This window comes from Pseudomonas sp. BN607, from assembly GCF_029871175.1.
In the GTDB taxonomy this organism is placed as follows: Bacteria; Pseudomonadota; Gammaproteobacteria; order Pseudomonadales; family Pseudomonadaceae; genus Aquipseudomonas.
The window spans coordinates 228,007-439,661 of record NZ_SSOE01000056.1; the positions used below are offsets into that span (position 1 = coordinate 228,007).

General features: G+C 62.6%; 194 protein-coding genes, 2 rRNA genes and 1 other RNA gene (1 of these 197 running past the window's edge). 82 read left to right on the plus strand and 115 right to left on the minus strand.

Translation table 11 applies throughout. The features are described from left to right. Window positions 1-83 carry the 3' end of a helix-turn-helix transcriptional regulator gene (locus tag E8E68_RS14960; protein WP_110742646.1) on the plus strand. The gene continues 220 nt to the left of window position 1, outside the view, so only the last 83 of its 303 coding nucleotides appear in the window; its start codon lies off the left edge, out of view; its stop codon occupies window positions 81-83. Window positions 84-99: 16 nt separating this feature from the next. Continuing rightward, window positions 100-1,149 (plus strand): alkene reductase, encoded by a 1,050-nt coding sequence (locus tag E8E68_RS14965; protein WP_110742645.1) that lies wholly within the window; start codon window positions 100-102, stop codon window positions 1,147-1,149. 46 nt (window positions 1,150-1,195) lie between these two features. Here the strand turns inward: E8E68_RS14965 and E8E68_RS14970 are convergent, their stop codons facing one another. The 3 genes from E8E68_RS14970 to E8E68_RS14980 form a co-directional block, all read right to left on the minus strand. After that, a complete protein-coding gene (locus tag E8E68_RS14970) occupies window positions 1,196-2,065 on the minus strand; it encodes an ATPase (protein WP_266031848.1) in 870 nt (289 codons plus the stop codon). A gap of 87 nt (window positions 2,066-2,152) precedes the next feature. Further along, a complete protein-coding gene (locus E8E68_RS14975; protein WP_110742643.1) occupies window positions 2,153-3,148 on the minus strand; it encodes an NAD(P)-dependent oxidoreductase in 996 nt (331 codons plus the stop codon). A 49-nt stretch (window positions 3,149-3,197) separates the two neighbouring features. After that, window positions 3,198-4,088: a LysR family transcriptional regulator ArgP gene (locus tag E8E68_RS14980; protein WP_266031849.1), complete on the minus strand. Its 891-nt coding sequence runs from the start codon at window positions 4,086-4,088 to the stop codon at window positions 3,198-3,200. A gap of 100 nt (window positions 4,089-4,188) precedes the next feature. On the opposite strand from E8E68_RS14980, the gene E8E68_RS14985 reads away from it, so the two are divergent. The 11 genes from E8E68_RS14985 (at window position 4,189) to E8E68_RS15035 (ending at window position 18,853) form a co-directional block, all read left to right on the plus strand. After that, window positions 4,189-4,788, plus strand: a complete 600-nt coding sequence (locus tag E8E68_RS14985) for a LysE/ArgO family amino acid transporter (RefSeq protein WP_266031850.1) — start codon at window positions 4,189-4,191, stop codon at window positions 4,786-4,788. Window positions 4,789-5,259: 471 nt separating this feature from the next. Then, entirely contained in the window at window positions 5,260-5,856 is a 597-nt protein-coding gene (locus E8E68_RS14990; RefSeq protein ID WP_060508514.1) for a Fe-Mn family superoxide dismutase, read from the plus strand. Between the two features lie 305 nt (window positions 5,857-6,161). After that, entirely contained in the window at window positions 6,162-8,213 is a 2,052-nt protein-coding gene (locus E8E68_RS14995) for a GGDEF domain-containing phosphodiesterase (RefSeq protein ID WP_177410694.1), read from the plus strand. Window positions 8,214-8,359: 146 nt separating this feature from the next. Continuing rightward, on the plus strand, window positions 8,360-9,697 hold the full coding sequence (locus E8E68_RS15000) for an imelysin family protein (protein ID WP_110742639.1): 1,338 nt from the start codon (window positions 8,360-8,362) through the stop codon (window positions 9,695-9,697). A 144-nt stretch (window positions 9,698-9,841) separates the two neighbouring features. Next, window positions 9,842-10,324, plus strand: a complete 483-nt coding sequence (locus E8E68_RS15005; protein ID WP_266031851.1) for a hypothetical protein — start codon at window positions 9,842-9,844, stop codon at window positions 10,322-10,324. Window positions 10,325-10,336: 12 nt separating this feature from the next. Further along, entirely contained in the window at window positions 10,337-10,723 is a 387-nt protein-coding gene (locus tag E8E68_RS15010; RefSeq protein WP_280342542.1) for a hypothetical protein, read from the plus strand. A 110-nt stretch (window positions 10,724-10,833) separates the two neighbouring features. After that, entirely contained in the window at window positions 10,834-12,261 is a 1,428-nt protein-coding gene (locus E8E68_RS15015) for a di-heme oxidoredictase family protein (protein ID WP_110742636.1), read from the plus strand. A gap of 20 nt (window positions 12,262-12,281) precedes the next feature. Next, window positions 12,282-13,346 (plus strand): imelysin family protein, encoded by a 1,065-nt coding sequence (locus E8E68_RS15020; RefSeq protein ID WP_280342547.1) that lies wholly within the window; start codon window positions 12,282-12,284, stop codon window positions 13,344-13,346. A 2-nt stretch (window positions 13,347-13,348) separates the two neighbouring features. Continuing rightward, on the plus strand, window positions 13,349-14,446 hold the full coding sequence (locus E8E68_RS15025; protein ID WP_280342550.1) for a DUF1513 domain-containing protein: 1,098 nt from the start codon (window positions 13,349-13,351) through the stop codon (window positions 14,444-14,446). A 201-nt stretch (window positions 14,447-14,647) separates the two neighbouring features. Continuing rightward, a complete protein-coding gene (locus tag E8E68_RS15030) occupies window positions 14,648-15,796 on the plus strand; it encodes an efflux RND transporter periplasmic adaptor subunit (RefSeq protein ID WP_280342553.1) in 1,149 nt (382 codons plus the stop codon). A gap of 12 nt (window positions 15,797-15,808) precedes the next feature. Continuing rightward, complete coding sequence (locus tag E8E68_RS15035; protein WP_280342555.1) at window positions 15,809-18,853, plus strand: multidrug efflux RND transporter permease subunit; 3,045 nt, start codon at window positions 15,809-15,811, stop codon at window positions 18,851-18,853. 106 nt (window positions 18,854-18,959) lie between these two features. On the opposite strand, the gene E8E68_RS15040 is transcribed toward E8E68_RS15035, so the two are convergent. The 5 genes from E8E68_RS15040 to colR form a co-directional block, all read right to left on the minus strand. Continuing rightward, complete coding sequence (locus tag E8E68_RS15040; RefSeq protein ID WP_110742631.1) at window positions 18,960-19,193, minus strand: hypothetical protein; 234 nt, start codon at window positions 19,191-19,193, stop codon at window positions 18,960-18,962. After that, the gene (locus E8E68_RS15045; RefSeq protein WP_110742630.1) at window positions 19,193-19,891 is read right to left on the minus strand and encodes a lipopolysaccharide kinase InaA family protein; all 699 of its coding nucleotides are present in this window, start codon (window positions 19,889-19,891) and stop codon (window positions 19,193-19,195) included. The genes E8E68_RS15040 and E8E68_RS15045 overlap by 1 nt, the downstream gene beginning before the upstream one ends. A gap of 6 nt (window positions 19,892-19,897) precedes the next feature. Then, window positions 19,898-20,578 (minus strand): class I SAM-dependent methyltransferase, encoded by a 681-nt coding sequence (locus E8E68_RS15050; RefSeq protein WP_110742629.1) that lies wholly within the window; start codon window positions 20,576-20,578, stop codon window positions 19,898-19,900. Window positions 20,579-20,684: 106 nt separating this feature from the next. After that, window positions 20,685-21,995 carry a HAMP domain-containing sensor histidine kinase gene (locus E8E68_RS15055; protein WP_266031858.1) on the minus strand — a complete coding sequence of 437 codons (1,311 nt, stop codon included), beginning with the start codon at window positions 21,993-21,995 and terminating at the stop codon, window positions 20,685-20,687. Next, the gene (gene colR / locus E8E68_RS15060) at window positions 21,985-22,668 is read right to left on the minus strand and encodes a two-component system response regulator ColR (RefSeq protein WP_003255215.1); all 684 of its coding nucleotides are present in this window, start codon (window positions 22,666-22,668) and stop codon (window positions 21,985-21,987) included. The genes E8E68_RS15055 and colR overlap by 11 nt, the downstream gene beginning before the upstream one ends. A gap of 183 nt (window positions 22,669-22,851) precedes the next feature. Here colR and E8E68_RS15065 point away from each other — a divergent pair, with 183 nt between their 5' ends. Next, a complete protein-coding gene (locus E8E68_RS15065; protein ID WP_280342563.1) occupies window positions 22,852-23,580 on the plus strand; it encodes a phosphatase PAP2 family protein in 729 nt (242 codons plus the stop codon). A 161-nt stretch (window positions 23,581-23,741) separates the two neighbouring features. Here E8E68_RS15065 and groL read toward each other — a convergent pair whose 3' ends face one another. From groL to E8E68_RS15090, 5 genes are all read right to left on the minus strand, one after another. Next, the gene (gene groL / locus E8E68_RS15070) at window positions 23,742-25,382 is read right to left on the minus strand and encodes a chaperonin GroEL (RefSeq protein WP_110742626.1); all 1,641 of its coding nucleotides are present in this window, start codon (window positions 25,380-25,382) and stop codon (window positions 23,742-23,744) included. Window positions 25,383-25,430: 48 nt separating this feature from the next. Beyond that, window positions 25,431-25,724 carry a co-chaperone GroES gene (locus E8E68_RS15075; protein ID WP_016488938.1) on the minus strand — a complete coding sequence of 98 codons (294 nt, stop codon included), beginning with the start codon at window positions 25,722-25,724 and terminating at the stop codon, window positions 25,431-25,433. 244 nt (window positions 25,725-25,968) lie between these two features. Next, entirely contained in the window at window positions 25,969-26,430 is a 462-nt protein-coding gene (locus E8E68_RS15080) for an FxsA family protein (RefSeq protein ID WP_096426721.1), read from the minus strand. 67 nt (window positions 26,431-26,497) lie between these two features. Next, on the minus strand, window positions 26,498-27,229 hold the full coding sequence (locus E8E68_RS15085; RefSeq protein ID WP_280342570.1) for a DUF2470 domain-containing protein: 732 nt from the start codon (window positions 27,227-27,229) through the stop codon (window positions 26,498-26,500). Window positions 27,230-27,393: 164 nt separating this feature from the next. Continuing rightward, on the minus strand, window positions 27,394-28,404 hold the full coding sequence (locus E8E68_RS15090; RefSeq protein WP_266031861.1) for a DUF481 domain-containing protein: 1,011 nt from the start codon (window positions 28,402-28,404) through the stop codon (window positions 27,394-27,396). A gap of 153 nt (window positions 28,405-28,557) precedes the next feature. Here E8E68_RS15090 and E8E68_RS15095 point away from each other — a divergent pair, with 153 nt between their 5' ends. Both E8E68_RS15095 and E8E68_RS15100 read left to right on the plus strand, forming a co-directional pair. After that, window positions 28,558-28,911 carry an MGMT family protein gene (locus E8E68_RS15095; RefSeq protein ID WP_266031862.1) on the plus strand — a complete coding sequence of 118 codons (354 nt, stop codon included), beginning with the start codon at window positions 28,558-28,560 and terminating at the stop codon, window positions 28,909-28,911. A 43-nt stretch (window positions 28,912-28,954) separates the two neighbouring features. Next, window positions 28,955-30,502 (plus strand): AmpG family muropeptide MFS transporter, encoded by a 1,548-nt coding sequence (locus E8E68_RS15100; protein ID WP_110742622.1) that lies wholly within the window; start codon window positions 28,955-28,957, stop codon window positions 30,500-30,502. Between the two features lie 97 nt (window positions 30,503-30,599). Here E8E68_RS15100 and E8E68_RS15105 read toward each other — a convergent pair whose 3' ends face one another. The 3 genes from E8E68_RS15105 to E8E68_RS15115 form a co-directional block, all read right to left on the minus strand. Beyond that, entirely contained in the window at window positions 30,600-31,844 is a 1,245-nt protein-coding gene (locus E8E68_RS15105; RefSeq protein WP_266031863.1) for an MFS transporter, read from the minus strand. 153 nt (window positions 31,845-31,997) lie between these two features. After that, on the minus strand, window positions 31,998-32,840 hold the full coding sequence (locus E8E68_RS15110) for a mechanosensitive ion channel family protein (RefSeq protein ID WP_110742620.1): 843 nt from the start codon (window positions 32,838-32,840) through the stop codon (window positions 31,998-32,000). Window positions 32,841-32,954: 114 nt separating this feature from the next. Further along, the gene (locus tag E8E68_RS15115) at window positions 32,955-33,440 is read right to left on the minus strand and encodes a YajQ family cyclic di-GMP-binding protein (RefSeq protein WP_016713577.1); all 486 of its coding nucleotides are present in this window, start codon (window positions 33,438-33,440) and stop codon (window positions 32,955-32,957) included. Between the two features lie 100 nt (window positions 33,441-33,540). Between E8E68_RS15115 and E8E68_RS15120 the strand changes: the two genes are divergently transcribed. Genes E8E68_RS15120 through E8E68_RS15130 form a run of 3 tightly spaced genes read left to right on the plus strand, consistent with a single transcriptional unit; the run spans window position 33,541 to window position 37,095 of the window. After that, window positions 33,541-34,458: a putative 2-dehydropantoate 2-reductase gene (locus tag E8E68_RS15120; protein ID WP_266031864.1), complete on the plus strand. Its 918-nt coding sequence runs from the start codon at window positions 33,541-33,543 to the stop codon at window positions 34,456-34,458. A gap of 38 nt (window positions 34,459-34,496) precedes the next feature. Continuing rightward, the gene (locus tag E8E68_RS15125; RefSeq protein WP_266031865.1) at window positions 34,497-36,527 is read left to right on the plus strand and encodes an ATP-binding protein; all 2,031 of its coding nucleotides are present in this window, start codon (window positions 34,497-34,499) and stop codon (window positions 36,525-36,527) included. A 1-nt stretch (window position 36,528) separates the two neighbouring features. Further along, on the plus strand, window positions 36,529-37,095 hold the full coding sequence (locus E8E68_RS15130; RefSeq protein ID WP_110742617.1) for a cob(I)yrinic acid a,c-diamide adenosyltransferase: 567 nt from the start codon (window positions 36,529-36,531) through the stop codon (window positions 37,093-37,095). A gap of 32 nt (window positions 37,096-37,127) precedes the next feature. On the opposite strand, the gene E8E68_RS15135 is transcribed toward E8E68_RS15130, so the two are convergent. The 3 genes from E8E68_RS15135 to secA form a co-directional block, all read right to left on the minus strand. Then, the gene (locus E8E68_RS15135; RefSeq protein ID WP_280342580.1) at window positions 37,128-38,072 is read right to left on the minus strand and encodes a Nudix family hydrolase; all 945 of its coding nucleotides are present in this window, start codon (window positions 38,070-38,072) and stop codon (window positions 37,128-37,130) included. 161 nt (window positions 38,073-38,233) lie between these two features. Next, on the minus strand, window positions 38,234-39,451 hold the full coding sequence (gene argJ, locus E8E68_RS15140; RefSeq protein ID WP_110742615.1) for a bifunctional glutamate N-acetyltransferase/amino-acid acetyltransferase ArgJ: 1,218 nt from the start codon (window positions 39,449-39,451) through the stop codon (window positions 38,234-38,236). A gap of 197 nt (window positions 39,452-39,648) precedes the next feature. Continuing rightward, a complete protein-coding gene (gene secA / locus E8E68_RS15145; protein ID WP_266031867.1) occupies window positions 39,649-42,384 on the minus strand; it encodes a preprotein translocase subunit SecA in 2,736 nt (911 codons plus the stop codon). 327 nt (window positions 42,385-42,711) lie between these two features. Here secA and E8E68_RS15150 point away from each other — a divergent pair, with 327 nt between their 5' ends. Beyond that, complete coding sequence (locus E8E68_RS15150; protein ID WP_110742612.1) at window positions 42,712-43,167, plus strand: DciA family protein; 456 nt, start codon at window positions 42,712-42,714, stop codon at window positions 43,165-43,167. A 47-nt stretch (window positions 43,168-43,214) separates the two neighbouring features. Here the strand turns inward: E8E68_RS15150 and lpxC are convergent, their stop codons facing one another. The 18 genes from lpxC to rsmI form a co-directional block, all read right to left on the minus strand. Continuing rightward, window positions 43,215-44,126, minus strand: coding sequence for a UDP-3-O-acyl-N-acetylglucosamine deacetylase (lpxC, locus tag E8E68_RS15155; protein ID WP_003260771.1), 912 nt, complete (start codon window positions 44,124-44,126; stop codon window positions 43,215-43,217). Between the two features lie 112 nt (window positions 44,127-44,238). Further along, complete coding sequence (ftsZ, locus tag E8E68_RS15160; RefSeq protein ID WP_012274054.1) at window positions 44,239-45,435, minus strand: cell division protein FtsZ; 1,197 nt, start codon at window positions 45,433-45,435, stop codon at window positions 44,239-44,241. Between the two features lie 55 nt (window positions 45,436-45,490). Then, window positions 45,491-46,747, minus strand: coding sequence for a cell division protein FtsA (ftsA, locus tag E8E68_RS15165; RefSeq protein ID WP_110742611.1), 1,257 nt, complete (start codon window positions 46,745-46,747; stop codon window positions 45,491-45,493). A gap of 14 nt (window positions 46,748-46,761) precedes the next feature. Further along, the gene (locus E8E68_RS15170) at window positions 46,762-47,631 is read right to left on the minus strand and encodes a cell division protein FtsQ/DivIB (protein WP_025340544.1); all 870 of its coding nucleotides are present in this window, start codon (window positions 47,629-47,631) and stop codon (window positions 46,762-46,764) included. Window positions 47,632-47,636: 5 nt separating this feature from the next. Beyond that, window positions 47,637-48,593 carry a D-alanine--D-alanine ligase gene (locus tag E8E68_RS15175; protein WP_110742610.1) on the minus strand — a complete coding sequence of 319 codons (957 nt, stop codon included), beginning with the start codon at window positions 48,591-48,593 and terminating at the stop codon, window positions 47,637-47,639. Then, window positions 48,590-50,038 carry a UDP-N-acetylmuramate--L-alanine ligase gene (gene murC, locus E8E68_RS15180; RefSeq protein ID WP_016713564.1) on the minus strand — a complete coding sequence of 483 codons (1,449 nt, stop codon included), beginning with the start codon at window positions 50,036-50,038 and terminating at the stop codon, window positions 48,590-48,592. Before murC ends, E8E68_RS15175 begins: the two co-directional genes overlap by 4 nt. Beyond that, complete coding sequence (murG, locus tag E8E68_RS15185) at window positions 50,031-51,110, minus strand: undecaprenyldiphospho-muramoylpentapeptide beta-N-acetylglucosaminyltransferase (RefSeq protein WP_110742609.1); 1,080 nt, start codon at window positions 51,108-51,110, stop codon at window positions 50,031-50,033. Before murG ends, murC begins: the two co-directional genes overlap by 8 nt. Beyond that, entirely contained in the window at window positions 51,100-52,311 is a 1,212-nt protein-coding gene (gene ftsW, locus E8E68_RS15190) for a putative lipid II flippase FtsW (protein WP_266031882.1), read from the minus strand. The genes murG and ftsW overlap by 11 nt, the downstream gene beginning before the upstream one ends. After that, window positions 52,311-53,657 (minus strand): UDP-N-acetylmuramoyl-L-alanine--D-glutamate ligase, encoded by a 1,347-nt coding sequence (gene murD, locus E8E68_RS15195; protein WP_280342591.1) that lies wholly within the window; start codon window positions 53,655-53,657, stop codon window positions 52,311-52,313. The genes ftsW and murD overlap by 1 nt, the downstream gene beginning before the upstream one ends. Window positions 53,658-53,663: 6 nt before the next feature. Further along, the gene (gene mraY, locus E8E68_RS15200; protein WP_003251852.1) at window positions 53,664-54,746 is read right to left on the minus strand and encodes a phospho-N-acetylmuramoyl-pentapeptide-transferase; all 1,083 of its coding nucleotides are present in this window, start codon (window positions 54,744-54,746) and stop codon (window positions 53,664-53,666) included. After that, complete coding sequence (murF, locus tag E8E68_RS15205) at window positions 54,746-56,113, minus strand: UDP-N-acetylmuramoyl-tripeptide--D-alanyl-D-alanine ligase (protein WP_266031870.1); 1,368 nt, start codon at window positions 56,111-56,113, stop codon at window positions 54,746-54,748. Before murF ends, mraY begins: the two co-directional genes overlap by 1 nt. Continuing rightward, window positions 56,106-57,593 carry a UDP-N-acetylmuramoyl-L-alanyl-D-glutamate--2,6-diaminopimelate ligase gene (locus E8E68_RS15210; RefSeq protein ID WP_280342594.1) on the minus strand — a complete coding sequence of 496 codons (1,488 nt, stop codon included), beginning with the start codon at window positions 57,591-57,593 and terminating at the stop codon, window positions 56,106-56,108. The genes murF and E8E68_RS15210 overlap by 8 nt, the downstream gene beginning before the upstream one ends. Further along, window positions 57,593-59,350, minus strand: coding sequence for a penicillin-binding protein 2 (locus tag E8E68_RS15215; protein WP_266031884.1), 1,758 nt, complete (start codon window positions 59,348-59,350; stop codon window positions 57,593-57,595). The genes E8E68_RS15210 and E8E68_RS15215 overlap by 1 nt, the downstream gene beginning before the upstream one ends. Next, window positions 59,350-59,643, minus strand: a complete 294-nt coding sequence (gene ftsL, locus E8E68_RS15220) for a cell division protein FtsL (RefSeq protein ID WP_110742605.1) — start codon at window positions 59,641-59,643, stop codon at window positions 59,350-59,352. Before ftsL ends, E8E68_RS15215 begins: the two co-directional genes overlap by 1 nt. After that, window positions 59,640-60,581 (minus strand): 16S rRNA (cytosine(1402)-N(4))-methyltransferase RsmH, encoded by a 942-nt coding sequence (gene rsmH, locus E8E68_RS15225; RefSeq protein WP_177410698.1) that lies wholly within the window; start codon window positions 60,579-60,581, stop codon window positions 59,640-59,642. The genes ftsL and rsmH overlap by 4 nt, the downstream gene beginning before the upstream one ends. 2 nt (window positions 60,582-60,583) lie before the next feature. After that, a complete protein-coding gene (mraZ, locus tag E8E68_RS15230) occupies window positions 60,584-61,039 on the minus strand; it encodes a division/cell wall cluster transcriptional repressor MraZ (protein WP_004575120.1) in 456 nt (151 codons plus the stop codon). 308 nt (window positions 61,040-61,347) lie between these two features. After that, an RNA gene (rnpB, locus tag E8E68_RS15235) (RNase P RNA component class A) lies at window positions 61,348-61,720 on the minus strand. Between the two features lie 67 nt (window positions 61,721-61,787). Further along, on the minus strand, window positions 61,788-62,663 hold the full coding sequence (rsmI, locus tag E8E68_RS15240) for a 16S rRNA (cytidine(1402)-2'-O)-methyltransferase (protein WP_266031871.1): 876 nt from the start codon (window positions 62,661-62,663) through the stop codon (window positions 61,788-61,790). Window positions 62,664-62,849: 186 nt separating this feature from the next. On the opposite strand from rsmI, the gene E8E68_RS15245 reads away from it, so the two are divergent. The 4 genes from E8E68_RS15245 (at window position 62,850) to E8E68_RS15260 (ending at window position 66,293) form a co-directional block, all read left to right on the plus strand. Then, complete coding sequence (locus E8E68_RS15245; RefSeq protein ID WP_110742602.1) at window positions 62,850-64,667, plus strand: penicillin-binding protein activator; 1,818 nt, start codon at window positions 62,850-62,852, stop codon at window positions 64,665-64,667. After that, on the plus strand, window positions 64,667-65,038 hold the full coding sequence (locus E8E68_RS15250; protein ID WP_266031872.1) for a YraN family protein: 372 nt from the start codon (window positions 64,667-64,669) through the stop codon (window positions 65,036-65,038). The genes E8E68_RS15245 and E8E68_RS15250 overlap by 1 nt, the downstream gene beginning before the upstream one ends. Before the next feature lie 86 nt (window positions 65,039-65,124). Further along, window positions 65,125-65,718 carry a phosphoheptose isomerase gene (locus E8E68_RS15255; protein WP_012274070.1) on the plus strand — a complete coding sequence of 198 codons (594 nt, stop codon included), beginning with the start codon at window positions 65,125-65,127 and terminating at the stop codon, window positions 65,716-65,718. Continuing rightward, window positions 65,715-66,293 (plus strand): BON domain-containing protein, encoded by a 579-nt coding sequence (locus tag E8E68_RS15260; protein WP_110742600.1) that lies wholly within the window; start codon window positions 65,715-65,717, stop codon window positions 66,291-66,293. The genes E8E68_RS15255 and E8E68_RS15260 overlap by 4 nt, the downstream gene beginning before the upstream one ends. 197 nt (window positions 66,294-66,490) lie before the next feature. Here the strand turns inward: E8E68_RS15260 and E8E68_RS15265 are convergent, their stop codons facing one another. From E8E68_RS15265 to rplM, 7 genes are all read right to left on the minus strand, one after another. Further along, entirely contained in the window at window positions 66,491-66,922 is a 432-nt protein-coding gene (locus E8E68_RS15265) for a ClpXP protease specificity-enhancing factor (RefSeq protein WP_280342600.1), read from the minus strand. Window positions 66,923-66,932: 10 nt separating this feature from the next. Beyond that, window positions 66,933-67,556: a glutathione S-transferase N-terminal domain-containing protein gene (locus E8E68_RS15270; RefSeq protein ID WP_266031873.1), complete on the minus strand. Its 624-nt coding sequence runs from the start codon at window positions 67,554-67,556 to the stop codon at window positions 66,933-66,935. Between the two features lie 117 nt (window positions 67,557-67,673). Further along, window positions 67,674-68,453 (minus strand): cytochrome c1, encoded by a 780-nt coding sequence (locus E8E68_RS15275; RefSeq protein ID WP_110740498.1) that lies wholly within the window; start codon window positions 68,451-68,453, stop codon window positions 67,674-67,676. After that, the gene (locus tag E8E68_RS15280) at window positions 68,453-69,664 is read right to left on the minus strand and encodes a cytochrome bc complex cytochrome b subunit (RefSeq protein WP_266031885.1); all 1,212 of its coding nucleotides are present in this window, start codon (window positions 69,662-69,664) and stop codon (window positions 68,453-68,455) included. Before E8E68_RS15280 ends, E8E68_RS15275 begins: the two co-directional genes overlap by 1 nt. Beyond that, window positions 69,664-70,257: a ubiquinol-cytochrome c reductase iron-sulfur subunit gene (gene petA, locus E8E68_RS15285; RefSeq protein ID WP_110742596.1), complete on the minus strand. Its 594-nt coding sequence runs from the start codon at window positions 70,255-70,257 to the stop codon at window positions 69,664-69,666. Before petA ends, E8E68_RS15280 begins: the two co-directional genes overlap by 1 nt. A 263-nt stretch (window positions 70,258-70,520) precedes the next feature. Next, the gene (gene rpsI / locus E8E68_RS15290) at window positions 70,521-70,913 is read right to left on the minus strand and encodes a 30S ribosomal protein S9 (protein ID WP_003260797.1); all 393 of its coding nucleotides are present in this window, start codon (window positions 70,911-70,913) and stop codon (window positions 70,521-70,523) included. A gap of 14 nt (window positions 70,914-70,927) precedes the next feature. After that, window positions 70,928-71,356 (minus strand): 50S ribosomal protein L13, encoded by a 429-nt coding sequence (gene rplM / locus E8E68_RS15295; RefSeq protein WP_003251819.1) that lies wholly within the window; start codon window positions 71,354-71,356, stop codon window positions 70,928-70,930. Window positions 71,357-71,614: 258 nt separating this feature from the next. On the opposite strand from rplM, the gene E8E68_RS15300 reads away from it, so the two are divergent. Then, complete coding sequence (locus E8E68_RS15300; protein WP_266031874.1) at window positions 71,615-72,655, plus strand: NADP(H)-dependent aldo-keto reductase; 1,041 nt, start codon at window positions 71,615-71,617, stop codon at window positions 72,653-72,655. Between the two features lie 210 nt (window positions 72,656-72,865). Continuing rightward, on the plus strand, window positions 72,866-73,786 hold the full coding sequence (locus tag E8E68_RS15305; RefSeq protein WP_177410697.1) for a GlxA family transcriptional regulator: 921 nt from the start codon (window positions 72,866-72,868) through the stop codon (window positions 73,784-73,786). A gap of 94 nt (window positions 73,787-73,880) precedes the next feature. Here E8E68_RS15305 and zapE read toward each other — a convergent pair whose 3' ends face one another. From zapE to E8E68_RS15320, 3 genes are all read right to left on the minus strand, one after another. Then, window positions 73,881-74,975, minus strand: coding sequence for a cell division protein ZapE (gene zapE / locus E8E68_RS15310; RefSeq protein WP_280342615.1), 1,095 nt, complete (start codon window positions 74,973-74,975; stop codon window positions 73,881-73,883). 84 nt (window positions 74,976-75,059) lie between these two features. After that, a complete protein-coding gene (locus E8E68_RS15315; protein WP_280342618.1) occupies window positions 75,060-76,409 on the minus strand; it encodes a tryptophan--tRNA ligase in 1,350 nt (449 codons plus the stop codon). A 25-nt stretch (window positions 76,410-76,434) separates the two neighbouring features. Continuing rightward, window positions 76,435-77,070, minus strand: coding sequence for an alpha/beta fold hydrolase (locus E8E68_RS15320; RefSeq protein ID WP_266031876.1), 636 nt, complete (start codon window positions 77,068-77,070; stop codon window positions 76,435-76,437). A gap of 135 nt (window positions 77,071-77,205) precedes the next feature. Between E8E68_RS15320 and E8E68_RS15325 the strand changes: the two genes are divergently transcribed. Beyond that, window positions 77,206-77,643, plus strand: a complete 438-nt coding sequence (locus E8E68_RS15325) for a DUF1043 family protein (protein ID WP_266031877.1) — start codon at window positions 77,206-77,208, stop codon at window positions 77,641-77,643. Window positions 77,644-78,219: 576 nt separating this feature from the next. Next, window positions 78,220-78,489, plus strand: a complete 270-nt coding sequence (locus E8E68_RS15330; protein WP_280342621.1) for a hypothetical protein — start codon at window positions 78,220-78,222, stop codon at window positions 78,487-78,489. A 72-nt stretch (window positions 78,490-78,561) separates the two neighbouring features. On the opposite strand, the gene E8E68_RS15335 is transcribed toward E8E68_RS15330, so the two are convergent. Next, window positions 78,562-79,776, minus strand: a complete 1,215-nt coding sequence (locus E8E68_RS15335) for a methionine gamma-lyase (protein ID WP_266031879.1) — start codon at window positions 79,774-79,776, stop codon at window positions 78,562-78,564. A 127-nt stretch (window positions 79,777-79,903) separates the two neighbouring features. Here E8E68_RS15335 and E8E68_RS15340 point away from each other — a divergent pair, with 127 nt between their 5' ends. The 5 genes from E8E68_RS15340 (at window position 79,904) to E8E68_RS15360 (ending at window position 83,527) form a co-directional block, all read left to right on the plus strand. After that, window positions 79,904-80,383 carry an Lrp/AsnC family transcriptional regulator gene (locus E8E68_RS15340; RefSeq protein ID WP_110742588.1) on the plus strand — a complete coding sequence of 160 codons (480 nt, stop codon included), beginning with the start codon at window positions 79,904-79,906 and terminating at the stop codon, window positions 80,381-80,383. A gap of 112 nt (window positions 80,384-80,495) precedes the next feature. Continuing rightward, entirely contained in the window at window positions 80,496-81,905 is a 1,410-nt protein-coding gene (locus E8E68_RS15345) for a hypothetical protein (RefSeq protein WP_280342624.1), read from the plus strand. A gap of 57 nt (window positions 81,906-81,962) precedes the next feature. After that, the gene (locus E8E68_RS15350) at window positions 81,963-82,760 is read left to right on the plus strand and encodes an S-type pyocin domain-containing protein (protein WP_280342627.1); all 798 of its coding nucleotides are present in this window, start codon (window positions 81,963-81,965) and stop codon (window positions 82,758-82,760) included. Beyond that, the gene (locus tag E8E68_RS15355) at window positions 82,757-83,020 is read left to right on the plus strand and encodes a bacteriocin immunity protein (protein ID WP_110742586.1); all 264 of its coding nucleotides are present in this window, start codon (window positions 82,757-82,759) and stop codon (window positions 83,018-83,020) included. The genes E8E68_RS15350 and E8E68_RS15355 overlap by 4 nt, the downstream gene beginning before the upstream one ends. 243 nt (window positions 83,021-83,263) lie before the next feature. Further along, window positions 83,264-83,527: a bacteriocin immunity protein gene (locus tag E8E68_RS15360; RefSeq protein ID WP_266032319.1), complete on the plus strand. Its 264-nt coding sequence runs from the start codon at window positions 83,264-83,266 to the stop codon at window positions 83,525-83,527. Window positions 83,528-83,620: 93 nt separating this feature from the next. Here E8E68_RS15360 and cysN read toward each other — a convergent pair whose 3' ends face one another. The 3 genes from cysN to E8E68_RS15375 all read right to left on the minus strand — a co-directional run bounded on the left by cysN (window position 83,621) and on the right by E8E68_RS15375 (window position 87,779). Continuing rightward, entirely contained in the window at window positions 83,621-85,522 is a 1,902-nt protein-coding gene (cysN, locus tag E8E68_RS15365) for a sulfate adenylyltransferase subunit CysN (RefSeq protein ID WP_110742584.1), read from the minus strand. 15 nt (window positions 85,523-85,537) lie between these two features. After that, window positions 85,538-86,455 carry a sulfate adenylyltransferase subunit CysD gene (gene cysD / locus E8E68_RS15370; RefSeq protein WP_003251799.1) on the minus strand — a complete coding sequence of 306 codons (918 nt, stop codon included), beginning with the start codon at window positions 86,453-86,455 and terminating at the stop codon, window positions 85,538-85,540. 565 nt (window positions 86,456-87,020) lie between these two features. Beyond that, the gene (locus tag E8E68_RS15375) at window positions 87,021-87,779 is read right to left on the minus strand and encodes a Nif3-like dinuclear metal center hexameric protein (protein ID WP_266032318.1); all 759 of its coding nucleotides are present in this window, start codon (window positions 87,777-87,779) and stop codon (window positions 87,021-87,023) included. Window positions 87,780-87,946: 167 nt separating this feature from the next. On the opposite strand from E8E68_RS15375, the gene algW reads away from it, so the two are divergent. After that, complete coding sequence (gene algW / locus E8E68_RS15380) at window positions 87,947-89,107, plus strand: Do family serine endopeptidase AlgW (protein WP_280342634.1); 1,161 nt, start codon at window positions 87,947-87,949, stop codon at window positions 89,105-89,107. Between the two features lie 129 nt (window positions 89,108-89,236). Here the strand turns inward: algW and E8E68_RS15385 are convergent, their stop codons facing one another. From E8E68_RS15385 to E8E68_RS15400, 4 genes are all read right to left on the minus strand, one after another. Then, the gene (locus E8E68_RS15385; RefSeq protein WP_016498022.1) at window positions 89,237-90,001 is read right to left on the minus strand and encodes an amino acid ABC transporter ATP-binding protein; all 765 of its coding nucleotides are present in this window, start codon (window positions 89,999-90,001) and stop codon (window positions 89,237-89,239) included. A gap of 10 nt (window positions 90,002-90,011) precedes the next feature. Then, window positions 90,012-91,109 carry an amino acid ABC transporter permease gene (locus E8E68_RS15390; RefSeq protein WP_266032316.1) on the minus strand — a complete coding sequence of 366 codons (1,098 nt, stop codon included), beginning with the start codon at window positions 91,107-91,109 and terminating at the stop codon, window positions 90,012-90,014. A gap of 10 nt (window positions 91,110-91,119) precedes the next feature. After that, complete coding sequence (locus tag E8E68_RS15395; RefSeq protein WP_266032315.1) at window positions 91,120-92,298, minus strand: amino acid ABC transporter permease; 1,179 nt, start codon at window positions 92,296-92,298, stop codon at window positions 91,120-91,122. Window positions 92,299-92,365: 67 nt separating this feature from the next. After that, window positions 92,366-93,394 carry an amino acid ABC transporter substrate-binding protein gene (locus E8E68_RS15400; protein WP_110742579.1) on the minus strand — a complete coding sequence of 343 codons (1,029 nt, stop codon included), beginning with the start codon at window positions 93,392-93,394 and terminating at the stop codon, window positions 92,366-92,368. Between the two features lie 332 nt (window positions 93,395-93,726). Here E8E68_RS15400 and E8E68_RS15405 point away from each other — a divergent pair, with 332 nt between their 5' ends. Beyond that, window positions 93,727-94,383 (plus strand): alpha/beta fold hydrolase, encoded by a 657-nt coding sequence (locus E8E68_RS15405; RefSeq protein WP_266032314.1) that lies wholly within the window; start codon window positions 93,727-93,729, stop codon window positions 94,381-94,383. 101 nt (window positions 94,384-94,484) lie between these two features. Further along, window positions 94,485-95,954, plus strand: a complete 1,470-nt coding sequence (gene rhlB / locus E8E68_RS15410; protein ID WP_110742891.1) for an ATP-dependent RNA helicase RhlB — start codon at window positions 94,485-94,487, stop codon at window positions 95,952-95,954. 131 nt (window positions 95,955-96,085) lie between these two features. Here the strand turns inward: rhlB and moaE are convergent, their stop codons facing one another. The 5 genes from moaE to E8E68_RS15435 form a co-directional block, all read right to left on the minus strand. Then, a complete protein-coding gene (gene moaE, locus E8E68_RS15415; protein WP_280342641.1) occupies window positions 96,086-96,532 on the minus strand; it encodes a molybdopterin synthase catalytic subunit MoaE in 447 nt (148 codons plus the stop codon). A 2-nt stretch (window positions 96,533-96,534) separates the two neighbouring features. Next, window positions 96,535-96,780: a molybdopterin converting factor subunit 1 gene (moaD, locus tag E8E68_RS15420; RefSeq protein WP_280342797.1), complete on the minus strand. Its 246-nt coding sequence runs from the start codon at window positions 96,778-96,780 to the stop codon at window positions 96,535-96,537. Continuing rightward, window positions 96,780-97,250, minus strand: coding sequence for a cyclic pyranopterin monophosphate synthase MoaC (gene moaC / locus E8E68_RS15425; protein WP_201201984.1), 471 nt, complete (start codon window positions 97,248-97,250; stop codon window positions 96,780-96,782). The genes moaD and moaC overlap by 1 nt, the downstream gene beginning before the upstream one ends. Window positions 97,251-97,387: 137 nt before the next feature. Continuing rightward, the gene (locus E8E68_RS15430; RefSeq protein ID WP_110742574.1) at window positions 97,388-98,782 is read right to left on the minus strand and encodes a PhoH family protein; all 1,395 of its coding nucleotides are present in this window, start codon (window positions 98,780-98,782) and stop codon (window positions 97,388-97,390) included. A gap of 281 nt (window positions 98,783-99,063) precedes the next feature. Continuing rightward, complete coding sequence (locus tag E8E68_RS15435; RefSeq protein WP_280342647.1) at window positions 99,064-100,191, minus strand: polysaccharide deacetylase family protein; 1,128 nt, start codon at window positions 100,189-100,191, stop codon at window positions 99,064-99,066. A gap of 137 nt (window positions 100,192-100,328) precedes the next feature. Here E8E68_RS15435 and yaaA point away from each other — a divergent pair, with 137 nt between their 5' ends. The 13 genes from yaaA (at window position 100,329) to E8E68_RS15500 (ending at window position 118,127) form a co-directional block, all read left to right on the plus strand. Next, window positions 100,329-101,108 (plus strand): peroxide stress protein YaaA, encoded by a 780-nt coding sequence (gene yaaA, locus E8E68_RS15440; protein ID WP_266032311.1) that lies wholly within the window; start codon window positions 100,329-100,331, stop codon window positions 101,106-101,108. Between the two features lie 903 nt (window positions 101,109-102,011). Then, window positions 102,012-103,328: a UDP-glucose/GDP-mannose dehydrogenase family protein gene (locus E8E68_RS15445; protein WP_110742571.1), complete on the plus strand. Its 1,317-nt coding sequence runs from the start codon at window positions 102,012-102,014 to the stop codon at window positions 103,326-103,328. A gap of 74 nt (window positions 103,329-103,402) precedes the next feature. Further along, complete coding sequence (locus tag E8E68_RS15450) at window positions 103,403-104,884, plus strand: glycosyltransferase family 2 protein (protein WP_110742570.1); 1,482 nt, start codon at window positions 103,403-103,405, stop codon at window positions 104,882-104,884. Window positions 104,885-104,921: 37 nt separating this feature from the next. Further along, window positions 104,922-106,088 carry a PilZ domain-containing protein gene (locus E8E68_RS15455; RefSeq protein WP_110742569.1) on the plus strand — a complete coding sequence of 389 codons (1,167 nt, stop codon included), beginning with the start codon at window positions 104,922-104,924 and terminating at the stop codon, window positions 106,086-106,088. Between the two features lie 12 nt (window positions 106,089-106,100). Then, a complete protein-coding gene (algK, locus tag E8E68_RS15460) occupies window positions 106,101-107,528 on the plus strand; it encodes an alginate biosynthesis TPR repeat lipoprotein AlgK (protein ID WP_266032310.1) in 1,428 nt (475 codons plus the stop codon). Further along, window positions 107,525-109,003, plus strand: coding sequence for an alginate export family protein (locus E8E68_RS15465; protein ID WP_266032309.1), 1,479 nt, complete (start codon window positions 107,525-107,527; stop codon window positions 109,001-109,003). The genes algK and E8E68_RS15465 overlap by 4 nt, the downstream gene beginning before the upstream one ends. Before the next feature lie 16 nt (window positions 109,004-109,019). Then, window positions 109,020-110,579: a mannuronan 5-epimerase AlgG gene (gene algG / locus E8E68_RS15470; RefSeq protein ID WP_266032308.1), complete on the plus strand. Its 1,560-nt coding sequence runs from the start codon at window positions 109,020-109,022 to the stop codon at window positions 110,577-110,579. Window positions 110,580-110,592: 13 nt separating this feature from the next. Then, window positions 110,593-112,035, plus strand: a complete 1,443-nt coding sequence (locus E8E68_RS15475) for an alginate O-acetyltransferase (protein WP_266032307.1) — start codon at window positions 110,593-110,595, stop codon at window positions 112,033-112,035. An 8-nt stretch (window positions 112,036-112,043) separates the two neighbouring features. Next, entirely contained in the window at window positions 112,044-113,147 is a 1,104-nt protein-coding gene (locus tag E8E68_RS15480; RefSeq protein ID WP_280342656.1) for a mannuronate-specific alginate lyase, read from the plus strand. A 196-nt stretch (window positions 113,148-113,343) separates the two neighbouring features. Continuing rightward, the gene (locus tag E8E68_RS15485; RefSeq protein WP_266032305.1) at window positions 113,344-114,801 is read left to right on the plus strand and encodes an MBOAT family protein; all 1,458 of its coding nucleotides are present in this window, start codon (window positions 113,344-113,346) and stop codon (window positions 114,799-114,801) included. A gap of 10 nt (window positions 114,802-114,811) precedes the next feature. Continuing rightward, a complete protein-coding gene (locus E8E68_RS15490; protein WP_110742562.1) occupies window positions 114,812-115,969 on the plus strand; it encodes an alginate O-acetyltransferase in 1,158 nt (385 codons plus the stop codon). 20 nt (window positions 115,970-115,989) lie between these two features. After that, window positions 115,990-116,637 carry an alginate O-acetyltransferase AlgF gene (locus E8E68_RS15495; protein WP_110742561.1) on the plus strand — a complete coding sequence of 216 codons (648 nt, stop codon included), beginning with the start codon at window positions 115,990-115,992 and terminating at the stop codon, window positions 116,635-116,637. Between the two features lie 35 nt (window positions 116,638-116,672). Then, window positions 116,673-118,127, plus strand: a complete 1,455-nt coding sequence (locus tag E8E68_RS15500; protein WP_266032320.1) for a mannose-1-phosphate guanylyltransferase/mannose-6-phosphate isomerase — start codon at window positions 116,673-116,675, stop codon at window positions 118,125-118,127. 39 nt (window positions 118,128-118,166) lie between these two features. Here E8E68_RS15500 and E8E68_RS15505 read toward each other — a convergent pair whose 3' ends face one another. Continuing rightward, window positions 118,167-118,619 (minus strand): hypothetical protein, encoded by a 453-nt coding sequence (locus tag E8E68_RS15505; RefSeq protein WP_280342661.1) that lies wholly within the window; start codon window positions 118,617-118,619, stop codon window positions 118,167-118,169. A 169-nt stretch (window positions 118,620-118,788) separates the two neighbouring features. On the opposite strand from E8E68_RS15505, the gene E8E68_RS15510 reads away from it, so the two are divergent. Together E8E68_RS15510 and E8E68_RS15515 are read left to right on the plus strand one after the other, a co-directional pair. Next, entirely contained in the window at window positions 118,789-119,253 is a 465-nt protein-coding gene (locus tag E8E68_RS15510) for a multidrug transporter (protein WP_110742558.1), read from the plus strand. Between the two features lie 70 nt (window positions 119,254-119,323). Then, window positions 119,324-120,136, plus strand: a complete 813-nt coding sequence (locus E8E68_RS15515; RefSeq protein WP_110742557.1) for an SDR family oxidoreductase — start codon at window positions 119,324-119,326, stop codon at window positions 120,134-120,136. 63 nt (window positions 120,137-120,199) lie between these two features. Here the strand turns inward: E8E68_RS15515 and E8E68_RS15520 are convergent, their stop codons facing one another. From E8E68_RS15520 to E8E68_RS15540, 5 genes are all read right to left on the minus strand, one after another. Next, the gene (locus E8E68_RS15520; protein WP_280342665.1) at window positions 120,200-120,994 is read right to left on the minus strand and encodes an SDR family oxidoreductase; all 795 of its coding nucleotides are present in this window, start codon (window positions 120,992-120,994) and stop codon (window positions 120,200-120,202) included. 50 nt (window positions 120,995-121,044) lie between these two features. Then, window positions 121,045-122,496 carry an efflux transporter outer membrane subunit gene (locus E8E68_RS15525; protein ID WP_266032301.1) on the minus strand — a complete coding sequence of 484 codons (1,452 nt, stop codon included), beginning with the start codon at window positions 122,494-122,496 and terminating at the stop codon, window positions 121,045-121,047. Continuing rightward, the gene (locus E8E68_RS15530; protein WP_266032300.1) at window positions 122,493-123,554 is read right to left on the minus strand and encodes an HlyD family secretion protein; all 1,062 of its coding nucleotides are present in this window, start codon (window positions 123,552-123,554) and stop codon (window positions 122,493-122,495) included. Before E8E68_RS15530 ends, E8E68_RS15525 begins: the two co-directional genes overlap by 4 nt. A gap of 28 nt (window positions 123,555-123,582) precedes the next feature. Next, the gene (locus tag E8E68_RS15535) at window positions 123,583-125,124 is read right to left on the minus strand and encodes an MFS transporter (RefSeq protein WP_266032299.1); all 1,542 of its coding nucleotides are present in this window, start codon (window positions 125,122-125,124) and stop codon (window positions 123,583-123,585) included. Window positions 125,125-125,259: 135 nt separating this feature from the next. Next, entirely contained in the window at window positions 125,260-126,165 is a 906-nt protein-coding gene (locus E8E68_RS15540; RefSeq protein WP_280342668.1) for a LysR family transcriptional regulator, read from the minus strand. Window positions 126,166-126,409: 244 nt separating this feature from the next. Between E8E68_RS15540 and E8E68_RS15545 the strand changes: the two genes are divergently transcribed. Beyond that, window positions 126,410-126,856, plus strand: a complete 447-nt coding sequence (locus E8E68_RS15545; protein ID WP_280342671.1) for a universal stress protein — start codon at window positions 126,410-126,412, stop codon at window positions 126,854-126,856. A gap of 22 nt (window positions 126,857-126,878) precedes the next feature. On the opposite strand, the gene E8E68_RS15550 is transcribed toward E8E68_RS15545, so the two are convergent. Genes E8E68_RS15550 through E8E68_RS15565 form a run of 4 tightly spaced genes read right to left on the minus strand, consistent with a single transcriptional unit; the run spans window position 126,879 to window position 131,658 of the window. Beyond that, complete coding sequence (locus E8E68_RS15550) at window positions 126,879-127,739, minus strand: HlyD family secretion protein (RefSeq protein ID WP_110742550.1); 861 nt, start codon at window positions 127,737-127,739, stop codon at window positions 126,879-126,881. Between the two features lie 10 nt (window positions 127,740-127,749). Then, window positions 127,750-127,950, minus strand: a complete 201-nt coding sequence (locus E8E68_RS15555; protein ID WP_009685040.1) for a DUF1656 domain-containing protein — start codon at window positions 127,948-127,950, stop codon at window positions 127,750-127,752. A gap of 4 nt (window positions 127,951-127,954) precedes the next feature. Beyond that, window positions 127,955-130,132, minus strand: a complete 2,178-nt coding sequence (locus E8E68_RS15560) for an FUSC family protein (RefSeq protein WP_280342674.1) — start codon at window positions 130,130-130,132, stop codon at window positions 127,955-127,957. Then, window positions 130,129-131,658 (minus strand): efflux transporter outer membrane subunit, encoded by a 1,530-nt coding sequence (locus tag E8E68_RS15565; RefSeq protein WP_280342677.1) that lies wholly within the window; start codon window positions 131,656-131,658, stop codon window positions 130,129-130,131. The genes E8E68_RS15560 and E8E68_RS15565 overlap by 4 nt, the downstream gene beginning before the upstream one ends. A 191-nt stretch (window positions 131,659-131,849) precedes the next feature. Between E8E68_RS15565 and E8E68_RS15570 the strand changes: the two genes are divergently transcribed. After that, complete coding sequence (locus tag E8E68_RS15570; RefSeq protein ID WP_266032294.1) at window positions 131,850-132,797, plus strand: LysR family transcriptional regulator; 948 nt, start codon at window positions 131,850-131,852, stop codon at window positions 132,795-132,797. A 179-nt stretch (window positions 132,798-132,976) separates the two neighbouring features. Then, window positions 132,977-133,951 (plus strand): D-glycerate dehydrogenase, encoded by a 975-nt coding sequence (locus E8E68_RS15575; RefSeq protein ID WP_266032293.1) that lies wholly within the window; start codon window positions 132,977-132,979, stop codon window positions 133,949-133,951. Window positions 133,952-134,018: 67 nt separating this feature from the next. Here E8E68_RS15575 and E8E68_RS15580 read toward each other — a convergent pair whose 3' ends face one another. Beyond that, the gene (locus E8E68_RS15580; RefSeq protein ID WP_280342682.1) at window positions 134,019-134,921 is read right to left on the minus strand and encodes a DMT family transporter; all 903 of its coding nucleotides are present in this window, start codon (window positions 134,919-134,921) and stop codon (window positions 134,019-134,021) included. A gap of 159 nt (window positions 134,922-135,080) precedes the next feature. On the opposite strand from E8E68_RS15580, the gene E8E68_RS15585 reads away from it, so the two are divergent. Continuing rightward, a complete protein-coding gene (locus tag E8E68_RS15585; RefSeq protein ID WP_280342685.1) occupies window positions 135,081-135,956 on the plus strand; it encodes an AraC family transcriptional regulator in 876 nt (291 codons plus the stop codon). A 29-nt stretch (window positions 135,957-135,985) separates the two neighbouring features. Here E8E68_RS15585 and E8E68_RS15590 read toward each other — a convergent pair whose 3' ends face one another. The 6 genes from E8E68_RS15590 to E8E68_RS15615 all read right to left on the minus strand — a co-directional run bounded on the left by E8E68_RS15590 (window position 135,986) and on the right by E8E68_RS15615 (window position 142,304). Further along, window positions 135,986-138,376, minus strand: coding sequence for a TonB-dependent receptor (locus E8E68_RS15590; RefSeq protein ID WP_280342688.1), 2,391 nt, complete (start codon window positions 138,374-138,376; stop codon window positions 135,986-135,988). 162 nt (window positions 138,377-138,538) lie between these two features. After that, the gene (locus E8E68_RS15595) at window positions 138,539-139,522 is read right to left on the minus strand and encodes a FecR family protein (RefSeq protein ID WP_280342690.1); all 984 of its coding nucleotides are present in this window, start codon (window positions 139,520-139,522) and stop codon (window positions 138,539-138,541) included. Continuing rightward, window positions 139,519-140,094 (minus strand): RNA polymerase sigma factor, encoded by a 576-nt coding sequence (locus E8E68_RS15600; RefSeq protein WP_266032288.1) that lies wholly within the window; start codon window positions 140,092-140,094, stop codon window positions 139,519-139,521. The genes E8E68_RS15595 and E8E68_RS15600 overlap by 4 nt, the downstream gene beginning before the upstream one ends. A 4-nt stretch (window positions 140,095-140,098) precedes the next feature. Continuing rightward, entirely contained in the window at window positions 140,099-140,425 is a 327-nt protein-coding gene (locus tag E8E68_RS15605; protein ID WP_266032287.1) for a DUF3325 domain-containing protein, read from the minus strand. Continuing rightward, on the minus strand, window positions 140,425-142,002 hold the full coding sequence (locus E8E68_RS15610) for a PepSY-associated TM helix domain-containing protein (RefSeq protein WP_266032286.1): 1,578 nt from the start codon (window positions 142,000-142,002) through the stop codon (window positions 140,425-140,427). Before E8E68_RS15610 ends, E8E68_RS15605 begins: the two co-directional genes overlap by 1 nt. Next, the gene (locus E8E68_RS15615) at window positions 141,999-142,304 is read right to left on the minus strand and encodes a DUF3649 domain-containing protein (RefSeq protein ID WP_266032285.1); all 306 of its coding nucleotides are present in this window, start codon (window positions 142,302-142,304) and stop codon (window positions 141,999-142,001) included. The genes E8E68_RS15610 and E8E68_RS15615 overlap by 4 nt, the downstream gene beginning before the upstream one ends. A gap of 245 nt (window positions 142,305-142,549) precedes the next feature. On the opposite strand from E8E68_RS15615, the gene E8E68_RS15620 reads away from it, so the two are divergent. Together E8E68_RS15620 and E8E68_RS15625 are read left to right on the plus strand one after the other, a co-directional pair. Next, complete coding sequence (locus tag E8E68_RS15620) at window positions 142,550-142,897, plus strand: HPF/RaiA family ribosome-associated protein (protein WP_110742537.1); 348 nt, start codon at window positions 142,550-142,552, stop codon at window positions 142,895-142,897. Window positions 142,898-143,018: 121 nt separating this feature from the next. Next, window positions 143,019-143,309: a DUF3509 domain-containing protein gene (locus E8E68_RS15625; RefSeq protein ID WP_110742536.1), complete on the plus strand. Its 291-nt coding sequence runs from the start codon at window positions 143,019-143,021 to the stop codon at window positions 143,307-143,309. Between the two features lie 3 nt (window positions 143,310-143,312). Here the strand turns inward: E8E68_RS15625 and E8E68_RS15630 are convergent, their stop codons facing one another. Continuing rightward, a complete protein-coding gene (locus tag E8E68_RS15630; RefSeq protein WP_110742535.1) occupies window positions 143,313-143,783 on the minus strand; it encodes a phosphate-starvation-inducible PsiE family protein in 471 nt (156 codons plus the stop codon). 289 nt (window positions 143,784-144,072) lie between these two features. On the opposite strand from E8E68_RS15630, the gene E8E68_RS15635 reads away from it, so the two are divergent. Continuing rightward, window positions 144,073-144,336, plus strand: coding sequence for a YebG family protein (locus tag E8E68_RS15635; protein ID WP_016497959.1), 264 nt, complete (start codon window positions 144,073-144,075; stop codon window positions 144,334-144,336). A 16-nt stretch (window positions 144,337-144,352) separates the two neighbouring features. Here the strand turns inward: E8E68_RS15635 and E8E68_RS15640 are convergent, their stop codons facing one another. Then, window positions 144,353-145,372: a Glu/Leu/Phe/Val dehydrogenase dimerization domain-containing protein gene (locus tag E8E68_RS15640; RefSeq protein ID WP_110742534.1), complete on the minus strand. Its 1,020-nt coding sequence runs from the start codon at window positions 145,370-145,372 to the stop codon at window positions 144,353-144,355. A 122-nt stretch (window positions 145,373-145,494) separates the two neighbouring features. On the opposite strand from E8E68_RS15640, the gene E8E68_RS15645 reads away from it, so the two are divergent. Next, window positions 145,495-146,301 carry a tetratricopeptide repeat protein gene (locus tag E8E68_RS15645; RefSeq protein WP_266032284.1) on the plus strand — a complete coding sequence of 269 codons (807 nt, stop codon included), beginning with the start codon at window positions 145,495-145,497 and terminating at the stop codon, window positions 146,299-146,301. Here the strand turns inward: E8E68_RS15645 and maiA are convergent. From maiA to hmgA, 3 genes are read right to left on the minus strand one after another with little or no spacing between them, the layout of a single operon-like run. Continuing rightward, window positions 146,295-146,927, minus strand: coding sequence for a maleylacetoacetate isomerase (gene maiA / locus E8E68_RS15650; protein WP_266032283.1), 633 nt, complete (start codon window positions 146,925-146,927; stop codon window positions 146,295-146,297). The genes E8E68_RS15645 and maiA overlap by 7 nt on opposite strands. Before the next feature lie 12 nt (window positions 146,928-146,939). Next, the gene (gene fahA / locus E8E68_RS15655) at window positions 146,940-148,232 is read right to left on the minus strand and encodes a fumarylacetoacetase (RefSeq protein ID WP_266032282.1); all 1,293 of its coding nucleotides are present in this window, start codon (window positions 148,230-148,232) and stop codon (window positions 146,940-146,942) included. A 3-nt stretch (window positions 148,233-148,235) separates the two neighbouring features. Further along, entirely contained in the window at window positions 148,236-149,537 is a 1,302-nt protein-coding gene (gene hmgA, locus E8E68_RS15660; RefSeq protein WP_266032281.1) for a homogentisate 1,2-dioxygenase, read from the minus strand. A gap of 174 nt (window positions 149,538-149,711) precedes the next feature. On the opposite strand from hmgA, the gene E8E68_RS15665 reads away from it, so the two are divergent. Then, entirely contained in the window at window positions 149,712-150,494 is a 783-nt protein-coding gene (locus E8E68_RS15665; RefSeq protein ID WP_110742890.1) for an IclR family transcriptional regulator, read from the plus strand. Window positions 150,495-150,765: 271 nt separating this feature from the next. Here the strand turns inward: E8E68_RS15665 and E8E68_RS15670 are convergent, their stop codons facing one another. From E8E68_RS15670 to E8E68_RS15685, 4 genes are all read right to left on the minus strand, one after another. Next, complete coding sequence (locus tag E8E68_RS15670; RefSeq protein ID WP_266032280.1) at window positions 150,766-151,680, minus strand: SDR family oxidoreductase; 915 nt, start codon at window positions 151,678-151,680, stop codon at window positions 150,766-150,768. A gap of 114 nt (window positions 151,681-151,794) precedes the next feature. After that, window positions 151,795-152,700: an alpha/beta hydrolase gene (locus E8E68_RS15675; RefSeq protein WP_280342706.1), complete on the minus strand. Its 906-nt coding sequence runs from the start codon at window positions 152,698-152,700 to the stop codon at window positions 151,795-151,797. A gap of 173 nt (window positions 152,701-152,873) precedes the next feature. After that, on the minus strand, window positions 152,874-153,560 hold the full coding sequence (locus E8E68_RS15680) for an LrgB family protein (RefSeq protein WP_280342708.1): 687 nt from the start codon (window positions 153,558-153,560) through the stop codon (window positions 152,874-152,876). After that, on the minus strand, window positions 153,550-153,936 hold the full coding sequence (locus tag E8E68_RS15685; RefSeq protein ID WP_280342711.1) for a CidA/LrgA family protein: 387 nt from the start codon (window positions 153,934-153,936) through the stop codon (window positions 153,550-153,552). Before E8E68_RS15685 ends, E8E68_RS15680 begins: the two co-directional genes overlap by 11 nt. 96 nt (window positions 153,937-154,032) lie before the next feature. On the opposite strand from E8E68_RS15685, the gene E8E68_RS15690 reads away from it, so the two are divergent. Continuing rightward, window positions 154,033-154,914, plus strand: coding sequence for a LysR family transcriptional regulator (locus E8E68_RS15690; protein ID WP_280342713.1), 882 nt, complete (start codon window positions 154,033-154,035; stop codon window positions 154,912-154,914). 75 nt (window positions 154,915-154,989) lie between these two features. Here E8E68_RS15690 and E8E68_RS15695 read toward each other — a convergent pair whose 3' ends face one another. Beyond that, window positions 154,990-155,448 (minus strand): flavodoxin, encoded by a 459-nt coding sequence (locus tag E8E68_RS15695; protein WP_266032276.1) that lies wholly within the window; start codon window positions 155,446-155,448, stop codon window positions 154,990-154,992. A 126-nt stretch (window positions 155,449-155,574) separates the two neighbouring features. Between E8E68_RS15695 and E8E68_RS15700 the strand changes: the two genes are divergently transcribed. After that, window positions 155,575-156,003, plus strand: coding sequence for a PAS domain S-box protein (locus E8E68_RS15700; RefSeq protein ID WP_280342716.1), 429 nt, complete (start codon window positions 155,575-155,577; stop codon window positions 156,001-156,003). Between the two features lie 59 nt (window positions 156,004-156,062). Further along, window positions 156,063-156,680, plus strand: a complete 618-nt coding sequence (locus E8E68_RS15705) for a hypothetical protein (protein ID WP_266032275.1) — start codon at window positions 156,063-156,065, stop codon at window positions 156,678-156,680. Here E8E68_RS15705 and E8E68_RS15710 read toward each other — a convergent pair. After that, window positions 156,665-157,600: a MerR family transcriptional regulator gene (locus E8E68_RS15710; protein ID WP_280342719.1), complete on the minus strand. Its 936-nt coding sequence runs from the start codon at window positions 157,598-157,600 to the stop codon at window positions 156,665-156,667. The two genes, E8E68_RS15705 and E8E68_RS15710, sit on opposite strands and share 16 nt — an antisense overlap. A gap of 223 nt (window positions 157,601-157,823) precedes the next feature. Here E8E68_RS15710 and folM point away from each other — a divergent pair, with 223 nt between their 5' ends. From folM to E8E68_RS15725, 3 genes are read left to right on the plus strand one after another with little or no spacing between them, the layout of a single operon-like run. Beyond that, window positions 157,824-158,561, plus strand: coding sequence for a dihydromonapterin reductase (folM, locus tag E8E68_RS15715; protein WP_110742520.1), 738 nt, complete (start codon window positions 157,824-157,826; stop codon window positions 158,559-158,561). 9 nt (window positions 158,562-158,570) lie between these two features. Continuing rightward, on the plus strand, window positions 158,571-158,867 hold the full coding sequence (locus E8E68_RS15720) for a DUF1244 domain-containing protein (protein WP_146230333.1): 297 nt from the start codon (window positions 158,571-158,573) through the stop codon (window positions 158,865-158,867). Beyond that, entirely contained in the window at window positions 158,860-159,201 is a 342-nt protein-coding gene (locus tag E8E68_RS15725; protein WP_266032272.1) for a HopJ type III effector protein, read from the plus strand. The genes E8E68_RS15720 and E8E68_RS15725 overlap by 8 nt, the downstream gene beginning before the upstream one ends. A 44-nt stretch (window positions 159,202-159,245) precedes the next feature. Here E8E68_RS15725 and E8E68_RS15730 read toward each other — a convergent pair whose 3' ends face one another. Together E8E68_RS15730 and fabV are read right to left on the minus strand one after the other, a co-directional pair. After that, window positions 159,246-160,154, minus strand: coding sequence for an alpha/beta fold hydrolase (locus E8E68_RS15730; protein WP_280342729.1), 909 nt, complete (start codon window positions 160,152-160,154; stop codon window positions 159,246-159,248). Window positions 160,155-160,300: 146 nt separating this feature from the next. Then, complete coding sequence (fabV, locus tag E8E68_RS15735) at window positions 160,301-161,512, minus strand: enoyl-ACP reductase FabV (protein WP_003251642.1); 1,212 nt, start codon at window positions 161,510-161,512, stop codon at window positions 160,301-160,303. Window positions 161,513-161,845: 333 nt separating this feature from the next. Here fabV and E8E68_RS15740 point away from each other — a divergent pair, with 333 nt between their 5' ends. Next, window positions 161,846-163,024: an acetyl-CoA C-acetyltransferase gene (locus tag E8E68_RS15740; protein WP_266032270.1), complete on the plus strand. Its 1,179-nt coding sequence runs from the start codon at window positions 161,846-161,848 to the stop codon at window positions 163,022-163,024. Between the two features lie 83 nt (window positions 163,025-163,107). Here the strand turns inward: E8E68_RS15740 and E8E68_RS15745 are convergent, their stop codons facing one another. Then, window positions 163,108-163,932, minus strand: a complete 825-nt coding sequence (locus tag E8E68_RS15745) for a 5-methyltetrahydropteroyltriglutamate--homocysteine methyltransferase (protein ID WP_280342735.1) — start codon at window positions 163,930-163,932, stop codon at window positions 163,108-163,110. 271 nt (window positions 163,933-164,203) lie between these two features. Here E8E68_RS15745 and E8E68_RS15750 point away from each other — a divergent pair, with 271 nt between their 5' ends. Beyond that, the gene (locus E8E68_RS15750; protein ID WP_280342737.1) at window positions 164,204-165,691 is read left to right on the plus strand and encodes a methylenetetrahydrofolate reductase C-terminal domain-containing protein; all 1,488 of its coding nucleotides are present in this window, start codon (window positions 164,204-164,206) and stop codon (window positions 165,689-165,691) included. On the opposite strand, the gene yjiA is transcribed toward E8E68_RS15750, so the two are convergent. The 3 genes from yjiA to E8E68_RS15765 form a co-directional block, all read right to left on the minus strand. Continuing rightward, complete coding sequence (yjiA, locus tag E8E68_RS15755) at window positions 165,651-166,628, minus strand: GTPase (protein ID WP_280342740.1); 978 nt, start codon at window positions 166,626-166,628, stop codon at window positions 165,651-165,653. The genes E8E68_RS15750 and yjiA overlap by 41 nt on opposite strands. A 147-nt stretch (window positions 166,629-166,775) precedes the next feature. Continuing rightward, window positions 166,776-166,973, minus strand: coding sequence for a YbdD/YjiX family protein (locus tag E8E68_RS15760; protein WP_266032266.1), 198 nt, complete (start codon window positions 166,971-166,973; stop codon window positions 166,776-166,778). Between the two features lie 13 nt (window positions 166,974-166,986). After that, the gene (locus E8E68_RS15765) at window positions 166,987-169,053 is read right to left on the minus strand and encodes a carbon starvation CstA family protein (protein WP_266032265.1); all 2,067 of its coding nucleotides are present in this window, start codon (window positions 169,051-169,053) and stop codon (window positions 166,987-166,989) included. 166 nt (window positions 169,054-169,219) lie between these two features. Here E8E68_RS15765 and E8E68_RS15770 point away from each other — a divergent pair, with 166 nt between their 5' ends. Both E8E68_RS15770 and E8E68_RS15775 read left to right on the plus strand, forming a co-directional pair. Then, window positions 169,220-169,582 carry a PilZ domain-containing protein gene (locus E8E68_RS15770; RefSeq protein WP_266032264.1) on the plus strand — a complete coding sequence of 121 codons (363 nt, stop codon included), beginning with the start codon at window positions 169,220-169,222 and terminating at the stop codon, window positions 169,580-169,582. 263 nt (window positions 169,583-169,845) lie between these two features. Next, on the plus strand, window positions 169,846-171,363 hold the full coding sequence (locus E8E68_RS15775; protein ID WP_110742512.1) for a nucleobase:cation symporter-2 family protein: 1,518 nt from the start codon (window positions 169,846-169,848) through the stop codon (window positions 171,361-171,363). Between the two features lie 35 nt (window positions 171,364-171,398). On the opposite strand, the gene radA is transcribed toward E8E68_RS15775, so the two are convergent. Further along, window positions 171,399-172,769: a DNA repair protein RadA gene (gene radA, locus E8E68_RS15780; RefSeq protein ID WP_110742511.1), complete on the minus strand. Its 1,371-nt coding sequence runs from the start codon at window positions 172,767-172,769 to the stop codon at window positions 171,399-171,401. A gap of 176 nt (window positions 172,770-172,945) precedes the next feature. On the opposite strand from radA, the gene mscL reads away from it, so the two are divergent. Continuing rightward, window positions 172,946-173,365 carry a large-conductance mechanosensitive channel protein MscL gene (mscL, locus tag E8E68_RS15785; RefSeq protein WP_266032263.1) on the plus strand — a complete coding sequence of 140 codons (420 nt, stop codon included), beginning with the start codon at window positions 172,946-172,948 and terminating at the stop codon, window positions 173,363-173,365. A gap of 33 nt (window positions 173,366-173,398) precedes the next feature. Here the strand turns inward: mscL and E8E68_RS15790 are convergent, their stop codons facing one another. Beyond that, window positions 173,399-174,175, minus strand: coding sequence for a ferredoxin--NADP reductase (locus E8E68_RS15790; protein ID WP_110742509.1), 777 nt, complete (start codon window positions 174,173-174,175; stop codon window positions 173,399-173,401). Window positions 174,176-174,389: 214 nt separating this feature from the next. Here E8E68_RS15790 and E8E68_RS15795 point away from each other — a divergent pair, with 214 nt between their 5' ends. Together E8E68_RS15795 and E8E68_RS15800 are read left to right on the plus strand one after the other, a co-directional pair. Beyond that, window positions 174,390-175,097, plus strand: coding sequence for an autoinducer binding domain-containing protein (locus E8E68_RS15795; RefSeq protein ID WP_266032261.1), 708 nt, complete (start codon window positions 174,390-174,392; stop codon window positions 175,095-175,097). 96 nt (window positions 175,098-175,193) lie between these two features. After that, window positions 175,194-176,318 carry a methyltransferase gene (locus E8E68_RS15800; protein WP_266032260.1) on the plus strand — a complete coding sequence of 375 codons (1,125 nt, stop codon included), beginning with the start codon at window positions 175,194-175,196 and terminating at the stop codon, window positions 176,316-176,318. Window positions 176,319-176,437: 119 nt separating this feature from the next. Here E8E68_RS15800 and E8E68_RS15805 read toward each other — a convergent pair whose 3' ends face one another. The 3 genes from E8E68_RS15805 to E8E68_RS15815 are packed head-to-tail and all read right to left on the minus strand — an operon-like array spanning window position 176,438 to window position 179,050. Beyond that, the gene (locus tag E8E68_RS15805) at window positions 176,438-176,593 is read right to left on the minus strand and encodes a DUF2474 domain-containing protein (RefSeq protein ID WP_016489104.1); all 156 of its coding nucleotides are present in this window, start codon (window positions 176,591-176,593) and stop codon (window positions 176,438-176,440) included. A gap of 9 nt (window positions 176,594-176,602) precedes the next feature. Beyond that, window positions 176,603-177,610, minus strand: a complete 1,008-nt coding sequence (gene cydB, locus E8E68_RS15810; protein WP_266032259.1) for a cytochrome d ubiquinol oxidase subunit II — start codon at window positions 177,608-177,610, stop codon at window positions 176,603-176,605. A 3-nt stretch (window positions 177,611-177,613) separates the two neighbouring features. After that, window positions 177,614-179,050 (minus strand): cytochrome ubiquinol oxidase subunit I, encoded by a 1,437-nt coding sequence (locus tag E8E68_RS15815; RefSeq protein ID WP_266032258.1) that lies wholly within the window; start codon window positions 179,048-179,050, stop codon window positions 177,614-177,616. A 346-nt stretch (window positions 179,051-179,396) separates the two neighbouring features. Here E8E68_RS15815 and E8E68_RS15820 point away from each other — a divergent pair, with 346 nt between their 5' ends. The 3 genes from E8E68_RS15820 (at window position 179,397) to trmA (ending at window position 183,193) form a co-directional block, all read left to right on the plus strand. Beyond that, the gene (locus E8E68_RS15820) at window positions 179,397-180,617 is read left to right on the plus strand and encodes an MFS transporter (RefSeq protein WP_110742504.1); all 1,221 of its coding nucleotides are present in this window, start codon (window positions 179,397-179,399) and stop codon (window positions 180,615-180,617) included. Between the two features lie 198 nt (window positions 180,618-180,815). After that, entirely contained in the window at window positions 180,816-182,111 is a 1,296-nt protein-coding gene (locus E8E68_RS15825) for an NCS2 family permease (protein WP_266032257.1), read from the plus strand. After that, window positions 182,108-183,193, plus strand: coding sequence for a tRNA (uridine(54)-C5)-methyltransferase TrmA (gene trmA / locus E8E68_RS15830; protein WP_280342751.1), 1,086 nt, complete (start codon window positions 182,108-182,110; stop codon window positions 183,191-183,193). The genes E8E68_RS15825 and trmA overlap by 4 nt, the downstream gene beginning before the upstream one ends. Window positions 183,194-183,235: 42 nt before the next feature. Here the strand turns inward: trmA and pcaG are convergent, their stop codons facing one another. Both pcaG and pcaH read right to left on the minus strand, forming a co-directional pair. Next, complete coding sequence (gene pcaG, locus E8E68_RS15835; RefSeq protein WP_003251601.1) at window positions 183,236-183,841, minus strand: protocatechuate 3,4-dioxygenase subunit alpha; 606 nt, start codon at window positions 183,839-183,841, stop codon at window positions 183,236-183,238. Between the two features lie 10 nt (window positions 183,842-183,851). Beyond that, a complete protein-coding gene (gene pcaH, locus E8E68_RS15840; RefSeq protein WP_051100860.1) occupies window positions 183,852-184,571 on the minus strand; it encodes a protocatechuate 3,4-dioxygenase subunit beta in 720 nt (239 codons plus the stop codon). Between the two features lie 199 nt (window positions 184,572-184,770). Between pcaH and E8E68_RS15845 the strand changes: the two genes are divergently transcribed. Together E8E68_RS15845 and E8E68_RS15850 are read left to right on the plus strand one after the other, a co-directional pair. Further along, window positions 184,771-185,664, plus strand: a complete 894-nt coding sequence (locus E8E68_RS15845) for a neutral zinc metallopeptidase (protein WP_110742501.1) — start codon at window positions 184,771-184,773, stop codon at window positions 185,662-185,664. 271 nt (window positions 185,665-185,935) lie between these two features. Continuing rightward, entirely contained in the window at window positions 185,936-187,855 is a 1,920-nt protein-coding gene (locus E8E68_RS15850; RefSeq protein WP_280342757.1) for a methyl-accepting chemotaxis protein, read from the plus strand. A gap of 118 nt (window positions 187,856-187,973) precedes the next feature. On the opposite strand, the gene ggt is transcribed toward E8E68_RS15850, so the two are convergent. The 3 genes from ggt to E8E68_RS15865 form a co-directional block, all read right to left on the minus strand. After that, window positions 187,974-189,641 (minus strand): gamma-glutamyltransferase, encoded by a 1,668-nt coding sequence (gene ggt / locus E8E68_RS15855; RefSeq protein ID WP_266032254.1) that lies wholly within the window; start codon window positions 189,639-189,641, stop codon window positions 187,974-187,976. A gap of 117 nt (window positions 189,642-189,758) precedes the next feature. Further along, entirely contained in the window at window positions 189,759-190,655 is an 897-nt protein-coding gene (locus tag E8E68_RS15860) for a LysR family transcriptional regulator (protein ID WP_110742498.1), read from the minus strand. Between the two features lie 184 nt (window positions 190,656-190,839). After that, entirely contained in the window at window positions 190,840-191,430 is a 591-nt protein-coding gene (locus E8E68_RS15865; RefSeq protein ID WP_110742497.1) for an NAD(P)H-dependent oxidoreductase, read from the minus strand. Window positions 191,431-191,591: 161 nt separating this feature from the next. Here E8E68_RS15865 and E8E68_RS15870 point away from each other — a divergent pair, with 161 nt between their 5' ends. Continuing rightward, window positions 191,592-191,906, plus strand: a complete 315-nt coding sequence (locus E8E68_RS15870; protein ID WP_110742496.1) for a putative quinol monooxygenase — start codon at window positions 191,592-191,594, stop codon at window positions 191,904-191,906. Here E8E68_RS15870 and E8E68_RS15875 read toward each other — a convergent pair. Continuing rightward, entirely contained in the window at window positions 191,896-192,660 is a 765-nt protein-coding gene (locus tag E8E68_RS15875; protein WP_280342762.1) for a sulfite exporter TauE/SafE family protein, read from the minus strand. The two genes, E8E68_RS15870 and E8E68_RS15875, sit on opposite strands and share 11 nt — an antisense overlap. A gap of 77 nt (window positions 192,661-192,737) precedes the next feature. Here E8E68_RS15875 and E8E68_RS15880 point away from each other — a divergent pair, with 77 nt between their 5' ends. Then, complete coding sequence (locus E8E68_RS15880) at window positions 192,738-193,631, plus strand: LysR substrate-binding domain-containing protein (RefSeq protein ID WP_280342764.1); 894 nt, start codon at window positions 192,738-192,740, stop codon at window positions 193,629-193,631. Between the two features lie 122 nt (window positions 193,632-193,753). Then, the gene (locus tag E8E68_RS15885) at window positions 193,754-194,098 is read left to right on the plus strand and encodes a cupin domain-containing protein (protein ID WP_003258412.1); all 345 of its coding nucleotides are present in this window, start codon (window positions 193,754-193,756) and stop codon (window positions 194,096-194,098) included. A gap of 113 nt (window positions 194,099-194,211) precedes the next feature. Here the strand turns inward: E8E68_RS15885 and mmsB are convergent, their stop codons facing one another. Both mmsB and E8E68_RS15895 read right to left on the minus strand, forming a co-directional pair. Continuing rightward, window positions 194,212-195,099 carry a 3-hydroxyisobutyrate dehydrogenase gene (mmsB, locus tag E8E68_RS15890; RefSeq protein ID WP_266032249.1) on the minus strand — a complete coding sequence of 296 codons (888 nt, stop codon included), beginning with the start codon at window positions 195,097-195,099 and terminating at the stop codon, window positions 194,212-194,214. Window positions 195,100-195,109: 10 nt separating this feature from the next. Continuing rightward, window positions 195,110-196,636, minus strand: coding sequence for a CoA-acylating methylmalonate-semialdehyde dehydrogenase (locus E8E68_RS15895; RefSeq protein ID WP_280342768.1), 1,527 nt, complete (start codon window positions 196,634-196,636; stop codon window positions 195,110-195,112). Window positions 196,637-196,768: 132 nt separating this feature from the next. Here E8E68_RS15895 and E8E68_RS15900 point away from each other — a divergent pair, with 132 nt between their 5' ends. Continuing rightward, window positions 196,769-197,719, plus strand: a complete 951-nt coding sequence (locus tag E8E68_RS15900) for a LysR family transcriptional regulator (RefSeq protein ID WP_266032247.1) — start codon at window positions 196,769-196,771, stop codon at window positions 197,717-197,719. A gap of 149 nt (window positions 197,720-197,868) precedes the next feature. Here the strand turns inward: E8E68_RS15900 and E8E68_RS15905 are convergent, their stop codons facing one another. From E8E68_RS15905 to E8E68_RS15940, 8 genes are all read right to left on the minus strand, one after another. Beyond that, complete coding sequence (locus E8E68_RS15905; protein ID WP_110748300.1) at window positions 197,869-198,360, minus strand: OmpA family protein; 492 nt, start codon at window positions 198,358-198,360, stop codon at window positions 197,869-197,871. Between the two features lie 4 nt (window positions 198,361-198,364). Continuing rightward, a complete protein-coding gene (locus E8E68_RS15910; protein WP_280342771.1) occupies window positions 198,365-199,636 on the minus strand; it encodes a diguanylate cyclase in 1,272 nt (423 codons plus the stop codon). Next, on the minus strand, window positions 199,633-200,199 hold the full coding sequence (locus E8E68_RS15915) for a YfiR family protein (RefSeq protein WP_280342774.1): 567 nt from the start codon (window positions 200,197-200,199) through the stop codon (window positions 199,633-199,635). Before E8E68_RS15915 ends, E8E68_RS15910 begins: the two co-directional genes overlap by 4 nt. Window positions 200,200-200,695: 496 nt before the next feature. Beyond that, on the minus strand, window positions 200,696-202,771 hold the full coding sequence (gene recD, locus E8E68_RS15920; protein ID WP_280342777.1) for an exodeoxyribonuclease V subunit alpha: 2,076 nt from the start codon (window positions 202,769-202,771) through the stop codon (window positions 200,696-200,698). Then, entirely contained in the window at window positions 202,768-206,442 is a 3,675-nt protein-coding gene (gene recB, locus E8E68_RS15925; RefSeq protein WP_280342780.1) for an exodeoxyribonuclease V subunit beta, read from the minus strand. The genes recD and recB overlap by 4 nt, the downstream gene beginning before the upstream one ends. Further along, window positions 206,439-209,921: an exodeoxyribonuclease V subunit gamma gene (gene recC, locus E8E68_RS15930; RefSeq protein ID WP_280342782.1), complete on the minus strand. Its 3,483-nt coding sequence runs from the start codon at window positions 209,919-209,921 to the stop codon at window positions 206,439-206,441. Before recC ends, recB begins: the two co-directional genes overlap by 4 nt. 170 nt (window positions 209,922-210,091) lie before the next feature. Continuing rightward, window positions 210,092-210,207, minus strand: a 5S ribosomal RNA gene (gene rrf / locus E8E68_RS15935). A gap of 145 nt (window positions 210,208-210,352) precedes the next feature. After that, window positions 210,353-211,655 (minus strand): 23S ribosomal RNA (locus E8E68_RS15940); the annotation flags it as partial.

Below are 211,655 nucleotides of genomic sequence, written 5' to 3' on the forward strand. Positions count from 1 at the left end.
AGAAGATTGGCCAATGGCACTTCTTCAAACGCGACGAAGCCACCATCCAGGCGTTCCTCGAACAACTGCGCCAAGCGCTTTGACCAGCAGGTAACCGATATGACCACGCTTTTCGATCCGATCACCCTGGGCGACCTGCAATTGCCCAACCGCATCATCATGGCCCCGCTCACCCGCTGCCGCGCCGACGAAGGCCGCGTGCCCAATGCGCTGATGGCCGAGTACTACGTTCAACGCGCCAGTGCCGGGCTGATCCTCAGCGAGGCGACTTCGGTCAGCGCCATGGGCGTCGGCTACCCGGACACCCCCGGCATCTGGAACGATGAGCAAGTGCGTGGCTGGAACAACGTGACCAGGGCCGTACACGCCGCTGGCGGGCGCATCTTCCTCCAGCTGTGGCACGTTGGCCGCATTTCCCACCCCAGCTACCTCAACGGTGAGCTGCCAGTGGCCCCCAGTGCGATCCAGGCCAAGGGCCACGTGAGCCTGGTGCGCCCACTGAGCGACTACCCCACCCCGCGTGCTTTGGAAACCGAAGAAATCCTCGACATCGTCGAGGCTTACCGCAGTGGTGCCGAGAATGCCAAGGCTGCTGGCTTCGATGGCGTGGAGATCCATGGCGCGAACGGTTACCTGCTCGACCAGTTCCTGCAAAGCAGCACCAACCAGCGCACCGACCGTTATGGCGGCTCGCTGGAAAACCGTGCGCGCCTGCTGCTGGAAGTGACCGATGCGGCCATCGAAGTGTGGGGCGCCAACCGCGTAGGCGTGCACCTGGCGCCGCGCGCCGATGCCCACGACATGGGCGATGCCGACCGCGCCGAAACCTTCACGTATGTCGCCCGCGAACTGGGCAAGCGTGGCATCGCCTTCATCTGCTCGCGCGAGCGGGAAGCTGACGACAGCATTGGCCCGCTGATCAAAGAAGCGTTTGGCGGCCCGTACATCGTCAACGAGCGCTTCGACAAGGCCAGTGCCAATGCGGCCCTGGCCAGTGGCAAAGCCGATGCGGTGGCGTTTGGCGTGCCGTTCATCGCCAACCCCGACCTGCCGGCGCGGCTGGCGGCGGATGCGCCGTTGAACGAGGCACATCCCGAAACCTTCTATGGCAGGGGGCCGGTGGGTTACATCGATTACCCGCGGTTGTGATCGAGGGCCATTCGCGGGCGTGCCCGCGAATGAAGCTCAGGTGATGTCACGGCCGGGCACTGATCTGCTGCTGCAGGTTCTGGATCTGGCTCTGCAAGGTATTCAGGTTCCGGGTCATCTGCGCCCGGAACGCATCGAACTCCTGCACCGAGGCGCCACCCGCCGACGAAGCAGCCGGGCGGTTGTCGATCTGGCTCTTGAGCACGACCATGTCCTGCTCCAGGCTCTGGATAGCCGCACTCGGGTTACCCTGCTTCTTCAGCGCTGCCACTTCGCTGCCCAGGCTCTTGAGCTGGCCGTCCAGCTTGCCGCCATCCACCTGCGCAGCCTTCAGTGCGGCAACCTGTTCATTCAGAGCCTTGAACTGGCCGTCCAGCTTGCCACCATCGACCTGCCCCGAGCGCAACGCAGCCAGTTCACCATTCACCAGTTTCAACTGCGCCTGCAACTGGCTTTGCAGCTCGGTCACGGCTTTCTGCTGTTCGCGGGTATCGGCCAGCACCTGCTCCAGGCGCTTGCCCAGGTCGCCGGTCTGCCCGGCCACACCCTTCTGCAACTCGCGCAGCTGCAACTTCAGGGCCTCGCTGCTGGTAGTCGCACCAGACTCGCTGGCCGCCACCTTGCCACTGATCGCCTGCAGGCGCCCGGCTGCTTCTTCACTGATACGGGCAAAGCTTTCCTGGGTCGCCACCAGTTGCTGCTCCATCAGCGAGATCTGCTGGAAGCTCCACCAGCCCAGCCCAGCCAAGGCAATGAACGAAGCCACGAGCAATGCCCACAGTGGTGCCGTGCTGGCGCCACGGGCGGCTTTCTGGCGGCTGCGCACCACGTGCGCTGGCATCAGTTCGTCATCATCAACGGTGCCCGCCCGCAAGGTGGGCACGTCGTCGTAGTCATCGTGAGCATGGTTACGCATGGATACATTCAACCGCGGTAGTCGCAAAGAGGCACGAGTATAAACCGCCAGCGCGGCGCATTGATGACCATTGTCGGGCTGGCACGATCAGTGCCCTTGCGGCAGGTGCTTCCACCAGCCACAGAATTCATCCAGCGCAGTCCACAGGCTGACCTTGGGCTGGTAGTCCAGGTACTGCCGGGCGCGGCTGATATCCAGGGTGAAATCCCGGCTCATCACCTGCATGCCCAGACGCGACAAGGTCGGTTGCGGGCGCCCCGGCCAAAGCATGCAGGCCGCTTCGTTCAGCGCCGCCAGGCTGTAGGCCAGGCCGTATGGACGGTAGCGGGTAACCTGGGGCAGCTGCATCTGGCGCATCACGTAGTTGACCACGTCCCACAAGGGCAGCGGCTGGCCGTTGCTGATGTTGTAGGCCTGGCCCAACGCCCGGTCTTCGGCGAACAGCGCACTGAGCAGCGCGTCGTTGAGGTTGTGCACGCTGGTGAAATCGACCTTGTTCAAGCCATTGCCAATGATCGCCACCCGGCCTTTGCGCTGCATCTGCATCAGCCGCGGAAAAATGCTGGCATCGCCGGCACCGGTAACGAAGCGCGGGCGCAGGGCCAGCACTTCAAGGCCAAACTCCTGGGCGCCGAACACCTTCTGCTCGGCCAGGTGCTTGGTTTGCCCGTAGTGGTCATGGAAGCGACGCGGTACCTGGTCTTCGCGGATATCCAGGCGCGAGCGGCCATTGAAGTAGATCGACGGCGACGACAGGTGCACCAGGCGCCGCACGTGCTCTTTAAGGCAACCCTCGACCACGTTCTCGGTGACCACCACATTGCCCTGATAGAAGTCCTGGTAGCGCCCCCAGTTACCGACTGCGCCAGCACAATGCACCACCGCCTCGACGCCCTGGCACAGGCGCCGGGCCAGTTCGGCGTCGCCCAGGTCGCCGGGAATGAACTGGGCGCCGCGCTTGACCAGGTGCTCGACCCCTTCGGCACGACGGCCGCTGACCCGCACGTCCAGGCCCTGCTCCAGGGCGAAGCGCGCAAAGCGTCCACCAATGAAGCCACTCGCGCCGGTGACCAGAATTCGCATGTATCACTCCGTCTTGCCAGATTTCAGATGCAACTGACGCCAGCCGCAGCTACAAGGGCACCAACCATTGCCGTGCGCGATGCCGCAGGTGGTCGGTCAGTTGCGCGAGCAGTTGCCCGCCATTGCGCCAATGATGCCAGTACAGCGGCACATCGATGGGGGTATCGCTGCAGATTTCCACCAACTGGCCGCCGGCCAGTTGCTCGCGAGCCTGCAGTTCGGGTACCAGGCCCCAGCCCAGCCCGGCCTCGGTCATGCGCAGGAAACCTTCCGAGGACGGGCACAGGTGATGCAGGAAACCGTCCTCGATACCCAACGAGGCCAGGTAGCGGTGCTGCAGGAAGTCGTCAGGCCCGTACACGATCGCTGGCGTACGAGCCAAGCGGCTGGCGACGAAGCCTTCGGAAAAATGCCGTGCCATGAACCCGGGGCTGGCCAGCGCCCGGTAGCGCATCGCGCCCAATGGCAGGCTGCGTGCCCCGGCCACCGGCCGTTCGCTGCCACACAGGCAAGCCGCCACTTCGCCAGCGCGCATGCGCTTCAAGCCGACTTCCTGATCTTCTACCACCAGGTCGGTGAGCACGTTCTGCTGCGCGCAGAAGTCGCCCACCGCACCGGCCCACCAGGTGGCCAGGCTGTCGGCATTGAGGGCGATGCGCAGGCGCTCCGGCATGCCTTCCTCATCAAGGGCCGGCACCTGGCGCTGCAGGTCGCGCTCCAGCAAGCGTACCTGCTGCACGTGGTTCAGCAACTGGCGGCCGACATCGGTCGGGCTGGGCGGCGTAGCACGCACCAGCACCGGCTGGCCTACGCGTGCTTCAAGCAGCTTGATGCGCTGGGAAATGGCCGATTGCGACAAGCCCAGTACCTGCGCAGCACGTTCAAAACCACCCTGTTCGATCACCGCGGCGAGGGCGGCCAGCAGCTTGTAGTCGAACATCGATTTTCCTAATGCCTGATCAGCTTTATTGGTTTTTCTTATACAACCCATAACCGCACAATAGCCAGCATCTTTTATGCGCTTTTTGGAGACTTCGGCCATGTGGCAAAGCTATCTCAACGGCATGCTGGTGGCTTTTGGCCTGATCATGGCCATCGGCGCGCAGAACGCCTTCGTTCTGGCCCAGAGCCTGCGCCGCGAACATCACCTACCAGTGGCGGCACTGTGTATCGTCTGTGACGCCATCCTGGTGGCCGCCGGCGTGTTCGGCCTTGCCACCGTGCTGGCCCACAACCCCACCTTGCTGGCCGTGGCTCGTTGGGGCGGCGCGGTGTTCCTGATCTGGTACGGCGCCAAAGCCCTGCGCAGCGCCTGTTCCAAACAAAGCCTGCAACATCAGCAGGGCCAAGGCACACGTTCGCGGCGTGCGGTGCTGCTGAGTGCCTTGGCAGTGACCCTGCTGAACCCCCACGTGTACCTCGACACGGTGCTGCTGATCGGCTCGCTTGGCGCCCAGCAGACTGAGCCCGGGGCCTACGTGGCGGGAGCGGCCAGTGCCTCCCTGCTGTGGTTCTCGACCCTGGCGATTGGCGCAGCCTGGCTTGCACCTTGGCTGGCACGGCCGGCGACCTGGCGCATGCTCGACCTGATGGTGGCGGTGATGATGTTCGCGGTCGCGGCGCAGTTGATATTCAACTGACCTGGGTTCGGCATGGCATGTTTATCGCCTGGGAGATCGAGCGCGGCGCTTCGCGGGGCAAGCCCGCTCCCACAGGCACCCCACAGGCTTGAGGCTGATGCAGTACCTGGCGAAACAACTGGCTTGATCAAAACCTGAAAGCTGGCGCGATCATGGTTGGAGCAACTGTCTTGCTCAATGTCTGGAATCTGACGCGGTCCACCTTGTGGGAGCGGCCTTGTGCCGCGAAGCGCCGCACTGGCGGCGCGCGGTTTCACAGGCGCTACAAGTGTTAAGGCAAACACCACCGGTCGGCACAGCCGAACCGCTCCGGAACCTCTATTCCCTATGTTTGTTGCGTGGTTATGCGCCGGGCCCGGTGCTATGATCCAGCCCTTGCGTCGCAAAGAGTACAAACTCGCCGACGCTTATCGGGCCGCCCGTGATCGGCCTTGCGCAAACCGCAAACAGACCTGAATCAGGAGATCCACCATGGCTTTTGAATTGCCGCCGCTGCCGTACGCCCACGATGCCCTGCAGCCGCACATCTCCAAGGAAACCCTGGAGTATCACCACGACAAGCACCACAACACCTATGTCGTGAACCTGAACAACCTGGTCCCAGGCACCGAATTCGAAGGCAAGACCCTCGAAGAAATCGTCAAGGCCTCTTCGGGCGGCATCTTCAACAACGCCGCTCAAGTCTGGAACCACACCTTCTACTGGAACTGCCTGTCGCCAAACGGCGGCGGCCAGCCTACCGGTGCACTGGCTGACGCCATCAACGCCGCGTTCGGTTCCTTCGACAAGTTCAAGGAAGAGTTCACCAAGACTTCGGTTGGCACCTTCGGTTCCGGCTGGGGCTGGCTGGTGAAGAAAGCTGACGGTTCCCTGGCCCTGGCCAGCACCATCGGCGCCGGCTGCCCACTGACCAGCGGCGACACCCCGCTGCTGACCTGCGACGTCTGGGAACACGCCTACTACATCGACTACCGCAACCTGCGTCCGAAGTACGTCGAGGCGTTCTGGAACCTGGTCAACTGGGCCTTCGTTGCCGAGCAGTTCGAAGGCAAGACCTTCAAGGCCTGAGTCATCCAGCCTTGATCCAAAAAACCCGGCCTCGTGCCGGGTTTTTTGTGCCTGCGCGCTGCCACAGGGATGCAGCAGGGCCACAAGCAGCGCCGTATCCATGGGCGCAGGGTTACCCGCCATGGGCAGGCACGGTTTTGCTTGCTCAGCCCGCATAGCGCGCTAACATCAAACCTCTGGAAGATTGATACAGCGCATTCAAGTTGCGGGGTCAGGCAACCGATACACTGCTCATGGTCGGGCGGTAGTGTATCGTCATCGTTGATGGCAAAATGATGCCATGCGCATGGATTAAGGAAACCCCATTGAAGCTGGAATTGCGGAACAGCTTGTCGGTCAAGTTGCTCAGGGTCGTGCTGTTGTCGGCGTTGGCGGTCGGCGTCGTGCTCAGCTGTGCGCAAATCGTCTACGACACCTACAAGACCCGCCAGGCCGTGAACAACGATGCCCAGCGCATTCTCGACATGTTCCGCGACCCATCCACTCAGGCGGTGTACAGCCTCGACCGCGAAATGGGCATGCAGGTGATGGAAGGCCTGTTCCAGGACGAATCAGTGCGCATGGCGTCCATCGGTCACCCCAACGAAACCATGCTGGCTGAAAAGTCGCGCCCGCTGCGGGACACGTCGATGCGCTGGCTGACCGACCTGATCCTTGGCCAGGAACGCACCTACACCACGCAACTGGTCGGCCGTGGCCCCTACAGCGAGTACTACGGCGACCTCAGCATCACCCTCGACACGTCGTCCTACGGCGAAGGCTTCCTGATCAACGCGGTGATCATCTTCATCTCCGGTGTGTTGCGGGCCTTGGCCATGGGCCTGGTGCTGTACCTGGTCTACCACTGGCTGCTGACCAAGCCGCTGTCGAAGATCATCGAGCACCTCACCCAGATCAACCCCGACCGCCCCAGCCAGCACCAGTTGCCGCTGCTCAAGGGCCACGAAAAAAACGAACTGGGCCTGTGGGTGAACACCGCCAACCAGCTGCTGGCTTCGATCGAGCGCAACACCCACCTGCGCCATGAAGCAGAAAACAGCCTGCAACGCATGGCCCAGTACGACTTCCTCACCGGCTTGCCCAACCGCCAGCAATTGCAGCAGCAACTGGACAAGATCCTCGTCGACGGCGGCCGCCTGCAGCACCGCGTGGCTGTACTGTGCGTGGGCCTTGACGATTTCAAGGGCATCAACGAGCAGTTCAGCTACCAGGTCGGTGATCAGCTGCTGCTGGCCTTGGCCGACCGCCTGCGTGCCCACAGCGGCCGCCTGGGCGCCTTGGCACGGCTGGGCGGCGACCAGTTTGCCCTGGTGCAGGCCAATATCGAGCAGCCTTACGAGGCCGCCGAACTGGCGCAAAGCATTCTGGATGACCTTGAAGTACCGTTCGACCTCGACCACCAGCAAATCCGCCTGCGCGCCACCATCGGCATCACCCTGTTCCCCGAAGACGGCGACAGTACCGAGAAGCTGCTGCAGAAAGCCGAACAGACCATGACCCTGGCCAAGGCCCGTTCGCGCAACCGCTACCAGTTCTACATCGCCAGCGTCGACAGCGAGATGCGCCGCCGCCGCGAGCTGGAAAAAGACTTGCGCGAAGCGCTGCCGCGCAATCAGCTGTACCTGGTGTACCAGCCGCAGATCAGCTACCGCGACCACCGCGTGGTGGGTGTCGAGGCGCTGCTGCGCTGGCAGCACCCGGAGCTGGGCATGGTGCCGCCCGACCAGTTCATCCCGTTGGCCGAACAGAACGGCAGCATCATCAGCATCGGCGAATGGGTGCTCGACCAGGCCTGCCGGCAGTTGCGCGAATGGCACGACCTGGGTTTCAGCGACCTGCGCATGGCGGTCAACCTGTCCACCGTGCAGCTGCACCACAGCGAGCTGCCGCGGGTGGTCAACAACCTGCTGCAGGCCTACCGCCTGCCGCCGCGCAGCCTGGAGCTGGAAGTCACCGAAACCGGCCTGATGGAAGACATCAGCACCGCCGCCCAGCACCTGCTGAGCCTTCGCCGCTCCGGGGCGCTGATAGCCATCGACGACTTCGGCACCGGCTACTCGTCGCTCAGCTACCTGAAGTCACTCCCGCTGGACAAGATCAAGATCGACAAGAGCTTCGTCCAGGACCTGCTCGACGACGATGACGACGCCACCATCGTTCGCGCCATCATCCAGCTGGGCAAGAGCCTGGGCATGCAGGTAATCGCCGAGGGCGTGGAAACCGCCGAGCAGGAAACCTACATCATTGCCCAAGGCTGCCACGAGGGCCAGGGCTACCACTACAGCAAGCCGCTGCCGGCGCGGGAGCTGAGCCACTTCCTCAAGCAAGCACAGCGTAACCAGGTTTCGATGCTCTAGGCCCACCTGCGCGGTTACAGCCTGTAGCCGGCATTTGAATGAATTGCACGTCAGCCCCTTTACAGCAAATGCAAATCTTTCGCATGATGTTGCGGTTTCGCGTGCCTCGGCGCACTGTCCAACCACACGACGCAGGAAAACCAATAATGATTCGAATGCCCCTGGCCTCCGCCAGTCTGCTGGCCATCGCCATCGCCCTCGCCGGTTGCGGCGAAAAAGATGACAAGGCTGCCGCTCCGCAAGCCCAGGCTCCTGCTGCTGCCGCCAGCACCACCGCTGCGGCACCCGGGGCTGTCGACGAAGCCGCCGGCAAAGCCGTGGTCAAGCATTACGCCGAAATGGTCTACGCCGTATACAGCGACTCGCTGAGCACCGCCAAAACCCTGCAGACCGCTGTCGACGCGTTCCTCGCCAAGCCCAGCGATGAAACCCTGAAGGCCGCCAAGGAAGCCTGGTTCGCCGCACGCGTTCCTTACCTGCAGAGCGAAGCCTTCCGCTTCGGCAACACCATCATCGATGACTGGGAAGGCCAGGTGAACGCGTGGCCGCTGGACGAAGGCCTGATCGACTACGTAGACAAGAGCTACGAGCATGCCCTGGGCAACCCGGCCGGCAGCGCCAACATCATCGCCAACACCGAGATCCAGGTTGGCGAAGAGAAAGTCGACGTCAAGGACATCACCCCTGAGAAGCTGGCCAGCCTGAACGAACTGGCAGGTTCCGAAGCCAACGTAGCCACTGGCTACCACGCCATCGAATTCCTGCTCTGGGGCCAGGACCTCAACGGCACCGGCCCAGGCGCTGGCGCCCGTCCGGTTTCCGACTACCTCGAAGGCCAGGGCGCCACGGGTGGCCACAACGACCGCCGTCGTGCCTACCTGAAAGCAGTCACCCAGCTGCTGGTCACCGACCTCGAAGAAATGGTCGGCAACTGGGCGCCGAACGTCGCCGACAACTACCGCGCCAAGCTGGAAGCCGAGCCGGTCACCGACGGCCTGCGCAAGATGCTGTTCGGCATGGGCAGCCTGTCGCTGGGTGAACTGGCGGGCGAGCGCATGAAGGTTTCGCTGGAAGCCAACTCGCCAGAAGACGAGCAAGACTGCTTCAGTGACAACACTCACTACTCGCACTTCTACGACGCCAAGGGCATTCGCAACGTCTACCTGGGCGAGTACACCCGTCCGGACGGCACCAAGGTCAGCGGCCCGAGCCTGTCGTCGCTGGTAGCCAAGGTTGACCCGGCGGCCGACGCTACCCTCAAGGCCGACCTGGAAGCCACCGAAGCCAAGATCCAGGTGATGGTCGACCACGCCCTCAAAGGCGAGCACTACGATCAACTGATCGCCGCCGACAACGCTGCCGGCAACCAGATCGTACGTGACGCCATCGCCGCCCTGGTCAAGCAGACCGGTTCGATCGAGCAGGCGGCGGGCAAGTTGGGTATCGCCAACCTGAACCCGGACACTGCGGATCACGAGTTCTGATCCGGTAACCGCGCCTCACCCCAAACGCCCGGCCTTGTGCCGGGCGTTTTCGTTTGCACGGCAGGGGCTGCAATTCCCGCTGCCTGGCATGCGCCGCGATAGTCATCCTGCTGACCTTCATTGGATCAACAAGCAGGAGGCACAGTGCTGCAGGTTCTTGATGTCTGGGGCGAAGGCCGAATCGTCCAGCGGGTGAAAGGGAAGGACCTCGTTACTGGGTTCCGTGACGCCTACAACCTGAACAAAGCCGGCCAACGGATTTCCAACGGCCCCTTCACGGGCGAGCACATTCCCAACCTGATTCTCGTCTACGAGTACGACGCCCCCGACTTCCCCCTGGACGATCGCGCGATTCCCCATGTGACCCTGATGGGTGCTCCCATCACTTACCACGTGGCCCTGGAGATGTGCAGGGTGGTTGCCCGCCCCGGCAAGATCTACCTGTATGACCCCAATGAAACCGACCGCAGGATGTTCGAGGCCGTTGCCTTTACCCAAGGGCTTCAGCTACTGGGTCGCTTTGACCCAGCCGAACTCGACCCGCCCTTCAACGAGATCACCCTGCTTGCAGCGTACGTCTACCGCAGCCCAAGCAGCCCGTTGCCACGCCCAGACAACCGACCGTAAAAGGACCCTCACATGGCCAGCGTCACCTACTTGCGCTCCATCGCCAACAACACGCCCTACACCTTGACCGTGATCGACGGTGAAAACCGCAGCCATAGCCTGGCAATCGGCGCCCAGCACGCCTGGAATGGCTCGCTGGCGGTTCCGTGGATCGGTAAATCCAGTGAAAACCACAAAGCCTTGCGCTTGATCCTCGGCCCGGCGGCCGGTACCAGCATCTGGCTCTACCAGGATTACTGGCAACCCGCGCACGAGGACGCGATCAAACAGCTCACTGCCAGCACCATGGAATATGCCAGTGAAGAGGCTGTCGAGGTACCCGGCGACAATCGCAATGGCGGCAACAAGAACCTGATCATCAACCTGGTCAATCGACAGTTCACGCTTTACATGGCGTGAGTGCCTCGAAAGGCGACGATTTCATCGAGCAAACGCAAATTGCTCTTATTCAATGATCCTGGGCCTGCTAAGCTTGCACGCCGGTTTTTTGCTCAAGCCCAGGATCCTTGATGTCCTTGTCGCTGTCTCGACTTTCCCCCGTGCTGCTGGCCTTCGCCCTCGCCGCCTGTGATGACGCCCCGCGTTTCACCCAGGCCGAGCCCGGCGAAGCCTTGTCGGCTGGCAAGGCGACCGTGCAGCGTGCCGACCGTAACGCCTATTCCCTGCCCTCGGCCAACCTCTCGCCCGAGCGCCGTCTGGATTTCGCCGTAGGCAACAGCTTTTTCCGCAACCCGTGGGTGATTGCCCCATCCACCACCACCGCCCGTGACGGCCTTGGCCCGCTGTTCAACACCAACGCCTGCCAGAACTGCCACGTGCGCGATGGCCGCGGCCACCCGCCAGAGCCAGGCGACAGCAACGCAGTAGGCATGCTGGTCCGCCTGTCGATCCCCGACCAACCCTACCTGGCCAAGGTGATCGAACGTCTCGGCGTGGTACCGGAGCCGGTCTACGGCACCCAACTGCAGGACATGGCCATCCCCGGGGTCGCTCCGGAAGGCAAGCTACGGGTGAGCTACAGCAGCGAAACGCTCACATTCAGGGACGGCCAGCAGGTCGAGCTGCGCAAGCCGGCCCTGCAGATCACCCAGCTCGGCTATGGCGTGATGCACCCTGACACACGGTTTTCGGCACGCGTGGCGCCGCCGATGATCGGCCTGGGCCTGCTCGAAGCCATCCCTGAGGCCGACCTGCTGGCCAACGAAGACCCGGACGACCGCAACCGCGACGGCATTCGCGGGCGGGCCAACCGGGTGTGGGACGACGCTCAGGGCAAGACCGTGGTCGGCCGCTTCGGCTGGAAAGCCGGCCAGCCCAACGTCAACCAGCAGAACGTGCACGCCTTTGCCGGCGACATGGGCCTGACCAGTACCCTGCAGCCCAAAGACGACTGCACCCCGGCCCAAACCGACTGCCTGGCCGCGGCCAATGGCGATGGCGCCGATGGTGAGAAGGAAGTCAGCGACAACATCCTGCGCCTGGTCACCTTCTACACCCGCAACCTGGGCGTGCCGGCCCGCCGCGACGTGGGCTCGCCACACGTACTGGCTGGGAAGAACCTGTTCTACCAGGCAGGCTGCCAGGGTTGCCATACCCCGCAATTCACCACCGCCGCCAATGCCGCCGAGCCGGAACTGGCCAACCAGGTCATCCGCCCCTACAGCGACCTGTTGCTGCATGACATGGGCCCGGGGCTGGCTGACGAGCGCACCGAATTCGCCGCCAATGGCCAGGACTGGCGTACCCCGCCACTGTGGGGCATCGGCCTGAGCGAAACGGTCAGCGGCCACAGCCAGTTCCTGCACGACGGCCGCGCCCGCAACCTGCTTGAAGCCGTGCTCTGGCACGGGGGCGAAGCCGAGGCGGCACGCAACTTCGTACTCACTTTCGATGCCGAGCAGCGCACTGCGTTGCTGGCGTTCCTGAACTCACTTTAAAACGCGCTAAGGAGCCGGGCATGTTCCGACCCAAACTGTTGTTCACCAGCCTCGCCGCACTCGCCCTCGGCGCCTGCTCGCCGCAGGACCCGCAAGCCGTGACCTCCGCCGCCATCGCCAAGCAGGTGATCCTGCCCACCTACAGCCGCTGGGTCGAAGCCGACCGCATGCTGGCGGCCAGCGCTCTGGCCTACTGCGAAGGCAAGGAAGACCTGGACAAGGCCCGCACCGACTTCCTCAACGCGCAAAAAGCCTGGGCCGAGCTGCAACCGCTGCTGGTCGGCCCCCTGGCCGAAGGCAACCGCGCCTGGCAGGTGCAGTTCTGGCCCGACAAGAAGAACCTGGTCGGTCGCCAGGTCGAGCAACTGGTCAACGGTGACAAGCCAGTCGATGCCGCGGCCCTGGACAAGGCCAGCGTGGTAGTGCGCGGCCTGTCCGCCTACGAGTACATCCTGTTCGACAGCAAACCGGACCTCGCCACTGCCGAGCAGAAAGCCCGCTACTGCCCGCTGCTGGTGGCCATCGGTGAGCACCAGAAGGCCCTCGCCGAAGACATCCTCAAGAGCTGGAACAGCACCGACGGCATGCTCTCGCAGATGACCAAGTTCCCTAACCAGCGCTACGCCGATTCCCACGAGGCAATCGCCGACCTGCTGCGTTCCCAGGTCACCGCCCTGGATACCCTGAAGAAGAAGCTGGGTGCGCCAATGGGCCGCCAGAGCAAGGGCATCCCGCAACCGCTGCAGGCTGAAGCCTGGCGCAGCCACAACTCGATGAAGAGCCTGGAAGCCACCCTCAAGGCGGCCGAAACCGTCTGGGTCGGGGTCGACAACCAAGGCTTGCGCGGCTTGCTGCCCAGCGATCAGAAAGCGCTGGCAGACAAGATCGACGCCGCCTACGCTGCCTCGCTCAAACTGCTGGCCGATAACCAGAAGACCCTTGGCGAGCTGCTGGCCGACGACGCTGGCCAGCAAACCCTCAACCAGATCTACGACAGCCTCAACGCCGTCCACCGCCTGCACGAAGGCGAGCTGGCCAAGGCGCTGAACATCCAGCTGGGCTTCAATGCCAACGACGGTGACTGATCATGCTGCGACGCCAGGCCCTCAAACTCGGTAGCGTATTGCTCAGCGCCCTGACGCTGGGCGGCTGGAGCCTGTTCCGCAACAAAAGCAGCGAGCCCCTGCTGCTCTCGGCGCGTGACGATGGCGATGGCAAGCACTATGCCGTCGGTTTCCGCCTGGACGGCACCCAGGTGTTCAGCACCCAGGTCGCCCAGCGTTGCCATGCCATCATCCACCACCCCGAGCAGCCGATCGCCCTGTTCGTCGCCCGCCGCCCGGGTACCGAAAGCTACCTGGTCGACTTGCGCGACGGGCGCCTGCTGCAAACGGTGGCCTCGCAACCGAACCGACACTTCTACGGTCATGCCGTGGTGCACAAAGGCGGCGAATGGCTGTATGCCACCGAGAATGACACCAGCGACCCGGGACGGGGCGTGCTTGGGGTGTACCGTTTCGAAGGCGAGCGCCTGGTGTACACCGGCGAAATCCCGACCCATGGTATCGGCCCCCACGAGGTTGCCTGGCTACCCGACGGCGAAACGCTGATCGTGGCCAACGGCGGTATTCGTACAGAAGCCGAAAGCCGGGTCGAGATGAACCTCGATGCGATGGAGCCAAGCCTGGTGCTGATGCAGCGCGACGGCACCCTGCTGAGCAAGGAAACCCTGGCCCAGCAGATGAACAGCGTGCGCCACCTCGCGGTGGGCAGCGATGGCACTATCGCTGCCTGCCAGCAGTTCATGGGCGATGCTGACGAAACGGCCGAGTTGCTGGCAATCAAGCGCCCGGGCGAGCCATTCAAGGCTTTCCCGGTGCCGGAACGGCAGCTGCAGGCCATGGCCCAGTACACCGCCAGCGTCGCCATTCACAGCGAGCTGCGCCTGGTGGCGTTGACTGCACCCCGGGCCAACCGCCTGTTCGTCTGGGACCTGGACAGCGGCGAGGTGCGGCTGGATGCACCGATGCCCGATTGCGCAGGGGTGGGTGCGGTGAAAGACGGTTTTGTCGTCACCTCCGGGCAGGGCCGTTGCCGGTTCTATGATTGCACCAAGGCCGAACCGGTGGGGCAACCGATGAACCTGCCGTCCGGCTTCTGGGACAACCACCTGCATCTCGTCTGATTTTTCTGTTACCTGAACCTGCCTTATCGCCGGCAAGCCAGTGGCTCCTCTAAGCGCGCTGGCTTGTCGGCAATAGGGCCGGTAGAGACAATTCACCCTCCTCCCCCGAAAAACAGTCAATACTTCCCCCATTCACACGTGGGCAGGATCGCCCGTTGTCGTGTCCAGACGAATAACAACCGAATCCAAGGAACCGGACCTATGCTGCGCCGGCGCATGCTCATCATGTTGGCCGTGGTTCTGCTGATCGTGCTGGCCCTGGGGGGTTACAAGGCCTTCTCGATCTACCAGCAGATCCAGATGTTCACTGCCCCCAAGCCGCCCATCACCGTGGCAGCGGCCTTGGCTGAACAGCGCCAGTGGCAACAGCGCCTGCCCGCCGTCGGCAGCCTTAAAGCGCTGCAGGGTGTCGAGCTGAGCCTGGAGGTAGAGGGCATCGTCAAGACCCTGCATTTCGACTCCGGCCAGCAGGTAAAAGCCGGGCAACTGCTGCTGAGGCTCAACGACGACCAGGAGACGGCGCTGCTCGGCACTGCCGAGGCGGACCTGGGCCTGGCCAAGGTCGACTTTGGCCGCGGCCGGCAACTGGTGGGCGACTCGGCAATTTCTCGTGGCGAATACGACCGCCTCAATGCTCAGTACCTGCGCAACCAGGCGGTGGTCGACCAGCTCAAGGCATCGAAGACCAAGAAGAGCATCAGCGCCCCGTTCAGCGGCACCATCGGCATCCGCCAGGTGGACGTTGGCGATTACCTGGCCCCCGGCACGGTGATCGCTACCCTCCAGGACACTTCCAGCTTGTATGTCGACTTCAACGTGCCGGAGCAGGCCCTGCCAAACCTGAGCCTTGGCCAACAGGTGCTGGTGCAGGTGGCGGCCTACCCAGGCCAGACCTTCCCCGCCAGCCTCAGCGCCATCAACCCCAAGGTCGAGGAAACCACGCGCAACCTGCTGGTGCGCGCGACCATGGCCAACCCGGACGGCAAGCTGCTGCCCGGCATGTTCGCCAGCCTGCTGATCCTGCTGCCCAACCCTCAGCCGCAAGTGGTGGTACCGGAAAGCGCCATCACCTACACCCTGTATGGCAACTCGGTGTATGTCGCCACGCCGAAAAAGGACAAGGACGGCAAGCCGGAAACCGACGAAAAAGGCCAACCGCAGTTGGTCGCCGAACAACGCACGGTGCAGACCGGCGAGCGCCGTGACGGTGTGGTGGTGGTCAACAAAGGCTTGCAGCCGGGCGAGCAGGTAGTCACGGCCGGGCAGCTGAAGCTTACCCCCGGCGCCGCGATTCGCATTGGCCAGGACAAGGCCCTCAAGCCCGCACAGGGCGCAGCGACCCAGGACTGACAGGAGGCTGGCATGGCGTTCACCGACCCGTTCATCCGCCGCCCGGTGCTGGCCAGCGTGGTCAGCCTGCTGATCCTGCTGCTGGGTTTCCAGGCCTGGAACAAGCTGCAGATCCGCCAGTACCCGCAAATGGAAAACGCCCTGATCACGGTGACTACCGCCTACCCCGGGGCCAACGCGGAAACCATCCAGGGCTACATTACCCAGCCGCTGCAGCAAAGCCTGGCCAGCGCCGAAGGCATCGACTACATGACGTCGGTGAGCCGGCAGAACTTCTCGATCATTTCCATCTACGCGCGCATTGGTGCCGACAGTGACCGGCTGTTCACCGAGCTGCTGGCCAAGGCCAACGAAGTGCGCAACAAGCTGCCGCAGGACTCCGAAGACCCGGTACTGAGCAAGGAAGCCGCCGATGCCTCGGCGCTGATGTATGTCAGCTTCTACAGCAAGGAAATGAGCAACCCGCAGATTACCGACTACCTGTCGCGGGTGATACAGCCCAAGCTGGCCACGTTGCCGGGCATGGCAGAGGCGGAGATCCTCGGTAACCAGGTGTTTGCCATGCGCCTCTGGCTCGACCCGGTCAAGCTGGCCGGTTTCGGCCTGTCGGCCAGCGATGTGACCAATGCCGTGCGCCGCTACAACTTCCTTTCCGCCGCTGGCGAGGTGAAAGGCGAATACGTGGTGACCAGCATCAATGCGAATACCGAGCTGAAGTCGGCCGAAGCCTTCGCGGCGCTACCGGTCAAGATCGACGGCAACAGCCGGGTGCTCCTGGGCGATGTGGCGCGGGTCGAGATGGGCGCGGAAAACTACGATACGGTCAGCTCGTTCGACGGCACCCCGTCGGTGTACATCGGCATCAAGGCCACCCCCGCCGCCAACCCGCTGGACGTGATCAAGGAAGTGCGGCGGATCATGCCCGAGCTGGAAAGCCAACTGCCCTCGGCGCTCAAGGTATCGATCGCCTACGACGCCACGCTGTTCATCCAGGCCTCCATCGACGAAGTGATCAAGACCCTCGGCGAAGCGGTGTTGATCGTCATCGTGGTGGTGTTCCTGTTCCTCGGTGCCCTGCGTTCAGTACTGATACCGGTGGTGACCATTCCGCTGTCGATGATCGGGGTACTGTTCTTCATGCAGATGATGGGCTACTCGCTCAACCTGCTGACCCTGCTGGCCATGGTGCTGGCCATCGGGCTGGTGGTGGACGATGCCATTGTCGTGGTGGAAAACATCCATCGGCACATGGAGGAAGGCAAGTCGCCTTTTGACGCGGCCCTGGAAGGTGCGCGCGAGATCGCCATGCCGGTCGTGTCGATGACCATCACCCTGGCTGCGGTGTATGCGCCGATCGGCTTCCTGACCGGGCTTACCGGCGCGCTTTTCAAGGAGTTCGCCCTGACCCTGGCCGGCGCGGTGATCATCTCCGGCATCGTCGCACTGACCTTGTCACCGATGATGTGCGCCCTGCTGCTGCGCCCGGAACAGAACGCCAGCGGCCTGGCCCACCGCCTCGATCAGTTGTTCGATCGGCTGAAGGTCCGCTACCAGCGGCTGCTGCACGCCACCCTCGACAGCCGGCCGGTGGTGCTGGTGTTTGCGGTGATCATCCTGTGCCTGATCCCGGTGCTGCTCACGTTCACCCAGAACGAACTGGCGCCCAACGAGGACCAGGGGGTGATCTTCATGATAAGCAGCTCGCCGCAACCGGCCAACCTCGACTACCTCAACGCCTACACCGACCAGTTCACCCCGCTGTTCAAGGACTTTCCCGAGTACTACTCGTCGTTCCAGATCAATGGCTTCAACGGCGTGCAGAGCGGTATCGGCGGCTTCCTGCTGAAGCCGTGGAACGAACGCGAGCGCACGCAGATGGAATTGCTGCCGCTGGTGCAGGCCAAGCTTGAGGAAATCGGCGGCCTGCAGATCTTCGGTTTTAACCTGCCATCATTGCCCGGCACAGGCGAGGGCCTGCCGTTCCAGTTCGTCATCAATACCGCTGGCGATTACCCAGCCTTGCTGGAGGTGGCCCAGCGCATCAAGGCCCGCGCCCAGGCGTCAGGCAAGTTCGCTTTCCTCGATATTGACCTGGCCTTCGACAAGCCCGAGGTGGTGGTGGATATCGACCGGGCCAAGGCGGCGCAGATGGGGGTGTCGATGGACACCCTCGGCGGTACCTTGGCGACCTTGCTGGGCGAGGCGGAAATCAACCGTTTCACCCTTGAAGGGCGCAGCTACAAGGTGATTGCCCAGGTCGAGCGACCGTACCGCGACAACCCCGGCTGGCTGAACAATTACTATGTGAAGAACGATCAGGGCCAGTTGCTGCCACTGTCGACCTTGATCACCCTGACTGATCGCGCCCGCCCGCGCCAGCTCAACCAGTTCCAGCAGCTGAACTCGGCCATCATCCAGGGCGTGCCCATGGTCAGCCTGGGCGAAGCGCTGAAGACCGTGCAAGACATTGCCCGTGAAGAGGCGCCAGAAGGTTTCGCCTTCGACTATGCCGGTGCGGCCCGCCAGTACGTGCAGGAAGGCAGCGCGTTGTGGGTCACCTTCGGCCTGGCCCTGGCGATCATTTTCCTGGTGCTGGCAGCGCAGTTCGAGAGCTTCCGCGACCCGCTGGTCATCCTGGTGACCGTGCCCTTGTCCATCTGCGGGGCGTTGCTGCCGCTGTTCCTGGGCATATCGAGCATGAACATCTACACCCAGGTAGGGCTGGTGACGCTGATAGGGTTGATCAGCAAGCACGGCATCCTGATCGTCGAGTTCGCCAACCAGTTGCGGGCAGAGCGGGACCTGAGCGTGCGCGAGGCGATCGAAGAAGCGGCGGCGATTCGCTTGCGGCCAGTGCTGATGACCACGGCGGCGATGGTGTTTGGCATGGTACCGCTGATCCTGGCAACCGGGGCCGGGGCGGTCAGCCGCTTTGACATCGGTACGGTGATTGCGACCGGGATGTCCATTGGTACGCTGTTCACTTTGTTTGTGCTGCCTTGCATCTACACCTTGCTGGCGCACAAGACGGTGGCCAAGGTACCTGTCGTTGCGTGATCCGGGCTCTTCGCGGGCTCACCCGAGCAAGCCCGGCCAGGCAGCTGCCAAAAAGCCAGAGGCCCCGCTATTGCGGGGCCTCTGGTATTTCTAGCTCACACCGGGCTCAACCGAACGGCCGTAATCCCTGGCGCATACCGAACAGGAACAGCAACAGGTCATGATCCGGCTGGACCTTGGCCTGCTGCTGCGGTTTCGCTTCCCGCGGCAGCGCGCACTGGTCGGCCATTTCAGCCTTGCTGAACACCGTCGGCTTGGGCTCCTCCCAGGCAGCGACCGCCACAGTGGTGACCGCCAGACCTGCTATCAGGAACAAAGCTCGAGCTATTTCTAGTTTCATCACCCTAACCCTTTGACAGCGCTGCCAAACGCCATCTTGTAAAAGTAGAGCAGCGTTTGCCATTCCGCGTCATTGAGCGACGAATGGCGGCGCAGCTGGCGCAGGTCGTTGCCCGCCGCACGCTGGCAGCTGATGCGCCGCCGGCACTTTTCCAGGTCGAGCAACGCCACCTCGACACGGGCCTGCTCGCCCTCGCCAATCACCTTGATGAACACATGCTTGCCGTACAGGCAGCCATGCTGCCAATGGCCCAGGTGCATGCGCGCCAAGTTGTCCGCCAGGTCCTTGAGCATGCGCTCATGCACCACCTGCGGGTACCGCTCGCGAGCACCTTCGGCATGCCAGGTGTCGAGTTCGACAAAACCGTCCAGCGCTTCGCTGACCAGCAGCGCACGCCACTGATGGTCAGCGTCACGCTCGGCACCACAGAAGACGATGCGTGGCACACGCACCCCGAGTTGCTCAAAACTGTTAAGCGCATCCAGCTCACGCAATACGGTCGGCCGGCCGAAAGGGTGCAGCAGGCTACGGTAGATATGCCCGACCTGGCGCTTGGCATACAGCAGTTTGCCGTCGGCATCGTTCAGGCGTTGCACACCACTCTCGCCACCGCGGCGCTGGTTAGGCTCCTCGACCCACTCGCCTTGCTGGCGCCAGTAAAAATCGAACCGCGACTCCCCTCTCTGGGCTACAGCCATCAAACACTACCCCTTACGCAATACGTAGACCCGCCACATGGCATAGAACGGCAGGAAGTCGAGGCGTTCCTGGATTCTGAAGCCGGCGGCCGTGAATTCTTCTTCGACCGTTTCAGCCGGTAACACGAAACGGTTCTGGTAATTATCCTGATCGGCCCTGGCACTGCGGCGCTGCTCGAGCTTTTTCCGCCGCCAGGCCTTGAAATTGCCGTCCACCCACAACGAAAGGATCACACTATCACGGCTAACTCGCTGAAATTCCGACAGAATGGTTTTTCTGTGTGCCGATTCGCCAATGTGGTGGAACAGGCGCATGCAGAAAATGCTGTCCACCGAATTGTCCGGCAAATCGATGGCAAATGCCGAAGTCTGCAAAGGCCGTACCCGCGCCACCACTTCTGGCGGTTGCGCGGCGCAGGCTGTCTCGATCATCGCCTCGGAGTTGTCGGCACCGATGATGACCCGATTGGGTTTTTCCGCCAGCAGCGGCCAGAAGCGGCCGGCACCGCAAGGCAAGTCCAGTACCAGGCCAGGCTCGCCGGCCAACGCCAGAGCGCGCCGGGCCAATTGTTCATCTCGCTTGTGGGAAAGGCGTCGCGCCAGGCCGTCCTGATGCTTGAGGAAGTACTCGCGGGCATGGTCTTTGTCGTACTTCTCGGAAAATTCAAGCTTGATGGGGCTACGCATTGGGCATCTCCTGACTCATTGCGCCCACACTAGTCGTGCAAGCGTTGGAATCAGGTCATGCGGATGTGAAAAATATGTTTAGCGCCCAGGCACCTGTTACAACAGATTACTCAACCAGGGTGTCCAGGTCGTTCTTGGTCGTGGTGTTGGTCAGGTCCACGTGGAATCGGCAGCCGTGCGGCAGCGTTGATGTAAGGGTGACATGCCAACCCTGGTCGTCACAGATCCGCTGCACCAGCGACAGGCCCAGGCCCAGGCCCTCGCCTCGCCGCTCATCGCCCCGCACGAACGGTTTGAACATCGCCTCGCGCTGCTCCTCGGGAATGCCCACCCCGCTGTCCTCGACGCTGAAGCCGTTGGCCTCCAGGCTCAGGCGGATATAGCCAGCGTCGGTATAGTGCGCGGCATTGCGCAGCAGGTTGCCCATCACAGACTGCAGGAAGGTGGCGTTGTACAGGACCGGGCTGGCGCTGATGCGGCCATCGAAGTACAGGGTCAGGCCTTTCTGCTCGATGGTGTCGCGCCACACCCCAATGAGCTCGTCGGCCACCTCGCGCAGGGTCGCTCGCGACGCCACCGCGCCCTCGTCACGCTGCGCCCGGGCCAGCATGAGGAAGGTCTTGACCAGTTCGCGCATTTCTTCGGTAGCCCGCGCCACTCGCTCTACCTGGCTGCGTGCGCGGGTATCGAGATTGGGGTTTTCCATCAGCAGTTCGCAGGAGGTCGCCAGCACCATCAGCGGCGTGCGCAGCTCGTGGCTGACGTCACTGGTAAACAGGCGCTCGCGGGTCAGGGCGTCGCGCAGGCGGCCCAGGGTATCGTCGAACGCCACCGCCAACTGGCCGACTTCGTCCGCCGCATAGTCCGGCGCCAAAGGTGGGGCCAGGCCCAGCAACTGGTCGCGATGACGCACCTGGCGCGCCAGGCGGATCACCGGTGCCATTACCCGGCGCGCGACCAGCCAGCCGAGAATTACCGCCAGCACCAGGCTGAGCACGAAGCCCACCACTACCACTGCGAACAGCACACGCTCGCGCTCTTCGAAGTCGCTTTGGTCCTGCAGCAGCACATAGCGGCGGCCATCGACGATCTCGACCATGGCGTGGTAAGACAACTGGTCGCGAAACACTTCGTGGAAGCCCCGCTCGAGGTGGCGCAGGTCCTTTGGCAGCTCGAAGTCATCCCGGCCGCCACTGAAATAGAACAACTGGTCGGGACGGGGCCGATGACTCCAGTCGCTGACACTGTCCATACGCAACAGACGCTGCAGGTCGCCACCCAGCACCGAGGAAATCAGCCGCTCTTCGACCAGGTGCACGGTGCCGACGATACCGAAGGCGAACGCCCCGGCCACCAGCGCGCTCATCAGCGCAAAGGCAATGATGATGCGCTGGGCAAGGCTTTGCTTAAACTCCATCGCGGCCCTCGGCGAGGCGATAGCCGACGCCATGGACGGTATGCAGCAGCGGTTTTTCAAATGGCTTGTCGATCACCTGGCGCAGCTGGTGCACGTGGCTGCGCAGGCTGTCGCTGTCAGGGCAGTCGTCGCCCCACAGGGCCTCTTCCAGCACCTCGCGGCGCAATACGTGCGGGCTTTTCTGCATCAGCACCGCCAGCAGCTTCAGGCCGACCGGGTTGAGTTTGAGCAAGCGGCCCTGACGCGTTACCTCGAGGGTGTCAAGGTCGTAGCTGAGGTCGGCTACCTGCAACGTACGGCGCCCACCGCCCTGGGCACGGCGCAGCACTGCTTCGATGCGTGCGGCCAGCTCGGACAGGGCGAACGGCTTGAGCAGGTAGTCGTCGGCACCGGAGCGGAAGCCCTGTAGCCGGTCGTCCAGCTGGTCACGCGCGGTGAGCATGATCACCGGGGTGTCACGGCGGGCGTCTTCGCGCAGGCGCTTGCACAGGGTGTAGCCATCGATGCCGGGCAGCATGATGTCGAGCACGATCAGGTCGTAGTGCTCGGTGGCGGCCAGGTGCAGGCCGGACAGACCATCCTGGGCGCAGTCGACGGTGTAACCCTTCATGCCCAGGTAATCGGCCAGGTTGGCCAGGATATCGCGGTTGTCTTCAACCAAAAGAATGCGCATCGGTTTCTCCTGTGCGGCGCTTCTCGCTGTGGTGCGCGGCAGGCGCAGCTTAAGGCCTATGCCTGCACGGTGCCAGCCCCGTAGAAAATTCACCGCAGTTGACGGTTTTTTCACTGATCCTTCACGGACACAGGATAGCGGGCGGCCGACAATGCCCGATCTTTTCCGCGCCCTGGAGCCGCCATGCAGCAACGCACCCGCCCACGTCCGATCAATTACTGGCTGTACCTGGGAGTTCCCCTGGCGACCGCGCTGGCCTTGATCCTGCTGGAACTGACCTCGGTCGACATGGACGTCGCCAACCTGTTCTTCGACCCCACCGCCGGGCAGTTCATTGGACGCCACAGCTACCTGCTGGAGAACATCCTGCATGACCGGGTGAAGCAAGGGGTGATTCTGCTGGGTGTTTTGTCGCTGCTGACCTTTGCCGCGAGCTTTTTCTGGCGGCCCTTGTTCGGCTGGCGCCGTGAGCTGGGCTGCCTGGTGCTGGCCCTGGGCCTGTCGACGGCATTCGTGACGCCGCTGAAAAAGGTGACCCAGGTTCAGTGCCCGTGGAGCCTGACCCAGTTCGGCGGTACCGAAACCTACAGCAAGCTGCTGGAACCGCGACCGCCAACCGACAAGCCAGGGTTGTGCTGGCCAGGTGGCCATGCGGCGACCGGGTTCTGCCTGTTCGGGTTGTTCTTCATGCTGCGTGATCGCAAGCCGCGGCTTGCGCGCTTAGCGTTCGTAGTGGCGTTTGTAGCAGGGTCGGTACTAGGTGTGGGGCGGATGATGCAAGGGGCGCACTTCTTGTCGCACAACGTGTGGACGGCCGTGTTCTGCTGGTTGATCGGGTTGGGGTCGTATTACCTGGTTCTGTATCGGCGTGGGCTGGCGGAAGTGCCAGTCACCGAGCGCAGCGTAGCCTGATTCGCGGGTAAACCCGCTCCCACCGGTACCGCACCAGTTTTCAGATCCGGTGCATGACCTGTGGGAGCGGGTTCACCCGCGAAGAGGCCCTTGCAGCTAAACGAAAAAGCCCCGGTTCTCACGAACCGGGGCTTTCTGATGGTGCAGGGGGTAAGGCTGGCTTACATCATGCCGCCCATGCCACCCATGCCGCCCATGTCAGGCATGCCAGCAGCTGGCTTGTCTTCTGGCAGGTCAGCAACCATGGCTTCGGTGGTGATCATCAGACCGCCGATCGAAGCAGCAGCTTGCAGCGCCGAACGGGTGACCTTGGCTGGGTCCAGGATGCCCATCTCGATCATGTCGCCGTATTCGCCGGAAGCAGCGTTGTAACCGAAGTTACCCGAACCTTGCTTGACCTTGTCAGCAACAACGCTTGGCTCGTCGCCGGCGTTTGCAGTGATCTGGCGCAGCGGGGCTTCTACAGCGCGACGCAGCAGGGCGATACCGACGTTCTGGTCTTCATTGTCGCCTTTCAGGTCAACAATGGCTGCCAGGGCGCGAACCAGGGCAACACCACCGCCAGGTACCACGCCTTCTTCAACGGCTGCACGGGTAGCGTGCAGGGCGTCTTCAACGCGGGCTTTCTTCTCTTTCATTTCAACTTCGGTGCCGGCACCAACCTTGATCACGGCAACACCGCCAGCCAGCTTGGCCAGACGCTCTTGCAGCTTCTCACGGTCGTAGTCCGAGGAAGTTTCTTCGATCTGGGCACGGATCTGCTTGACGCGTGCTTCGATCTCGGTGTCAGCGCCAGCACCATCGATGATGGTGGTGTTTTCCTTGGACAGGATCACGCGCTTGGCGTTACCCAGGTGCTCCAGGGTAGCGGTTTCCAGGGACAGGCCGATTTCTTCGGAGATGACCTGGCCACCGGTCAGGACGGCGATGTCCTGCAGCATGGCCTTGCGGCGGTCGCCGAAGCCCGGTGCCTTGACCGCAGCAACCTTGACGATGCCGCGCATGTTGTTGACTACCAGGGTAGCCAGCGCTTCGCCTTCAACGTCTTCGGCAACGATCAGCAGTGGGCGGCCGGCCTTGGCAACGGCTTCCAGCACTGGCAGCAGCTCACGGATGTTGGAGATTTTCTTGTCGACCAGCAGCAGCAGCGGGCCTTCCAGCTCGGCAACCATGGTGTCCGGCTTGTTGACGAAGTATGGCGACAGGTAGCCACGGTCAAACTGCATGCCTTCTACGACAGACAGTTCGTTTTCCAGGCCCGAGCCTTCTTCAACAGTGATCACGCCTTCTTTACCGACTTTTTCCATGGCTTCGGCGATGATTTCACCGATGGAGTTGTCGGAGTTGGCGGAGATGGTGCCTACCTGGGCGATGGCCTTGGAGTCGGCGCATGGCTTGGACAGGTTCTTCAGCTCGGCAACAACGGCAGCAGTGGCCTTGTCGATACCGCGCTTCAGGTCCATCGGGTTCATGCCGGCAGCGACGGCTTTCAGGCCTTCGTTGACGATGGCCTGGGCCAGGACGGTAGCGGTGGTGGTGCCGTCACCGGCAGCGTCGTTGGCCTTGGAAGCGACTTCCTTGACCAGCTGGGCGCCCATGTTTTCGAAAGCGTCTTTCAGCTCGATTTCTTTGGCGACGGAAACGCCGTCCTTGGTGATGGTTGGCGCGCCGAAGCTCTTGGCCAGTACCACGTTACGGCCTTTCGGGCCGAGGGTCGCTTTTACAGCGTCAGCCAGTACGTTGACACCAACCAGCATTTTTTTACGAGCGGAATCGCCAAACTTTACGTCTTTAGCAGCCATGATCGTTTAATCCTTGAATTTCTTTGGAGTAACGGGAAGTCGGGGAAATCAGCCTTCGACAACGGCGAGGATTTCGTTCTCGGCCATGACCAGCAGGTCTTCGCCATCGACTTTCACGGTGTTGCTGCCCGAGTAAGGGCCGAAGACCACTTTGTCACCCACTTTCACGGCCAGCGCGCGAACTTCGCCGTTGTCCAGGATGCGACCGGTGCCGACGGCTACAACTTCGCCGCGGTTTGGTTTTTCAGCGGCCGAACCCGGCAGGACGATACCGCCAGCGGTTTTCGATTCTTCTTCGCTGCGACGGATGACTACGCGGTCATGCAGAGGACGAAGCTTCATTGTCGATCTCTCCCAAATTGTGGTTTTCATCGGCCGGTATCGACACCGGCGGGTTGATGCTGTCCGGCGTTGCCGGGAAGTGGCCCGCGATGGGCGAACCACTTGTGTAATGTCTGGCGTTGCCGCCAGAAACCTTGCGGTGACCACATACATGAGGCCGCCATATTCAATTACAAGGCTAGGTACACAAAATTTTTCATCAGGCCGAAAAAGACCGGGGCCGCTTATGCGGCCCCGGTGCGTTTCACTTATCGCGGCGCTCGTACTCGCCTTCGATCACGTTCGGCCGATGGCCGCCCTCACGGGGCTGCGCCTGGAACGGGTCGTCCTGGAACGCACGCTGGCGCATGGCCTGGGCCTCGGCACGCTCACGCATCTTGCGCGCAGCCAGGTGACGGGTAAACGGCAGCAGGCACAGCAGGCCGAGCACGTCGCTGATGAAGCCTGGCAGCAACAACAGGCCACCACCGACCGCCAGCATCATGCCCTGGAACATGTCCTCGGCGGGCAGTTCACCGCGCTGCAGGCTCTCACGGGCACGCAATGCGGTCGCCAGCCCGGCCACCCGCATCACCAGCACGCCCAGGGCCGAGCCGGCGATGATCAGCAGCAGCGCCGGGAAGAACCCGATCGCGGCACTGACCTTCACGAAGACGAACAGCTCCAGCACGGGAAACAGCAGAAACAACAGTAGAAAAGCACGCATCAAAGCAATCCTCGTTGGAAGACACCCTTCCTGTGAGACCTACAGATGGATGCAGATGCTCGTTTTTTCAACCCTCGACCTGTGCCGCAGTCGGCCACTGGTCAGCGCGCGCCAGCAATACCAAGGCTTCGCGGACTTGTGTCGGCGTATTGCAAATACTGGGGAAAGGCAACCAGTGCACCGCCTGGCCAATACGCAGGTGCATGCCTTCGCTGTCCACTCCGACCATCTGCGCCTGCGCATGGCTTGGCAGGTCGGTCAGCGCCACGTAGTGAGCGATTGCGTTAGCGTGGTCGCTGTTCATGTGTTCGATCATGCTCGCCTCGGCCTTGCCGGCGAACGGGTTGGCCAGGGTCACCTGGTCCAGCCAGTGAATTGCGCCGAAACCGCCAATGTAGCGGTGCCGCACCGGCTGCAGCACCCAGAAGTCGAAGTCGTGGGCCTTGTGGTAGCTGGCCGCGTCGGGGAAGTAGCGGTAGTAGCGCTCGGCGGCGGCCTCGATGGCCGCATCGTCGACCAACTTGTGCGCCTCGGCCATCACGGTCAGGCGGCCCACCGCCTGCACATCCTCTGCCTCCCGCTCCCCCACCAGCAGCGAGCACTTGGGGTCTTTCTGCAGGTTGTGGGTGTGCTGGGCGATGCGGCTGATGAGGATCAGCGGGTTGCCCTGGGCGTCCAGGCAGTACGGCACGACCGAGCCGAATGGGAAACCGGGCATCGACTTGGAATGGGTCGAGAGCACGCCACGGTATTCCTTGAGCAGCAGTTCCCGGGCGGGGCGAATGGCGTTGGTACTCACTTGGGGGCGGCTCCTGGCGGCTGAATCAAGACAAGATAAGCATTATCAGTTCCAGTGCCAATGGGGCTGTTACACAGCCCATCGCGACACAAGGGCGCTCCCATCTTGGCCGGCGTAATCCCTGCCATGGTGTCGCGACCGGGAGCCAAAGCGCCCCCGGCGGCTTACCAGGTAACGCCGAACCCAGCGGTATAGCGCGTCTTGTCCAGGTCACTCTCACGCGTCCCGGTGATGATGTCCTTCTCCGCCTTGAGGTTGAGCGAGGCCCATTCGGTGACCTTGTAGCGCAGGCCGACCTCAGCATCCAGCGAGTAGTCAGCCGCACCACCCAAGGGCTTGGCGAACTCGCCGTTGGTGAACAGCTGCACGTTCTTGCCGATCAGGTAGCGGGTGTAGTCCCACTTCACCGCAGCGGAGTAGAAATTGTCCTTGCTGCCGTCCTGGTACTCGAAATCGGTGCGGTTGATCAGCGAACCCAGCGAGAATGCGCCTAGCTCATCGTCCCAGAACTGGTAACCCGGGCCGGTACCCACGGTACGCTGGCGGGCGAGGTCTTCGATACGGTCGCGCTTGTATTCAGCACGCCCCTGCCAGAACCACTTCTCGGTGAGGAAGCGGTCCAGGGCATACTCGGCACTCCAGTTGTCGGTGGTAGTGACGTCGTCCTTGGTCTCGCGGTTGTATTCGCCTTCGGCATTGTGCCGCCAGCGGCCGTGACGGGCAGTGGTCTTGAAGCCGATGTCATAGTCGTCGGTGTCATTCTCGGCACGCTTGTAGTCCAGCGCCACGTCGACATTGCCTTTCCACACGAGGTCCTCGACCAGCGGCTTGGGCTTCATGATCTGCTCGATGCTGGCCAGATCGACAGTCTTCGGCGCCTCGCCATTGGCCAGGGTCACCTTGCCAGGCTCGGCCGCCTTCAGCGACTTGGCTCTCTCACCGTTGTAGGCATCCTGCTTGACCAGCATCTCCTGGTCGCTCTCCAGGGTCTGGACTTCCTTCCAGTCCAGGGCGATGGCGCCGCCGTAAGGGGTTTCCAGCAGCAGCTTGCCGCCATCGAAGACCTTGATCTTGCCACTGAGCCGGTCGCCATTCTTCATCCACACGGTGTCGGCGAACACCGGGGACGCACACAGGGAAGCTGCAAGCAGGCACAACAAGGATCTAGTATTCATAAGCGGACTACAGGTTCGATTCAACGAAAAAAGCCGGGCATTATCCAGATACCGACGACCAGAGCAAGGACAGACCGGGTGCATGCCGTTGAGTTCAACTCTCATTTCCCCGGACCATCGGTCCGGTTTCATCTGCAGCCCTAGGGGGGCGTGATGCCTGGTGGATATGAGCACGCCCATGATTGCGCCGAAGGCCGACGAACGGCGCTATATTCGGTGCTTGGCCAGGTGCCGAGCGGCAAAGTGGTGAGTTATGGCCAGCTCGCCGAGCTGGCAGGGCTTGGGCGCGCGGCGCGGTGGGTCGGGCGCACCCTTGGGCAGTTGCCAGCCGATACCCGCCTGCCCTGGCACCGGGTGCTCGGCGCAGGTGGCCGGCTGAGCCTGGCACTGGGGACCCCGTCGGGGGATGAACAACGGGCGCGTCTACGCGCGGAAGGTGTGAATGTAACCAACAATCGTGTGGATATGACGCGCCATGGCTGGCGCCCAATGGAGCACAGCGGTTAGAGTGCGCGCTTTGTTTTCGAAAACTTGAGGCAGATGTTGGCCCATGCCCCGTAAAACCTGGCGCGCTGCGCTTGAAGCCTATGCCAGCCCGTCAACCCTGGTACTTTTGCTGCTCGGCTTTGCCGCCGGCCTGCCCTACATGCTGGTGTTCTCAACCCTGTCGGTGTGGCTGCGCGAAGCCGGCGTCGCCCGCGAGACCATTGGATATGCCAGCCTGATCGGCCTGGCATACGCTTTCAAGTGGGTGTGGTCGCCGCTGCTCGACCAATGGCGCCTGCCGCTGCTGGGCGGCCTGGGGCGCAGGCGTTCGTGGCTGCTGTTGTCACAGGCGCTGGTGGTCATCGGCCTGGTCGGCATGAGCCTTTGCGATCCGCAACAACACCTGTCATGGCTGATCGCCATGGCGGTGCTGGTGGCCTTCGCCTCGGCCACCCAGGACATCGCCGTCGATGCCTACCGCCTGGAAATCGCCGACGACCAACGCCAGGCCGCGCTGGCAGCCAGCTACATGGCCGGCTACCGGGTAGCTGCCCTGCTCGCCACGGCTGGCGCCCTGTTCTTCGCCGAATGGTTCGGCTCCACCGGTTTCAGCTACCTGCACAAGGCCTGGGCCGGCACCTATGTGATGTTCGGGGTAATGATGCTGCCCGCGCTGTTCACCACCCTGGTCATGCGCGAACCGCCAGTGCCCATGCGCACCCAGCTGTCGGCAGCGCGCTACGGGCTGGTGCACCAGATGGCCTCGGTTTTCGTGCTGATCATCTTGCTGGTGTCGGTACCCGCCAGCTTCACCCAGATGTTCAATACCGGCTGGTCCACAGTCATCTCCGGTGATGCCACGCCGCTCGACCTGCTGCTGGAAGACCGCGCCTTCCTGCGCCTGATTCTCTATGTGCTGCTGACCTGGGCGTGCCTGTCGAGCCTTGGTCGCCGTGGCCTGGCGCCGGTGCTGACACCGGTCAACGACTTCATCGCCAGGTACCGCTGGCAGGCCCTGCTGCTGCTGGGCCTGATCGCCACCTATCGCATGTCTGACACGGTGATGGGCGTGATGGCCAACGTGTTCTACATCGACATGGGCTTCACCAAAGACCAGATCGCCAGCGTCAGCAAGATTTTCGGCCTGATCATGACCCTGGTCGGTGCCGGGATCGGCGGCCTACTGATCGTACGCTTCGGCATCATGCCGATCCTGTTCATCGGTGGCGTTGCATCGGCGGGCACCAACATTCTGTTCCTGATGCTGGCCGACATGGGCCCGAACCTGGAAATGCTGGTGGTGACCATCTCGCTGGACAACTTCAGCTCGGGTATGGCCACTTCGGCCTTCGTCGCCTACCTGTCGAGCCTGACCAACCTGAAGTTCTCGGCAACCCAGTACGCGTTGCTCAGCTCGATCATGCTGCTGTTGCCACGGTTGATTGGGGGCTATTCGGGGGTGATGGTGGAGAAGTTCGGTTACCACGACTTCTTCCTGATTACCGCACTGCTGGGCGTGCCTACGCTGATCCTGATTGCCCTGCAGTGGCGTCAGGAGGCCGGGCGGGGCAAGCCGGTGGCTCAGGAAAGCTCGGCGACCGAGCGCCCCTGACAGCTCTGTGCAACCTGTTCTGCTCCTATCACCAGCAAGCCAGCCGACACAGATGGCCGCTGGCTTGCCCGCGACAGGACCAGAGCAGGTAAACCCATTACTGGAAAACAGCCCCCTCCCCCGACCTGCCGCCCACCACGAACCACAACGGCCACAGCGCCAATGCCCCCGCCACCCCCGCGGCCAGCGCAAAGTGCAGCAGGCTGGCGCCGGCACCAATCATCGCCAGCAGCGCACCGCCCAACCCCAGCAAGGCAATGGTGATCATCCCCAGCATCGCGGAAACCAGGCCCTTGCTCTGCTCGCTGGAGAACAGCGTCATGCGGTACAACACTGCGTTGGCCACGCCCAGGCCCAGGGCATACAGCGACATGCCCACGACCACGCTGGTTACGCTCGACCAGTACCAGGTCGCCAGCACCATCAGGCCCAGGCCAGCCAGATATGGCCATAGCGCGCCGCGTACCAGGGCCGGCAGCGGATAGCGGTCCGCGATACGGTTGATGATCAGGTTGCCGAGGATCAGCCCTCCAAACACCGGCAGCTGCCATAAGGCGTATTCCATGGTGCTCAGCCCTTCGTCGTGGATCAGCAGCACCGGCGACAGGCCGATCCAGCCAATCAGCGGCAAACCGACCAGGCCCAGGGCAGCGCTGCCGGCAACGAAGCGGCGGTTGGCCAGCAACTGGCCATAGCCCGCCAGCAGCGGCAGCAAGTGGATTGGCGTGAAGGCCAGGCGTGACCCATCACGGCGTTCCACCCCCAGGGTTTCCGGCATCAGCCGGTACAGCAGCAGCCAGGTCAGCACGGCGCCGAAGGTGAACGCCACGAACAGCCAGCGCCAGTCCAGCCATTGCAGCAGCAAGGTACCCACCAGCGGCCCCAACAGCGGCGATAGCAAGGCGATGTTCGCCAGCAGGGCCATCATGCGTACGGCGTCAGCCTCGCTGAAGGCTTCGTTGAGGGCCGGGTAGCTGACCGTGACCACGAAGCCCAGGCCAATGCCCTGCAACAGGCGCAGGAGGTTGAACAGCCCGATGTCATGAACCCAGAAAGTAGCCAGGCAGGCCAGGCCGAAGCCTGCGCAGCCGACCAGTAACAGCGGGCGCCGCCCGTAACGATCTGCCAGCGGGCCGATCAGCCATTGCAGCACCACGCCGCCCAGCAGATAAAGGTTGAGGGCGTGCGGGATGTATTCCGGGCTCGCCTTCAGGTCGCCGACCACCACCGGCATGGCCGGCATGACCGCGTCACTGGCCAGATAGGTCAGCAGCTCGAACAGGGCCAGGGTCAGGCCGAACAGCAAGGCGCGCAGAGGGGTGATGTACAGCAGTGGTTTCATGATGGCGTATCGGGTGTGGCAGGCAGGGTCAGGCTATATGCCAGAAATGGCGTTTTTTTGCTGTGAACAAGTGTAAAAAAAACGGGGCCGCTTCACGCCCCATCGCCGGTAAGCCAGCGATGAGGCCTAAAGCGGCCCCGTTTTCCTGCAGGCTTATTGCACGGCAGTCTCCTGCACCACGCGAATCACCCGCTGCGGGAACGGAATATCGATGCCTTCGGCCTTCAACCGGTCACGCGCATGCTCATTGAGCATGAACATCACGTCCCAGTAATCGGAAGTCTTGGTCCACAAACGCAGCGACACGGTGATCGAGCTGTCACCCAGCGTCGCCACCACGGCCTGGGGTGCCGGGTCAGCCAGCACACGCGGGTCCTTGGCCAAGTCCAGCAGCACGTTACGGGCCTTCTGCAGATCGGCCTCGTAGTCCACGCCCACGTCGAACACTACTTTGCGCGTTGGCTGGCGATTGGTGTTGGTGATGATGCCGTTGGACAGGCTGCCGTTAGGCATGATCACAGTCTTGTTGTCACCGGTGCGCAGCACGGTGTGGAAGATCTGGATACTGTCGACGGTACCGGCAACACCCTGCGCTTCGATCCAGTCACCAATGCGGAACGGGCGGAACATCAGGATCAGCACCCCGCCGGCAAAATTCGCCAGGCTGCCCTGCAAGGCCAGACCGATGGCCAGGCCGGCGGCACCGATGGCGGCGACGAACGAAGTGGTCTCGATGCCGATCATCGAGGCAACACTGACCAGCAGCAGCACCTTGAGGACGATATTGGCCAAGGTGCTGATAAAGCCTTGCAACGCCAGGTCGGCATTGCGCAGGCCTACCAGCTTGCCCAGGCGGGCGCTGACCTTGTTGATGATCCACCAGCCGACCGCCAGGGTCAGCAGCGCCAGCAGCACACGGCTGCCGTATTCCATGATCAGGGGGATCCAGGTTTGCGATTGGCGAACCAGCTGATCGACTTCAGCGTTCAAATCCATATTCATCTCCTGATGCCGAGCGGCAAGTACACGGTAGAACAGGCTACGCGCGTTTGCGCAGCCCCGGCCCCCATGGACATCACATGGCCATCGGGGTTCCGGCCCGCCCGCGCATCAGTCGCGGAAGTTGTTGAACTGCAGCGGCATGTCGAATTCCTTGGTGCGCAGCAGGGCAATGGCTTCCTGCAGGTCGTCACGCTTCTTGCCGGTTACACGAACCTGCTCGCCCTGGATAGCGGCCTGCACTTTCAGCTTGCCATCCTTGATGGTGGCAACGATTTTCTTGGCCAGGTCCTTGTCGATGCCTTCGCGGAACTTGGCTTCCTGTTTCTTTTCCTTGCCGGATGCGTACGGATCCTTGGTTTCGAGGCATTTCACGTCGATCTTGCGCTTGACCAGCGCGAGGCGCAGGATTTCCAGCATCGCTTCGAGCTGGAACTCTTCTTCGGCAGTGAGCATCACGGTCTGCTCTTTGTCCTTGAACTCGAAGGTGCCCTTACCCTTGAGGTCGTAACGGCGGTCCAGATCCTTGATGGCGTTGTCCACCGCGTTCTGCACTTCGTGCTTGTCCAGTTCCGATACCACGTCGAACGAAGGCATGGTTGTTCTCCCAAAATAAAAGCGCGCTCAGGCTGAAGATGGAGCGCGCTGGGTTTGACGGTTAAAATGCGGGCTCATTATAACGGGTTGCGAAACGCATATGAGCAGCACCTGGCATATTCTCGGCGCCGGCAGCCTGGGCAGCCTGTGGGCTTGCCGCCTGGCACGTGCAGGCAAGGCCGTCAGGCTGATCCTGCGTGACGGGCAGCGGCTGCGGGCTTACCAGCAGGCTGGCGGCCTCACCCTGTTCGAGCAGGATCACACCCGGCACTACGCCATCCCCGCCGAAACCGCGCAGGCGCATGGGCCGATCCACCGCCTGCTGGTGGCCTGCAAGGCCTACGACGCCGCCCCGGCCATTGCCGGCGTGGCGCCACGGCTGGCCAATGGCGCCGAAGTGCTGCTGTTGCAGAATGGCCTGGGCAGCCAAGATGACGTCGCCGACTTGGTACCTCACGCGCGCTGTATCTTCGCCTCCAGCACCGAAGGTGCGTTCCGCGAGGGTGACTGGCAGGTACGCTTCGCCGGCCATGGCTTCAACTGGCTGGGCGACCCGCGCATGCCGGCGATCCCGGCCTGGTTCGATGACCTGCACCAGGCGGGTATCCCTGCCGAGTGGACGGTGGACATCCTTACCCGGCTGTGGCGCAAACTGGCGCTCAACTGCGCAATCAACCCGCTGACCGTATTGCATGACTGCCAGAACGGCGGGCTGCTGGGGCATCTGGGTGAAGTAGAAGCGCTGTGCGGCGAACTGGCCGAGCTGCTGCGCCGTTGCGGCCAGCCCCAAGCAGCGGACGGGCTGGACGAAGAGGTACAGCGGGTGATCCTCGCCACCGCAGCCAACTACTCTTCCATGTACCAGGACGTGCGCGCTGGCCGGCGCACCGAGGTGCACTACCTGCTCGGCCATGCCTGCCGCGCCGCCAGCCGCCATGGCCTGCAGCTGCCGCAGCTGGAACACCTGCAGCTACGCCTGGTCGAAAACCTGCGCCTGCGTGGCTTGCCCTGCGACTGACGCAGCCCCTTGAACCGGATATGGACATTGCCTAGCCCATGACCTTGCGCCAACGCCTGGAAAACCTCCCGGTCGGGCAGAAGCTGCTGGCGGCCCTGCTGGTATTGCTGGTGACCATCCTGCTGGTGGCCAACCTCACCTTCATCAGCGCAGCCTACTGGATCACCCAGGAAAGCATGGCACCACAGGCCCTGCAAACCATCGGCAGGCTAGTGGCCAACCCGCAGCTGGCGGCCCGCGCTGGCGACACGCCAGAGACCGCCAGTGCCCTGCTCAAGGAGCTGGACAGCTACACGCCGCTGCGCGCTGCCGCCGTCTATGGCGGCGATGGCCGCATGCTGGCGCAGTTGCAGCATGGCGAGCCGCTGGCCATGCCCAAGCGCTTTCGCAACATCGACGGCTGGCGCCTGATGGAGTTTCGCAGCACCCAGCTGATCCGCATCCCGCGCGACGCCAACCCACCTGCACACCTGCTGCTGGTGGCCAGCAGCGAACTGCCCACGGCGTTCTACACCGGCACCCTCAGTGCCAGCCTGGGGATCCTGGTGTTCAGTATCCTGCTGTGGATCGTCATCGCCCGGCAGATCAAGCGCCTGATCACCCAACCCATCAACCAGCTGGAAGAGCTCAGCCGCCAGGTGACCCGTGAGGAGAGCTACGCCCTGCGTGCCCGGCGCGGCAACGACGATGAAATCGGCAGCCTGGCCGAGGCTTTCAACACCATGCTCTCGCGCATCGAAGCCCGCGAGCAGCAGCTCAAGCGCGCTCGGGACGAGTTTCAGGATGCGTATGACCAGGCCCAGGGCCTGGCCGAGGAAACCCGCCACACCAACCGCAAACTGGAGCTGGAAGTACAGGTGCGCAGCAAGATCGAGAAGAAGCTCACCGGCTTTCAGAATTACCTCAACAGCATCATCGACTCAATGCCATCGGCGCTGATCGCCCTTGACGAACAGCTCTATGTCACGCAGTGGAACCATGAAGCCACGGTGCTTTCCGGCACGCCGCTGGATGAAGCGCTGAACCAGCCGGTGTTCATCGCCTTCGAACCGCTCAAGCCGTTCCTGCCACAGCTGAAGGAAACCGTGGAAAAGCACCGGGTGGCGAAAATCGAGCGGGTTACCTGGGCCAAGGGCGATGACCTGCGCCACTACGCCCTCACCTTCTACCCGCTGACCGGCGGCGGCGGGCGCGGCGTGGTCATTCGTATCGACGACATTACCCAGCGCCTGTCACTGGAAGAAATGATGGTGCAGTCGGAGAAAATGCTCTCGGTCGGTGGCCTGGCCGCCGGCATGGCCCACGAAATCAACAATCCGCTGGGCGCCATTCTGCACAATGTGCAGAACATCCGCCGGCGCCTGTCGAACGAGCTGCCGCGCAACCAGGAACAAGCCGAAGAGCTGGGCATCGACCTGGCCACGGTCAACCGCTACCTGGACAGCCGCGAGGTACCGCAACTGCTCGACGGTATCCAGCAAGCCGGAGCCCGGGCGGCGAAAATCGTCACCCACATGCTCAGCTTCAGCCGCCGCAGCAACCGTCAGCTGGTGCCCTGCGAGCTGCCGGCACTGATTGACCAGGCAGTGGAAATTGCCGGCAACGACTTCGACCTGGCCATCGGTTTCGACTTCAAGGGCCAGGCCATCGTGCGCCAGTTCGACCCCGAGCTCGGGCCGGTGCCGTGCACGGCCAACGAGCTGGAACAAGTGCTGCTCAATTTGCTGAAGAACGCCGCCCAGGCCATTCACCTGCGCCCACAACCGAGCGAGCCGGGGCGTATCACCCTGCGTACCCGGCTGAACCCGCCATGGGCGGAAATCCAGGTCGAGGACAACGGTGTGGGCATGCCCGAAGCGGTGCGCAAGCGCACCTTCGAGCCGTTCTTCACCACCAAGGAAATCGGCCAGGGCACCGGTCTGGGCCTGTCGGTCTCGTACTTCATCATCACCAACAACCACAAAGGGCAGATGGAAGTGCATTCCACTCCCGGCCAGGGCACCTGCTTTACCCTGCGCCTGCCCCTCGGCTCGCCTGCAGCAGCGGTGCCGACAAAAATGGAGAAGTGACATGGGCTACCGCCTGTCGAAGATCTACACCCGCACCGGTGACAAGGGCGAAACCGGCTTGGGCGACGGCCGCCGGGTGGCCAAGGACCACCCGCGGATCGAAGCGATTGGCGAAGTGGACAGCCTGAACAGCCAGCTGGGCGTGCTGCTGGCAGGCCTGGCCGAGCATGGGCTGGATGAGGTGAGCTGCGTGCTTGCACCCTGTCAGCACCGCTTGTTCGATTTGGGTGGGGAACTGGCCATGCCCAGCTACCAGGCGTTGAACCAGGCGGAGGTAGAGCGACTGGAGGCCGCTATCGATGTGTGGAACGAAGAGCTGGGGCCGTTGAAGAACTTCATCCTGCCCAGTGGTTCGATGCTGGTGGCCCAGGCGCATGTGTGCCGCAGCCTGGCACGCAGTGCCGAACGGCGGTGTCAGCAGTTGAATGCCGTAGAACCGCTGGAGGGGGTTGGGCTGGCCTATATCAACCGGCTGTCTGATCTGCTGTTTGTGGCAGCGCGGATCATTGGGCGCCGACAGGGGGTGGCTGAGGTTTTGTGGCAGCCTGCCGAGAAAGCGCAGGGCTGATGATTCTGGGGCCGCTTTGCGGCCCCAATCACTCATGACTCAGGCCAGAACGCCCGAATTCCGGCTACACCTTGCGCCCCAGCCTCCCAGGCCTGCTCGCGCTCACCCGGCCCTACCCCACCCAGCAGATAGACCGGCTTGCTGAACCCCGCAATCAAACGCTGCGCCGCATCCCACCCCAGAGGCACCGCCTCGGGATGCGTCTGGGTTGCCTGCACCGGCGACAAGGTGACAAAGTCCACACCCATCTGCTCTGCCAGCGCCAGCTCCTCGGCACTGTGGCAGGACGCAGCCAGCCAACGCTCCTCGGGGAACGGCCGGCCCTTGGCGGCATACCTGCGCAGTTGCGCCGCCGTCAGGTGCCAACCGGCCGCCGGGAAATCCCCCAGCCACTCCAGCGGCCCCTTGAGCATCAGCTGCGCCTTGCCCGCACACAGCCCGACCGCATCCACCGCCACGTCGCGGTACTTGGGGTCATACATGTCCGGGGCACGCAACTGGATCAGGCGAATACCGTTGGCCACCGCCTTCTGAATGCCCTTGAGCATCTGCGGTACTTCCAGGCCATCCGGGGTGATCAGGTACTGGTCCGGCAAGCGCGCGGCAGCCACGATCGGCTTGTTGGCCTCAGGGAATTCGTATTGCGGCAAGTCGCGCGGGGCAACCCACGCCAGCGGCTGGCCTTCGGCGCCATGCGGCTCGCCAGTGAACGCCTCGACTTCGCGCACATCCAGCAGCACCTGTTTGTCCGGGTAGTCATGGCTGACCTTGATCAGCGCACGCGAACGGCTTACCTCGATACCCAACTCTTCACGCAACTCGCGCGCCAGCGCCGCTTCGACGCTTTCGCCCTCCTCCAGCTTGCCGCCGGGGAACTCCCACAGGCCGCCCTGGTGCTGGGTATCGGCACGCCGCGCAATCAAGATGCGGCCATCCGCGCCACGAATGACGGCCGCTACTACATGAATCCGTTTCACACTTCACACTCCCCCAGGCCAGCTTGCAACCAGGAGGCGTGCAGCTCGTCGCCGATGATCAGGTAATAGCTCATGGTTCGGCTCCATTGGTTTGAGTAAGTCAGGGCTGCTTTGCAGCCCTTCGCGACGCAAGGCCGCTCCCACAGGATGCCCAGTCTGAATCAGGTACGGTACTCGGCGTTGATCTTCACGTACTCGTGGGACAGGTCGGTAGTCCAGATGGTTTCGCTGCACTGGCCACGGCCCAGTTCGATACGGATGGTAATTTCTTCCTGAGCCATCACTGCCGAACCCTGCGCCTCGGTGTAGCTAGGGCTACGGCCGCCCTGGCTGGCGATGCACACGTTGTCGAGGTACACGTCGATCAGGCTTACATCCAGCTCTGGCACACCGGCACGGCCAACGGCAGCGAGGATACGGCCCCAGTTCGGGTCGGAGGCGAACAGCGCGGTCTTGATCAGCGGCGAGTGGGCGACGGCGTAACCGACGTCCAGGCATTCCTGGTGGTTGCCACCACCATTGACCTGCACGGTGACGAACTTGGTCGCGCCTTCGCCGTCACGGACGATGGCCTGGGCCACTTCCATGCACACTTCGAACACGGCCTTTTTCAGCGCTTCGAACAGTGCGCCGCTGGCTTCGGTCACTTCCGGCAGATTGGCCTTGCCGGTGGCGATCAGCATGCAGCAGTCGTTGGTCGAGGTATCACCATCGATAGTGATACGGTTGAACGACTTGTTGGCACCGTCCAGCATCAGGTCCTTGAGCACCGCGGGGGCAACCTTGGCGTCGGTGGCGATGTAGCCGAGCATGGTGGCCATGTTCGGGCGGATCATGCCAGCACCCTTGCTGATGCCGGTGACGGTAACGGTCACGCCATCATGCTGGAACTGGCGGCTGGCGCCCTTGGGCAAGGTGTCGGTGGTCATGATGCCGGTGGCGGCTTCAGCCCAGTGGTTTTCCGACAGGTTGTCGAGGGCGGCCTGCAGCGCGCCTTCGATCTTCTCGACCGGCAGCGGCTCGCCAATTACACCCGTGGAAAACGGCAAGATCGACTCGGCAGGCACGCCAGCCAGTTCGGCCAGCTTGGCGCAGGTGCGCTCGGCAGCAGCCAGGCCTGGCGCGCCGGTACCGGCGTTGGCATTGCCGGTGTTGGTCAGCAGGTAACGCACGGTGCCCTGTACGCGCTGCTTGGACAGGATCACCGGCGCGGCGCAGAAAGCGTTGAGGGTGAACACACCCGCCACGCTGGAGCCTTCGGCACAGCGCATGACCACCACATCCTTGCGCCCTGGGCGCTTGATGCCGGCAGAAGCGATGCCGAGTTCAAAACCCGGAACCGGGTGCAGGGTGGGCAAAGGACCAAGACCAACAGCCATTTAGAGCGCTCCTAGAAATTACGGTGAAATGATGAAGGAAGAGCGGGGCCGCTTCGCGTCCCATTCGCGGCACAAGGCCGCTCCCACAAGAGCATCGCAACCTCCAGAGCAGGCGCGATTCATGTGGGAGCGGCCTTGTGCCGCGAATGGGCCGCACAGCGGCCCCCGATTTGTCACGTTACAGCGAGTGAATCAGATCACTCGATCTGACCATGGCAATGCTTGAACTTCTTGCCCGAACCACACCAGCACGGCTCGTTGCGGCCCAGCTTCAGGTCGTTGCGCACCGGCGCCGAGGCAACTGCCACTTCGGCACCCTCCTCGCTCAGCTGCTCGCTTTCCAGGCCAGGGGCAGCGGCGTGCTGGAACTGCATGCGGCTGGCCAGTTCCTCGGCTTCGCGACGCAGGCGGGCTTCTTCTTCGGCCGGGTCTTCGCGACGAACCTGGACGTGCGACAGCACGCGGATGGTGTCGCGCTTGATCGACTCCAGCAGCTCCTGGAACAGGCTGAACGACTCGCGCTTGTACTCCTGCTTCGGGTTTTTCTGCGCATAGCCGCGCAGGTGAATACCGTGACGCAGGTGGTCCATGGTCGACAGGTGGTCTTTCCACAGGTCGTCCAGCACGCGCAGCAGGATCTGCTTCTCGAAGGTACGCAGGGCGTCGATGCCGGCCTGGTCTTCCTTCTCGGTGTAGGCGGTGGTGATCTCGCTCAGCAGCTTCTCGCGCAGGGTCTCTTCGTAGAGGTGATCGTCCTCGTCGAGCCACTGCTGGATCGGCAGTTTCATGGCGAAATCGCTGGCCAGCGAAGCTTCCAGGCCGGCCACGTCCCACTGCTCGGGCAGCGATTGCGGCGGAATGTGCTGGCTGATGGTAGCGTCCAGGACTTCCTGACGGAATTCGACGATGGTGTCGCCGATGTTCTCGGCGGCCAGCAGGCTGTTGCGCATGTGGTAGATCACCTTGCGCTGCTCGTTGGCCACGTCATCGTATTCAAGCAACTGCTTGCGGATGTCGAAGTTGCGGCCTTCGACCTTGCGCTGGGCTTTCTCGATGGCATTGGTGACCATGCGGTGCTCGATGGCCTCGCCCGACTGCATGCCCAGGGCCTTCATGAAGTTCTTCACCCGGTCAGAGGCGAAGATGCGCATCAGGCTGTCTTCGAGCGACAGGTAGAAGCGGCTGGAACCCGGGTCGCCCTGACGGCCGGAGCGGCCACGCAGCTGGTTGTCGATACGGCGCGATTCGTGGCGCTCGGAAGCGATCACGTGCAGACCACCGGCTTCGATCACCTGCTGGTGACGCTTCTGCCAGTCGGCCTTGATCTGGGCGATCTGCTCGGCAGTCGGGCTTTCCAGCGTGGCCACTTCGGCTTCCCAGTTACCGCCCAACAGGATGTCGGTACCACGGCCTGCCATGTTGGTAGCGATGGTCAGCGCACCCGGGGCGCCGGCTTGCGCGATGATCTCGGCTTCCTTCTCGTGGTACTTGGCGTTCAGTACCTTGTGGTCGATGCCTTCCTTCTTCAGCAGGTTCGACATGTGCTCGGAAGTTTCGATCGTGGCAGTACCCACCAGGATCGGCCGGCCCTGTTTCATGCTTTCCTTGATGTCGGCGATGATCGCGGCGTATTTCTCGTCGGCGGTCAGGTACACCAGGTCGTTGAAGTCTTTACGCGCCAAAGGCTTGTTCGGCGGAATGACCATCACGTTGAGGGCGTAGATCGACTGGAACTCGAACGCCTCGGTGTCGGCGGTACCGGTCATGCCGGACAGCTTGGTGTACAGGCGGAAGTAGTTCTGGAAGGTGGTCGAAGCCAGGGTCTGGCTCTCGGCCTGGATATTCAGGTTTTCCTTCGCCTCGATAGCCTGGTGCAGGCCTTCGGACAAGCGACGGCCCGGCATGGTGCGGCCGGTATGCTCGTCGATCAGCAGGACCTGGCCGTCCTGGACGATGTATTCGATGTTGCGGTGGAACAGCTTGTGCGCACGCAGGCCGGCGTAGACGTGGGTCAGCAGGCCCAGGTTGTGCGCCGAGTACAGGCTCTCGCCTTCCGCCAGCAAGCCGGCCTGGGTCAGCATCTCTTCGATGAACTGGTGACCGGCTTCGTTCAGCTCGACCTGGCGGCTCTTCTCGTCGATGGTGAAGTGGCCTTCCTGGGTGACCTGGCCTTCGACCTCTTCGATGTGCTGGGTCAGGCGCGGGATCAGGCGGTTGATCTCGATGTACAGCTTGGAGCTGTCCTCGGCCTGGCCGGAAATGATCAGCGGGGTACGCGCTTCGTCGATGAGGATGGAGTCGACTTCGTCGATCACGGCGAAATTCAGCTCGCGCTGGAATTTCTCGTCCTGGCTGAACGCCATGTTGTCGCGCAGGTAGTCGAAACCGAATTCGTTGTTGGTGCCGTAGGTGATGTCGGACGCATAGGCGGCGCGCTTTTCTTCAGGCGGCTGGAAGGCCGAGACGATGCCGACCGACAGGCCGAGGAACTCGTAGAGCGGGCGCATCCAGTTGGCGTCACGACGGGCCAGGTAGTCGTTGACGGTGACCACGTGCACGCCCTTGCCGGACAGTGCGTTGAGGTACACCGCCAGGGTACCGACCAAGGTCTTGCCTTCACCGGTACGCATTTCTGCGATCATGCCCTCGTGCAGGGTCATGCCGCCGATCAGCTGCACGTCGAAGTGGCGCATGCCCATCACACGCTTGCCGGCTTCACGGGCCACGGCGAAGGCTTCGGGCAGCAATTGGTCCAGTGTCTCGCCTTTGGCCAGACGCTCCTTGAACTCTGCGGTCTTGCCCCGCAGTTGCTCGTCGGAGAGGGCCACCATCTTCTCTTCGAAGGCATTGACGATACTCACCGTCTTGAGCATGCGTTTGACTTCACGCTCGTTCTTGCTTCCAAAAAGTTTTTTTAACAAAGGCGCAAACATATCGGCAGGATCTTCCACACGTAGGGATGGAGGGCGGCCCCATGAGTCGCCCGTGCAGCCCTTAGGCCGCATGCGAACGAGCATTCTACCCGGAAACGATGGTGAGGAAAGTGGTGGATTTCCACGATGCTATTACAGCGTTTTGGCGGGGGCTTGTCTTAGATAGGGGCATTTTCCCTGAGTTCAAGCCTTGGCAACATGAAAGCTATCGAGAACTAGTCTTATCTCTCGCGCCCCTGCCACCCCCTCGCGGACATGCCCACGAAGAGGCCGGTGCAGACTACAGAGGTGGTAAACTGCTGATCTTGTCACCTCATGCACGGTCCCATGGCCTATAAACCCTCCCCCGCGCAGCCCCCTTCGGCCCTGCTGCGCCAGGTGCGCCCGCTGCGCCTGCTGCTGAACCAGGCCGAACGCCTGGAGTACTTGCAGCGCCTGCTGGAAAGCCAGTTGCAGCCGGCCGCCCGCGAGCACTGCCACGTGGCGTCCTGGCGCGATGGCACGCTGCTGCTGGTGGTCACCGACGGCCACTGGGCAACCCGCTTGCGCTATCAGCAGAAACGTCTGCTGGCGGCGTTGCAGGCCATGGAGGCCTTCGGCAACCTCAGGCGTATTCTGTACAAGGTGCAGCCGCCGCTGGTGCCGGCCAAACGCGGCGGGCATGCCGCCGAGCTGTCCAATAGCGCCGCCGAGAGCTTGCGTGATACCGCCGAGGGCATCACCGACCCCAAGCTGCGTGCAGCACTGGAACGGCTGGCCGCCCACGCCCAACACAAGCCATAAAAAAGGCCACCCGAAGGTGGCCTCAATGAACTAGAGAGTGTTCGAACTTACACGGCCGCGACAGGGCGCATGTACGAGATCGGTGCCGTACTGGCATCTTCGAAAGTGACCACTTCCCAGGCATCGGTTTCAGCAATGAGCTTGCGCAACAGCTGGTTGTTCAGCGCGTGGCCGGACTTGTAGCCCTTGAACTCGCCGATCAGGCTGTTGCCCAGCAGATACAGGTCGCCAATGGCGTCGAGGATCTTGTGCTTGACGAATTCGTCATCGGAACGAAGGCCGTCTTCGTTGAGCACACCAGTCTCGTCGACCACGATGGCGTTCTCGACACTGCCACCCAGCGCAAGGTTGTGCTTGCGCAGGTACTCGATGTCACGCATGAAGCCGAAGGTGCGGGCGCGGCTGACTTCCTTCACGAACGAGGTGCTGGAGAAGTCGACAACCGCACTCTGGGTCTGGCCCTTGAGGACCGGGTGATCGAAGTCGATCTCGAAGCTCACCTTGAAACCGTCGAAAGGCAGGAAAGTGGCGCGCTTGTCGCCCTCTTCCACAGTTACCTCACGCAGGATGCGGATGAACTTCTTGGCTGCGTCCTGTTCTTCCAGGCCGGCAGACTGAATCAGGAATACGAAGGGACCGGCGCTGCCATCCATGATCGGCACTTCCGAGGCGGAGAGCTCGACGTAGGCGTTATCGATGCCCAGGCCCGCCATGGCGGAGAGCAGGTGCTCGACCGTATCGACCTTGACGTCACCGTTGACCAGCGTCGTCGACATGGTTGTCTCGCCGACGTTGGCCGCACGCGCAGGAATCTCGACCACAGGGTCGAGGTCGGCGCGGCGGAAGACGATGCCGGTGTCAACAGGTGCAGGCTTGAGGGTCAGGTATACCTTCTCCCCGGAGTGCAGACCGACACCTGTGGCACGGATGGTATTCTTCAGGGTGCGTTGTTTAATCATGGCATTGGCCGCTTCAGCGCAAATTGCGAACAGGTATCAACAAAGGCTGGGGATGATAACAGACCCAACCTTTGATGAATACCAATCACCTTTATACCCCTGATAAATTCCATTAATCAGCCTGACGACGCAGGAATGCCGGGATATCGAGGTAGTCCAGGTCATCCTGAGGGTTCAGTTTAGCGGCTGCGGCAGCACCTGCATGGGCCTGGTTACGCATCACGGTCGGGCGCTCCAGGTCACGGTAGTTGACCGCTGGCTGCTCTTGACGAGCCGGCGCCGGGTTGGAGGCTTCATACGCCTGCTGAGCAGTCTGCAGGGTGTTGTCGACCACCTTCACAGGCTTCTCGATGCGCGCGCCCAGGCCGGTGGCCACCACGGTCACGTGCAGTTCGTCACGCATGTCCGGGTCGATCACGGTGCCGACCTTGACCATGGCGTGGTCGGAGGCGAAGGCTTCGATGATGCTACCCACGTCGGAGTACTCACCCAGCGACAGGTCCGGGCCTGCGGTGATGTTCACCAGGATGCCGCGGGCGCCCTGCAGGTTGACGTCTTCCAGCAGCGGGTTGCGGATCGCTGCCTCGGTGGCTTCACGGGCGCGGTTCGGGCCGCTGGCACAGCCAGTACCCATCATCGCCATGCCCATTTCGCCCATCACGGTGCGTACGTCGGCAAAGTCGACGTTGATCATGCCCGGACGCTTGATGATGTCGGAAATACCGCGCACCGCACCGGCCAGTACATCGTCGGCCTTGGCGAACGCGGACAGCAGGCTGGCGTCCTTGCCCAGGATGGTCAGCAGCTTCTCGTTGGGGATGGTGATCAACGAGTCGACGCTTTCAGCCAGCATGCGGATGCCTTCATCGGCGATCTGCATGCGCTTGCGGCCCTCGAACGGGAACGGACGGGTCACCACGGCAACGGTGAGAATGCCCATTTCCTTGGCCACTTCGGCAATGATCGGTGCGGCACCGGTACCAGTACCACCGCCCATGCCAGTGGTGATGAACACCATGTTGGTGCCCTGCAGCACTTCAGCGATGCGCTCACGGTCTTCCAGTGCAGCCTGACGGCCGACTTCCGGATTGGCACCGGCACCCAGGCCCTTGGTCACGCCAGTGCCCAATTGCAGGATGGTGCGCGCGCCAATGTTTTTCAGCGCCTGGGCATCGGTGTTGGCGCAGATGAATTCCACGCCTTCGATGCTGCTCTTGACCATGTGGTTGACGGCGTTGCCGCCACCACCACCAACGCCGATCACCTTGATGACCGGGCTTTGCGGGACGTTGTCTACGAGCTCGAACATTTTCCCTCTCCTTACAGTTCTCTAGTTGTTGCGCCTACCACTACTGCTTTGAAACTTAGAAGTTGCCCTGGACCCACCGCTTGAAGCGCTCAAGCACTGGGGCCTTCGGTTCATCGCCATAGCTGTTGCTGCTGCTGTTGCCGGTCAGGGGCAGGTCTTCGGACTGCTTCTGCAGGCCGTAGGTGAGCAAGCCCACGCCGGTGGAATAGATCGGGTTGCGCACCACGTCGCTCAGCCCCCGAACGCTGTGCGGCACGCCCAGGCGTACCGGCATGTGGAAGATTTCCTCGGCCAGTTCCACGGCGCCTTCCATCTTCGCGGTGCCGCCGGTGAGGACGATGCCGGCCGGCACCAGGTCCTCGTAGCCGCTGCGGCGCAGTTCGGCCTGGATCAGGGTGAAGAGCTCGTCGTAACGTGGCTCTACCACCTCGGCCAGGGCCTGGCGCGACAGCTCGCGCGGTGGGCGATCGCCCACGCTTGGCACCTTGATGGTCTCACCGGCGCCGGCCAGTTTGGCCAGGGCGCAGGCGTAGCGGATCTTGATTTCTTCGGCGTACTGGGTCGGCGTACGCAGGGCCATGGCGATGTCGTTGGTCACTTGGTCGCCGGCAATCGGGATTACCGCGGTGTGACGGATAGCGCCCTCGGTGAAGATGGCGATGTCGGTGGTGCCGCCACCGATGTCCACCAGGCACACGCCCAGCTCCTTCTCATCGTCGGTCAGCACCGAGTAGGCCGAGGCCAGCTGCTCAAGGATGATGTCGTCGATTTCCAGGCCGCAGCGGCGTACGCACTTCTCAATGTTCTGCGCCGCGTTTACCGCGCAGGTGACCACGTGCACCTTGGCCTCAAGGCGTACACCCGACATGCCCAGCGGCTCGCGCACGCCTTCCTGGTTGTCGATCACGTAGTCCTGCGGCAGGGTGTGCAGCACGCGCTGGTCGGCCGGGATCGCCACGGCCTGGGCCGCGTCGAGTACACGCTCCAGGTCAGCCAGGCTGACCTCGCGGTCACGGATGGCGACGATACCGTGGGAGTTCAGGCTGCGGATGTGGTTACCGGCCACACCGACGAATGCCGAGTGGATGCGGCAGCCGGCCATCAGTTGCGCTTCTTCGACGGCGCGCTGGATCGACTGCACGGTGGACTCGATGTTCACCACCACGCCTTTTTTCAGGCCGCGGGACGGATGAGTACCGATCCCGACGATTTCCAGGGTGCCGTCCTCGCCCACTTCGCCGACCAGCGCCACCACCTTGGAGGTGCCAATGTCCAGCCCGACGATCATTTTGCCGCTATGCGCGTTTGCCATGGTCCTGCCTCTCTCTAATTCTTCGCAACGGCGGGTTGGGCCGTCGTCGGTGCAATCGGTTCCCGCCAGCCAACGGCAAGTCCGTTGGAGTAACGCAGATCAATGCGGGCGATAGTGCTGATCTGGTCTTTGAGCGTTTTGTCGTAAATGGCAATGAAACGGCGCATCTTCTCCACCAGATGGTCGCGCCCCAGCAGCAGCTCGATGCCTGGCCCGGCGCTGCTCGCACCGGTAGTCAGGAACCAGCTGCCTCGCTCGCGCAGCTCCAGGCGAGCGATGGAAAAGCCCAGGGGGCGCAGCATCTGGCTCAATACCTGATACTGCTGCATGACTTGTTGCTGGGCACGCTGTGGCCCGGCCAGTTGTGGCAGGTGTTCGTAGTTGGCCAGCTCGCGCGGGGTGAAGGCCTGGCCCTGGTTGTTGAGCAAGGCCTCGTCCCCCCAGCGTGCTACCGGCAGTTGCTCTTCAAGGCGGATCACCACCTCGTCGGGCCATACGCGGCGCACTTCGGCGTGAGCGATCCACGGCATCTGCTCAAGCTCCGCGCGCATCGCTGGCAGGTCGACACTGAAGAAGCTCGCCGCCACGTAGGGCGCGATCCGCTGCTGCACCGACTGCTGGCTGATGTAGCTGAGGTCGCCCTGCACGTCGATTTTGGTAATCGGCCGGTCGGCGTACGGCATCAGGCGAATGGCACCCTCGTAGGCGCCAAAGCCTGCCGCTACCAGCAGCACCGGCCACAGCAGGCGCTTGAGGCCGCCCAGGCTTGGCCGCGGCAGGCGCGCCGATACGGGCTCGTCGGCCACCAGCCGGCTGGCACCACGCGGCACCGGCTTGCTACGGCCGGTAACGGGTTGCTGCTGACGTATCATCGCGCCTTGCATGATGGTTAACCTCGCGTCGCCATGCTTTCGGCCAGGATCGCCAGCACCAGTTGCTGGAAGTCCAGGCCGGCCGCGCGGGCCGCCATGGGCACCAGGCTATGATCAGTCATGCCGGGTGCGGTGTTGACTTCGAGCAGCCAGAACCGGCCCTGCTCGTCCTGCATCACGTCCAGACGCCCCCAGCCTTCGATGCCAATGGCGTCGCAGGCACGTGCGGTCAGGTCGATCAGTTCCTGTTCCTTGGCGCTATCCAGGCCGCACGGGATGCGGTACTGGGTATCGTTGGCGATGTACTTGGCGTCGTAGTCGTAGAACACGTGCGGTGTACCCAGGGCGATCGGCGGCAGCACCTGGCCGCGCAGTACCGCGATGGTGAACTCCGGGCCGTGGATCCACTGCTCCACCAGTACCTGGGAATCGTATTTGGCGGCTTCCTGCCAGGCGGCGACCAGCTCCTGGGCGCTGTTCACCTTGGCCATGCCGATGCTAGAGCCTTCATGGGCGGGTTTGACGATAAGCGGGAAGCCCAGTTCCGTACTGGCTTGCAAACAATCGTTTTCGCTCGCCAACACCGCGTGGCGCGGGGTTGGAATACCCAGGCTCTGCCACACCTGCTTGGTGCGCAGCTTGTCCATGGCCAGCGCCGAGGCAAGGATGCCGCTACCGGTGTAGGGGATACCCAGGCACTCCAGCAGGCCTTGCATGCTGCCGTCTTCGCCGCCGCGACCGTGGAGGATGATGAAGGCGCGGTCGATCTTCTCGCTTTGCAGGCGTTCGAGCAGGTCGTCACCGACGTCGATGGCGACCACGTCGACACCGGCCTTGGTCAACGCGTCGATCACCGCGGCGCCGGACTTCAGCGACACCTCGCGCTCGGCGCTCTTGCCACCATACAGCACAGCCACGCGGCCGAACGCTGTCACGTCCAGGGTCGAGTGCAGCTTGTCGTAGGCGCTGGTCATTTCGACTTCTCCTGCTTGGCGCCAGCGAACAGCGGGCTTTTCATCAACTGCGGGGCCAGGCCACCGACATCACCGGCACCCTGGCAGATCAAGATGTCGCCAGCGCGCAGCAGTGGCTTGACCAGCGGCGCCAGCTCGGCACCGCGCTCGATGTAGATAGGGTCCAGCTTGCCGCGCTGGCGGATGCTGTGGCACAGCTGGCGGCTGTCGGCACCTGGGATCGGCTCTTCACCGGCCGGGTAGACCTCCATCAGCAGCAGCACGTTGGCATCGCCCAGCACCTGGACAAAATCGTCGTACAGGTCGCGGGTGCGGCTGTAGCGATGCGGCTGGTAGACGATCACCAGGCGGCGGCTTGGCCACCCACCACGCACCGCCTTGATCACCGCCGCCACTTCGGTCGGGTGGTGGCCATAGTCGTCGACCAGCATCACGCTGCCGCCTTCGACCGGCAGTTCGCCGTACACCTGAAAGCGCCGGCCGACACCCTGGAAGCCGGACAGGCCCTGGATGATGGCCTCGTCAGTGATGCCTTCGTCGGTGGCGATGGCGATGGTCGCCAAGGCGTTCAGCACGTTGTGGTTGCCGGGCATGTTCACCGACACCTCCAGCGGCTCGCGGTCACGGCGCAGCACGGTGAAGTGGGTCTGCATGCCCTGCTGGCGAACGTTGATGGCGCGGATATCGGCCTCTTCGCTAAAGCCGTAGGTCACGGTCGGACGCTTCACCTGCGGCAGGATTTCGCGCACGACCGGGTCGTCCAGGCACATCACTGCCAGACCGTAGAACGGCAGGTTGTGCAGGAACTCGACGAAGGTCTTCTTCAGTTTGTTGAAGTCGCCTTCGTAGGTTGCCATGTGGTCGGCATCGATGTTGGTGACCACGGCCACCATCGGCTGCAGGTGCAGGAAGCTGGCGTCGCTTTCGTCGGCTTCGGCGATCAGGTAGCGGCTGGTGCCCAGCTGGGCATTGGTACCGGCTGCGGTCAGACGGCCGCCAATGACGAAGGTAGGGTCCAGGCCGCCGGCGGCGAATACCGAGGCCAGCAGGCTGGTGGTGGTGGTCTTGCCGTGAGTACCGGCGACAGCCACGCCGTGGCGGTAGCGCATCAGCTCGGCCAGCATTTCGGCACGTGGCACCACCGGGATGCGACGCTCGAGGGCAGTGGCAACCTCTGGGTTGGCCGGGTTGATGGCACTGGACACCACCAGAACATCGGCGGTCGCAGCATTCTCGGCGCGGTGGCCGACAAAGATCTCGGCGCCGAACGATTCCAGGCGCTCGGTGACCGGCGAGGCTTTCAGGTCGGAACCGGACACTTCATAGCCCAGGTTCAGCAACACTTCGGCAATGCCACACATGCCCACACCGCCGATACCGACGAAATGGATACGGCGGATACGGCCCATCTTTGGCTGGGGCATGGCTTTCTGGCTCTCAACCATGGGCCACCTCCAGGCAGATGTCGACCACGGTGCTGGTTGCGGCAGGTTTGGCCAGGCGCCGTGCGGTGCCTGCCATGACGTTGAGTTTCTCGGGTTGCATCAGCACCTCGTTCAGGCGTTCAGCGAGCTGCGCTGCGCCAGTTGTCGCTTGCGGCATCAGGAAGGCAGCGCCTTCGCGGGCCAGATATTGGGCGTTGTGGGTCTGGTGGTCGTCGATCGCGTGCGGCAAAGGCACCAGCATCGAAGGCAAGCCTGCTGCCGCCAGCTCGCTGACGGTCAGGGCTCCGGCCCGGCACACCACCATGTCGGCCCAGCCATAGGCCTGGGCCATGTCTTTGATGAAAGGCTCTACCTGAGCCGTGACACCTGCCTCGTGATAACGCTCGGCGGTGATCGGCGCGTGTTGCTTGCCGGCCTGGTGGAACACCTCTGGCCGCAACGCGGCGGGCACTTCGGACAGGGCCTTAGGCAACAATTTGTTCAATGGTTCCGCACCCAGGCTGCCCCCCAGCACCAACAGGCGTGCGCGGCGCTCGACCAAGGGCGCACGTTGGGCGTCCATGAACAGCTCCGGGCGCACCGGGTTGCCAGTGGTGCGACGCTTGTCGCTGGCCTCGAAGGTGTTCGGGAAAGCTTCGCAGACCCGCGCAGACAGTGGCACCAGCAAGCGATTGGCGGTACCGGCCCGGGCGTTCTGTTCGTGGATCACCAGCGGCACACCGCAGAGCCGCGCGGCCACGCCGCCGGGGCCAGTCACGTAGCCGCCAAAGCCCAGTACGCAGACCGGCTTGAGCTGGCGAATGATGCGCCGGGCCTGCAGCACGGCCTTGACCAAGGTGAACGGTGCCTTGAGCAACGACAGCTTGCTTTTGCCGCGCAGGCCGCTGACCTGGATCAGGTGCAAGGGCAGACCGGCCTGTGGCACCAGTTCGTTTTCGATGCCACGCGGGGTGCCCAGCCAGTGCACGCTGTAGCCGCGCGCCTGGAACTCCCGGGCGCAGGCCAGGGCCGGGAAGACGTGCCCCCCGGTACCACCGGCCATGATCAGTACGTTCTTGCCATCAGCGGCCATGACTGGTCTCCTCGGCAAAATCGCTTTCACTGAATTCATGTTCCTCGCTACCCAGGTGCGTGCGGCTTTCCCACTCGATGCGCAGCAACAGCCCCACGCAGGCGCAACAGATCACCAGCGAGCTGCCCCCATAGCTGAGGAATGGCAAGGTCAGGCCCTTGGTCGGCAGCAGGCCGACGTTCACGCCGATATTGATCAGGAACTGGCCGATCCACAGGAACGCCAGGCCGAACGCCATGTAGGCGGCAAAGAACTGCTTGGCCTTCTCGGCCCACAGGCCGATGTACAGGGCTCGCACGGTCACGAACACGAACAGTGCGATGGTCACCAGCGAGCCGACCACACCCAGCTCTTCAGCCAGTACCGAGAACACGAAGTCGGTGTGCGCTTCAGGCAGGTAGAACTGCTTCTGTACGCTGTTACCCAAGCCCACGCCCAGCCATTCGCCACGGCCGAAGGCAATCAGCGCCTGGGTCAACTGGTAGCCAGAACCGAACTGGTCGGACCACGGGTCGGTAAAGGTGATCAGGCGCGCCATCCGGTAGGGTTGCGCCTGCACCAGCACGAACACTGCGACCACTGCCAGCACCACCATCAGACTGAAGCGGAACAACCCCACCCCGCCGAGGAACAGCATGGCCGCCGCCGCGCCCATCATCACCACGGTGGCGCCGAAGTCAGGCTCCATCAACAGCAGGCCGGCCATCGGCAGCAGCACAATGAACGGCTTGAAGAAGCCCATCCAGCTTTCGCGCACTTCGGTCTGCCGACGCACCAGGTACCCGGCCAGGTAGATGACCACGAACACCTTGGCAATTTCCGAAGGCTGCACGTTGAAGAAGCTGAAGCCGATCCAGCGCATCGAACCGTTCACTTCACGGCCGATACCCGGCACCAGCACCAGCACCAGCAAGCCAAAGGCGCCAATCAGCATCATGAAGCCCATGCGCTGCCAAGTGGCGATCGGCACCAGTAAGGTGGCGCCACAGGCGACCAGGCCGAGGAACACGTACACCAGGTGGCGGAACATGTGGTACAGCGGGTTACCCGACTGCACCGCAGCCACTTCCGACGAGGCCGAAGTGATCATCACCAGGCCCAGGCCGAGCAAGGCCAGGCAACCGGCAAGCATCGGGAAGTCGAGGTCAATGCCACGGCCACTGATCAGCGGCGACGGATAAGGCTTGAGGATGCCGAAGATCATGCAAGGCCTCCCGCTGCCTGGGCGAACAGGCGGCCGCGTTCTTCGAAGTTCCTGAACATGTCGAGGCTTGCGCACGCCGGCGACAGCAGCACGGCATCACCAGCCTGGGCCAGTTCGGCACATTGCTGCACGGCGTCGTCGAGGGTCTTGACCCGGACCAGTGGCACGTCATCGCCCAGGGCCTCGGCGAGGCGCTCGGCATCACGGCCAAGCAACACCACGGCGCGGCAGAAGCGCTTGACCGGCTCGCGCAATGCGGTGAATTCGGCACCCTTGCCGTCGCCACCGGCGATCAGCACCAGTTTGCCTTCGATATCGGCCCCCAGGCCTTCGATGGCGGCCAGGGCCGCCCCGACGTTGGTAGCCTTGGAATCGTCGTACCAGCTCACGCCATTGCGCTCGCGAACCCACTGGCAACGGTGGGCCAAGCCCCCGAACGCCCGCAGGGCTTCAAGCATAGGCTCGAATGGCAACCCGGCAGCATGGCCCAGCGCCAGCGCCGCCAGGGCATTGCTCTGGTTGTGCGCGCCACGAATCTTCAGCTCGCGCACCGGCATCAGCGCCTGGAATTCGAATGCCAGGTATTTCTCACCCTCCACTTCGCGCAGGCCGAAGGCCTTGAAGTCAGGTTGGTTGAGGCCGAAGGTCCAGCATGGGCGACCTTCCACCGGCAACGGCCGGCTGAGGGCGTCCTGGCGATTGACGACAACCTGCTTGGCACCCCGGAAGATGCGGTGCTTGGCCAGGTGGTAGGCGGGCAGGCCGCTGTAGCGGTCCATGTGGTCTTCGCTGATATTCAGCACGGTGGCCACTTCGGCGTTCAGCTGGTCGGTGGTTTCCAGCTGGAAGCTGGACAGTTCCAGCACGTACAGCTCGACGTCATCGGCCAGCAGGTCCAGCGCCGGAGTACCCAGGTTACCGCCCACGGCCACGCGCTTGCCGGCCTTGGCGGCCATTTCGCCGACCAAGGTGGTGACAGTGCTCTTGGCATTGGAGCCGCTGATGGCAATGATCGGCGCCTTGGCGTTGCGGGCGAACAGCTCGATGTCGCCGGACAGTTGCACGCCGCGTGCGGCGGCCTGCTGCAAGGCCGGGGTGGCCAGGGCCAGGCCCGGGCTCACGTACAGCTCGTTGGCGCGGCACAGGAAGTCCACGTCCAGCTCCCCACAGCGCACTTCCACCTGCGGGTAATCACGGCGCAGGGTGTCCAGTTCCGGCGGTTGCTCGCGGGTGTCGGCGACCGCAAAGGCAATGCCCCGGCTCGCCAGGAAGCGAACCAGGGACATGCCGCTCTTGCCGAGGCCGACAACGATGCGGAATTGGTCGGAAGCGATCAAGGACACGCTCATCTACCTCAATTTCAGGGTTGCAAGGCCAATCAGTACCAGGATCACGGTGATGATCCAGAAGCGGACGATCACACGGGGCTCTGGCCAGCCCTTGAGTTCAAAGTGGTGGTGGATCGGCGCCATGCGGAACACGCGCTTGCCGGTCAGCTTGAAGGAGGCGACCTGGATCACCACCGACAGGGTTTCCACGACGAAGATGCCGCCCATGATGAACAGGACAATTTCCTGGCGCACGATCACGGCGATGGTGCCCAGTGCGGCGCCCAGCGCCAGCGCGCCGACGTCACCCATGAACACTTGCGCCGGGTAGGTGTTGAACCACAGGAAGCCCAGGCCGGCACCGATCAGCGCGCCACAGAACACGATCAGCTCGCCCGAGCCCGGCACATAGGGGATCAGCAGGTATTCGGCGAACTTCACGTTACCCGACAGGTAGCAGAAGATGCCCAGCGCGCCCCCGACCATCACCGTCGGCATGATTGCCAGGCCATCGAGGCCATCGGTGAGGTTGACCGCGTTGCTGGAGCCAACGATGACGAAGTAGGTCAGCACAACGAAGCCGACGCCCAGCGGAATGGTGACGTCCTTGATGAACGGCAGGATCAGCGTGGTCTCGACGCTGGTCGGCGCGGTTTTGTACAGGAACACTGCCGCCGCCAGGCCGAACACCGACTGCCAGAAATACTTCCAGCGACTCGGCAGGCCACGCGAGTTCTTCTCGATCACCTTGCGATAGTCGTCGACCCAGCCGATGGCACCGAACGCCAGGGTGACGATCAGCACCACCCAGACGTAACGGTTGCTCAGGTCGGCCCACAAGAGGGTGCTGACGGCGATGGCCGACAGGATCAGCGCGCCACCCATGGTCGGCGTGCCGGACTTGGACAGGTGCGATTGCGGGCCGTCGTTGCGCACGGCCTGGCCGATCTGGCGAATTTGCAGGGTACGGATCATCCACGGGCCCAGCCACAGCGCCAGGGACAACGCGGTCAGTACACCCAGGATCCCGCGCAAGGACAGGTACTGGAAGACCGCGAAGCCTTTGTGGAACTGTTGCAGATACTCGGCCAACAGCAGCAGCATTAATGTTTCTCCCCGCTGGAACCGCACAATGCCGCAACGACGTTTTCCATCGCAGCGCTGCGCGAACCCTTGATCAAGATAGTTGTGTTGCCGGCATTTTCGGCGCTAACCGCGTCGATCAGCTCAGCTTGAGTAGCGAAATGGCGGCCATTGGCGCCGAACGCCTTGACCGCATGTGTCATGTTGGAACCCACTGCGTACAGGGCGTCGACCTTGCCACGCGCGTAGTCGCCCACCTGACGGTGGCCTTCTTCCGCCCATTGCCCCAATTCGCCGATATCCCCAAGCACCAGAACGGTGCGCCCGGAAAAGCCGGCGAGTATATCAATGGCCGCGCACATGGAGGTGGGATTTGCGTTGTAACTGTCGTCGATCACTCGCGCGCCGTTCGGCGCGATCTGCGCCACGGTGCGGCCCTTGACCGGTTGCACGGCAGCCAGGCCGGCGGCGATGCCGCTCAGGCTCAGACCAACGGCATGCGCCGCAGCGGCAGCGGCCAGGGCGTTGCTGACGTTGTGCTCCCCCAGCAGATTGAGCTGCACGTCAACCACGTCGCCGGCGCCATGCAGCTTGAATGACGGGCAACCACGGGCATCGCGACCGATGTCGCTGGCATGGAAATCGGCATTGGCGTTGCTGCGGGCAAAACTGACGACTTTGTGGTTACCGGCACGGGTCTTCCAGATGGCAAAGGCTTTGTCATCCAGGTTGAGAATGGCGATGCCGCCCTCGCCCAGGCCCTCAAGGATTTCGCCCTTGGCCTCGACAATCTTCTCCGGGCCGCCGAACTCGCCCACATGGGCCGTACCGGCGTTGTTGATGATGACCACCTGCGGCTGGGTCAGCCCGACGGTGTAGCGGATTTCGCCAATGCGCGAAGCACCCAGTTCGATCACCGCGGCGCTGTGCTCCGGGGCGATCTCCAGCAGGGTCAGCGGCGCGCCGAGGTCGTTGTTGAGGTTGCCACGGGTAGCGTGCACCAGGCCACGGGTGCGCAGGATGCTGGCCAGCATCTCCTTGACCGTGGTCTTGCCGCTGGAACCGGTAATGGCTACCACTGGCTTGTCGTAGGCGGCACGGTTCAGTGCGCCGAGCTTGCCCAGCGCCAGGCGGCAGTCGGCCACCAGCAACTGCGGCAGGTCGACACCAGGAACTTCACGCTCGACCAACGCCGCGACGGCGCCTTTGGCTTTCACGTCAGCCAGGTAGTCATGGCCATCGAAACGCGGGCCGACCAGGGCGACGAACAGTTGCCCGGCGTTGACGCTACGGCTGTCGATGCTGACGCCGGTGAACGTGGCGTCGGCACCGACCTGTTGACCAATCCCTGCAGCAGCCAGCTGGCTGAGCGACATCGGCTTAATCATGTGGAGCCTCCCAGGCTGCAAGTGCCTTTTCGGCTTCGAGCAAATCGGAGAAAGCATGGCGCTCGCCATTGATCTCCTGGTAATCCTCATGCCCCTTGCCGGCCAGCACGATCACGTCGTTGGCAGCGGCTGAGGCGATCAGGTGCGCAATGGCTTCTCCACGGCCGGCGACGAACTCGACGTCATCAGGCTGGGTGAAACCGGGGCGAATGTCGTTGAAGATGCCCAGTGGGTCTTCGGTACGCGGGTTGTCGTCGGTGACCAGCACGCGGTCGGCCAGGCGCTCGGCCACTTCGGCCATCAGCGGGCGCTTGCCGCGATCACGGTCGCCGCCGCAGCCGAACAGGCACAACAGCTTGCCGTGGGCATGCGGGCGCAGGGCTTCGAGCACTTTTTCCAGCGCGTCCGGGGTATGCGCGTAGTCGACCACCACCAGCGGTTTGTCGCCGCCGCCCAGGCGCTGCATGCGGCCGACCGGGCCTTGCAGTTGCGGGATGACCTTGAGGATCTCGTCCAGCGCGTAGTCCAGCGCCAGCAGGGTTGCGACGGCGGCGAGCATGTTGCTCAGGTTGAAGCGGCCGAGCAGCTGGCTGCGCAGTGTGCGCTCACCTTGGGCAGTGACGAGCGTGGCGCGTACGCCATCGTCGTTGAATACGGCTTCGCGACAGAACAACGACGCGTCCGGGTTTTCCAGGCTGTAGCTGATCAGCCGGGTCTCGATACGATCGGTCATCGGCTTGCGGGCGAAATCGTCAGCCAGACGGCGACCGAAGTCATCGTCCAGGTTGACCACCTGGCAACGCAGGCTCGGCCAGGCGAACAGCTTGGCCTTGGCGGCCTCATAGGCCTGCATGCTGCCGTGATAGTCGAGATGGTCGCGGGACAGGTTGGTCATCACCGCGATGTCGAATTCCAGCGCGGCGACGCGGCCTTGCTCCAAGGCATGGGAGGAAACCTCCATGGCCACGGCCTTGGCGCCGGCTTTCTTGAGGTCGTTCAGCGTCGCCTGCACGGCGATCGGGTCCGGTGTGGTCAGGCGCCCGCTCTGCAGCTCGCCGTAGAAGCCGGTACCCAAGGTGCCGATCAGGCCGCAACGCTGGCCGAGCAGGTCGAGCGCCTGGGCGACTAGTTGGGTGACACTGGTCTTGCCGTTGGTACCGGTCACACCGACCAGGTTCAGCTGGCGGCTAGGCTCGCCATAGAAGCGACCGGCGATGTCCGACAGCTGGGCAATCAGGCCCTTGACCGGGATCAGCGGCACATCGGTCAGCGGCAGCACATTGGCGCCCTGCTCCTCGTAGGCAACGGCGGCAGCACCACGGGCCAGGGCATCGGCGATATGCTCGCGGCCATCGACCTTGGCGCCCGGCACCGCCAGGAACAGGTCACCTGCGCGCACATTGCGGCTGTCCAGGGTCAGCTCACGGATCAGCGGGTCACGGCTGGCGTGGGCGAAAAGTTTGCTCAATGGCATTGTCATCATCCACGCCCTCCGTTGGCGGCTGCTGCATTGACTTGCGATTGCACGGCGGGCGCTTGAGCCGGCACGGGTGCTGGCGGCGGCAGGTTGTCTGGCGGCACGTTCATCAAGCGCAGGGTGCCGGACATGACCTTGCTGAATACCGGCGCCGACACCAGGCCGCCGAAGTAACCACCCTTGCCGGGTTCGTCGATGACCACGACGATCGCGTAGCGCGGGTCGCTCATCGGCCCGAAGCCTGCGAACAGCGAGCGGTAGGCGTTTTCGGTGTAGCCCTTGGAACCCACGGTGGCCTTACGCGCGGTACCGGACTTGCCGGCTACGTGATAGAACGGCACCTGGGCGCGGAACACCCCGCGTGGCGCTTCGATCACCTGCTGCAGCATGCCCTGCACGGTTTCGGCGGTTTCCTTCGGAATGGCCTGCACGGCCTCCGGGGCCTTGTCGACTTTCAGGATCGACAGCGGCACCATCTTGCCGTCGTTGGCGAGCGCCGCGTAGGCGTGCACCAGCTGCAGGGCAGTGACCGAAACGCCGTAGCCATAGGACAGGGTCGCAGTCTCGGCCTTGCGCCACTCGCGATGGTTGGGCAGGTTGCCGACGCGCTCGCCCGGGAAGCCAAGGCCGGTGTACTGGCCCAGGCCGACCTGGGACATGACCCGGTAAATCGCTTCGCCGCCAATATCGAAGGCAATCTTGCTCATGCCGACGTTACTGGAGTTGATCAGGATGCCGGTCAGGTCGAGGATCGGCCCCTCGCTGCGCGACACGTCCTTGATGGTGTAGCGGCCGATCTGCAGGCTGCCCGGGTACACCTCGACCTTGTCGCTGGGCTTCCAGCGGCCGCTCTCCAGTGCCGCGCTCATGGAGATCGGCTTGACCGTGGAACCTGGCTCGAACACGTCGATGATCGCCCGGTTACGCATGGCCGCCGGGAACATGCTGCGGCGGTTGTTGGGGTTATAGGTTGGCTGGTTGACCATGGCCAGGACTTCGCCGGTCTTGACGTCCATGATCACCAGGCTGCCGGCCTTTGCATCCTGCTCGGCGATGGCATTGCGCAGTTCGCGGGTGGCCAGGTACTGCAGGCGCAGGTCAATCGACAACGCCAAGGTCTTTCCGGCCTTGGCGTTCTTGGTTACCTGAATGTCCTTGATCAGCCGGCCGCGCCGGTCCTTGATCACCTGGCGCTTGCCAGGCACGCCGGCCAACCACTCGTCATACGCCAGCTCTACCCCTTCGCGACCGTGGTCGTCGAGGTCGGTGAAGCCAACCATGTGCGCGGTGACATCGCCGGCCGGATAGAAGCGGCGGAACTCTTCCAGGCCGTAAACGCCCGGTACTTTCAGGTCGAGCACGTGCTGGCCCTGCTCCGGGGTCAGCCCGCGGACCAGGTAGATGAATTCCTTGCTGGCCTGCTGGGTCAAGCGCTCGGTCAGCTGCTGGGGGTTTTGCCCCAGCGCCGCGGCCAGCTGCGGCCAGCGCTCTTTGGAGGCCTGCATTTCCTTGGGGTTGGCCCACAGCGTGGTGACCGGAGTACTCACGGCCAAAGGTTCACCATTGCGGTCGGTAATCAACCCTCGGTGCGCCGGGATTGGGATGTGACGCAGGCTGCGCGCATCGCCCTGGCCCTTGAGGAAATCGCGGTCGACAACCTGCAGGTCGATGATCCGCCAGCAAATCGCACCGACCATGATCGCCAGCAAGCCGATCACGACACGGAACCGCCACGGGTAAAGTGCACCTTCGAGCTTCATCATGGCGCCACCATCCGTACTTCATCAGCGGAAGGCACACGCATCTTGAGTTGCTCGGAGGCCAGGTTCTCGATGCGGCTGGCAGCAGTCCAGGTGCTCTGCTCAAGGATCAGCCGGCCCCATTCGGCCTGGGCCTTGTCGCGTTCGTTCAGTTCACCGTACAGGGTGTTGAGCAGCTGGCGGTTCCAATGCGCGCTGTAGGACACGGCAATGGCTGAAACCAGCACGCCAACGAACAGCAGAAGCATCAGGAAGCTTCCGCCTGGCAAGGGTTTGGCAAACAGCCTGCTCACCGCAGCTTCTCCGCCACACGCATCACGGCGCTACGCGACCGCGGGTTGGCCTTGAGCTCGGCTTCGGAGGCGAACTGGGCCTTGCCGATGAGCTTGATCTTCGGCTCGAAGACCTTGTGCTGGACCGGCAGGTTGCGCGGCAGGTTATCGGCCTCGCCCTTCACCAGCTTGCGCATGAACAGCTTGACGATACGGTCTTCCAGCGAGTGGAAACTGATGACTGCCAGGCGACCGCCGACCTCAAGCGCATCGAGCGCGGCCTCAAGGCCCGCCTCAAGGTCACCCAGCTCGTTGTTGACGTGGATCCGCAAGCCCTGGAAGGCACGCGTAGCCGGGTTCTTGCCCTTTTCCCAGGCCGGGTTGGCCACTTTGAGCACTTCTGCCAAATCGGCGGTACGGGTGAACGGCTGCTTTTCGCGGCGCTCGACCACGGCACGTGCCATGCGCCCGGCAAAGCGCTCCTCGCCGTACTCCTTGAACACGCGAGCGATTTCTTCCACTGGCGCAGTAGCAATGAACTCGGCAGCGCTCACCCCCTGGTCCGGGTTCATGCGCATGTCCAGCGGGCCGTCATTGAGGAAGCTGAAACCACGCTCTGGGTCGTCCAGCTGGGGCGAGGACACCCCCAGGTCCAGCAGCACGCCGCTGACCTTGCCGTGCAGGCCACGCTCGGCCACTTCCGCGCCCAGCTCGGCAAAGCTGCGCTGCACAATGACAAAGCGGCCGTCTTCGGCCGCCAGCGCTTGCCCGGTGGCAATCGCTTGGGGATCTTTATCGAAACCCAGCAGCCGCCCTTGCGGCCCGAGCTTGCTGAGAATCAGCCGACTGTGTCCGCCACGGCCGAAAGTGCCGTCCAGATAGCAACCGTCGGCGCGCAGGGCCAATGCCTCGACAGCTTCGTCGAGCAGGACGGTGATGTGGTTGAAGCCGCTATCTATGGTCACAGGATCAGGTCACGCAATTCGTCGGGCATGGCGCCCGGTTGTTGAATAGCTGCAAGGTCGGCTGCCGAAACCGCGTTCCAGGCATCTTCATCCCACAGCTGGAATTTGTTCAGTTGCCCCACCAGCATCGCCTTCTTGTCGAGCTTGGCGTATTCACGCAGGCGGGGCGGCACCAGGAAACGCCCACTGCCATCGAGCTCCAGGTCAACCGCATTACCGATCAGCAAACGCTGCAGGCGGCGGTTTTCCTCACGCAACGATGGCAAGGCACGCAACTTGGCTTCTATCTGTTCCCACTCATCGAGCGGGTATACACACAAGCAGGGGTCTACGGCGTCGATGGTCACGATCAGCTGACCATTGCAACGCGAATCGAGCTCGTCACGGTACCGGCTCGGCATGGCGAGACGGCCCTTGGCATCGAGGCTGACGGCGTTGGCTCCGCGGAACACGGCTGCGATTCCCCACAATGTTAGCTTTTTTGTGCCAGAAAACCCACTTCATCCCACTTTCTGCCACTTGCGCACACTATAGGAATCCGCCCGCTGCACCGTCAAGGCACGTTCGGAAGGAAAAGCCTTACAGGACCGAGATTTAGCGCGATAAAGGAAAGTGGAAGGACTACCAACGCGAAAAAAACACGATAAAAATCAAACCCAGGCAAGCCCATAGAGTTCGAAGTTAAAGTGATTTATCAAGAGTAAGATTTTTTCGGTATTACCAGAGGGGATCTGCAACCGAATGAAGCAGGAAAGGAAAGGTGGAGAGTCGATCTGTAAGCCGGGTTTTGTCGAGGACAGTCATTCCTCTACGACGGCCATCACTGGACGCCTCTAGCAACCTACCCGGTTCCGACGCGGGCCACGCCTGATGGAACCCTATTTGGTCTTGCTCCGAGTGGGGTTTACCTAGCCACGAACTGTTGCCAGTCGTGCGGTGCGCTCTTACCGCACCTTTTCACCCTTACCGGCACCGAAGTGCTTAGGCGGTTATTTTCTGTGGCACTTTCCGTAGGCTCGCGCCTCCCAGGCGTTACCTGGCACTCTGCCCTATGGAGCCCGGACTTTCCTCCCCCCGCTTTTGCTCTACAAAGTAGCGGAACAAAAACAGGCAGCGACTGTCCGATCGACTCTCCGCCGACAAGGTTACCGGCACGCGCGCTCAAGAACAAGTGATAGCTCAATGTATGTCATTGAGCCATTACTGAGCTTTCTGTTTATCCAGTGCCGCTTGATACAAAAGATTCTTGCGCACGCCAGTGATTTCCGCTGCCAGCGCAGCCGCGCGCTTGAGCGGCAACTCCGCCAGCAGCAAGTCGAGCACACGCATTGCCTCGGTGCTGACCGCCTGCTCGCCCTCAGGCGCACTCCAGCCACCGACCAGCACCACGCACTCACCGCGCTGCTGGTTGCTGTCACCGGCAACGAATGCACGCAATTCCGCCAGCGGCAGGCCCTTGAGCGTCTCGAAGGTCTTGGTCAGCTCGCGCGCCAGCAGCGCCGGGCGCTCGCCCCCGAATACCGTTTCCATGTCTTCAAGGCATTCGAGGATGCGGTGCGGTGCCTCATAGAAAATCAGCGTGCGCGGCTCTTCCTTTACCTGCTCCAGGCGCGCCCGACGCCCGGCCTGCTTGGCCGGCAGAAAGCCTTCGAAGATGAAACGGTCTGACGGCAGGCCGGCTGCCGACAGTGCAGCGATCAAGGCACAAGCGCCCGGCACTGGCACCACGTTCACCCCGGCAGCCCGGGCCTGGCGAACCAAGTGGTAGCCCGGGTCGGAAATCAGCGGCGTACCGGCATCGGAGACCAGCGCCACATTTTCGCCAGCCAGCAGCTTGGTGAGAAAACGCCCACCTTCGTCGCGCTCATTGTGCTCATGGCAGGCCGCCAGCGGCGTATCGATACCAAAGTGCTGCAGCAGGCGGATCGAATGGCGGGTGTCTTCGGCGGCGATCAGCGCCACGTCCGCCAGCACTTTCAGCGCCCGTGCACTCATGTCGTCAAGGTTGCCGATGGGGGTTGCCACTACATACAGCGTTCCCACCGAGGATTTCGAAGCCCCTGCCACATCAGTCACTGCGCACACCTGTCATTCGGATCAAAGGCGCCATTGTAGCCCGAGCGCCTGCAACAGGGCGCAAAGAACTTCACCGGCGGTCAGCGGCAAGCCACCTATAGTGAAGGATCGACACGGCAACATCGCGCCCCGGCCAGTGCTTGGGTACAATTGCCGGCCAACTTGATCGAGTAACAGGACCTTTACATGATCGCTTGCCTGCGGCTGCTCACAGCCCTCTGCCTCGCTGCCCTGCTCGCAGCCTGCGCCAGCTCGCCCTCATCCAGCCTGGGCGAACTGCCACGCACCCCGGATGCCAGCATCGAGCAACTGCTCGAAAAGGCCGCTTCCAGCAAATCTGCGGAAGACGCCGCCCTGCTGCGCCTGAGCGCGGCCGACCTGGCCTACAAGCAGAAGGACTTCCCCCGCGCCGCACGCATTCTCGAGCAAGTTCCGCTGGACACGCTCAAGCCGGCCCAGCAAGTGTTCGCCAGCACCCTCGCTGCCGAACTGGCCATGAGCCGCAACCAGCCCAAGGCGGCCCTGACCGCCTTGGCCCACCCCAGCCTGCAGCGCGTTGCCGAATTGCCGGCAGAGCAGCAAGTGCGCACCTATAGCGTGCACGCCGCCGCACTCGAGGCCGACGGCCAGGCCCTGGCTGCCGCGCAGCAGCGCGTCCTGCTGGCCCCGCTGCTCAGCGGCCAGGCCGCCAGCGCCAACAATGACGCCATCTGGGCCCTGGTGGCCTCGCTGCCGGCCGAACAGTTGCAGCAGCCTGGCAATGACCAGACCCTGAACGGCTGGACCAGCCTGGCCTTTGCCGTGAAGAGCGCCGGCACCCTGGAACAGCAGCAAGGCGCCATCGACACCTGGGTCAAGCAGCACCCGGACCACCCTGCTGCCCAGCAACTGCCACTGGCACTGACCAAACTCAAGGAACTGGCCAGCCAGCCGCTGACCAAGATCGCCCTGCTGCTGCCCCAGGAAGGCCCGCTGGCCGGCGTTGCCCGCGCCCTGCGTGACGGCTTCATGGCTGCGCACTTCCAGGCCCAGCAAGCCGGCCAGCCGGCACCTGCCGTGCAGGTGTTCGACAGTTCGCGCATCGGCTCGCTCGACGACTTCTATCGCCAGGCCCAGGCCGCAGGCGTGCAACTGGTCATCGGCCCGTTGGAAAAACCGCTGGTCAAGCAACTGGCCGCCAAGCCGCAGTTGCCAATCACCACCCTGGCCCTGAACTATGCCGACGCCGGCCAGAAGGCCCCACCGCAACTGTTCCAGTTTGGCCTGGCTGCCGAAGACGAAGCCCGTGAAGTGGCCCGCCGCGCCCGTGCCGATGGCATGGTCCGCGCCGTGGCCCTGGTGCCGAGCGGCGAATGGGGCGATCGCGTGCTGGCCGCCTTCCGCCAGGACTGGGAAGGCAATGGCGGCACCCTGCTCGCCGCCGAGCGCATCGCCCAGCCGGTAGCGCTGGCCCAGCAAATTGCCGACCTGTTCCAGTTGCGCCAGAGCGAAGGCCGCGCCAAGAGCTTGCAAAGCACCGTGGGCGGCAGCATCGCTGCGCAACCGTCGCGCCGCCAGGACATCGACTTCATCTTCCTCGCCTCGACCCCGCAGCAGGCGCAGCAGATCAAGCCGACCCTGAATTTCCAGTACGCCGGTGACGTGCCGGTATACGCCACCTCGAACCTGTACAGCGCCAGCGGTGACGTCAACCAGTACAACGACATGAACGGCATCCGCTTCTGCGAAACGCCATGGCTGCTTGATACCAGCAACAGCCTGCGCCAGCAGGTAGTGCAGCAGTGGCCGCAAGCGGCCGGCAGCCTGGGCCGCCTGTACGCCATGGGCGTCGATGCCTATAGCCTGGCACCGCGCCTGGGCCAGCTGAAAGCGCTGCCGGACAACCGCGTCCTCGGCCTTTCGGGCAGCCTGAGCGTCAACGCCAACCAGCGCATCGAGCGCCAGCTGCCATGGGCCGAATTTGCCGGCGGCCAGGTTAAACGCCTGCCCGACACCCCACGCTGATGGCTGCAGCGTCGCCTACCAGCGCCGGGCAAGCGGCAGAAACCCAGGCCCTTGAATACCTTCAAGGGCAGGGGCTGCAACTGCTGGCACGTAACTGGCGATGCAAAGGCGGTGAGCTTGATCTGGTCATGCTCGACACCGATACAGTAGTATTCGTCGAAGTCCGCTACCGGTTTCACGCGGGCTTCGGAGGTGCCCTCGACAGTATCGACGGGCGCAAGCAGAAACGGTTGGTGCTTGCCGCCAGCCTGTTCCTGCAGAAGGAGCCCCACTGGGGCAACCACCCCTGCCGCTTCGACGTAGTCGCCCTGCAGGGCAGCCACCATGCAGGCAGACCGCTTCAATGGCTGAAAAACGCCTTCGAATGCTGAACCCATTACGTTTTTTTTGCTCTATGTATCGCGGGCTGGTCGTTGTTGCGCGTAGCAAAGGCCACCGCCCCATTTAAGGTCACCAGATGGACATGCAATCCCGAATTCGCCGGCTGTTTCAGGCCAGCATCGATACCAAGCAACAGGCAATGGACATCCTGGCACCGCACATCGAGCAGGCCAGCCTGGTCATGGTCAATGCACTGCTCAACGAGGGCAAGATGCTCGCCTGCGGCAATGGCGGCTCGGCCGGCGATGCCCAGCACTTTTCATCCGAGCTGCTGAACCGCTTCGAGCGCGAACGCCCGAGCTTGCCGGCCATCGCGCTGACCACCGACAGCTCTACCCTGACCTCGATCGCCAACGACTACAGCTACAACGAAGTTTTTTCCAAGCAGATCCGCGCCCTGGGCCAACCTGGCGACGTTCTGCTGGCGATCTCCACCAGCGGCAATTCGGCCAACGTGATCCAGGCGATCCAGGCCGCACATGACCGCGAAATGATTGTCGTAGCATTGACGGGCCGTGACGGCGGCGGCATGGCTTCACTGCTGCTGCCAGAGGACGTGGAAATCCGCGTACCCTCGACGGTTACCGCGCGCATCCAGGAAGTCCACCTGCTGGCGATCCACTGCCTGTGCGATCTGATCGACAGCCAACTGTTCGGGAGTGAAGAATGACCCCTATGCGCCTCGGCCTGATGGCCCTGACCCTGTGCCTGAGCGTCACCGGTTGCAGCTCGGTACTGACCTCTACCCGCAATTCGCCGATCGAAGACGATCGCGGTACGCGCACCATTGGCAGCAAGATCGACGACTCACTGATCGAAACCAAGGCTGCGGTGAACATTTCCAAGGCCAACCCGGACCTGGACAAGGGCTCGCACATTGTCGTCAGCAGCTACAACGGCATCGTCCTGCTGGCCGGCCAGACCCCTCGTGCCGAGCTCAAGAGCCTGGCCGAGCAGACTGCCAGCCAGGTACAGCGGGTGAAGAAGGTGCACAACGAGCTGCAGGTGATGCAGCCCTCCTCGATCCTGGCACGCAACAACGACGCCTGGCTGACTACCAAGATCAAGACCCAGATGCTGACCGACAATGCCGTGCCCAGCTCGCGCATCAAGGTGATCACCGAGAACGGCATCGTCTACCTGCTCGGCCTGGTTACCCAGCAGGAGGCCAACTCGGCCACTGCCGTGGTGCAGGGCGTGTCGGGCGTGCAGAAAATCGTCAAGCTGTTCGAGTACATCGACTGATTGCGCTTGCTTGAGATTGTTAGCGCCTGCGAGACCGGGCGCCGCCCGCGCGGCGCATCGCGAGCTAACGCTCGCTCCTACGCTTGTTTCGGGCCAGTAACGCCTGTGACAGGCGCACGCGGCCGCCTTCTTTGTAGGACGCGACATTGCAATCTCACTGCCAGAAAAAAGGCGATCCGGTTGGATCGCCTTTTTTGTTACTTGACCACTTTCAGGCTTGGCCGCCCTGTAGGGCGCGGTGGCTGACCACCACCTTCGGGCGGGCCATCGTCATCCGGCCGCACATCATCATCGTCTGCGAAGTCGTCTTCCATCAACGACGGCTCCAGCTCGAAGACCATACCCTGACCATTTTCGCGGGCGTAGACCCCCAGGATGGCGCCAACCGGCACGAACAGCGAATGGGTCACGCCGCTGAATCGGCCCTCAAAGCTGACCGCATCGTTTTCCATCTTGAGGCCACGCACAGCACTTGGCGAAATATTCAGGACGATCTGGCCATCACTGGCGAAACCATCAGGCACCTGCACCTTGGGGAACTCGGCATTGACCAGCATATGGGGCGTGCAATCGTTGTCGACGATCCACTCGTACAGTGCTCGAACCAGATAGGGGCGACTGGAGTTCATCAACGGCTCCTTAAAGCTTGCGCATTTCACGTTCAACGGAGGACAAGCTCGCCTGGAAAGGCTCGCGGGCGAACTGACGCTCCATGTAATCCAGCAGCGGCTTGGCTTGCCGCGGCAACTCGATACCCAACACTGGCAAGCGCCAGAGTATGGGCAATAGACAACAATCGACCAGGCTTTGCTCATCGCTCATGAAACAAGCGAACTCATTGAACAGCGGCGAAACGCCGGTCAGGCTTTCGCGCAGGGCCTTGCGCGCTTCGGTACGGGCAGCTTCCCTGCTGCGCGGATCGAGTACGGTGTCGGCCAACGCACACCAGTCGCGCTGAATACGGTGCATCAGCAAACGGCTGTTACCGCGTGCCACCGGATAAACCGGCATCAGCGGCGGGTGCGGGTAACGCTCGTCGAGGTATTCCATCACCACGGTCGGCTCATACAATGCCAGGTCCCGGTCAACCAGGGTCGGCACGCTGCCGTACGGATTGACCTCGGCCAATTTGGGCGGCAAACGAGCAGGATCGACATCGATGACCTGCACGCTGACGCCCTTCTCGGCCAGCACCAGGCGTACCCGATGAGAATAGTGGTCAGCGGGGTCGGAATAGCAGGCTAACCTGTTGGTTGCGCCCATGTAGCGGCTCCTCGCACGAAATGCGTGTACAACTGTAAATGAAAACGCGCCCGGGGTGCCCTAGCTGTTTTGCTAGGGCACCCCGGGCGCGCTCAACAACCAGAAATTACTGCGTGATCAGTGCACGTCCTTCCAGTACTCACGCTTGAGCAAATAGGCGAATACGAAGAAGAAAGCCAGGTACAGCAACACGTAGGTACCGATGCGCTGGCTTTCCAGTTTGACCGGGTTGGCCGAATAAGCCAGGAAGGTCACCAGGTTCTTGACCTTCTCGTCGAACTGCTCGGTCGTCAGGGTACCGGATTTCGGCGTGATGGTCAGCTGGTCACAGGCTTCATGGGTAATCGGGCTGCCGGTCAATGGGTCGAATTGCTTCTTGCCGTCGGTAACGGTCTGCACCTGCTTGCAGCCAATTACCTGGTTACCCTGCAGGCCCACCAGCACGTTGGGCATGCCAACGTTCGGGAACACCTTGTTGTTCACCCCGTAAGGCCGTGACGGGTCCTCGTAGAAGCTGCGCAGGTAGGTGTACAGCCAGTCAGTGCCACGCACCCGGGCGACCAGGGTCAGGTCGGGCGGTGCCGCGCCGAACCAGGTCTTGGCGTCACTGGGTTTCATGCCGATCTGCATGTGGTCGCCGATCTTCGCACCGGTGAACACCAGCTTCTCGAGCATCAGCTCGTGCGGGATACCCAGGTCGTCGGCCACCCGCTCGTAGCGCTGAAACTTGGCACTGTGACAACCCATGCAATAGTTGGCGAAGGTTCGTGCACCGTCCTGCATGGCAGCCTTGTCGGTTAGGTCGATATCGACCTTGTCCAACTCCAGGCCGTGTTCGGCAGCGAAAGAAAAGGCAGGCATCACTGCCAGCAAAAATACTGCAATCAACTTTTTCATCAGCCAGTCACCCTTTCCGGAACCGGTTTGGTCTTCTCGAGCCTTGTGTAGAACGGCATCAGCAGGAAGTAGGCGAAGTACAACACCGTGCACACTTGCGACAGCAAGGTACGCCCAGGTGTCGGCGCCAGTACGCCCAGCACGCCGAGGATGACGAAGGCCACACAGAACACCAGCAGGAAGACCTTGCTGATCCAGCCCTTGTAACGCATGGAGCGCACCGGGCTGCGATCGAGCCACGGCAGTACGAACAGCACGGCGATGGCCGCGCCCATGGCGATCACCCCCATGAGCTTGTCAGGCACCGCGCGCAGAATCGCGTAGAACGGTGTGAAGTACCACACGGGGGCGATGTGCTCCGGTGTCTTGAAGGCGTTGGCCTGCTCGAAGTTTGGTTTCTCCAGGAAGTAACCCCCCATTTCCGGGAAGAAGAACACCACGGCGCAGAACACGAACAGGAACACCACCACGCCGACAATGTCTTTCACCGTGTAGTAGGGATGGAACGGAATGCCGTCCAGCGGGATGCCGTTTTCGTCCTTCTTCTTCTTGATGTCCACGCCATCGGGGTTGTTCGAGCCCACTTCGTGCAGGGCCAGGATGTGCAGCACCACCAGGCCCAGGATGACGATGGGCAAGGCGACGACGTGCAGGGCAAAGAAGCGGTTGAGGGTGATACCCGAGATCAGGTAGTCACCGCGGATCCACTGGGTAAGGTCGCCACCGATCACCGGGATAGCACCGAACAGCGAGATGATCACCTGGGCCCCCCAGTACGACATTTGGCCCCACGGCAGCAGGTAGCCCATGAAAGCCTCGGCCATCAGCGCCAGGTAGATCAGCATGCCGAACAGCCAGACCAGCTCGCGCGGCTTCTGGTACGAGCCGTAGAGCAAGCCGCGGAACATGTGCAGGTAGACCACGATGAAGAACGCCGAAGCACCGGTAGAGTGCAGGTAGCGGAGGATCCAGCCGTACTCCACGTCACGCATGATGTACTCGACCGAGGCGAACGCCTCTTCCGCCGAGGGCGTGAAGCTCATGGTCAACCACACACCGGTGACGATCTGGTTGACCAGCACCAGCAACGCCAGGGAGCCGAAGAAGTACAGGAAGTTGAAGTTCTTGGGCGCGTAATACTTGCTCAGGTGGTCTTCCCACATCTTGGTCGCGGGGAAGCGAGCATCAATCCAGTCCATGAACTTGCTCATCATGCTTTCTCCTGGTCGACGCCGATGACGATGATGTCGTCCGTCTCGTAAGAGTGCGGCGGCACGGGCAGGTTGAGAGGCGCCGGCTGCGATTTGTAGACACGGCCAGCCAGGTCGTAGTGGGAACCGTGGCACGGGCAGAAGTAGCCACCCACCCATTTCGGGCCAAGGTCGGCAGGCGCAACCTCTGGACGGAAGGTGGGCGAGCAGCCCAGATGCGTGCACAGGCCGACGAGGATGAGGATTTCCGGCTTGATCGAGCGAACCTCGGGGTCGACATAGGTCGGCTGCACCGAAGCCTTGGATTCTGGATCAGACAAATCGCCGGTAATTTTCTTCAGGTTGCCGAGGATTTCCTCCGTACGCCGAACGATGAACACCGGCTGGCCACGCCACTCGGCCACCATCTGCTGCCCGGCCTCGACCTTGGCGATATTGACCTTCACCGGTGCGCCCGCGGCTTTCGCCTTGGCACTGGGAAACCATGACCCCACGAACGGTACCGCAGCCCCCACTGCCCCCGCTGCCCCGACCACGGATGTCGCGGCTACGAGGAAGCGGCGCCGGCCTGCGTTGACGCCGTCATTGCTCATTCAGTCCTCTCCCATCAGCTTGCTTGGCCAGTTGGACCTGACCTGTACTTAGGTAATGTCTGTGGCACTAAAAATTGGCCGCCATGGTAAGAAACAAATCCACACACTGACAAGGTGATTACCCCTGGTCCGGGCTACAACCCTCGCTTTGCTTGATCTGCGTCTATGCGGCCAGCGATCACGGACATGCTGACAGGTTAGTTCAAGCCAAAAAAAAAGCCCGGTTCCAAGGAACCGGGCTTTTTTCGACTGCCGAAGCGGTATTAACGCTTGGAGTACTGAGGACGCTTACGCGCTTTACGCAGACCCACTTTCTTACGCTCGACTTCACGAGCGTCGCGGGTGACGTAGCCAGCACGACGCAGAGCGCCACGCAGGGTTTCGTCGTATTCCATCAGAGCGCGGGTGATACCGTGACGGATCGCACCGGCCTGACCGCTGACACCACCACCGGAAACGGTGACGTAGATGTCGAACTTCTCAACGGTTTCGGTCAGCTCGAGTGGCTGGCGAACAACCATGCGAGCGGTTTCGCGACCGAAGAACACGTCCAGAGAACGGTTGTTGATGGAGATGTTACCAGTACCCGGACGCAGGAATACGCGAGCGGTTGCGGTCTTGCGACGGCCAGTGCCGTAATTTTGAGTCGCCGACATAATGAACTATCCCGTTAGATCTTCAGTTCTTGAGGCTGCTGAGCAGTGTGTGGGTGAGCAGCACCCGCGTACACTTTCAGCTTGCGGTACATGTCGCGACCCAGCGGGTTCTTAGGCAGCATGCCTTTGACCGCGGTTTCGATAACACGCTCAGGGGCCTTGGCGATCAACTTCTCGAAGTTGATTTCCTTGATACCGCCCGGGAAGCCGGAGTGGGAGTAGTACATTTTGTCGGAAGACTTGGCACCAGTCACACGAACCTGCTCGGCGTTGATAACGACGATGTAGTCGCCGGTGTCAACGTGAGGGGTGTATTCTGGTTTGTGTTTGCCACGCAGACGGGTAGCGATTTCGGTAGCCAGACGACCCAGGGTCTGGCCAGCGGCGTCAACTACGAACCACTCGCGCTTTACTGTTTCCGGTTTAGCAGTAAAAGTTTTCATTCTCTAAAGCCTCAGAGGCCGCCCAGCGAAAAATAGACGGCGAATCTTACTGGATAGTGCACAGCTTGCCAAGGGCAAGCGCGCAGCCGAACACAGACGCTTTTGGGGGCTCGGGTCGGGCACGCCAATGTTCGACGGGGTTCTTCCTGCGTGATGGTGCATCACTTCCGCCACGCGGAGAGGGGCTGAATTATCCAGATTGCGCGAAAAATTTCAACCTGCTTTGATGGGCTTCTATTGCCAAGGAGTGTCTAACCGATGGAATACCGCCAGCTCGGCCGTACCGACCTCAACGTCAGCGCCCTGTGCCTGGGCACCATGACCTGGGGCGAACAGAACGTCCAGGCCGAGGCCTTTGAACAGATTGCCCGGGCCAAGGCCGCCGGGGTCAACTTCATCGACACCGCCGAGATGTACCCGGTGCCGCCTCGCCCGGAAACCTACGCCGCTACCGAACGCATCATCGGCAACTGGTTCAAGACCAACGGCGATCGCGATGACTGGGTCCTGGCCAGCAAGGTCGCTGGCCCCGGCAACGGCATCAGCCACATCCGCGACGGCCAGCTCAAGCACAACCGCCAGCACATCGTCGCGGCGCTGGAAGAAAGCCTCAAGCGCCTGCAGACCGATCGCATCGACCTGTACCAGCTGCACTGGCCGGAACGCAGCACCAACTTCTTCGGCAAGCTGGGCTACCAGCACCTGCCGCAGGATCACTTCACCCCGCTGGAAGAAACCCTCGAAGTGCTCGACGAACAGGTGCGCGCGGGCAAGATCCGCCACATCGGCCTGTCCAACGAAACCCCGTGGGGCACCATGAAGTTCCTGCAACTGGCCGACAGCCGTGGCTGGCCACGGGCGGTGTCGATCCAGAACCCGTACAACCTGCTCAACCGCAGCTTCGAAGTGGGCCTGGCCGAAGTGGCCATTCGCGAGCAATGTGGCCTGCTGGCCTATTCCCCACTGGCGTTCGGCATGCTGTCGGGCAAGTACGAGAACGGCGCACGCCCGGACCACGCCCGCCTGACCTTGTTCAGCCGCTTTGCCCGTTACTCCAACCCGCAGACCGTGGCCGCCTGCAGCCGCTACGTGCAACTGGCCCGTGAGCACGGCCTGGACCCGGCACAAATGGCCCTGGCGTTCGTTACCCGGCAGCCGTTCGTCACCAGCAACATCATTGGCGCAACCAACCTGCAACAACTGGACAGCAACCTGGCGAGCCTTGATCTAAGCCTGAGCGATGAGCTACTGGCAGCGATCGAAGCCATACACCAGGCGCAGCCGAACCCGGCGCCTTGAGCTAAAAAAGGGCTGCTTCGCCGCTCAATCCCTGGCAAAGCAGCCCCGCTGCTACGCGGGGTAGACACAATCGCCAAAAAATAAGACGATCCAGCCGGTGATTGACCACTCTACCCTATAAGAACAATGACAATGATGTTTACCCAACCCCCCGCGTCGCTGCGGCGCGTCAGCATCCTGGCCATTGACAAGGTGTTCGCTTCTACCTTGATGCAGGCCAAGGACTTCTTCCACCTCGCCAGCCTGCGCTACAGCAAGCAGCTGGGCCTGGGCTTGCAGCCGATGTTCGAGATCCGCCTGGTGAGCCCCGACGGCCAACCCGTGGACAGCTTCAGCAATGTACAGCTACCGGTCGACGGAGGCCTGGACGATGCCGATGTGATCATCCTGCCGGCCTACTGGGACGACTTCGACAACCTGTTGCAACATTATCCACAGGTGCTGCCGTGGCTGCGCGAACAGCATGCGCGCGGCGCGGTGCTGTGCGCCGAGGCCAGCGGTGTATTCTGGCTGGCCGAGTCCGGCCTGCTCGACGGCAAGGAGGCGACCACCTACTGGCGCTTCTTCAGCAGCTTTGCCGAACGCTTCCCGAAGATCCGCCTGAACCAGGACAAGCACCTGACCGACGCCGACAATATCTATTGTGCCGGCGGAGCCACTTCGGCCTGCGACCTGTATATCTACCTGATCGAGCGGTTCTGCGGCGCCAACGTGGCGCGGGCCGTGTCGCGCGACATCCTCTATGAAGTGCAGCGCAACTACACCCCGGGGCGCATGGGCTTTGGCGGGCAGAAACTGCACCAGGACCTGATCATCCTGCAGATCCAGCACTGGCTCGAAGAGCACTTCGCCGACAAGTTCCGCTTCGAGGATGTGGCCCGCAACCACGGCATGAGCATCCGCAACTTCATGCGCCGGTTCCAGGGCGCAACGGGTGACAAGCCGCTGCACTACCTGCAACGGCTACGCATCGAGACAGCCAAGGGGTTGTTGTCAAGCACGCGCAAGAGCATCAAGACCATCAGCTATGAGGTCGGTTATGACGATGCCAGTTTCTTTGCGCGCTTGTTCCGCCAGCACACCGAGCTGTCGCCGAACCAGTATCGCCAGCAGTTCATGCAAGAGGCTTGAGGGCCGCGGGGCTGCGCTGCAGCCCTGTCGCGACACAAGGCCGCCCCTCAATGGCCTGCGTACGCCGACCCATGCAGGAGCGACCCCAAAGCTCTCAAGGCTTGTGTGCGCGAGACAGGAACTCGTGCGACTGCATCTCCAGCAACCGGCTCAGGGTACGCTGAAACTCGAAGGCCAGACGACCACCGGTATACAGGTCCTTCAGCTCCACCTCAGCCGAAATGATCAGCTTGACGTTACGGTCGTAGAACTCGTCGACCATGTTGATGAAGCGGCGGGCAATGTCGTCGGTGGTGACACTCATCTGTTCGACGTTGCTCAGCAGCACGGCATGGAAAATCTTGCCCAGTTCGATGTAGTCGTTCTGGCTGCGCGGGCCGTCGCACAGGGCGCGGAAATCGAACCAGGCGACGTCGTCGCAAGTACGCAGCGCATGGATCGGGCGGTTCTCGATCATCAGCACGTCGTCCTCGACCGCCTGGGTGCACTCAGGGGTCAGTGCCTTGAAGCTGGCACGCATGCTCTGGTGCGCCGCATCGTTGAGCGGGTAGTGGAACAGCTCGGCCTGCTCCAGGTGGCGCAGACGGTAGTCGACCCCACTGTCGACGTTCACCACATCGGTGTACTGCTTGATCATGGCGATCGCCGGCAGGAAGCGCGCACGCTGCAGGCCGTCCTTGTATAGGCCGTCCGGCACGATGTTGGACGTGGCCACCAGCGATACACCGTTCTTGAACAGCTCTTCCATCAGGGTGCCGAGGATCATCGCGTCGGTAATGTCCGAAACGAAGAATTCGTCGAAGCAGATCACCTTGGCTTCTTCGCTGAAGCGCTTGGCGATGAGGGTCAGCGGGTTCTTCTCGCCCTTGAGGGTTTTCATTTCCTCGTGCACACGCTTCATGAAGCGGTGGAAGTGCGTACGCATCTTCTGCTTGAACGGCAGCGCTTCGTAGAAGGTATCGACCAGGTAGGTCTTGCCTCGCCCTACCCCACCCCAGAAATACAGGCCCTTGACCGGGGTCTGCTCTTTCTTGCCGAACAGCTTGCCGAATACGCCCGGCTTGTTGTTCTGCGCCTGTACCAGGTCGTCGTACAGGCGCTGCAGGTGACGCACCGCAGTTTCCTGCGCCGCGTCATGGAAGAAGTCGGGACGTTTCAGATCTGCTTGATAGCGTTCTAAGGGAGTCATGATTCGTTAGCGAGGCAACAAAAAACGGGCCGTCACTGTAGCGACAGGCCCGCTTTATGGCAATCAGACTTGCGTCAATATGCCTCAGCCTTGCTGTGGTGCCAGGGCCTCACGCAGGCTTTGAATAGCTGCATCACGGGCTTCAGCACTGTCGTACTGCGGCCCTTCGGCAACCTGCTCACCGTTCAGCCACAGGGCGAAGCCCAGGCCTTCAAGACGCACATCGGCCTCACCACCCTGCTGCAGCTGCTTGCTCAACGCACCGGCACTCTTGCCGTCGGCAAAGCTGCGCGACAGCAACAGCTGCTCGCCGTCGGCGGCCAGCAGGCGGAAGCGGAAGCTGCCATCTTCGTCACGGAAGCTGACGAACCGTGCGCTCTTCGCGGCCTTTTTCTTCACTTCGGCGCTGGCCTGCACGCTGCTGCGGAACGAACGCAGGCCAACCGCCTCGCGCAGTTGCTCGAGGAACGGTGTGGCAATCTTGCGGGCCTTGGCAGCGCCAGCCAGCAGGATGTCTTCGAGGTCCGCCGGGCGGGCGATCAGCTGATGGTAATACTCGCGCTTCTCGGCCAACTGGCCATCGAGCAGCTGGAACAGGCGCTGCTTGGCATCGCCCCAGCCCAGCCCCTCTAACAGCTCATCGCGGAAGCCGGCGCATTGCTCCGGCGTCGAGAAGGCCTGATACAGGGTGAACAGGTGCGAATTGTCTGGGTCTTTCGCCTCGCCCGGGGCACGCGAATCGGTGACGATGCGGGAGATGGCGTCTTTCATGTCCTTGGCGCTGGTGAACAACGGGATGGTGTTGTCGTAGCTCTTGGACATCTTGCGCCCGTCCAGGCCCGGCAGGGTTGCGACGCTTTCTTCGATCACCGCCTCTGGGAGGGCGAAAAAGTCCTGGCCTTGGCCAAACAGGTGATTGAAGCGCTGGCCGATGTCGCGGGCCATTTCCACGTGCTGGATCTGGTCACGGCCGACCGGCACCTTGTTGGCATTGAACATCAGGATGTCTGCGGCCATCAGTACCGGGTAGCTGAACAAGCCCATGGTCACGCCGGCATCCGGGTCTTCGCCCGCTTCAACGTTCTTGTCCACCGAGGCCTTGTAGGCGTGTGCGCGGTTGAGCAGGCCCTTGGCCGCAACGCAGGTCAGCAGCCAGGTCAGCTCGGGGATTTCAGGGATATCGGACTGCCGGTAGAAGGTTACCTTGTCCGGGTCCAGGCCACCGGCCAGCCAGGTGGCGGCGATTTCCAGACGCGAGCGCTGGATGCGCAGCGGGTCATCGCACTTGATCAGGGCGTGGTAGTCGGCCAGGAAGTAGAACGAGTTGACACCGGGCTGCTGGCTGGCACGGATCGCCGGGCGGATGGCGCCGGCGTAGTTGCCCAGGTGCGGTGTGCCGGTGGTGGTGATACCGGTAAGAATGCGCGTGGTCATGGGTGTTCGCTTATTCAGGCTTGGCTCAGTTCGAAAGGCGCGGCAGCAGCAGATCCTTCAGATCGGTCAGCTTGCCATGGAAGAAGTGTCCGCATTCTGCCACTTTCAGCAGCTCATGGGGGCGCCCCAGTGCGTCGGACCATGCGTAAACCAGCTGCGGATCGACGACTTCGTCGGCATCAGGCTGCACCACCGCGATCGGGCAGCGCTGCGGTAGCGGGAAGTCGGCGGTCAGGCGCATCACCGCCGGGGCGATCATGAACAACTGCTGCACGGCCACGCCACGGGCTTCCAGGCGACCAGCCAGGCTGGTGGCGACGAAGCCACCGAACGAGAAGCCCATCAGCACCAACGGCAACCCAGGATGCTTGGCACGCAACCAGGCCGCCGCCGCCTCGGCATCGGCCACCTCGCCAGCCCCCATATCATGGCTGCCGGCACTCTGGCCGACGCCGCGGTAGTTGAAGCGCAGGGTCACATAGCCGGCATCACGGGCGGTGCGCTGCAGTGTCGAGACCACCTTATTGAGCATGGTGCCGCCCTGGACCGGGTTGGGATGGCAGATCAGCACCGCGCCACGGGCATCGGCCACGTCCAGGTACAAGGCTTCCAACTGGCCGCTGGGGCCATCGATGAACAAGGGGGTTTCGCGGACAAGCAAGGCACTACTCCGTGACCTCGGGGAGGGTCTATTCGTCTAGGTGAGGAATTCTGTTCTGATTTGCGATCGCTCGCGGTATACAGCGCAGGTCTGAGCCGTTAACGTAAAGCAAAGCCGTTTATAGAGGAAGGACTCGTGGAACTCTCGCTCCTTGTTTGGTTGTTGCCGACCCTGGCCCTGGTCATCGGTGTGGTGGTTGGTTTCGTCGTGGCCCGCCTGCTGCCCAACGCGGCGCCTAGCAGCACCCAGCGTCAGCTGGACGAAATGCAGAAACGTTTCGACAGCTACCAGAACGAAGTGGTGACCCACTTCAACAGCACTGCAGTACTGGTCAAGAAGCTGACCCAGAGCTACCAGGATGTCCAGGATCACCTGGCCGACGGCGCCAACACCCTGGCGCTCGACGAACTGACCCGCCAGCGCTTGCTGGCCGCGCTGCACTCCGAAGGCACTCAGGGCCCGCGTGACCGCCTGACCCCGCCGAAGGACACTGCCGAAGTGCCACGCGACTACGCGCCGAAGGTACCTAACTCGCCGGGCATGCTCGACGAGAGCTACGGGCTCAAGCGTTGATCGATTGCCAAGGAGGAGTGGGCTAGCCCCTCCTCCTGTTTCACCCCTCCAGACACACCTGCCACCCACAAGGCGTAGCCTTCGTACCCCATCTCAGGCCGCATTTCCTGCTGCCGGACGCTCTAGCACTTCCACATCCTGCATAAGTCCCTCAACCCGGAGCAGACCTATGCTGACTTATCGACAACGCTCTTTCATTGCCACCGTCGAAGCCGTAGATGGCACGATGCACTTCCTCGACCAACTGCACGGCGGGCCCGCCGAACTGGAAAAGACGCCACCCAACAAATCTGGCCCCCTGACCTCAGGCGGCCTGGCGATGGCCGGATTTGCCGGCCGAATGTTCCGCATCAACGCCCTCAGGCGGTCGAGGAACCAGGCCAACACTCAGAAAGCCCCTGCGCCGGCCAAACAACCTGCCAAGCGGGACCAGTCGTTTTACCTGGGCCATGTCCCGGACACGCTGGAACTTCCCCCTTTGAGCCTCTACTTCCGCCGCGTGGATAATGGCTACCGGCTGTTCGTCCGCTCCAGGTGCGCTTCGGGCTCGCGCTTTACATACATGATGAGGACTGCGTGGGTGCCTTCCGTTCACCGCTCAATGGTGCCTACCCGACGCTTTTTGACTTGCTTGACACCAATAACTCGCGAATTTCCTTCGAGGACCTCGACGACCAGGCGATCGTGCGCCTGGCGCCAGCAGGCAGACAGGAACCCCTCATGCTGCGCACCTTCAACGGGATCCCGTTCACCTATATCTGCAAGAAGGGCCAGCAACCCCTTGAGTTGCGCCTGAACATCGTTGAGAGAAACGCCGCTTACCTCAATCACCCAGACGAGGTTTAATGCGAGCACTAACACGCCGTGGCAGGGCCACGATGCGGCCCCATGGTGCCACCAAGGCTTGACTGACAGGCATCAGGGGGTGGCTGCGACCTGGCAGCAAGCCTGCAATGCCTGCTCGACATCCGCCAGCAGGTCCTCGGCATCCTCCAGCCCTACTGACAACCGCACCAAGCCCTCGGAAATTCCGTGATGCGCCCGTTCTTCGGGCGTATAGCTGGAATGGGTCATGCTCGCCGGATGCTGCGCCAGGGATTCGGCATCACCCAGGCTCACCGCCCGGGCAAACAGTTGCAGCGCATTCATGAAGCGCCGCCCAGCCTCGACCCCGCCTTTGAGCTCGAAAGCGATCATCCCGCCCGGCATGCGCATCTGCCGTTTCGCCAGTTCGTACTGGGCGAACGACGCCAGCCCCGGATACTGGATCAGCTCCACCTGGGGCTGGCGCTCCAGAAACTCGGCAACCTGCTGGGCATTGGTGCAATGACGATCCATGCGCAGTGCGAGCGTCTTGATACCCCGCATCAACAGCGAGGCATCGTGCGGTGACAGCACCGCCCCCGTCATGTCCTTGAGGCCCTCAAGGCGAATCCGGTCTATCAGCGCCTTGCGTCCGATCACCAGCCCGGCCGTGACATCACCGTGGCCGCTGAGGTATTTGGTCGCCGAATGCACCACCAGGTCGGCACCCAGTTCCAGCGGCCGCTGCAGATAGGGCGTGCAGTAAGTGTTGTCGACCACGATGTGCAGGTCATGCCCTTGCGCCGCCTCCGCCACCGCCGCGATATCGACCAACTGCATGTTCGGGTTCGCCGGGGTTTCGAAGTAGATCATTCGCGTCTTGTGGTTGATCGCCGCTTTTAGCGCCTTGCTGTCATTGAGGTCCACATGGCACACCTTCACCCCAAACTCACCGATGCCATGGTGCATGAACGCGAAGGTGCAGCCATACACCGTGCGCCCGACGATGAGCTCGTCACCTGGCCGCAACAAGGTCCACAGGGTCGAGGTGACAGCCCCCATGCCCGACGCCAGGGCCAGGCCTGCCTCTCCTCCCTCCAGTGAGGCCATGCGCTGCTCCAGCAAGGCCAGGGTCGGGTTGGAAATGCGACTGTAGACGTGCCCGCCCTCCTCGCCGGCAAAGCACGCCGCGCCGTATTCGACGCTAGGGAAGGCATAAGTTGAAGTCTGGTAAACCGGTGGCACCAAGGCGCCGCCGTGGGAAAGCGGGTCGTAGCCATGGTGTATGGCCCGGGTCGAAAAACCGGTGTTGTTATGGGAGTCGCGCATGGCAACAGCCTCTGGTGGTTTGTTATAAGCTTATGCCACCGAGCTGCCTTATTTTTTCCAAAATTACCCACGCACTTGCGTTTGCTTTGAAAAGAAAACAACAAATACAACATAAGGAGGGCAAATCATGCCTTCAAGCCTCGACCGCACCGACCGCGCCCTGCTTGCTGCGCTGCAACACAACGCCCGCCTGACCGTTGCCGAACTCGCCGACCAGGTTGCCCTGACCACCTCGCCCTGCTGGCGACGGGTCAAGCTGCTGGAAGACAACGGCTACATCACCGGCTACCAAGCCATCCTTTCGCCAAAATCGCTGGGGTTCGGCGTGACTGCATTTGTCAGCATCATGATGGACTCGCACACCAAGGACATGGCGCTGGCGTTCGAACAGCGGCTCATGGAAATTCCCGAAATCGTTGCCTGCCACAACATCTCCGGGCGCTATGACTTTCTGCTGGAGATTCTGGCGCGGGACCTGGAGTCGTTCGGGGAATTCACCCGCGAGGTGCTGCAGCGCTTGCCAGGGGTGAAGGAGATCTACTCGAGTTTTTCCTACAAGGCGGTGAAGGAGAAACGGGTGATACCGGTGTCGGAACAACACATCTGAGACAGATCCTTCCGAGCACCACGAAGCTTCCTACTGATTGACAGGCTGCCGCTGACATACCGCAAATTCGATGTACGTAAACCTAGTCCATGTGGTGATTCGGAGAACCTACATGGCACGGGACAACACGTATTATCTGGATGAAGCACTGTACATCAGCGCGCAAGCACCCACCGGTACTGAACTGCGTTTTATTGGTGGTGGGGGTGGGGGTGGGCCGGGCGCAGGTGGCTGGGGGCTAAGCGATGGTTATCCACGCGGCACCAGTCCAACCAAAAATGATATTGCTCGGGTTATTTCCACGCGCCGGGTGCTGACAGAAGAGTTTCGAATCATCGAGAAGGACTATTCAGACAAGTATGCGCATGACATAAAACAGCTTCCTGAAACTATAAACGCGCTCAAAGCCCAGATCAAAGCCGAAGCGAGCAGTACAAACCGCGCGGCATCAACACTCTTTACAGAGCAACAAATCCTATCGTCGCGCATCAGCCAGATTCGTGATGGTTATCTGCAGATTTTACCCGACGCCAACAACTACTTTGGCGTACCCGCCTTCTACAAGCGGGGCGACTCAATGATGAGCCGGTTTCTAGACCCGGGTTTCTTCGCAGCAACCACAGGCCAGGAATTAGGTGTGGAATGGGCCACAAGGCTGCAGAAGTCCTGGGAGGGTACGTACCGTTTACACCTGGAAGCTCAGAAGCACCAAGCATTGGCAGACGAACTTCAAGCACTGGCAAGCCAGGTAGATCAGGAAGAACTCAGCCAGCAACCGCTGGATTTGTTGCAGGTGATTGCGCGTAGAACAGCGCAGATCCACACAGAGCGACAAATACATTTCGATTGTTTACCTAATGTCCTTCAGCATGAGCTGGGGCAAACGGTCATCGATGACGCATTCACGCTTGCCCAAACCTTCAGTGCCTACCTGGCGACCGCTGATGCCCTAGTGCAGGCCAAGCAGTCGCAAATCCCGCCGTATCGAGATCAAAACCCGCGCATCAACGGCCCTCTGTCGAAGCCTCAACTTGAAGGGCTTTTGCATCTGGTCGATGAGCAACGGCTACGCCGGGCAGGCCCCCGCTGGCAGGAATACCACCTGGCACTGGCATTAACCGAATCGGTTAGATTTCTGGGGGTATATGCGGGTGCCACGCAGAACCTGATGCAGCGCGCGGCTGAAGTGGAAAACCTCAAGGCTCGACTCGCTGCACAGGAAGAAGCCGCACGCCAGCAGGCCGAAGCCGAGCGCTTGGCTGCAGAAGCCGAGCGGCAAAGGCAAGAGTCGCTGCGGCGTAATATCTCTTATATCAATGAAGCGCGTTTAGCGGGATCGACGCCAGCCGTAATCCCGATTGGTATAGCAACATTCGCGGTGGCCGAAACGCCTTATAAGGCTTTGAGCGAAGCGATCACAACGGCGATTTCCCGCCTCGTTGCGACTACCATCTCCTCGCTTGCGGTAGGCACCCTCGCGATGGCCTGGCCATCAACGCTGGGTAACAGTGAGCGTAGGTAACTGATCAGCACCCCCCTAGCCAGCCTTACGCCGCCCGGCGGGCCAGACCTTGCAACCTTGGCTCTGTCATCAACCAGCATCGACTTACCGTATTTGCTGGCAGGGGCGGAGCATGACAACGGCCTGGATCTGTATGTGGTGCCTGGGGGCAGGCCAGTACCGGTGCGCACGGCGACATTCGACACTGAACGCCTGGTCTACAGCCTTGCACTGGAAAATCCGCAGCGGATTCTGACCTGGACACCGGCCAACGCGCCGGGTGGTGAAGCCGGAAGCTCCACCAGCTTGCCGCAAGTCCCACCCGGCACCGTTGTTTACACCGGCAGCAGCCTGGACCCTGTCATTACCGAGCAGGAGGGTTACCCCGCACTCGATCTGCTGGATCAGGAACGGCTGATCATCACCTTCCCCATGGACTCCGGATTCCCGCCTATTCTGGTGGTGTTCAAGAGCCCGAGATATGAGCCGGGTATTGCCATGGGCTCAGGCGCGCAGATCGATGGTATCTGGCTTGGGGACATAACCAGGGAAACCGGAGCAAAAATCCCGACACAAATTGCAAATGCGCTGAGGGGAAGAGAGTTTGGAGATTTCGATGCATTCAGAACCGCATTCTGGAAGGCGATATCCGATACACAAGAGTTTTCTAGCCAGTTCAATGATGCAAACAGAAGTCTCATCGCAAAAGGTCGCGCGCCCAAAGCGCGCGACAAAGATCACCACAAAGGTCACGCAACCTTCATACTCCACCACGTGATTCCAATTTCCGAAAACGGAGCTGTATACGACGTAGACAACTTAAGAGTAGTCACGCCAGCGGCGCATCACGACATTCACTACGGAGCTTCCGAATGAGTCAAAAAAGCACAATCTCCGAATATACAGAGCTTGAATTCTTGAATTTTATCAAATCAATAATCAACCCACCAGACAACGTAAGCGATCAAGAGCTTGATGCACAAATCATGCTATTCAAGGCTTTGAGCGAGCACCCCAACGGTTCAGACCTAATATATTGGCCTGAGGCAGGCGGTCTTGATACACCGGAAGAAATTCTACGCACAATAAAAGTGTGGCGTGCAGCCAACGGCAAGCCAGGATTCAAACCAGAATGAATCCGACACCCCGCTTACGCGGGGTACAGATTGTCCATCTGGGCCTGACCGAATTGGGTGGGCTGATGTACGGCCCTGAAAACCTGCGGATCATGAGCGCCATGGAGTATGTACTATCATCGGAGTCTCCATGGTGATCATTCAGAAACATTGCCTTGCAGACTATTCATACTCGGAGTTCCATTCGATTGTCGAAGAATTGATACATACGACAGGTTCTCCCGCCTTGGCAGGATCGGCTGCATGAGTGAAAAAACCAAACTTTCTGACTATACCGAAAACGAATTCTTGGCACTCATAATTGAAATCCACAGAGCCAACTTGGAAGAACCCGATCACGTACTGGGGGGACTTCTTGATCATTTTTCAAAAATCACTGAACACCCCTCAGGCTACGATCTTTTGTACAGACCAAACCCAAAGGAAAATGGTAAACCTGAAAAAGTACTAGAAATAGTCAAGCAATGGCGGCTAGCCAGCGGTAAAGACGGTTTCAAGCCCAGCTAACACGAGCAAGGCCCTGAACTCTGAGGGCCTTTTCGCCTGAACTGAGCAATAGAAAAACCCCGCCGAAGCGGGGTTCTCCATGCAGGCTCGCGCTTAAATTGCGCCCCGCTGACGCAGCACGTCCAGCACCTGTTTCACGCCCTCGTCCACACTGGTGGTCTGGGTATCGATCACCAGGTCGGCGTCCAGCGGCACATCGAACGGGAAGCTTTCACCCGGGATGTTGTCGCCACCGGCAGCGTACAGGCCCTGCGGGTCACGCTCGCGGCAGGCCAGCGGCGAGGCCTGGACGTAAACGGTCACCAGGCGTTCCTTGCCGATCAGCGCCTTGGCCTGTTCGCGGCCTTCGGCATCCGGGGCCACGAATGCAGCAAGGGTCAGCATACCGGCTTCGTTGAACTGGCGCGCCACGTGGGCGGCACGGCGCCAGTTTTCGGTGCGGCCGGCGCGGTCCTGTGGCAGGCCCTTGTTCAGGTCGTGGCGCAGGTTCTGGCCATCGAGCACGTATACCGCACGGCCCATGTCGAACAGCTTGCGCTCCACGGCATAGGCCAAGGTGCTCTTGCCAGCGCCGGACAGGCCGCTGAACAGCACGGTGGCTGGCTGCTGGCCGAAGCGCAGGGCGCGTTCTTCAGTGGATACGTGGGCCTGCTTGCCATGCTGACCGGTGCTGCCATGGGGCAATACTGGCTGGGCGATGATCATGCCGGCGCCGACGGTGCCGTTGGTCAGGCGGTCGATGACGATGAACGCGCCAGTGGTGCGGTTGCTGTCGTAACCGTCCAGGGCAATGGCGCTGTCCAGAGACACCTTGACGCGGCCAATCTCGTTCAGTTGCAGGGCGCTGGCAGCGTCCTTCTCGAGGGTGTTCACATCCACCTTGTGGGTGATGCTGGCAATCGAGCCCGGCACATAGCTGGTAGCGCGCTTGATGTCGTACTTCTTGCCCGGGAGCATCGGCTCCTCGGCCATCCACACCAGCATGGCGTCGAACTGGTCGGTGACCGGCGGAACGTTGTCGGCGTGTACCAGCAGGTCACCACGGGAGATATCGATCTCGTCTTCCATGGTCAGGGTCACGGCCTGGCCTGGGCCGGCGTTTTCCAGTTCACCTTCGTAGGTGACGATGGATTTGACCCGGCTGCTCTTGCCCGACGGCAGCACGACGATTTCGTCACCCTTGTGTACCACGCCGCTGGCGAGGGTACCGGCGAAGCCGCGGAAGTTCAGGTTCGGGCGGTTGACGTACTGCACCGGGAAACGCAGGTCGGTGAAGTTGCGGTCGGCCGAAACCTCGACGGTTTCAAGGATTTCCATCAGCGTCGGGCCGGTGTACCACGGCGATTGCTCGCTGTGATTGACCACGTTGTCGCCCTTGAGGGCCGACATCGGCACAAAGTGCAGGCTGCTCGGGGTCAGGTTGATCGCTTCGGCAAATTTCAGGTAATCGGCCTTGATCGACTCGAACACACCTTCGTCGAAGCCCTTGAGGTCCATCTTGTTGACGGCGACCACGATGTGCTTGATACCCAGCAACGAGGCGATGTAGCTGTGCCGGCGGGTCTGGGTCTGCACGCCATAGCGGGCATCGACCAGGATGATCGCCAGGTCGCAGGTGGACGCGCCAGTGGCCATGTTGCGGGTGTACTGCTCGTGGCCAGGGGTATCGGCAATGATGAACTTGCGCTTGGCTGTGGAGAAGTACCGGTAGGCGACATCGATGGTGATGCCCTGCTCGCGCTCGGCCTGCAGCCCGTCTACCAGCAGCGCCAGGTCGACTTCTTCGCCGGTGGTGCCGGACTTTTTCGAGTCACGGGTGATGGCCTCGAGGTGGTCCTCGTAGATCATCTTGGAATCGTGCAGCAGGCGCCCGATCAGGGTGCTCTTGCCATCGTCAACGTTGCCACAGGTCAGGAAGCGCAGCAGTTCCTTGCGCTCATGCTGGGCCAGGTAGGCGAGGATGTCCTCGCTGATCAGATCAGATTGGTGCGACATGGAGTAACCCTGAAATTAGAAGTAGCCTTGGCGTTTCTTGTCTTCCATGGAACCGGCGCCATCGTGGTCGATGACACGGCCCTGGCGTTCGGACGTTCGGGTCAGGAGCATTTCCTGAATGATGTCCGTCAGGGTCTCGGCTTCCGACTCGACAGCGCCCGTCAGCGGGTAGCAGCCGAGGGTACGGAAACGCACCTTCTTCTTGACGATACGGGCTTTCTCTTCCTCGGAGAGGTGCTCGAGAATGCGCTCGTCGTCGATCATGATCAGGGTGCCATTCTTCTCGATAACTTCACGCTCGGCGGCGAAGTACAGCGGCACGATCGGGATGCCTTCAAGGTAGATGTACTGCCAGATGTCCAGCTCGGTCCAGTTAGACAGGGGGAAGACACGGATCGACTCACCCTTGTTGACCTTGCCGTTGTACACGTTCCACAGCTCGGGGCGCTGGTTTTTTGGGTCCCAGCGGTGCTTGCTGTCACGGAACGAGTACACACGCTCCTTGGCCCGCGACTTCTCTTCGTCGCGGCGCGCGCCGCCGAAGGCAGCGTCGAAACCATGCTTGTCCAGCGCCTGCTTCAGGCCCTGTGTCTTCATGATGTCGGTGTGCTTGGAGCTGCCATGGGTGAACGGGTTGATACCCTGCGCCACACCCTCAGGGTTGACGTGGGTGATCAACTCCAGGCCCATTTCCTCGACCATCTTGTCGCGGAAGCTGTACATCTCCTGGAATTTCCACTGGGTGTCGACGTGCATCACCGGGAACGGCAGCTTGCCCGGGAAGAAGGCCTTGCGCGCCAGGTGCAGCATCACGGCGGAATCCTTGCCGATCGAGTACAGCATCACCGGGTTGTCGAACTCGGCGGCCACCTCGCGGATGATGTGGATGCTCTCCGCCTCCAGCTGTTTCAAGTGCGTCAGTTTGTCGACCATGGCTACTCACGAAAAACGATCTTATGGACGGCCTGCGGGCCGTGTTCGAGCGAGCCACTTTATCACAGCGGCTGCTTCTATTTAGGAGGCTGGCTAGATCGAAAGCGTCTAACGATATGACTGGGGGTTTGGGGCGGCAACCCGGCCGCTTCGCAGGTGAAACCGCCCCGGCAAGGCCGGTGTGGAAGCAACTGGCTTGCTCAATTTCTAGAATCTAGCGCGATCCCATGTGGGAGCGGGCTTGTCCCGCGAACACGGGCGAAGCCCGTGCCATACACCGTGTTGGATGCTTCGCGGGGCAAGCCCGCTCCCACAGGTTACCCCCGCAGGCTTGAGGCTGATGCAGTACCAGGGGAAACAACTGGCTTGCTCAATTTCTAGAATCTCGCGCAATTCGACTGTGGGAGCGGGCTTGTCCCGCGAACACCGGCGGAGCCGGTGCCATCCACCGTGTTGGATTCTTCGCGGGACAGGCATTCAGCTTGCCATTCACCGCTCTCACTCCAGATTCTAATTTCCCCATCAAGACACAATCGGGTTGACCCGCGAAGGGGAGACACCGCCATCAGATGGGATTCGGACAATCGATGAACAGGTGCTCCAGGGCAAACCGCCGCGCCAGGCAGTCGCCCAGGGCCTGCACGCCGTAGCGCTCGGTGGCATGGTGCCCGGCAGCAATGAAGCTGACGCCATTCTCGCGCGCACTGTGGTAAGTCTGCTCGGACGCCTCGCCGGTCAGGTACAGGTCCACCCCGGCGGCAATCGCCGTGTCGATATAGCCCTGCCCGCCGCCTGTGCACCAGCCCACGCGGCGGATCATTGCGTCGCCCTCGACCAGTAACGGCTCACGCCCCAGCACCTCTTGCACCCGCCGGGCAAAATCACGCGCGGGCATCGGCTCGGCCAGCGAACCGACCAGGCCGACCACCTTGGGGTTCTCCGGGTCCAGCGGCCCTTCGACGGTGATGTCCAGTTGCCGGGCCAACTGCACGTTGTTGCCTACCTCTGGGTGTACATCCAGCGGCAGGTGGAACGCCAGCAGGCTGATATCGTTGCTCAACAAGGTTTTCAGGCGGCGCTGACGGATGCCGGTAACGCACGGGTTCTCACCCTTCCAGAAGTAGCCATGGTGCACCAGCACCAGGTCGGCCTCTGCTTCGACCGCGGCATCCAGCAATGCCTGGCTGGCGGTAACGCCGCTGACGATGCGGCTGACATGGGGCCGGCCTTCGACCTGCAGGCCGTTGGGGCAATAATCCTGGATCTTCGCGCTGCCCAGGTAACGCTCGGCTTCCTCAACCAGGGTGGTTAGTGCGACGGCCATGAAAATCTCCTCGAAAACTGCGCTTTTCACGGGCACAACGCAGATCGAACGCCCGTATAATGCCGGCCATTATGGGCCGTCGCCGGCACTGGGGGAACCGGTGTATGATCGCGCGCGTTCATGCCCCACCGCGCGGCCCCTGGCCCCGCTCTTTCCAGGATTCGTTCATGTTCAAGGCTTTGCGTTACTTTGGCTGGCCCCTGCTTACCGGCGTTCTGATCGCCATGCTGATCATCCAGCGTTTCCCGGAATGGGTCGGCCTGCCCAGCCAGGACGTCAACCTGCAGCAGGCACCGCAGACCACGCGGATCATGCAAGGCCCGGTGTCATACGCCGACGCCGTGACCCTGGCCGCCCCGGCGGTGGTCAACCTGTACACCACCAAGGTGGTGAACAAGAGCGCCCACCCACTGTTCGAAGACCCGCAGTTCCGCCGCTTCTTCGGCGACAACCTGCCCAAACAGCGCCGCTGGGAGTCGAGCCTGGGTTCGGCGGTGATCATGAGCCCCGAGGGCTACCTGCTGACCAACAACCACGTCACCAGCGGCGCCGACCAGATCGTCGTGGCCCTGAAGGATGGCCGCGAAACCCTGGCCCGGGTGATCGGCAGCGACCCGGAAACCGATCTGGCGGTGCTGAAAATCGACCTCAAGAGCTTGCCGGCGATCACCATCGGTCGCTCGGACAACATCCATATCGGCGACGTGTCACTGGCCATTGGCAACCCGTTCGGCGTCGGCCAGACCGTGACCATGGGCATCATCAGCGCCACCGGTCGCAACCAGCTGGGGCTGAACAACTACGAAGACTTCATCCAGACCGACGCAGCGATCAACCCGGGCAACTCCGGCGGCGCACTGGTCGATGCCAACGGCAATCTGATCGGCATCAATACGGCAATCTTCTCCAAGTCTGGTGGTTCACAGGGCATCGGCTTCGCCATCCCGGTGAAACTGGCGCTGGAGGTGATGAAGTCCATCGTCGAGCACGGGCAGGTGATTCGTGGCTGGCTGGGTATCGAGGTACAGCCGCTGAGCCAGGAACTGGCCGAGTCGTTCGGCATGAAGGACCGCCCGGGCATCGTGGTGGCGGGTATCTTCCGCGAAGGGCCGGCGGCCAAGGCCGGGCTGCAACTGGGTGACGTGATCCTGAGCATCAATGGCGAGCCGGCCGGTGACGGGCGCAAGTCGATGAACCAGGTGGCGCGAATCAAGCCCAATGAGAAGATCACCATCGAAGTGATGCGCAACGGGCAGCAGTTGAAGCTGGTGGCTGAGGTGGGGCTGCGACCGCCGCCGGCGCCGGCTGCCAGCCAGGAAGAGAGATAAAACCGGGGCCGCATTGCGGCCCTCCGCGGGCACGCCCGCTCCCACAGGATTCACGCAGGCTCCAAAGCCAGCGCTAAACCTGTGGGAGCGGGCGTGCCCGCGAAGGGCTGCTGCGCAGCCCAAACAGCATCAATGCAGGATCTGGCTCAGGAACAACCTGGTCCGGTCGCTGCGCGGCCGGTCGAAGAAGTCATCCGGCGCTGCCTGCTCCACAATCTCGCCCTTGTCCATGAAGATCACCCGGTTCGCCACGGTGCGGGCAAAGCCCATCTCGTGGGTCACGCAGAGCATGGTCATGCCATCCTCGGCCAGGCCTACCATGGTATCGAGCACTTCCTTGACCATTTCCGGGTCCAGTGCCGACGTGGGTTCGTCGAACAACATGATCTTCGGCTTCATGCACAACGCCCGGGCAATCGCCACACGCTGCTGCTGACCACCGGACAACTGCCCCGGGTACTTGTGCGCCTGCTCGGGAATACGCACCCGCTCCAGGTAATGCATGGCAATTTCCTCGGCCTTGCGCCGAGGCATCTTGCGCACCCACATCGGCGCCAGTGTGCAGTTTTCCAGAATGCTCAGGTGCGGGAACAGGTTGAAGTGCTGGAACACCATGCCCACCTCACGGCGGATGGCCTCGATCTGCTTGAGGTCGTTGGTCAGCTCCACCCCATCGACCACAATGCGCCCCTGCTGGTGCTCTTCGAGGCGGTTGAGGCAGCGGATGGTGGTGGACTTGCCCGAGCCGGACGGCCCGCACAGCACGATACGCTCGCCTTGGCGCACGTTCAGGTTGATGTCCTTGAGCACATGGAACTGGCCGTACCACTTGTTCACACCCTGCATCTGGATGATGCCTTCGGGGCCGGCAGGCTGCTTGATCGCTTCACTCATTTCGAAACTCCTAACGCTTGTGGCCAGTGTCCAGCTTGCGCTCCAGGTGCATGGAGTAGCGGGACATACCGAAACAGAAAATCCAGAACACCAGGGCGGCGAACACGTAGCCCTCGGTAGCCATGCCCAGCCAGGCCGGGTCGGCGGCGGCTTGCTTGACGCTGTTCAGCAGGTCGAACAGGCCGATGATGATCACCAGGCTGGTGTCCTTGAACAGGGCAATGAAGGTGTTGACGATGCCGGGGATCACAAGCTTCAGCGCCTGCGGCAGGATCACCAGCCCCATCGAGCGCCAGTAGCCAAGGCCCATGGCCGCGGCGGCTTCGTACTGGCCCTTGGGGATGGCCTGCAGGCCGCCGCGTACCACCTCGGCGATGTACGCCGACTGGAACAGGATCACGCCGATCATCGCCCGCAGCAGCTTGTCGAAGCTCATGCCTTCGGGCAGGAACAACGGCAGCATCACCGACGACATGAACAGCACGGTAATCAGCGGCACGCCGCGCCAGAACTCGATGAAGGTCACGCATACCACTTTCACGGCCGGCATCCTCGAACGCCGGCCCAGTGCCAGCAGGATGCCCAGCGGCAAGGCGCCAACGATGCCCACGGTGGCGATCACCAGGGTCAGCATCAGCCCGCCCCATTGGCTGGTCGGTACGTTTTCCAGGCCCAGGTACCCACCGTGCAGCAGGGTATAGGCCAGTACCGGGTACAGCACCAGGAAGCCCAGACCGTAGAAGGCTTTGCGCGGGAAACGCTTGATGAACAGCGGCGCGGCGCCGAGCACGGCCAGCCACACGGTCAGGTCCACACGCCAGCGCAGCTCGGCCGGGTAATAGCCGTACATGAACTGGCCAAAGCGCTGCTGCACGAACACCCAGCAGGCGCCCTCCTTGGTGCAATCGGCGCGCGTCGTGCCGACCCAGTTGGCATCGATCAACGCCCACTGCAGCAACGGCGGCACGATCAGCCACACCAGGTAGATGGCGAACAGGGTCAACAGTGTGTTGAGCCAGCTAGAGAAAAGATTGGCACGCATCCATGCGAGCACGCCGACGGTTTTCACCGGTGGCGGCATATCGGGTTTGAAAACATGGGCATTCACGGGCGTATCCTCACCGCTCGATCAGCGCAATGCGCTTGTTGTACCAGTTCATCAGCAGCGAAATGCTGATGCTGATGGCGAGATAGACACTCATGGTGATAGCGATCACCTCGATGGCCTGGCCGGTCTGGTTGAGCACGGTTCCGGCGAACAGCGAGACCATTTCCGGGTAGCCGATACCTGCCGCCAGCGAAGAGTTCTTCGCTAGGTTCAGGTATTGGCTGGTCAGCGGCGGAATGATCACCCGCAGTGCCTGGGGAATGATCACCTTGCGCAGGGTCGGGCCCTCGCGCAGGCCCAGCGAGCGCGCCGCTTCGGTCTGGCCATGGCTGACCGAACGGATACCGGAGCGCACGATCTCGGCGATGAAGGCTGCCGTATAGATAGTCAGCGCCAGGGTCAGCGCCAGCAACTCGGGGATCAGCACCCAGCCACCGACAAAGTTGAAGCCTTTGAGCTGCGGCACTTCCCAGCTGACCGGGCTGCCGAACAGCAACACGCTCAGCCCTGGGATGACGATGAACAGCGCCAGGCCCACCCAGAACTTGTGGAACGGCACGCCGGTCTCGTCGAAGCGCTTGTTGGCGAAGCGCACCATCAGCACGATCGCGACAATCGCTACTGCCAGGGCCACCACGAATGGCCAGAAACCGTCGGCCATCGACGCGCCAGGCATGTTCAGGCCGCGGTTGCTGATGAAGAACATGTCGTCGATGTTGATGCTGCCCCGCGGTCCCGGCAGGGTCAGGAACACGGCGAAGTACCAGAACAGGATCTGCAGCAACGGCGGAATGTTGCGGAAGGTTTCCACATACACGGTTGCCAGTTTGCTGATCATCCAGTTCGGTGAAAGGCGCGCCACACCAATGATGAAGCCCAGGATCGTCGCCAGGATGACGCCGATGAAGGTGACCAGCAGGGTGTTGAGCAGGCCGATGACGAACACCCGCGCATAACTGTCGGATTCCACATAGGGGATCAGGTGCTGGGCGATGCCGAAGCCGGCGCTGCGGTCGAGGAAGTCGAAGCCCGAGGTGATACCCCGGTGTTGCAGGTTGGTTTGCGTGTTGTGGAACAGGTACCAGCCCAGGCCGACCACGAAAACGATCGTGAGGATCTGGAACAACCACGCGCGCACACGCGGATCGTTAAGGGACAAGCCCTTGGGTGCGCCGATTTGATTTTGCATGAAGTGCCCCGGACAGTAGGGATTCGAACAGCCTGCGGCGGCGGGATGCCGCCGCAGGGTGCAACCATCAGCGCACAGGTGGCGCGTACTGGATGCCGCCGTTGTTCCACAGGGCGTTCATGCCACGGTCGATCTTCAGGTCGGTGCTCTGGCCCAGGTTCTTCTCGAACACTTCGCCGTAGTTGCCGACTTGCTTGACGATCTGCACTACCCAGTCTTTGGGCAGCTTGAGGTCCTTGCCGTATTCACCGTCGCCACCCAGCAAGCGGGCGACGTCCGGGTTCTTGGTGGACTTGGCTTCAGCCTCGACGTTCTTCGAGGTGATGCCCGCCTCTTCGGCGTTGAGCATGGCGAACAGGGTCCACTTGACGATGCTGAACCACTCCTCATCGCCTTTACGCACCACTGGGCCCAGAGGTTCCTTGGAGATGGTCTCAGGCAACACCACGTATTCAGTCGGCGCGGCCAGCTTGGAGCGCTGGGCGAACAGCTGCGACTTGTCCGAAGTCAGCACGTCGCAACGGCCGGACTCCAGCGACTTGGCGCTCTCGTCAGAGGTGTCGAAGGTAATCGGGGTGTACTTCAGGCCATTGGCACGGAAGAAGTCCGACACGTTCAACTCGGTGGTGGTACCGGCCTGGATGCAGATGGTTGCGCCATCGAGTTCCTTGGCGCTGGAAACACCGAGCTTCTTGTTGACCAGGAAACCGACGCCGTCATAGTAAGTGACACCGGCAAATACCAGGCCCATGCCGGCATCGCGCGAGCTGGTCCAGGTGGTATTGCGCGACAATACGTCGACCTCGCCCGACTGCAGGGCAGTGAAGCGTTCCTTGGCGTTGAGCTGGCTGAACTTGACCTTGGTCGCGTCGCCGAACACGGCGGCGGCCACGGCGCGACACACATCGGCATCGATACCGACGATCTTGCCCTGCGCATCAGGTACCGAGAAGCCCGGAAGACCATCGCTCACGCCACACTGGACGAAGCCCTTCTTCTTGACCGCATCATAGGTGGCGCCGGCCTGGGCATTGCTCACGGCGCCCAGCGCGGCGGCAGCGGTAAGGACTGCCAGGGTGGTTTTCAACACATTCATTCACTACCTCCAAATCGCTCTTGTTGTATCGAGCCGGAATTGCACCGCACCCTTTTGAGGCATGTCCGACCCGTATTGGCTTGTTATTGGGTCAATTGGCGCAATGGACTGTTCTATGACAGCCTTCGCTTACAAAGGGTGTTACCGTCACGGCCTGCCCTTTGCATCACAGGATGAATTGCAAAGCGCGTACCAAATTTTCTGGCTGTAGCGTTTAAGCGCTCGTCAAGTAGGGAAAGTTGTATCGTTGCGACATTCTTTTTCCGACAATCATTTCCAGCGCCTTCTTTTAACGCATGCCATAACAAGACCCGCACACTTTCGGAGCAGTCATGACCAACCCGCTGATTCTCGAACCACAGAAAACCGCTGACGCCTGTGTGATCTGGTTGCACGGTCTGGGGGCCGACCGTTACGACTTCCTACCTGTGGCCGAATTCATGCAGGAGCGCCTGGCCAGCACGCGCTTCATCATGCCCCAGGCACCGACCCGCCCGGTGACCATCAATGGCGGCTACGCCATGCCCAGCTGGTACGACATCAAGGCCATGACCCCGGCCCGCGCCATCGACGAAGCGCAACTGGAAGAATCGGCCGAGCAAGTGGTTGCGCTGATCAAGGCTGAGCAGGCCAAGGGCGTCAGCCTGTCGCGGATCTTCCTTGCCGGTTTCTCCCAAGGTGGCGCAGTGGTGCTGCACACTGCTTATATAAAGTGGCAAGAAGCACTGGGCGGGGTAATCGCCCTGTCCACCTACGCTCCGACCTTCAACGACCAGCACCAGTTGAGTGCTTGCCAGCAGCGCACCCCGGCCCTGTGCCTGCATGGCGTCCACGACCCGGTAGTGATCCCCTCGATGGGCCGCACGGCCTTCGAGTACCTCAACACCTGGGGTGTGGCCGCCCGCTGGCATGAGTACCCGATGGAACACGAGGTGGTGGTCGAAGAACTGCAGGACATCCACGACTGGCTGGCCAAGCAACTGCAATAAGCGGTGACCGCCTGTAGTTGTAGGGCTATTCCACTACGCCGCGCCCGAATCTTGCATTACACTGCCCGGCGTACATTCCTTAACCAGTTGATGAGATGATCGTGCTCAAGGCACTCAAGAAAATATTCGGCAAGGGAGACGCTGCGCCACAGGCCGTCGCTCCGGCAGCCAGCGTGACGCCGCCTGCGCCTGCGCCCGCCCCCGCCAGCGAGGCCCGGCCGGCAACCAAACCGGCCGCCCAACGCGCCAACCCCACCCCCAAGGCAGAACAGCCTGCCGCCGTTACGCCAGTTGCCGACAACCCAGCCAGGGACAAACCGCGTCGCGAGCGCAAGCCCAAGCCGCAGGCCAGCCTGTGGAAGCCGGAAGACTTCGTGGTCGAGCCGCAGGAAGGCAAGACCCGCTTCCACGACTTCAAGCTGTCCAACGAGCTGATGCACGCCATCCACGACCTGGGTTTCCCGTACTGCACACCGATCCAGGCGCAGGTACTGGGCTTCACCCTGCGTGGCCAGGACGCCATTGGCCGGGCCCAGACCGGTACCGGAAAGACGGCGGCGTTCCTTATATCGATCATTTCGCAGTTGCAGCAGACGCCACCGCCCAAGGAACGCTACATGGGCGAGCCACGTGCGCTGATCATCGCACCAACCCGCGAGCTGGTGGTACAGATAGCCAAGGATGCCGCGGCCCTGACCAAGTACACCGGCCTGAACGTGATGAGCTTCGTTGGCGGCATGGACTTCGACAAGCAGCTCAAGGCCCTGGAAGCGCGCCACTGCGACATCCTGGTGGCCACCCCGGGCCGCCTGCTGGACTTCAACCAGCGCGGCGAAGTGCACCTGGACATGGTCGAGGTGATGGTGCTGGATGAAGCCGACCGCATGCTCGACATGGGCTTCATCCCGCAAGTGCGCCAGATCATTCGCCAGACCCCGCCGAAAAGCGAGCGCCAGACCTTGCTGTTCTCCGCGACCTTCACCGAAGACGTGATGAACCTGGCCAAGCAGTGGACCACCAACCCGGCCATCGTCGAGATCGAGCCGGAGAACGTGGCCAGCGAAACGGTCGAGCAACACGTGTATGCGGTGGCCGGCAGCGACAAATACAAGTTGCTGTATAACCTGGTGACCCAGAACAAGTGGGAACGGGTAATGGTGTTCGCCAACCGCAAGGACGAAGTGCGGCGCATCGAGGAAAAACTCGTGCGCGACGGCATCAATGCCGCCCAACTGTCGGGCGACGTGCCGCAGCACAAGCGTATTCGTACCCTGGAGAACTTCCGCGAAGGGCGCATCACCGTATTGGTCGCCACTGACGTGGCAGGTCGTGGCATTCATATCGATGGCATCAGCCACGTGATCAACTTCACCCTGCCGGAAGACCCTGACGACTACGTGCACCGCATTGGCCGCACCGGGCGTGCGGGAGCCGATGGCGTGTCGATCAGCTTTGCCGGGGAAGATGACTCCTATCAGCTGCCGGCGATCGAAGAGCTGCTGGGCCGCAAGATCAAATGTGAAATGCCGCCGGATGAGTTGCTCAAGCCGGTGCCGCGCAAGCATCACTGACGATCAGCGGGGTATACGCCCTGTGGGAGGATGGCACGGGCTTCGCCCGTGTTCGCGGGACAAGCCCGCTCCCACAGGGGTCGCGCTAGATTTCTAGAATTTGAGCCCACAAAGGATCGGTGGCGCCTGGACTACCAGCGCCCCGCCGCATCCTGGTCACTCTGCTTGCCTTCCACCCACCGTGGTCCTTCCTGGGTATTCTCCTTCTTCCAGAACGGCGCCCGGGTCTTCAGATAGTCCATGATAAAGTTGCAGGCATCGAACGCCGCCTGCCGGTGAGCACTGGCTACCCCGACAAACACGATCGGCTCGCCCGGCTGTAGCGCGCCAATACGGTGCAATACCTCCACCTTCAATAGCGGCCAGCGCTGTTCAGCTTCGACCACGATCTTTGCCAGGGCTTTTTCGGTCATGCCAGGGTAGTGCTCAAGGAACATCCCCGCGACGTCGCGGCCATCGTTGAAATCCCGCACATAGCCGACAAAACCGACCACCGCGCCCACGCCCACGTTGGCCGCATGCATGGCATTGACCTCGGCCCCTGGGTCGAACGCGCTTTCCTGCACTCGCACTGCCATGTTCAGCCTCCGGTCACCGGCGGGAAAAACGCCACTTCATCGCCCTCTTCCAGCGGTTCATCAAGCTTGCACAGTTCTTCGTTGCGGGCGCACATCAGGTTCTGCTCGGCCAGCAGTTCATACTGCCCGCCCTTGCCCCGCAATGCCTGGCGCACATCATCGATTACCTTGAAATCGCCTTCCACGCGCTCGGCATCCACACCCAGGAGCTCGCGATAACGGGCGAAATACATCACCTTGACCTTCATCATGCCTGCACCTTGTAGTGGCCGCTCTTGCCGCCCAGTTTTTCCAGCAGGCGCACCTGCTCGATCACCATGCCTTTATCCACAGCCTTGCACATGTCATAGATAGTCAGCGCCGCAACGCTGGCAGCGGTCAGCGCCTCCATCTCCACGCCAGTCTGCCCGGCCAGCTTGCAGCGGGCGACGATACGCACGGCGTCCGCGCCGTCGGCGCTGAGTTCGACTTTGACGCTGGTCAGCATCAGCGGATGGCACAGCGGGATCAGGTCGCTGGTCTTCTTCGCCGCCTGAATCCCGGCAATGCGCGCCACAGCGAACACGTCGCCCTTGGGGTGTTCACCATCGACGATCATCTGCAAGGTCTGCGGCAACATGCGCACTCGCGCCTCGGCAGTGGCCTCGCGCTCGGTCACGGCCTTTTCAGTGACGTCGACCATGTTGGCCCGCCCCTGGGAATCAAGATGTGTCAGCACTGCTCTGCTCCTGTGAAGGGAACCCGCAGTGTAAACCTGTGGGTCAGGTTTGAGCAGAGGTATGTGTTGGTAGGTTTGGCCTCTTCGCGGGCACGCCCGCGAAGAGGCCGGGCAGTAAGCTGCCCGGCTAGAGGATTTTACAAATGCGACTCCGCATACTCGGCCAGCACCGAGCGAGGCACGCCCTGCAGGGTGATGTGCACGCCATGCGGGAAGTCCTTGAAGCGCTCGGTCAGGTAGGTCAGGCCCGAGCTGGTCGCGGACAGGTAGGGGGTGTCGATCTGCGCCAGGTTACCCAGGCAGACCACCTTGGAGCCGGAGCCGGCACGGGTGATGATGGTTTTCATCTGGTGCGGCGTCAGGTTCTGGCACTCGTCGATCAGGATCAGGCTCTGCTGGAAGCTTCGACCACGGATGTAGTTCAACGACTTGAACTGCAGCGGTACCCGCTCAAGGATGTATTCGACGCTGCCATGGGTGCTTTCGTCATCCATATGCAAGGCTTCGAGGTTGTCGGTGATGGCGCCCAGCCACGGCTCCATCTTCTCTGCTTCGGTACCCGGCAGGAAGCCGATCTCCTGGTCCAGCCCCTGTACGCTGCGGGTGGCGATGATGCGCCGGTAGCGCTTGCTGACCATGGTCTGCTCAATGGCTGCCGCCAGGGCCAGGATGGTCTTGCCGGAGCCGGCCGCCCCCGTCAGGTTGACCAGGTGGATATCCGGGTCGAGCAAGGCGAACAGCGCCAGGCTCTGGTGAATGTCGCGGGGTTTCAGGCCCCAGGCTTCCTGGTGCAGCAACGGCTCCTGATGAAGGTCCAGCAGCAGCAACTCATCGTTGCGAATGCCCTTGATCCAGCCGACGAAGCCCTGCTCGTCGATGATGAACTCATTGATGTGCACCGCTGGCAGGTTGTCGATCATCTGCACACGATGCCAGGTACGACCACGCTCCTGACGGGTATCGACTTTGCTGACGCGGTCCCAGAACGAACCACTGACCGAATGGTAGCCCTTGGATAGCAACGACACGTCATCGACCAGCTGGTCGGTGCTGTAGTCCTCGGCGGCGATGCCACAAGCGCGCGCCTTCAGGCGCATGTTGATGTCTTTGGTGACCAGCACCACGTCCAGGTCGGTGCGCCGGCTGCGTACGTCCAGCAGGGTGTTGATGATGATGTTGTCGTTGAGGTTTTCCGGCAGCAACTTGCTGGGTTCGTTGCGCGGGCTCATCAGGATCGACAGGAAGCCCTTCGGCCCACTCTTGTTACGCTGGATCGGCACGCCCTGCTCGACATCGCTGGGCGAAGCGTCACCAAGGGTCTGGTCGATAAGGCGAATGGCCTGCCGGCATTCGGCAGCGATGGTCTGTTTACCGGTCTTGAGCTTGTCGAGTTCCTCCAGCACCGTCATCGGGATCGCGACGTGGTGCTCCTCGAAGTTGAGCAATGCGTTGGGGTCGTGAATCAGGACGTTGGTATCGAGCACATAGAGGATTGGCTTGCTGGAGGAAGGGTTGCGTCCTTGGTCATCCATACTCGGTCACCTTATGTCGAAGCCACACGGCGCGGTCTGCTGCGCCGCAAAGTGACTGCCGTGCTCCCCGTATCCGCGTTGCTACGGGCGGGAAGTGAACCTGGCAAAGTGGGCCTGAATGACGCCACCTGTGCTGCAGGAATCGGCTGTCTGGTTTCTTCATACCGCAAAAACCATGACCGTAAAAAGCATTTTTACGCGTTTTTGAAGTTTATTTTTCAGATTGACGAAGGACCCTTGGCGACGAAGCCAGACAGGACTACGCTCAGAAGTCATACCCTCTATTCGCTATATCCATATTCCCGGCAATCCTCCCAGCCAATCCCGCTCTGGGCGGTGTTTTGCAGCAACCATTGCAGCGCTGGCTGTGCCTTGGGCAGGCTGTCATGAAACTGGATCACGCCCTTGCGCCACAGCAGCATCAGGGTCAGCACGCGTTGCGCCGAGGCCTCTGCGCTCAATGCCCCGTCATCCTCGGCGTCGATATCCCATAACGATACCCGCAACTGCTGGCTGGCCATGAACGGCTCGCCATCGGCCCGGCGCTGGCCGTAGGGCGGGCGGAACAGCGGCACATATTGCTCCGGCAGGTCGGCCTGCACACGCGCCTGGCTGCGGCGCAATGACGCCTGCCAGTCGGTCCACTGTGCGTGGGAACGATATTCCCAGCCCTGAATACCCGCACACTGCCCGTCATACAGATCGCGCAAGGCGTTCGCCGCCCCACCATCACGGCGTTGCTGCAGGCGGTTGCCTAGCACGAAGAAGATGCCCTCGATCTTTTGCCGGCGCAGGTAGTCGGTCAGCAGATCGGTATTGCCGCCATCAGGCCCGGGCCCGCCGACGAAGGTCAGCAGGAACATGCGGTCGTTCAGCTCATCACCATTGCGCTCACGCGAGGACAGCCGTTCGACCTCGCTGCTGGTCTGCGGCAGCAAGGCCGCCTTGCGCAGTTGTTCATCCAGGTAGCGCACATGGAACTGATGGCTCGGCTCGACCCATCCGGTGTAGAACGTGCCAACATCGGTGGCGAACGTCGCCGCTTGCGTACGTAATTCCGCCATCGACGTAACCGGGTAACAGAACGACGCATCCTGCTCGCAACTGCGTTGCGCCTGTTGATAACCCTCCCACAAACGTTGCCACATGTGCGCCCTTACCTGGCGGACCTTCTGCAAGTTGATTTGCCGCAGGCCCAGCCGCGCTGCGAGCGTTGCCTCGTCCAGCAGCTCACTTTCATGTAATACCTGGGCGAACGACAGGATTTCTGCCCGTGAGGCAACATCGAACAGCGCCGGGCTGTCCAGTTGCTCGGGCCACAGGCTGCGGTCAAGGCTGACCGGGGGCGATGGGGCGGCCTGCACGGCCAGGCTCAGCAAAGCGGCCAGCAAGGCAGAGGCAATGCGCACGGTTGAAGGCTCCGCAACGGCAAAACGCGAACTATAGCGCCTGCTGCGGCCATGGTCTGTGACTATCGTCGTCATAGTTTGGAGTTGCACCGCACAGCCCGTAGAATTCCTGGCCAACGATGCCAGGAGCCGACCCGATGCTGACGGTGATTTCCCCCGCCAAGACCCTCGACTACGACACCCCGCCGGTGACCGAGCGTTTCACCCTCCCCCAGTACCTGGACGACTCCCAGTTGCTGATCCAGCAACTGCGCGAACTGTCGCCGGCGCAGATCAGCGAGCTGATGCACCTGTCCGACAAGCTCGCCGGCCTGAATGCCGCGCGCTTCGGCAGCTGGACCCCGGACTTCAGCCCGGCCAATGCCAAGCAGGCGCTGCTGGCGTTCAAGGGTGACGTGTACACCGGCCTCGATGCCGAGAGCCTGGGCGAGGACGATTTCAGCTACGCGCAAGACCACCTGCGCATGCTCTCTGGCCTGTACGGCCTGCTGCGCCCGCTTGACCTGATGCAGCCCTACCGCCTGGAAATGGGCACCAAGCTGGCCAATGCCCGCGGCAAGGACCTGTATGCCTTCTGGGGCACGCGCATCAGCGAATGGTTGAACCAGGCCCTGGCCGAACAGGGCGACGACGTGCTGCTGAACCTCGCCAGCAACGAGTATTTCAGCGCGGTGAAACGCAGCGCGCTGAACGCCCGGGTCATCAACGTCGACTTCAAGGACTTGAAGAACGGCCAGTACAAAATCATCAGTTTCTACGCCAAGAAAGCCCGCGGGATGATGAGCCGGTTCGTCATCCAGCAGCGCATCAGCGATCCGCAACAGCTCAAGCAGTTCGACGTGCAGGGTTACTACTACAGTGCCGAGCAGTCCAAGGCTGACCATCTGGTGTTCCTGCGCGATCATCCCTCCGAGTAAGCGTGTCGGGCATTCTCGTGAGCTGATGCTGTACCAATCAGGGTTGCCAGGTGCTCGCCAGGGGATCTTCGGCGCCTGTGAGATCGAGCGCCGCGCGGGCGGCGCTCGATCTCACAGGCGCTGCATATCTTGCGGCCTACGCCTATCAGCCCTGATCCCCCTCTGCCCTGCAAAAGGGCATCCCGCAAATCACCATCGCGCCATAAATCCGACGCCAATAATCCGCCACGCCTCCCCTCATCGCCAAACGCCATAAGACCGTTCATACCTTTTTTGACGAATTTTGAAAAATTTTTTTGGATGCTGGCATAAAAATATCTCGTAACAGTCTCACCCTTGATACACGGGGGGAAAACCCCCGTGTGCTATCAAATTGAAACTGCGAACAACTGAATAAATATTTAGAAATCTTTCATCCGAGCGAAACCCACTCAGGAACTTCTGCTAGAACGAATCGCTCATAGTGCCGTAACGATTTTCCTGCCTGCGGGCTGTGAGAGATGACTTACAGATGACAATGGCAGGTATCCACTACCGGCCTTGATAAATCAGACAGGCAGGCCCGAAACCGTTGGCAAGCCTGTTCATGCAGGAGAGATGCGCCCTACAGAACTCGTCCTAGTGGTTGATTTCAAAGGATTTTTCCACTTGAAAGAACAAGCACAGCACTGCGCCAAGTAGCGCATTGCAATAAAGACGGCTGCATTACAGGGCACGTTTTTTAATTGATGGCCTTTTACTGCCAACTTTGAGTGCATAACTTTTTGCGCTCCGGATTTATTTTGCCTGCGCTCGGCGAAGTGTGCATTCGCCATGGAACCGTGCGCCCGAAAACTGTTGTTAATCAACCCAGCCCGGCTCTCTGCGGAGGCGTCGGCGTGATAAACACATGAGGTGATAGCGATGCGTATCAGCATCTTTGGTTTGGGTTATGTGGGTGCAGTCTGTGCAGGCTGCCTGACGGCGCGTGGCCATGAAGTGATCGGTGTGGACGTGTCCAGCACCAAGATCGACCTGATCAACCAGGGCAAGTCGCCCATCGTCGAACCTGGCCTGGAAGCACTGCTGCAACAGGGCATCGCCAACGGCCGACTGCGTGGTACCACCGACTTCGCCGAAGCCATCCGTGCCAGCGACGTGTCGATGATCTGCGTGGGCACCCCAAGCAAGAAGAACGGCGACCTGGGCCTGGAGTACATCGAGTCGGTATGCCGCGAAATCGGCTACGTACTGCGTGACACCACCCGCCGTCACACCATCGTGGTGCGCAGCACCGTGTTGCCAGGCACCGTGAAGAACGTGGTCATCCCGATCCTCGAGGACTGCTCGGGCAAAAAGGCCGGCGTCGACTTCGGCGTTGCGGTCAACCCGGAATTCCTGCGTGAAAGTACCGCGATCAAGGACTACGACCAGCCACCGATGACCGTCATCGGCGAACTGGACAGCGCCAGCGGCGACATTCTCCAGGCCCTGTACGAAGAACTCGACGCCCCGGTCATCCGCAAGCCGATCGAAGTGGCCGAGATGATCAAGTACACCTGCAACGTGTGGCACGCCACCAAGGTCACCTTCGCCAACGAGATCGGCAACATTGCCAAGGCCGTCGGCGTGGATGGTCGTGAGGTGATGGACGTGGTCTGCCAGGACAAGGTGCTCAACCTGTCGCAGTACTACATGCGCCCTGGCTTCGCCTTCGGCGGCTCGTGCCTGCCCAAAGACGTGCGCGCCCTCACCTACCGTGCCGCCAGCCTCGACGTGCGGGCACCGCTGCTCGACTCGCTGATGCGCAGCAACGAATCGCAGGTGCAGAACGCCTTCGAGCTGATTGAAGCCCACGACAAGCGCAAGGTCGCCCTGCTTGGCCTGAGCTTCAAGGCCGGCACCGACGACCTGCGCGAAAGCCCGCTGGTGGAACTGGCCGAGCGCCTGATCGGCAAGGGCTATCAGCTGGATATCTACGACGAGAATGTCCAGTACGCCCGTGTTCACGGCGCCAACAAGGACTACATCGAGTCGAAGATCCCGCATGTGTCGTCCCTGCTCAACGCCGACTTCCAGAAAGTCATCGACAACGCCGACATCATCGTCCTCGGCAACCGTGACGAGCAGTTCCGTGCCCTGGCCCAGCAAGCCCCGGCCGGCAAACAGGTGATCGACCTGGTCGGCTTCATGAGCAACCCGACCTGCACCACCAGCCGCACCGAAGGCATCTGCTGGTAAGTGCCTGGCCGGGCAGCGCAAGCCGCAGCGCTTGCGCTGCCCACCTTCCCCCGAATTCTCGACGGATGCTGAACATGCAAAGGCTCCAGACAGTGCTGTTGCAGTGCGCCGGGTGGCTGCTCTACATGAGCCTGCTCATGCTGATCGCCCTGGCCCTGCCAGCCGATATCTTCGACTCGCAGTCGAAGCACTTCATCTTCCTGGTCGGCGCAGTCGGCATCTGGCGCTATTCCATGGGCGCCACCCATTTCATCCGCGGCATGATCTTCCTCTACGGCGTGTACCCGTACCTGCGCCGCAAGGTGCAGAAAATGGGCAATGCCGCCGACCCGTCGCATGTCTACCTGATGGTCACCAGCTTCCGTATCGAAGCGCTGACCACCGCCCAGGTGTACAGCTCGGTGATACGCGAGGCGATCAACTGCGGCTTCCCCACCACCGTGGTCTGCTCGCTGGTGGAAATGTCCGATGAACTGCTGGTGAAGAGCCTGTGGGCCAAGTACAACCCGCCGGCCCACGTAAAGCTGGACATCGTGCGTATCGCCGGCACCGGCAAGCGTGATGGCCTGGCCTACGGCTTCCGTGCCATCTCGCGCATGCTGCCGGACGAGAACGCCGTGGTGGCGGTGATCGACGGTGACACCGTGCTGGCCGATGGCGTGGTGCGCAAGACCGTACCGTGGTTCAAGCTGTTCCCCAATGTCGGCGGCCTGACCACCAATGAGTTCTGCGAAGTGCGCGGCGGCTACATCATGAGCGAGTGGCACAAGCTGCGCTTCGCCCAGCGCCACATCAACATGTGCTCGATGGCCCTGTCCAAGCGCGTGCTTACCATGACCGGGCGCATGTCGATGTTCCGCGCCAGTGTGGTGACCAACCCCGAGTTCATTGCCGACGTCGAAAGCGACTCGCTGATGCACTGGCGCCTGGGCCGCTTCAAGTTCCTTACCGGTGACGACAAGTCCAGCTGGTTTAGCCTGATGCGCCTGGGCTACGACACCTTCTATGTGCCGGACGCCGCCATCAACACGGTCGAGCACCCGCCTGAGAAGAGCTTCCTCAAGGCCAGCCGCAAGCTGATGTACCGCTGGTATGGCAACAACCTGCGGCAGAACTCGCGTGCCCTCGGGCTGGGCATTCGCCGCCTGGGTCTGTTCACCAGCATCGTGCTGTTCGACCAACGTGTGTCGATGTGGACCAGCCTGCTGGGCCTGACCGTGGCGGTAATCGCCAGCCTCAAGTTCGGCCTGGCCTTCCTGCTGGTGTACCTGCTGTGGATCGGTATCACCCGCCTGATCCTCACCGTCATGCTGCTGTGCTCTGGCCACAACGTAGGCCCGGCCTACCCGCTGATTCTCTATTACAACCAGATCATCGGCGCGCTGATGAAGATCTACGTGTTCTTCCGCCTCGACAAGCAGTCGTGGACGCGTCAGCCCACTGCCCTCAAGCGTGACCTCGCCAGCTTTCAACAATGGTTCAACACCTGGTCCTCGCGGACCATGACCTTCTCGGCTGCCAGCATCTTCGTTGCTGTGCTGTTCATGGTCGTGTGAGCCCAACCCGGATCGGATCTAACAGGAACAAACCACCATGAATACCGCCGTGAACGTCAATGTCGTGCATGAGTCCGAAGCCCAGCGCCAACACGCCCGGGTACGCATTCCCGCCAAGCTGCGTTTCCTTGACGCCCAGCGCCAGACCCACGAAGTGAAGGTCGATGACCTTTCCGCCGGTGGCCTGAGTTTTCACACCAAGCAGCCATTGAATGTGGGTGATGTGTTGCGCGGGCGCTTGCAGTTCGTGGTCGACAACCTGGGCCTGTCGATCGACATCGAGTTCCAGGTGCGCTCCTACAACCCGAGCAGCGGCCGTACCGGTGCGCAGTTCCAGAACCTTGAGCCACGCGACATCGCCACACTGCGGCACATCATCACCAGCCACCTGTCCGGTGAGCTGATCAGCATTGGTGACGTACTCAGCACCCTGCAGCGCGACAATTTCACCAAGGCTCGCAAGCAGAAGGACGGCGGCAGTGGCCTGAGCGCCTTCGGCAGGCTCAAAGCAGTCACCGTCACCCTCGGCGTGTTCGTGGTCGGCATCGCGGCCTTCGGCTTCGTCGCCAAGTCCCTGTACGGCATGTACTTCGTCAGCCACGCCGAAGCCGGCGTGGTCGCGGTACCCACCACCAACGTCACCATGCCCCGCGACGGCACCGTCAACAGCCTGGTGGAAAGCGGCGGGCAGATCGCCAAGGGCGCGCCACTGGCCAGCTTCACCACCAGCATGCTGGACATGCTCAAGGGCAACCTCGACGACACGCAACTGGAGCCGGCGAAGATCGAGGAACTGTTCGGCAAGCAGCTGTCCGGCACCCTCACCAGCCCATGCGATTGCGTAGTCGCCCGCCAGTTGGTGGATGACGGCCAATACGCCGCCAAGGGCCAACCGATCTTCCAGCTGATCCCGCGCACCACCAACCCGATGGTCGAGGCACGCTTCAGCTACCGCCAGTTCGACGAGGTCAAGCCAGGCACCCGGGTCAACTTCCAGGTCGCCGGCGAAGACGAAGTGCGCACCGGCCAGATCATCAGCAGTGCCAGCCTCAACAGCGAAGACTTGGCTTCCGACATTCGCGTGCAGATCAAGCCTGACAGCAGCCTGCCTGCCGAACTGGCCGGCCGCCCAGCGTCGGTCAACAGCGACCGCGGTCCATCGCTGAACTGGCTGATCGACAAAGCCGTGGCCCGTGGCCTGTAAGAGGATCACCGCATGATTCCCTACAAGAAGAGCGCAAGCCTGGGCCTGTGTGCCCTGGCTGCCGCCATCACGCTGGCCGGCTGTGCCGGCCTGCCCGACCAGCGCTTGGCCAACGAGGCCATGAAGCGCGGTGACACGGCATTGGCCGAGCGCAACTACAAGGCCCTGGCTGACCTGGGCTACAGCGAGGCGCAAGTGGGCCTGGCCGACATCAAGGTGGCCACCCGCGACCCGTCGCAGATCAAGGAAGCCGAGGCCACCTATCGCGCCGCGGCCGCCACCTCGCCGCGGGCCCAGGCCCGCCTCGGCCGCCTGCTGGTGGCCAAGCCCGACAGCACCCAGGCCGAGCGCGAAGAAGCAGAGACCCTGCTCAAGCAAGCGGCCAGTCAAGGCGAAAGCAACACCCTGATCCCACTGGCGATGCTTTACCTCAGCTACCCGCAGAGCTTCCCCAAGGTCAACGCCCAGCAGCAGATCGACCAGTGGCGCGCCGCCGGCAACCCGGAAGCGGGCCTGGCCCAGGTACTGCTGTACCGCACTCAGGGCACCTACGACCAGCACCTGGGCGAAGTGGAAAAAATCTGCAAGGCGGCGCTGAACAGCACCGACATCTGCTACGTCGAACTGGCCACCGTGTACCAGAAACGGGGCCAGGCCGACCAGCAGGCCGCCCTGCTCGCCCAGCTGAAGGCCGCCTACGCCCGCGGCGCAGTGCCGGCCACCCGGGTTGACAGCGTGGCCCGTGTGCTGGCCGACCGTAGCCTTGGCCAGACCGACGAAAAAACCGCCAAGGCGCTGCTGGAGCAAGTGGCGCCTGCCAACCCGGCGTCCTGGGTCAGCCTGGCGCAACTGGTCTACGACTTCCCCGAGCTGGGCGACACCGACCAGCTGCTGGCCTACATCGACAAGGGCCGCGAAGCCGAACAGCCACGCGCTGAATTGCTGTTGGGCCGCCTGTACTACGAAGGCAAGACCCTGCCGGCTGACGCCAAGAAAGCCGAGCAACACCTGCAGGCTGCCGCCGCTGCCGGTGAAATCAGCGCCCATTACTACCTGGGCCAGCTGTACCGCCGTGGCTACCTCGGCAACGTCGAGCCACAGAAGGCCGTCGACCACCTGCTGGCCGCCGCCCGTGGCGGGCAGAACAGCGCCGACTATGCCTTGGCCCAGCTGTTCAGCGAAGGCCACGGCATTCGCCCGCAACCGGGCAATGCCTGGGTATTCGCGCAGTTGTCCCAGGCCAACCCGACGCCGCAATCGACAGAAATGCTCCAGCAGCTCGACCAGCAACTGACCCCTGACCAGCGCAGCCAGGCCCAGCAACTGCTGGCGCAAGAGAAACAGGCGCGCGGCAGCATGAGCCAGGGCGCCAGCAGCACCCTGGCCATCGAAGCCCTGCAAGACGACGAAAAAGAAGTAGACGGTGAGGACTCGCTATGACGCTCAATCCCTTCGTGAAAGCCGGCATCGGCCTGAGCTTCGCCCTGCTGTGGTCCTGCCCGACCCTGGCGGAAATGACCGCTGAAAAAAACTTTGGCCTGGACGTGAAAATCACCGGCCAGTCGGAAGACGACCGTGACCTCGGCACCCGCTCTGGCGGCGACGTCAACGGCCTGGGCCTGGACCTGCGCCCCTGGGTGTATGGCGAGCGCGGCAACTGGAGCGCCTACGCGATGGGCCAGGCGGTAGCGGCTACCGACACCATCGAAACCGACACCCTGCGCCAGAACGACGACGGCACCACCACCGACACCGGCGACGACAGCCGCAAACCAGACAAAAGTTACCTGGCCATGCGCGAATTCTGGGTCGGCTACAGCGGCCTGACCGCCTACCCTGGCGAACAACTGCGCTTCGGCCGCCAGCGCCTGCGCAGCGACGATGGCATGTGGCGCGACACCAACATCGAAGCGCTGAACTGGACCTTCGACACCACCCTGCTCAAGGCCGACCTTGGCGTAGCCCAGCGTTTCAGCGAATACCGCACCGACCTCACCGAGCTGGCACCGGAAGACAAGGATCGCACGCACGTCTACGGCAACATCGCCACGCAGTGGACCCCAGGCCACTGGGTTGGCCTGCGCGCTCACCACACACATGACAGCGGCAGCCTGAAGAACCCCGGCGAAACCGTCGACGCGCTGGACAAGACCCGCACTGGCGACCTCACCTGGCTGGGCCTGGAGGCCAACAGCGACGCCTACAACTGGCGCAACGACCACACCGTGAATTACTGGGGCAGCGTTACCTGGCTGACCGGTGACCGCGACAAGCTGAGCACCCAGCAGGTGGGTGACGACCAGGTCGCCACCGGCAAGCAGAGCGGTGACGTCAACGCCTGGGCAACCGACCTCGGTATCCGCCTGCGCCTTGACCCGCAATGGCAGGTCGGCGCTGCGTACGCCCGCGGTAGCGGCGGCGGCGGGGATGATGGTTCGAACAACTTCGAGCAGACCGGCCTGGAGAGCAACCGCTCCAACTTCACCGGCACCCGCTCGCGCGTGCACCGCTTCGGCGAAGCGTTCCGCGGCGAACTGGGCAACCTGCAGGCAGCCACCCTGTTCGCTTCGTGGCAGCTGCGCGACGACTACGACGCCAGCCTGATCTACCACAAGTTCTGGCGTGTCGACGGTAACCAGAACATCGGCTCCAGCGGCATCAATGCCGCGGTCGACGACAACGGCGTGAATCGTCAGTTGGTCGACGGCGAGAAGGACCTTGGCCAGGAAATGGACGTGGTCGTCACCAAGTACTTCAAGCAAGGCCTGCTGCCGGCTTCGATGAGCCAGGCGATCGACGAGCCGTCCGCCCTGGTGCGCCTGCGTGCCGGCGTGTTCAAGCCGGGCGATGCCTACGGCAAGGAAACGGACTCGTACATGCACCGCGCCTTCGTCGACGTGATCTGGCGCTTCTAAGGCCGGGAGAAACCTGATGAACCTTCACCCGCACATACGTCACAGCCTGTTGGCCAGCGCCCTGTTGCTGGCTTCGGGCCTGGCCGTCGCAGCAGAACCCAAGGTAATCGCCAAGGAATTGCAGCAGGCCAAGACCTACACCGTGGCCAGCGCACCGATCGAGCCGCTGCAGATGGACCCGCCCAAGCTGCCCGACCTGAGCGGCTACACCGCCCAGGCCGTGCAGAAGAAGATCGACCGCAGCCACAAGGGCAAGGTCAGCCTGCGCCGCATGTTCCAGGAGGACACCCTCAAGGAATTCGTCGGCGGCGACAACAAGGCTGCCGAGTGGGTCCAGCGTCAGCATGGCATCCCGCAGGCGATCTTCATCGATGACGGCCATGTCGACCTGGTCGAACTGAGCAAGAAGGTCCCTGCGCAGTACCTCAGGGAGGTCGAACCGGGCGTGTACCTGGCGCGCCTGCCGATCGTGGTCGGGCAGAAGGGCATCCTCGAGATCGACGGCAAGGTCAAGCAACTGCGCCTGTCGCAGGAAGGCGGATCGTTCTTGGTCAACGACGGCAAGCTGTTCGTCACTGACACCCAGGTGACCGGCTGGCGGGAAAAGGACAACGGCCCGGCGACCTTCCGCTCGCCAAAGGAGTTTCGCCCGTTCCTGCTGTCGTGGGGCGGTACCGAGACCTACATCGTCAATACGAAAATGGCCAGTTTCGGCTACGCCAAGTCCAAATCGTACGGTGTGAGCATTTCCCAGTACACGCCGAACATGGCCAAGCGCATGGGCCGTCCTGAACCTACCGGCTGGATCATCGGCTCGGAATTCAGTGACATGTGGTACGGCTTCTACTGCTACGAAACCCAGGACTTCGTGGTCAAGGACAGTACCTACCGCGACAACATCGTCTACGGCATCGACCCCCACGACCGTTCGCACCGCCTGATCATTGCCGGCAATACCGTCTACGGCACCAAGAAGAAGCACGGCATCATCGTCTCGCGTGAGGTCAACGACAGCTGGATCATCAACAACAAGAGCTACGACAACAAGCTCTCCGGCGTGGTGATCGACCGTAACAGCGTCAACAACCTGGTGGCCTACAACGAGATCTACCGCAACCACACTGACGGCATCACCCTGTACGAAAGCGGCGACAACCTGATCTGGGGCAACAAGCTGATCAACAACCGCCGCCACGGCATCCGCGTGCGCAACAGCGTGAACATCCGCCTGTACGAAAACGTTGCCATGGCCAACGGCCTGGTCGGCGTATACGGCCACATCAAAGACCTGTCCGACACCGACCGCGACATCGCCCTCGACCCGTTCGACACCAAGGTGTCGCTGATTCTGGTGGGTGGCGAGCTGGCAGCCAACGGCTCTGGCCCGCTGTCGATCGACTCGCCACTGTCGGTCGAGCTGTACAAGGTGTCCATGCTCGCCCCGCGCAAGGCCAGTGGCATCAGCCTCAACGGCATCCTCGGCGAACGCCAGGACGAAATCCTCGACCTGCTGGTACGCCAGCAGAAGGCTGTGCTGATCGACCCGGTCGAACGCCAGACCGAAATGATCGATTAAGGAAGCCCAGACCATGACTCCACACCTGATGAAACTGCTGGGCCTGTCCGCCGCCCTTCTGGCAATCAGCCAGGGCGTACGCGCCGAAGACGTCAAGGCCCCGACCTTCAGCGCTGAGCCGTGCTGCCAGCTGTGCCCGGAAGCGCACGATGCCAGCCGCTACACCACCCGCTACCAGCAGAACTTCACCACGCTGGTGCAGGCCCAGGGCGACTGGCTGTTCCGTACCCGCGAGGACCTGCGTACCGAGTTCAATACCACCCCGGCCGGCTACAAGCGCCTGCAGCAAGTGCATGACGCGTTCAAGAAACGCGGTGTGGAACTGGTGGTGGTGTACCAGCCGACCCGCGGCCTGGTGAACCGCAATATGCTCAACCCGGCCGAAAAAGCCGCGTTCGACTACCAGAAGGCATTGGGCAACTACCAGGCCATGCTCAAGCGCTTCGCCAGCATGGGCTACAACGTGCCTGACCTGTCACCGCTGACCAACGAGCAACTGGCCGCCGCCGACCAGGGCAAGGACTTCTACTTCCGTGGCGACCAGCACTGGACGCCTTACGGTGCACAGCGCGCGGCGAAGATCGTGGCCGACACCGTGCACAAGATGCCGGCCTTCGAAGGTATCCCGCGCAAGGAATTCGAGACGAAGAAGTCCGGGCGCATGGGCAAGACCGGCACCCTGCACAACGTCGCCGGCCAACTGTGTGGCACCAGCTACGCCGTGCAGTACATGGACCAGTTCGCCACCGAGCCGAAGGGCTCCAGCGGTGGCGGCGACGACCTGTTCGGCGATGGCGGCAACGCGCAGATCACCCTGGTCGGCACCAGCCACAGCGGCAAGAACTACAACTTCTCGGGCTTCCTCGAGCAATACATCGGCGCCGACGTGCTCAACGTCGCCTTCCCTGGCGGTGGCCTGGAGGGGTCGATGATCCAGTACCTGGGCAGCGAGGAATTCCAGAAGAACCCGCCGAAGATTCTGATCTGGGAATTCTCCCCACTGTACCGCCTGGACCAGGAAACCATCTGGCGGCAAATCCTTGGCCTGCTGGACGACGGCTGTGACGACCGCCCGGCCCTGATGAGCGCCAGCACCACCCTCAAGCCCGGCAAGAACGAGCTGATGGTCAACGGCAAGGGCGGCGTGATCAAAGACCTGGTCAACCGCAACCTGCAGATGGACGTCAAGTTCGAAGACCCGTCGGTGAAGGTGCTGCAGGCCACCCTCTGGTACCTCAACGGCCGCCATGAGGACATCAAGCTGGAAAAACCGGAAACCTCCGACACCGATGGGCGCTTTGTCTTCCAGATGCGCGAAGACGAGGACTGGGCCAGCCAGAGCCTGCTGGCATTCGAGGTGCAGGGCCCGGAGAACGGTACCCAGAAGGTCGAGGCCAAGCTCTGCAAACGCAACAACTTTGCCGTGCCAGCGCAAACCGCGCAGGCCGGCCAGTGAGGCGACCAATGACTGCATTCAAGCGAATCTTCAGCCCTGCCCTGCTTGCCCTGGCGCTGTTTGGCGGCGCTGCACAGGCTGCGCTGGTGCCACCGCAGGGGTACTACGAGGGCATCGAAAAGCTCAAGACGGGCGATGGCAATTTCCGCTGCGAAGCGGCGCCCAAACCGTACACCGGCGCGCTGCAGTTCCGCAGCAAGTACGAAGGCTCGGACAAGGCACGGGCGACCCTCAACGTTGCCTCGGAAAAGGCCTTTCGCAAGTCTACCGAAGACATCACCACCCTTGAAAAAGGCGTGAGCAAGATGGTCGGCCAGTACATGCGTGACGGTCGCCCGGCTCAGCTCGACTGCACCTTGGCCTGGCTGGGTAGCTGGGCACGCGCCAATGCGCTGCTGTCCACCGACTACAACCACACCGGCAAGTCGATGCGCAAATGGGCACTGGGCAGCATGAGCGGTTCCTGGCTGCGCCTGAAATTTTCCAACGCCCAGCCACTGGCGGCGCACCAGGCAGAAGCCGAGCTGATCGAGAAGTGGCTGGCCCGCCTGGCCGAGCAGACCGTGCGCGACTGGAGCGACCTGCCGCTGGAGAAGATCAACAACCACAGCTACTGGGCAGCATGGTCGGTGATGGCGACAGCGGTGGCGACGGACCGCCGTGACCTGTTCGACTGGGCAGTGAAGGAGTTCAAGGTTGGCGCCAACCAGGTCGATGAGCAGGGCTTCCTGCCCAACGAGGTCAAGCGCAAGCAACGCGCCCTGGCCTATCACAACTACGCCCTGCCACCGCTGGCAATGATCGCCAGCTTCGCCCAGGCCAACCAGGTGGACCTGCGCAGCGAGAACAACTTCGCCCTGCAGCGTCTGGGCGAAGGCGTGCTGTACGGCGCCCGCGACCCACGTCACTTCGCTGAACGTGCGGGTGAAAAGCAGGACATGAAAGACCTCAAGGTCGACAGCAAATACGCCTGGCTCGAGCCCTGGTGCGCGCTGTACCAGTGCGTCGGTGACACGCTCGAGCGCAAGCACGACATGCAACCGTTCAACAGCTTCCGGCTGGGGGGCGATGTGACCCGGGTCTACGACCCGAGTGCAGAGAGCAAAAAGTAATACCCCGATGTGGGTGTGATCCCTGTGGGAGCGGGCTTGCCCCGCGAATAGGCCCGTGAGGGTGATGGCGTTGTCTGCACTGACGCCTTCGCGGGCAAGCCCGCTCCCACAGGGACCTAATTGCCTTCCAGTTATTTGCTGGGGGGTTTGGGGGGCGCTTTGCCCTGGATGCTGTGAACAAATTAGGAGAACCGGGATGGTCTTCTCGTCCAACGTGTTCCTGTTCCTGTTCTTGCCGATATTCCTCGGCCTGTACTACTTGAGCGGGCAACGTTATCGCAACCTGCTGCTGCTGATCGCCAGCTACATCTTCTATGCCTGGTGGCGGGTGGACTTCCTGGCCCTGTTCGCCGGGGTCACCCTGTGGAACTACTGGATCGGCCTGAAAGTCGGTGCCGCCGGCGTGCGCACCAAGCCGGCACAGCGCTGGCTGCTGCTCGGCGTAGGTGTCGACCTGGCAATCCTCGGCTACTTCAAGTACGCCAACTTCGGCGTCGACAGCCTCAACGCGATCATCAGTTCGTTTGGCCTGGAGCCGTTCATCCTGACCCACGTGCTGCTGCCGATCGGTATCTCGTTCTACATCTTCGAGTCGATCAGCTACATCATCGACGTGTACCGCGGCGACACCCCGGCCACCCGCAACCTGATCGACTTCGCGGCGTTCGTGGCGATCTTCCCGCACCTGATCGCCGGCCCCGTGCTGCGCTTCAAGGACTTGGTCGACCAGTTCAACAACCGTACCCACACCCTGGACAAGTTCTCCGAAGGCTGCACCCGCTTCATGCAGGGTTTCATCAAGAAAGTGTTCATCGCCGACACCCTGGCGGTCGTAGCCGACCATTGTTTCGCCCTGCAAAACCCGACTACCGGCGACGCCTGGCTCGGCGCGCTGGCCTACACCGCGCAGCTGTACTTCGACTTCAGCGGTTACAGCGACATGGCCATCGGCCTGGGCTTGATGATGGGCTTCCGTTTCATGGAAAACTTCAAGCAGCCGTACATCAGCCAGTCGATCACCGAGTTCTGGCGGCGCTGGCACATCAGCCTGTCGACCTGGCTGCGCGACTACCTGTACATCACCCTGGGCGGTAACCGCAAAGGCACCTTCAACACCTACCGCAACCTGTTCCTGACCATGCTGCTGGGCGGCCTGTGGCACGGCGCCAACTTCACCTACATCATCTGGGGCGCCTGGCACGGCATGTGGCTGGCCATCGAGCGTGCGCTGGGCATCGACACCAACCCACAGCGCTTCAACCCGGTGAAGTGGGCCTTCACCTTCCTGCTGGTGGTGGTCGGTTGGGTGATCTTCCGCGCCGAGAACCTGCACGTCGCCGCACGCATGTATGGCGCCATGTTCAGCTTCGGCGACTGGCAGCTGTCGGAACTCAACCGCGCCCAGCTGACCGGCCTGCAGGTCGCCACCCTGGTGATCGCCTACCTCACCCTGGCGTTCTTCGGGCTGCGCGATTTCTACCGCAACGCCAAGCCGACCCCGAAGGCCACCCCGGTGCAAGTCAACAGCGACGGCTCGCTCGGCCTGGACTGGACCCGGGTAATGACCCGCGCGCTGGTGCTGCTGCTGTTCGTGGCCTCGATCCTCAAGCTTTCGGCGCAGAGCTACTCGCCGTTCCTTTACTTCCAGTTCTGAGGTTGATGACATGACCCGGACATTACGCATTACCTATTCGCTGTCGTTCCTCGGCCTGCTGGTTGGCATGGGCGCCTGGTCCACCGGTGGCCTGCAGAGCTTCCAGCGCACGGAGCAGATGACCTTGCTCAACGGCAAGCTGGCCAAGGCTGCCGAGACCCACTACGACGCTGAGTTCCCGATCAAGCGCCTGGGCACCAACCTGTGGGCGGCGATGGACTTCAAGCTGTTCAACGAAGGCCGCCCCGGCGTGGTGCTGGGCCGTGACCAGTGGCTGTTCAGCGACGAGGAGTTCAAGCCCACCGCCGGTGCCGAGCAGTTGATGCAGGAGAACCTGGCGTTGATCCGTGGCGTACGCGACACCTTGCAGCAACACGGCAGCCAGCTGGTGCTGGCGATCGTACCGGCCAAGGCACGGGTCTATGCCGAGTACGTCGGCAAGGAACAGCCTGCCAGCCTGCATGAAGATCTGTACAACCAGTTCCATGCCCAGGCACGCCAGGCCAACGTCTTCGCCCCAGACCTGATGGCCCCGCTGGAGCAAGCCAAGGCCCGCGGCCAGGTGTTCCTGCGCACCGACACCCACTGGACACCGATGGGCGCCGAAGTGGCGGCGCAGGCACTGGCCGAAGCGGTCAGCCGCCAGAACCTGCTCAATGGCGCCCCGCAAACCTTCATCACCGAGGCCGGCAACACCGCCCCTTACAAAGGCGACCTGACCAACTTCCTGCCCCTGGACCCGCTGTTCAGCAACCTGCTGCCGAGCCCCGACAACCTGCAGCAACGCACAACGCGGCCAGCCGAGAGCGAAGGCGAAAGCGACGATGCCCTGTTCGCCGACACCCAGATCCCGGTCGCCCTGGTAGGTACCAGCTACAGCGCCAACCCGCACTGGAACTTCCTGGGCGCGCTGCAGCAGGCGCTGCACAGCGACATCGCCAACTACGCCGAAGACGGCCACGGTCCGCTGCTGCCAATGCTCAAGTACCTGCAAAGCGACGCCTTCAAGAACGCCGCGCCACAAGTCGTGGTGTGGGAATTCCCCGAACGTTATCTGCCAATGAAAAACGACCTCAGCAGCTTCGATCCGCAGTGGATCGCGCAGCTGAAAAACTCCCGTAAATCCGAAGAAAACCTGGCCCTGTCGTCCACCCGGACAGACCACTGATTGATAGAGAGGAAATGCACATGACTACCAAGACTTCCATTGCCAAAGCCCTCACCCTCGCGGCCGGCCTTTCCCTTGCTTCGATGCAGGCCTTCGCCGGCGCCGACGCCGCACTGTATGGCCCAAGCGCGCCGAAAGGTTCGACGTTCGTGCGCCTGTACAACGCGGCCAGCGCCCCGGCTGCGGCCTCGGTCGGCAACACCCAGATCAAACAGGTAGGCGCCCAGGCCAGCAGCGACTTCAGCTTCCTGCCAGGCGGTGACTACACCGCCCAGGTCGGTGGCAAGAGCGTGCCGGTCAAGCTGGCCTCGGACAAGTACTACACCCTGGTCAACAGCAGCAGCGGCAACCCGCAGCTGATCGAAGAACCGCCATTCAAGAACAAGCAGAAAGCCCTGGTGCGCGTGCAGAACCTGAGCGACCAGCAGCTGACCCTGAAAACCGCCGACGGCAAGACCGAAGTGGTCAAGCCGGTGGCCGCCAACGGCCGTGGTGAGCGCGAAATCAACCCGGTCAAAGTCAGCCTGGCGCTGTACCAAGGAGACAAGAAAGTGGGTGACGTGAAACCCGTCGCCCTGGAGCGCGGCGAAGCCGCAGTGCTGTACGTAACGGGTTCCGGCAACGCCTTGTCGCCGGTGTGGGTAACTCGCCCCGTGGCTAGCAACTGATTCCCCTGCCTCTAAACGACTATTGGAGAAACATGATGATCCCGGTAATTCTTTCTGGTGGTAGCGGTTCGCGTCTGTGGCCTCTGTCGCGCAAGCAGTTCCCCAAGCAGTTCCTCGCCCTGACCGGCGAACACACCCTGTTCCAGCAAACCATCGAGCGCCTGGTGTTCGAGGGCATGGACACGCCGATCGTGGTCTGCAACAAGGACCACAAGTTCATCGTCCAGGAGCAGCTGGCCGCGCTGAAGCTGGAAACCCAGGGCATCCTGATGGAGCCGTTCGGCCGTAACACCGCGCCGGCCGTGGCCATGACGGCGATGAAGCTGGTCAACGAAGGCCGCGACGATCTGATGCTGGTGCTGCCTGCCGACCACGTGATCGATGACCAGAAGGCGCTGCAACGTGCCCTGGCCCTGGCCACCGTGGCTGCCGAGCGTGGCGAGATGGTGCTGTTCGGTGTGCCGGCAACCAAACCGGAAACCGGCTACGGCTACATCCGTTCCAGCCAGGATGCGCTGCTGCCCGAAGGCGTGGCGCGGGTTGCGCAGTTCGTCGAAAAGCCCGACGAAAAACGCGCCGCCGAGTTCGTCCAGGCCGGTGGTTATTTCTGGAACAGCGGCATGTTCCTGTTCCGCGCCAGCCGCTTCCTCGAGGAGCTGAAAAAGCACGATGGCGACATCTATGACACCTGCGTGCTGGCCCTGGAGCGCAGTGAAGAAGACGGCGATGTGCTGAGCATCGACGAAGCCACCTTCGCCTGCTGCCCGGACAACTCCATCGACTACGCGGTAATGGAAAAGACCCAGCGTGCCTGTGTGGTGCCGATGTCGGCCGGCTGGAGCGACGTCGGCTGCTGGTCGTCGCTGTGGGAAGTGCACGAGAAAGACGACAACGGCAACGTTACCAAGGGCGACGTGGTGGTGCAGGACAGCCACAACTGCATGATCCACGGCAACGGCAAGCTGGTGTCGGTGATTGGCCTGGAAAACATCGTGGTAGTCGAGACCAAGGACGCGATGATGATTGCCCACAAGGACAAGGTCCAGGGCGTCAAGCAGATGGTCAAGACCCTCGACGAGCAGGGCCGCACCGAAACCCAGAACCACCTGGAAGTCTATCGCCCGTGGGGCTCGTACGACTCGGTGGACATGGGCGGCCGTTTCCAGGTCAAGCACATCACCGTCAAGCCGGGTGCCAGCCTGTCGCTGCAGATGCACCACCACCGCGCCGAGCACTGGATCGTGGTATCCGGCACGGCCGAGGTGACCTGTGACGAAAACGTGTTCCTGCTGACCGAGAACCAGTCGACCTACATCCCGATTGCCTCGGTGCACCGTTTGCGCAACCCGGGCAAGATCCCGCTGGAAATCATCGAAGTACAGTCCGGCAGCTACCTGGGCGAGGATGACATCGAGCGCTTCGAGGACGTGTATGGGCGTACGTCCACCCCCATCGAGCGCGGCGTTTCGGTGAAGACCATCGCGCAGTAAGTGCTGACTCGCCCCTGGGCCGACCAGGGGCGAGCCTGCTCATTCAACGCTCGGGCCTATGACGTAGATTTCGAATGGGCCACCCACCACCCTGAAAGGGCGCTGCAAATCGTCCTCTCCTTCAAATTCGAAGGCTTCAGCCTTTATGCTGGTGGCAGTCAGTTCGAGTTTCCGGATACGCCCAGATTTCGCATAGCCGCCATAGGTTGTGCCGCGCTTGTGAACAACCGCCCGGTTGCCCTCACCGCTGATAACGACATCCCTCACGCCCTCCTGCAATTCCAGGTCGAAGTCAATGTAGACGTCCGCATCATCGGCATGCCCCTTGTACGCATACAACCACGCGTATTGTTCAGTGGTCCCGAAATCCACGCCCTGCGAAACGAAATCCTCTGTTTGGCCCGCAAGGCTGATGACAGCTGTAACTGTGCCCTTGGCGGGGGTTCTTTTCATGTCCTGCACATGCTTTTGCTCAACCGATGTGTCATTCATGACCATGCTCCTTTTGAATAGGCATGGCGGAATCTAAAATGGATGTACCCTTTCCACTACTCGCAGGAATGCGAGGTCTGGCTTCTGGCCTAGGCACTCACCGGTGACATGACCGCTGGGTTCTCGATAGGCTTTAGCCTTCCATACGCGCGAATGAGGCGATTACGCGATGCTGATCGGTGCCCTGCTGATCCTCACCTGGCTGGTGTTGTTGTTGCGTCATCCAGCCAAGGCTCTTCCCATCTCCCTGGCGGCCGTGTGTGGCCTGGGCCTGGTGGCCTTGTTCGTAGTTTGGCAAGACAGCCGCGAAAGCAGCCGACTGGCACGCCTGGACCTGCGCCTGGCCTACGCCCCGGAACACTGCCCTGCCGACCGTGCCCTGCAGGTACGCATGAAGAACGGCAACGACGTGCCGCTTACCGACCTGCGCTGGCGCGTGGCGGCATATGCACCGGGCGATACCGTGAACCTGGCCGAGAACACCTACAATGCACCGCGATACCGTGGGCCGGGTGAACTGCAGCCAGGGGCCGAATGGAAAGACTGCCTGCCATTGCCGCCATTGCGTTCCGGCTACCGGCCTCAGACCCTGGAGTTTCGGGCTGAGCATCTGCAAGGTACATTTGCCAATTGATGTGTTGCCTATGCCCACGTAGAGGCCGACACAGAAAACAAACAATCCTCCATGACAACAGGCCACTAGCATGCCCAACGTCCTGATCACCGGTTGCTCCAGCGGCATCGGCCGCGCCCTGGCCGACGCCTTCCGCGATGCCGGCCACCGAGTCTGGGCCACCGCCCGCAAGCCTGAGGATGTCGAGCAACTGAGTGCTGCCGGCTACACCGCCCGGCAGCTGGATGTCAACGACGGTGAGGCGCTGGCCCGCCTGGCAGAGGAGCTGGAAACCCTCGATATCCTGATCAACAACGCCGGCTACGGTGCCATGGGCCCATTGCTCGATGGTGGCGTCGACGCCCTGCGCCAGCAGTTCGAAACCAACGTGTTCGCCGTGGTAGGCGTTACCCGGGCACTGTTCCCACTGCTGCGCCGCTCACGCGGCCTGGTGGTGAACATCGGCAGCGTTTCCGGCGTATTGGTCACCCCGTTCGCTGGCGCCTACTGCGCCTCGAAAGCGGCGGTGCATGCCCTGAGCGATGCCTTGCGCCTGGAGCTGGCGCCGTTCGGTGTGCAGGTGATGGAAGTCCAGCCTGGGGCGATTGCCTCGCAGTTCGCCAGCAATGCGCAGCGCCAGGCCGAGCAGGTACTGGCAGCGGATTCAGCGTGGTGGCCGTTGCGAGAACATGTGCAGGCAAGGGCCAGGGCGTCCCAGGACAGGCCGACTTCGGCGGCAGTGTTTGCCCAAGGGGTGTTGGCAGCGGTGGGCAAGTCGCCAGTACCGGCGCTGGTGCGGTTGGGCAATGGCAGTACGGCATTGCCGTTGATGGCCCGCTTGCTGCCGCGGCGGTTGCTGGACTGGGCACTGCGCAAGCGCTTTGGCCTGCTGCGCCCGCTCTGAGTTTTCGGCTGCCTGTACCGGCCTCGGCTTGCCAGCGAGAGGGCGAGTACAGGCAGTACAGACTCAGGCGATGGAGCGCAGCACGCCGCCATCCACCCGCAAGGCTGCTCCGGTGGTGGCACTGGCCTGCATCGATGCCAGGTACACCACCATGTTGGCCACTTCTTCCACCGTCGCCAGCCGCTTGATCAGCGAAGTCGGCCGGTGCTCGGCGAGGAAGTTGGCCTCCAGCGCCTCAGTCGACACGCCCTGCTCTTCGGCCAGCTTGGCAAAAAAGTCCCCTACACCTTCCGAGCGTGTAGGCCCCGGCAACACCGAGTTCACCGTCACCCCGGTACCGGCCAGGGTTTCGGCCAGGCCGCGGGACACCGCCAGCAGTGCGGTCTTGGTCATGCCGTAGTGAATCATCTCTGTCGGGATCTGCAGCGCCGACTCGCTGGACAGGAACACCACCCGCCCCCATTTGCGCTCGACCATGCCTTGAGCATAGTGCCGCGACAGGCGCACGGCGCTGAGCACGTTGACGTCGAAGAAGCGCTGCCAGTCTTCATCCTCGATCTCGAAGAACGGCTTGGGCTCGAAGATGCCGAGGTTGTTGATCAGGATGTCGGTATGCGGCACCTGGTCGAACAGCTTTTGCGCGCCGTCCTTGCTACCGAGATCGGCAGCGATACCAATGATGCGAGCTTGCGGCAGGCGTTCGCGCACGGCAGTGAGGGCTTGGTCGACGCGCGACTGGGTGCGGCCGTTGAGAACCACTTCGGCGCCGGCTTCAGCCAGGCCGATGGCGATGGCCAAGCCTATGCCGGCGGTGGAACCACTGACGATCGCGCGTTTGCCGTTCAGGGAAATGTGCATATGGGCCTCCTAGGTAAACAGGACAATTGCCGGGGGAACGGCCCCCGCTCTCATGCTTTCTTTGCCAACGGTTCGTCGAACGCCTGCCAGCCACCACCCAAGGCCTTGTACAAGCCCACCAGCGCCTGCGACACCGCCGCCGAGCTGTCGATCCACTGCTCCTCGCTGGCCAGCAAGGCACTTTGCACCGTCAGCACATTGAGAAAGTCCACCGCCCCTTCCACATATTGGCGTTGGGCGGTTTCCAGGGCGATGCGGTTCTGCCGCACTGCCTCGGCAAGGTGATCACGGCGCAACTGACTGGCGTTGTACAGGCGTAGCACATCGTCGATTTCATGCCAGGCACCCAGCACTACCTTGCGGTAGTTCAGCGCGGCTTCCTGCTGTTGCGCCTCGCGCAATTCCAGGGTGCCCTTGAGCCGGCCGCCTTCGAAGATTGGCAGCGACAACTGCGGGCCGAAGGCAAACCGGCGCGAATCCCAGCCGCCGAAATCCGACAGCTGCATGGCCTGGAAACCGACACTGCCCGACAAACGGATGCTCGGGTAGAAGTCGGCCTCGGCCACGCCAATGCTGGCAGTAGCCGCATGCAGGCGGGCCTCGGCCTGGCGGATGTCCGGGCGCCGCTCAGCCAGCTCGGACGGCAAGCCGATGGCGAACGTCTGCTGCGGCGCGGGCAACTCACCCTCCTTCAACAATTCAGCCTGCAGGCTGCGCGGCGGCTCGGCGGCGAGCAGGCTCAGCGCGTTGATCAGGTCATCGCGGCGGGCTTCCAGGCTGGGCAGGCGCGACTCGATCGAGGCAACCTGGGCGCTGGCCTGAGCCACATCAAGCCGGGTGGCGACACCTTCGGCCTGCCGGTCTTGCGACAGCTTCAGGCTGTGCCGGGCGACCTGGAGGTTATCCTGAGTCACATCGATGGTGTGCTGCACGGCGCGCAGCTGGATGTAATTGCCGGCGGTTTCCGACAGCAATGCCAGCAGCACACCGCGACGGTCGTTCTCTGCCACTTCGACGGTGGCATCGGCAGCCTCTACCTGGCGCCGCACCCGCCCCCACAGGTCGAGCTCCCAACCGGCCACCAAGTCACCCTGCCACAGGTTGTAGGCCTCTTTGCCGGCCTTGCCGGACGGGTCGCTCAGGCCTTCGGCACTGTTGCGGGCACGGCTGTAGCCAGCGTTCGCATCCACCGACGGCACTTCATCAGCGGCGACCGTGCTGCGCAGGGCTCGGCTTTGCAGCAACCGGGCGCTGGCTATCTGCAAGTCGAGGTTGCGTTCGGCAACGCGCTGGATCAAGGCGCTCAGCTGTGCATCGTGGAAGGTTTCCCACCAGCGCAGTTCCAGCGGCTCGGCCTGCGGCTGGCTGGCCGCTGCCTTGCCTTGCAGCGGCGCCCACTGGTGCGGGGCCTGGGTGTCGGGGCGCAGAAAGTCCGGGCCCATGGTGCAGCCGGCCATGAGTGCGGCCAGCAGCAGCGGGCTCAAGTGCAAGGCCGGTTTCATCGTGCACTCACCTCTTTGCCATCCAGCTTGTCGCCACGTGTGTCGATGGTCGCTTCCACCGACATGCCCACACGCAGGCGGCTGAGCAGCGGTTGGCCATCATCGAAGACGATTTTCACCGGAATACGCTGAACCACCTTGGTGAAGTTGCCGGTGGCGTTGTCTGGCTTGACTGCTGCGAACGTCACGCCGGTAGCGGGAGCGATGCTTTCCACATGGCCTTGCAGCTTCTCACCGGAGAAGGTGTCGACGCTGATGCTCACCGGCTGGCCCGGCTGCACATGGGTCAACTGGGTTTCCTGGAAGTTGCCGACCACGTAAGCCTGCTGCAAGGGCACTACCGACAGCAGCCGAGCGCCCGGGTTGACGTAGGCACCGACACGCAGGGCGCGCTCGCCGACCATGCCGTCCACCGGCGCGGTGATGCGTGTATAGGACAGGTCGAGCTGGGCTTTCTCCACGCCCGCTTCGGCACGCTTGAGCTGGCCATCGGCACTCGCAACCTGGGCCGTGAGGATGTCCACCTGCTTGCGCGCCGCCACCAGCGCCGCCTGGGCATTGGCCAGGCGGGCGCGGGCTTGGTCGACACCACTGCGTGCCTGCTGGGCGTTCTGCACGGTACCGGCGCCCTGCTCGGCCAGGCGGCTGTAGCGGTTGACTTCGTGGTCGGCGAACGCCGCTTCAGCCTGGGCCGCCTTCACCGCCGCTTCCGCCTGGGCAATCAGTGAAGCCTGGCGTTCAAGGGTGGCCCGAGCGTCGGCGCTTTGCGCCTGGGCCACCAGCAACTGCGCCTGGGCGGCATCCAGCGCGGCCTGGTAGTCGCGGGCATCGATGGTCGCCAGCAACTGGCCGGCCGTGACCTGCTGGTTGTCTTCCACCAGCACTTCCTTGACGAAGCCAGCGACCTTCGGCGCGACCACGGTGTAGTCGGCGATGACATAGGCATCGTTGGTGCTCTGGCGGTGGTCGCTGCCGAGCATCCAGGGGCCGACGATGCCAGCCAGGACGGCCACGGCCAGCACCGAGCCGATGAACAGGGTTTTGCGGTTGTTGGTCATTTCAGCGGTTCTCGAATTCATCCAGGGTTCAGGCCACCGCGCGCGGCGGATACACCCGGGTAGGCACGAAAGGGATCAGGCAGATCAGGGCCACGGCAATGCAGGCCAGGATCAGGTAGAGGTCAGCAGAGGTCAGCACCAGCGCCTGCTCGTGGATGCGCTTGGCCAGCCCAGCGGCGTTATCATCGAGCTGCGGGGCGTTGCCCAGGCTGTCCACCAGGTGGTTGGAATGGAAGTGCCGGCGCAGGGTGCCCAGGGCGTCCAGCAGGCCACCGGCGATCACCGCGGCCAGGCCCTTGACGGTGTTGAACCAACTGGAGGCAAACGGGCCTTCCTGCGGGGTCATGCCGTTGGTAGACAACATCAGCAGCGGCAGCACCGCCATCGGCTGGCCAAATACCTGCAGCAGGTAGAACGGGTAGAAATCGCCACGGATCCACTCGCTGGTCAGCAGGCTGCTGCCTACGCACGACGCCGCCAGCATCGCCAGGCCCATGCCCAGTACCCAGCGGCAATCGACTGCGCGAATGTTGCACAGCGCAGCCGTGAGTGGCAGGGCAATCAGCTGCGGCATGGCCACCAGCATCATCAACGGGCTGGTCTGCGCCGGGCGATAACCCTGGATCTGCGCCAGGTAGGCCGACGGGATGCTGCCCACGCCTGACAGCACGATCAGCACGCCTCCCAGGGTCACCAAGGCGAAACTCAGGTTGCGCCGCGACAGCATGCGCAGCTGGAAGAACGGCAGCGGCTCGGACCATTCATTGAACATGAACAGCACCAGCAACAGCAGGCCACCCCCGAGCAGCCAACAGATCAGCGGCGAGTCGAACCACCCCCAGCGATCGCCCAGTGACAGGCCCAGCACGATGCTACTGATGGCCGGCAGGCCGAGCACCACGCCCCGCCAGTCAAACTGCTTGAAACGCTCCAGGCGCAGCGGGTCCTGCGGCAGGCCCCAGGCGACACAGAAAATGGCCAGCGCCGAGGGCAGGATGATCTGCCAGAACGCCCACTGCCAGCCCACGTACTCGGTCCACAGCCCGGCCAGTGGCGTGCCGAGATTGGGGCCAAAGGTGGCGGTCAGGGCGTAACAGGCCAGCCCGTACACCTTGATGCCCGGCGGCAGGAAGCGCAGGGCCACGCTCATCAGCATCGGCGGCAAGGCGCCCGAAGCGAAGCCTTGCAATATGCGCAGCAGCATCAGGCTGTGCAGGTTGGGGGCGAACGGTTGCAGCAGGCCGAGCACGGCGAACAGGCCGATGGCGCTGATCGTGAAGCGTCGCAGCGAAAAGGTGGTGGCTAGCCAGGGCGCGAAGGCCATGGCCGACACCGAGGCAGCGCTGTACACCGCCAGCAGCCAGGCGCCTTCGTCGGCACCGATACCCATGGCCCCGCGAATATCGGCCAGGGAAATCTTGGTCACCGACTCGTTGAGACCCGCGCACAACACAGCCAGCAGTACACCGAACAGCCCGACCACTACCTGCAGGCCAAATGCCGTCTGCGCAGGTGCAGCCGGCCCGGGGGCGGCAGCAATGGCGGCGGACGGGGCGGACAGGGAACTCATGGGCAGACAACTCCAGCAACAAATTAGCGACTGGAGCAAGTCTAAGAAGGTCGAATGCTTACGAAAACTGACTTGTTGGCAGGTTTATATTGCGTCAAACGCAATCGGGGTGCGAACCGGTGACTGTCGCACGTTTCAAGGGTCGATCCTGCCGCACGCCTTCAACGTCTGCCGCAGCCAGCGATGGGCCGGGTCGTTGTCGAACCGCGGGTGCCAGGCCTGCATGACGTTGACCTTTTCCAATGGGACGGGGATCTCGAAGGACCTCAATGGCAGTTTCAGCCGGTTCACACTGTTCAGGATATTGGCGGGTATCGGCAAGATAAGATCCGAGTCCGGTAGCGAAAACATGGCTGAGTGAAAACTCGTGGTAATCAGCGCCACCCGGCGCTCCACCTTGTGATTGGCCAGCGCTACGTCGATAGGCCCATTGGCACGGCCACGTCGGGAGACACTGATTTGCGGGTAGGCGGCGAAGCGCTCAGGGGTGATCTCGTCATCGAAAACCGGATGCCCTTCACGCGCCAGGCCTACGAAATAGGTATTGAACAGGCTCTGAACCTTGATTTCGGGGCCCAGTTCAACGGCTGAACTGATGATCAAGTCGATTTGCCCATTGCGCAGCACTGCATCATCGTCGCCGCTGCCCTCCGGTACAAAACGCAGCACCGTACGCGGTGCCTGGGCCAGCATCATGCGTAGCAACTGAGCGCCATACAGGGCGATGAACAGGTCATTGGTGCGAATATTGAAGGCACGGTCAAGGTTCGTAAGGTCGACATCGTCGCGACTGCGAAAGACCTGCCCGGCCTGCTCCACCAGGCCATGCACCTGCTCGCGCAGGGCCAGTGCCCGCGGCGTCGGCACCAGGCCACGGCCGGCCCGCACCAGAATCGGGTCACCCAGTGCTTCGCGGATACGCCCAAGGGTCCGGCTCATGGCTGCCGGGCTCAGGTTCATGCGCTGTGCCGCGCCAACCACACTGCCCTCGTCGAGCAAGGCATCAAGGGCGACGAGCAGGTTCATGTCCGGGAGTTGCATGGCCGTTTTCCGTTACAGCTGTGGGAAACGCGATGGTAGCAGGTTGGTGGATTGCATCAGACGCAATGCGCTCTTGCGTGCTGGGGCATTTATTCGGGGTGCGGGATGGGCCATAAGTGATGCAGTGGCTGTACGGGCCCTTTCGCGGGGCAAGCCCGCTCCCACCACCCTGCTGTGGGAGCGGGCTTGCCCCGCGAAAGGGCCCGTACAGCCAACCAACTCGCCAGCGTCAATAAGGAACCACATGCCCAGCCCCGTCTTGATTGCCATCGATGCCTCTGCTGCCGCTACCGCCCTGCTCACCCTCGCCCGCCGTTACTGCCGCCCCGGTGAACACGAACTGCACGTGCTGCTGGCCATCGATTCCACCTTTGCCGTGCATGAGCAACCGGCGCCCTACACCGCCGAGGAACTGGAGGAATACCCCGCCGCCTGCGAGGAACAGCAGCATGCCGACCACGCCGTAGCCGAGGCCGTGCGCGAGTTGCAGCAAGCCGGTTTCACCAGCCAGGGCCGCATGGTGGCTGGCCAGCCGGTTGAAGCCATTGTGGCCAAGGCGCAGGAACTGAACTGCGAACTGATCATCATGGGCCACCGCCACCTGTCGCGGTTGGGGCGGTTGCTGGACCCATCGATCAGCGCGAAGGTCATCGACCGTGTCGAGGTGCCGGTGTTGGTGGGGGCGGCGTGAACCGCTGATCAGTCAGCAGACCTCACCCCGCGCTCGGCTTCACCACCACCGTACAAGTCGTCCCCGCTGCCAACAAGAACCCTTCCGGCACTTCATCGATGTGAATGCGCACCGGCACCCGCTGTGCCAGGCGTACCCAGTTGAAGGTCGGGTTCACGTCGGCGATCAGCTCGCGGCTCTGTGGGTTGTCGCGGTCGTAGATGCCGCGGGCGATGCTCTCCACATGGCCCTTGATGCGCTCACCGCTCATCATCTGCAGCTCGGCCTGGTCGCCTACCTTTACGTGAGGCAACTTGGTTTCCTCAAAGAAGCCGTACACCCAGAACGAGTTCTCGTCGACCACCGCCATGACCGCTTCACCCGTGCGCGCGTAGTCGCCCTTGTGGATATTCAGGTTGGTCACGTAGCCGTCCACCGTGGCCACGATGTGGGTGCGCTTGAGGTTCAGCTCGGCCGCAGCCAATTCGGCCAGGGCCTGCTGGTAGTCAGCCTGGGCGGCGTTGGCGATGTTACTGGCGTCGTCGCGGTTTTCCCTGGAAATCACCAGGTTGTCCATGTCGGCACGGCGCTTGGCGTTGACCTTGCGCATTTCCCAGGTGGCCTTGCGCGAGGCGACCAGCGCCTTGGCCTGGTCGACCGCCAGCTGGTAGTGCTCGGGATCGATCTGGATCAGCAGGTCGCCCTTCTTCACCCGCTGGTTGTCTTTCACCGGCACCTCCACCACGTAGCCTGGCACATCGGCAGCGACATTGATGATATCGGCGCGCACGCGGCCGTCACGGGTCCACGGGGTAGTCATATAGTGCAGCCACAACTGGCGACCGATGGCCACGGCAGCGATCAGCACCAGCAGGGTGGCGATCAGGCTGAAGAACTTTTTCATCGAGGGTTTCTCACCAGTAGACAGTAAGCGCCATGGCGCCGAACAAGCAGACGAACAGGCTCAGGCGCAGCAACGCCGGGTGCCAGAAGAAGCGGTAGCCATCATGGCTGGCGATGAACCGGTCCAGGCCCCAGGCCAAGCCCAGGGCGAACAGGAACATCAAGGTCATGGTGGGCATGTACACGCCATGGAAGGCGATTTCACGGGGCATGCTTTCAGGGAGCATCGTGCAATCCTTTCGCCGGTACCAGCGGCGACTGTGGGTCTAGCAGGGAAGAACGAATGAAGTGCAGGTAGCTTTGCGCCCGGCGTAGCACCGAGGTATCAAAATGCCGGGCGAATGGCTCGTCGGTGGCCTGCACGCGGGCAATCGCATGGTCCACCGCTACCAGCGCGCGCTCGTGGTTGCTGGCACTGGGCTGCAGGAACAGCCGCGCCAGGGCGCGGCCCATCACGCGAATGGCCTGGCGCCAGGGCTGCGACTCGGCGTAGGCCGGGTGCACCGGTGCGCGGGCCTGCTCCTTGCGCAGCTCGATGACCGCGTGGCCGATTTCCAGCACGGTGAACATCCATCCCATCAGCTGGCTCTGAACCTGCGGCTTGCCGGCCGCCAGGCCATAGGCCTGGTGCAGCAGGTCGCGGGTGCGGCTTTCGAAAGCCGTGCCGATGCCGCGCAGGCGGCCGCTGATGGCGAACAGCACCTGTTCGCGCAGCTCCTGTTCCAGACGGCTCCACAACCAGCGGCTATTGGGCGGCAGAATGATTGCCCCGGCGGCGGCACAGACGAACATGCCAATGACCATGCCGATGTAGTCGTTGATGAAGCTGTACGGGTCATACACGGTAAGGTTGTTGGGTACCGAGCCAATGGCGAAGAACACCAGCAGGCCGATGCCGTAACCGGCATAGGCGGGGCGCGACGACAGGAATGCCCCAAGCACGAACACGGGTGCCAGTACCATGCACAGCAACGGGAAGCCATCGATCCAAGGGAAGACGAAAAAGGTTTCGAAGAAGCCGACGAAGGCCCCGATCGCCGTGCCGCAAGCCATCTGGAAGGACATGCGCTTGGGGTTCGGCGAGGCCGCCGACAGGCCCACGGTAACCGTGGCGATCAAGGTCATCATGGCACCGCTTGGCCAGTCGCTGAGTAGCCAGTAGCTGCCCAGCAGCAACAGTACCGCCGAGGCGCGCACACCGGCGGCGGCCGACACCAGCCAGCTGGTCTGCGCCACGTAGGGCTCGTCCCACCGCTCGCGCTCGTGCTTGTGCGCGGCCAGCGAGGCGTGGGTTTCGGCGTAGCTGAACATCTCGTCCACGAAGCGGTACAACAGCTCGAACGCGGTGTGGAAATCGAGCTGGTCGGATTCGCTGGGCTCGGTCGCCAGGTACTCGGCCCGCAGGCCACGCACCTGGGCCTGCAGGCCTTCCTTGTAGGCCGCCAGCTCCAGGGTCAGGCGCAGCGCATCGGCGTCAGTCAACGCCCGGCCTACATAGGGCTGCAGCAACTCCACAAGGGTGTTCAGGCCCGGTTCGATGGCACTGACGATCTGCAGCGGGCCACGGGCACGCAGGCGCTCCAGCAAGCGGTGCAAGGCATTGAAGCGGGTGGTGATGGCCATGAACTCGCTGTTCATGCGCACCAGCCGGCCACTGCGACGGCGCATGTGCGGGTCTTCGAAAGCGGTGACGTTGCGCAGGCTCTCAAGGCCCACGGCCTCTGCCACGAAGCGCACGTTGCTGCTCTCGAAGCGGTCCTTTTGACTGTCGCCACGCAGGGCCTCCACCACCACCCCGGCAAATACGCCAAAGCGCTGGTAAAGGGCGTTGCGCATGGCAGCACTGGCCGACTGCGGCAGAATCGCGGCACTGACGAAGGTCGACACCAGGATGCCCAGGGCAATTTCCAGCACCCGCCATACTGCGGCCATGAACGCCTGGTCAGGGTGCTGCAATACCGGCAGGCCGATCATCGCCGCGGTGTAGCCGGCCAGCACGAAGCCATAGGCGCGGAAAGTGCGGTAGCGCATGGCACCGGCCGAGCACAGCCCTACCCACAGCGCCAGGCTAGGCAGGAACAGCTCGGTGTTCTGCGGAAAGATGGCGATCAGCGCCACCATCATCGCCGAGCCGGCCAGCGTGCCGAGCACCCGATAGAAGCTCTTGGCGAACACGTGCCCGCTTTGCGGCTGCATCACGATGAACACGGTGATCATCGCCGTACGCGGTTGCGGCAACTCAAGCCGCATGGCCAGCCACAGAGTGATGAACGCGGCGGCCAGGACTTTGAAGATGTAGACCCAGGTCACGCCGTCGGTGCGCGCCCAGGCAAAAAAGCCCCGACGCCATTCCAGGCTTCGCAGCCAGCGCACGGGCAGACTGGAACTACTCATTCGGCGTTATCCGGCTTCTTGTCGAAAATGGCCAGGGTCGCCGGGGTTTTCGGCGCAGCCTGGCGTTGTTCCTCGGGCACATCCTGGCCAGCCTGCAGGCCCCCGCCCAGGGCGGTGACCAACTCGGCATGGGCGACCAGGCGGGCGGCCTGCACCTGCTGCTGCACCTGCTGCTGGCGGAACAGCAAGGTTTGCGCATTGAGCACGTTGAGGTAGTCGGTAAGGCCGCGCTGGAAGGCGATCATCGCGATGTCGTAGGTTTTCTGCGCAGCGGCGACCGACTCGGCGGCAAAGTGCGACTGCTCTTTCATCGACTCGCGGCGGATCAACTGGTCGGAGATGTCTTTCAGCGCACCGACCACAGTCTGGTTGTAGCGCGCCACGGCCACGTCATAGCCGGCGGAGGCCACGCCCAACTGCGAGCGCAGACGGCCACCGTCGAAGACCGGCAGGCTGATGGCCGGGCCGACGTTGTAGTTGAACTTGCGCCCGGTGAGGAACTCCAGCGGCCCACCGCCAGTGGCCATGAAGCCCAGGCTGCCGACCAGGTCCACGTTGGGGAAAAAGCCGGCGTGGGCGACGTCGATACCCCGCGCCTGCGCGGCCACCTGCCAGCGGCTGGCAACCACGTCGGGGCGCTGGCCAACCAACTCGGCTGGCAGGCTCGACGGCAGGTTCAGCGGCGCAGCCAGGGCCAGGGTCGGGCGCTGCAACTGGGCGCCTTCGCCCGGGCCCTTGCCTGCCAGTGCCGCCAGCTGGTTGCGGCTCAGGGCAATCTCTTCGTTCAGGCTATCGAGCTGGCGGTGGGTTTCCGGCAGCGGCGCTTCGGCCTGGCTGACTTCGAAGTGGGTGCCGATGCCAGCATCCAGCCGGCGCTTGGCCAAGGCCAGGATCTGTTCTTGCTGCTCCAGCTCGGCTCTGACGATATCGCGCTGGGCAAAATGCAGGCTCAACTGGATGTAGGCACGCACCACATTGTTCTGCAGTTCCAGTTGCGCCTGGCGGGCTTCGGCCACGCTCATGTGCGCCTGGTCCACGGCCTGCTCGCTGGCATTGCGTTCACGGCCCCACAAGTCGAGGGCGTAGCTGAAGCCGATGGCAGCATTGTTGTCCCAGGTGTTGGCACCGGACAGCGCGCCAGGGCCATAGAACTGGTCTTCCGGCCAGTTGTGGCGCTTGAGCGTGGCCTGGCCGTTGGCCTGGAGCTTTTCCGCCGACTCGACCACACCGGCCATGGCCTTGGCTTCGCGCACCCGCGCCGCAGCCATGGCCAGGCTCGGGCTGCCGGCCACGGCCAGGCCAATCCAGCGGTCCAGCTGCGGGTCGCCATAGGCGTGCCACCACTGCTGGTCAGGCCAGTGGGCGTCGGTGGCGGCTTCGCGAATGGCCGCGTCTGTGGACAAGGTATTGGCTTGCAGCGTCTTGCTTTGCGGGGCAATGCCCCAGGTTCCGATACAGCCGCTCAAGGTGAGGGCAAGGGCACAGGCACTGAACGCATTGAACGTTCTGATGATGCGACGCGGCACAGCTGCGATTTCCCGAGGATGAGGTAAAGGGGCCGGGCAATTCTAGGGGGCAGCAGCACTGGCGATAAGCGCAGATTCCTGCGAATCTTTGTTACCAAAACAGCGATAATCCGCCTTTGGTCGAAGACAACTTTTCATCTTTTTTACGTTACTTCGTGACACAATTTTGTCCTCTACATCGAGAGTGACCCATGGACACCCTGCAAAACATGCGCGCTTTCAGTTGCGTAGCCCAATTAGGCAGCTTTACCGCCGCTGCGGCGCAACTGGATACGACCACCGCGAACGTGTCGCGGGCGGTATCCAACCTGGAAGCCCATCTGCAAACAAGGCTGCTCAACCGTACCACCCGCCGCATTGCGCTGACCGAGGCCGGCAAGCGCTACCTGATGCGTTGCGAACAGATTCTGACCTATGTCGAAGAAGCCGAAGCCGAGGCCAGCGACGCCCATGCGCGCCCGGCCGGGCAGTTGAAGGTGCATTCGATGACCGGGGTCGGCCAGCACTTCGTGGTCGATGCCATCGCCCGCTACCGCGAATCTCACCCTGACGTCACCTTCGACCTGACCATGGCCAACCGTGTGCCCGACCTGCTCGACGAGGGCTATGACGTGTCGATCGTGCTGGCCACCGAACTGCCCGATTCGGGGTTCGTTTCGCAGCGCCTGGGCATTACCTACAGCATCGTCTGCGCATCACCGGCCTACATTGCCCGCCACGGGGTGGCGCACAAACCTGCAGACCTGCTGAAACATGCCTGCCTGCGCATGGTCAGCCCGGTGATCCCGCTGGAGAAGTGGCTGTTCGACGGCCCGGAAGGCCAGGAGATGGTCAACATCACCAGCTCGCCGTTCATGGTCAACACCGCCGACGCCATGAAGACCGCGATCCGCAGTGGCATGGGCGTGGGCGTGCTACCGATCTATTCGGCCATCGACGGCCTGCGTGACGGTAGCCTGGTACGGGTGCTGCCCGAATACCGCCTGCAAGAGCTGAACCTGTACGCCATCTACCCGTCGCGGCAGTACCTGGATGCCAAGATCAAGACCTGGGTCGAGTACCTGCGCAACTCGCTGCCGGAGATTCTTGCCGCGCATGAGGCGGACCTGAAAACCCATCAGGTGATGATCGCCAACTAAAAAGCTGCTGCATTGCGGGGCTGGACAATGGTAGGTTGCTAACCATTGTCGGCCCATTCGCGGACCTGCCCGCGCCCACAGGTACAGCGCTGCCCTCAAGGCCTGCACAAACCCTGTGGGTGCGGGTTTACCCGCGAAGAATCCACCCTTGTCCCACCGCCTTGCAGAGAAGTTGCCCGATGAAAAAGACCGTCCTGGCCTTCAGCCGTATCACCCCGGCCATGGCCGAGCGCCTGCAGCAAGACTTCAACGTGATCATGCCCAACCCCAAGCTGGGCGACATCAACGCCCAGTTCAATGAGGCCCTGCCTGAAGCCCACGGCCTGATCGGCGTTGGCCGCAAGCTGGGCCGCGCCCAGCTCGAGGGCGCTGCCAAGCTGGAGGTGGTGTCCAGCGTGTCGGTCGGTTATGACAACTACGACCTGGATTACTTCAACGAGCGCGGCATTGCCCTGACCAACACGCCGGACGTGCTCACCGAAAGCACGGCCGACCTGGGCTTCTCGCTGGTCATGGGCTGCGCCCGCCGCACCGCCGAGCTGGATGCCTGGACCAAGGCCGGCAACTGGCAGGCTACCGTGGCCCCGGCCCACTTCGGCAGCGACGTGCATGGCAAGACCCTGGGCATCGTCGGCATGGGCAACATCGGTGCAGCCGTGGCACGCCGTGGGCGCTTCGGCTTCAACATGCCGATCCTGTACAGCGGCAACAACCGCAAGCCCGCGCTGGAGCAAGAGCTGGGCGCGCAGTTCCGCAGCCTGGAGCAACTGCTGGCCGAAGCCGACTTCGTGGTCATCGTGGTGCCGTTGTCCGATGCCACCCGCAAGCTGATCAGCACTCGCGAGTTGAAGCTGATGAAGCCGAGCGCGTTCCTGATCAACATCGCCCGTGGGCCGGTGGTGGATGAAGCTGCGCTGATCGAAGCGTTGCAGAATGGCACCATTCGCGGAGCAGGCCTGGACGTGTACGAGAAAGAACCACTGACCGACTCGCCGTTGTTCAAACTGCCCAATGCCCTGACCTTGCCGCACATTGGTTCGGCCACTGCCGAAACCCGTGCGGCCATGGCCAACCGGGCGATGGATAACCTGCGTGCGGCGTTGCTGGGTGAGCGGCCGCGAGACTTGGTGAACCCGCAGGTGTGGAAAGGCTGACCGTTCTGGAGTGCCTGTGCTGGCCGCTTCGCGGGCAAACCCGCGAAAGGGCCGGCGCAACCATCAGCTATTTGGCTACCACAACCCCCTCAGCCACCCTGGCCCGGGGCTTGCGAAACACCAGCACATTCCCCGCCATCACCGCCACCAAGCCGAGCAAGGCCGGCGCCGTCCATTGGTAACCCTCGGCCACCGCCGACACGTTCAACGCCACCAACGGGAACAGCACGGTGCAGTACGCTGCCCGCTCCGGCCCCATGCGCCCGACCAGGGTCAGGTAGGCGGTGAAGGCAATCACCGACCCTGGCACCACCAGATACAACAGCGAGCCGATATACCGCGCATTCCACTCCATGCTGAACGGCACGCCGCTGACTACGCAGAACAGCCCTAGCATGAGCGCCCCGTAGACCATGCCCCAGGCGTTGGTGGTCATGGGCCTGAGCCCGGCCTTCTGCTGCATGCTCGACAGCATGTTGCCGGCCGAGAAGCACAGCGTACCGAGCAGGGCCAAGCCAAGGCCGTACAATGTCTCGCGGCTTGCTGCGTGGTGTGACAGTTCGGGCCAGAACAAAAGGCCCAGGCCGAGCAAGCCCAGGGCCCCACCCCCCAGCACATTGCCAGCGATCTTCTGGCCAAAGAATATCCGCGCGTTAAGGGCGTTCCACAGGGTGGCGGTAGAGAACACTACGGCGATCAGCCCGCTGGCGATCCACTGGCTGGCGCTGAGGAAGCAGATGAAATTGACGCAGAACAGGCACAGGCCCTGGGCCAGGCAGATCTGGTGGCCGCGCTTGGTCATTGGCTGCAGGCGGCGGGTGAGCAGCAGGAAGGCGAACAGGATCAGGCCGGCCAGGGCGAAGCGGTAGACGATCGAAACGGGAATGGCGACCACCCCCAGTTGGAGTTTCAGGGCGATCCAGGTGGTGCCCCAGATCAAAACAGTGAGCAAATAGAGTGACAGGTTCATCGTTACGGATCCTCAGGCGATCGAGGGTACGGCCCTCGCCAGTGCAATCAGTGTTCGCCCTGCCCGACACCTTGCGCTTGCACAAACTTGCGCATTTCTCCCCCAGGTGGCTGTGCGCCAGCCCACGGCGCAGTAGGATGGCCCTCAGAGGAACTGCTCATGACCCCATTCACCCAGTTGCAAGTGTTCAACGCCATGCATGCCTCGCCCCACGCCCGCCTGGAGCTGAGCGCGCATCTGGGCGACGGGCTGGCGGCGGCGTTGTGGAACAACCGCGACGATGCCCGCGACTATCAGGCCCCAAGCCATCACACCTTGTCGTGCTACATCGCCGACGGCACCGGCACCTTCCGGCGCCAGCGGCCAGCCGACAAGGGCGCACCCGACAAGCTGTGCATCATGCCGGCCGGCCATGAGTCGAACTGGGTGGTGAACGGTGCCATTCGCCTGGCCCACCTGTACGTTAGCGAGGCGCAATTTGCCTTGGGTTGCGTGCGCCTGCTCGACCGTGAACCGCGTGAGCTGCAGCTACAGGAAGCGACCTTTCTCGATGATCCGCAGCAGGCCGGGCGCTTTCGCCAGCTGATCGGCCTGGACTGGGACGAGCCCGGCGAGCGCCTGCTGGCCAGTACCCTGGCGCACGAAATCGTCGACCATGCGCTGCTCAGCCAAGTGGGCCTGCGCCACGGCCTGCGCCTGAAAGGCGGGCTGGCACCTAACCTGCGCAGGCAACTGGTCGACTACATCGAAGCCCACCTGGACCAGCCCGTTACCCTGGGCGAGCTGGCGTTGCGATGCAACCTGTCCGAATACCATTTTGCGCGCATGTTCCGCGCAAGCTTCGGGCTGCCGCCGCACCAGTACCTCCTGGCCCGGCGGCTGCACCGCGCTTGCCAGCTGTTGCGACTGGGGGTGATGCCGCTGGGGGAAATTGCCCTGTTGTGCGGGTTTGCCAGTGCCAGCCATTTCAGCAACCGGTTTCGCCAAGCCCTGGGGGCCACACCTGGCGAATACCGCAAGGCCTTTTTCAGCTGAAACCGGGGCCGCTCGGCGGCCCCATTGACCTAGAACTCGAAGGTGCTCGACAAACTGACCTGCCGCGCATCGCCAATCGCCACAAAGTACTGGTTCACCGCCGAGCTGTAATACACCTTGTCGAACAGGTTCTTCACGTTCAATTGCAGGCGCACGTTATGTTCGTCGAGTTGGGTCTCGTAGGTGGCGAATGCATCGGCAACGGTATAGCTCGGCAGGTCGAAGGTGTTGGTCGCGTTACCCGAACGTTCGCCCACATAGCGGGCGCCGGCACCGAAGCGCAGCCGGTCACCCCCGAACAGGCTGCCAAAGTCATACACCGCCGACAGCGAGCCGCTGTGCCGGGCCACGTTCTGCAGGCGATTGCCCTCAAGATCAGGATCCTTGGTTACCTTGGCATCGGTCAGTGCATAGCTGCCGATCAGGCTCCAGCGCTCGCTGAGCTGGCCGGTCACGTCGAGTTCCACACCGCGTGAACTGACTTCACCCGCATTGCTGTAGACCGTCTCGCGGGTGATGGCGTCAAAGTTCGAGACCAGTACATTGCGCTTGGTGATATCGAACAAGGCCAGGGTGCCTGTGATGCGGCCTGGCATGTCGAACTTGGCGCCCAGCTCCCACGACTTGCCCTCCTCAGGTGCCACCGAGGAGTCGAGCACGACATTGCCGGTCAGCGGCGCGATGGTCGAGTTGGGCTTGAACGACTCGCTGTAGCTGCCATAGAACGAGAGCTGGTCGTCGACTTTGTAAACGATACCGGCGTGGGGTACCCAGGCCTGGCCACTGATGTCGGTATTGGCCTTGAACGGGCGACCCCGGCCAGCGTACTGGTCGTACTGCTGGAAACGCGCACCTGCTACAAGGATCCAGTGCTCATCGAGGTGCAGCGCGTCCTGCACGAACAGCGCATCGGTGCGTAGCTTGTCGGTCTGGTCGCTGTCGCTGGCTCGTACGTTGGAGCCCTCCACTTCCTGTCCGTAGACCGGGTCCAGATAACTGAACGTGGACTGTGGTGTCTGGCGAATCAGGTCACCGCGAAAGATCTTGCGGTCTTCATGGTCGATGCCGAACAGCAGGTCATGCTGCATCCCCGCCAGCTCGACATTACCATTGAGACTCAGGGTCACGAACTGGTCACGGCTCATGGCGTTGTGGGTGCCGTCGATGCTGCGTGTCAGCGTGCCTTGGGTTTCGTTGACGCCGGTCACGCGAACCTGGCTGGCATCGTAAGTCTCGCGGTTGAAGCTGTAGCCGAAGTGCAGCTTCCAGTCATCGGCCAACTGGTGGTCGACCTCCAGGCGGTACAGGTCGGAACGCCCTTCCATGTCGTTGAAAGGCTCGTCCAGGCGCCGCGTGGCTGGGATGTCCAGCGGATGGCCGTTTGCGCCGAACGCCGTGCCGCGGTCAAACGGGTATAGGAATTCACGGTGCTCGTAGGCCAGCACAACCTGGGTATCCTCGCCCAGCCAGGCCAGCGACGGCGCCACCAGCGATTCGCGGTGCACGCCGTAGTTGCGCCAGTAATCCTCGTCTTCATGGTCGACGATAAGCCGGTAGGCGAAGTCGCTGTCGCCCAGCGCGCCCGTACTGTCGAACCCGCCGCCACTGCCGTTCTTGCCACTGCCGTAGGTCGAACCCCGCACGGTCAGGGCGTTGTATCGCTCAAGTTGCGGGCGCTTGCTGACCACGTTGATGACCCCGCCCGGGTCCTGGATGCCGTACAGCAGGGAGGCCGGCCCCTTGAGCACTTCGACCCGTTCGGTACTGGCATTGAGGCTGCGGCCCTGCACGATGGGCATCCCGTCACGCATGATCGAGCCGTCGCGGTTGTCGCCAAAGCCGCGCTTCATCACGGTATCGGACGTGCCGCCGAAGTTGTTGCCCTGGGTGATGCCGCTCACGTTGGCCAGGGCGTCATCGAGGTTACGCGGGGCCTGGTCGCGGATGACCTGGGCCGGGACCACGTTGATTGCCTGGGGGATGTCCTGGTTCGGGCCCTGGCCGCGCATGATCGAGGCCGTTGCCGGGGGTTGGTAGCTGTCGATGTCCAGTTGCGAGGTAACGGTGGTGGCCTGCAGATTGAGGGCGCCAGAGGTATCCACCGCCTCCAGGGTCAGGGTGCGCGCGTCCAGCCGACGCCAGGCCAGCCCACTGCCAACCAGCAGTTGTTGCAGCGCTTGTTCGGCGCTGTAGCTGCCGTTCAGCGCCGGGGCCTGCACAGCGGGCAATTCGACGGTGTAGACCACGCTTTGGCCCACGCGGCGGCTGAAGGCGTTGAGGGCCTGGGCCAGTGGCTGGGCCGGCTGGTCGAATGCGTAGGCCTGCTGTTGCTCGACAGCGCTCGCCAAAGGAGCGACGACGATGGCCGGGAGCATGGCAAGGCCGAACCAGAGGGGGACGCAACGCGGGGAGAACTTCATGGACGCTGACCTGTGAGAGGGTTATGACTGCGAATGAATCGCACTTCCACTCATTACACGGATGCCACGTCCTGTTACCTCACCCGTTATCTGAAAATATTTTTTCTGGGCCCGCCTCTGCAGGAGCCGCCTGGTGCTCCGCAAGGGCCACCGCGCCGGTAATCACTGAACCAAGGTGAGTCGCCCCAGCACCGTCTGCCGCGAAAAACCCATCACCTTGCCCAGTGAATCCAGCGCCAGCAGTGGCTCGGCCACCGGGAAACTGCCGCTGACCTTGCGCTTGGCCAATTCATCATCCAGCAGCAGGATGCGCCCCGGGTAATAACGCCCCAGGTCCTCGACCACCTGCGCCAACGGTACCTGGTAGTAATTCAACCAACCCTGGCGCCAGGCCAGGCGGTTGTCGCTGTCCACTTGCTGGGTGTCGCCCAGTTTTCCCGCGGCATAAGCCACCTGCTGGTTAGCCGTCAGCTCGCGCGCCACCGCGCCCGCCATCGGGCTGACCGCCACACGCCCGCTGCGCACCGTCACCTGGGCACCCTCGTCTTGCTCACGCACCTCGAATTGGGTACCCAGCACCCGCACCTCCCCCCCGCCAGATTCGACCAGGAACGGCTCACCGGTATGGCTTACCTGGAAAAACGCGGCGCCATGCAACAGCCGCACGCGGCGCTCGCCGTGTGCGAAATCGATCGCTATCGCGCTGTCCGCATCCAGCGTCACCTGTGACTGGTCAGCGAGGGTCACCTGGCGAATCTGCCCGCCTGTGGTGTAGTCGGCCTGCAAGTCCTGCAGCCAGTAAGCGGGGTGCCAGCCACCCGCAACGCTCACAGCCAGTACCAGGCAGGCCGCCACAGCCAGCGCCGCGACCCGTTGCCGCCATGGGCGCCTGGCTGCTGGTCTGGCCATGGCATCAAGGTAGCGTTGCAGGGTTTCATGCTCTTCATCAGCCAAGCGTGCCGCCGGAGCAACACTCTGCTGCCATAGCGCCTGGGCCTGGTCATAGGCGGCACGGTGGCCAGGGTCGGCCAGCAACCAGCGCTTGAACGCCGCCCCCTCGGCTTGCCCAGGCTGCTCGTTGATGCGGCTGAGCCAGTGCAGGGCCGCCTGCGACTGCGCCTCGGTGATCGGCGGTAAACGGCTCATCGATGGGCACTCCCTGGCCGGCGTGGGGTGGACGGGGGCTCGGCGATACTCGCCTTGCACGCTTCGAGCGCGCGCATCATATGCTTTTCCACTGCGCTCTGGGACAGTTGCATGGCCTTGGCTATCTCGCCGTACTTGCAGCCGTGGACACGGTTCAGCAGGAAAATCTGCCGAGTACGCTCGGGCAAGGCACGCAAGGCGGCCTCGATACGCTGCAAATCATGGTCAACTTCTACGGCCTGATCCGGGGCAAGGGCCATGGCCGCTTCATCCACCGGCAACGCCGCTTCGGCCACGCGCTCGCGGCTGCCCTCGCTGCGCAGGTGGTCAATGGCCAGGTTGCCGGCGCAGCGCAGCAGGTAGGTATCCAGCGCCTCGACCTTGACCTCGGGGCGGCGCCAGAAACGCAGGAACAGCTCCTGGACCAGGTCCGATGCCGTGGCGCGACAGCCAACCCGGCGGCTGACCAGCGCTTCCATGCGCGCACGCTGGGCCTGGAATACCTGGACGAAACGGGCACGCCCGCCAGCACTGTCGGCGTCGGGCTCGATGATATCCCTCTGGTCGCTCACGGGGTCACACGGCAAACACGGCCAGCAGCGGGCCCAGCACCGCGCTGGCGGCGGCCAGGCCCAGCAGCAGGCGCGGCTGGTACGGCAGGCCGAACACCCAAAGGGTCACCCCGGCCATGATGACCGCCGCCCACTCCACCAGGCCATGGGCCCAGCCCCGCAGGTGCACGCTGAGCACCAGCGACAGCGCCAGCAGCAACCAACCGGTCACGCGTAACAGGCGCAACTGCCTGGGCCGCGGCTTGCGCCCGAGCAGGTCTTTGAAGTGCTTTTCCATGGCCAGGCACAGGGCGACGAAACCTGCAAAGGCGATCAGTGCGTTACCCAGCATCAGCTTGCCTGCACCGGTTCAGCCGCCGTTTTTTCTGCCGCACGCGGCGCGCGCCTGGCCATAGGCTTGGGGCTGCGTAGCATCTTGCCGGCCAGCCAGGCCAGGAACAGCCCGGTGCCCAGCGCCGTCAGGTCAAAACCGGCCATGGACCAATCACCCGCGGGCAGCGACTGATTCAGACCGCGGCCGGTGGTCAGGCCATTGAGCAGCGGCAGCAAGGTAAAGGCGAACGCGCCCAGTGCCAGTTGCTCGCCCCAGGCTCGGCGCCCGCTGCGCAGCACGGCATGCACCAGTGACAGGCCCCAGGCCATGAAGAAGACATTGACCTCCCAGTCGGCGCGGCCTTCAACGCCGGTCGGGATTAGCCGGTTGGCCCAGAAGAAGCCCGCCACAGCCAGCAGCAGGCCACTCATGCTGGCGATATTGAGCACCTCGACCAGGCGCAGCTCCCCTGGCATGTGCGCGTTTTTGGCATGCTTGAGCTGGCGCTTGCCCAGCCACATCACCAGGCCGGTGCCGATCACCGCAGTACCGGAAACACCAAAGAAAAAGTACAGCCAGCGCAGCCAGGGCCCGGCGAAGTTGCCCATGTGCAGCCCGGCGAAGCTGAAGGCAGTCATCATCGCCCCGCTCTCTGGCTTGCCCTGGCTGAGCAGCGCGCCGTTGGCGCCATCGAAGGTCCAGTTGGCGCTGCGCCGGTAGGCCACGTGGTCAGCGGCCGACTGGCTGAAGGTGACGCGGGCATTGCTGTCGCCCGGGTTCTGCACCTGGATGCTACCGATCCGCGCGCCTGGCTGCAGTTCCTGCACCTTGGCGTACAGGCTTGGCAGCGCCACCAGCGGCGTGGCTACCTGGGCTGCCTTGGGCGCATCGTCACGGCCGAACAGGTCGTTGAAGTATTTGTCAGTGTCATTGCCATAGCTGGCCATGATGCCCGCTGGCATCACCATGTACATGAACAACACCAGGCTGCTGTAGCTGATCATCAGGTGGAATGGCAGCACCAGCACACCTATGGCGTTGTGCCCATCCAGCCAAGAGCGCTGGCCCTTGCCGGGCCGGAAGGTGAAGAACTCCTTGAAGATCTTCTTGTGGGTGATGATGCCGGTGACCAGCCCCAGCAGCATGATGAACGCGCAGAAAGTCGACAGCCAGCGACCGAACGGGTACGGCATCTGTAACTGGAAATGGAAGCGGTAGAAGAACTCGCCCCCCCTGCTGTCGCGTGCTTCCACCGGCTGGCCGGTCTGGGTATCGAGGGTCTTGCTGGCGAAGCCGCGCCGCCCGCCATTCGGGTCACGGTAACCCACGGTCAACGCGGCCTCGCGCTCGTTGGGCAGGCGGATGAACCAGTTACTGGAATGCCCGGCATTCTGCTCCAGGTAACGCTGGGCCATCCCCAAGCTACGGGCCGGGTCCAGCGCGTGGCTGCGAACCTCGGGGTGAGACCATTGGGTAATCTCCTCCTTGAAGTACGACAGCGTGCCGGTGAGGAAAATGGCGAACAGCAGCCAACCGAAGATCAGCCCGGTCCAGGTGTGCAGCCAGGCCATGGCCTGGCGGAAGCCTTCTTTCATGGGTTTTTCATCCAGTAGGCAACGGCGCTGATCATGCCCAGCAACAGGCTTGGCGCCAGCACGCCAAGCCAGGCCCGCCAGGCGCTGCGGCAGGCAAAGCACCAGATGAATGCCAGCAGGTAGAAGACGAACGAAAGCAACAGGCCAGTGAGCGTGGCATCGACCTTGGGCAACGGTGCCACAAGGGCGATGCAGGCGCTGGCCATGGACGCCAGCAGGTAGCCACCCAGCAGCGCAGCCAGGCTGCGTGAGGTCACGGCCAGGCGGTAGCTGAGCGGAAGGCCGGCAGTGTTGCGCGTCATGGCGAAGGTCCGGGCGTGTTCGGGATTGCAATACTAATGATTTCAATTCTCATAAGCAAAGCTACATCGTAGGGGTGCACGCCAGCGGTCTTGCAAGGGGGATGTGCAACAAGAAATTTATTTTCAAAAAGGGCTTGAATTCGTTGCGCGGTTGCCTGACCTTAGAGTCAAGAGGCGCAGAAATTCCAAGGGTCTCAAGGACCTGGCAGCGCCTCCATGCGAGCAAGCTGAATAAGGATTGAATCATGCAAATCCAGGTTAACAGCAGCAACCATTTCGAAGGTAACGCCCGGCTCGACCAGTGGGTCCGCAGTACACTGGAAAGCTCACTTGAGCGCTACGAGGACGACCTCACCCGCATCGAGGTGCACCTGCGCGACGAGAACGGCGCCAAGCCCGGACCGCATGACAAACGCTGCCAGATGGAGGCTCGCCCCAAAGGCCACCAGCCGATTTCCGTGACCCACACCGCCACTTCGCTGGACCAGGCAGTCGACGGTGCAGCCACCAAACTCAACCATGCGCTGGAACACTTCTACGGCAAGCTGCGCAGCAAGCGCGGCGCCCTGGAACTGAGTGACCCCGACGCCTGATCGACAATGCCAAACGCCCGGCCTTGAGCCGGGCGTTTTCGTTTGTGCCGATCAATGGCACTGAACCAACGTGCGAACATCCCGGTCAACCTCTGCACTCACTCACCGCAGAAGCAAGACCATGAACAACCCATTCGAACGAATCAGTGCAGCATTCGCTCCCGAATATCGGGTGAACCTGAGCATTGCGAACCTCGACGGCAGCATCATGCTGACCCTGTCCGACGACGCCGGCGTGGTGGCCAAGCGCCTCATCACCCAGGCTCAACGCAACGACCCAGTGCGCCTGCAGCGGGTGATCGACAGCATCCGCCTGGGCCTGGCCATCGAACTGGGGCAGAACCCCATGCAGGTACTGGCAGCGCTGACCCGCGACGCCGGTCACGGTCAGCGCCCATTCATGGCCAACTGAGGCCTACTTGCCCTCCCCTACGTCCTTGCCGTTGGCATCCAGCACCTTGGTCGAGGGGTAGCGGTACGAGGCGTAGCGCACCACCAGGATCGAGAACGCCAGCAGCAGGATGCCCCCACACAGGTACAGCAGCCCCTCGTCCGGTGCCTTGTGGTGCGAAACATCGCCGATCAGCAGGCGAGTGAGCGCGGTGATTGCCACATACAGCAGAAAGCGGATCGGCATGTGGTTGGTCTTGAAGTAGATGCCGACCATCGCCCCCAGTTCGAGGTAGATGAACAGCAGCAGAATGTCATCGACGCTGATCCCGCCCTTGCCGAGCATGTCCAGAAAGGTGACCACCGCCGCATAAGCGGTAATCGCGCCAATGCCGAACAGCGCCAGGTAATGGAAGGCCTCGACGCACAGGTTACCCAGCGAGTCAGCCGAGCCGTGCAGGCCCTTGCGCAGCTTTTCTGCCCATTTGATGTTCACGATGTTCCATTCCCCGATACGTCTTTAAGGATGATGCGTCGCTGATGTGACGCTTGTGCCATGCAGTTAAAGGGCCAGGCCCCTGTCTTGGAAGGCGACCGATTGCCGCAAGGCACCTTGAGGCATGGCGGGTTGCAAAAAAGCGACCGGCTTTGACAGGCAAAGGCGCGCGCAGCGCTCGGTCTATGCCAGGCTACAATTTCTGCTTGCGAACCAACCCGTATTGCCATTACTGTATATCGATACAGTAAATCGCAACACAACCAGCAAAAAGGCATAGAGGTGATGAATGGCCGTCGAAGTGGTGTACCGCAGCAGCCGCGACCCGGAGCGCTTGTTCATGGATAAGGCCGAAGCAGACCGTCACGACAAAATGCTCGAACTGGCCGAGCGCCTGGCCGAAGTGCTGCACAAGGCGGTGCCGTCGCTGACCGAGCAGCAGGTCGAGGAAGCCGGTATCTACATGGCCAAGAACCGCGATGTGTTCGCCCGGGCGTTCAAAAGCCAGCCGGATGCGTTGGCCGAGTTGCTCGAAGCGCCAGCAGCAGAGTAGGCCTGCCCAGGCCTCGTTACCCGTACAGCAATCGCTCCGCCAGCATCTGCGCCACTCGCGCCGGCGAGCGCTTCTCTGCCTGCGCATGGCCGAACACTTCGGTCAGCCGCGTAGGTATCCGCGCCAGGTGCGCGGTGATGGTGCCCAGGTCTTCGCCACGATGGGTTAGCGCCACATAGATCAGCCCGCCAGCATTGATGACATAGTCAGGCGCATACAGTATCCCGCGCGACTCCAGCTGGTCGGCCACCTGCAAGGTAGTCAACTGGTTGTTCGCCGCCCCCGCCACTGCCGCACACCGCAGCTGCATCACGCTCTGCCCATTCAATACCGGCCCCACGCCGCATGGCGCAAAAATATCGCAAGGGGTGCTGAGCAACGCATCGTTGGTCACAGGCTTTGCATCGAACTGCTCCATCGCCAGCCGCACACGCCCCGGGTCGAGGTCGCTGACCAGCAACTCCGCGCCTACCGCGTGCAGTTGCTCGGCCAGCGCATAACCGACATTGCCCAACCCTTGAATCGCGATCCGCAGGCCGCGCAAATCATCACTGCCAAGGCGGAATGAGGTTGTTGCCCTGATACCGGCGAATACCCCCATCGCCGCATGCGGTGAGGGGTCACCCGAAGCAGTGGTACTGGTCACATGCGGCGTGCTCTGGGCGATGCAGTCCATGTCCAGGGTAGAGGTGCCGCTGTCCACGGCAATGATGAAGCGCCCATGCAAGGTATCGATGAAGCGGCCAAAGGCTTCGAACAGCGCGGCGCGGTTTTCCACATGCGGGTTACGCATGATCACCGCCTTGCCGCCACCCAGCGGCAAACCCGCCAGGGCCGCCTTGTAGCTCATGCCCTGGGCCAGGCGGATGGCGTCGGTCATGGCACTTTCGTCATCGGCATACGGCAGGTAGCGGCAACCGCCCATCGCCGGCCCCAACTGCTCGCTGTGGATCGCCACCACCGCTTTCAGGCCCGTAGCCGGGTCGTTGAACAAGTGCAGTGACTGAGTACGGGTGCTTTGCATCAGTGCGAACATCGACAGGCCCCCACGAGGTGCTTACTCCAGTATAGGCACGGCCCCGGGGCCGGTGCCGCCGCCGGACCACTGGACGAAACCGCGCGCCACGGCTAATACTCAAGCGTGTGTGGAGAAACCCCATGAACCCACGTCAAGCCTGCCTGGCCTGCCTGGAACGCGAGCCTGTCGCCGTGCTGGAAGCCGCATTGTGGATAGCTGCCGAGCACGACCGCAGCGTCGAGCCCGCAGCCAGCCTTGCCCACGTGCACGAACTGCAGCGCGAGATCAGCACCAGTCTGCCCATGCTGCCGCTGGGCGAACTGGCCCAGCCGCTGCTGCGCCAGCTCAACGCACTGGGTTTCCAGCAGGATGAATACCACCCCTTGCGCCCGCACGCAGCGATGATGGACAAGGTGCTGCAGCGCCGCCGTGGCCAACCGCTGACGCTGGCAATCCTTGCTCTGGAGCTGGCGCGGCGCCTGTCCATCCCGCTGGAGGGCGTGGGCTTCCCTGGGCATTTCCTGCTCCGCGTACCGGGGGCCGACCACCTGCTGGACCCCTGTGGCGGCCGACGTTTGTACCCCAGCGATTGCCGCGAGTTGCTGGCGCGCCAGTTCGGCCCGCACGTGGCGCTGACAGCAGAGCATATGCGCGGCGCCAGCCCTTTGCAGATGCTGCAACGCCTGTCACGTAACCTGCGCCAGCTGCACATCAGTAACGACAACCACCTGGCGGCGCTGATCGATGCGGAGCGGGTGATGCAACTGGGCCCGGTGCAGGTGAGCGACTATATGACCCGCGCCTCGCTCTACCAACACCTGGATTGCCCACAGGCCGAGCGCTTCGACCTGGAGCATGCGTTGTTGCTGACCGAAGACCCGGTCCAGCGCCTGAAGCTGTCCGAGCGTATCGGCAAGCTCCCGGTCGCGAACCGTTCACTTCACTGAGCCGGGCTGTCCGGCTGCCGGGCGGGATGGGCACTGGCGAAGGCCGGGTGAACGGCTGCCAGTGCGGCAACCCGCCGAATACGCGGGAAGCCGCCGAGGTCGACATTGAAGCGCTCGGCGGCGTACAGCTGCGGGATCAGGTACACATCCGCCAGCCCTGGCGTATCGCCAAAGCAGAAGCCTTCATCGCCAATCAGTTGCTCCACTGCCGCCAGCCCTTGGCTGATCCAGTGATCGATCCAGTCGCTGACCTGTCCCTCGTCATGGCCTGCCTCGCGCAGCCGGTTGAGCACGCTGACATTGTGCAGCGGGTGAATGTCGCAGCCTATGATCGCTGCCACGCCTCGCGCCTTGGCACGCACCTCGGCCATGGCCGGCAGCAGCGCAGGCTGTGGATAAACCTCTTCCAGGTATTCGATGATCGCAGGTGACTGCACCAGCAAATCACCGCCATCGGTGCGCAAGGCAGGCACCCGCCCCTGCGGGTTGACGGCAACATAGCCCGCATCTCGCTGCCCACCTTGCAGCAGGTTGACCGGCAGTGACTGGTAAGCCAGCCCCTTCAGTGCCAGGGCAATGCGCACCCGGTAGGACGAGGTGGAACGGTAGTAGGTGTACAGCTCCATGCCCTAGCCTCCTCAGTTGGCCGCGACAACCGTGCCACGGCATTCGCCGAAACCGATGCTGGCCACACCGTCACGCGCGCAGCGCGCCCGCAGGATGATCTCGTCACCGTCCTCGAGGAACTTGCGCACCTCGCCACTGGCCAGCTCCACCGGCAGCTTGCCGCCTTCGGTGATCTCCAGCAGGCTGCCGAACGAACCTGGCGTGGCGCCCGACAGCGTGCCAGAACCGAACAGGTCGCCCGGCTGCAGCTGGCAGCCATTGACGCTGTGGTGCGCCACCAGCTGCGCTACGGTCCAGTACATGCTGCGGGTGTTGCTCAGGGTCAGGCGGTGTGGGGCAACACCCTGCTCGCGCATGCGCTCGGTCAGCAGCAGTACTTCCAGTTCGATGTCAAATGCACCCCCGGCCTGGTCGCGTTTGTCCAGCAGGTAGGACAGTGGCTGCGGGTCGCCTTCCGGGCGGGCAGGCTGGGCGCAGCGGAACGGCTCCAGCGCTTCGGCAGTGACCACCCATGGCGAGATCGTGGTAATGAAGCTCTTGGACAGGAACGGCCCCAATGGCTGGTATTCCCAGGCCTGGATGTCGCGCGCCGACCAGTCATTGAGCAGGCACAGGCCGGCTACGTGCTCGGCGGCATCGCCTACCGGAATGGCCTGGCCCATCTCGTTGCCCTGGCCGATCCAGATGCCCAGTTCCAGCTCGTAGTCCAGCCGCGCACAGGGGCCGAAGCTCGGCTCAGTGTGCCCGGCCGGCAAGGTCTGGCCTTTTGGCCGACGCACATCGGTGCCCGAAGGGCGAATGGTCGAAGCACGGCCGTGGTAACCGATCGGGACGTACTTGTAGTTAGGCAGCAGCGGGTTGTCGGGGCGGAACAGCTTGCCCACGTTCTTGGCGTGCTCGATACCCACGTAGAAGTCGGTGTAGTCACCGATCTGCGCCGGTACATGCAACTGGCAGTCGCTGGCCAGATACAGCAGCGGCTTCAGCGCCGCCTGGTGTTCGCTGTGTTCGCCAAGCAATACCTGCAGGCGCTCGCGCAGAGCCACGCGCGCATTGCGCCCCAACGCGAAGAATGCGTTCAGCGCCCCGCCCTGGGTAGCCTCGACGGCGGCCTTGGCGGCGCCGTCGAACAGGCCGGCGGCCAGCGCCGCTTCCAGGTCGAGGATTGCGTCGCCGATGGCCACGCCACAGCGCCTGGCTTCACCCGGCCGGCTGAAGATACCCATGGGCAGGTTCTGCAGCGGGAAGTCGCTGTGCCCGTTGGCGTGCTCGACCCAGCTACGGGCATTGGCAGTGTGGTTCATGGGTTATCTCCGGTTCGGGTTGAAGGTGCTCGGCAAGGTCGCCCAGCAACTATCGTAGTCGGCCTGCAATTGCGGGCATTCAAGGGCTTGCAGGCTCGGGCGCAGCACTTGGCTGGTCTCGAACATGAAGGCCATGGTGTTGTCGATCTTGTGCGGTGCCAGGTCGGCGGCAATGGCTTTTTCGCAGGTTTCGGCGTCGGGACCATGGGCGCTCATCACCCCGTGCAGCGACGCACCGCCCGGCACGAAGCCCTCGGCCTTGGCATCGTAGGCGCCATTGATCAGGCCCATGAATTCGTTCATCAGGTTGCGGTGGAACCAAGGTGGACGGAAGGTGTTCTCGGCCACCATCCAGCGTGGCGGGAAGATCACGAAGTCCATGTTGGCCAGGCCATGCACGCTGGTCGGCGAGGTCAGCACGGTGAAGATCGACGGGTCCGGGTGATCGAAGCTGACCGTGCCAATGGTGTTGAAGCGGCGCAGGTCGTACTTGTACGGCACGTTGCTGCCGTGCCAGGCGACCACGTCCAGCGGCGAGTGCTGCAGCTCGCAGGCCCAGTGCTCGCCCAGGAACTTCTGCACCAGTTGCACCGGCCCTGCGGCCTCTTCGTAGTGCGCTACCGGGGTAAGGAAGTCGCGCGGGTTGGCCAGGCCGTTGCTGCCGATCGGGCCCAGGTCCGGGAGACGCAGTGGTGCCCCATGGTTTTCGGCGATATAGCCACGGGCCTGGCCATCGAGCAGTTCGACACGGAACTTCATGCCGCGCGGGATCACTGCAATTTCCAGTGGTTCGACCTCCATCACCCCCAGTTCGGTAGCGATGCGCAGGCGGCCCAGTTCCGGCACCAGCAGCAGTTCGCCATCGGCGTTGAAGAACACCCTCTCCATGGAGCGGTTGGCGCGGTAGATATAGATACTGACACCAGCCGGCTTTTCTGCCGCCGCGTTGGCCACCATCGGCAGCCAGCCCTCGATGAAGTCGGTCGGCTCGCCGGGAATCGGCTGTGGGCTCCAGCGCAGGCGGTTGGGATTGATGCCCCCCAACGGCCCACTCAGCGGCTGACGCGCCAGGCGCTCGAAACGCGGGTGCAATGCAGAGGGGCGAATACGGTACAGCCAGGTACGGCGCAGCTCGTTGCGGGCCATGGTGAACGCTGTGCCCGAAAGCAGTTCGGCATACAACCCGTAGGGCGCCTTCTGCGGCGAGTTCTGCCCAACCGGCAAGGCCCCTGGCAGGGCTTCGCTGGCAAATTCGTTGCCGAAGCCGCTGAGGTAGTGAAGGTCGGGTGAGGGGTCGCGAGTCATCGGTGCCTCCGGGCTCTGGCCGAGCCGTTGCGGGCAGCTGGCTGTTGCCCCGAGGTGGGGTGGCAGCGCGTCTGCATTGTTTTTATCGTAATCAGATTACGAATAACGTAATTTGCTACGCGCATGGCGTCAAGCTATAAAGGCCCGACTTGAAAAATGCAGAAGAAGATGTCCATGACCAAAGCCAGCTCCCCCGCCGATAACGGCAAGCAGAAAGTCCGCTCGGCGGAGGTCGGCACCGACATCCTCAAAGCCCTTGCCGAACTGTCCCCGTCCACCTCGCTGTCACGCCTGGCAGAGCATGTGCAGATGCCGGCAAGCAAGGTGCACCGTTACCTGCAGGCGTTGATCGCCAGCGGCTTTGCCGAGCAGGATGCCGCCACCAACCATTACGGCCTGGGGCGTGAGGCACTGCGGGTGGGGCTGGCGGCGCTTGGCAGCATCGACGTGCTGAAAATAGCCGCGCTGCCGCTGTCGCAACTGCGCGACGAACTGAATGAAAGCTGCTTCATTGCCGTGTGGGGTAACCAGGGTGCGACCGTGGTCAGCATCGAACCGGCGGTACGTGCAGTCACGGTGGTAACGCAAATCGGCTCGGTGCTGCCACTGCTTAGCTCGTCTACCGGGCTGGTGTTCGCTGCCTACCTGCCCGAGCGCGAAACCGTAGAGTTGCGTGACCGTGAGCTGGCTGCCCTGGGGCACGATGCCGACCACTACCAGGCGCTGCTGGCAGGCATTCGCGAACGTGGCCTGCACCATGTGCACGGCCTGTTGATGCCGGGCGTGGACGCGCTCTCGGCACCGGTTTTCAATGCCATGGGCCAGGTTGCAGCGGTGATGACCGTGGTCGGGCCGACGTCGATCTTCCATGCCGACGAACACGGCCCCGCAGCACTGCGGTTGCTGGCGGCCGCGCGCGAGACCAGCTGGCGCATGGGCTATTCGCCCGCCGCCTGAGCAGCAGCTTCACTGTTGCCCGAAACGTAAAGGTGAATGTCATAAGGGGCTATTTTTCCCACGGGATCAAGCGCTTATTCTTCACTCACTGGCCGGCATGAAGGGCTCTCCCCCCGCCTTTCAGGCCTGCGAGGTTCACCGACGTAGATTTTGAAGCTCCTTGATCTAACGTCTCGATTGGCCGCTGCGGCTTGCAGCGGCCTTTTTTATGGCCTGGATAAAGTGCCCTTCTGCGCGAGCCGGCAAAAGGTCTGCGCAGTCATTACCCATTTCAACCTAGCGGGTACTTCTGCAGGTTTTCCATCATCTGCTGCAGCGCCTGCAAACTGTCCTGCGGGTGCACCGCGCCGTCGAAATCACCAATGCGCGCCCAGTTCTGCGCCACCTGCTCGGGGGTAAAGCCTTCGCGGGGGTCAAAGCCCACACCCAGGCTACGCTCCCAACGCACCTTGCCGACCCAACCACCGCCCACCTCGAACAGCTCGCCGCTGCCCTGGCACTGCTCACTGCCCAGGTACATCACCAGCGGGCTGACCAGTTCGGGCTTGAGCCGCTCGAACACCTGCGGCGGGATCAGCCCTTCGGTCATTCGTGTTCCACCTGTGGGGGCGATGGCATTGACCAGGATGTTGTGCTTGCGCCCCTCGATCGCCAAGGTGCGGGTGAGCCCGTACAGGCCCAGCTTGGCCATGCCGTAGTTGGCCTGGCCGAAGTTGCCGTAGATACCGGAGGTGGAGGCGGTAAAGATCACCCGGCCCCAGTTCTGCTCGCGCAGGTGTGGCCAGGCCGCGCGGGTGACTTTGTAGGCGCCCTCGACATGCACCTGGTAAACCTGCTCCCAGTCGCTGTCGTCCATCTTGTGGAAGGTTTTGTCACGCAGGATGCCGGCATTGTTCACCAGCACATCGACCCGGCCAAAGCTGTCCAGGGCCTGCTCGACAATGCGCGCGCCGTGGCTGACCGAGTCGTGGTTGGCAACCGCGCTGCCCCCGGCGGCGCGGATCTCCTCCACCACCCGGTCGGCAGCCGAGGCGCTGGCACCTTCACCGTGGGTAGAGCCGCCGAGGTCGTTGACCACGACCTTGGCACCCCGCGCAGCGAACAGCAGCGCGTGGGCACGGCCCAGGCCACCTCCGGCACCGGTAACGATTACCACGCGATCTTGCAGACGGACAGGCTCGCTCATGCTCAAGGCTCCAGGCAGGTTCAGGTCAGCCGAGTGTCCGCCCCCAGCGGTGGGCGGACAATCAAGCTCGTGCAGGCTGAATGCCTGGCAATAACGCAGGGCGATGAGGCCCCGTCAGGACCACGCCATTTTCGGCTGGGGGTAGTTCAGCGGCTGTTCACGAAAGGCCAGGTAATGCCGCAACACCTGCACCGGCGCTTCGGTGTGCGGGTAGTGGCCAATGCCCTGCAACTGTACGGTGTCAGGCTCCGGCACCAGTTGCCGATAACGCTCGAGCATGTGCGCGCCGGACAAGGGGTCGACCATTCCGTTGATCAAGCGCAGGGGCACGCCCTTGCGCTGCATCGCCTCGACCCAGCGATCGCGGTGCAAACTGCGCTCGGGCATGTAGCCCACCAACTTGTGCAGGATGCGCGTGCCACGGTTGGCGGCGATCAGGCTCCAGAAGTCATCCAACGCGCTCTCACTGGGGTGGGTGCAGGGGCCGTAGACATGGCTGACATTGCGCACCAGGTCGTCACGCCCGAACGAGCGCCCGACCAGCCAGCCGAAGCGGCTCAACAGTAGCTTCTGGATCAACAGCGTGCGGCAGCTTTCGGCAAACAGCCCACTGTTGAGGAACACGCAGCTGGCAACCTCGACACGCTGTTCATGATGCCGCGCCAGCAGCTCCTGGGCCACGCTGCCGCCATAGTCGTGGGCCAGCAGGTGCACTGGCTGGTCGACGTGCAGGTGGGCTAGCAGGGCCTGTTGCAGGTCTGCCTGTTCCATCAGGCTGTACGCGTGATCGACCGGTTTGGCCGAATCGCCAAAGCCGAGCATGTCGCACGCAATCACCCTGAAACGCTGGGTCAAGGGCCCCCACAAGTAATGCCAGTCCCAACTGGCGGTGGGGAAGCCGTGTAACAAAAGCAGAGGCTCTCCTTGCCCTGCGGTCCAGTAGCGGATGCTCTGGCCCCGGAATGTGAAGCTTTGTCCCCGGGTTCGCCAGACGCACAATGGAATTTCGGCCAAAGGCATCAGATCGGTCCCGGGTAGGTGTTGGCGGAATAGGGCAAGGCTGCGGTCATTGCAAGTCACCTCGGCACTTACATGTGCTCTCTATGTCGAGGCTGAGTCTAGCCAGCAGCCCATGGGCTGAAACTTGCGTTGCCAGCCAGCTTGATGACTGAGCGAGTCAGTGGCACGAACGGTCAGAGCAGCATGGCCAGCAGCGGCGCCGCAAACAGGTTCATCAGCCCGGTCAGGACCATCACCAGCCCGGCCACCGAGCCTTCCTCACGCCCGACTTCCTGCGCCCGGCTCACCCCGGCGCCATGCGCGCCAACGCCGAACAGTGCCCCCCGCGCCAGCGGCGTGCGTAGCGGCAACCAGCGCAGCAGCACACCGCCGAACATGGCGCCGAGCACACCTGTGAACATCACGAACACGGCGGTCAGCTCTGGCACGCCCCCCAGGTCATGCGCCAAGGGCATGGCGAATGGCGTGGTGATGGAGCGCGGCACCAGCGACAGGCTGGTTGCGCTGTCCAACGCCAACAGGTGCGCCAGCCCCCACGAGCTGGCGATCGAAGCACTGCTGCCAGCCACCATGCCGACCATCAGTGCCGGCCAATGCCGCGCCAGCATGGCCCGCTGCTGCCAGATCGGCACGGCAAAGGCCACAGTCACCGGGCCGAGCACGCTCATCAACCAATGGGTGTTGCGTGCATATTCGGCATAGGCGGTATGCAGCGGCACAGCGACCGTCAACAGTAATACCGGTACCAGGATCAATGGCGAAAAGAGGTAACGCTTGCTGCGCCGATACAGCCAGCGGCTGCCCAGATAGGCCAGCAAAGTCAGCGCCAGCCAGAACAGCGGCATGGGCTCAAGGCTCATGACGCAAGCTCCAGCGGCACACCAGCTCCACGGTCAGGGCGGTCACCACCATCACCATCAGCGTACTCAAGGCGATCACCAGCAGGATGCGCCAGCCCTCATCACGGATCAGCGCGCCGTAGTCGAGCAGGCTCATCAGCGCCGGGATGAAGAACAGCAGCATCTCGGCCATCAACCAGCCCGCGCCCAGTTGCAGCATCGCCGGCTTGAGCACACCGGACGCAAAGAGTATCAACAACAGCGCCAGGCCCATCACCCCGCCAGGAATCGGCCAGCCCAGCCAACGGGCAAGCTGGCCGCCAAGCAGGAACAGGGCACACAGAATTGCCAGCTCGACCAGCAGGCGCAGGGCATTTTTGATTAACGCGGGTTTCATGGCGGGGTTCCTCGACAAGCCCTTATTTTAAGATTCGCCTGCCCAGGCCAGAAGCGAATTGTTAGACTGATCGCCATTCCATAATGGAATCCGGACATGGAATTCAAACAACTGCGCAGCTTCATTGAAGTGGTCCACCGCGGCGGCTTTACCCAGGCCGCACAGACCCTGCACATCAGCCAGTCGGCCGTGAGCAAGCAGGTGGCCCAATTGGAGCAAGATGTGGGCCAGCCGCTGCTGGAGCGCCAAGCCTCGCAGCTACACCTGACAGCTGCGGGACGCATCGTGCTGGAGCGGGGCGAGGCCCTGCTGCGCCAGCGTCAAGCGCTGCTGAACGAACTGGACGACCTTGGCCAGATGGAGCGCGGTGAACTGCGCCTGGGCTTGCCGATGCTGGGCAGTGATGCACTGTTCGCAGGCTTGTTCGCCGAATACCGGCGGCGCCACCCGAACATCACCATCCAGTTGCTCGAAGGTGGCAGCCGAAGCGTCGAACAGGCAGTCAAGAGTGGAGAACTGGAGCTGGGCGGCAGCCTTACGCCCACTGACGAGTCGTTCAAGTACCAGCCGTTCTGCAACGAACCGCTGGATGCCCTGTTGCCGGCGGGCCATGGGTTGGCGGACCTGACCGAGGTGGACCTGGGGCAGCTGGCCGGTACGCCGTTCCTGCTGTACCAGCGCAGCTTCGTGCTGAATGACCGGCTGCTGAAAGCGTGCCAGCAGCAGGGGTTTACCCCCAAGGAAGGCGGGCGCAGTGGCCAGGCGGACTTTTTGGTGGCATTGGTAGCGGCGGGCCAGGGCGTGGTGTTGCTGCCCCGCGTGGTGGCAAAGGCACTCGAGCGCCCCGGGGTGGTGCGCTTGCCGCTGCGTTCGCCGGGGGATTTGCGATGGGACATTGCCTTTATCTGGCGGCGCGGGGGGTACCTGTCGCGGGCGGCACAGGCGTGGTTGGCGCTGCTACGCGAACATCACCGCTGACCGGCTTTTCAGGGTGCAGCCTGCCCTGCCCCTCTCGCCGCCAAGGCGGCACCCAGAGACCGAGCAGGCCCGGGGTCAGGACGCTTTCAATGCGGTGATCAACTCAGCCAACCATGGCTCTGCATCCGCCTCGGGGGTCACTGTCTCGCTGGCATCCAGGCGCAGCATCGGCTGCACTTCGCGCACGCCCAGTTCGGCAAACAGCTCGCGCATCTGCTCGCCACCGCCGCAATAAGTATCGCCATAGCTGGAATCGCCCAGCGCAATCACTGCGCCCGGCAAGCCACGCCAGGCTGCAGGCAGCAGGTCACGGATGCTGCTGTACAGCGGCATGAGGTTGTCTGGCAGCTCACCCATGCCAGTAGTCGAGGTCACGGCCAGCAGGGCTTCCGGGGCAAAACCTTCAAGGTCCTGCAAAGTTGCGCGCGCCGCATGCCAAGCCTCCAGGCCTGCTGCCTTGAACAGTGCTTCTGCGTGACGGGCGACTTCATCGGCGGTGCCATAGACCGATCCGGAAATAATGGCGACTTTCATCGGGTAGAGGATTCCGAAACTGAGTGAAAACGTAGGATACTAGCATCCAGCGCTGGCAAAAGGCCGCCTCTACCAAAGTCGCCATCCTCAGCCTCGCTACGCCCCTTGTCGCCCAGTGGCCAGAACATGATCAATGCGCAGTTATTGCAATCGATGGTCGATGCGTCCAATGACGGGATCGTGGTTGCCGAACAGGAAGGCGACGACACCATCCTGATCTACGTGAATGCCGCCTTCGAACGCCTGACCGGCTACAGCCGTGACGAAATCCTCTATCAGGATTGCCGTTTCCTGCAGGCCGATGACCGTGACCAGCTGGGCCGCGCACGCATTCGCAGGGCGCTGGCTGAAGGCCGCCCGTGCCGCGAAGTGCTGCGCAACTACCGCAAGGATGGCAGCGCTTTCTGGAACGAGCTGTCGATCACCCCGGTAAAGCGCGATGCCGACCAACGCACCTATTTCATCGGTATCCAGAAGGACGTCAGCCGCCAGGTCGAACTGGAGCGGGAACTGGCCGAACTGCGCGCTCATCCGAAACCCGACGAACGCGCCTGAACCAAGCGCGCCCTGCACGGTCAATGACGTTGAAGAAATCGCTACTACCGAGTTCGATCATGCAAGCAGATGCGCTCCTGACCCAGGCCGAGCTGGATTTCATACAGAACATGCAGCACTCGCCGCAATTGAACCTGGCCGATTCCATGTCGAGCCTGCTGGTCAATGGTGACCGCCGCATCCAAAGTCTGCTTACCCAGCTGGTGGCCAACGAGCAGGTGACCTTGCAGGCCCAGTTCAACAACCAGCAGATCAGCTTCCCTTTGCAACTGGTGGAAGACGAGTTCCACGCCCTTCACCTGCAAGTGGGCTCACCGGAAATCTACGAAGACGGCCCCATGCTGCGCCCTTGGCGCCTGTCGATGGACCAGCCGAGCCCGTTGCTCGATGAGCATGACCACGCTAGCGGCCTGTGGGTGCGCGATATTTCCTTCAAGGGCGTACTGCTGGAGGTGCGTGAGCTGCCATCTGCACCTGCCCGCTTCGAGCTTCGATTCGCCCCTGGCGGCATCCCCCCAATTGAATTGCATGGTGTTCTGGGCCGGCGCATCGGCCCGGACCTGGCAGCCTACGATCTCAGCCAAAGCCCGGCTGAAGAAATCGAACGCCTGCGCGACTACATTCTCCAGGCTCATCGCCGCGCCCACCCCGAGCTGCACAGTCAGGTATCCAGCTGACCTGCCAGAAACTGCCTCAAGCGCTGACGCATCACATCACCTTGTGCTCCCAGACAGGCAACAGGGCTGCCAGCCAGGCTGTCGTGCGCGATTTCTGCCGCTTCCCCGGCCAGCAACAACGGGCAATCCAGCACTGCCGCCAAGCGCGTCAGTTGCCGGGTAAGTTCTGCGGTGAGCGGCTGATGGGAAAACAGCACCAGGGCGTCCGGCTTCAGACGCTCACAGACCAGCGCCAACTCTTGCAGCGGCTGCCCGCAAACCAGTGGGGTCACGCCTGTTTCGTCACTGCCCAGGATCAGGCTGGTGACCAGCAGTTCAAGCTCATGGCACTGGCCCGGTAACGGCGAAAGCAGCACGGTGCGGCTACGCGGCCCATGGGCAAGCTGCAAACGTGCGAACACCCGACCTCGCAAGAACTGGTCCAGGAACAGCCATTCGCTGGCCTGCCCATACCCGCCGCGGCGCACGGCCATGTCATGCCAAACAGGCATGAAGACTTCGGCAAAAACCTGATCCAGCGTGCAGGCAGCAAATACCTCCTCGTAGAGGCGGCCCAGCCCTACGAGGTCGAAGCATTGCACCGCCAGGCGAATCTGGTGCTGCCAGCGCAGCCAGGCATCCGATGCGCCACTGGTATGCCCGGCAATGGCATGGCTACGAGCAAGAATGCTGCCCACCTTGCTGACGGAAACGCCGCGCTCCAGCCAGCCGAGGATACTGCGGATATCGTCGATATCGGCTTGGGAATACAGGCGGTGGCCACTGTCGGTACGGATTGGCTGGATCAGCCCATAACGACGCTCCCAGGCGCGGAGGGTCACTGCGTTGACGCCGGTCAGGCGGGAAACTTCACGAATCGGAAACAGTACCTGCTGCGTGAAGCTCGCATCAATCAACGGCTTACGTCCCTGTTCGTTCATCTGCACGGCCTACCCTGTGTGCGGAAGTTGAACACACAGTCTACTACGACAGCACCGGGCGTAGGATGCAATCGTTTGCCGGCTGAGTGCACCAGGCCAGACACCGCTGACGATCTACCTGTCCACCCGCTTGCCAGCCGGTTGTCTACAGGCCTCCCCGAACATGACAGGGGACAGGCGCAGCCACTGAGGCCAGGCCATACAACAGGCAAACAGTTCGGGTATGCTGGGCAGCAACCAAAGGACAGACAAAGTTGACCGCCCGAACATGAACAGCCCCATTCTCGTTACCGGAGCCAGCCAGCGCGTCGGGCTGGCCCTGGCCCTTGAACTGGCGCAGGCCGGCCATACGGTGGTCAGTGCCAGCCGCAGCGTCCAGCCACAGGCGGCCCACCCCAACATCGTGCAGTTCCAGGCAGACCTGTGCCTGGCGGCCGACCGCCAGGCGCTGATCGACCACTTGCACAGCCACTACGATGGACTGCGCGCGATCATCCACAACGCCTCACTGTGGCTCGACGACGGCCTCGACAACCTCGAAACCATGTTCCGGCTACACGTCGAAGCGCCCTACCACCTCAACCTGGCACTCGGCGACCTGCTGACCAAGGTGGAAAAGGCCGACATCATCCACATCTGCGACGAAACCTCTTCACGCGGCAGCAAGAGCCACATTGGCTATGCCGCCACCAAGGCGGCGTTGCAGAACATGGTGCTGTCATTCGCCGAAAAATATGCGCCCACGGTGCATGTGAACGGTATCCTGCCTGGGCTGCTAATCCTCAAGGAAGGGGGTGACGAAGCCTACCGCCAGCAAACCCTGAAAAAGGCCCTGCTGGAGTTCGAACCCGGCGCCGGTCCGCTGATCGAGACGGTCAAATACTTGCTCGCCAGCCAATACAGCACCGGCAGCCAGGTGGTCATCAACGGTGGCCGCCACCTGAAGAACCGCATGACTTGAGAGAACCCCATGACGCCACAGCAACAACTCGAACTCGAGGCCGCCGCGTTCCGGCGCCTGGTCGACCACCTGCAAAAGCGCACCGACGTACAGAACATCGACCTGATGAACCTGTCCGGTTTCTGCCGCAACTGCCTGTCCAAGTGGTACAAGGCAGCGGCTGACGAGCGCCAGCTCGACCTGAGCCTGGATGACGCCCGTGAAGCGGTGTACGGCATGCCTTACGCCGAGTGGAAAGCCCAATACCAGAAAGAAGCCAGCGCCGAGCAGCAAGCGGCGTTCGAAAAAGGAAAACCTCGTGACTGATCTGAACACCCTGCGCGCCAGCCTGGCCAGCGGCCAACATGCATTCGCCGACACCTTGGCGTTCATTGCCGACCACTACAGCTACCAGCCGCAAGCCTTCAACAATGGCGGCGTGGAAAATGCGGCCGGGCAGAACGAGGGGTCGTGCAAGACCCTGGGCCTGGCGTTGCTGGAAGGGCTAAGCGACAAGGAAGCGCTGCTGGCTTTTGGCGAGCATTACCGTGATGTGCTGGCCACGCCTGAGGGCAGTGACCATGGCAATATCCGTGCGCTGATCAAGCATGGGCTGGCCGGTGTGAAGTTCACCGCGCAGCCGCTTTCGCGCAAGGCTTGAGATGGCCGGGGCCGCCTTGCGGCCCCGCACTATCGAACCCCGCATCACTCCAGGAGGGTTCCCGGCCCCCCGCCCTGCACCCGGCCCCGCTGCAACCACTGCAACGTCACCGGCCACAAACTCTCGCGAAACCGGTCATGGAAGAACGCGAAATGGCCAATTTCCCCAACCGAGATATCCACAGGTGCAATCCGCAGGTGCCGCCGCTCGGTCCCCTGTAGATAACCCAGCAAACGCTCGGTCGCTTCCACCGTGCCAAAGGGGTCGTCGGTCAGGCTGATGGCCAGCGTCGCCGCCCGTACCTGGGCGAACGGGAGTACTGCCAGCGCGCGACCGCTGGGACGCTGTTCATAACGCGGTGTACGGGTGGTCCAGTCACGCACCACGCCAGATGGCGTGTCTTCCAGCCAACCCAGGCGCTTGCCGGGGAAGTAGCCAAACACCCAGTTCAGCAGCGGCATCACCACATGCCATTTGCCAAATAGCCGCCAGCGCTGGTCGGGTGCGTAATCGCGCCAGTAGGCAAACTGCGCGCCTACCATTACCACACGCCGCACCTGGCCGGCCGACGGTGCCAGGCCTACCGCGCAGCCTCCAAAACTGTGCCCCACAACATCCACCGGCTGCCCAGGGAAGTGCTCAGCCGCGTGCGCCAGCATCGCCTCGAAATCGAGCCGGCCCCAGTCGCTCCACGAGGCCTGGAAGCCGCGCAGCGAAGCCGGTCGGGATTCACCGATACCACGGTAGTCGTAGGTCAGCACATCGCAGCCGTGGGCGAACAAGTAGTCGGCAAAACGGGAGTAGTAGCGGCAGCGTACCGAAGTGGCAGCGTTGATGATCACCAGCGGGCGCTGGGGGTCAGGTTGGGCATGGCGCCAGACGAAGCCACCGAGGCTGTAACCGTCGGCCGCAGGGTGGCGAAATGGGGTAGCGGGTTGGGTGAGGCTACTCATGGCGCATTTCCTGTCGTTGTGCGCCAAAACTAGCAAAGATTTTGTCGCCTGTACCGACCTCTTCACGGGTGAGCCCGCGCCTACAGGCGTTGCAGAACCTGTGGGCGCGGGCTTGCCCGCGAAGAGGCCGGTACAGGCTTACCCGATTACAGCTCGACGCAGTCGAACTTCACATCGGTAGCCACGTCTTCGTCGTAGTTGACGTCAGCGCGCTCGAAACCGAACAGGTTGAGGAACTGCTTCTTGTAGCCGGCGTAGTCGGTCAGCTCGAACAGGTTCTCGGTGGTCACCTGTGGCCACAGGGCCTTGCAGGCATTCTGCACGTCGTCGCGCAGTTCCCAGTCGTCCAGGCGCAGGCGCCCCTTCTCGTCGACCTCTGCCGGCGCACCGTCGGTACGGTACATACGGTCGCGGTACATGCGGTCGAGCTGGTCCTGGGTGCCTTCGTGAACACCTTTCTCCTGCATGATCTTGAAGACCATCGACAGGTACAATGGCATCACCGGAATGGCCGAGCTGGCCTGGGTAACCACCGACTTGAGCACCGCCACATTGGCGCCGCCTTTCACTTCACCGGCCAGCTTCTGGTTCAGACGCAGGGCGGTTTCGTCCAGGTCCTGCTTGGCCTGGCCCAGTGCACCGTGCCAGTAGATCGGCCAGGTGATATCGCTGCCGATGTAGCTGAACGCCACGGTACGGGCGCCTTCGGCCAGCACGTTGGCGCCGGCCAGGGCGTCGATCCACAGCTGCCAGTCCTGGCCACCCATGACGGTGACGGTATCGGCAATTTCCTGCTCGGTGGCCGGCTCGATGCTGGCCTCGATGATGGTGTCCTTGTTGGTGTCGATGGCGGTCGACTTGTATGGCTGGCCGATCGGCTTGAGTGCCGAGCGAATGACTTCACCGGTCTGCGGCAGCTTGCGCACGGGCGAAGCCAGCGAGTAGATGACCAGGTCGACCTTGCCACCCATTTCGTTCTTGATCAGCTCGATGACCTTGGCGCGGGCTTCGTCAGAGAAGGCGTCACCGTTGATCGACTTGCTGTACAGGCCCTCGGCCTTGGCGAACTTGTCGAAGGCGGCAGCGTTGTACCAGCCAGCAGTGCCGGCCTTGGTCTCGGTGCCTGGTTTTTCGAAGAACACGCCCAGGGTGTCAGCCTTGAAGCCGAAGGCCGCCGTGATGCGGGCAGCCAGGCCGTAGCCGCTGGAAGCACCGATGACCAGGACCTTCTTCGGGCCATCCTCGCGTACGCCCAGCTTGCGGGTGGCTTCGATCTGGTCACGGACGTTGAGCTCGCAGCCCTTCGGGTGAGTCGTGGTGCAGATGAAACCGCGAACCTTAGGATGAATGATGGCCAATGTCTGTACCTCGTCAGGTTTATGCCGGGGAAGCGCCGCTCGAGGGCGATTCCTGTTGATCAGAGGGTGAGACTACCCCCGCAGGTTATCCGACACATATTACGGGGTGATCATGGGGATGCAAAACTGTGGCGTGCCTGCGCAGGCCTGTCGGCGGTCGAGCCCGCGCCAACCGCCGCACTCAACCCGTCAAGATTTCGCAGCAAGATCCCCTGGCCGAACCGCGCGCATTCATTTGCTTTTCACATCAATCGTAAAGAAAAACAAACTTAACAAATAAGCCAAAGCCGCCGATGCTTGGGGCACTACGCCCATTGCCCGGAGAACAACAACATGAACGACGTGGTCATCGTCGCCGCAACCCGTACCGCCATCGGCAGCTTCCAGGGCGCCCTGGCCACTGTGCCTGCGGTCGACCTCGGCGCCGCCGTGATCAAGCGCCTGCTGGAGCAGACCGGGCTGGACCCGGCGCAGGTCGACGAAGTCATCCTCGGCCAGGTGCTTACCGCCGGCGCCGGGCAGAATCCGGCCCGCCAGGCCGCGATCAAGGCCGGCCTGCCCTTCAGCGTCCCTGCCCTGACGTTGAACAAAGTCTGCGGTTCGGGCCTCAAGGCCCTGCACCTGGCAGCCCAGGCCATCCGCTGCGGTGACGCCGAAGTGGTGATTGCCGGCGGCCAGGAGAATATGAGCCTGGCCCCCTACGTGATGCCCTCGGCCCGTACCGGCCAGCGCATGGGCCATGGCCAGCTGATCGACAGCATGATCACCGATGGCCTGTGGGATGCCTTCAACGACTACCACATGGGCATCACCGCCGAAAACCTGGTGGACAAGTACGGCCTTGACCGTGAACAGCAGGACGCCTTCGCCGCCGAATCGCAACGCAAGGCGGTGGCAGCGATCGAGGCTGGCCGCTTCGATGCGGAAATCACCCCTATCGTGCTGCCACAGAAAAAGGGGGAGCCGAAAGTCTTCGACCGGGACGAGCAGCCGCGCCCGGATACCACCGCCGAATCGCTGGGCAAGCTGCGCCCGGCGTTCAAGAAGGACGGCAGTGTTACCGCTGGCAACGCCTCCAGCCTGAACGACGGCGCTGCCGCCGTGCTACTGATGAGCGCCGCCAAGGCCAAGGCCCTGGGCCTTCCGGTGCTGGCGAAGATCGCCGCCTATGCCAGCGCCGGGGTAGACCCGGCAATCATGGGCATCGGCCCGGTTTCGGCGACCCAGCGCTGCCTGGACAAGGCCGGTTGGCAGTTGAATGACCTGGACCTGATCGAAGCCAACGAGGCCTTTGCCGCGCAGGCCCTGGCGGTGGGCAAGGCGTTGGAATGGGATGCAGCACGGGTCAACGTGAATGGCGGGGCGATTGCCTTGGGCCACCCGATTGGCGCTTCCGGGTGCCGGGTGCTGGTGACGTTGCTGCACGAGATGATCAAGCGCGATGCCAAAAAAGGCCTGGCGACCTTGTGCATCGGTGGTGGGCAAGGTGTGGCGTTGGCCATCGAGCGCTGATGTAGTCCAGCACACCCAGCGCCTTCACGGGTGAACCCGCTCCCGCGGGCCCCGCGAAGTGCGCCGGTACAGCCAGCACAGGATCAGGCCGCAGCGCGGTACTGCCCGAGCGAAGCGGCCAGCATCACCACTTCCTGGCACTTCTGCACAGCGAGGTCCAGCGGGCTTTCCAGCAACGAACAGGCCGGCGCCAACCACAGCCGCTCACCCAGGCGCTCGTCGGCCTCATGCAGCAGCCCCAGCATCTTGTCCAGGTCGCACGGCGAGGCATCGCGGCCGTCGACCAGGCCCAGCGACAGCACCTTGTAAGCAGGCAAACGGTCGAGAATGCTCTGATACTGCTCAGGTGCCTGCACCAGATCAATGTGAAGGCCATCGACCGGCAGGTTGGCGGCCAGGCCCAGGTTGCCATCGAGGCCACCCGAATAGGTCGCGATCAGCTTCTTCAACGGTGCGCGCTGAAGGATGTTGTAGACGCGCTCAAAGGCATTCTTCCAGTCTTGCGGCAGCTCCCGGGCGAGGATCGGTTCGTCGATCTGCACCCATTCAACGCCCTGGGCAGCCAGGCGATTGAGGACCTCGTCATATAACGGCAAAAGGCGCTCGAGCAGCTCCAGCCTGTCGAAGTCACCGCCCAGGGCCTGGGCCTGCCACAGGTAGGTCAATGGGCCGATAATCACCGGCTTGACCGCATGGCCCAGGGCCTTGGCGTGTTCCACTTCTTCGAACAGTGGCCCCCAGTCCAGGGCGAACGGCTGGTCGCCTGTAATCAGCACGTGGTCGTTCTGGGCGAAGTCGCCGACTGGCAGCAAATGGATACCGGCGTCTTTCTGCACTTGCCAGTGGCGGGCCCGCAGCTCGCGGTCACCGCTAATACGTGGAAAGCCCAGGTTATGTGCCAGTGCCATGTCTTGTCCCTTCAGCATGCTCGAAATAATGAAAGGATTGTCCGGCTGATGAGGGTATTGAGACAAACTCATAAAATTTGAGATGAACTCAAGAAATTCTCATGATCAAGTATCTGCATGGGCTGTACCGGCCATTTCGTGGCGGTTCGACGCCTGCCCGAGTACGGCACAACCGATGTCTCGTTCAGAGCAACACCCTGCGCATCGGGACATGACCTCGCCCGCCATCTGCCGCACAATGCCACCCTGACCAAACCAGGTGCCCGGCCTCATGAGCCTGCTGAAAACCGCGCTGCGCGAACAGAACTTCGTCTGTGTCATGGAGTTCGTCCCCAAAGCCTCCGCAGAACGCTTCACCGCCATGCAAGCGATCATGGCCCGCGGGCACCTGTGCGGCTGGCCAATGACCGTGGCCATCGGCGACCGCGTCGGTAGCCCGCTGGACATGTCGCCGCTGGACGCCCTCGCCGCGTTCGACACCCCCGTACCTGCGCTGCCGCATTTTTCCGGCAAGGACCGCGAACGCCATCACTTGCTCGCCCAACTGCAACACATGGACGCCGCCGGCCTCGACCAGTTGTTGCTGCTGACCGGCGATCGCCTGCCAGGGCATGAGCCTGGCCAGCGCCCCGTGCGCTATCTGGAGTCGGTGGCGGCCCTGCAGATTGCCCGCCAGGCCTGCCCACACTGGTTGCTGGGCGCGGCGCTGAACCCGTTCAAGTACCACGAGGAAGAAGGCGGCGCGCAATACTTCAAGGCCGAGAAAAAGCTGGCTGCAGGGGCCGACTTCCTCACCCTGCAACTGGGCTTCGACGCAGCAAAGCACCAGGAAGCCATGCACTGGATGCGCCGCCAGGCCGCGCCCAGGCCCATGCTGGCCTGCCTCATGAGCCTGACCCACGGCAGAGCGGCAATGCTCGACCACGTGGCTGGCGTTACCGTGACACCCTCCATGCGCGAAATGCTCGAAGCAGAAACGGCGCAGTCCAAGGCCTTTGCCCTGGCGCGCAGCGTTGACCGCCTGGCCTTGCAGATCATTGGCACGAAACTGATGGGCTACGCCGGTGTGCACCTGTCAGGTATCCACGGGCTGCAACAACTGCTTGCCCTGGAGGAGCGGCTTGAGCACTGGCAAGCGCAGGTTCACACGCTGGAACAATGGGCACCCGCCTGGCATGCCAGCTGGCAGATGCCCGGCCTGCCGGCGGTAACCTTCCATCCGCCCCAGGCGAACTGGCGCGACGGCGAATCACGGGTCGATGCCTCCTTCAAGGAGAAAACCCGTTATCACCTGATGCATGGCATGCATGCACTGCTGTTCAGCCGCCGCAACAGCCTGAGCAAGGCGTTCGGCTGGGCGGTGCGCCAGCCAGTGTGGGCTACCCGGGTTGGCGCACACGTGCTGCACACACTGGAGCGCAGCGTGAAGCGCCCGTTGGCAGGGTGTGATACCTGCGGCCACTGCCGCCTGGAAGACACCCTGTATATCTGCCCGGAAACCTGCCCCAAGGGCCTGGCCAACGGCCCTTGCGGGGGTACCGCGCTGAACCGCTGCGAGTTTGGCGACCGCGAGTGCATCCACAGCATCAAGTACCGCACCGCCAAGGCCGTGGGGCAAACCGCCGTTCTGACCGAGCGGCTGATCCCGTGCATCGAGGTGGAGACCCGCCACCGCAGCTCATGGCCGCAATGGTTCGCCCCGCAAACCCCGCGCCGGGTCAGTCCGCAGCCAGCGCCTCGAACCCAGCCTGAATCTTAGCCTCGGGCAGGTCATCGGCAATGAATACCATCACGCTTTCGCGGGTTTCACCTTCGGCCCACTCGGCGTCCCAGTCAAAACCGTAGAGCTTGAGCACCCCCTGGAACACCAGCTTGCGCTCCTCGCCGGCAATGTTCAGTACGCCCTTGTAGCGCAGCAGCTGTTTGCCGTGGGTTTCCAGCAGCTCGTTCATGAAGCTGCTGAGGCGGTCGATGTCCAGGGCGGTTTCCGTGCGCAGCACCATGGTGCCGATACGGTCCGGGGTCGCGGGCTTGAGCACCGGGCGCAGCTGGGGTTTCAGGTTTGCGCCCAGATCCGGGTTGAGGTTGAAACCGCGCACATCCAGTAGTTCTGCCAGATCGATGCAGCCGTGTTCAACGACACGGATAGCCGCCCGGCCATTGATGCGGGCCAAGCGTTCGCGCAGGGCCTCGACAGCAGCCGGCTCGACCAGGTCGGTCTTGCTCAGCAGCAGGCGGTCAGCAAAGCCGACCTGGGCCTGGGCAATGGTTTGGGTCAGGTGCAACTCGGCATGCATGGCATCGACCAACGTGATGATGCCATCGAGGATATAGCGATCACGCAGCTCCTCGTCGATGAAAAAGGTTTGTGCCACCGGCGCCGGGTCGGCCAGCCCAGTGCATTCGTTCACCAGGCGGTCGAAGGCGATTTCACCAGCATCCAGGCGCTCGAGCAGCAGGTACAGGGCGCGGGTCAGGTCACCGTGGATGCTGCAGCACACGCAGCCGTTGGCCAGGGTCACTACCTGCACCGGCTGGTCACCCAGCAGCTGGCTGTCGATGCCGGCTTCGCTGAATTCGTTTTCGATCACGGCCAGTTTCAGGCCGTGCTCGGCCTTCAGCATGTGCTTGAGCAAGGTGGTCTTGCCAGCGCCAAGGAAGCCTGTGAGTACGGTTACGGGAATAGGCGTCTGCACGCAGAACATCTCCTGTGCGGAAAAAACACGGGCCTCATCGCCGGCAAGCCAGCTCCCCGCAGGTACTGCACGAACCTTGGGGTTCGTGGGTACCTGCGGGGAGCTGGTTTACTGGCGATGAGGCCGGTACAGGTTAACGCTTAAGGCTCAGCAGCACTTCGGCCCGGACTTGCCACCGTATCGCGCCTCCTGACGTTCGCGGAAAAACGCCTCGTACGTCATGACCGGCTTGTCCGGGTGCGTCTTCTGCATGTGCTCGACGTAGTTGTCGTAGTCGGGCATGCCGACCATCAGGCGGGCTGCCTGCCCCAGGTATTTACCCAGTCGACCCAGGTCGTTGAACATCGCTGCAGTCCTCTCAAGCGTCAGGCAGTGCCTGGAACGGGGTTTCCTTGTCGCTGCGCTCCTTGCGGCCCAGGGCGGCGTAGCCGACCTTGAGGGCAAAGAACAGCACACTGAACACCACCAGCAGGAACAGGATGGTCAGGCCAGCATTGGTGTAGGCGTTGAAGATAACGTGCTGCATCTGCCCGATATCCTTGGCCGGGGCCAGTACCTGCCCGGCGTCCAGGGCGGTGCTGTATTTCTTGGCCAACGCCAGGAAACCAACAGCCGGGTTCGGGTCGAACAGCTTGATCAGGCCCGCCGCCGTGGTGCAGATCAGCAGCCAGGCTGCCGGCACCAGGGTGACCCAGATATAGCGCTCGCGCTTCATCTTGATCAGGACCACGGTGCCCAGCATCAGGGCAATACCCGCCAGCATCTGGTTGGAGATACCGAACAGCGGCCACAGGGTGTTGATGCCACCCAGCGGGTCGATTACGCCTTGGTACAGCAGGTAACCCCACAGCGCCACGCAACCGCCGGTGGCCAGCAGGTTGGCACCCCACGATTCGGTGCGTTTCAGGGCCGGCACGAAGCTGCCCAGCAGGTCCTGCAGCATGAAGCGCCCGGCACGGGTACCGGCGTCTACCGCTGTGAGGATGAACAGCGCCTCGAACAGGATCGCGAAGTGATACCAGAATGCCATGGTGTTTTCACCCGGCAGCACCTGGTGCAGGATCTGCGCAATACCTACCGCCAGGGTCGGTGCACCACCGGCACGGGCCAGAATGGTGTGCTCGCCGATGTCGCGGGCGACCGCCTCCAGTTGCTCGGGGGTGATCAGGAAGCCCCAACTGCTTACCGTCTGAGCCACCGACGCAACGTCGGCGCCAACCACGGCCGCCGGGCTGTTCATGGCGAAGTACACACCCGGCTCGATCACCGAGGCCGCAACCATGGCCATGATGGCGACGAACGATTCCATCAGCATGCCGCCATAGCCGATGTAGCGGGCGTTGGTTTCGTTGTCCAGCAACTTGGGCGTGGTGCCCGAGGAAATCAGCGCGTGGAAGCCGGATACCGCACCACAGGCAATGGTGATGAACAGGAACGGGAACAGAGTGCCCTTCCACACCGGGCCGGTGCCGTCGGTGAACTGGGTCAGCGCCGGCATTTTCAGCTCGGGCATGGTCACCAGGATGCCAATGGCAAGGGCGATGATGGTACCGATCTTGAGGAAGGTCGACAGGTAGTCACGCGGCGCAAGTACCAGCCATACCGGCAACACTGCAGCGACGAAACCGTAGCCGACCAGCATCCAGGTGATCTGCACACCCGTGAAGGTGAACGCCGGGCCCCACACCGGATCTGCAGCAATCTGGCCCCCCAGCCAGATCGAAGCCAGCAGCAGCACCACGCCGATGATCGAGATCTCGCCGATGCGGCCTGGGCGGATGTAGCGCATGTAGACGCCCATGAACATCGCGATCGGGATGGTCGCCATCACCGTGAACATGCCCCATGGGCTTTCGGCGAGAGCCTTGACCACGATCAACGCCAACACCGCCAGGATGATGATCATGATCAGGAAGCAGCCGAACAGGGCGATGGTGCCCGGAATGCGGCCCATCTCTTCGCGCACCATGTCGCCCAGCGAGCGGCCATTGCGGCGGGTAGACAGGAACAGGACCATGAAGTCCTGTACCGCACCGGCCAGCACCACGCCGGCGATCAGCCATAGCGTGCCGGGCAGGTAGCCCATTTGCGCGGCGAGCACCGGGCCCACCAGGGGACCAGCGCCAGCGATGGCGGCGAAGTGGTGACCGAAAAGAATGTGTTTGTTGGTCGGGACGTAGTCCAGGCCATCATTGTTGAGCACCGCCGGGGTGGCACGGCGCGGGTCGAGTTGCATCACTTTGGTGGCGATGAACAGGCTGTAGTAGCGATAGGCGACCAGGTAGATGGCCACTGCCGCGACCACGATCCACAAGGCGTTGATCGCCTCGCCGCGACGCAGGGCAACCACACCCAACGCGCATGCGCCTATGACTGCCAGCGCCAGCCACGGAATGTGGCGTAGCAGGCTATTATTGTTGTTCATGGTTAGCTTCCAGCTGGTGGATTGGAAAGACCGCCCACCGAGTCTAGGGCCAGTCAAGCGGCATTGCCATACTTGCTTTGGTCTAGAGCCTCTGCGGCCAGATTGCTGTACCTGATGCACATACCCATCTAACTATAGTCAGGATGTCACCCGAGGGCCCTACGCCATGAGCGATCACGACGAACGCCGCCGTTTCCAGCGAATCGACTTCGACGCCCCTACCGAACTTCGCCAAGGCATCAAACGCTGGCCTGCCACGTTGCTGGACTTGTCACTCAAGGGCTTGCTGGTAGAGCGACCGGAAAAATGGGACGCCGACCTGACTCAGGACTTCGACGCGATCATCCATCTGGACTCGCACACCCAGGTGAAAATGCAAGTCGAACTGCGCCACGAAGAAGAAGACCGGCTGGGTTTCATTTGCCTGTACATCGACATCGAATCGATGTGCCATTTGCACCGTCTTGTGGAATTGAACGTGGCCGACAGCACCGAAATGATGCGTGAACTGCGTCAACTCATCGAATAATGAAATCTCTTAGCTAGCTAATAGCTTCCCCACCCGGTGTTTCTTGTCTACCCAGACAGCTTTAAGGCTGGGTAGCAGAACTTTGTACACACCCCTTTAGTACAGCTTATGACGAGTTGGTACGGCTTCTGCATTGGGTTTTCGCACCCCGTGCAAGCGTTTCTGTGCGCGCTCCAATCAAAATATTGTATACAATTTTTGTGGCAATGATTTGTAGGAAGTGTCTACAGTAGCGGCACAACAATAAACAGAGAGCCTGCTCCATGACTACGTCCCCTAGCACGTCTCCCGCCCAGCGCCCCGAGGACGAAAACCTCGGGTTGGGTGCCAACCTGGCCTATGGTCTGCAGCATGTGCTGACCATGTATGGCGGGATCGTTGCGGTACCCCTGATCCTGGGCCAGGCCGCTGGCCTGAACGGCGCTGAAATTGGCATGCTGATCGCCGCCTCGCTGTTTGCCGGTGGCTTGGCCACCTTGCTGCAAACCCTCGGCCTGCCGTTCTTTGGTTGCCAGTTGCCGCTGGTGCAGGGCGTATCGTTCGCCGGTGTGGCGACCATGGGGGCCATCCTCAGCAGCGAGGGCGGCGGCGGCTTGCCGGGCGTGCTCGGTGCGGTCATGGCGGCATCGCTGATCGGCTTCCTGATCACCCCGGTGTTCTCGCGCATCACCAAGTTCTTCCCACCGCTGGTGACCGGCATTGTCATCACCACCATCGGCCTGACCCTGATGCCGGTAGCTGCCCGCTGGGTGATGGGCGGCAACAGCGCTTCGCCCGAGTTCGGCAGCGTGGCCAACATCGGCCTGGCGGCACTGACCTTCGCCATCGTGCTACTGCTGAGCAAACTCGGCAGCGCGACCATCTCGCGCCTGTCGATCCTGCTGGCCATGGTGGTCGGCACGCTGATCGCCTGGGCGCTGGGCATGGCTGACTTCAGCAAGGTCACTGAAGGCCCGATGTTCGCCTTCCCTACGCCGTTCCACTTCGGCATGCCGGAATTCCATATCGCCGCGATCCTGTCGATGTGCATCGTGATCATGGTGACCCTGGTGGAAACTTCGGCCGACATCCTCGCCGTAGGTGAAATCATCGATACCAAGGTCGACTCCAAGCGCCTGGGCAACGGCCTGCGCGCCGACATGGCATCGAGCATCCTGGCACCGATCTTCGGCTCGTTCACCCAAAGCGCATTCGCCCAGAACGTCGGCCTGGTGGCCGTGACTGGCGTCAAGAGCCGCTACGTGGTGGCCACCGGTGGCGTCATCCTGGTGGTGCTCGGCCTGCTGCCGATCATGGGCCGGGTGATTGCTGCCGTGCCGACCCCGGTGCTGGGCGGCGCCGGCATCGTGCTGTTCGGAACCGTAGCGGCCAGTGGTATCCGTACCCTGTCCAAGGTCAGCTACAAGAACAACGTCAACCTGATCATCGTCGCGGCCTCGCTGGGCTTTGGCATGATCCCGATTGCCGCACCGACCTTCTACCACCACTTCCCGAACTGGTTCGAGACCATCTTCCACTCGGGCATCAGCTCGGCAGCGATCATGGCCATTCTGCTGAACCTGATCTTCAACCACTTCACCACCGGCAACTCGGAAAACCAGTCGGTGTTCGCTGCAGCCTACGAGCGCACTATCCAGTATTCGGACATTTCCGCGCTGCGAGATGGCGACTACTTCAAGGATGGCAAGCTGTTCGATGCCGAAGGTAATGAAGTGCCGATGCTGGAACTGGACGAGCACGGTAATGAAACGGTCAGGCGCACGGCGGTGGCCGAGCACTGACCGCCAGCAGGAGCGAGCTTGCTCGCTCCTGCTCACTATTCGAACAATGCGTCCAGCGCCTGTTCCAGCCGTGTCACGGCTATCACCTGTAACCCCGCCGGCGCCTCTTTTGGCGCATTGCCCTTGGGCACGATCGCCCGCTTGAAGCCATGTTTGGCTGCTTCCTTCAAACGTTCCTGCCCACTAGGCACTGGCCGCACTTCACCCGACAAGCCGATCTCGCCAAATACCAGCAGGCCATGGGCCAACGGCCGGTTGCGCAAGCTGGACATCACCGCCGCCAGCAGCGCCAGGTCCGAAGCTGTTTCCAGCACCTTCACCCCGCCGACCACGTTGAGGAACACGTCCTGGTCATGGGTCGGAATACCACCATGGCGGTGCAGCACCGCCAGCAGCATGGCCAGGCGGTTCTGGTCCAGGCCCAGGGTCACCCGGCGCGGGTTGGCCAGGTGGCTGTCGTCGACCAGCGCCTGCACCTCGACCAGCATCGGCCGCGTGCCCTCCCACGTTGCCATCACCACACTGCCGGGCACCTCTTCCTGGGTACGGTTGAGGAAGATCGCCGACGGGTTGGACACCTCTTTCAGGCCACGGTCGGTCATGCCGAACACGCCCAGTTCGTTAACCGCGCCAAAACGGTTCTTCACCGCCCGCAGCAGGCGCAGACGGCCATCGGACTCGCCTTCGAAATACAGCACGGTATCGACCATGTGCTCCAGCACCCGCGGGCCGGCCAGCGAGCCTTCCTTGGTCACGTGGCCGACCAGAAATATCGCCGTACCGCTCTGCTTGGCGTAACGCACCAGCAATGCCGTGCTTTCGCGCACCTGGGCCACGCCGCCGGGGGCCGATTGCAATTGCTCGGTGAAAATGGTCTGGATCGAGTCGATCACCATTACCCGCGGTTTTTCGACCCGCGCCGTGGCAATGATGGTCTCGATGCAGGTTTCGGTCATCACCTTGAGCTTGTCCTGCGGCAGGCCCAAGCGCCGCGAGCGCATGGCGACCTGCTGCTGCGACTCTTCACCGGTGACATACAGCGCCGGCATGCCCACCGCGATATTGCACAAGGTCTGCAGCAGGATGGTCGACTTGCCAATGCCGGGGTCGCCACCAATCAGCACCACCGAACCATCCACCAGGCCGCCGCCGAGCACGCGGTCCAGCTCGGTGCTGCTGGTGGTGAAACGCGGGATTTCCTCGACACTGACCTCGGCCAGGGTCTTGATCTGCGCCTGCTGCCCGGTCCAGCCGGCGCGGCCGCTACTGGGCGCCGCGGCACCGCCGCTTTCGATCATGGTTTCGACCAGGGTGTTCCAGGCCCCGCATTCGCCGCACTGGCCGGCCCATTTGGGGAAGGTCGCGCCGCACTCGGTGCAGCCATACAAGCGCTTGGCCTTGGCCATGGGTGGGGTCTCCTGGAAAAAACCGCCATGATAGCCGAGCAGGACGTGTCTCGAACGCATCGGGATGCGACAAAACTATTCGTTCTAACTACAGTCACTACCCCTGAACACAGCGCATGAAGCGTTCTAGTGGCTTACACTGCGTTAACCTTACCTTTTGTTACAAGGATCTAAACATGGGCATGCTCAATGAGTTCAAGGCCTTCGCGGTCAAAGGCAATGTCGTCGACATGGCGGTTGGTATCATCATCGGCGCGGCCTTCGGCAAGATCGTCTCGTCCTTCGTCGGCGACGTGATCATGCCGCCACTGGGCCTGCTGATCGGGGGCGTGGACTTCAGCGACCTGGCCATTACCCTGAAGGCAGCCCAAGGTGATGTGCCGGCGGTGATGCTGGCGTATGGCAAGTTCATCCAGACCGTGATCGACTTCGTGATCGTGGCCTTTGCCATCTTCATGGGGGTGAAGGTGATCAACCGCCTGAAACGTGAGGAGGCCGTGGCGCCGACTGCACCGCCGGTACCTTCTGCCGAAGAAACCTTGCTGACCGAAATTCGCGACTTGCTCAAGACGCAGAACCAGAACCGCTTGCCTTGAGCATGCCGGGGCTGCCTGGCAGCCCCACTGGCTTTACCAGTAATTCTCTACAGCCACCTGCCCCGGTCGCTTGCTCAGGCTCAGTTGAAGGTCACGCGCCTTCAACACCTTGCGCGTCTCGTCGATCATTTCCGGGTTACCGCAGAGCATCACCCGCGAATGCTCGGGCGAAAATTCCAGCCCCGCAGCCTTCTCCAGCTCGCCATTCTCGATCAAGGTGGTAATGCGCTGGTTCAACGCCCCCGGGTGCTGCTCGCGGGTCACCACCGGGATGAACTGCAGCTTGCCGGCAAACTCAGCCAGGTAATCGCGCTGCTCAAGCCCGGCGATTTCTTCCACATAGGCCAGTTCCTGGGCTTCACGCACCGAATACACCAGCTTGATATTGTCGAAGCGCTCCCAGGCCTCGAAGTCCTGCAAAATCGACATGAACGGGGCAATCCCGGTACCGGTAGCCAGCAGCCACAAGTCGCGTCCACCGACAAACCGGTCGAGGGTGAGAAAGCCGAAGGCCTGGCGGTCGATCAGCAAGGTATCGCCCGCACCCAGCCGGCTCAGTTCACTGGTGAACTCGCCGCCTGGCACCACGATGGAGAAGAAGTCGAGGTGCTCGTCATGCGGCGCGCTGACCATGGAATAGGCGCGCCACACCACGCTGCCGTCAGCCTTGGCCACGCCCAGGCGGGCAAACTGGCCGGAACGGAAGCGGAACCCGGCATCGCGCGTAACCCGCAGGCTGAAGAGGTTCGGCGTCAGTGGCTGAACATCGAGCAGGGTCTGGCGGGTGAATTTTTCGGCGCTAGCGGTCATAGGGGGCTCCAGGTTTGGCGTGTGCACAGTGTCGCTTAAAGTGGCCCGGATAAAAACCATCGCTTTGTAGGGCCACATTGAGGGTGATTGTGCCGAAGTCGCAGAAAAACATGACCGCTATAACAAAAAAATCCCAACGCCATGGTAGGTCTTTTCCTACAATGACCCGGGTACTCAAACGGATTGGATCCTGTAACCCTAAGGAGTGTTTCAGATGCTTCACTGGAAACCTGAGCATCTACATGCGTTTGTCAGCGAACGCAGCCCGCGGAAGCTGTTCGACATCGCAGTGCACCTGGCACAGGACCTGGGCATGGATTACCTCGGGTTGAACATTCGCATCCAGATCGCCACGCAGACGCCCAGGGTCTACCTGTACAGCAACTACCCAGATGAATGGATCGAGCGTTACCAGCGCGACGAGTTCTACAAGCAGGACCCGGCCGCCAATGTCAGCCATACCTCGACCATGCCAGTACTCTGGACTGACGACCTGTATCGCGAAGCCCCGCACTATCGTGAAGCGGCTTGCCGGCATGGCCTGCGTCATGGCTGGACACAGTCACTGCACGACCTGCAGCACAACGAAAGCCAGATCAGCGTGGCCCGCCCTGTCGGCGACATCAGCATCAACGAACTTTACGACAAAGCCGGCAGCGTGCAGTGGCTGTGCCACACCCTGCATTCCGTGCTGGGCGAACACCACCTGAGCGCGCTGTGCCCACCGCAGCCGAAAATGAGCGAGCGCGAACTGGAAGTGCTGAAATGGTCGGCCGCCGGTAAGACCGCTGCCGATGTTGCCTGCATATTGTCGTTGTCGCAAAGCACGGTGAACTTCCATATCCGCAGCGTCATCACCAAGACCAACGCCGCCAACAAGGCCGGCGCCATCGCTATCGCCGCCCTGCGTGGCTGGATCTGACCTTCAAACCTGCGACCTTGGGCAAAGCCCTGTAGAATCGCCCGGCAAAGCCCGGGGCGAACCGCAACGGGCAGTTTCATACCCGAGCCAGACGCCATGCCCCTGTTGACCACCCCCTACGCCGAACTCGACCTGATCCGCCAGCCGGAGCAGGCCAACGACCCGCTGCAGGCTTTTGATGCCGCCGACGAGTACCTGCTTGCGCAGTTGCACGAACAGGCACCTGCCGAAAACTGCCGGGTACTGGTGCTCAACGACAGTTTCGGTGCCTTGGCCGCCAGCCTGGCTGGCAAGCTGCAGGTGGTCAGCAGTGGCGATTCGCATCTGGCGCACCTGGCCCTGGAAAAGAACCTGGCGCGCAATGGCCTGCCGTTCGACAGTGTTCCGTTCGTGACGGCCAGCGAACATTGGCAAGGCCCGTTTGACCGGGTGCTGGTACGTGTGCCCAAGACCCTGGCCCTGCTCGAAGAGCAACTGATTCGCCTGCAGGGGCACCTCGCACCCGGTGCGCAGGTGATTGCCGGGGCAATGATCAAGCACCTGCCTCGTGCAGCCGGTGAGCTGATGGAAAAGTACATCGGCCCGGTACAGGCCTCGCTGGCGCAGAAAAAGGCCCGCTTACTCACCGCTACGGTGGCCGAACGGCCTGCCACCCGCTCCCCCTATCCCAGCCGCTACCGCCTCGACGTGCCGGCGCTGGAGTTGATCAACCATGCCAACGTGTTCTGCCGTGAGGGCCTGGATATCGGTACCCGGGCATTCCTGCCGCACCTGCCACGCGACCTTGGCCGTGCGCGGGTAGCCGACCTGGGCTGTGGCAACGGTGTGCTGGCGATTGCAAGCGCACTGGCCAACCCCGATGCCGAGTACACCTTGGTTGACGAATCGTACATGGCGGTGCAATCGGCGCGGGAGAACTGGCAAGCTGCACTGGGTGAACGCCCGGCGGTTTTCGAGGCGGCCGATGGCTTGGCCGGGGTCGAAAAGCAGTCGCTGGACGTTGTGTTGTGCAACCCGCCGTTCCACCAGCAGCAGGTAGTGGGCGATTTTCTCGCCTGGCGCATGTTCCAGCAGGCGCGCGAAGCGCTGGTGGTGGGTGGGGCGCTGTATATCGTGGGTAACCGCCACCTGGGCTACCACAGCAAGCTGGCGCGGTTGTTCCGTGGGGTTGAACAGGTAGCAGCTACGCCCAAGTTCGTCATCCTGAAAGCCCGCAAGTAGGCGCCCTAGGCTCAAGCTGTGGGAGCGGGCTTGTCCCGCGAACTGGACACCGCGGTGACTGTCACCGGCTTCGCCGGTGTTCGCGGGGCAAGCCCGCTCCCACAAAGACTCCGCTTTTCTTAATGGGTGGTAAGGCCAGCAGCCCCCATGAACAGCCGCATCACCCAGGCCGCCACCCCCAGCGCTGCAACACTCATCGCCCAGATCAGCACCAGCCAACCCAGCCGCTGCCACAGTGGCTTCTTCTCTTCCAAGCCATGCTTGCCAGTCATCATGGGGCCCTCCTAGTGATAGCCGTCTTCGTGGGTCACCTTGCCGCGGAACACGTAGTAGCTCCAGAAGGTATACATGAGGATGAACGGCAGGATGAACAGCGTGCCCACCAGCATGAAGCCCTGGCTCTGCGGTGGCGATGCGGCATCCCAGATCGAGATCGACGGCGGAATGATGTTCGGCCACAGGCTGATGCCCAGGCCGCTATAGCCAAGGAAGATAAGCACCAGGGTGAGCAGGAATGGCGTGTAGTGCGCATTGCGCGCCACCGCCTTCAGTAACCCGTAGAAAGTCACCAGCACCAGCAGCGGCACCGGCATGAACCACAGCAGGTTGGGCATGCTGAACCAGCGGTCGGCGATCTGCGGGTAGGCAATGGGCGTCCACAGGCTGACGATACCGATCACTGCCAGCAGCACCAGCGCCAGTGGCCGGGCAATGTCGTGCATCGTTTTCTGCAGCGACCCTTCGGTTTTCATGATCAGCCAGGTGCAACCCAGCAAGGTGTAGGCCACGATCAGCCCCAGCCCGCTGAACAGGCTGAACGGGGTCAGCCAGTCGAGCGTGCCACCGGCGAAATGCCGGTCGACCACCTTGAAGCCCTCCAGGAAGGCGCCCAGTGCCACGCCCTGGAAGAAGGTGGCAATCAGCGAACCCCAGATGAACGCCTTGTCCCAGATATGCCGCTTCTCGGCGGTGGCCTTGAAGCGGAACTCGAAGGCCACGCCGCGGAAAATCAGACCAATGAGCATCAGGATCAACGGCAGGTAAAGCGCTTCGAGCACCACCGAATAGGCCATCGGAAACGCCCCGAACAGCCCCGCCCCACCCAGTACCAGCCAGGTTTCATTGCCGTCCCACACCGGGGCGACGGTGTTCATCATCACATCACGGTCATGCTCGCCCTTGACGAACGGGAAGAGCATGCCGATCCCCAAGTCGAAACCATCCATCACCACGTACATCATGACGCCGAAGATGATGATCACGGCCCAGATCAGCGGAAGGTCGATACCCATGGCTCAGTTCCCCTTGTTCAGGCTGACGGTGTTGGCCTCGTGGCCATCATCGGCGGCGGACAGCGGCCGCGCCGGGGTGCGTTTGGTGCCAGGGCCACCGGGGTTGGTCTCGTCCCCCTCACCGGTCTGCGGGCCTTTGCGCACCAGGCGCATCATGTAACCAAGGCCAGTGCCGAACAGCGCGAAGTACACCACCACGAAGGCTACCAAGGTAAAACCGAGCTGGGCGTAACTGTGGTTGGACACACCGTCGGCGGTGCGCATCAGGCCGTACACCACCCACGGCTGGCGGCCGATTTCGGTGGTGAACCAGCCGGCCAGCACTGCGACCAACCCGGAGGGCCCCATCCACAGCGCCACATGCAGGAACGGCCGAGAGCTGTAGAGCGTGCCGCGCTTGCGCAGCCACAGGCTCCAAAGGCCCACGAAGATCATCAGGAAGCCGAGGCCGACCATGACCCGGAACGACCAGAACACAATGGTTGAGTTGGGTCGGTCTTCAGGCGGGAACTCCTTCATCGCCGGGACCTGTTTGTCCAGGCTGTGGGTCAGGATCAGGCTGCCCAGCGCCGGAATTTCGACCTTGAAGCGGGTAGTCTCGGCCTTCATGTCGGGGATGCCGAACAGGATCAGCGGGGTCGGCTCGCCGGGCACGTTTTCCCAGTGCCCTTCGATCGCCGCAATTTTCACCGGTTGGTGCTTGAGCGTATTGAGCCCGTGGAAATCGCCGATCACAGCCTGGATAGGGGCGACGATCAGCGCCATCCACATGGCCATCGACAGCATCTTGCGCACTGCCGGGTTATCCCGCCCACGCAGCAGGTGCCAGGCCGCCGAGGCACCGACGAAGAACGCGGTCGAAACGAACGCAGCCGTGGCCATATGCATCAGGCGGTAGGGGAACGAGGGGTTGAACACCACTGCCAGCCAGTCCACCGGTACCACCCGGCCATCGATGATCTCGTGGCCTTGCGGGGTTTGCATCCAGCTGTTGGAGGCCAGAATCCAGAACGTCGAGACCAACGTGCCGAGTGCCACCATTACCGTGGAGAAGAAGTGCAGGCCACGGCCGACACGGTTCCAGCCGAACAGCATGACCCCCAGGAAACCGGCCTCGAGGAAGAAGGCGGTGAGGACTTCGTAGGTAAGCAATGGGCCGGTGACGGCGCCGGCAAAATCGGAGAAGCGGCTCCAGTTGGTGCCGAATTGATACGCCATGACCAAGCCCGAGACCACGCCCATGCCGAAGTTGACGGCGAAGATCTTCGACCAGAAATGGTAGAGGTCACGATAGACCTGGTTGTGGGTCCGCAGCCAAAGGCCTTCGAGGACTGCCAGGTAACTGGCCAAACCAATGGTGATGGCCGGGAACAGGATGTGGAACGACACGGTAAAGGCAAACTGCATTCGGGCGAGCTCTAAAGCCTCTATTCCGAACATGGTGCTTCCTCTTCAGATAATCCGGCGTCTGGGCTTGTGGCCCCGTCGCCCACTGCCCCCACTTGGTCGAGCACGGCGCGTTGGAATTGTTCTGTTCGATCGCAGGGATTCCGGCCCATAGGGCCAACTCGTTAGCTCTGGAACGATTGACCCAGATCAACGACTGCTAGGAAGCATAGTCCCGAATGGCCAGATGGGCCGTGCGGTTGATTGCCGCGTGACCGGTTGCCCCACCCTCTATCGTGCCGCGTTGAAAGCTGCCGATTCGGGCAAACAGTAACCGCTTGTTACAAACAGATGATACGCTGCGCCCCCTCCTCTACTGCGCCGAGGCCCTTGGTTTCCGATGTCCGATTCCGCACCGCAGTTGTTGCGTCACCACCGCCCTTTCCTGGCTTTCTGGCTGGCCCGTGTGTTCACCGCCAGCGGTTTTCAGATGCTCACCGTGGCCATTGGCTGGCATCTCTACCAGTTGACCGGCAACGTGCTGGACCTGGGCCTGGTCGGCCTGGTCGAATTCGCCCCACGGGTGCTGTTCATGCTGCACACCGGGCATGTCGCCGACCGCTATGACCGGCGCAAGGTCGCCGCCGTGTGCCAGAGCCTGCAGGGGCTGATTGCCCTGGCGCTGGCCGTGGGCAGCGCCACCGACAACGTCACCCGCGAGCTGATTTTCGCGTTGGCCTTCGTGCTCGGCGCGACGCGCTCGTTCGAAATGCCCGCGACCCAGGCACTGTTGCCCAATGTGGTGCCGCCCAGTCTGTTCCCCCGGGCAGTGGCGGCGTCGGCGTCGGCCACGCAGTCGGCGACCATCGTCGCGCCAGCGGTGGGTGGCTTCTTGTATGCCTTCGGCAGCATCTGGGTATACGGCCCCACCGTGGCCCTGTACGCCATCGCCTGCGTACTGACACTGAGCCTGCAGGCGCGCGGCCAGGTCGCCCAGCGCGGGCGTGCCAGCATCGAGTCGCTGCTGGCGGGCATCCGCTTCATCCGCAGCCGCCCCGACATCCTCGGCGCCATTTCGCTGGACCTGTTCGCCGTGCTGCTGGGCGGCGCCACGGCGTTGCTGCCGGTATTCGCCAAGGACATTCTGCTGACCGGCCCGATGGGCCTCGGCCTGCTGCGCTCGGCACCAGCGGTGGGCGCGTTGCTGATGTCACTGTGGCTGGCGCGCTTCCCGTTCGAGCGCAACGTCGGGCGCACCATGTTCACCGCCGTAGGCATTTTCGGTGTGGCAACCATTGCCTTCGGCCTGTCGACCTCGTTCTGGTTCTCGCTGGCGGTGCTGGTGGTGCTGGGCGCGGCAGACATGATCAGCATGGTCATTCGCAGTTCATTCGTGCAGCTGGAAACGCCCGATGAAATGCGCGGGCGCGTGAGCGCGGTGAACGGGCTGTTCATTGGTGCTTCAAACCAGCTCGGTGAGTTCGAATCCGGGGTGACGGCGCACTGGTTTGGCACAGTGCCAGCGGTAGTGATGGGTGGGGTGGGCACGTTGGTGGTGACCGGGGTGTGGATAAAGCTATTCCCCACACTGGCCAAGCGGGACCGGTTGCATAACGGCTGATGGGTTGCCTGTTGTGGCGCGATCGCCTGCACAGGCTGCGAAAACCCATTCCCCAACGGCCATAGGCCCCCGCCATGCATGCTGGTATGATGCGCGGCTTTTTTCCGCCCCACACAAAACCACGGCAACCGGTACGGTCTGTGCTTTGCTGATGGGGTCGATACATTCATGGCGCCGGGGGCGCCTTGGGGAGCGGGCATGCTGGAAAGGCTGTTTCAACTAAGAGCACACAACACCAACGTGCGCACCGAGATTCTCGCGGGCGTCACTACCTTCCTGGCCATGGCCTACATCCTGTTCGTCAACCCGAGCATTCTCGGCGAGACCGGCATGGACAAGGGGGCGATCTTCGTTGCCACCTGCCTGGCCGCGGCCATCGGCTCCACCACCATGGGCCTGATCGCCAACTACCCGATCGCCCTGGCGCCGGGCATGGGGCTGAACGCGTTCTTCACCTACACCGTGGTGCTGCACATGGGCCACACCTGGCAAGTGGCGCTGGGTGCAGTGTTCCTGTCGGCGGTGATGTTCTTCCTGCTGTCGATCTTCCGCATTCGCGAATGGATCGTGAACAGCATCCCGCTGCCGCTGCGCTCGGCAATTGCCGCTGGTATCGGCCTGTTCCTGGCGCTGATCGCGCTGCATAACGCGGGTATCGTCGTCGATAACCCGGCCACCCTGGTAGGTTTGGGTGACCTCAAGCAACCGGCTCCGGTCCTCGCTACCCTGGGCTTCTTCCTGATCGTCGGCCTGGAGTCGCTGAAGGTCCGCGGCGCCGTGCTGATCGGCATCCTGGCAGTGACCGTCGCTTCGATCGTGATGGGCGTTACGCCATTCGGCGGCATCGTGTCCATGCCACCATCGCTGGCGCCGACCTTCCTGCAACTGGACATCGCTGGCGCGCTGGACGTGGGCTTGGTCAGCGTGATCTTCGCCTTCCTGTTCGTCGACCTGTTCGACAACTCCGGCACCCTGATCGGCGTGGCCAAGCGCGCAGGGCTGATGGGCAAGGATGGCCACATGCCGAAGATGGGCCGTGCCCTGATCGCCGACAGCACCGCCGCCATGGCCGGTTCGCTGCTGGGTACTTCGACCACCACCAGCTACATCGAGTCCGCTGCTGGCGTGAGCGCCGGCGGCCGCACTGGCCTGACCGCCATCGTCGTTGCCGTGCTGTTCCTGCTGGCGCTGTTCTTCGCCCCGCTGGCCGGTAGCGTACCTGCCTTCGCCACTGCCCCGGCGCTGCTGTTCGTCGCAGTGCTGATGGCCTCGGGCCTGGCAGAAATAAACTGGGACGACGTGACCGAAGCCGCGCCGGTTGTAGTGACTGCCCTGGCGATGCCGCTGACCTACTCGATCGCCAACGGCATCGCCTTCGGCTTCATCTCCTGGACTGCCGTCAAGCTGATTTCGGGCCGCCACCGCGACCTGAACCCGGCGCTGGTGATCCTTTCCATCCTGTTCGTCATCAAGCTGGGCTGGTTCAACGCATGAGTGCTGCTTTCGACCCCTCCTCCTACGCCACCCAGCTGGACGCCAAGGTGGCCCGGCTGCGCGAGCTGCTGGCGCCGTTTGGCGCGCCGGAGCCGGCTGTTTTCGACTCGCCGCGCGAGCACTACCGCCTGCGCGCCGAGTTCCGCCTGTGGCGCGAGGACGGCCAACGCCACTACGCCATGTTTGCCCCGGGCGAGAAGCACAAGGCAATCCTGATCGAAGACTTCCCAATCGCCAGCCAGCGCATCAATGAGTTGATGCCACGCCTGAAGGCGGCCTGGCAGGCTAGCGAAGCGCTGGGCAACCGCCTGTTCCAGGTGGAGTTCCTTACCACCCTGGCTGGCGATGCCATGGTCACCCTGTGCTACCACCGCCCGCTGGACGAGGCCTGGGAAGTGGCGGCGCGGCAATTGGCCGAGGACCTGGGCGTGAGCATCATTGGCCGCTCCAAGGGCAAGCGCCTGGTGATCGGCCGAGACTATGCGGTGGAAAAACTCGACGTGGCCGGCCGTGTGTTCAGCTATCGCCAGCCGGAAGGCGCATTCACCCAGCCCAACGGTGCGGTGAACCAGAAGATGCTCAGCTGGGCCTTCGAGGCGATGGGCGAGCGTGAGGATGACCTGCTGGAGCTGTATTGCGGCAATGGCAACTTCACCCTGCCGCTGGCCACTCGCGTGCGTCAGGTACTGGCGACCGAGATCAGCAAGACGTCAGTCAATGCTGCGCTGAGCAACCTCGACGAGAACGCTGTGGATAACGTGCGGCTGGTGCGTTTGTCGGCAGAGGAGCTGACCCAGGCGCTGAATGAGGTGCGACCGTTCCGTCGCCTGGAAGGCATCGACCTGAAGCGCTATCAGTTCGGTACCGTGTTCGTCGACCCACCCCGGGCCGGGATGGATCCGGATACCTGTGAGCTGACCCGGCGTTTCGAGCGGATCCTGTACATCTCGTGCAACCCCGAAACACTGGCGGCGAACATTGCCCAGTTGCAGGATACCCACCGCATTGAGCGTTGCGCGTTGTTTGACCAGTTCCCGTATACCCATCACATGGAGAGTGGGGTGCTGCTGGTTCGGCGCTGATCGTCGGATCGCTGGGGCTGCGTTGCAGCCCCAGGCGTTAATTCAGAAGTCGAAGAACACCGTCTCCCCTTCCCCCTGAATACGGATATCGAAGCGATACGCCGTCTTCCCGTCCACTTCGCAACGCTTGGCAATCAGCGTCTCGCGGCGCTGCGGCTGCTCGATCAGGTTGAGCACCGGGCACTTGGCATTGGCCTGGGCCTCATCATCGAAATACAGGCGCGTGTGCAGGTGGATGTTGATCCCCCGCGCGAACAGGCTGATGTTGATGTGCGGCGCCATCGGCACGCCAGCGGCGTTGTTCACCACACCCGGCTTGACCGTGTGCAGGGTCCATTCGCCGGCATCGAAGGTGGTGGCGGTGCGGCCAAAGCTGTTGAAGGCGTTTTCCAGGTTGTAGGCATCCTGGTACTCGCCATTGGCATCGGCTTGCCACACTTCCAGGAACGAGTCGCGCACCAGGTGACCGTTACCGTCGTATACCTGGCCGAGCAGCAGAATATGCTCGCCCGGCGCGTCCGGCTTGGCCAGGCGGTTCCAGATTTCCTGGTCGCGGGTTGGGTTGCCGGCCGCTTCCAGGGCCAGGCCGATGTGCACGTAGGGGCCGGCGGTCTGCGAAGGGGTTTCCGGCAGCAGTTCGATTGGCATGGCGGGGTCCTCAGCAGTTTTCGAAGTGGGTCTTGCGCTGGCCGCGCAGCACGATGTCGAAGCGGTAGGCCAGGCAGTCCATCGGGTTGGCGTTGCTCATGTCGAGCTTGGCGATCAACTGCTGCACGGCTTCAGGGTTGGCGATCGACTTGACGATCGGGCACATCGGGATGAGGGGGTCACCTTCGAAATACAGCTGGGTGATCAGCTTGGTGGCAATCGACGGGCCGCTGATGGCGAAGTGGATGTGCGCCGGGCGCCAATCGTTCGGGCCGTTGCGCCATGGGTACGGGCCCGGCTTGATGGTGCGGAAGCTGTAGTAGCCATCACGGTCGGTCAAGCAGCGGCCGACGCCACCGAAGTTCGGGTCCAGCGGTGCCAGATAGCGGTCGTTCTTGTGGCGATAGCGGCCGCCGGCGTTGGCTTGCCACATCTCTACCAGGGTATTCGGCACAGGCTTGCCGTACTGGTCGACGACGCGGCCGGCAACGATGATGCGCTCACCGATCGGCAGGCCACCGTTGTTGAAGTTCAGCAGCAAGTCATGGTCGTGGGCGCCGAAGCCCAGGTGGGAAAAGTCCGGACCAGTGGTTTCACTGATCGACTGTGGAATGCTGACCAGTGCCTGGCGCGGCGAGCGGGCAATGGACGTCTTGTAGTCAGGCGTAAGGGCTTTAGGGTGCCAGTTGCGATCACGGATCACGAAGCGGCTGTTGTCCTGGGCGGGCATGCCGGTTTCCTCTCTTGGAATTATGAGAACGCCTGGGCGTGGCAGGCGGACTTGCAGTTTCGAGCATGTCGCGCGCGATGAATATTGAATTGAGCTGCTTTAAACATAACCATTTGGTTATGGGTTAACACCTTGGTCTGACACCAGGCGCAGTCGTGGACTAATCTTGTCTACTTGTTTCACGCTCCGGAGAGCATTCATGGAATGGCGAAAAGGCCGACGCAGCGACAACGTGGTCGATGCCCGAGGCGAAGGTGGCGGTGGCGGCGGCATGCGTTTCGGCGGCGGCAAGGGGCTGGGCCTCGGGGCAATACTGCTGATTGTCGGCATCGGCTGGCTCACCGGGCAGGACCCGTTGCAGATTCTTGGCCAGCTCACCGGCCAGATGGAGCAGCAACAACAGCAGACGGCGCCCAGTGGGGCGGGCGGCAAGGCGCCACCGGCAAATGACCAGCAAGCCGAGTTCGTTGCCTCGGTCCTGGGCGATACCGAGGACACCTGGAAAGCGCTGTTCGCTGAAGCCGGCAAGCAATACCGCGACCCTAAACTGGTACTGTTCAGTGGCCAGGTCAATTCAGCCTGTGGCTTTGCATCGGCGGCGGTGGGACCGTTCTACTGCCCGGCGGACCAGCGGGTTTACCTCGACATGTCGTTCTTCCGCGAAATGGAAACCCGCTTCGCGGCAGCTGGTGACTTCGCCCAGGCTTATGTGATCGCCCACGAAATCGGCCACCATGTGCAGACCTTGTTGGGTGTTTCGGCCAAGGTCGATGCCGCCCGCCGCAGCGGTCAGCGCATGGAGGGTGACAACGGGTTGCTGGTGCGCCAGGAACTGCAGGCCGACTGCCTGGCCGGGGTATGGGCCTACCAGGCACAGAAGCGCCTGAACTGGCTGGAGCCGGGTGATGTCGAGGAGGCACTCAACGCAGCCAATGCCATTGGCGATGACCGCCTGCAACAGCAAGGCCGTGGCCGCGTGGTACCGGACTCGTTCACCCATGGCACCTCGGCGCAGCGGGTGCGTTGGTTCAAGGCCGGGTTTGCCCAAGGTGAGGTGAACAGCTGCGATACTTTCAGTTCGCGCAACCTCTGATACCCGGCCCGACAGGCTGACGCGGTCGCTTCAGGAACGGCGGTAGCCGCGAACACTGGCAAAGCTGGTGCCACCTACCGCGTCGCCTGCTTCGCGGGTGAACCCGCTCCCACAGCGCCCGCGCCAGAGCGCTTGCTCATATTTTGCTGAAAAAGCGTTTCAGCTTCCGCATTCATTGCCGATAACCCCTGCACGAGTCAGCGGGCACCCAGAACAACAACGCCTGGCGATCGAAGATCAAGCGAGCGAAAACTACTTCTGGAGAGCGTGCATGAACAGCTGGTTCGCCAACATCAGCGTCAACCTCAAACTCGGCCTGGGCTTCGGCCTGGTGCTGGTCCTTACCGGCCTGCTGGCTCTGACCGGCTGGACCAGCCTCGGCAGCCTGATCGATCGCAGCAACTGGATGGGTGACATTGGCCAGCTGAACAAGGACCTCACCGACCTGCGCATCGCGCGCCTGCAGTACATGATCGCCAACGGCGACGATGCTGCAGCCGCCAACACCCAAGCCAAGTTGGACGCCTTCAGCAAGCAACAGGCCTACCTGGCCAGCACCTTCAAGAGCCCGGAAAACGTCAAGCTGCTGGGTGAACTGGGCGAGACCATCAGCGCCTACAAGTTGTCGCTGAACAAGATGCGCCAAGGCTACGACGCTACCCGCTCCGCACGTACAGCCATGGACAGCTCAGCCTCCCGCGCCGACCAGGCCATGGACGTGCTCAGTCAGGAAGTAATGGCGCGCCCAGAAGCCGACAGCACGCGCCTGGCCCAGTACCAGCTGATCAGCAAGGCCCGCCAGCAACTGCTGCAGGTGCGCATCGACGTGCGTGGCTATATTGCCGACAACAGTGCCGCCAACGAGCAAGCCGCTCTGCGCCAGCTGGACGCCGCACTGGCCGATGTCGACAACCTCAAGCGCCAGCTGCCTACCGAAGAAGCTCGCCTGCAACAGTTCGAAAGCGCGGTGCTGGCCTACCGCAACGCCGTTAGCCAGTTCCGCGACGCGGTCGCCAACATCACCACCTCACGCGCCGAAATGACCGTGCAGGGTGCCGATATCGTCAAGCGCAGCGATGCGCTGTACAAGATCCAGCTGGAGCGCCGCGACATCGAGAGCAGCCAGGCTCGCAGCCTGCAGGCCATCGCCACGCTACTGGCGCTGCTGGTCGGCGTGCTGGCAGCGGTGCTGATTACCCGTCAGATCACCCGCCCGCTGCACGACACCCTCGTGGCGGTGGAGAAGATCGCCAGCGGCGACCTCACCCAGCACCTGCGCGTCACCCGCCGCGATGAACTGGGTGTGCTGCAACAGGGCATCGCGCGCATGGGCACGACCCTGCGCGAGCTGATCAGTGGCATCCGTGATGGCGTCACGCAGATCGCCAGCGCCGCCGAAGAGCTGTCGGCAGTCACCGAACAGACCAGCGCCGGCGCCAACAGCCAGAAGGTTGAGACCGACCAGGTGGCCACCGCCATGCACGAAATGGCCGCCACCGTTCAGGAGGTCGCGCGCAACGCCGAGCAGGCCTCGCATGCCGCCACCAATGCCGACGACGAAGCCCGCGCTGGCGACCGCGTAGTGGGTGAAGCGATTGGCCAGATCGAGCGCCTGGCCGAGGACATGCATCGTTCCACCGAGGCCATGAATCTGCTGCAGCAGGAAAGCCAGAAAATCGGCAGCGTGATGGACGTGATCAAGTCGGTAGCCGAACAGACCAACCTGCTGGCGCTCAATGCGGCGATCGAGGCGGCACGTGCTGGCGAGGCCGGGCGTGGTTTTGCCGTGGTCGCCGACGAAGTGCGTGGCCTGGCCCAGCGCACGCAGAAGTCCACCGAAGAGATCGAAGAGCTGATTGCCAGCCTGCAGCAGGGTACTCAGCAAGTGGCGAACGCCATGCAGGGCAGCCGTACCTTGACCGACAGCAGCGTCGAGCTGGCACGCAAGGCCGGCGCCTCGTTGGAAAACATCACCAGTACGGTTTCGGGCATCCAGTCGATGAACCAGCAGATTGCTGCGGCGGCGGAGCAGCAGAGTGCGGTGGCTGAAGAAATCAGCCGCAGCATCCTGAATGTGCGGGATGTGTCGGAGCAGACCGCAGCGGCCAGCGACGAGACAGCAGCATCGAGTGTTGAGCTGGCACGGTTGGGTGGGCAGTTGCAGATGCTGGTCAGTCAGTTCCGCGTCTGACCTTCGGCGCTGGAGAGACACAAGGCCGCTACCCCATTGATCGACGTATGCCGGTCTTTGGGGAAGCGCCCTTGTGTCGCGCCAGGAAGGCAAGGCCCTCCCGGCGTGCTGACAGGTATTACTTGACGATCATCCCCACCCCACGCCCACGTGGATCGGAAGCAGTCTCCAGCTTCGCACCCTCCACCCGTATCGCCTGGATATCGCCCATCTCCCAACCCTGGTCTTCCAGCACGTAGCCCATCGTCTTCAACTCATCAGCCACCGGCCCGGTCAGCGGGGCATAGCTGTCAAAGTAGATGGTGTCCTTGGGCAGCAACTGGTGATGCACGCGCTGCGCCGCCACGGCCTTGTCCAGCGGCATGCCGTAGTCATACAGGTTATTCATCACCTGGAAGATCGAGGTGAAGATCCGCGACCCGCCCGGGGTGCCGATCACCAGCTCGACCTTGCCGTCACGGGTCATCAGGCTGGGGCTCATGGACGACAGCATGCGCTTGCCCGGTTCGATGGCGTTGGCATCGCCACCGACCACACCAAAGGCATTCGCCGCCCCCGGCTTGGCGCTGAAGTCATCCATCTCGTCGTTCAGCAGGAAGCCCGCCCCCTTCACCACCACGCCACTGCCGTAGTCGAGGTTGAGGGTGTACGTGTTGCTGACCGCGTTGCCCTGTTTGTCGACGATCGAGAAATGCGTAGTCTGGTGCGGCTCCAGGCCCGGCTTGACCTTGTCGGTGTCGGAAATGGCCTTCGGGTTGACCTGCGCAGCGCGCTTGGCCAGATAATCCTTGGCCACCAGCTTGTCCACAGGCACTTTTGTGAAAGCTGGGTCGCCGAGGTAATCCGCCCGGTCGGCGAACACCCGCTTCTCGATCTCGGCCAGCAAATGAATGTACTGCGCCGAATTGTGCGCCACCCCCTTGAAGTCCGCCGCGCGGTCTTCCTTGATGCCCAGCAGCTGGGCCAGGGCAACACCGCCGGAGCTTGGCGGTGGCGCGGTGTAGACCACGTTGCCACGCCAGCTCACGGCCATGGGCTCACGCCATACGGCCTTGTAGTCCTTCAGGTCTTCTTTGGTGATCAGGCCCTTGTCGGCCTGCATCTGGGCCACCAGCAAGTCGGCGGTCTTGCCCTGGTAGAACTCGCTTACGCCCTTGTCGGCGATACGTTCCAGGGTCTGTGCCATTTCCGGCTGCTTGAACAACTCGCCGACCTTCATGTTGCCAAAGTAGTCGTTGAAGTTGGTCGCGGTCTTGAACATGCCTTGGGCATCGTTGCGGTACTGGTATTGCTTTTCCGCCACCTTGAAGCCGTTTTTCGCATAGCCGATGGCCGGGGTCAGCAGCTCGCTCCAGGGCAGCTTGCCGAACTTCTTGTGCGCCTCCCACAGGCCCATCACCGTGCCGGGCACGCCAGCGGCGCGTACACCGACCAGGCTAAGGTTCTCGATCACCTCGCCCTTGTCGTCCAGGTACATGTTGCGCGTGGCAGCCTTGGGCGCAACCTCGCGGTAGTCGAGGAAGTACGGCTTGCCGTCAACGAAGAGGGTCATGAAGCCACCACCGCCGATGTTACCGGCCTCGGGGTACGTCACCGCCAGGGTGAATGCCGTGGCCACTGCAGCATCTACCGCGTTGCCGCCCTTTTTCAGGATATCGGCGGCTACCTGTGCACCATATTGATCAGGTGCAGCCACCGCGCCGCCCTCCAGATTGGCGGCGTAAACCGAGGAACAGCTCAGGATCGCGGCCGCGAGAGCCAGGTACTGGAACGGAACAATACGCATGACACTTCCTTGGTGTTGTTTTTGTTGAGCAGTCAGTAAGGCCGAAGCGCTGCGACTGTGCAATCAACCGAAGGAAGTTTCGCCGCCTGTGGACAGGATCTGTCGCGTTCAGGCAACTCAGCAGGCGTACATCGCAAGCTTGCGCTGGATGAAATCGAGAAAGCACTGGATACGCAGCGCCAACTGGGTATTACGGTAGTACACCGCGTGGATCGGCTGGCGGTAGCCGTTGTTGGCCTCGCTCAGCAGCACCTGCAGGCGCCCGGCCCGGATGTCTTCGTGGGTCATGAAGTGCGACAGGCTGACGATGCCTTCGCCAGCCAGTGCCAGCTGGCGCAAGGTCTCCCCGCTGGAGGCGATAAGCGCCGGGCGGATGCTCCAGCGATCGCCCTGGGCATGCCGTAGCGGCCAGTGGTTGAGCGACTCGGGTTGGCTGAAGCCAAGCAGGCAATGGTTGGCCAGGTCCTCGACGCGCTGTGGCGTGCCGTGCTGTTCCAGATAGGCCGGGCTGGCCAGCACCTGCACCGGGCTGCAACCCAGGTTACGTGCGTGCAGGCTGGAATCGGCCAGCTCACCAATGCGTATTGCCACATCGGTGCTCTGTTCCAGCAGGTCGATGATCAGGTCGTCGGTGTTCAGCTCCAGCTCGATGCCCGGGTACTGGCGGCGGAACTCGCCGATCCACGGCAGGATGGCATGCAGCATGAATGGCGCAGCGGCGTTGATACGCAGACGCCCGGTGGCGGTCTGGCGGTTCATCGACAGGCGCTCTTCCATGTCGTCCATCTGCTGCAAAATCAAGCGCGCACGCTCGACGAAGAACCGGCCTTCCTCGGTGAGGTCCATGCGCCGGGTAGTGCGGTTCACCAAGGTGGTACCTAGCTTGCCCTCCAGGCGGGACAGGGTGCGGCTGACGGCAGATGGGGTCTGGCCCATCTGCTCGGCAGCGGCAGAGATCGAGCCGCAGTCGATGACGGCGACAAATACCTGGAGTTCTTCGGAGCGGGTTTTCACATCTGGGCCTGTGATTGGAGTCTGCAGAAATTAGATAGCCGCTTGTCGAGGCCAAGTCCAGCGGCGCCTGTACCGGCCTCTTCGCGAGGCAAGCCCGCTCCCACAGGTATTGCACAGTATCAAGGGCTGCGGAGAACTTGTGGGAGCGGGCTTGCCCCGCGAAGAGGCCAGTGCAGGCAACACATCACTGCGCCTTGCCAAACACCTTGTCCAGATGCGCTTCATAGGCCGCCAAGGCCGCCGGCACATCCGGGCGCTTCATCACATCCGTCGCCAGGAAAGTCGGCAGGCCAGTCATGCCAAGGAACTGGTTAGCCTTGTGGAACGGGAAATACACCGCGTCCACACCCCGGCCCTCGAAGAAGTCGCTCGGGTCATCGAAGGCCTGCTGCGGCGCGTTCCAGGTCAGCGACAACATGTACTGCTTGCCGTGCACCAAACCACCGCTGCCGTACTTCTGCGTGTGATCCGACCGGGTACGGCCGTCGTTGGCATACAGGCTGCCGTGGCCAGCGGTGAACACATCATCGACGTACTTTTTCACCGTCCACGGCGCGCCCATCCACCAGCCGGGCATCTGGTAGATCACCACATCGGCCCAGAGGAATTTCTCTACCTCTTGCTGGGCGTCGTAGCCACCATCGATGAACGTTTCACGCACATCGAAACCGGCCCGGTCCAGGTGAGCCACCGCAGCCTGGTGCAACGTTGTGTTGAGGCGACCATCGGAATGGGCGAACTGCTTGCCACCGTTGAGCAGAAGAATCTTTTTCATGCTGGCCTCCGGGCCGTTCCAGAAATTCAGGCCGGCAGGTTAGAGGCTCGCAGGCGGGCGATACAGCCTCTGTAGAGCAAAATACAATTGACCTGAAGTCACGAATACCACACAGATTATTGCCGTAGAATCGGTTCACCTTCCATCAATGAGTAGCGTCCATGAGTGAGCAGTTCGCCTTCATCCTCAAAGCCAAGACCCGCCCGGAAATGGCTGATGCCTTCGAAACCCTGTTCCGCCCTTACGTCGAGCCAAGCCGCCAGGAACCGGGCTGCATCGAGTACCACATGCTGCGTGACCAGCAGGACCCAAGCCTGTTTGTGTTTTTCGAAGTGTGGGCCGACCAGGCCGCGCTGGATGTGCACTCGGCGTTGCCACACATGACCGCGTTCTTCGAAAAGCGCATGGACTACCTGGAGCGCGATTTCGATATCCAGCGTGTCGACATGCTCAGCGCCTCGTCCGCTAGCCGTTGATCAGCAGATGGCCGCCAAGTATGGCCAAGCCAATGAAGAAGCAACGCTTGAACAACAGCGCGCTGATGCGCTGACGCAGCCACTGGCCGGCCAGCATGCCGAGCAGGGCTGGCGCCAGCATCAGCAGTGACGCACCCAGCGCCTGCCCGCCCAGGGCATCCTGCCCGGCCAGGCCGACGGCCAAGGCCAGGGTCGAGACGGTGAACGCCAGCCCCAGGGCCTGGATCAACTGCTCCCGGCTCAGGCCCAGGCTCTGCAGGTAGGGCACAGCCGGCATCACGAACACCCCGGTCGCTGCGGTAACCACGCCGGTGACCAGCCCGCAAAGCGGTCCCAGCCAGCGCTCATGCCGCACCTGCAGGTGCAAGCCCGAGCCCATCAGCCCATACAGCGCATACACCAGCAAGGCTGCCCCCAGCGCGTGTACGGCCCATGGACCACTGTTGATCCCCAACCAGGCGCTGCCCAGCAAGGTGCCGACAAAGATCAGCGCCAGCATCGGCCCCAGGCGTACCAGCAAACCCCGCAGGTGCCCACCGCTGGCCAGCTGCCACAGGTTGGTGAGGGTTGAAGGAACGATCAGTAATGCTGCTGCCTGCGCCGGTTGCAGAGCCAGGCCCAACAGGCCCATGGCAATGGTCGGCAGACCGAGGCCAATCACCCCCTTCACCGCCCCTGCCAGCACAAAGGTCAGTACCACCAGCAATGTGAGTGCTGGGCCTATGTTCTGGTAGAAAGCGAGCAAGGTATTCATGGGCCGATGATGCTGATTGCCGGGTGGAATGAAAATCTGCCTTATATTCACCCAGACTCTTGCCTAGGTAGAGCCACATGCATTTCGACCTGATCGACCTCAAGCTTTTTCAGCACACCCTGGAGTGCGGCAATATCACCGCCGGCGCCAGTCGCAGCCACCTGTCACTGCCGGCGGCGAGTGCGCGCATTCGTGCCATGGAAGCTTCGCTGGGTATCCCTTTGCTGGAGCGTAATCGCCGTGGCGTGCAGCCGACGCCGGCCGGCCAGGCCCTGTTGCAGCATGCACGGCTGATAGCGCAGCAAGTCGAACGCCTGCAATTCGACCTGGGCCAGTATGCGCAAGGGCAGCAGGGCCAGGTGCGCCTGCTGTGCAACACCGCCGCGCTTACCGAGTACCTGCCCGAACTGCTGGCCAGCTACCTGGCGGCCAACCCCGGGGTCAGCGTGGATGTGCAAGAGCTGCCGAGCTTGCGCATCGTGCAAGCGATCACCCAAGGCATGGCTGACCTTGGCATCGTGTCGACCGCGGCCCCCAGTGATCACCTGCAGACCCGGCCGTTTCGCGACGACCCGCTGGTGCTGGTGACGCCGCTGGGCCACCCGCTGGCCAGTGTGGCGGCCCCCAGCTTCATCGACAGCCTGAGCCATGGCCATGTCGGCCTGGGGGCTGGCAGTGCACTGGCGTTGTATCTGGAAGAACAGGCCCTTCGCGAGGGCCAACGCATGCGGATACGAGTGCGGGCAGAGGGGTTTGACGGAGTGCTTCGCATGGTCGCCGGCGGGGCGGGGGTGGGCGTGGTGCCGCTGGCAGCAGTGCAGCGTTGGCAGGGGGTGTTGCCATTGCACTGGGTGACGCTGGAAGAGCCATGGGCCAACCGCAGATTACTGTTGTGCGCACGGGATTTTGCGGCGCTGCCAGGCTATGCCGCGGGATTGGTCAGCGCCCTTTCCGGCGCAGGTATGAGCTGACCGTCGAGGTAAACCGCCTGGCATAGCGCGGGCAGGCAGCTGGACGTCGAGCCCAGGCAACTGCGGCTCGGTCGATGGCCCTATGGTGACGAGTCATTCAGCCAGTCACCAGGAGTTGTGCCATGTCCGATTTCATCACCGTCCTGCGCGAAACCTGCCCGACGCCGGTCGTGGACGCCACCAAGTGGAAGCGCATCGGCGGCGATCCGCACACCGTCAACCTCAACGCCTACTTGTCGGCCGACGGTAGCAAGATCATGGGCACCTGGATCTGTACCCCAGGCAAGTTCGAGGTCAACTACGAGAAGTGGGAGTTCTGCCACTTCCTCGACGGCTACTGCATCATCACTCCGGAAGGCGAAGAACCCAAGCACCTGAAGGCAGGTGATGTATTCGTGATCGAACCGGGTATGAAAGGCACCTGGGAAGTGGTCGAGACCGTGCGCAAGTACTTCGTCTTCGCCTGATCCCACAGGGTCTGCATAGCCCTGCAAAAAAAACGCGGGGCAGCCGCCCTTCCCTCTGGTGCGCAGTTACAGAGGGAAGGCCGCCTGGCCCGCGATGAAGTCCACCCCTTGCATCAATCCTTCTTGCGATAACCCTCAACGATGGCCGAGAAGTCCTTGCCGCCCTCCCCGCGCAGGCTCATGGCCTGATACAGCTGCTGGGCCACGGCGCCGAGGATCACGGGCTGATGAGCCTGGCGTGCAGCTTCGGTCGCCAGCCCCAGGTCCTTGAGCATCAGCTCGGCACCAAAACCACCGGTGTAGCCACGCGATGCCGGTGCGGTCTCGACAATGCCCGGCCATGGGTTGTAGGTGTCCGAACTCCAGCAGCGCCCGGTTGAACTGTTGATGATGCCAGCCAGCACCTTGGTGTCGATGCCCAGCGCATTGCCCAAGGCCATCGCCTCGGACACGCCGATCATCGAAATGCCCAGCAGCAGGTTGTTGCAGATCTTGGCGATTTGCCCGGTGCCAACCTCACCGCAGTGCACGATGTTGCGGCCCATCTGCTCCAGCACCGGTTTGAGGCTGGCGAACAATTCGGTGCTGGCACCGACCATGAACGTGAGCGTGCCGGCCGCGGCACCGCCAGTGCCACCGGAGACCGGTGCGTCGCCCATGTCTACACCCTTGGCCGCTGCAGCCTTGGACACATCCCGGGCGGTCTGCGGGTCGATGGTGCTGCAGTCCACGGTCGGCGTACCGGGGCGAATACCGGCCAACACACCGTCGTCGTTCAGGTACACACTGCGTACATGGGCTGCAGCCGGCAGCATGGTGATCACCAGTTCGCTATTGGCTGCCGCGTCCTTGGGCGACGGGCTGATTTGCCCGCCCAGTTCGGCCAGCTCGGCGAGCACGGCCTTGTTCAGGTCGAACAGGTTCAGCTGGTGCCCGGCCTTGATCAGATTGCGGGCCATGGGCGCACCCATGTTGCCCAGGCCGATGAATGCGATACGCATGTCGTGCTCCTTAGCGCAGGCTGATGGTGGTGTTCACACCGTCATTGACGCTGTCGTCATCGAACCAGCGCGCGGTAACGGTCTTGGTCTGAGTGTAGAACTGCACCACTTGCTTGCCGTACGGGCCCAGGTCGCCGAGTTTGGAGCCCCGGGAGCCGGTGAAGCTGAAGAACGGTACCGGTACCGGAATCGGGATGTTGATACCGACCTGGCCGATGTCGATTTCGCTCTGGAACTTGCGCGCGGCCGCGCCGCTTTGGGTGAACAGGCCGGTGCCATTGCCGAACGGGTTGGCGTTGACCAGGGCGATCGCCTCGTCGAGGGTATCGACCTCCAGGGTCACCAAGACCGGGCCGAAGATTTCCTGGGTGTACACCTGCATGTCGGTCTTCACGCCAGAGAACAGGGTTGGGCCGACGAAGTTGCCTTGCTCGTAGCCCGGTACCTTGACGTCACGGCCGTCGAGTTCCAGCTTGGCGCCTTCCTTGATACCGCTTTCAATCAGGCCCAGCACCCGCTCCTTGGCGCGTTTGGAAACCACCGGCCCCACGTCGGTACCTGGCTCGCAGCCGGCATTGACCTTGAGCTTGCCAGCGGCTTCCTTGATATCCGGCAGCCACTCGCGAGCCTTGCCTACCAGCACGGCCACCGAGGTAGCCATGCAGCGCTGGCCAGCTGCGCCGAAGGCGGCACCGACCAGGGCGTTGATGGTTTGCGTGCGATTGGCATCGGGCAGCACCACCGCGTGGTTCTTGGCGCCCATCATCGACTGAACCCGCTTGCCGTGCTGGCTACCCAGGTTGTACACGTGGGTGCCTACTTCGGTAGAACCAACGAAAGAGATCGCCTTGATGTCCTGGTGGGTGCAAATGGCATCCACCACTTGCTTGCCCCCGTGCACCACGTTAAGCACACCGGCCGGTACGCCGGCTTCCAGCGCCAGCTCGACCAGTAGCATGGTCGACAGCGGGTCTTGCTCGGACGGCTTGAGTACGAAGGTGTTACCGCAGACGATGGCCATGGGGAACATCCACAGCGGGATCATCGCCGGGAAGTTGAACGGGGTGATGCCGGCGCATACGCCGATCGGCTGGCGCAGGGTGTAGGTATCGACACCGCCAGCGACGTTCTCGGCGAACTCGCCCATCTGCAGGGTACCGATGGACGCCGCATGCTCGACCACTTCCAGGCCGCGGAAGATGTCGCCCTCGGCGTCTGCAATGGTTTTGCCCTGTTCAGCGCTGAGCACCTGGGCAATCCGTTTGGTGTGTTCGCGGATCAGCGCCTGCAGCTTGAGCATGATGCGCATACGCGCGCCGATCGGGGTATCGCGCCAAGTCTTGAAAGCGCGATGGGCAGCTGCCACGGCAGCGTCGACTTCCTCGACGGTGGCAAACGGCACGCGCGCCAGCACCTCTTGGGTGGCCGGGTTGACGATGTCGCGCCATTCGGTGGTTTTCGACTCGACCCACTGGCCGTCGATCAGCAGCTTTACCTGCTCAACCTTGGTGCTGCTGGGGGATTGCGGTGCGTTCATCTGCGTTCTCCTTGGAATTATTGTCGGGACGAGATCGCCAGCGCCGGGCAAACGCGAGGTGGCGTCCTGAGGCTTGTTTCGAGTATAGATGTGCAAACATCCAACAAGAACGCACAAAAAAACCGGATCATCATGCAAAAAGACCTCACATCCCTGAGCGCGCTCAACTGGGACGACTTGAAGTTTTTCCTTGAAGTGGCCCGCACCCGCAAGGCCAGCAGTGCCGCCAAACGACTGAGCGTGGACTACACCACCGTGTCGCGCCGCATCAGCTCGCTGGAGGGTGCGCTGGGCACCTTGCTGTTTGAAAAGTCGCGGACCAATGGCTTTGTCCTCACCGCCGAAGGTCAGCGCCTGCTGGGCTATGCCGAGTCGATCGAGAGCACGCTGCACATGGCGTGCGAGCAGGTGTCCGGGTCGGGCGTGGCGTTGTCGGGGCATGTGCGCATGGGCTGCACCGAAGGCTTTGGCAGCTTTTTCATCACCCCACAGCTAAGCCACTTCGTCGATGCGTATCCGGCGATTTCTGTGGATATCCTGCCGCTACCGCACTTCATCAGCCTGTCCAAGCGCGAAGCGGATATCGTCATTGCCCTGGAGCGACCGGAGCACGGGCCGTATGTGTGTTGCAAGCTGTGCGACTACCGCTTGCGGCTGTATGCGACCCAGGATTACCTGGACAGCCACGCGCCGATTCGCCAGGTGGCGGACTTGGCCAGGCATCCGTTCATCAGTTACGTGGATGACCTGGCGTTCAGTTCGGAGCTGCTGTACCTGGCCAACCTCATTCCCAGCGCCAACGCGCATTTGCGCAGTACCAGCGTGATTGCCCAGTACACGGCGGCGTTGCAGGGGCGTGGGTTGGCGATCCTGCCATGCTTCCTCGCCGCGCAGGACCCGCGATTGGTAACGGTGTTGCCGGAGGAGATCGAGGTGACGCGGCAGTTCTGGATGTATTGCCGGGAGGACTTGCGCAAGTTGAAGCGCATTACCCTGCTGTGGGATTACATCCGGGCGGTGACCGAGGCGAATGCGCCGTTGTTGATGGGGCAAACCCGCGAGATGCGCTTTGCCCAGGCCTGATGGGCCTGCGTATTTCCAAGGACAAGCACAAATCCTGTGGGAGCGGGCTTGCCCGCGAACACCGGCGAAGCCGGTGCCAGATACCGCGTTACCTGCCTCGCGGGCACGCCCGTTCCCACTGGAGATTGTGACAGCCCAAGAGGCAACGATCAGTAGGACGCTACCACGATGGACACCCGGCGGTTCTCGGTACGCCCGGCGCTGGTGCGGTTGTCCGCCACGGGTTGGCTGCTGCCGAGGCCACGGCTGTGAATGTTCTGCGGCTGCATGCCAACCCCGACCAGCGCCGTGCTCACGCTCTGCGCGCGGCGCTCGGACAGCTGCTGATTGTAGGCCGTCTTGCCGGACGAGTCGGCATGCCCGTCCACCCGCACGGCCTGGATACCCACACTGAGCAGTGCCTTGCCAATACGCTCGACAATCGCCTGGCTTTGGCCGTTGAGGCTGTCCAGGTCGCTGCCGAACAGCACTTTGCCAGACAGGTCGTAAGCCCAGCCTTCGTCGGTTGGGGTGAAACCTTCGCGCTTGAGTACGGCAATCTGTTCAGGGGTAAGGCCCTTCGGCGGTGCGCTCTGGCAACCGGACAGCGCCAGCACGGCGAGCAGCAAAACCCAAAGCGGAAAACGTATAGCCTGTATCACGGGGTCAACTCCTGTTCTTGATTTCCGTGGCGGACCGTTCCGTCTGCGCCACATGCCAATGGCCGCGTCGTTCGCGCTTGGCCTGGTACATCGCCGCATCGGCGGCATTGAGAAGACTGGCGGGGTCAGTGCCGTCATCCGGGTAATAGGCAATACCGATACTCAGTGAAGTGGCGATATTGCGGCCGCTGTCCAGCTGCACCGGCAGCTTCATGCTGGCCACGATCTTCTCGGCGATCTGCTCGGCATCCCGGCGCGTATGCAAAGGCGCCAACAACACGGCGAACTCGTCTCCGCCCAGGCGCGCCACCAGGTCGTGCTCACGCAGCTGGGCGCGCACCCGGTCGGCGACGCTGATCAGCACTTCGTCGCCCACGGCGTGCCCAAGGGTGTCGTTGATCTGCTTGAAGTGGTCGCTGTCGAGGAACAGCAAGGCCAGATGATCCTGCTGGCGTGCCGCATTGCGCACGCTACGGTTCAGGCGCCCCTCGAAGAAGGCGCGGTTGGGCAGGCCAGTGAGGCTGTCGTGGCTGGCCTGGTGGGCCAAGGTCTGGTTTTCGCTCTGCAGGTGGCTTTGCCATACCTCCAGTTCGTCCAGCAGGGCGTTGAAGTCATTACCCAGCTCGTTGAGTTCGGCAATCGCCGCTTCAGGTACACGCCGATCGAAGCTGCGCTCGCGGCGGGCGGCGTGCGCGACACTGGCCAGGCCACGCAACGGGCGGGTGATATCGCTGAGCAGCCGCCGCGACAGGTACTGAGCGGCCAAGGCACTGAGAATCGTGCAGCACAGGATACCGGCCAAGCCGCCAAGCAGGAATAGCAACAGGCTGCGGCCCTGACCGACCAGTTCTATGTGCCCGACCTGTTGCTGCTGGTGCATGATCGGGAGGTTGACGGGCTCATCCAGCAAGGCGCTGGCGACTTGCACTTCCAGCAAGGCGAGCATGCCGGTATCGCCCCGTTGCCAGTGCGCCAGTTGCTCGCCCTCATGGTTGAATACCTTGGCCTCGGCAACCTCTTCGGTACTGGCGATCAGCGCCAGTGATTCATTGGCAGCAGCACTGTCATTGAACACCACTGCCGCTTCCACGGTGTAGTTGATCGACCGTGCGATCAGCTGCAGGTTGTGGTTGGCGTAGACACTCAAGGCAAGCACGCCCAGCAGGGTCAGGGAAATACCGGCCAGGCCCACGGCGAGCAAGGCGACGCTAAGGTGACCACGGCCCAGCACTGAACGCAGGGTCGGGCGCACTCTGCGCTTGCCGGCAGGCTTCATGGCTGCACCGTCCGGCGGCGCGACAGTTGCAGAACGCTGGGGTGAATGCGCACGCCAGAGCGCGCCACCGAGTCGAGATTGACCTCGAAGGCCACTTGCTGGTCACTGACCTGCAGGCAGAACAGGCTGCCGACCGTACACGGGTCGTTGGCCTCGCTGATGCTCAGGACCGGGTGGCCGCTGACGCGCTCGAACAGTTTGTCACGTTGGCCTTGGTCGAGCTCGCCGATATAGATGGCGTCGCAGGCCTGGGCGACCTGCGCGTCGTCTGCCAGCAGGCGCTTCACCTGCAAAGGGCGCCCGGACTCCTGTACATGCCCCTTGATCAGGTCATCGGCGTACTCGGTCGGGCCGACCAGGCAAAGGCGCAAGGTGGAGGGTTCGACCGGCCAGCGGGCATAACTGAAAATGCCCAACACCACCTGGGTAACGGCCTTGGCGCGCTGTTGCGCCTGGGCGGCGGTTGCGGCGGTTTCTGCCCGGGCGTGGCCTGAACAAAAGAACAGGACGGCCAGCAATAGCGAAAGCGCACAGCTTGTCAGTCGCCTCGCGGACACGTGCATGGGGGGAATCTCTTGAAGTCCTTTGCGGCATCGGCGCAACGATAGCACATGGCCGCATCGTTGGAGGAGACGCCGATCTCAGAGGCATGCGCACCCTGTGGGAGCGGGTTCACCCGCGAAGCAGACGACGCGGTGGATGGCACGGGCTTCGCCCGTGTTCGCGGGACAAGCCCGCTCCCACAAGGATCGCGCTAGCCAGTTGTTACCCAAGTACTGCATCAGCCTCAAGCCTGCGGGGTAGCTGTGGGAGCGGGCTTGCCCCGCGAAGAATCCAACACAGTGCATGGCACGGGCTTCGCCCGTGTTCGCGGGACAAGCCCGCTCCCACAGAGATTGCGCTGGATTCTAGAAGTTGATTAAGCCCGCTGTTCTCAGGTACTGCATCAGCCTCAAGCCCACATGGATCGCGCTAGATTCTAGAAATTGAGCAAGACAGTTGCTACCACAGGGAACGCATGTCTTAGCAAAACCCAAGTGAGCCCGCGGTTCCCCAACGCTAGACCTGTTCGAGCATCAACCCGGAAATGCGCCGCACCTTGCGCGCCACCGCTTCTTCGAAAATACCTTGGCGCGGCTCGACCAGGCTGAAGCAGTGCTTGGCGCGGGTGATACCGGTGTACACCAGTTCCTTGGTCAGCACCGGGTTAAGCGCGTCCGGCAGCACTAGCGCGGTGTGGCCGAATTCCGAGCCCTGGGACTTGTGCACGGTCATGGCAAATACCGTTTCCACTTCGTTGAGCCGGCTAGGCAAGACGAAACGTACCCCGCCGCTGCCGTCGTTACGCGGGAAGGCCACACGCAGCAGCGGCTCACCACGCTCATCCGGCAGGCGCAGGGCAATGCCGATATCGCCGTTCATCAAGCCCAGGCCATAGTCATTACGGGTCACCAGGACCGGACGCCCCTCGTACCAGGGCTGCTGGCTGTCGATCAGCCCGGCACTGTGCAGCACCCGCGCCACGCGCTGGTTGAGGCCTTCGACACCCCAGGCGCCGCGGCGCACCGCGCACAGCAACTGGAAGTCCTCGAAGCTGTGCAACACCTTGCCCGCCCATTGCTCCCAGGCGGGGTCGTCAAACGCGGTGCCCAGTGACGGCCGGTAGCGGCCAAGGGTGCGCAGGTAGCTGCGGTAGCCTTGCGGGCCGTCACTGCCGCGGTTCAGGCCATCGAGCAGCAGGCGGTCAAAGGCGCGGTCCTGCTCGTGCTTGAGTGCCAGGCTGTGTACGTCGGACGGTGGTGCAGCCAGCAGGTTGCGCGCCGCGTGTGAGTCCTGGCGGTTGACCAGCCGCGCCAGCTGGCCAATGCCGCTGCCTTCGCCAAAGCGCCGCGAAAAACGCAACATCACCACCTGCTGAGCCAGCGGGTTGCGCTGTTCATCGCCAACCTTGAGGCCACTGTCGGTCAGCGATTCGCCACTGATCTGTTCCAGCCAGGTAGCGGTCTGCGGTGAGTAGTAACCCTCCTCGGCGTCCCGACACAGGTCGCCCAGTACGGCCCCTGCCTCGACCGACGCCAACTGATCCTTGTCGCCCAGCAGCACCAGACGTGCCCGGGGCGGCAAGGCATCCAGCAGGTTGGCCATCATTTCCAGGTCGATCATCGACGCTTCGTCGACCACCAGCACGTCCAGTGGCAACGGGTTGCCGCCATGGTGGCGGAAGTGCCGCGACCCCGGGCGGCTGCCGAGCAGACGGTGCACGGTGCTGACTTCGGTTGGGATCTGCCCGCGCACTTCGGCGCTGACCTGCAAACGCTCGACCTGCTGGCCAATGGATTCGGTCAGGCGTGCAGCGGCCTTGCCGGTCGGGGCCGCCAAGCGGATACGCAGCGGCCTGCCCTGCTCCACTGCTGGCGCCTGCAACAAGGCCAGCAGGCGCACCACGGTGGTGGTCTTACCAGTACCAGGGCCGCCGGTGATGATGCTGAAGCCGGCACGGGTAGCCAGCGCGCAGGCGAGCTTCTGCCAGTCCACCTGGCCGGCTGCTGCCCCGCCCTCGAACAACTGCGCCAGACGTTGCGGCAGGTCCGCAGGCGGTACCTCGGCCTGGGTCAGGCGTTGGCGCAGCGTATGATCGATGCGCCGCTCGTAGCTCCAGTAGCGCCGCAGGTACAGGCGTTCACTACTGAGTACCAATGGCCGCGCCTGCTGACCCGGGGTGTCGCCAGCGGCCACCAGCGGGCTGGCAGCGATGCGTTGGCGCCAGGCATTCAAATCGAGGTTGGCCAGCAGCTGCGAGGGCAGCAGCAAAGGGCCGGTCAGGGCATCACCTTCGGGCGGCAACGACAGGGCAAAGTCAGGTTCGGCCAGGGTTTGCTGCAGATCGAGGCAGACATGACCATGGCCCAGCTGGTGGCTGGCCAATGCCGCCGCCAGCAACAGCAAGGGGTCGCTGCCGGGTGCGCGTTCCTCGAGGAACGACACGAATGCGCGGTCCAGGGCACGCAGCCAGCCCCGCTCTACCCAACGATCGAGCAGTTGCAGCAGGTCACCGCTGTCATGCTGTGGAGCCAGCGCCAGCAGGTGTTCGGCGTGCAACGGGGTGGGCAACAGATCGACAAGGCTGCGGCTCATAGCTCGGCTCCGGCAAACAGGTCCTGCTGCACGGGCGGGTGCTCGCCACGAAACAGCGCATCCAGGCTTTCGATCAGCTCGCGCGGCGGTTTGACGTGGTACACGCCATGGCCGCTGCTGCTCGCACCGCGCAGGAAGATGAACAGGGCGCCACCCACGTGGCGGTCGTAATCGTAATCCGGCAGTCGCGCGCGCAATTGGCGATGCAGGGCCAGCAGGTACAGCACGTACTGGAGGTCGTAGCGGTGTTCGAGGATGGCCTTCTCCATGGCCGGGGCATCGTAAGCCTGGATGTCCGGGCCCAACCAGTTGGACTTGTAGTCGGTCACGTAGTAGCGTCCGTCCAGCTCGAACGCCAGGTCGATGAAACCTTTGAACATGCCATTGAGTACGGTTGGTTGCGCCGCCGGTCGTGCCTGCCCAGGATGAGTGTGGCGTGCCACCAGTCGGTCTAGCTGTTCGGCGTCGACCCGGTGGCTGGCGAACCAGAATTCCATCTCGATCTGGTAATGACGCAGCTGCCCAAGCGTCAGCCCCTGCTCGCTGCCTGGCAGCGGCAATGCTTCGCCCAGCAAGCGCTGCATCCAGTCACTCAGGGTGGTGATCCAGCCGGTCCAGTCACGGCGGTTGCAACGCTGGCCAACCATTTGCGCGATCATCTGCGGATTGCCGCTGACCTGGCTGAAGCCTTCGCGGCCCGCCCACTCCAGCAAACCATGCAGGAAGGTGCCGGGGTTCGGCCCACGCGGGAAGCGGTGAATATCGCCGCTGTCGGCGGGGACTTCGCGCAGCATCTGCGCATCGACCACCTCATCATCCAGCAGTTGCTGGGCCAGCGAGCTGTCGGCACCGAGGGTCTGATCGCCGACGCGCAGGGCGCTATACGAAGCGATCCACCAGTGTTCGGCCGCTGCGCGGCGTGGCTTGCGTGCAGGCAGCAGTTCACGCTCGGCCTGTGGCATGCGATACACCTGTTCATCCGCCTGCGGCAGGCCCGGGCACGTGATGTGCGGGCTGGTCGCGGCCAAGGCCTGCAGCCAGTCGCCCAGCTGCGCCGAACCGGCCAGGGCAAGGCCGCCACCCAGCAGGTAGCCGAATGCCGAACGGTGCAGTTGCGAGCTTTTCTGGTTGCCGCGCTTGAGGTCGGCGACGCCCAGCCAGCAGGCATGCTGGGCGCGGGTCAAGGCCACGTAGAGCAGGCGCAGGTCTTCGGCCAGGCGCTCGTCATCGGCGCGCTCGATCTGCTCGGGTTTAGGGGTAAGGGTAAGGTGGGCATTACCCTCGCTGTCATGCCAGGCCAACGGCAGGCGGCTGCCGTCCACCGGCTTGCTGGTGCAGATGAAAGGCAGGTAGACCAGGGGATACTCCAGGCCCTTGGACTTGTGGATAGTCACCACCTTGACCAGCTGTTCGTCGCTCTCAAGGCGCAGGATCTGTTCTTCGCCAGCCTGCCCGGAACTGGCCAGATGCTCGGCCAGGTGGCGAATCAGCGCCTGTTCGCCATCCAGCTCGCCGGCGGCCTGTTGCAGCAACTCGGCCAGGTGCAGCAGGTTGGTCAGCACCCGTTCGCCATCGGCGCGGCGGATCAGCGTGCGCGGCAGCTGAAAATCATGCAGCAGATGGCGCAACATCGGCAGCACGCCTTGGCGCTGCCAAGTGTCGCGATAGTGGCGGAAGCGCATGACCCAGCCTTCCCAGACCCGTTCGTCCTGGTTCAGCCGGTCCAGCGCGGCCAGCGACAGGCCAAGGGTAAGGCTGGCCAACGCGGCCTTGAGCAGGCGCTCCGAGTCGGGCTCGGCGCAGGCCTTGAGCCAGGCCAGCAAGTCGTGGGCTTCCTGGGCAGCGAACACCGAATCCTTGTCGGACAGGTACACACTGCGCACCTCACGCGCGGCCAGCTCGGCGCGAACCATCTGCGCTTCATGGCCATCCCTTACCAGGATGGCAATGTCTGACGGCAGGCAGGGCCGCAGTTCGCCCTCGGCATTCCGGAAGCCCGCCGTGCCGCGCTGGCCGCCATTTAGCAAAGCGACGATATGGCTGGCGCAGCTGGCTGCCAGCTGTTGGCGGTAGGTAGTGCTCGAGACCGGCTCTTCACTTTGCAGCTGCCAGCATTGCAGGGCTGCGCTGGCTTCACCGTCGATCACCCATTGCTCGCCCCGGCCTTTGGCGCGGACCTCGATGAACGGCAGCGGGTTGTCATCGGCCTCGCGGAACAGGAATGCACCGCGCCCCGCTTCACGCGCCTCAGCTTGCAGGAAAACCTGGTTGACCGCCGCGACCATCGCTTTGCTGGAGCGGTAGTTGGTGTCCAGGCTGTGCAGGCGACCACGGGTGGCACGCCGGGCGGCAAGGTAGGTGTAGATGTCGGCCCCGCGGAATGCGTAGATCGCCTGCTTGGGGTCACCGATCATGAACAGGCCAGTTTCTGCACGATTTTCGCTGATCTGGTAGATACGCTCGAAAATGCCGTACTGGACCGGGTCTGTGTCCTGGAACTCGTCGATCAGCGCTACCGGGAACTGTTCGCGGATCAACCCGGCCAGGCGCTCGCCAGCCTCGCCGGCCAGTGCATGCTGCAGACGCACGAGCATGTCGTCGAAACCCATTTCCGCACGCCGGCGCTTCTCCACTTCAAAACGTGCCGACACCCAGCTGGCAGCGTGCTCCAGCAAGGGCGCATCCGGGCTGTCCAGAGCCTGCAATTGCTGCTGCAAGGTCTGCATGGCGATCAATGCGGGGTGTTCAGGAGGCTCCCCCTTCCATGCCTCGGCCATGCCGTCGGGGGTCAGCCGGGTAAAGCCGGTGCCCAGGTCGAGGTCCAGCAGTTGCTCGTCGCTGGCCCAGGCACTGAGCTTGTCGAACCACGGTTCGAAATAGCGTGCCTGCATCTTGCGGCCGTCGACTTGCTTGGCGGCCAGAGCATCGCGGCAGATCTGCCGCAGTTGCTCGGCCCACTGCGCCCATGGTGCTTTCAAGCGCGCCAGCTGTTCGCTGCGTTGCTTCAGCGATGCCTCAATCAGTGCTGCGGGCTCTGGGCCGTCCTGCTGGGCGCGGACTCGGCCGAACAGCGGGCGAATGCGTGGGAGCAAAGCGTCTGGGCTACCCCAGTGGCCGCGTACCCAGGCCAGGGCGTCACCTTCCATGCTGTAACAGAATCGCCGCCAGTAATCGCGCATGACCTGGCCTAGCAACTCGCTGTGGTCGGTTTCCAGGGTCTGGGTAAACAGGCTGCCGCTGTCGAAGGCATGCTCGCGCAGCATGCGCTGGCACCAACCGTGAATGGTCGAAACCGCTGCTTCGTCCATCCACTGCACGGCGATTTCCAGGCGGCCGGCACAACGTGGCCAAGCCTCCTCGGGGTAATCGTCACGCAGCTGATGCAGCAGCGGATCGGCACCTTCCAGTTCGCCACGGAAGAACCGGGCGGCTTCAGCGAGACGCGCGCGGATACGCTCACGCAGTTCTTTGGTGGCTGCGTCGGTGAATGTCACCACGAGAATCTGTGGTGGCAGCAGCTCGCGCTCGAAACCCTGCTCGCCACCGTGACCGAGGATCAGGCGCAGGTACAGCGCCGAGATGGTGAAGGTCTTGCCGGTGCCGGCGCTGGCCTCGATCAGCTGGCTGCCATGCAGGGGGAAACTCAGTGCCAATGGGCGGACCTGGGTCATGCGCCTTTCTCCGGATTGCCCAGGGTTTGCCAAGGGGCAGTGAACAACGGGCGGTACAAGGTTTCGCACCAGCCTTCAAAGGTTTCGTCGGCGCAGAGCGCTGCGAAATCGCGGAACTGCCGGGCCAACGCAATGCTCTCACTGCGCTCGCCGAAGCTGGTGCGTTCATCGCCTTCATAGGCGCGGGCGGCTGCGGCCAGGGCCTTGTCGGCATCGTCCTGGGCCAGCCAGGCAAACGCAGTCTTGGCGGCGACCGACAGCGGCGCATTCATCGCCGCCTGGCGAGCGACCAGCAGCTCGCCCAGCAGTTGCGCAGCCGTTTCTTGCGGCAGCGGTGCGAGCAACAGGGTCAGATCACTGGCTACCAGTGCGCTGTTGTAGGGGTAACCTGCCGCACAGGCCGCCAGGTGCGTGACCCACGGCGCAATCAGACGATGCCACTTGAGGTTGTTGCGCCCGGCGCTGATGGTGTTGGGCACCGTGGTAATGCTGAGCAGGCTCTGGTCATCGGCCTGGAACACCCGGCCCAGCCAACCTTCGAGGCGGTGCCGACCGTGCGCGAAGTGAATCGGCAAGGCGCCCTCGACCAGCTGTGGCCAGCGCTGCAACAACTGCTGATGACGCTGCAACAGGTCGGGGAGTGGTTCGATCAATTCGTTCTGCAGCAACTCGCCAAAACCGGCCAGTGGTAGTAGGCCGCAGGCTTGCAGGCGCCTGGCCTGGGCCTGCAGGGCTTGTTCGGCATTATCCGGCTCGGCCAGCGCTGCGCCGAGCAAGCGCTCGCTGGCGCCGTAACGTTGCAGGGTGTCGAGGACGAAAGGTTCTTCGTCCGGGGTCGGCGCTTCCAGCGCTTCGAAATATACCTTCAGACGCTGGCTGAAGAAGTGCCGCACCGGATGACGCAAGAAGTCATTCAGTTGGGTCAGGCTCAGCGCTTCATCATCGTCATAAGGCGGCAGCCCAGGATCACCTTGCTCAGCGTCCTCGCCCTTCTGGTGCAGCACCTGCCATTCGTGGGCATAGCTGAACAGTGGACTGCCCTTCTGGAAGTAACGTGGGCTGAACGGTTGCAGCGGGTGTTCCTGAGTCAGCGCATGCAGCAGTTGTTCACCCGCTTCAGCTGGCTGCCCGTGCTCGCCACCGGCCAGCTGCCAGCCGGCAGCGACATGGTCACGCAACTGGCCGATGAGTACCGAGGCCGGGCGCTCGCTGTTATCGCGGATACTGCGACCGACCCAGCTGACATACAGCTGGTCACGTGCCGACAGCAGCGCTTCAAGCAGCAGGTAGCGGTCGTCTTCGCGACGCGAGCGGTCACCGGGGCGGTAGTCACTGGCCATCAGGTCGAAGTCCAGCGGCTGCTGGGCGCGGGGGTAGTCGCCATCGTTCATGCCCAGCAAGCACACCACCCGAAACGGAATGGCACGCATGGGCATGAGTGTGCAGAAGTTCACCGAGCCAGCAAGAAAGCGTTGCGACAGCTTGCCCTGGTCCAGGCCCGACAGCCAGGCTTCGCGCACCACGGTCAACGGCAACGAGTCTTGCAGGCCGACGGACTCGCACACTTCAAGCCAGCTGTCGCGTAGATCCTGCAGTTGCATCAGCAGGAACTCATCATGCTCGCCTTCGGCAAGGAAGAACACTTGCAACAGGGCGTGTAGCCGCTCGCCCCACTGGCTGACAGTCGCAGGCTCGGACAGGGCCTGATACGCCACTTCAAGGGCGTCGAGCAGTGCAACCAGTGGGCCAATCAACGCCGCATCCAGGCCGCCGATTTCATCGTAGGGTTCTATGCCATCACAGGCCTCGCCTACGCCTACGGCATAGCCAAGCAGCATGCGCCGCAGACCGAAGCGCCAACTGTTCTGCTCAAGCCCGGCGGGCAAGCCCAGGCTGGCCCGCTGCTCGGCGTTGAGGCCCCAGCGGATACCTGCACCCTCGATCCAGCGGTGCAGGGTGGGCAGGTCGCTCTCACGGACCCCGAAACGGGCTCGGACTGCCGGTACGTCCAGCAGGTCGAGCACTTCACTGACCGCAAAGCGGCTATCGGGCAATTTGAGCAGGTGTTCGAGGGCGATCAACAAAGGCTCGCGGCCACGCTGCCCCTGGTCAGTCAGGGTAAACGGGATGTAGCGCGGATCGTTGCGCTGCAACTGGCCGAATACAGCCCGGATGTGCGGCGCATAGGTGTCGATGGCCGGCAGCATGACGATAACGTCACGCGGGCGCAAAGTGGGGTCGGCACTGAAGCGGGCCAACAGCTGGTCATGGAGTATTTCCACTTCGCGTTGTGGGCTGTGGGCGATATGGAAGCGGATAGAGCGGTCCTTGCTCGCGTCGACGGGTGGCCACAGCTCACGGGTTTCGGCAAGCGGCCGCAGCTCAAGAATGTCGTCTTGCAACTGGTTGAGCAGCGTGGTGGGTGAGCCGTCGCTGAACAGGTCGATGCGGCCATCGCTGAATACGCCCTGGTAGCTGCCCGGGTCGTCGTAGCTATCGAGCAGGTTGATATAGTCGCGACCTTGTTTGCCCCAGGCAGCCAGCAAGGGGTGGGCATGTTGGTGCAGCGACTGGTCATCCAGCTGCAGGGGCATGCCCTGCTTACGCTGTTGGCGTTTGTACTGATGACGCAGCAGGTCCTTATCGGCAACGATGTCTGCCCAGTGGTGGCGGCAGGGGTTGTGCACGCACAACAGCACCTGGCTGAACCGCGCCAGACCTGCCAAGGCTTCCAGGGCCTGTGCTGGCAGCGAGGAGATGCCGAACACGATCACTCGCGATGGCAGCCCGGCAGGTGCCTGCTCCAGGCTGTTGGTGCGCTCGATGAAGCGTTGATGTACCCCGGCTCGGCTCTGCGCCATGCCCTGCTCGCCGACATCGTCAAGCAACGCTCGCCATAGTTCGGCCTGCCAGCGGTTGCCCGGAGGCAACGCCTTGCGCTCGCCGCGGGCAGTATTGAGGATGTGCTGGCCGGCGGCCCAGTCCTTGAGCCAGTCGGCACGGTAAACCTGATACTGGTCAAACAGGTCGGCCAGGCGCTCGGAGAGCTGGTAGCGCTTGCGCAGGTCGCTGTCGTCGTTGAGGAAACGGCGCAGCGGCTCGAAATGCGGCCGCTCGATAAGTGCTGGTAGCAGGCGCATCAGGCGCCAGGTTAGCGGAGCCTTGTCGAGTAGGGACACTTCGGGAATTTCGTCACGACCCAGCACGCTGCGGTACAACTGCCACATGAAAGTGCCGGGCAGTTGCACATCGATCGCGGCGGCAATGCCGCAGCCCCCCAGATCATCTTCCAGCGGGTCTTCGGCCAAGGCCAGCTTGAGCCATTGGGCGATACCGTTGCTCTGCACCAAGGCGATTTCGTTTTCCAGCGGCGCCAATGGGTAGCGACGCATCCAGCTCACCACCAAGCTGCGCAGGTCGTCCAGGCGGTTGCTGTGGACGATCATGAAGCCAGGGTGAAGCTGGGGGGTGGTGAGCATCGGGAGGTCTCTAGCAGGCGCGGGAGGCTGTGGAGGGAACGATATCACGCGCAACACGCTCCCACAGAGGGCTTGGCGAAGCCAGCGAGGGTTGGCTCGAGCCAGGAATTTTACGACCACAAAGACAAAACCCCTACCTGCATGCGCAGATAGGGGTTTTGCGAAATGAATCTTGACGATGACCTACTCTCACATGGGGAAACCCCACACTACCATCGGCGATGCATCGTTTCACTGCTGAGTTCGGGATGGGATCAGGTGGTTCCAATGCTCTATGGTCGTCAAGAAATTCTGTAGCCAGAATGTCCAGATGGACAGCCCAGCGAATCCGGATATGTGATGGGTGCTGCGTTTAATTTGTGGTCTTACGAATTTTCGGGTCTTTCGTCTTCACCACCGCAATCTGCGTCAGCAAATTGCTTGGGTGTTATATGGTCAAGCCTCACGGGCAATTAGTATTGGTTAGCTCAACGCCTCACAGCGCTTACACACCCAACCTATCAACGTCGTAGTCTTCGACGGCCCTTTAGGGGATTCAAGATCCCAGTGAGATCTCATCTTGAGGCAAGTTTCCCGCTTAGATGCTTTCAGCGGTTATCTCTTCCGAACATAGCTACCCGGCAATGCCACTGGCGTGACAACCGGAACACCAGAGGTTCGTCCACTCCGGTCCTCTCGTACTAGGAGCAGCCCCTCTCAAATCTCAAACGTCCACGGCAGATAGGGACCGAACTGTCTCACGACGTTCTAAACCCAGCTCGCGTACCACTTTAAATGGCGAACAGCCATACCCTTGGGACCGGCTTCAGCCCCAGGATGTGATGAGCCGACATCGAGGTGCCAAACACCGCCGTCGATATGAACTCTTGGGCGGTATCAGCCTGTTATCCCCGGAGTACCTTTTATCCGTTGAGCGATGGCCCTTCCATACAGAACCACCGGATCACTAAGACCTACTTTCGTACCTGCTCGACGTGTTTGTCTCGCAGTCAAGCGCGCTTTTGCCTTTATACTCTACGACCGATTTCCGACCGGTCTGAGCGCACCTTCGTACTCCTCCGTTACTCTTTGGGAGGAGACCGCCCCAGTCAAACTACCCACCATACACTGTCCTCGATCCGGATAACGGACCTGAGTTAGAACCTCAAAGTTGCCAGGGTGGTATTTCAAGGATGGCTCCATGAGAACTGGCGTCCCCACTTCAAAGCCTCCCACCTATCCTACACAAGCAAATTCAAAGTCCAGTGCAAAGCTATAGTAAAGGTTCACGGGGTCTTTCCGTCTAGCCGCGGATACACTGCATCTTCACAGCGATTTCAATTTCACTGAGTCTCGGGTGGAGACAGCGCCGCCATCGTTACGCCATTCGTGCAGGTCGGAACTTACCCGACAAGGAATTTCGCTACCTTAGGACCGTTATAGTTACGGCCGCCGTTTACCGGGGCTTCGATCAAGAGCTTCGCTTGCGCTAACCCCATCAATTAACCTTCCGGCACCGGGCAGGCGTCACACCCTATACGTCCACTTTCGTGTTTGCAGAGTGCTGTGTTTTTAATAAACAGTCGCAGCGGCCTGGTATCTTCGACCGGCATGAGCTTACGGAGCAAGTCCTTCACCCTCGCCGGCGCACCTTCTCCCGAAGTTACGGTGCCATTTTGCCTAGTTCCTTCACCCGAGTTCTCTCAAGCGCCTTGGTATTCTCTACCTAACCACCTGTGTCGGTTTGGGGTACGG

Bases quoted from the DNA above. Each gene is read 5' to 3' on its own strand.
- mraY (WP_003251852.1), bottom strand. From the start codon at position 54,746: ATGCTGCTGCTGTTGGCCGAGTATCTGCAACAGTTCCACAAAGGCTTC.
- E8E68_RS15050 (WP_110742629.1), bottom strand. From the start codon at position 20,578: ATGCGTAGCCCCATCAAGCTTGAATTTTCCGAGAAGTACGACAAAGAC.
- E8E68_RS15385 (WP_016498022.1), bottom strand. From the start codon at position 90,001: ATGAGTGAAGCGATCAAGCAGCCTGCCGGCCCCGAAGGCATCATCCAG.
- E8E68_RS15305 (WP_177410697.1), top strand. From the start codon at position 72,866: ATGCAGGCCAAGGACTTCTTCCACCTCGCCAGCCTGCGCTACAGCAAG.
- E8E68_RS15445 (WP_110742571.1), top strand. From the start codon at position 102,012: ATGCGTATCAGCATCTTTGGTTTGGGTTATGTGGGTGCAGTCTGTGCA.
- E8E68_RS15540 (WP_280342668.1), bottom strand. From the start codon at position 126,165: ATGCAACTCCCGGACATGAACCTGCTCGTCGCCCTTGATGCCTTGCTC.
- E8E68_RS15620 (WP_110742537.1), top strand. From the start codon at position 142,550: ATGCAAATCCAGGTTAACAGCAGCAACCATTTCGAAGGTAACGCCCGG.
- secA (WP_266031867.1), bottom strand. From the start codon at position 42,384: ATGTTTGCGCCTTTGTTAAAAAAACTTTTTGGAAGCAAGAACGAGCGT.
- E8E68_RS15480 (WP_280342656.1), top strand. From the start codon at position 112,044: ATGACTGCATTCAAGCGAATCTTCAGCCCTGCCCTGCTTGCCCTGGCG.
- E8E68_RS15730 (WP_280342729.1), bottom strand. From the start codon at position 160,154: ATGAGTAGCCTCACCCAACCCGCTACCCCATTTCGCCACCCTGCGGCC.
- E8E68_RS15535 (WP_266032299.1), bottom strand. From the start codon at position 125,124: ATGAGTTCCCTGTCCGCCCCGTCCGCCGCCATTGCTGCCGCCCCCGGG.
- recD (WP_280342777.1), bottom strand. From the start codon at position 202,771: ATGAGCCGCAGCCTTGTCGATCTGTTGCCCACCCCGTTGCACGCCGAA.
- E8E68_RS15255 (WP_012274070.1), top strand. From the start codon at position 65,125: ATGGACATGCAATCCCGAATTCGCCGGCTGTTTCAGGCCAGCATCGAT.
- E8E68_RS15150 (WP_110742612.1), top strand. From the start codon at position 42,712: ATGGCCTATAAACCCTCCCCCGCGCAGCCCCCTTCGGCCCTGCTGCGC.
- E8E68_RS14990 (WP_060508514.1), top strand. From the start codon at position 5,260: ATGGCTTTTGAATTGCCGCCGCTGCCGTACGCCCACGATGCCCTGCAG.
- E8E68_RS15265 (WP_280342600.1), bottom strand. From the start codon at position 66,922: ATGAACTCCAGTCGCCCCTATCTGGTTCGAGCACTGTACGAGTGGATC.
- E8E68_RS15685 (WP_280342711.1), bottom strand. From the start codon at position 153,936: ATGAAACCCGCGTTAATCAAAAATGCCCTGCGCCTGCTGGTCGAGCTG.
- E8E68_RS15450 (WP_110742570.1), top strand. From the start codon at position 103,403: ATGCAAAGGCTCCAGACAGTGCTGTTGCAGTGCGCCGGGTGGCTGCTC.
- folM (WP_110742520.1), top strand. From the start codon at position 157,824: ATGCTGGGCAGCAACCAAAGGACAGACAAAGTTGACCGCCCGAACATG.
- E8E68_RS15035 (WP_280342555.1), top strand. From the start codon at position 15,809: ATGGCGTTCACCGACCCGTTCATCCGCCGCCCGGTGCTGGCCAGCGTG.
- E8E68_RS15825 (WP_266032257.1), top strand. From the start codon at position 180,816: ATGCTGGAAAGGCTGTTTCAACTAAGAGCACACAACACCAACGTGCGC.
- trmA (WP_280342751.1), top strand. From the start codon at position 182,108: ATGAGTGCTGCTTTCGACCCCTCCTCCTACGCCACCCAGCTGGACGCC.
- E8E68_RS15170 (WP_025340544.1), bottom strand. From the start codon at position 47,631: ATGCAAGGCGCGATGATACGTCAGCAGCAACCCGTTACCGGCCGTAGC.
- E8E68_RS15760 (WP_266032266.1), bottom strand. From the start codon at position 166,973: ATGTTCAACGACCTGGGTCGACTGGGTAAATACCTGGGGCAGGCAGCC.
- E8E68_RS15095 (WP_266031862.1), top strand. From the start codon at position 28,558: ATGCCTGGTGGATATGAGCACGCCCATGATTGCGCCGAAGGCCGACGA.
- E8E68_RS15595 (WP_280342690.1), bottom strand. From the start codon at position 139,522: ATGAGCCGTTTACCGCCGATCACCGAGGCGCAGTCGCAGGCGGCCCTG.
- E8E68_RS15130 (WP_110742617.1), top strand. From the start codon at position 36,529: ATGGGCTACCGCCTGTCGAAGATCTACACCCGCACCGGTGACAAGGGC.
- E8E68_RS15615 (WP_266032285.1), bottom strand. From the start codon at position 142,304: ATGACGCGCAACACTGCCGGCCTTCCGCTCAGCTACCGCCTGGCCGTG.
- fahA (WP_266032282.1), bottom strand. From the start codon at position 148,232: ATGAACCACACTGCCAATGCCCGTAGCTGGGTCGAGCACGCCAACGGG.
- E8E68_RS15910 (WP_280342771.1), bottom strand. From the start codon at position 199,636: ATGAAGCCTGCCGGCAAGCGCAGAGTGCGCCCGACCCTGCGTTCAGTG.
- E8E68_RS15485 (WP_266032305.1), top strand. From the start codon at position 113,344: ATGGTCTTCTCGTCCAACGTGTTCCTGTTCCTGTTCTTGCCGATATTC.
- E8E68_RS15395 (WP_266032315.1), bottom strand. From the start codon at position 92,298: ATGCAAAATCAAATCGGCGCACCCAAGGGCTTGTCCCTTAACGATCCG.
- E8E68_RS15175 (WP_110742610.1), bottom strand. From the start codon at position 48,593: ATGACCAGCGCCTACGACAAGCTGCACTCGACCCTGGACGTGACAGCG.
- E8E68_RS15080 (WP_096426721.1), bottom strand. From the start codon at position 26,430: ATGCGTGCTTTTCTACTGTTGTTTCTGCTGTTTCCCGTGCTGGAGCTG.
- argJ (WP_110742615.1), bottom strand. From the start codon at position 39,451: ATGGCTGTTGGTCTTGGTCCTTTGCCCACCCTGCACCCGGTTCCGGGT.
- E8E68_RS15580 (WP_280342682.1), bottom strand. From the start codon at position 134,921: ATGAACCTGTCACTCTATTTGCTCACTGTTTTGATCTGGGGCACCACC.
- E8E68_RS15340 (WP_110742588.1), top strand. From the start codon at position 79,904: ATGCCTTCAAGCCTCGACCGCACCGACCGCGCCCTGCTTGCTGCGCTG.
- E8E68_RS15585 (WP_280342685.1), top strand. From the start codon at position 135,081: ATGACCCCATTCACCCAGTTGCAAGTGTTCAACGCCATGCATGCCTCG.
- E8E68_RS15765 (WP_266032265.1), bottom strand. From the start codon at position 169,053: ATGAACAACAATAATAGCCTGCTACGCCACATTCCGTGGCTGGCGCTG.
- E8E68_RS15645 (WP_266032284.1), top strand. From the start codon at position 145,495: ATGAACCCACGTCAAGCCTGCCTGGCCTGCCTGGAACGCGAGCCTGTC.
- groL (WP_110742626.1), bottom strand. From the start codon at position 25,382: ATGGCTGCTAAAGACGTAAAGTTTGGCGATTCCGCTCGTAAAAAAATG.
- ggt (WP_266032254.1), bottom strand. From the start codon at position 189,641: ATGCGTATTGTTCCGTTCCAGTACCTGGCTCTCGCGGCCGCGATCCTG.
- E8E68_RS15090 (WP_266031861.1), bottom strand. From the start codon at position 28,404: ATGAATACTAGATCCTTGTTGTGCCTGCTTGCAGCTTCCCTGTGTGCG.
- E8E68_RS15555 (WP_009685040.1), bottom strand. From the start codon at position 127,950: ATGCCCCGTGAAATCGCCTTCCATGGCGTGTACATGCCCACCATGACC.
- pcaG (WP_003251601.1), bottom strand. From the start codon at position 183,841: ATGCCAATCGAACTGCTGCCGGAAACCCCTTCGCAGACCGCCGGCCCC.
- E8E68_RS15525 (WP_266032301.1), bottom strand. From the start codon at position 122,496: ATGAAACCGGCCTTGCACTTGAGCCCGCTGCTGCTGGCCGCACTCATG.
- E8E68_RS15040 (WP_110742631.1), bottom strand. From the start codon at position 19,193: ATGAAACTAGAAATAGCTCGAGCTTTGTTCCTGATAGCAGGTCTGGCG.
- E8E68_RS15465 (WP_266032309.1), top strand. From the start codon at position 107,525: ATGACGCTCAATCCCTTCGTGAAAGCCGGCATCGGCCTGAGCTTCGCC.
- E8E68_RS15545 (WP_280342671.1), top strand. From the start codon at position 126,410: ATGCCCAGCCCCGTCTTGATTGCCATCGATGCCTCTGCTGCCGCTACC.
- E8E68_RS14985 (WP_266031850.1), top strand. From the start codon at position 4,189: ATGTGGCAAAGCTATCTCAACGGCATGCTGGTGGCTTTTGGCCTGATC.
- maiA (WP_266032283.1), bottom strand. From the start codon at position 146,927: ATGGAGCTGTACACCTACTACCGTTCCACCTCGTCCTACCGGGTGCGC.
- E8E68_RS15510 (WP_110742558.1), top strand. From the start codon at position 118,789: ATGCTGATCGGTGCCCTGCTGATCCTCACCTGGCTGGTGTTGTTGTTG.
- E8E68_RS15345 (WP_280342624.1), top strand. From the start codon at position 80,496: ATGGCACGGGACAACACGTATTATCTGGATGAAGCACTGTACATCAGC.
- E8E68_RS14975 (WP_110742643.1), bottom strand. From the start codon at position 3,148: ATGCGAATTCTGGTCACCGGCGCGAGTGGCTTCATTGGTGGACGCTTT.
- E8E68_RS15570 (WP_266032294.1), top strand. From the start codon at position 131,850: ATGGACACCCTGCAAAACATGCGCGCTTTCAGTTGCGTAGCCCAATTA.
- E8E68_RS15375 (WP_266032318.1), bottom strand. From the start codon at position 87,779: ATGGCCGTCGCACTAACCACCCTGGTTGAGGAAGCCGAGCGTTACCTG.
- zapE (WP_280342615.1), bottom strand. From the start codon at position 74,975: ATGACTCCCTTAGAACGCTATCAAGCAGATCTGAAACGTCCCGACTTC.
- E8E68_RS15775 (WP_110742512.1), top strand. From the start codon at position 169,846: ATGACTACGTCCCCTAGCACGTCTCCCGCCCAGCGCCCCGAGGACGAA.
- E8E68_RS15215 (WP_266031884.1), bottom strand. From the start codon at position 59,350: ATGAAGCTCGAAGGTGCACTTTACCCGTGGCGGTTCCGTGTCGTGATC.
- murG (WP_110742609.1), bottom strand. From the start codon at position 51,110: ATGGCCGCTGATGGCAAGAACGTACTGATCATGGCCGGTGGTACCGGG.
- E8E68_RS15490 (WP_110742562.1), top strand. From the start codon at position 114,812: ATGACCCGGACATTACGCATTACCTATTCGCTGTCGTTCCTCGGCCTG.
- E8E68_RS15750 (WP_280342737.1), top strand. From the start codon at position 164,204: ATGAGCCTGCTGAAAACCGCGCTGCGCGAACAGAACTTCGTCTGTGTC.
- E8E68_RS15025 (WP_280342550.1), top strand. From the start codon at position 13,349: ATGCTGCGACGCCAGGCCCTCAAACTCGGTAGCGTATTGCTCAGCGCC.
- E8E68_RS15575 (WP_266032293.1), top strand. From the start codon at position 132,977: ATGAAAAAGACCGTCCTGGCCTTCAGCCGTATCACCCCGGCCATGGCC.
- E8E68_RS15635 (WP_016497959.1), top strand. From the start codon at position 144,073: ATGGCCGTCGAAGTGGTGTACCGCAGCAGCCGCGACCCGGAGCGCTTG.
- E8E68_RS15455 (WP_110742569.1), top strand. From the start codon at position 104,922: ATGAATACCGCCGTGAACGTCAATGTCGTGCATGAGTCCGAAGCCCAG.
- E8E68_RS15625 (WP_110742536.1), top strand. From the start codon at position 143,019: ATGAACAACCCATTCGAACGAATCAGTGCAGCATTCGCTCCCGAATAT.
- moaD (WP_280342797.1), bottom strand. From the start codon at position 96,780: ATGAAGGTCAAGGTGATGTATTTCGCCCGTTATCGCGAGCTCCTGGGT.
- E8E68_RS15690 (WP_280342713.1), top strand. From the start codon at position 154,033: ATGGAATTCAAACAACTGCGCAGCTTCATTGAAGTGGTCCACCGCGGC.
- petA (WP_110742596.1), bottom strand. From the start codon at position 70,257: ATGAGCAATGACGGCGTCAACGCAGGCCGGCGCCGCTTCCTCGTAGCC.
- E8E68_RS15670 (WP_266032280.1), bottom strand. From the start codon at position 151,680: ATGAGCGAGCCTGTCCGTCTGCAAGATCGCGTGGTAATCGTTACCGGT.
- murF (WP_266031870.1), bottom strand. From the start codon at position 56,113: ATGATTAAGCCGATGTCGCTCAGCCAGCTGGCTGCTGCAGGGATTGGT.
- moaE (WP_280342641.1), bottom strand. From the start codon at position 96,532: ATGGCAGTGCGAGTGCAGGAAAGCGCGTTCGACCCAGGGGCCGAGGTC.
- E8E68_RS15820 (WP_110742504.1), top strand. From the start codon at position 179,397: ATGTCCGATTCCGCACCGCAGTTGTTGCGTCACCACCGCCCTTTCCTG.
- E8E68_RS15105 (WP_266031863.1), bottom strand. From the start codon at position 31,844: ATGAAACCACTGCTGTACATCACCCCTCTGCGCGCCTTGCTGTTCGGC.
- E8E68_RS15430 (WP_110742574.1), bottom strand. From the start codon at position 98,782: ATGGATGACCAAGGACGCAACCCTTCCTCCAGCAAGCCAATCCTCTAT.
- E8E68_RS15530 (WP_266032300.1), bottom strand. From the start codon at position 123,554: ATGACCAACAACCGCAAAACCCTGTTCATCGGCTCGGTGCTGGCCGTG.
- hmgA (WP_266032281.1), bottom strand. From the start codon at position 149,537: ATGACTCGCGACCCCTCACCCGACCTTCACTACCTCAGCGGCTTCGGC.
- E8E68_RS14965 (WP_110742645.1), top strand. From the start codon at position 100: ATGACCACGCTTTTCGATCCGATCACCCTGGGCGACCTGCAATTGCCC.
- yaaA (WP_266032311.1), top strand. From the start codon at position 100,329: ATGCTGACGGTGATTTCCCCCGCCAAGACCCTCGACTACGACACCCCG.
- E8E68_RS15260 (WP_110742600.1), top strand. From the start codon at position 65,715: ATGACCCCTATGCGCCTCGGCCTGATGGCCCTGACCCTGTGCCTGAGC.
- E8E68_RS15705 (WP_266032275.1), top strand. From the start codon at position 156,063: ATGCAAGCAGATGCGCTCCTGACCCAGGCCGAGCTGGATTTCATACAG.
- rplM (WP_003251819.1), bottom strand. From the start codon at position 71,356: ATGAAAACTTTTACTGCTAAACCGGAAACAGTAAAGCGCGAGTGGTTC.
- E8E68_RS15640 (WP_110742534.1), bottom strand. From the start codon at position 145,372: ATGTTCGCACTGATGCAAAGCACCCGTACTCAGTCACTGCACTTGTTC.
- radA (WP_110742511.1), bottom strand. From the start codon at position 172,769: ATGGCCAAGGCCAAGCGCTTGTATGGCTGCACCGAGTGCGGCGCGACC.
- E8E68_RS15550 (WP_110742550.1), bottom strand. From the start codon at position 127,739: ATGAAAAAGTTCTTCAGCCTGATCGCCACCCTGCTGGTGCTGATCGCT.
- E8E68_RS15495 (WP_110742561.1), top strand. From the start codon at position 115,990: ATGACTACCAAGACTTCCATTGCCAAAGCCCTCACCCTCGCGGCCGGC.
- E8E68_RS15515 (WP_110742557.1), top strand. From the start codon at position 119,324: ATGCCCAACGTCCTGATCACCGGTTGCTCCAGCGGCATCGGCCGCGCC.
- E8E68_RS15250 (WP_266031872.1), top strand. From the start codon at position 64,667: ATGGCTGCAGCGTCGCCTACCAGCGCCGGGCAAGCGGCAGAAACCCAG.
- mscL (WP_266032263.1), top strand. From the start codon at position 172,946: ATGGGCATGCTCAATGAGTTCAAGGCCTTCGCGGTCAAAGGCAATGTC.
- E8E68_RS15100 (WP_110742622.1), top strand. From the start codon at position 28,955: ATGCCCCGTAAAACCTGGCGCGCTGCGCTTGAAGCCTATGCCAGCCCG.
- E8E68_RS15110 (WP_110742620.1), bottom strand. From the start codon at position 32,840: ATGGATTTGAACGCTGAAGTCGATCAGCTGGTTCGCCAATCGCAAACC.
- E8E68_RS15880 (WP_280342764.1), top strand. From the start codon at position 192,738: ATGCATTTCGACCTGATCGACCTCAAGCTTTTTCAGCACACCCTGGAG.
- E8E68_RS15355 (WP_110742586.1), top strand. From the start codon at position 82,757: ATGAGTCAAAAAAGCACAATCTCCGAATATACAGAGCTTGAATTCTTG.
- E8E68_RS15885 (WP_003258412.1), top strand. From the start codon at position 193,754: ATGTCCGATTTCATCACCGTCCTGCGCGAAACCTGCCCGACGCCGGTC.
- E8E68_RS15400 (WP_110742579.1), bottom strand. From the start codon at position 93,394: ATGAATGTGTTGAAAACCACCCTGGCAGTCCTTACCGCTGCCGCCGCG.
- E8E68_RS15805 (WP_016489104.1), bottom strand. From the start codon at position 176,593: ATGATGACTGGCAAGCATGGCTTGGAAGAGAAGAAGCCACTGTGGCAG.
- E8E68_RS15675 (WP_280342706.1), bottom strand. From the start codon at position 152,700: ATGCCTTTGGCCGAAATTCCATTGTGCGTCTGGCGAACCCGGGGACAA.
- E8E68_RS15845 (WP_110742501.1), top strand. From the start codon at position 184,771: ATGGAATGGCGAAAAGGCCGACGCAGCGACAACGTGGTCGATGCCCGA.
- algG (WP_266032308.1), top strand. From the start codon at position 109,020: ATGAACCTTCACCCGCACATACGTCACAGCCTGTTGGCCAGCGCCCTG.
- E8E68_RS15680 (WP_280342708.1), bottom strand. From the start codon at position 153,560: ATGAGCCTTGAGCCCATGCCGCTGTTCTGGCTGGCGCTGACTTTGCTG.
- E8E68_RS15610 (WP_266032286.1), bottom strand. From the start codon at position 142,002: ATGAAAGAAGGCTTCCGCCAGGCCATGGCCTGGCTGCACACCTGGACC.
- lpxC (WP_003260771.1), bottom strand. From the start codon at position 44,126: ATGATTAAACAACGCACCCTGAAGAATACCATCCGTGCCACAGGTGTC.
- rpsI (WP_003260797.1), bottom strand. From the start codon at position 70,913: ATGTCGGCGACTCAAAATTACGGCACTGGCCGTCGCAAGACCGCAACC.
- E8E68_RS15045 (WP_110742630.1), bottom strand. From the start codon at position 19,891: ATGGCTGTAGCCCAGAGAGGGGAGTCGCGGTTCGATTTTTACTGGCGC.
- E8E68_RS15270 (WP_266031873.1), bottom strand. From the start codon at position 67,556: ATGGGCGCAACCAACAGGTTAGCCTGCTATTCCGACCCCGCTGACCAC.
- E8E68_RS15605 (WP_266032287.1), bottom strand. From the start codon at position 140,425: ATGCTGGGTAACGCACTGATCGCCTTTGCAGGTTTCGTCGCCCTGTGC.
- E8E68_RS15720 (WP_146230333.1), top strand. From the start codon at position 158,571: ATGACGCCACAGCAACAACTCGAACTCGAGGCCGCCGCGTTCCGGCGC.
- E8E68_RS15475 (WP_266032307.1), top strand. From the start codon at position 110,593: ATGACTCCACACCTGATGAAACTGCTGGGCCTGTCCGCCGCCCTTCTG.
- E8E68_RS15895 (WP_280342768.1), bottom strand. From the start codon at position 196,636: ATGAACGCACCGCAATCCCCCAGCAGCACCAAGGTTGAGCAGGTAAAG.
- E8E68_RS15300 (WP_266031874.1), top strand. From the start codon at position 71,615: ATGGAATACCGCCAGCTCGGCCGTACCGACCTCAACGTCAGCGCCCTG.
- E8E68_RS15115 (WP_016713577.1), bottom strand. From the start codon at position 33,440: ATGCCTTCGTTCGACGTGGTATCGGAACTGGACAAGCACGAAGTGCAG.
- E8E68_RS15900 (WP_266032247.1), top strand. From the start codon at position 196,769: ATGCAAAAAGACCTCACATCCCTGAGCGCGCTCAACTGGGACGACTTG.
- E8E68_RS15590 (WP_280342688.1), bottom strand. From the start codon at position 138,376: ATGAAGTTCTCCCCGCGTTGCGTCCCCCTCTGGTTCGGCCTTGCCATG.
- cysN (WP_110742584.1), bottom strand. From the start codon at position 85,522: ATGTCGCACCAATCTGATCTGATCAGCGAGGACATCCTCGCCTACCTG.
- E8E68_RS15695 (WP_266032276.1), bottom strand. From the start codon at position 155,448: ATGAAAGTCGCCATTATTTCCGGATCGGTCTATGGCACCGCCGATGAA.
- mmsB (WP_266032249.1), bottom strand. From the start codon at position 195,099: ATGCGTATCGCATTCATCGGCCTGGGCAACATGGGTGCGCCCATGGCC.
- E8E68_RS15665 (WP_110742890.1), top strand. From the start codon at position 149,712: ATGACCAAAGCCAGCTCCCCCGCCGATAACGGCAAGCAGAAAGTCCGC.
- E8E68_RS15405 (WP_266032314.1), top strand. From the start codon at position 93,727: ATGACCAACCCGCTGATTCTCGAACCACAGAAAACCGCTGACGCCTGT.
- cysD (WP_003251799.1), bottom strand. From the start codon at position 86,455: ATGGTCGACAAACTGACGCACTTGAAACAGCTGGAGGCGGAGAGCATC.
- E8E68_RS15065 (WP_280342563.1), top strand. From the start codon at position 22,852: ATGCAGCAACGCACCCGCCCACGTCCGATCAATTACTGGCTGTACCTG.
- E8E68_RS15560 (WP_280342674.1), bottom strand. From the start codon at position 130,132: ATGAGTAGTTCCAGTCTGCCCGTGCGCTGGCTGCGAAGCCTGGAATGG.
- algK (WP_266032310.1), top strand. From the start codon at position 106,101: ATGATTCCCTACAAGAAGAGCGCAAGCCTGGGCCTGTGTGCCCTGGCT.
- E8E68_RS15520 (WP_280342665.1), bottom strand. From the start codon at position 120,994: ATGCACATTTCCCTGAACGGCAAACGCGCGATCGTCAGTGGTTCCACC.
- algW (WP_280342634.1), top strand. From the start codon at position 87,947: ATGTTCAAGGCTTTGCGTTACTTTGGCTGGCCCCTGCTTACCGGCGTT.
- E8E68_RS15790 (WP_110742509.1), bottom strand. From the start codon at position 174,175: ATGACCGCTAGCGCCGAAAAATTCACCCGCCAGACCCTGCTCGATGTT.
- E8E68_RS15030 (WP_280342553.1), top strand. From the start codon at position 14,648: ATGCTGCGCCGGCGCATGCTCATCATGTTGGCCGTGGTTCTGCTGATC.
- E8E68_RS15125 (WP_266031865.1), top strand. From the start codon at position 34,497: ATGACCTTGCGCCAACGCCTGGAAAACCTCCCGGTCGGGCAGAAGCTG.
- E8E68_RS15055 (WP_266031858.1), bottom strand. From the start codon at position 21,995: ATGGAGTTTAAGCAAAGCCTTGCCCAGCGCATCATCATTGCCTTTGCG.
- E8E68_RS15000 (WP_110742639.1), top strand. From the start codon at position 8,360: ATGATTCGAATGCCCCTGGCCTCCGCCAGTCTGCTGGCCATCGCCATC.
- ftsA (WP_110742611.1), bottom strand. From the start codon at position 46,747: ATGGCAAACGCGCATAGCGGCAAAATGATCGTCGGGCTGGACATTGGC.
- E8E68_RS15745 (WP_280342735.1), bottom strand. From the start codon at position 163,932: ATGGCACTGGCACATAACCTGGGCTTTCCACGTATTAGCGGTGACCGC.
- E8E68_RS15335 (WP_266031879.1), bottom strand. From the start codon at position 79,776: ATGCGCGACTCCCATAACAACACCGGTTTTTCGACCCGGGCCATACAC.
- E8E68_RS15315 (WP_280342618.1), bottom strand. From the start codon at position 76,409: ATGACCACGCGCATTCTTACCGGTATCACCACCACCGGCACACCGCAC.
- E8E68_RS15360 (WP_266032319.1), top strand. From the start codon at position 83,264: ATGAGTGAAAAAACCAAACTTTCTGACTATACCGAAAACGAATTCTTG.
- E8E68_RS15280 (WP_266031885.1), bottom strand. From the start codon at position 69,664: ATGAGCAAGTTCATGGACTGGATTGATGCTCGCTTCCCCGCGACCAAG.
- murC (WP_016713564.1), bottom strand. From the start codon at position 50,038: ATGGTTGAGAGCCAGAAAGCCATGCCCCAGCCAAAGATGGGCCGTATC.
- E8E68_RS14980 (WP_266031849.1), bottom strand. From the start codon at position 4,088: ATGTTCGACTACAAGCTGCTGGCCGCCCTCGCCGCGGTGATCGAACAG.
- ftsZ (WP_012274054.1), bottom strand. From the start codon at position 45,435: ATGTTCGAGCTCGTAGACAACGTCCCGCAAAGCCCGGTCATCAAGGTG.
- E8E68_RS15120 (WP_266031864.1), top strand. From the start codon at position 33,541: ATGAGCAGCACCTGGCATATTCTCGGCGCCGGCAGCCTGGGCAGCCTG.
- E8E68_RS15020 (WP_280342547.1), top strand. From the start codon at position 12,282: ATGTTCCGACCCAAACTGTTGTTCACCAGCCTCGCCGCACTCGCCCTC.
- cydB (WP_266032259.1), bottom strand. From the start codon at position 177,610: ATGGGTATCGACCTTCCGCTGATCTGGGCCGTGATCATCATCTTCGGC.
- E8E68_RS15505 (WP_280342661.1), bottom strand. From the start codon at position 118,619: ATGAATGACACATCGGTTGAGCAAAAGCATGTGCAGGACATGAAAAGA.
- E8E68_RS14970 (WP_266031848.1), bottom strand. From the start codon at position 2,065: ATGCGTAACCATGCTCACGATGACTACGACGACGTGCCCACCTTGCGG.
- E8E68_RS15015 (WP_110742636.1), top strand. From the start codon at position 10,834: ATGTCCTTGTCGCTGTCTCGACTTTCCCCCGTGCTGCTGGCCTTCGCC.
- E8E68_RS15915 (WP_280342774.1), bottom strand. From the start codon at position 200,199: ATGCACGTGTCCGCGAGGCGACTGACAAGCTGTGCGCTTTCGCTATTG.
- pcaH (WP_051100860.1), bottom strand. From the start codon at position 184,571: ATGCCCGCCCAGGACAACAGCCGCTTCGTGATCCGTGATCGCAACTGG.
- E8E68_RS15275 (WP_110740498.1), bottom strand. From the start codon at position 68,453: ATGAAAAAGTTGATTGCAGTATTTTTGCTGGCAGTGATGCCTGCCTTT.
- E8E68_RS15850 (WP_280342757.1), top strand. From the start codon at position 185,936: ATGAACAGCTGGTTCGCCAACATCAGCGTCAACCTCAAACTCGGCCTG.
- E8E68_RS15795 (WP_266032261.1), top strand. From the start codon at position 174,390: ATGCTTCACTGGAAACCTGAGCATCTACATGCGTTTGTCAGCGAACGC.
- E8E68_RS15740 (WP_266032270.1), top strand. From the start codon at position 161,846: ATGAACGACGTGGTCATCGTCGCCGCAACCCGTACCGCCATCGGCAGC.
- E8E68_RS15815 (WP_266032258.1), bottom strand. From the start codon at position 179,050: ATGTTCGGAATAGAGGCTTTAGAGCTCGCCCGAATGCAGTTTGCCTTT.
- E8E68_RS15800 (WP_266032260.1), top strand. From the start codon at position 175,194: ATGCCCCTGTTGACCACCCCCTACGCCGAACTCGACCTGATCCGCCAG.
- recB (WP_280342780.1), bottom strand. From the start codon at position 206,442: ATGACCCAGGTCCGCCCATTGGCACTGAGTTTCCCCCTGCATGGCAGC.
- E8E68_RS15870 (WP_110742496.1), top strand. From the start codon at position 191,592: ATGAGTGAGCAGTTCGCCTTCATCCTCAAAGCCAAGACCCGCCCGGAA.
- E8E68_RS15700 (WP_280342716.1), top strand. From the start codon at position 155,575: ATGATCAATGCGCAGTTATTGCAATCGATGGTCGATGCGTCCAATGAC.
- E8E68_RS15865 (WP_110742497.1), bottom strand. From the start codon at position 191,430: ATGAAAAAGATTCTTCTGCTCAACGGTGGCAAGCAGTTCGCCCATTCC.
- E8E68_RS15010 (WP_280342542.1), top strand. From the start codon at position 10,337: ATGGCCAGCGTCACCTACTTGCGCTCCATCGCCAACAACACGCCCTAC.
- recC (WP_280342782.1), bottom strand. From the start codon at position 209,921: ATGCTCACCACCCCCCAGCTTCACCCTGGCTTCATGATCGTCCACAGC.
- E8E68_RS15500 (WP_266032320.1), top strand. From the start codon at position 116,673: ATGATCCCGGTAATTCTTTCTGGTGGTAGCGGTTCGCGTCTGTGGCCT.
- E8E68_RS15210 (WP_280342594.1), bottom strand. From the start codon at position 57,593: ATGACAATGCCATTGAGCAAACTTTTCGCCCACGCCAGCCGTGACCCG.
- E8E68_RS15875 (WP_280342762.1), bottom strand. From the start codon at position 192,660: ATGAATACCTTGCTCGCTTTCTACCAGAACATAGGCCCAGCACTCACA.
- E8E68_RS15710 (WP_280342719.1), bottom strand. From the start codon at position 157,600: ATGAACGAACAGGGACGTAAGCCGTTGATTGATGCGAGCTTCACGCAG.
- E8E68_RS15245 (WP_110742602.1), top strand. From the start codon at position 62,850: ATGATCGCTTGCCTGCGGCTGCTCACAGCCCTCTGCCTCGCTGCCCTG.
- colR (WP_003255215.1), bottom strand. From the start codon at position 22,668: ATGCGCATTCTTTTGGTTGAAGACAACCGCGATATCCTGGCCAACCTG.
- E8E68_RS15770 (WP_266032264.1), top strand. From the start codon at position 169,220: ATGAGCGATCACGACGAACGCCGCCGTTTCCAGCGAATCGACTTCGAC.
- E8E68_RS15075 (WP_016488938.1), bottom strand. From the start codon at position 25,724: ATGAAGCTTCGTCCTCTGCATGACCGCGTAGTCATCCGTCGCAGCGAA.